General features: G+C 65.6%; 201 protein-coding genes, 2 tRNA genes and 1 other RNA gene (2 of these 204 running past the window's edge). 94 read left to right on the forward strand and 110 right to left on the reverse strand.

All coding sequences use genetic code 11. The annotated features are described in order from the left end of the window. From CLU87_RS06440 to trxA, 3 genes are all read right to left on the reverse strand, one after another. A protein-coding gene (locus CLU87_RS06440; protein WP_015013594.1) for a type B 50S ribosomal protein L31 crosses the window boundary here: on the reverse strand, positions 1–158 show its 5' portion. It extends 97 nt beyond the left edge of the window; the window shows 158 of its 255 coding nt (coding positions 1–158); its start codon is at positions 156–158; its stop codon lies beyond the left edge, outside the window. Between the two features lie 92 nt (positions 159–250). Then, positions 251–1513: a transcription termination factor Rho gene (gene rho / locus CLU87_RS06445; protein ID WP_056067265.1), complete on the reverse strand. Its 1263-nt coding sequence runs from the start codon at positions 1511–1513 to the stop codon at positions 251–253. 277 nt (positions 1514–1790) lie between these two features. Further along, positions 1791–2123 (reverse strand): thioredoxin TrxA, encoded by a 333-nt coding sequence (gene trxA / locus CLU87_RS06450; RefSeq protein WP_008906761.1) that lies wholly within the window; start codon positions 2121–2123, stop codon positions 1791–1793. A gap of 110 nt (positions 2124–2233) precedes the next feature. Between trxA and CLU87_RS06455 the strand changes: the two genes are divergently transcribed. From CLU87_RS06455 to CLU87_RS06465, 3 genes are all read left to right on the forward strand, one after another. After that, on the forward strand, positions 2234–4852 hold the full coding sequence (locus CLU87_RS06455; protein WP_099729902.1) for a PD-(D/E)XK nuclease family protein: 2619 nt from the start codon (positions 2234–2236) through the stop codon (positions 4850–4852). After that, a complete protein-coding gene (locus tag CLU87_RS06460; protein WP_099729903.1) occupies positions 4849–8358 on the forward strand; it encodes an exodeoxyribonuclease V subunit beta in 3510 nt (1169 codons plus the stop codon). The genes CLU87_RS06455 and CLU87_RS06460 overlap by 4 nt, the downstream gene beginning before the upstream one ends. 105 nt (positions 8359–8463) lie before the next feature. Further along, positions 8464–9780, forward strand: a complete 1317-nt coding sequence (locus CLU87_RS06465) for a TIGR03862 family flavoprotein (protein ID WP_099729904.1) — start codon at positions 8464–8466, stop codon at positions 9778–9780. 81 nt (positions 9781–9861) lie between these two features. Here the strand turns inward: CLU87_RS06465 and ffs are convergent. Then, an RNA gene (ffs, locus tag CLU87_RS06470) (signal recognition particle sRNA small type) lies at positions 9862–9958 on the reverse strand. Between the two features lie 102 nt (positions 9959–10060). Here ffs and dnaX point away from each other — a divergent pair. From dnaX to CLU87_RS06500, 6 genes are all read left to right on the forward strand, one after another. Next, positions 10061–12109 carry a DNA polymerase III subunit gamma/tau gene (gene dnaX / locus CLU87_RS06475; RefSeq protein WP_099729905.1) on the forward strand — a complete coding sequence of 683 codons (2049 nt, stop codon included), beginning with the start codon at positions 10061–10063 and terminating at the stop codon, positions 12107–12109. A 51-nt stretch (positions 12110–12160) separates the two neighbouring features. After that, positions 12161–12493 carry a YbaB/EbfC family nucleoid-associated protein gene (locus CLU87_RS06480; RefSeq protein WP_055398201.1) on the forward strand — a complete coding sequence of 111 codons (333 nt, stop codon included), beginning with the start codon at positions 12161–12163 and terminating at the stop codon, positions 12491–12493. 244 nt (positions 12494–12737) lie between these two features. After that, the gene (gene recR, locus CLU87_RS06485; protein WP_099729906.1) at positions 12738–13328 is read left to right on the forward strand and encodes a recombination mediator RecR; all 591 of its coding nucleotides are present in this window, start codon (positions 12738–12740) and stop codon (positions 13326–13328) included. Between the two features lie 114 nt (positions 13329–13442). Then, positions 13443–13868: an MAPEG family protein gene (locus CLU87_RS06490; protein ID WP_099729907.1), complete on the forward strand. Its 426-nt coding sequence runs from the start codon at positions 13443–13445 to the stop codon at positions 13866–13868. Positions 13869–14022: 154 nt separating this feature from the next. Further along, positions 14023–15078: an ABC transporter substrate-binding protein gene (locus CLU87_RS06495; RefSeq protein WP_099729908.1), complete on the forward strand. Its 1056-nt coding sequence runs from the start codon at positions 14023–14025 to the stop codon at positions 15076–15078. Positions 15079–15289: 211 nt separating this feature from the next. Further along, positions 15290–15442 (forward strand): DUF3096 domain-containing protein, encoded by a 153-nt coding sequence (locus CLU87_RS06500; protein ID WP_015013605.1) that lies wholly within the window; start codon positions 15290–15292, stop codon positions 15440–15442. Between the two features lie 75 nt (positions 15443–15517). Here CLU87_RS06500 and CLU87_RS06505 read toward each other — a convergent pair whose 3' ends face one another. Next, entirely contained in the window at positions 15518–17047 is a 1530-nt protein-coding gene (locus CLU87_RS06505; RefSeq protein WP_056067279.1) for a transglycosylase SLT domain-containing protein, read from the reverse strand. After that, positions 17044–17820, reverse strand: a complete 777-nt coding sequence (gene gloB / locus CLU87_RS06510) for a hydroxyacylglutathione hydrolase (RefSeq protein WP_056067281.1) — start codon at positions 17818–17820, stop codon at positions 17044–17046. The genes CLU87_RS06505 and gloB overlap by 4 nt, the downstream gene beginning before the upstream one ends. Here gloB and CLU87_RS06515 point away from each other — a divergent pair. The 4 genes from CLU87_RS06515 (at position 17819) to CLU87_RS06530 (ending at position 24005) form a co-directional block, all read left to right on the forward strand. Next, positions 17819–18673: a class I SAM-dependent methyltransferase gene (locus CLU87_RS06515; RefSeq protein WP_233193722.1), complete on the forward strand. Its 855-nt coding sequence runs from the start codon at positions 17819–17821 to the stop codon at positions 18671–18673. The genes gloB and CLU87_RS06515 overlap by 2 nt on opposite strands. A gap of 76 nt (positions 18674–18749) precedes the next feature. Continuing rightward, complete coding sequence (gene rnhA / locus CLU87_RS06520) at positions 18750–19199, forward strand: ribonuclease HI (RefSeq protein ID WP_015013609.1); 450 nt, start codon at positions 18750–18752, stop codon at positions 19197–19199. 192 nt (positions 19200–19391) lie between these two features. After that, entirely contained in the window at positions 19392–20810 is a 1419-nt protein-coding gene (locus CLU87_RS06525; RefSeq protein WP_099729910.1) for an efflux RND transporter periplasmic adaptor subunit, read from the forward strand. 39 nt (positions 20811–20849) lie between these two features. Further along, positions 20850–24005, forward strand: a complete 3156-nt coding sequence (locus CLU87_RS06530; RefSeq protein WP_099729911.1) for an efflux RND transporter permease subunit — start codon at positions 20850–20852, stop codon at positions 24003–24005. A 144-nt stretch (positions 24006–24149) separates the two neighbouring features. On the opposite strand, the gene CLU87_RS06535 is transcribed toward CLU87_RS06530, so the two are convergent. From CLU87_RS06535 to CLU87_RS06565, 6 genes are all read right to left on the reverse strand, one after another. Beyond that, on the reverse strand, positions 24150–24476 hold the full coding sequence (locus CLU87_RS06535) for a thioredoxin family protein (protein WP_099729912.1): 327 nt from the start codon (positions 24474–24476) through the stop codon (positions 24150–24152). 93 nt (positions 24477–24569) lie between these two features. After that, complete coding sequence (locus CLU87_RS06540) at positions 24570–25937, reverse strand: molybdopterin molybdotransferase MoeA (protein WP_099729913.1); 1368 nt, start codon at positions 25935–25937, stop codon at positions 24570–24572. Between the two features lie 19 nt (positions 25938–25956). After that, positions 25957–26502, reverse strand: a complete 546-nt coding sequence (locus tag CLU87_RS06545) for a GNAT family N-acetyltransferase (protein WP_099729914.1) — start codon at positions 26500–26502, stop codon at positions 25957–25959. Further along, complete coding sequence (mobA, locus tag CLU87_RS06550; RefSeq protein ID WP_099729915.1) at positions 26499–27158, reverse strand: molybdenum cofactor guanylyltransferase MobA; 660 nt, start codon at positions 27156–27158, stop codon at positions 26499–26501. The genes CLU87_RS06545 and mobA overlap by 4 nt, the downstream gene beginning before the upstream one ends. Positions 27159–27399: 241 nt before the next feature. Then, a complete protein-coding gene (gene moaA / locus CLU87_RS06560) occupies positions 27400–28536 on the reverse strand; it encodes a GTP 3',8-cyclase MoaA (protein ID WP_099729917.1) in 1137 nt (378 codons plus the stop codon). 47 nt (positions 28537–28583) lie between these two features. Next, entirely contained in the window at positions 28584–29003 is a 420-nt protein-coding gene (locus CLU87_RS06565) for a BLUF domain-containing protein (RefSeq protein ID WP_056067298.1), read from the reverse strand. Between the two features lie 188 nt (positions 29004–29191). Here CLU87_RS06565 and CLU87_RS06570 point away from each other — a divergent pair, with 188 nt between their 5' ends. Next, positions 29192–30046, forward strand: coding sequence for a type IV pili methyl-accepting chemotaxis transducer N-terminal domain-containing protein (locus tag CLU87_RS06570; RefSeq protein WP_233193723.1), 855 nt, complete (start codon positions 29192–29194; stop codon positions 30044–30046). Between the two features lie 28 nt (positions 30047–30074). On the opposite strand, the gene CLU87_RS06575 is transcribed toward CLU87_RS06570, so the two are convergent. The 6 genes from CLU87_RS06575 to CLU87_RS06600 all read right to left on the reverse strand — a co-directional run bounded on the left by CLU87_RS06575 (position 30075) and on the right by CLU87_RS06600 (position 35885). Beyond that, the gene (locus tag CLU87_RS06575; RefSeq protein WP_233193724.1) at positions 30075–30752 is read right to left on the reverse strand and encodes a hypothetical protein; all 678 of its coding nucleotides are present in this window, start codon (positions 30750–30752) and stop codon (positions 30075–30077) included. Beyond that, positions 30752–31726 (reverse strand): hypothetical protein, encoded by a 975-nt coding sequence (locus CLU87_RS06580; RefSeq protein WP_082564886.1) that lies wholly within the window; start codon positions 31724–31726, stop codon positions 30752–30754. Before CLU87_RS06580 ends, CLU87_RS06575 begins: the two co-directional genes overlap by 1 nt. A gap of 379 nt (positions 31727–32105) precedes the next feature. Continuing rightward, complete coding sequence (locus CLU87_RS06585) at positions 32106–32867, reverse strand: SDR family oxidoreductase (protein ID WP_099729920.1); 762 nt, start codon at positions 32865–32867, stop codon at positions 32106–32108. A 56-nt stretch (positions 32868–32923) separates the two neighbouring features. After that, a complete protein-coding gene (locus CLU87_RS06590) occupies positions 32924–33550 on the reverse strand; it encodes a DUF2889 domain-containing protein (protein WP_056743536.1) in 627 nt (208 codons plus the stop codon). A gap of 93 nt (positions 33551–33643) precedes the next feature. Further along, the gene (locus tag CLU87_RS06595) at positions 33644–35077 is read right to left on the reverse strand and encodes an aldehyde dehydrogenase family protein (RefSeq protein WP_056067777.1); all 1434 of its coding nucleotides are present in this window, start codon (positions 35075–35077) and stop codon (positions 33644–33646) included. A 103-nt stretch (positions 35078–35180) separates the two neighbouring features. Continuing rightward, on the reverse strand, positions 35181–35885 hold the full coding sequence (locus CLU87_RS06600; RefSeq protein WP_099729921.1) for a Crp/Fnr family transcriptional regulator: 705 nt from the start codon (positions 35883–35885) through the stop codon (positions 35181–35183). Between the two features lie 117 nt (positions 35886–36002). On the opposite strand from CLU87_RS06600, the gene CLU87_RS06605 reads away from it, so the two are divergent. Next, complete coding sequence (locus CLU87_RS06605; RefSeq protein WP_099729922.1) at positions 36003–36539, forward strand: DUF962 domain-containing protein; 537 nt, start codon at positions 36003–36005, stop codon at positions 36537–36539. Positions 36540–36580: 41 nt separating this feature from the next. On the opposite strand, the gene CLU87_RS06610 is transcribed toward CLU87_RS06605, so the two are convergent. The 5 genes from CLU87_RS06610 to CLU87_RS06635 all read right to left on the reverse strand — a co-directional run bounded on the left by CLU87_RS06610 (position 36581) and on the right by CLU87_RS06635 (position 42434). Next, positions 36581–37759, reverse strand: a complete 1179-nt coding sequence (locus CLU87_RS06610; protein WP_099729923.1) for an ABC transporter permease — start codon at positions 37757–37759, stop codon at positions 36581–36583. Continuing rightward, positions 37759–38931 carry an ABC transporter permease gene (locus CLU87_RS06615; protein WP_099729924.1) on the reverse strand — a complete coding sequence of 391 codons (1173 nt, stop codon included), beginning with the start codon at positions 38929–38931 and terminating at the stop codon, positions 37759–37761. Before CLU87_RS06615 ends, CLU87_RS06610 begins: the two co-directional genes overlap by 1 nt. A 216-nt stretch (positions 38932–39147) precedes the next feature. Continuing rightward, the gene (locus CLU87_RS06625) at positions 39148–40134 is read right to left on the reverse strand and encodes an HlyD family secretion protein (RefSeq protein ID WP_099729925.1); all 987 of its coding nucleotides are present in this window, start codon (positions 40132–40134) and stop codon (positions 39148–39150) included. 17 nt (positions 40135–40151) lie between these two features. After that, entirely contained in the window at positions 40152–41594 is a 1443-nt protein-coding gene (locus CLU87_RS06630) for a TolC family protein (RefSeq protein ID WP_233193725.1), read from the reverse strand. Positions 41595–41612: 18 nt separating this feature from the next. Further along, entirely contained in the window at positions 41613–42434 is an 822-nt protein-coding gene (locus CLU87_RS06635) for a metal-dependent hydrolase (protein WP_056743529.1), read from the reverse strand. Positions 42435–42574: 140 nt separating this feature from the next. On the opposite strand from CLU87_RS06635, the gene CLU87_RS06640 reads away from it, so the two are divergent. Further along, on the forward strand, positions 42575–43198 hold the full coding sequence (locus CLU87_RS06640; RefSeq protein WP_099732068.1) for a TetR/AcrR family transcriptional regulator: 624 nt from the start codon (positions 42575–42577) through the stop codon (positions 43196–43198). Between the two features lie 43 nt (positions 43199–43241). Here CLU87_RS06640 and CLU87_RS06645 read toward each other — a convergent pair whose 3' ends face one another. From CLU87_RS06645 to CLU87_RS06670, 6 genes are all read right to left on the reverse strand, one after another. Next, on the reverse strand, positions 43242–43628 hold the full coding sequence (locus tag CLU87_RS06645; protein WP_056067315.1) for a VOC family protein: 387 nt from the start codon (positions 43626–43628) through the stop codon (positions 43242–43244). 17 nt (positions 43629–43645) lie between these two features. Beyond that, positions 43646–46177: a cation-translocating P-type ATPase gene (locus CLU87_RS06650; protein ID WP_099729926.1), complete on the reverse strand. Its 2532-nt coding sequence runs from the start codon at positions 46175–46177 to the stop codon at positions 43646–43648. Between the two features lie 109 nt (positions 46178–46286). Beyond that, entirely contained in the window at positions 46287–46454 is a 168-nt protein-coding gene (locus CLU87_RS06655) for a rubredoxin (RefSeq protein ID WP_099729927.1), read from the reverse strand. A gap of 30 nt (positions 46455–46484) precedes the next feature. Beyond that, positions 46485–47252 carry a cytochrome b/b6 domain-containing protein gene (locus tag CLU87_RS06660; protein ID WP_099729928.1) on the reverse strand — a complete coding sequence of 256 codons (768 nt, stop codon included), beginning with the start codon at positions 47250–47252 and terminating at the stop codon, positions 46485–46487. Between the two features lie 40 nt (positions 47253–47292). Beyond that, entirely contained in the window at positions 47293–47817 is a 525-nt protein-coding gene (locus CLU87_RS06665; protein WP_099732069.1) for a diheme cytochrome c, read from the reverse strand. Positions 47818–47827: 10 nt separating this feature from the next. Then, on the reverse strand, positions 47828–48232 hold the full coding sequence (locus CLU87_RS06670; RefSeq protein WP_099732070.1) for a DUF1924 domain-containing protein: 405 nt from the start codon (positions 48230–48232) through the stop codon (positions 47828–47830). 115 nt (positions 48233–48347) lie between these two features. Between CLU87_RS06670 and CLU87_RS06675 the strand changes: the two genes are divergently transcribed. Genes CLU87_RS06675 through CLU87_RS06685 form a run of 3 tightly spaced genes read left to right on the forward strand, consistent with a single transcriptional unit; the run spans position 48348 to position 50890 of the window. Beyond that, positions 48348–48734: a PepSY domain-containing protein gene (locus tag CLU87_RS06675; protein WP_099732071.1), complete on the forward strand. Its 387-nt coding sequence runs from the start codon at positions 48348–48350 to the stop codon at positions 48732–48734. Positions 48735–48758: 24 nt separating this feature from the next. After that, positions 48759–49451, forward strand: a complete 693-nt coding sequence (locus CLU87_RS06680; protein WP_099729929.1) for a response regulator transcription factor — start codon at positions 48759–48761, stop codon at positions 49449–49451. After that, entirely contained in the window at positions 49448–50890 is a 1443-nt protein-coding gene (locus tag CLU87_RS06685) for a sensor histidine kinase (RefSeq protein ID WP_099729930.1), read from the forward strand. The genes CLU87_RS06680 and CLU87_RS06685 overlap by 4 nt, the downstream gene beginning before the upstream one ends. Positions 50891–51097: 207 nt before the next feature. Here the strand turns inward: CLU87_RS06685 and CLU87_RS06690 are convergent, their stop codons facing one another. Further along, positions 51098–53467, reverse strand: a complete 2370-nt coding sequence (locus tag CLU87_RS06690; protein WP_099729931.1) for a DUF1631 family protein — start codon at positions 53465–53467, stop codon at positions 51098–51100. A 97-nt stretch (positions 53468–53564) separates the two neighbouring features. After that, positions 53565–55646 carry a sodium-translocating pyrophosphatase gene (locus CLU87_RS06695; RefSeq protein ID WP_056067326.1) on the reverse strand — a complete coding sequence of 694 codons (2082 nt, stop codon included), beginning with the start codon at positions 55644–55646 and terminating at the stop codon, positions 53565–53567. Between the two features lie 256 nt (positions 55647–55902). Between CLU87_RS06695 and ppa the strand changes: the two genes are divergently transcribed. Together ppa and CLU87_RS06705 are read left to right on the forward strand one after the other, a co-directional pair. After that, positions 55903–56439: an inorganic diphosphatase gene (gene ppa, locus CLU87_RS06700; protein WP_056067328.1), complete on the forward strand. Its 537-nt coding sequence runs from the start codon at positions 55903–55905 to the stop codon at positions 56437–56439. Between the two features lie 213 nt (positions 56440–56652). Continuing rightward, positions 56653–58488, forward strand: a complete 1836-nt coding sequence (locus CLU87_RS06705) for a methyl-accepting chemotaxis protein (protein WP_099729932.1) — start codon at positions 56653–56655, stop codon at positions 58486–58488. Between the two features lie 187 nt (positions 58489–58675). On the opposite strand, the gene CLU87_RS06710 is transcribed toward CLU87_RS06705, so the two are convergent. Next, positions 58676–59485 (reverse strand): alpha/beta fold hydrolase, encoded by an 810-nt coding sequence (locus CLU87_RS06710; protein ID WP_099729933.1) that lies wholly within the window; start codon positions 59483–59485, stop codon positions 58676–58678. Between the two features lie 274 nt (positions 59486–59759). Between CLU87_RS06710 and CLU87_RS06715 the strand changes: the two genes are divergently transcribed. From CLU87_RS06715 to CLU87_RS06730, 4 genes are all read left to right on the forward strand, one after another. Next, positions 59760–60299: a chemotaxis protein CheW gene (locus CLU87_RS06715; RefSeq protein ID WP_056067332.1), complete on the forward strand. Its 540-nt coding sequence runs from the start codon at positions 59760–59762 to the stop codon at positions 60297–60299. Positions 60300–60342: 43 nt separating this feature from the next. Then, positions 60343–62142 (forward strand): methyl-accepting chemotaxis protein, encoded by a 1800-nt coding sequence (locus CLU87_RS06720; protein ID WP_099729934.1) that lies wholly within the window; start codon positions 60343–60345, stop codon positions 62140–62142. A 604-nt stretch (positions 62143–62746) separates the two neighbouring features. Beyond that, a complete protein-coding gene (locus tag CLU87_RS06725; RefSeq protein WP_099729935.1) occupies positions 62747–64540 on the forward strand; it encodes a methyl-accepting chemotaxis protein in 1794 nt (597 codons plus the stop codon). Between the two features lie 399 nt (positions 64541–64939). Beyond that, positions 64940–66691: a methyl-accepting chemotaxis protein gene (locus tag CLU87_RS06730; protein WP_099729936.1), complete on the forward strand. Its 1752-nt coding sequence runs from the start codon at positions 64940–64942 to the stop codon at positions 66689–66691. A gap of 105 nt (positions 66692–66796) precedes the next feature. On the opposite strand, the gene CLU87_RS06735 is transcribed toward CLU87_RS06730, so the two are convergent. After that, entirely contained in the window at positions 66797–68056 is a 1260-nt protein-coding gene (locus tag CLU87_RS06735) for a GNAT family N-acetyltransferase (protein ID WP_099729937.1), read from the reverse strand. An 80-nt stretch (positions 68057–68136) separates the two neighbouring features. On the opposite strand from CLU87_RS06735, the gene CLU87_RS06740 reads away from it, so the two are divergent. Next, positions 68137–69795 (forward strand): NAD+ synthase, encoded by a 1659-nt coding sequence (locus CLU87_RS06740; protein ID WP_056067341.1) that lies wholly within the window; start codon positions 68137–68139, stop codon positions 69793–69795. A gap of 54 nt (positions 69796–69849) precedes the next feature. After that, entirely contained in the window at positions 69850–70188 is a 339-nt protein-coding gene (locus CLU87_RS06745; protein WP_015013651.1) for a P-II family nitrogen regulator, read from the forward strand. 174 nt (positions 70189–70362) lie between these two features. On the opposite strand, the gene CLU87_RS06750 is transcribed toward CLU87_RS06745, so the two are convergent. The 6 genes from CLU87_RS06750 to CLU87_RS06775 are packed head-to-tail and all read right to left on the reverse strand — an operon-like array spanning position 70363 to position 73894. Beyond that, positions 70363–70956 carry a TIGR00730 family Rossman fold protein gene (locus CLU87_RS06750; protein ID WP_056067344.1) on the reverse strand — a complete coding sequence of 198 codons (594 nt, stop codon included), beginning with the start codon at positions 70954–70956 and terminating at the stop codon, positions 70363–70365. After that, on the reverse strand, positions 70949–71359 hold the full coding sequence (locus tag CLU87_RS06755) for a diacylglycerol kinase (protein WP_056067346.1): 411 nt from the start codon (positions 71357–71359) through the stop codon (positions 70949–70951). Before CLU87_RS06755 ends, CLU87_RS06750 begins: the two co-directional genes overlap by 8 nt. A 4-nt stretch (positions 71360–71363) precedes the next feature. Next, positions 71364–71915 carry an RDD family protein gene (locus tag CLU87_RS06760; RefSeq protein WP_082522553.1) on the reverse strand — a complete coding sequence of 184 codons (552 nt, stop codon included), beginning with the start codon at positions 71913–71915 and terminating at the stop codon, positions 71364–71366. A 37-nt stretch (positions 71916–71952) separates the two neighbouring features. Next, on the reverse strand, positions 71953–72852 hold the full coding sequence (locus CLU87_RS06765; protein ID WP_099729938.1) for a DUF3106 domain-containing protein: 900 nt from the start codon (positions 72850–72852) through the stop codon (positions 71953–71955). A 20-nt stretch (positions 72853–72872) separates the two neighbouring features. Continuing rightward, complete coding sequence (locus CLU87_RS06770; protein ID WP_099729939.1) at positions 72873–73328, reverse strand: DUF3619 family protein; 456 nt, start codon at positions 73326–73328, stop codon at positions 72873–72875. After that, complete coding sequence (locus CLU87_RS06775; protein ID WP_056067354.1) at positions 73325–73894, reverse strand: RNA polymerase sigma factor; 570 nt, start codon at positions 73892–73894, stop codon at positions 73325–73327. Before CLU87_RS06775 ends, CLU87_RS06770 begins: the two co-directional genes overlap by 4 nt. Positions 73895–74186: 292 nt before the next feature. On the opposite strand from CLU87_RS06775, the gene CLU87_RS06780 reads away from it, so the two are divergent. From CLU87_RS06780 to pbpG, 6 genes are all read left to right on the forward strand, one after another. Next, positions 74187–75980 carry an acetolactate synthase 3 catalytic subunit gene (locus tag CLU87_RS06780; protein WP_056067357.1) on the forward strand — a complete coding sequence of 598 codons (1794 nt, stop codon included), beginning with the start codon at positions 74187–74189 and terminating at the stop codon, positions 75978–75980. Between the two features lie 144 nt (positions 75981–76124). Beyond that, the gene (gene ilvN / locus CLU87_RS06785; protein ID WP_015013659.1) at positions 76125–76616 is read left to right on the forward strand and encodes an acetolactate synthase small subunit; all 492 of its coding nucleotides are present in this window, start codon (positions 76125–76127) and stop codon (positions 76614–76616) included. Between the two features lie 63 nt (positions 76617–76679). Beyond that, entirely contained in the window at positions 76680–77696 is a 1017-nt protein-coding gene (gene ilvC, locus CLU87_RS06790) for a ketol-acid reductoisomerase (protein ID WP_056067358.1), read from the forward strand. Positions 77697–77888: 192 nt separating this feature from the next. After that, positions 77889–78722, forward strand: coding sequence for a CDP-diacylglycerol--serine O-phosphatidyltransferase (gene pssA / locus CLU87_RS06795; protein WP_056067359.1), 834 nt, complete (start codon positions 77889–77891; stop codon positions 78720–78722). Between the two features lie 206 nt (positions 78723–78928). Next, positions 78929–80467, forward strand: a complete 1539-nt coding sequence (locus CLU87_RS06800) for a 2-isopropylmalate synthase (protein ID WP_056067361.1) — start codon at positions 78929–78931, stop codon at positions 80465–80467. 115 nt (positions 80468–80582) lie between these two features. Continuing rightward, positions 80583–81659 (forward strand): D-alanyl-D-alanine endopeptidase, encoded by a 1077-nt coding sequence (gene pbpG / locus CLU87_RS06805; RefSeq protein ID WP_056067362.1) that lies wholly within the window; start codon positions 80583–80585, stop codon positions 81657–81659. A gap of 275 nt (positions 81660–81934) precedes the next feature. Here pbpG and CLU87_RS06810 read toward each other — a convergent pair whose 3' ends face one another. The 5 genes from CLU87_RS06810 to CLU87_RS06830 all read right to left on the reverse strand — a co-directional run bounded on the left by CLU87_RS06810 (position 81935) and on the right by CLU87_RS06830 (position 84660). Continuing rightward, positions 81935–82762: an IclR family transcriptional regulator gene (locus tag CLU87_RS06810; protein ID WP_056067365.1), complete on the reverse strand. Its 828-nt coding sequence runs from the start codon at positions 82760–82762 to the stop codon at positions 81935–81937. A gap of 56 nt (positions 82763–82818) precedes the next feature. Next, positions 82819–83577: an arginyltransferase gene (locus CLU87_RS06815; RefSeq protein ID WP_056067367.1), complete on the reverse strand. Its 759-nt coding sequence runs from the start codon at positions 83575–83577 to the stop codon at positions 82819–82821. Beyond that, positions 83574–84329: a leucyl/phenylalanyl-tRNA--protein transferase gene (gene aat / locus CLU87_RS06820; protein ID WP_056067369.1), complete on the reverse strand. Its 756-nt coding sequence runs from the start codon at positions 84327–84329 to the stop codon at positions 83574–83576. Before aat ends, CLU87_RS06815 begins: the two co-directional genes overlap by 4 nt. Positions 84330–84441: 112 nt before the next feature. After that, positions 84442–84517, reverse strand: a tRNA-Asn gene (locus CLU87_RS06825). Positions 84518–84584: 67 nt separating this feature from the next. Beyond that, positions 84585–84660 (reverse strand) — tRNA-Asn (locus CLU87_RS06830). A gap of 164 nt (positions 84661–84824) precedes the next feature. Between CLU87_RS06830 and def the strand changes: the two genes are divergently transcribed. Beyond that, complete coding sequence (gene def / locus CLU87_RS06835) at positions 84825–85364, forward strand: peptide deformylase (RefSeq protein WP_099729940.1); 540 nt, start codon at positions 84825–84827, stop codon at positions 85362–85364. A gap of 33 nt (positions 85365–85397) precedes the next feature. Here def and CLU87_RS06840 read toward each other — a convergent pair whose 3' ends face one another. Both CLU87_RS06840 and map read right to left on the reverse strand, forming a co-directional pair. Then, complete coding sequence (locus CLU87_RS06840; RefSeq protein ID WP_099729941.1) at positions 85398–87998, reverse strand: [protein-PII] uridylyltransferase; 2601 nt, start codon at positions 87996–87998, stop codon at positions 85398–85400. A gap of 95 nt (positions 87999–88093) precedes the next feature. Then, entirely contained in the window at positions 88094–88909 is an 816-nt protein-coding gene (map, locus tag CLU87_RS06845) for a type I methionyl aminopeptidase (RefSeq protein WP_056067376.1), read from the reverse strand. A gap of 137 nt (positions 88910–89046) precedes the next feature. Between map and purL the strand changes: the two genes are divergently transcribed. Continuing rightward, the gene (gene purL, locus CLU87_RS06850) at positions 89047–93054 is read left to right on the forward strand and encodes a phosphoribosylformylglycinamidine synthase (protein ID WP_099729942.1); all 4008 of its coding nucleotides are present in this window, start codon (positions 89047–89049) and stop codon (positions 93052–93054) included. A gap of 186 nt (positions 93055–93240) precedes the next feature. On the opposite strand, the gene CLU87_RS06855 is transcribed toward purL, so the two are convergent. After that, positions 93241–93930 (reverse strand): methyltransferase, encoded by a 690-nt coding sequence (locus tag CLU87_RS06855; protein ID WP_099729943.1) that lies wholly within the window; start codon positions 93928–93930, stop codon positions 93241–93243. 233 nt (positions 93931–94163) lie between these two features. Between CLU87_RS06855 and CLU87_RS06860 the strand changes: the two genes are divergently transcribed. The 4 genes from CLU87_RS06860 to egtB all read left to right on the forward strand — a co-directional run bounded on the left by CLU87_RS06860 (position 94164) and on the right by egtB (position 98246). Next, a complete protein-coding gene (locus tag CLU87_RS06860; protein ID WP_056067381.1) occupies positions 94164–95150 on the forward strand; it encodes a DUF808 domain-containing protein in 987 nt (328 codons plus the stop codon). Between the two features lie 129 nt (positions 95151–95279). Further along, on the forward strand, positions 95280–95870 hold the full coding sequence (locus CLU87_RS06865; RefSeq protein ID WP_015013729.1) for an OmpW family protein: 591 nt from the start codon (positions 95280–95282) through the stop codon (positions 95868–95870). A 240-nt stretch (positions 95871–96110) separates the two neighbouring features. Then, positions 96111–97028 (forward strand): L-histidine N(alpha)-methyltransferase, encoded by a 918-nt coding sequence (egtD, locus tag CLU87_RS06870; RefSeq protein WP_099729944.1) that lies wholly within the window; start codon positions 96111–96113, stop codon positions 97026–97028. A gap of 12 nt (positions 97029–97040) precedes the next feature. Further along, positions 97041–98246: an ergothioneine biosynthesis protein EgtB gene (egtB, locus tag CLU87_RS06875; RefSeq protein ID WP_099729945.1), complete on the forward strand. Its 1206-nt coding sequence runs from the start codon at positions 97041–97043 to the stop codon at positions 98244–98246. 205 nt (positions 98247–98451) lie between these two features. On the opposite strand, the gene CLU87_RS06880 is transcribed toward egtB, so the two are convergent. The 3 genes from CLU87_RS06880 to CLU87_RS06890 form a co-directional block, all read right to left on the reverse strand. After that, positions 98452–99735: an O-acetylhomoserine aminocarboxypropyltransferase/cysteine synthase family protein gene (locus CLU87_RS06880; protein WP_099729946.1), complete on the reverse strand. Its 1284-nt coding sequence runs from the start codon at positions 99733–99735 to the stop codon at positions 98452–98454. A gap of 169 nt (positions 99736–99904) precedes the next feature. After that, positions 99905–102598 (reverse strand): cation-translocating P-type ATPase, encoded by a 2694-nt coding sequence (locus CLU87_RS06885; RefSeq protein ID WP_099732073.1) that lies wholly within the window; start codon positions 102596–102598, stop codon positions 99905–99907. Positions 102599–102653: 55 nt separating this feature from the next. Then, positions 102654–104657, reverse strand: a complete 2004-nt coding sequence (locus CLU87_RS06890; protein ID WP_099729947.1) for a U32 family peptidase — start codon at positions 104655–104657, stop codon at positions 102654–102656. 196 nt (positions 104658–104853) lie between these two features. Between CLU87_RS06890 and CLU87_RS06895 the strand changes: the two genes are divergently transcribed. From CLU87_RS06895 to CLU87_RS06910, 4 genes are all read left to right on the forward strand, one after another. Beyond that, complete coding sequence (locus CLU87_RS06895; protein ID WP_056744204.1) at positions 104854–106008, forward strand: branched-chain amino acid ABC transporter substrate-binding protein; 1155 nt, start codon at positions 104854–104856, stop codon at positions 106006–106008. 141 nt (positions 106009–106149) lie between these two features. After that, entirely contained in the window at positions 106150–106401 is a 252-nt protein-coding gene (locus tag CLU87_RS06900) for a hypothetical protein (protein WP_099729948.1), read from the forward strand. Between the two features lie 58 nt (positions 106402–106459). Further along, on the forward strand, positions 106460–107851 hold the full coding sequence (gene tadA / locus CLU87_RS06905; protein WP_099729949.1) for a tRNA adenosine(34) deaminase TadA: 1392 nt from the start codon (positions 106460–106462) through the stop codon (positions 107849–107851). An 84-nt stretch (positions 107852–107935) separates the two neighbouring features. Next, entirely contained in the window at positions 107936–108919 is a 984-nt protein-coding gene (locus CLU87_RS06910; RefSeq protein ID WP_099729950.1) for an LD-carboxypeptidase, read from the forward strand. 91 nt (positions 108920–109010) lie between these two features. Here the strand turns inward: CLU87_RS06910 and CLU87_RS06915 are convergent, their stop codons facing one another. Then, positions 109011–109370: a hypothetical protein gene (locus CLU87_RS06915; protein WP_099729951.1), complete on the reverse strand. Its 360-nt coding sequence runs from the start codon at positions 109368–109370 to the stop codon at positions 109011–109013. Between the two features lie 400 nt (positions 109371–109770). Here CLU87_RS06915 and CLU87_RS06920 point away from each other — a divergent pair, with 400 nt between their 5' ends. The 3 genes from CLU87_RS06920 to CLU87_RS06930 all read left to right on the forward strand — a co-directional run bounded on the left by CLU87_RS06920 (position 109771) and on the right by CLU87_RS06930 (position 114397). Beyond that, positions 109771–110700: an adenylate/guanylate cyclase domain-containing protein gene (locus tag CLU87_RS06920; RefSeq protein ID WP_056744210.1), complete on the forward strand. Its 930-nt coding sequence runs from the start codon at positions 109771–109773 to the stop codon at positions 110698–110700. 113 nt (positions 110701–110813) lie between these two features. After that, positions 110814–113366 carry a penicillin acylase family protein gene (locus CLU87_RS06925; RefSeq protein WP_099729952.1) on the forward strand — a complete coding sequence of 851 codons (2553 nt, stop codon included), beginning with the start codon at positions 110814–110816 and terminating at the stop codon, positions 113364–113366. Positions 113367–113383: 17 nt separating this feature from the next. Further along, on the forward strand, positions 113384–114397 hold the full coding sequence (locus tag CLU87_RS06930; RefSeq protein WP_099729953.1) for an asparaginase: 1014 nt from the start codon (positions 113384–113386) through the stop codon (positions 114395–114397). 97 nt (positions 114398–114494) lie between these two features. Here the strand turns inward: CLU87_RS06930 and CLU87_RS06935 are convergent, their stop codons facing one another. Further along, entirely contained in the window at positions 114495–115124 is a 630-nt protein-coding gene (locus CLU87_RS06935; protein ID WP_099729954.1) for a hypothetical protein, read from the reverse strand. 221 nt (positions 115125–115345) lie between these two features. Between CLU87_RS06935 and CLU87_RS06940 the strand changes: the two genes are divergently transcribed. Continuing rightward, positions 115346–116074, forward strand: coding sequence for a hypothetical protein (locus CLU87_RS06940; protein ID WP_099729955.1), 729 nt, complete (start codon positions 115346–115348; stop codon positions 116072–116074). A 36-nt stretch (positions 116075–116110) separates the two neighbouring features. On the opposite strand, the gene CLU87_RS06945 is transcribed toward CLU87_RS06940, so the two are convergent. From CLU87_RS06945 to CLU87_RS06965, 5 genes are all read right to left on the reverse strand, one after another. Continuing rightward, on the reverse strand, positions 116111–117385 hold the full coding sequence (locus CLU87_RS06945; protein WP_056067410.1) for an acyl-CoA dehydrogenase family protein: 1275 nt from the start codon (positions 117383–117385) through the stop codon (positions 116111–116113). A 52-nt stretch (positions 117386–117437) separates the two neighbouring features. After that, complete coding sequence (locus CLU87_RS06950) at positions 117438–118523, reverse strand: phosphotransferase (RefSeq protein WP_099729956.1); 1086 nt, start codon at positions 118521–118523, stop codon at positions 117438–117440. Between the two features lie 44 nt (positions 118524–118567). Next, a complete protein-coding gene (locus CLU87_RS06955) occupies positions 118568–119287 on the reverse strand; it encodes a Crp/Fnr family transcriptional regulator (protein WP_015013747.1) in 720 nt (239 codons plus the stop codon). 183 nt (positions 119288–119470) lie between these two features. Then, on the reverse strand, positions 119471–120250 hold the full coding sequence (locus CLU87_RS06960; protein ID WP_099732074.1) for an oxepin-CoA hydrolase, alternative type: 780 nt from the start codon (positions 120248–120250) through the stop codon (positions 119471–119473). Positions 120251–120286: 36 nt separating this feature from the next. Beyond that, positions 120287–121810 (reverse strand): 3-hydroxyacyl-CoA dehydrogenase, encoded by a 1524-nt coding sequence (locus CLU87_RS06965; protein ID WP_099729957.1) that lies wholly within the window; start codon positions 121808–121810, stop codon positions 120287–120289. 166 nt (positions 121811–121976) lie between these two features. On the opposite strand from CLU87_RS06965, the gene CLU87_RS06970 reads away from it, so the two are divergent. Then, positions 121977–124094 carry a hypothetical protein gene (locus CLU87_RS06970; RefSeq protein ID WP_233193726.1) on the forward strand — a complete coding sequence of 706 codons (2118 nt, stop codon included), beginning with the start codon at positions 121977–121979 and terminating at the stop codon, positions 124092–124094. A 102-nt stretch (positions 124095–124196) separates the two neighbouring features. Here CLU87_RS06970 and CLU87_RS06975 read toward each other — a convergent pair whose 3' ends face one another. From CLU87_RS06975 to thiO, 4 genes are all read right to left on the reverse strand, one after another. Beyond that, positions 124197–125093: a thiamine phosphate synthase gene (locus CLU87_RS06975; RefSeq protein WP_099729959.1), complete on the reverse strand. Its 897-nt coding sequence runs from the start codon at positions 125091–125093 to the stop codon at positions 124197–124199. Then, positions 125086–125895 (reverse strand): thiazole synthase, encoded by an 810-nt coding sequence (locus CLU87_RS06980; RefSeq protein ID WP_099729960.1) that lies wholly within the window; start codon positions 125893–125895, stop codon positions 125086–125088. Before CLU87_RS06980 ends, CLU87_RS06975 begins: the two co-directional genes overlap by 8 nt. Before the next feature lie 78 nt (positions 125896–125973). Continuing rightward, the gene (gene thiS / locus CLU87_RS06985) at positions 125974–126171 is read right to left on the reverse strand and encodes a sulfur carrier protein ThiS (RefSeq protein WP_056067422.1); all 198 of its coding nucleotides are present in this window, start codon (positions 126169–126171) and stop codon (positions 125974–125976) included. Beyond that, positions 126168–127301: a glycine oxidase ThiO gene (thiO, locus tag CLU87_RS06990; RefSeq protein WP_099729961.1), complete on the reverse strand. Its 1134-nt coding sequence runs from the start codon at positions 127299–127301 to the stop codon at positions 126168–126170. The genes thiS and thiO overlap by 4 nt, the downstream gene beginning before the upstream one ends. Before the next feature lie 534 nt (positions 127302–127835). On the opposite strand from thiO, the gene thiD reads away from it, so the two are divergent. Further along, entirely contained in the window at positions 127836–128711 is an 876-nt protein-coding gene (thiD, locus tag CLU87_RS07000) for a bifunctional hydroxymethylpyrimidine kinase/phosphomethylpyrimidine kinase (protein WP_099729962.1), read from the forward strand. An 80-nt stretch (positions 128712–128791) separates the two neighbouring features. Here the strand turns inward: thiD and CLU87_RS07005 are convergent, their stop codons facing one another. The 14 genes from CLU87_RS07005 to CLU87_RS07070 all read right to left on the reverse strand — a co-directional run bounded on the left by CLU87_RS07005 (position 128792) and on the right by CLU87_RS07070 (position 143796). After that, entirely contained in the window at positions 128792–130072 is a 1281-nt protein-coding gene (locus CLU87_RS07005; protein ID WP_099729963.1) for a cytosine permease, read from the reverse strand. A 1765-nt stretch (positions 130073–131837) separates the two neighbouring features. Beyond that, the gene (locus CLU87_RS07010) at positions 131838–132275 is read right to left on the reverse strand and encodes a GNAT family N-acetyltransferase (protein WP_099729964.1); all 438 of its coding nucleotides are present in this window, start codon (positions 132273–132275) and stop codon (positions 131838–131840) included. Positions 132276–132454: 179 nt separating this feature from the next. Then, on the reverse strand, positions 132455–133336 hold the full coding sequence (locus CLU87_RS07015) for a helix-turn-helix domain-containing protein (protein WP_099729965.1): 882 nt from the start codon (positions 133334–133336) through the stop codon (positions 132455–132457). A 12-nt stretch (positions 133337–133348) separates the two neighbouring features. Then, positions 133349–133708: a nuclear transport factor 2 family protein gene (locus CLU87_RS07020; protein WP_099729966.1), complete on the reverse strand. Its 360-nt coding sequence runs from the start codon at positions 133706–133708 to the stop codon at positions 133349–133351. Positions 133709–133833: 125 nt separating this feature from the next. Next, complete coding sequence (locus tag CLU87_RS07025; RefSeq protein ID WP_099729967.1) at positions 133834–134901, reverse strand: NAD(P)/FAD-dependent oxidoreductase; 1068 nt, start codon at positions 134899–134901, stop codon at positions 133834–133836. A gap of 31 nt (positions 134902–134932) precedes the next feature. Continuing rightward, complete coding sequence (fdxA, locus tag CLU87_RS07030; protein ID WP_008904181.1) at positions 134933–135262, reverse strand: ferredoxin FdxA; 330 nt, start codon at positions 135260–135262, stop codon at positions 134933–134935. A 114-nt stretch (positions 135263–135376) separates the two neighbouring features. Beyond that, on the reverse strand, positions 135377–136747 hold the full coding sequence (locus CLU87_RS07035; RefSeq protein ID WP_099729968.1) for a sulfate adenylyltransferase subunit 1: 1371 nt from the start codon (positions 136745–136747) through the stop codon (positions 135377–135379). After that, positions 136747–137700, reverse strand: coding sequence for a sulfate adenylyltransferase subunit CysD (gene cysD, locus CLU87_RS07040; protein ID WP_099729969.1), 954 nt, complete (start codon positions 137698–137700; stop codon positions 136747–136749). The genes CLU87_RS07035 and cysD overlap by 1 nt, the downstream gene beginning before the upstream one ends. Before the next feature lie 14 nt (positions 137701–137714). Further along, positions 137715–138338: a phosphoadenosine phosphosulfate reductase family protein gene (locus CLU87_RS07045; RefSeq protein WP_099729970.1), complete on the reverse strand. Its 624-nt coding sequence runs from the start codon at positions 138336–138338 to the stop codon at positions 137715–137717. Between the two features lie 48 nt (positions 138339–138386). Further along, on the reverse strand, positions 138387–138776 hold the full coding sequence (locus CLU87_RS07050; protein ID WP_369804337.1) for a DUF934 domain-containing protein: 390 nt from the start codon (positions 138774–138776) through the stop codon (positions 138387–138389). Positions 138777–138813: 37 nt separating this feature from the next. Then, positions 138814–140598: a nitrite/sulfite reductase gene (locus CLU87_RS07055; protein WP_056067447.1), complete on the reverse strand. Its 1785-nt coding sequence runs from the start codon at positions 140596–140598 to the stop codon at positions 138814–138816. A gap of 6 nt (positions 140599–140604) precedes the next feature. Then, positions 140605–141408, reverse strand: a complete 804-nt coding sequence (locus tag CLU87_RS07060; protein ID WP_099729971.1) for a sulfite exporter TauE/SafE family protein — start codon at positions 141406–141408, stop codon at positions 140605–140607. Between the two features lie 136 nt (positions 141409–141544). Continuing rightward, positions 141545–143506, reverse strand: a complete 1962-nt coding sequence (gene mnmC, locus CLU87_RS07065; RefSeq protein WP_099729972.1) for an FAD-dependent 5-carboxymethylaminomethyl-2-thiouridine(34) oxidoreductase MnmC — start codon at positions 143504–143506, stop codon at positions 141545–141547. A gap of 17 nt (positions 143507–143523) precedes the next feature. Next, positions 143524–143796, reverse strand: coding sequence for an oxidative damage protection protein (locus tag CLU87_RS07070; protein ID WP_015013765.1), 273 nt, complete (start codon positions 143794–143796; stop codon positions 143524–143526). 159 nt (positions 143797–143955) lie between these two features. On the opposite strand from CLU87_RS07070, the gene CLU87_RS07075 reads away from it, so the two are divergent. The 16 genes from CLU87_RS07075 to CLU87_RS07140 all read left to right on the forward strand — a co-directional run bounded on the left by CLU87_RS07075 (position 143956) and on the right by CLU87_RS07140 (position 156731). Then, entirely contained in the window at positions 143956–144978 is a 1023-nt protein-coding gene (locus CLU87_RS07075) for a sulfate ABC transporter substrate-binding protein (protein WP_056067453.1), read from the forward strand. Positions 144979–145155: 177 nt separating this feature from the next. After that, positions 145156–145746, forward strand: a complete 591-nt coding sequence (ssuE, locus tag CLU87_RS07080) for an NADPH-dependent FMN reductase (protein ID WP_056067455.1) — start codon at positions 145156–145158, stop codon at positions 145744–145746. Between the two features lie 138 nt (positions 145747–145884). After that, positions 145885–146061: a hypothetical protein gene (locus CLU87_RS23250; RefSeq protein WP_158236071.1), complete on the forward strand. Its 177-nt coding sequence runs from the start codon at positions 145885–145887 to the stop codon at positions 146059–146061. Positions 146062–146119: 58 nt separating this feature from the next. After that, a complete protein-coding gene (locus tag CLU87_RS07085) occupies positions 146120–147091 on the forward strand; it encodes a sulfonate ABC transporter substrate-binding protein (RefSeq protein ID WP_099729973.1) in 972 nt (323 codons plus the stop codon). A gap of 41 nt (positions 147092–147132) precedes the next feature. After that, positions 147133–147273 carry a hypothetical protein gene (locus tag CLU87_RS23320; RefSeq protein WP_165836556.1) on the forward strand — a complete coding sequence of 47 codons (141 nt, stop codon included), beginning with the start codon at positions 147133–147135 and terminating at the stop codon, positions 147271–147273. A 46-nt stretch (positions 147274–147319) separates the two neighbouring features. Then, a complete protein-coding gene (gene ssuD / locus CLU87_RS07090) occupies positions 147320–148483 on the forward strand; it encodes an FMNH2-dependent alkanesulfonate monooxygenase (protein WP_099729974.1) in 1164 nt (387 codons plus the stop codon). A 23-nt stretch (positions 148484–148506) separates the two neighbouring features. Next, positions 148507–148881 (forward strand): VOC family protein, encoded by a 375-nt coding sequence (locus tag CLU87_RS07095; RefSeq protein ID WP_056744268.1) that lies wholly within the window; start codon positions 148507–148509, stop codon positions 148879–148881. Next, positions 148878–149744, forward strand: coding sequence for an aliphatic sulfonate ABC transporter permease SsuC (gene ssuC, locus CLU87_RS07100; protein ID WP_099729975.1), 867 nt, complete (start codon positions 148878–148880; stop codon positions 149742–149744). Before CLU87_RS07095 ends, ssuC begins: the two co-directional genes overlap by 4 nt. Positions 149745–149792: 48 nt before the next feature. After that, a complete protein-coding gene (locus tag CLU87_RS07105) occupies positions 149793–150755 on the forward strand; it encodes an aliphatic sulfonate ABC transporter substrate-binding protein (RefSeq protein ID WP_099729976.1) in 963 nt (320 codons plus the stop codon). 4 nt (positions 150756–150759) lie between these two features. Further along, positions 150760–151569 carry an ATP-binding cassette domain-containing protein gene (locus CLU87_RS07110; protein ID WP_099729977.1) on the forward strand — a complete coding sequence of 270 codons (810 nt, stop codon included), beginning with the start codon at positions 150760–150762 and terminating at the stop codon, positions 151567–151569. Positions 151570–151629: 60 nt separating this feature from the next. Further along, complete coding sequence (locus CLU87_RS07115) at positions 151630–151845, forward strand: molybdopterin-binding protein (protein ID WP_015013774.1); 216 nt, start codon at positions 151630–151632, stop codon at positions 151843–151845. Positions 151846–152187: 342 nt separating this feature from the next. Then, positions 152188–152796 (forward strand): TetR/AcrR family transcriptional regulator, encoded by a 609-nt coding sequence (locus CLU87_RS07120; protein ID WP_099729978.1) that lies wholly within the window; start codon positions 152188–152190, stop codon positions 152794–152796. 205 nt (positions 152797–153001) lie between these two features. Next, positions 153002–154003 (forward strand): NADP-dependent oxidoreductase, encoded by a 1002-nt coding sequence (locus CLU87_RS07125; protein ID WP_099729979.1) that lies wholly within the window; start codon positions 153002–153004, stop codon positions 154001–154003. Positions 154004–154145: 142 nt separating this feature from the next. Next, positions 154146–154853, forward strand: a complete 708-nt coding sequence (locus tag CLU87_RS07130) for an SDR family oxidoreductase (RefSeq protein ID WP_099729980.1) — start codon at positions 154146–154148, stop codon at positions 154851–154853. 393 nt (positions 154854–155246) lie between these two features. Then, positions 155247–155651 carry a GreA/GreB family elongation factor gene (locus CLU87_RS07135; RefSeq protein ID WP_099729981.1) on the forward strand — a complete coding sequence of 135 codons (405 nt, stop codon included), beginning with the start codon at positions 155247–155249 and terminating at the stop codon, positions 155649–155651. A 123-nt stretch (positions 155652–155774) separates the two neighbouring features. Further along, entirely contained in the window at positions 155775–156731 is a 957-nt protein-coding gene (locus tag CLU87_RS07140; RefSeq protein WP_099729982.1) for a universal stress protein, read from the forward strand. Positions 156732–156787: 56 nt separating this feature from the next. Here the strand turns inward: CLU87_RS07140 and CLU87_RS07145 are convergent, their stop codons facing one another. After that, positions 156788–158152, reverse strand: a complete 1365-nt coding sequence (locus CLU87_RS07145) for an LLM class flavin-dependent oxidoreductase (protein WP_056067476.1) — start codon at positions 158150–158152, stop codon at positions 156788–156790. Between the two features lie 140 nt (positions 158153–158292). Continuing rightward, positions 158293–159150 carry a TauD/TfdA family dioxygenase gene (locus tag CLU87_RS07150; protein WP_056067478.1) on the reverse strand — a complete coding sequence of 286 codons (858 nt, stop codon included), beginning with the start codon at positions 159148–159150 and terminating at the stop codon, positions 158293–158295. A 303-nt stretch (positions 159151–159453) separates the two neighbouring features. Here CLU87_RS07150 and CLU87_RS07155 point away from each other — a divergent pair, with 303 nt between their 5' ends. The 7 genes from CLU87_RS07155 (at position 159454) to CLU87_RS07185 (ending at position 167163) form a co-directional block, all read left to right on the forward strand. Further along, positions 159454–160560 (forward strand): ABC transporter substrate-binding protein, encoded by a 1107-nt coding sequence (locus tag CLU87_RS07155; protein WP_056744284.1) that lies wholly within the window; start codon positions 159454–159456, stop codon positions 160558–160560. 289 nt (positions 160561–160849) lie between these two features. Next, positions 160850–161722: an ABC transporter permease gene (locus CLU87_RS07160; RefSeq protein WP_056067481.1), complete on the forward strand. Its 873-nt coding sequence runs from the start codon at positions 160850–160852 to the stop codon at positions 161720–161722. Between the two features lie 13 nt (positions 161723–161735). After that, complete coding sequence (locus CLU87_RS07165) at positions 161736–162539, forward strand: ABC transporter permease (protein WP_099729984.1); 804 nt, start codon at positions 161736–161738, stop codon at positions 162537–162539. Between the two features lie 142 nt (positions 162540–162681). Further along, positions 162682–163515, forward strand: coding sequence for an ABC transporter ATP-binding protein (locus CLU87_RS07170; protein WP_099729985.1), 834 nt, complete (start codon positions 162682–162684; stop codon positions 163513–163515). A 36-nt stretch (positions 163516–163551) separates the two neighbouring features. After that, entirely contained in the window at positions 163552–164646 is a 1095-nt protein-coding gene (locus CLU87_RS07175) for an ABC transporter substrate-binding protein (protein ID WP_099729986.1), read from the forward strand. Beyond that, entirely contained in the window at positions 164643–166001 is a 1359-nt protein-coding gene (locus CLU87_RS07180) for a sulfatase (protein WP_099729987.1), read from the forward strand. Before CLU87_RS07175 ends, CLU87_RS07180 begins: the two co-directional genes overlap by 4 nt. 193 nt (positions 166002–166194) lie before the next feature. Beyond that, entirely contained in the window at positions 166195–167163 is a 969-nt protein-coding gene (locus tag CLU87_RS07185) for a CysB family HTH-type transcriptional regulator (RefSeq protein ID WP_099729988.1), read from the forward strand. 58 nt (positions 167164–167221) lie between these two features. On the opposite strand, the gene CLU87_RS07190 is transcribed toward CLU87_RS07185, so the two are convergent. After that, on the reverse strand, positions 167222–168862 hold the full coding sequence (locus CLU87_RS07190) for an argininosuccinate lyase (RefSeq protein ID WP_099729989.1): 1641 nt from the start codon (positions 168860–168862) through the stop codon (positions 167222–167224). Between the two features lie 174 nt (positions 168863–169036). On the opposite strand from CLU87_RS07190, the gene CLU87_RS07195 reads away from it, so the two are divergent. Next, the gene (locus tag CLU87_RS07195) at positions 169037–169993 is read left to right on the forward strand and encodes a LysR family transcriptional regulator (RefSeq protein ID WP_099729990.1); all 957 of its coding nucleotides are present in this window, start codon (positions 169037–169039) and stop codon (positions 169991–169993) included. Between the two features lie 42 nt (positions 169994–170035). Here CLU87_RS07195 and CLU87_RS07200 read toward each other — a convergent pair whose 3' ends face one another. After that, positions 170036–170911: a LysR family transcriptional regulator gene (locus CLU87_RS07200; RefSeq protein WP_099732076.1), complete on the reverse strand. Its 876-nt coding sequence runs from the start codon at positions 170909–170911 to the stop codon at positions 170036–170038. Positions 170912–171020: 109 nt separating this feature from the next. On the opposite strand from CLU87_RS07200, the gene CLU87_RS07205 reads away from it, so the two are divergent. Together CLU87_RS07205 and CLU87_RS07210 are read left to right on the forward strand one after the other, a co-directional pair. Beyond that, positions 171021–172031: a zinc-dependent alcohol dehydrogenase family protein gene (locus tag CLU87_RS07205; protein ID WP_099729991.1), complete on the forward strand. Its 1011-nt coding sequence runs from the start codon at positions 171021–171023 to the stop codon at positions 172029–172031. Positions 172032–172111: 80 nt separating this feature from the next. Further along, on the forward strand, positions 172112–172459 hold the full coding sequence (locus CLU87_RS07210; RefSeq protein ID WP_233193728.1) for a nuclear transport factor 2 family protein: 348 nt from the start codon (positions 172112–172114) through the stop codon (positions 172457–172459). Between the two features lie 167 nt (positions 172460–172626). Here CLU87_RS07210 and CLU87_RS07215 read toward each other — a convergent pair whose 3' ends face one another. From CLU87_RS07215 to CLU87_RS07230, 4 genes are all read right to left on the reverse strand, one after another. Further along, entirely contained in the window at positions 172627–173163 is a 537-nt protein-coding gene (locus CLU87_RS07215; RefSeq protein WP_099729992.1) for a hypothetical protein, read from the reverse strand. Between the two features lie 120 nt (positions 173164–173283). Beyond that, positions 173284–174057: a YkgJ family cysteine cluster protein gene (locus tag CLU87_RS07220; protein ID WP_099729993.1), complete on the reverse strand. Its 774-nt coding sequence runs from the start codon at positions 174055–174057 to the stop codon at positions 173284–173286. Then, positions 174054–175544: a sensor histidine kinase gene (locus tag CLU87_RS07225; RefSeq protein ID WP_099729994.1), complete on the reverse strand. Its 1491-nt coding sequence runs from the start codon at positions 175542–175544 to the stop codon at positions 174054–174056. Before CLU87_RS07225 ends, CLU87_RS07220 begins: the two co-directional genes overlap by 4 nt. Then, positions 175525–176223, reverse strand: coding sequence for a response regulator transcription factor (locus CLU87_RS07230; protein ID WP_056067514.1), 699 nt, complete (start codon positions 176221–176223; stop codon positions 175525–175527). Before CLU87_RS07230 ends, CLU87_RS07225 begins: the two co-directional genes overlap by 20 nt. 152 nt (positions 176224–176375) lie before the next feature. Here CLU87_RS07230 and CLU87_RS07235 point away from each other — a divergent pair, with 152 nt between their 5' ends. After that, positions 176376–176798, forward strand: a complete 423-nt coding sequence (locus CLU87_RS07235; RefSeq protein WP_056067517.1) for a tripartite tricarboxylate transporter TctB family protein — start codon at positions 176376–176378, stop codon at positions 176796–176798. 10 nt (positions 176799–176808) lie between these two features. Further along, positions 176809–178323 (forward strand): tripartite tricarboxylate transporter permease, encoded by a 1515-nt coding sequence (locus CLU87_RS07240; protein WP_056744313.1) that lies wholly within the window; start codon positions 176809–176811, stop codon positions 178321–178323. A 248-nt stretch (positions 178324–178571) separates the two neighbouring features. On the opposite strand, the gene CLU87_RS07245 is transcribed toward CLU87_RS07240, so the two are convergent. The 5 genes from CLU87_RS07245 to CLU87_RS07265 form a co-directional block, all read right to left on the reverse strand. Continuing rightward, entirely contained in the window at positions 178572–180875 is a 2304-nt protein-coding gene (locus CLU87_RS07245; RefSeq protein WP_099729995.1) for an ATP-dependent DNA helicase, read from the reverse strand. Further along, entirely contained in the window at positions 180872–181765 is an 894-nt protein-coding gene (locus CLU87_RS07250) for a hypothetical protein (RefSeq protein ID WP_099729996.1), read from the reverse strand. Before CLU87_RS07250 ends, CLU87_RS07245 begins: the two co-directional genes overlap by 4 nt. Positions 181766–181877: 112 nt before the next feature. Continuing rightward, complete coding sequence (locus CLU87_RS07255; protein ID WP_099729449.1) at positions 181878–182846, reverse strand: IS1595 family transposase; 969 nt, start codon at positions 182844–182846, stop codon at positions 181878–181880. A gap of 245 nt (positions 182847–183091) precedes the next feature. Continuing rightward, positions 183092–184312 carry a CynX/NimT family MFS transporter gene (locus CLU87_RS07260; protein WP_099729997.1) on the reverse strand — a complete coding sequence of 407 codons (1221 nt, stop codon included), beginning with the start codon at positions 184310–184312 and terminating at the stop codon, positions 183092–183094. 348 nt (positions 184313–184660) lie between these two features. After that, positions 184661–186307 (reverse strand): carboxylesterase family protein, encoded by a 1647-nt coding sequence (locus tag CLU87_RS07265; RefSeq protein ID WP_233193730.1) that lies wholly within the window; start codon positions 186305–186307, stop codon positions 184661–184663. A gap of 224 nt (positions 186308–186531) precedes the next feature. Here CLU87_RS07265 and CLU87_RS07270 point away from each other — a divergent pair, with 224 nt between their 5' ends. After that, a complete protein-coding gene (locus tag CLU87_RS07270; RefSeq protein ID WP_158236072.1) occupies positions 186532–187470 on the forward strand; it encodes a LysR substrate-binding domain-containing protein in 939 nt (312 codons plus the stop codon). Positions 187471–188028: 558 nt separating this feature from the next. Here CLU87_RS07270 and dgoD read toward each other — a convergent pair. From dgoD to CLU87_RS07335, 13 genes are all read right to left on the reverse strand, one after another. After that, a complete protein-coding gene (dgoD, locus tag CLU87_RS07275; protein WP_099729999.1) occupies positions 188029–189177 on the reverse strand; it encodes a galactonate dehydratase in 1149 nt (382 codons plus the stop codon). Positions 189178–189235: 58 nt separating this feature from the next. Further along, complete coding sequence (locus CLU87_RS07280) at positions 189236–189895, reverse strand: 2-dehydro-3-deoxy-6-phosphogalactonate aldolase (protein WP_099730000.1); 660 nt, start codon at positions 189893–189895, stop codon at positions 189236–189238. Continuing rightward, positions 189892–190941 (reverse strand): 2-dehydro-3-deoxygalactonokinase, encoded by a 1050-nt coding sequence (locus CLU87_RS07285; RefSeq protein WP_099730001.1) that lies wholly within the window; start codon positions 190939–190941, stop codon positions 189892–189894. The genes CLU87_RS07280 and CLU87_RS07285 overlap by 4 nt, the downstream gene beginning before the upstream one ends. Positions 190942–190952: 11 nt before the next feature. Beyond that, the gene (locus CLU87_RS07290; RefSeq protein ID WP_099730002.1) at positions 190953–191891 is read right to left on the reverse strand and encodes a dihydrodipicolinate synthase family protein; all 939 of its coding nucleotides are present in this window, start codon (positions 191889–191891) and stop codon (positions 190953–190955) included. 113 nt (positions 191892–192004) lie between these two features. After that, a complete protein-coding gene (locus tag CLU87_RS07295; protein ID WP_099730003.1) occupies positions 192005–193738 on the reverse strand; it encodes an IlvD/Edd family dehydratase in 1734 nt (577 codons plus the stop codon). Between the two features lie 34 nt (positions 193739–193772). Then, positions 193773–194810: a galactofuranose ABC transporter, permease protein YjfF gene (gene yjfF / locus CLU87_RS07300; protein ID WP_099730004.1), complete on the reverse strand. Its 1038-nt coding sequence runs from the start codon at positions 194808–194810 to the stop codon at positions 193773–193775. Next, complete coding sequence (locus tag CLU87_RS07305; RefSeq protein ID WP_099730005.1) at positions 194807–195859, reverse strand: ABC transporter permease; 1053 nt, start codon at positions 195857–195859, stop codon at positions 194807–194809. Before CLU87_RS07305 ends, yjfF begins: the two co-directional genes overlap by 4 nt. Further along, positions 195852–197393 carry a sugar ABC transporter ATP-binding protein gene (locus CLU87_RS07310; protein ID WP_099732079.1) on the reverse strand — a complete coding sequence of 514 codons (1542 nt, stop codon included), beginning with the start codon at positions 197391–197393 and terminating at the stop codon, positions 195852–195854. The genes CLU87_RS07305 and CLU87_RS07310 overlap by 8 nt, the downstream gene beginning before the upstream one ends. Before the next feature lie 8 nt (positions 197394–197401). Further along, on the reverse strand, positions 197402–198631 hold the full coding sequence (gene mmsB, locus CLU87_RS07315) for a multiple monosaccharide ABC transporter permease (protein WP_099730006.1): 1230 nt from the start codon (positions 198629–198631) through the stop codon (positions 197402–197404). A 1-nt stretch (position 198632) separates the two neighbouring features. Next, on the reverse strand, positions 198633–200150 hold the full coding sequence (mmsA, locus tag CLU87_RS07320; RefSeq protein ID WP_099730007.1) for a multiple monosaccharide ABC transporter ATP-binding protein: 1518 nt from the start codon (positions 200148–200150) through the stop codon (positions 198633–198635). Positions 200151–200260: 110 nt separating this feature from the next. Beyond that, a complete protein-coding gene (gene chvE, locus CLU87_RS07325; protein ID WP_099730008.1) occupies positions 200261–201331 on the reverse strand; it encodes a multiple monosaccharide ABC transporter substrate-binding protein in 1071 nt (356 codons plus the stop codon). Positions 201332–201519: 188 nt separating this feature from the next. Next, the gene (locus tag CLU87_RS07330; protein WP_099732080.1) at positions 201520–202485 is read right to left on the reverse strand and encodes an ABC transporter substrate-binding protein; all 966 of its coding nucleotides are present in this window, start codon (positions 202483–202485) and stop codon (positions 201520–201522) included. A 78-nt stretch (positions 202486–202563) separates the two neighbouring features. Then, positions 202564–204015 carry an aldehyde dehydrogenase family protein gene (locus tag CLU87_RS07335; protein WP_099730009.1) on the reverse strand — a complete coding sequence of 484 codons (1452 nt, stop codon included), beginning with the start codon at positions 204013–204015 and terminating at the stop codon, positions 202564–202566. A 132-nt stretch (positions 204016–204147) separates the two neighbouring features. Here CLU87_RS07335 and CLU87_RS07340 point away from each other — a divergent pair, with 132 nt between their 5' ends. Next, positions 204148–205110: a LysR substrate-binding domain-containing protein gene (locus CLU87_RS07340; protein ID WP_056067548.1), complete on the forward strand. Its 963-nt coding sequence runs from the start codon at positions 204148–204150 to the stop codon at positions 205108–205110. Positions 205111–206015: 905 nt separating this feature from the next. On the opposite strand, the gene CLU87_RS07345 is transcribed toward CLU87_RS07340, so the two are convergent. After that, a complete protein-coding gene (locus CLU87_RS07345; RefSeq protein WP_055401789.1) occupies positions 206016–206837 on the reverse strand; it encodes an SDR family NAD(P)-dependent oxidoreductase in 822 nt (273 codons plus the stop codon). A gap of 124 nt (positions 206838–206961) precedes the next feature. Here CLU87_RS07345 and CLU87_RS07350 point away from each other — a divergent pair, with 124 nt between their 5' ends. Continuing rightward, positions 206962–207915, forward strand: a complete 954-nt coding sequence (locus CLU87_RS07350) for an SMP-30/gluconolactonase/LRE family protein (protein ID WP_099730010.1) — start codon at positions 206962–206964, stop codon at positions 207913–207915. Positions 207916–207991: 76 nt separating this feature from the next. Continuing rightward, positions 207992–208921: an aldose 1-epimerase gene (locus CLU87_RS07355; RefSeq protein ID WP_099732081.1), complete on the forward strand. Its 930-nt coding sequence runs from the start codon at positions 207992–207994 to the stop codon at positions 208919–208921. Between the two features lie 93 nt (positions 208922–209014). Here the strand turns inward: CLU87_RS07355 and CLU87_RS07360 are convergent, their stop codons facing one another. Further along, positions 209015–210628: a rhodanese-related sulfurtransferase gene (locus CLU87_RS07360; protein ID WP_099730011.1), complete on the reverse strand. Its 1614-nt coding sequence runs from the start codon at positions 210626–210628 to the stop codon at positions 209015–209017. A 26-nt stretch (positions 210629–210654) separates the two neighbouring features. Then, entirely contained in the window at positions 210655–211323 is a 669-nt protein-coding gene (locus CLU87_RS07365; protein ID WP_233193731.1) for a cysteine dioxygenase, read from the reverse strand. A 204-nt stretch (positions 211324–211527) separates the two neighbouring features. Here CLU87_RS07365 and CLU87_RS07370 point away from each other — a divergent pair, with 204 nt between their 5' ends. From CLU87_RS07370 to CLU87_RS07390, 4 genes are all read left to right on the forward strand, one after another. Beyond that, positions 211528–212553 (forward strand): ABC transporter substrate-binding protein, encoded by a 1026-nt coding sequence (locus tag CLU87_RS07370; protein ID WP_099730012.1) that lies wholly within the window; start codon positions 211528–211530, stop codon positions 212551–212553. A 277-nt stretch (positions 212554–212830) separates the two neighbouring features. Next, positions 212831–213877, forward strand: a complete 1047-nt coding sequence (locus tag CLU87_RS07380; RefSeq protein WP_369804338.1) for an ABC transporter permease — start codon at positions 212831–212833, stop codon at positions 213875–213877. Continuing rightward, positions 213871–214674, forward strand: a complete 804-nt coding sequence (locus CLU87_RS07385; protein WP_099730014.1) for an ABC transporter ATP-binding protein — start codon at positions 213871–213873, stop codon at positions 214672–214674. The genes CLU87_RS07380 and CLU87_RS07385 overlap by 7 nt, the downstream gene beginning before the upstream one ends. An 8-nt stretch (positions 214675–214682) precedes the next feature. Further along, positions 214683–215891 (forward strand): cytochrome c, encoded by a 1209-nt coding sequence (locus tag CLU87_RS07390; RefSeq protein WP_233193732.1) that lies wholly within the window; start codon positions 214683–214685, stop codon positions 215889–215891. A gap of 166 nt (positions 215892–216057) precedes the next feature. Here CLU87_RS07390 and CLU87_RS07395 read toward each other — a convergent pair whose 3' ends face one another. Next, positions 216058–216450 (reverse strand): VOC family protein, encoded by a 393-nt coding sequence (locus CLU87_RS07395; protein ID WP_099730015.1) that lies wholly within the window; start codon positions 216448–216450, stop codon positions 216058–216060. Positions 216451–216814: 364 nt separating this feature from the next. Here CLU87_RS07395 and CLU87_RS07400 point away from each other — a divergent pair, with 364 nt between their 5' ends. Then, positions 216815–217930 carry an LLM class flavin-dependent oxidoreductase gene (locus CLU87_RS07400; RefSeq protein ID WP_056744351.1) on the forward strand — a complete coding sequence of 372 codons (1116 nt, stop codon included), beginning with the start codon at positions 216815–216817 and terminating at the stop codon, positions 217928–217930. Positions 217931–218028: 98 nt separating this feature from the next. Here CLU87_RS07400 and CLU87_RS07405 read toward each other — a convergent pair whose 3' ends face one another. Then, on the reverse strand, positions 218029–219669 hold the full coding sequence (locus CLU87_RS07405; RefSeq protein ID WP_099730016.1) for an FAD-dependent monooxygenase: 1641 nt from the start codon (positions 219667–219669) through the stop codon (positions 218029–218031). A 90-nt stretch (positions 219670–219759) separates the two neighbouring features. After that, positions 219760–220776, reverse strand: a complete 1017-nt coding sequence (locus CLU87_RS07410) for a tripartite tricarboxylate transporter substrate binding protein (RefSeq protein WP_099730017.1) — start codon at positions 220774–220776, stop codon at positions 219760–219762. 83 nt (positions 220777–220859) lie between these two features. Between CLU87_RS07410 and CLU87_RS07415 the strand changes: the two genes are divergently transcribed. The 5 genes from CLU87_RS07415 (at position 220860) to CLU87_RS07435 (ending at position 224953) form a co-directional block, all read left to right on the forward strand. Continuing rightward, a complete protein-coding gene (locus CLU87_RS07415) occupies positions 220860–221789 on the forward strand; it encodes a LysR family transcriptional regulator (RefSeq protein WP_233193733.1) in 930 nt (309 codons plus the stop codon). A gap of 88 nt (positions 221790–221877) precedes the next feature. Continuing rightward, complete coding sequence (gene yjjJ / locus CLU87_RS07420; protein WP_099730019.1) at positions 221878–223236, forward strand: type II toxin-antitoxin system HipA family toxin YjjJ; 1359 nt, start codon at positions 221878–221880, stop codon at positions 223234–223236. A gap of 445 nt (positions 223237–223681) precedes the next feature. Then, complete coding sequence (locus CLU87_RS07425) at positions 223682–224131, forward strand: hypothetical protein (RefSeq protein ID WP_099730020.1); 450 nt, start codon at positions 223682–223684, stop codon at positions 224129–224131. Between the two features lie 69 nt (positions 224132–224200). Then, positions 224201–224653: a hypothetical protein gene (locus CLU87_RS07430; protein WP_099730021.1), complete on the forward strand. Its 453-nt coding sequence runs from the start codon at positions 224201–224203 to the stop codon at positions 224651–224653. Positions 224654–224662: 9 nt separating this feature from the next. Then, positions 224663–224953 (forward strand): hypothetical protein, encoded by a 291-nt coding sequence (locus CLU87_RS07435; RefSeq protein ID WP_099730022.1) that lies wholly within the window; start codon positions 224663–224665, stop codon positions 224951–224953. A gap of 195 nt (positions 224954–225148) precedes the next feature. Here CLU87_RS07435 and CLU87_RS07440 read toward each other — a convergent pair whose 3' ends face one another. Further along, on the reverse strand, positions 225149–226093 hold the full coding sequence (locus tag CLU87_RS07440) for a LysR family transcriptional regulator (RefSeq protein WP_099730023.1): 945 nt from the start codon (positions 226091–226093) through the stop codon (positions 225149–225151). Between the two features lie 97 nt (positions 226094–226190). Here CLU87_RS07440 and CLU87_RS07445 point away from each other — a divergent pair, with 97 nt between their 5' ends. Next, on the forward strand, positions 226191–227426 hold the full coding sequence (locus CLU87_RS07445) for an MFS transporter (RefSeq protein WP_099730024.1): 1236 nt from the start codon (positions 226191–226193) through the stop codon (positions 227424–227426). 147 nt (positions 227427–227573) lie between these two features. On the opposite strand, the gene CLU87_RS07450 is transcribed toward CLU87_RS07445, so the two are convergent. Next, a complete protein-coding gene (locus tag CLU87_RS07450) occupies positions 227574–228170 on the reverse strand; it encodes a molybdopterin-dependent oxidoreductase (protein WP_099732084.1) in 597 nt (198 codons plus the stop codon). Between the two features lie 117 nt (positions 228171–228287). Then, positions 228288–229313 (reverse strand): ABC transporter substrate-binding protein, encoded by a 1026-nt coding sequence (locus CLU87_RS07455; RefSeq protein WP_099730025.1) that lies wholly within the window; start codon positions 229311–229313, stop codon positions 228288–228290. Between the two features lie 235 nt (positions 229314–229548). On the opposite strand from CLU87_RS07455, the gene CLU87_RS07460 reads away from it, so the two are divergent. Both CLU87_RS07460 and CLU87_RS07465 read left to right on the forward strand, forming a co-directional pair. Continuing rightward, positions 229549–230367, forward strand: coding sequence for a class II aldolase/adducin family protein (locus CLU87_RS07460; RefSeq protein WP_099730026.1), 819 nt, complete (start codon positions 229549–229551; stop codon positions 230365–230367). Further along, on the forward strand, positions 230364–230686 hold the 5' portion of the coding sequence (locus tag CLU87_RS07465) for an acyl-CoA dehydrogenase family protein (RefSeq protein ID WP_099730027.1). It continues 826 nt past the right edge of the window; only the first 323 of its 1149 coding nucleotides appear in the window; it begins with the start codon at positions 230364–230366; its stop codon lies off the right edge, out of view. The genes CLU87_RS07460 and CLU87_RS07465 overlap by 4 nt, the downstream gene beginning before the upstream one ends.

The following is a 230686-nucleotide window of genomic DNA, read 5'->3' on the forward strand; positions in this document are numbered from 1 at the left end:
GATTCAGAAGAGGTATCCAGCTTGAACAGCGGGTATTCCTTGCCTTCGTGGGTTTCGGTTTCCTTGGTGTTCACGCACGAGCGGGTCACGAACTTGAAACCGTTGGACAGGTCCACGAACAGAACTTCGCGGTAGTTGGGGTGAATGCCTTCTTTCATGATCTTCCTTTGAGTCAACTGCGGGAGCCGCACCGGCCAGTCCGATGTACTTTCCGCAAGAAAAAGCCCTCTATTATTGCACAGGCTGAGAATTAGCCCCCGCGACGCATCATGTCGAAGAAGTCCACATTGGTCTTGGTGGCCTTCATGTTCTTGATCATGAGCTCCATGGACTCGATTTCGTCCATGTTGTACATGAACTGGCGAAGGATGCGGGTCTTTTGCAGGATCTCGGGGGCCAGAAGCAGTTCTTCGCGGCGGGTGCCGCTCTTGTTGAGCTCGATGGCAGGGAACACGCGCTTTTCGTACAGGCGGCGGTTCAGGTGGATTTCGCAGTTGCCCGTGCCCTTGAATTCTTCAAAGATCACTTCATCCATGCGGCTGCCGGTATCGACCAGCGCCGTGGCGATGATGGTGAGCGAGCCACCTTCCTCGACCTTGCGCGCGGCGCCAAAGAAGCGCTTGGGGCGCTGGAGTGCGGCGGCATCCACACCACCGGACAGCACCTTGCCGCTCGACGGCACCACGTTGTTGTAGGCGCGGGCCAGACGGGTGATGGAGTCCAGCAGGATCACCACGTCCTTCTTGAGCTCGACCAGACGCTTGGCGCGCTCGATCACCATCTCGGCCACGTGCACGTGGCGGGCGGCGGGCTCGTCGAAGGTGGAGGCGATGATCTCGCCCTTGACCGTGCGCTGCATTTCGGTCACTTCTTCAGGGCGCTCGTCCACCAGCAGCACCATCAGGTGCACGTCGGGGTTGTTGGCCGTAATGGCGTGGGCGATGTGCTGCATCATCACCGTCTTGCCGCTCTTGGGCGGTGCCACGATTAGCGCACGCTGGCCGCGGCCAATGGGCGCGATGATGTCGATGATGCGGCCGGTGATGTTCTCTTCGCTTTTGACGTCGCGCTCCAGTCGCATCTGCTCCTTGGGGAACAGGGGCGTCAGGTTCTCGAACATCACCTTGTGCTTGTTCTGCTCTGGTGGGCCGTCGTTGACCTTGTCGAGCTTGGTCAGTGCAAAGTAGCGCTCGCCGTCCTTGGGCGTGCGCACTTCGCCTTCGATCATGTCGCCGGTGTGCAGGTTGAAGCGACGCACCTGGCTGGGGCTGATGTAAATATCGTCCGTACTGGCGGTGAAGCTGGTGTCCGGGCTGCGCAGAAAGCCGAAGCCATCAGGCAGGATTTCCAGCACGCCGTCTGCAAACACCTGCTCACCCGCCTTGGCGCGCTTCTTGATGATGGCAAACATCAACTCCTGCTTGCGCATGCGGCCCGTGTTTTCGATTTCGAGTTCTTCGGCCTGCTTCAGGACTTCAGACACGTGCAGTGCCTTGAGTTCGTTTAAGTGCATGGATTGACTCCTTGGCGGAGCTGGTATGAATCTTGGGGGAGGTGGGCTGATGCCGAATGGGCTGCTGTTTGCAGGTCCGGCTCGCCAGGGATCTTGGTCCGGCTGCCAATGCATGCAGCCCGGTGATCTGTGGGAATTATGACAGGAAAAAATGCGGGGGCCTCAGGGGCGCAAGGTGTGAGGTTGCGCAACTGCCAGCCTGTTGTTTCCCCGCAGGTCTATCGCTTAACAAAAAAGCCCCATCGGCAGTCGTACCGAGGGGGCTTGGGGCAGTGGGTCAGGCCAGTTGTTGGTCGATGAAGGCGGTCAACTGGGCCTTGCTCATCGCGCCGACCTTGGTGGCTGCCAGTTGGCCATCCTTGAACAGCATCAGGGTGGGGATGCCGCGGATGCCGAACTTGGCGGGGATTTCGCGGTTCTCGTCCACGTTCATCTTGGCGATCTGCAGCTTGCCTTGGTAGGTGCCTGCGACTTCGTCCAGGATGGGAGCAATCATCTTGCAGGGGCCGCACCACTCAGCCCAGTAGTCCACCAGCACGGCGGAGCCCGGTTGGAGCACGTCGGCTTCAAAGCTGGCGTCGGAGACATGTTTGATGAGTTCGCTGGCCATGGCGGAATTCCTTGATTTTGGGCGGGTTGCGACCGGTGTACGTTTAAAGTCTGGGCATTGTGACAGAAACCAATCCCACGTTCACCGGTGTGGCCGGGTCTTGCGACGCTATGACAGTCATAGCGAAAAGCGATCAAACCAGTGGATTTGCGGCCGCAAGCACCGCCCTGTGGCAACGCGCACTGGCCCGGGTGGCCGCGCATGCCCAAGCCCATGGTGCCCATTTGGCGCGTACGGTGGTGCTGGTGCCCTACGCCCAGCTCATGCCCTGGGCGCAGCGCCATTGGGTTCAGCAGTTCCCGCAGAGCTTTGCACCACGTTTTGAAACCACTCGCAACTGGGCTCGCCAGCTGCAAGCTTTCGAGCCCACGGGCGACGACCTGGCGGGCGACGTTGCGCGCGACACGCTCATGGCCCGCACCTTGCTCGACCGTGTGGGGCAGGGCGGGCAGCGCGAGGTGCTGGCCACGCCACTGCAGGAGGCTGCAGCCCAATTGGCCCCGGTGATTGCTGCCGTGCCCCCAGCCCTACGCGCTGCCTGGGGTGACGAGGCACGGAAGCTGCTGGCCACGCCGGAAGAAGGTACCGCCCTGCATTACGAGGCCTTGGTGGCTCGCTTGGCGCTGGAATGGGCACTGGCATCGCGCTACGCGACCGATGTGCTGTTTGAGCCCGGCGTTCGCGGGGCGGTGGATGCGCTGGTGGTGCTGGAGGGATTTCAGTCTGACACACTGACCCGGGCCCTGCAGGCGCATTGGGGTGAGCAAGGTGTGTGCATTGCGCTCCCCGCGTTGGTCGGTGATGCGGGTTCAACATCGCAGTGGGCCCTGCACGCCGCAACGGACGCCGAAGACGAGGCCCACCGTGCTGCGGCCTGTGTGCTGCGTCATGTCGAGCAGGGTCGGGTGCCCGTGGCCCTCGCGGCCACTGACCGCGCACTGATCCGCCGTGTCCTGGCCCACCTGGACAGCAGTGGCGTATTGGTGCGCGACGAAAGCGGCTGGATTCTGTCCACCACGCGCGCCGCTTCACGGGTCATGGCCGTGCTGCAGGCCGCTGCGTGGAATGCCTCTTCCAACGAGGTGCTGGACTGGGTCAAACACACCCCAGCGCTGATGCCTGGCGAGGTCAATCGCCTGGAGCAATGGCTGCGCAAAGGTGTGGTGCAGCACTGGAGCGCCGCCGCCCAGCTGGGTTTGATGGGCGACGTGGGTGCGCAGCCCCACTTGGCCCGCACCGTGGCCACCGTAGAAGCATGGCGCAGCACCCTGCGCGCTGCACGGCCGCTGGCGCAGTGGCTACCCGCTTTGCGCACGGTGCTGGAGCAGGCCGGCCAATGGCAGGGTCTCCAGGCCGACCCTGCTGGCATGCGGGTGCTGGCCGCTCTGCGCCTGCAGGACGGTCAGCAGTCAGAGCTGGACGGCTGGGGCGACAGTGCGGGCCGCCGCATGACACTGGCCGAATTCACCCGTTGGGCCAAAGACGTGCTGGAGGCCGGGCGCTATGTGGCCGCGCAGGCGGCTGGTGCCCCCGTGGTGGTGGTGCCTATGCCGCAACTGCTGGGCCGCCCTTTCGCCGCCGCCGTGTTGCCGGGTTGCGACGAAAAGCGCCTGCAACCTGCTCCCGAACCCGCTGGCGACTGGACACAGGCCCAGCGCGAGGCATGGGGCCTGCCTACGCGCCAGTCGCTGGAGGCTGCCCAGCGTGCCGCCTGGGCCCATGCCCTGCGCACGCCGGTGGTGGATGTGCTGTGGCGCACCGGTGACGAAGGCGGTGAGCCCCTGCTGGCCAGCGCGCTGGTGCTCGCCCTGCAGCTGCATGGTGCCGCCCTGCCGGGAGCCGATGAGCGCGGTGCGCGCGAGGTGGTCGCCACTCCCACGCTACGCCCCTTGCCCGTGGGCCAGGCGCTGCCGGTGACCCACCTGTCATCCACGGCGTATTCCGATTTGCGCCACTGTCCTTACCGCTTCTTTGCCCAGCGCCAACTGGGCCTGCGCGAGGCCGACGAGCTGGATGCCGAAGTGGACAAGCGGGACTTTGGCACCTGGCTGCACGCGGTACTGCAGCATTTTCATGAAGCCTTGCTGGCGGAGCCGACCGATGGTCTGGATGAGCGCCGCGTGCGCATGGACGCCGCCGCCGAGGCCGTCACCCGCGAGCAGCGTTTGCGGGACGGCGACTTTCTGCCCTTTGCCGCGGGCTGGACGCAACTGCGCGACGGCTACCTGCAATGGCTGGCAGGGCATGAGCAACAGGGCGCCACCTTCCGCCAGGCCGAGTTCAAGGCCCGTCAGCCGCTGGGCGATCTGGAACTCATCGGCACCATCGACCGCATCGATGGGGTCTCGTCCACCGGCGAGCCTGCGGTACTGGTGATTGACTACAAGACCGAAAGCGACAGCGTGACCCGCCAGCGCATCAAGTCCGGTGCGGAGGACACCCAACTTGCTTTTTACGCAGCCTTGTTGAGCCACGACACCCTGCGAGCGGCTTATGTCAATGTAGGCGAGCGCGGCGAGACACAGCTGCACGAACAAGACGAGGTGGTGCACCTGCGCGATGTGCTCATCGAAGGCATCCAGCACGACATGGCCCGCATCGCCGCCGGCGCGCCGCTGCCCGCGCTGGGCGAGGGATCGGTGTGCGAGTTCTGCGCCGTGCGCGGCCTGTGCCGCAAAGACTACTGGGCGGACGCTGAACAGGCGTTGCCCGCGCAGGAGACGCCATGACCGAGAGCCATTCCCCACCCGCCCAGGCCGCTTACGAACACAACGGCCGCCCCGTATCGCGCGAGGCCTTCTACGCCATCGCCTGCGACCCTGCTCGCAGCGTGGCGGTGGAGGCCTGCGCCGGTGCGGGCAAGACCTGGATGCTGGTCTCGCGCATGCTGCGGGCGCTGCTCGACGGCTGCGCGCCGCACGAGATCCTGGCCATCACCTTCACCAAGAAGGCGGCCGGTGAAATGCGCCAGCGTTTGCAGGAGTGGCTGGAGCAGTTCAGCCACAAGCCGCTGGAGGAACTCACGGCCGAGCTGGTTGCAAGGGGAATCAGCCCCCAAGGTGCACTGGACAAGCGCGAGGCGCTGCAAAATCTATACCGCCAGCTGCTCACTGCAGGCCGCCCGGTGCAGATCCGCACCTTCCACAGCTGGTTTGCCGCGCTGCTGGGCACGGCGCCGCTGGCGCTGCTGCAACAACAAGGCCTGCCCGCGCACTTTGAGCTGCTCGAAGACGATGCCGAGGCGGTGCGCGAGGTGTGGCCCCCGTTCTTGCAGACTGTGGCTGAGAGCGCCAGCCTGCGTGCCGACTACGAAGCCGTGGTGGCCCGCCATGGCCGCTCGCAAACGCACAAGGCCCTGGCAGCGGCGCTGGCCAAGCGGGTGGAGTTCGATCTGGCGGACGAGGCGGGCGTGGTCGATGCCTCGGTGCCGCCGTTCCAGCAGGCCTACCCCGAACTGGCCGCGTTGGCCGAGCCCGCCGATGCTTTGCAGACCGACGCTGCTCTTCAGCGCTGGCGCAGCCGCGCCAGCGCGCTGGGCGCAGAGGCCAACAAGACCCCCCAAAAGGCGGCCGACGCCATCATCGACGCGCTGGCCTGCGCCGACCTGAACCAGCGCCTGGACCAATTGCGCCGTGCGATGTTCGTGGCCAAGGAAGACCGCCTGTCCAAGAACCTCGAGAAGTTCCCCGCCGCGCAAGAAGCCGAGCCCGAGCTGCAGCGCCTGCTCACCGCACGCCTCCAGCACGAGGCCTGGCAGCACCAGCAGCGCATGGCCCGGCTGGCGCGTTGCCTGATTGCGCAGTTTGTGGCCGTCAAGCAGCAGCACGGCTGGGTGGACATGAACGATGTGGAGCGCACCGCCCTGGTCATGCTGGCGGACCCGGTGCTGTCGGGCTGGGTGCAGGAGCGGCTCGATGCCCGCATTCGCCACCTGCTGGTCGATGAGTTTCAGGACACCAACCCGCTGCAGTGGCAGGCGCTGCATGCGTGGCTGTCGGGCTACGCGGGCTCGGGCGGTGGCTCGGCCGCACCCAGCGTGTTCATCGTGGGTGACCCCAAGCAGAGCATCTACCGCTTTCGCCGCGCTGAGCCGCAGGTGTTCATCGCCGCGCAGGCCTTTGTGCGCGATGGGCTGGGCGGCGATCTGCTCAGCTGCGACCACACACGCCGCAACGCGCGGGGCGTCATCGGCGCCGTCAACGCCGTGATGGGCGAGGCCCAGGCGCAGCACGAAACGAGTGGTTTTCGTGACCACACCACCGAATCCAAACACCCTGGCCAGTTGCTGCGCCTGCCCGCCATCACCGATGCGGACGACGACAGCCAAGGCGCAGCCCGCGACGCCCTGGCCTGGCGCGACAGCCTGACCGAACCCCGGCACGAGGCCGAAGAAACCCAGCGCATGCGCGAATGCACCCAGGCCGCCGCCTGGGTGGCCGCGCAGATCGCCAGCGGCACGCCGCCCAAAGAGGTGCTGGTGCTGGCCCGCAAGCGCGACCGCCTGGCCAGCATGCAAGACGCCCTGCGCGCCCTGCACCTGCCCTGTGTGCAGCCCGAAAAGGCCGACCTGTTTGACGCGCCCGAGGTGCAGGACATGGTGGCGCTGCTCGACGCGCTGGTGTCGCCCACACACGACCTGTCTTTGGCCCGCGCGCTCAAGTCACCCCTGTTTGGCCTGGGTGACGACGCGCTGGTCGCGCTGGCGTTGTTGCGCCGCCAGCCGGAACACGCGGGCTGCAGCTGGTTTGATTTGCTATTGAAAAGTGAGCTGCTAGCGCATGAATATCAGGCGCTTGGAGCTGTTTTGGCCCAATATCAGACGTGGGTGGGTACTTTGCCGCCCCACGACGCGCTGCACACCATTTACGAACACGGTGACGTGCTGGCCCGCTTTGCTGCCGCAGCACCGGTCACCCAGCGCCAGTCGGTGCAGGCCAATCTGCGCGCACTGCTGGCGGCATCGCTGCAGCACGACGGGGGGCGCTACCTCACGCCCTATGCCTTTGTGCGGGCCATGAAAAAGGGCGGTGTGCGCGCCCCAGGCCGGGCGGATGCGCAGGCCATCCGCTTGCTGACGGTGCACGGTGCCAAGGGGCTGGAGGCCGATTGTGTGCTGCTGCTCGATACCGACACCCGTCCACAAAAGGCCGAGACCATGGGCGTGCTGGTGGACTGGCCTGGCGAGCAGGCGGTGCCGTCTGCCTTCGTCTTTTTGGCCAGCGAATCGAACCCGCCACCCAGCGCAGTGGATGCGCTCGCCGCCGAGCAGCAGGCCCGCAGCCGCGAGGAACTGAACATGCTCTACGTGGCCATGACGCGTGCCAAGCATTGCCTGGCCCTGTCGTCCGTGCAGCCCGGTAACTCAGCCCCCGGCAGTTGGTGGAATCGGCTTGCTCCCTTGGTCACTGAAGTGGACACGCAGGCGTTGACCCCCGCAGAACATGCCGTGGCGGCCGTAGCGCCCGCGCAGACCTTCACCATTCCCTGCCTGCCCGTGCTGCCCGAGGCGCTGCAAAGCGCGCGCGTACAAACCGATGCAGGATTGCCGGGCGACAGCCCTGTGGCCATGCCGGGCGACGGAGAATCCACCCCCTTGTCGCGGCAGGGCGATGCCATGCACCAGCTGCTGGAGCAAGCCGGCGTGGCTGGTGCCCCACTGGCCGACTTGCGCGTCCAGGGTTGGGCTGCCGCGCGCATTGCCCGCCTGGCTCTGGACCACGACATTGCCCCCGCTGCCGCCGCGTTGGCTGCCCGCATGGCGCAGGCCATTCTGGCGGGCGAGGGGGCCTGGGCGTGGGACGCTGCCCTGGTGCAGACCGCCATCAACGAAGCCCCGCTGCACTACCAGGGGCAGAGCCTGCGCATCGACCGCTTGGTGCAGCGCCGCGCGGCACACGCCGGCGATGCAGAGGCCGGCTGGTGGGTGCTGGATTACAAAAGCGCCACCCAACCCCAGCGCCAGCAGGCACTGGTGGCCCAGTTGCAGCGTTACCGCGAAGCCGTACAGGCCCTGATGCCGGGCGAGGTGGTGCATGCCGCCTTTCTCACGGGCGATGGGCGGTTGGTAATGGTGGGCGATGCGCCGGGCTCAGCAGGGGCATCGGCGGCCCAGGCCTCCGCGGTGGGGCATACTCGCCCGCCCGTTGCCCCCATTGCGCCGGTTGCTCCAGCACAACCAGAGCGCGCGCCCACCGCGCCAGGCCCTGCGGATTCTCCGCAAGGCTCCCTGTTCTGACGTGCCGCCCCCGCGACGCGCTCCTTTATTCAGCAAGGCCCTTACGTGTCCCACCCCCTTCCTCCTTCCGATACATCCCCTGCACTTGCCCATTCTGCGGAGGCTTTGCAGTGCGACGTGGCCGTCGTCGGCGGTGGTCCGGCGGGTCTCATGGCCGCAGAGGTGTTGGCCCAGGCGGGGGTGGCCGTGCACGTGTTTGACGCCATGCCTTCGGTGGGCCGCAAGTTTCTGCTCGCGGGCAAGGGCGGGCTCAACCTCACGCATTCCGAGCCGCACGCGCCTTTTGTGAGTCGCTATGCCGGGCGCGAACCACAGATTGAGCCTCTGATTCAGGCTTTTGGCGGCCCCGAGATGCGCGCTTGGGCGCAAGGGCTGGGGGTGGAGAGCTTTGTGGGCACTTCGGGCCGCGTGTTCCCCACCGACATGAAGGCCGCGCCGCTGCTGCGCGCCTGGCTGCAGCGCCTGCGCGGGCAAGGGGTTCTGTTCCACATGCGCCACCGCTGGCTGGGCTGGGCCGAGGAGGGGGTGCTGCGCTTTGCCGCACCGGCAGGCGAGGTGCGGGCGGCCGCCAAGGCGGTGGTGCTGGCGCTGGGCGGCGGCAGCTGGGCACGCCTGGGGTCTGATGGTGCCTGGGTGCCGCTGCTGGCGCAGCGCGGCGTGGTTGTGGCTCCGCTGCGCCCGTCCAACTGCGGCTTTGATGTGCTGCGTGCAGACGCACCTGCGGGCGAGACGCGCCGCGCCTTTCTGCAGGAGCTGCTGGGCCGCACGCCTGCGCCCACCGTGGGCTGGACGCCGCATTTTGCCGAGAAGTTTGTGGGCCAGCCCTTCAAGACCGTGGCGCTCAGCTTTACCGACAGCCGGGGCCACAGCTTCAGTCGTCGGGGCGAGTTTGTGGTCACGGCCACAGGGGTGGAGGGCAGCCTGGTCTATGCCGCCTCGCACCTGCTGCGCGACGAGGTGGAGGCCCATGGCCACGCCACGTTCCACCTCGACCTGCTGCCCGACCATGCGCCTGAGCGCGTGCTGGTGGAAGTGCGCCACCCGCGCGGTTCCCGGTCGCTCTCCAGCCACCTCAAGAGCCGCCTGGGCCTGGATGGCATCAAGGCGGGCATCCTGTACGAACACCTGGGCAAGGACGGAATGAACGACCCCGTGGCACTGGCCCATGCCGTCAAAGCCTTGCCCATCACCGTGGTGGCCACGCGCCCGCTGGACGAGGCCATCAGCACGGCGGGCGGTGTGGCCTTTGAAGCGATGGACGCACACCTCATGGCGACGGCGTTACCAGGTGTGTTCTGCGCGGGAGAAATGCTGGACTGGGAGGCGCCCACCGGGGGCTATCTGCTGACCGCCAGCATGGCCAGCGGCCGTGTAGCGGGCGAGGGGGCGCTGCGCTGGCTGGGGCAGTCCGCAGGGGCTTGAGTGGGCGTGAGGCGCCCGGCGCGCTGAGGAAATACTGGAGAGAGGGAAGTTTTTGCGCGACCGCGCAAAAAGAAAGAAGAAGTTGACGAGCCTTACCCCCGGCACTGACTCCACAGTTAGGGCTGCTTGGTTCCCCACCTGACCCGGTTGGCCGCTTCACCATGCGAGGAGGCCCGTCACCGCTGATTGTACGTCGGATGGAGGCCCTGATTTTTCAGTGGCTGTTTTGTTTGCCCTGGTGGCGCCAGGGGCGCATGGCCCAGCCCGTAGAATCGACCGCATGTCCTACCTCGTGCTCGCCCGCAAGTACCGTCCCCGCAATTTCACCGAGATGGTGGGGCAGGAACATGTGGTCCAGGCCTTGTCGAATGCGCTGACCCAGCAGCGCCTGCACCACGCCTACCTGTTTACCGGTACGCGCGGCGTGGGCAAGACCACGGTGTCGCGCATTCTGGCCAAGTCGCTCAACTGCCAGGGTGCGGACGGCACTGGCGGCATCACCGCTACGCCCTGCGGCGTGTGCCAGGCCTGCACCGACATCGACAGCGGCCGCTTTGTGGACTACACCGAGCTGGACGCGGCCTCCAACCGGGGCGTGGACGAAGTGCAAAGCCTGCTGGAGCAGGCGGTCTACAAGCCGGTGCAGGGGCGCTTCAAGGTCTTCATGATCGACGAAGTGCACATGCTGACCAACACGGCGTTCAACGCCATGCTCAAGACGCTGGAAGAGCCGCCTGAGTACCTCAAGTTTGTGCTGGCCACGACCGACCCGCAGAAGGTGCCGGTCACGGTGCTGAGCCGTTGCCTGCAGTTCAACCTGCGCCCCATGGCGCCTGAAACCGTCCTCTCGCACCTTACGCAGGTGCTGGCGACCGAGAACGTGCCTGCCGAGCCCCAGGCGCTACGCTTGCTCTCACGCGCTGCGCGGGGCTCCATGCGCGATGCACTGTCGCTGACCGACCAGGCCATTGCCTTTGGCAGCGGCCAGCTGCAGGAAGCCGGTGTGCGCCAGATGCTGGGTGCGGTGGACCGCTCCTATGTGTTCCGGCTCATCGAAGCGCTCGCCCAGGGTGACGGGAAAACCGTGGTGGAGACCTCGGATACGCTGCGCATGAACGGGCTGTCTGCCGCTTCCACGCTCGAAGAGATGAGTGCCGTGCTGCAGCGCATGGCCGTGTTCCAGGCCGTGCCCCAGATGGCCGGTGCCGTGGACGCAGACGACCCCGAGGCTGCTGAAACAGCCCGCCTGTCTGCACTGATGCCCGCCGATGAAACGCAGTTGCTCTACAGCCTGTGCCTGCACGGGCGCGGCGAGTTGGGCCTGGCGCCCGACGAGTATGCGGCACTCACCATGGTGCTGCTGCGTCTGCTGGCCTTCAAGCCTGCCAGCGGCATCGGTGAATCGGCTGAAAAAAAAACTCTGACGCGGGCTGAAACGCCCCCCTCAGGCGCTATTGCATCAACTGCTGCAGCCCCTGCTGCAGTGGTGGCCACGCCAGGGCCTGTGGGGGGGGCAGCGGTGAAGCGCCCCCAGGCCCTGCCTGTACCGTCGGCGCCCGCAGCTCCGGTGCGTGCTGCCCAGCAAGTCCCGTCTGCGGCCCCCGCGCCTGCAGTCCCGGCCCCCGTTCCGGCAGTGGCTGCAGGCACCGCACCTTCTGGCGCCGGAGACCATTCTTCAGAGTCGTTCAACGATTCTGAGCCACCCCCATGGCCAGGTTCTGACGAGCCAGGTACTGTGACCACTGCGGCTGCGCTCGCTGCCACGGCGTTGCCGGTACGCACCACCGAGAGGTTTGAGCAAAATCCCGGTGTAGCGCAATCATTCAAAGCACACAATGCTCCTGAATATGTAGCAATCCCGGTGCGTGAGTCCCCCGAGCCCGGCGAGCGGTTGCAGCCGCTTCCACTGTCTGCACCGACCCCGGTATCTGCCCGCTACACCCCCACCGAAGAGGGGGACGTCTGGCATGCCACGGTGCAGCAACTGATGGCGGCGGAGGCCATCACGGCGCTGGTGCGTGAACTGGCCCTGCAGTCGCAGCTGGTGGCGCGCGACGGTGGTCACTGGCTGTTGCGCGTCGAGCGCGAATCGCTCAACCAGCCCACGGCGCGCGAGCGCCTGCGTGCGGCCCTTGAAGCTGCGGGCCATGCGACCCAGATCAGCGTGGAAGTGGGCGTGGTCATCGACAGCCCCGCCCGTCGCAACGCCGCCGCCGCCGCCGAGCGCCAACGCCGCGCGGAAGAAATCGTGCACAACGATCCCTTCGTGCAATCGCTGATGCGTGACTACGGCGCGAGAATCGTGCCGGGCAGTATCAAACCTGCATGACGGACAACCTCTGTTACTCATTTCACTAGAAACTGAAAAGGAAACCACACCATGTTCAACAAAGGACAACTCGCCGGCCTCATGAAGCAAGCCCAGGCGATGCAGGACAACCTCAAGAAGGCCCAGGACGAACTGGCTTTCATCGAGGTGGAGGGTGAATCGGGCGCGGGTCTGGTGAAGGTGGTCATGACCTGCAAGCACGACGTCAAGCGCATCACCATCGACCCGAGCCTGCTGGCCGAGGACAAGGACATGCTGGAAGACCTGGTGGCGGCTGCGTTCAATGCGGCGGTGCGCAAGGCGGAGGAGACATCTTCGGAGAAGATGGGCAAGCTGACGCAAGGTATGCCTGGCCTCCCCGGCGGTATGAAGTTCCCTTTCTGAGGGTTGGCTACCGAGCGGGCCATCTGCGTCGTTGGGCGGTGCTCGCCATCCTCACGTACTTCAAGTACGTTCCGGTGGCTGTGCTCCGTCCGCCTAGCAGCTGATCCCGCTCGCTACGCCCTTGAGGGTGGGTGCCAAGGCAGGGGTAAATTCCCGTTGTTTTCCCGCATCCGTTTGGGCTTGGCCTGTTGAGCCTCGCTCCACTGCTTCGTACGACCTTACGCGCCTTATCTCCAGCCTTTCCATGTCCACCACCAACTCCCTCGACGTTCTGATCCAGGCGCTGCGCCGGTTGCCGGGGGTGGGGGTGAAGTCTGCGCAGCGCATGGCGTTCCATCTGTTGCAGCACGATCGCGAAGGGGCGCTGACCCTGTCGCGGGCGCTCTCGGAAGCGGTGGGCACGGTGCACCACTGTGCACGTTGTCATACGTTCACCGAGGCTGAGGTGTGCAGCACCTGCCTGGACCCGGACCGCGATGCCACGCGGCTGTGCGTGGTCGAAACACCCGCTGACCAGTCTGCGCTGGAGCGCACGGGGGCCTTCAAGGGGTTGTACTTCGTGTTGATGGGGCGGCTCAGCCCGCTCGATGGTGTCGGTCCCAAGGAGATCGGCCTGCACAAGCTCATGGAGCGCGCAACGGATGGCGCCGTTCAGGAGGTGATCCTGGCCACCAACTTCAATGCCGAGGGGGAGGCGACTGCGCATGTGATCAGCGAGGCGCTGAAGAGCCGTGGGTTGCATGTCACGCGGCTCGCGCGCGGCGTGCCTGTCGGCAGTGAGCTGGAGTACGTGGACCTGGGAACGATCGCGCATGCGCTGGTGGATCGCCGGTGACGCCAAGGCGCCTGCCAGCCCGTCGTCCCGACAATGTCTGCGGCTAAAATACTCTCAATTTAATAGCTACCAGCGCCTGTATTTGCTGCGCTGTTGCCCTCAAAAGCCTCGAAAATGAATACCACCTTGCACGTCGCGCGGTTCACCGTGGCCTATTGGTGCGTGCTGTTCGCAGCACTGCTGCCCATCGCTTGTGCCTGGTTGGCCAAAAGTGGCAACTTTGGCAAGTCCCGTAAAGAAGGCGGTTTTGACAACCACGATCCGCGCGGCTGGCTCTCGCGGCAGACTGAATGGCGCGGACGCGCCAACGCAGCGCAGGCCAACAGCTTTGAAGCGCTGCCGTTCTTCATCGGCGCGGTCATCATTGCGCACCTGCTGGGCGCGGGGCAGACGTTGCTGGACCTGCTGGCGTTGTTGTATGTCTTCCTGCGCATCTTCTACGTGATGATGTACGTGGCGGACATGCCGATGGCCCGCAGCGCAGTCTGGGCCGGCGGTTTTCTGGTCAATATTGCCATCCTGTTCATCGGTTACCGTTGAGCGCCCCGGGTGCGCGCCACCCGTCTTGCGGTGTGCTGCGGTTGAAGGCTGTCTATCGCGGTACGTAGTAACCCGCAGGGATTCACCCTGATGCGGTTTCGCCTGTGCTGCGGCACGATTGTTGCAATGCAGCATTGTCTTTTTGCCTGATTCCATGTCTCTGCCTCCACTCACCCGCCGCGCCTTTGGCGCCGTATCTGCCTTGTCGGCGGCTGCGGTGTGGGCGCCTGCCATCCGGGTGCGTGCGCAGACCGATGGCGCTGCTCTCGGGCGGGTGACCGTGGCGGTCGGAGGGCAGGGCGTTCTGTACCACCTGCCGCTGGCGCTGGCCGATGCGCTGGGGTACTTCCGCCTCGAAGGCCTGGACGTGGTGGTGCGGGACTATTCGGCGGGGGCGCTTGCTTGGCAGGCGGTACAGGACGGTGCGGCAGATGTCTGTTCCGGTGCCTTCGAGCACGTGTTGCGTGCGCAGGCGCGAGGTCATGCGTACCGCGCGCTGGTGCTGCAGGGGCGGGCCCCGCAGCTGGCGCTGGGTGTGTCACTGCGGTCGGTGCCTGCGTACAAGGACCTGGGCGACCTGGCGGGGCGCAAGGTGGGTGTGTCGTCGGTGGGCTCATCCACCCATCTGGCGGCCAGCCTGATGCTGATGCGTGCGGGCGTGCCGTTGCGCGATGTGGGTTTTGTGGGGGTGGGCTCGGGTACCAATGCCATGAACGCGCTGCGTTCCGGCCAGGTGCATGCACTGTGCCATGCCGATCCCATCATGACCTTGCTGGAGCAGAAGGCGGACACCCGCATCGTGGGCGATCTGCGCTCTCTCAAGGCAGCGCAGGACATGTTCAGTGGCACCATGCCCGCCAGTTGCCTGTATGCCCCGCAGGCCTTCATCCAGAAGCAGCCTGCCCAGGCCCAGGCATTGGTCAATGGCGTTGTGCATGCGCTCAAGTGGCTGCAGACGGCAGCACCGGCAGACCTGGTGAAGGCGGTGCCTCCGGCCTACCTGATGGGCGACCGGGGGCTCTATCTGGCGGCGTTCAGCCGGGTGCGCGAGACCTACTCCACCAACGGACTGATGCCGGACGAAGGTCCGGCTACCGCACTGCGCGTGTTGTCGCGCGTGCTGCCCGAACTGGCCGAGGCCAAAGTCGAACTGGCGCGTACGTCCAGCAACGATCTGGTGCGCAAAGCCCGCCAAAAGTACAGCGTCTGACAAGCCGCTGCGGCGGGAGACCCCAAGGGCCTGCTTACCTCCCCTGCGAGACCGTCAACAGGCTCTGAGGGCCCTGGCATCGACTACAGTGTCAGCCGCCTGCCCACCTGCCACTGCACCGCAATCACACCGTGCGATACGCATTGCGCAGGCTACGCACGCAGCATTTGTGCTGCGCCATTCCCGTGCCATTTTTCAAGGACTATCCACCATGTCGCTGAGCCTCAGCATCGGCCCGCTCGTCTCCCTGATCGCAGGCATCCTCATTCTGGTCATGCCGCGTTTGCTCAGCACCATCGTGGCGCTTTATCTCATCATCATGGGAATCCTGGGGCTGCTGGGCATGCACACGCTCCGGTTCTGATGCATGGGCCCAGCGACCAGCCAAGCAATGCCGGGCTTCGCCGGGCCCAGGTGGCTTTGCTGAGGCGCCTGCGTCTCAGCGGCGCTTGACCTTGGAGGGGGATCCGCCACGCCGCGCAGGCGCTGGAGCCTGGCGTTTGCCCGCGGTGGCGGCCGATGCGCGAGCGCTGCCGCCGCTGCTGCGCGCCTGACTCTGGCGCACCGGCAGGTACACCACAATCTGCTGGCCCACCTTGAATGCGGCATTCGCCCGCACATCGTTCCAGTCCGCCACGTTGGCTGCTGCCAACTTGTAGCGCCGCGCAATGCTGGCCACAGTGTCGCCCTTGCCGGCCCGCACTGTGGTGCGGCGGGTGACGATCTCGGGGGTAAGGCTCAGTTGGCCGTTGTCGGCCAAGTGGGACGACACGTCTTGCCGGGTGGTGGTGGAGCGGGGCACCATCAGCGCCGAGCCTGCTTTGATGAGCATGCGCGGCGGGATGTTGTTCATGCTGCGCAGATCCGCCTCGCTCATGCCGGCACGTTGTGCCGCCTCGGCCACCGTCATGGTGGTGGGCACAGACCACACGGTCCAGCTCGCGTACTGGCCTTCACGCTTGGCCTCCAGGTTGCGCTGGAAGACCTTGGCGTTGTCCCAGGGCAGCAGGATTTGTGGCGTCCCGGCGGCGAGGATCACGGGTCGCTTGTACGACGGGTTGAGGGCACGGAAGTCTTCCTCGCGAATACCCGCCAGTGTGGCCACCAGCGACACATCGATGTCGTGCGTGATGTCCACGGTCTGGAAGTAGGGGTGGTTCTCGATCAGTGGCAACTCTGTGCGGAAGGCATCGGGGTTGGCCACGATGTTCTTGACCGCCTGCAGCTTGGGCACATACATGCGGGTTTCCGCGGGCATGTTCAGGTCGGTGTAAGTGGTGCCCAGGCCCAGCTTCTGGTTGCGTGCAATGGCCCGGCTCACGCTGCCTTCACCCCAGTTGTAGGCGGCCAGGGCAAGGTGCCAGTCGCCAAACATGCCGTAGAGTTTTTGCAGGTAGTCGAGTGCCGCCCGGGTGGAGGCGAGCACGTCGCGGCGGTCGTCGCGGAAGGCGTTCTGCTTGAGGTCGAAATAATTGCCCGTAGCGGGCATGAACTGCCACATGCCTGCGGCCTTGGCGCTCGATACCGCTTGGGGGTTGAACGCGCTTTCAATGTAGGGCAGCAGCGCCAGTTCGGTCGGCATCCCCCGGCGTTCCAGCTCTTCAACAATATGGAACAGGTACTTGCTGGAACGCTCCGTCATGCGCTGCATGTAGTCGGGGCGCGTGGCATACCACTGCTCGCGGTCCTGTACCAGCTCATGCTGCAGGTCGGGCATAGCAAAGCCACGCCGGATCCGGTCCCACAAGTCGGCGGGGGCCGAGAGCGATGCCACCTCGCCACTCGTGGCTTGCGCGGCAGTGATGGGTTTGAGCGGGCCGTTGGGGATGACAGGGGTGTGGGGCGACGCGGGGCCCTTGGTGTTGGTGGTGTTTCCGCTGGCGGACGCCTGGTCGGGCGTCGAGCCCGTAGTGGCGCAGCCTGTCAGCCACAAAAGGCCGGCCAGGCAGGCAATGTGCAAAATTTTCATCGGAACTCGTTTTTCCATTGACGCAGCGCGGCCAGCACCGCTACGGCGTCGTCAAGGGGCACCTGCGCGTCGTAGCCCTGGGCGGCTTGCGCCACCGGGCCCTGCCGCACGCGCAGAAAGGGGTTGATGTCTCGCTCCAGCGCCATGTGCGAAGGCAGTGTGGGCTGGTTCTGCTCCCGCAGGGCTTCGCATTGGCTGCTGTAGTGGAGCAGGGCGGCGTTGCCAGGTTCCACGGCCCGCGCAAACTTCAGGTTAGACAGTGTGTACTCGTGGGTGCAACACACCCGGGTGTTGCCAGGCAGTGCCGCCAGCCGGTCCAGCGAGTCGAGCATTTGCGCAGGTGTGCCTTCAAACAGCCGGCCACAACCGCCTGAGAACAGCGTATCACCACAAAAAAGCAGGGGCGCTCCGTCCATCTCGCGACAGTAGTAGGCAATGTGGCCCGCCGTGTGCCCTGGCACGTCGATGACCTGGAACTGAAACCCCAGCGCGTTGACGGTATCGCCTTGCGCCAGCCGCTCCAGCGGCTCGGGCATGCGCTCCCGCGCTGGGCCATACACCCGTGCACCGGTGGCTTGGCGCAGGGCATCGACTCCGCCGACATGATCGGCATGGTGGTGCGTGACTAGAATGGCTTGCAATGACAGGCCCCAGCGGTGCAAGGCCTGCTCCACCGGCGCGGCTTCTCCCGGGTCCACAACGATGGCCTGGCGGCCGTCGTGCAGCATCCAGATGTAGTTGTCGGTAAAGGCGGGCAGCGGTAGCAAGTTCATGAGCGATCAAATTATAGGTTTGCACCACTGGTTCGACTCCCCCCCTGGCCGCTACCTGCTCGCATGGGAGCAGGCACGCTTTGACGAGGCGGTGGCCGATATTTTTGGCTATCACAGTCTCCAGCTCGGCATGCCGCTGCTGGACGGCCTGCGCGCCAACCGCATGCCCCACCAGTGGCTGGCGATGGGGCAGGAGGCCGTGGAGGGCTCCATCGCCTTTGTGGAGACCGGTGATGACGATGGGCCGCTGCAGCGCCGCGCGGTGGACCTGCTCACCGAGCCTGTGGCCTTGCCCTTCCCCGCAGCGAGCCTGGACCTGCTGGTGTTGCCCCACACGCTGGAGTTGAGCATCGACCCCCATGCCGCGCTGCGCGAGGTGGAGCGGGTGCTGGTCCCTGAAGGGCGTGTGGTCATCAGCGGCCTGAACCCCACCAGCCTGTGGGGCCTGCGGCAGCGGCGCGCGCGGCTGTACCAGCGCCTGGGGCGGGGCACGCTGTATCTGCCCGACGTGGGCGAGTTCATCGGCTATCGCCGCCTGCGCGATTGGCTGCGGCTTTTGAACTTCGAGGTCGAATCTGCCCGATTTGGCTGTTATCGTCCAGCGGTGCGCAGCGCGCAGTGGCTGGAGCGTTTTGGCTGGATGGACCCTTTGGGTGAGAAATGGTGGCCCATTCTGGGTGCCGCGTATTTTCTGGTGGCCGTCAAACGGGTGCATGGCATGCGTTTGCTGGAGCCCGCCTGGCGCACCCACCGCCAGCGTGCTGCGGGCACCGTGCCCATCGCCAACCGGGTGTCTCAAAGCGGGGTGAATCCTTCGCGCACTGCGCCCACTGCAGCCCGGCACAAGCCTTGAGCACAGCCTTTCGCGGTTGCCTTGGGCTTCCATGCCCCGTCATGGCAACCATCCACCTCATTGTCAGGAACAGAGTTTGAACCAGGTAGAGATTTACACCGATGGCGCCTGCAAGGGCAATCCGGGCCCCGGCGGGTGGGGCGTGTTACTGCGCTCCGGAGCGACCGAAAAAGAGCTGTTTGGCGGCGAACTGGGTACCACCAACAACCGCATGGAGCTGATGGCGGTGATCGAGGCGCTGTCGGCCCTCAAGCGACCCTGTGCCGTGACGCTGTACCTGGACAGCGAGTACGTGCGCAAGGGCATTACCGAGTGGATCCATGGCTGGAAGGCCAAGGGCTGGCGCACGGCCTCCAAGCAGCCGGTCAAGAACGTGGAGCTGTGGCAGCGGCTGGATGCGCTGGTCAGCACCGGCGGGCACCGCATCGAATGGCGATGGGTGAAAGGGCATTCGGGCGACCCGGGCAATGAGCGGGCCGACGCGCTGGCCAATCGGGGCGTGGACCAGGCTCTGGGCCGCAGGTAGATCCATTGCCAGCTGCTCACCGCATGCAAGCCTCTTCGGAGGCTTTTTTTGTGCCCGCGTCCGATGCGGCCAGTACGGCCTTCACGCACCAGCGGCGAATGCTCCGGGATATTGCTGCGGGTGGCTGCGACTGCACACACCCACTGTTACATTGTGTGACTGCGCATCCCACCTCACTGGATTGATTGACCCATGGCGTCCAAGAGCAAGTACAAGTACCTCGTTTTCGCTGTCATCGGCATCGCTGCCGCATCGGGCGCTGCCTGGTGGCTGCAGAAGCCCGTGCAGCCGCAGCAGCGTGCCGAGGCCGGGGCGGGCGGTGCAGGCGCTGGCGCATCGGCTGGTGGCACCGCGCCCGCTGGTGCTGGCCGCCCCGTGGCCGTGGAAACGGTGACCGTGCGGCAGATGGCGCTGCGCGACGATGCCGAAGCCGTGGGAAGCCTGCGGTCGCGCCAGAGCGTGATGCTGCGGCCCGAGGTGGGCGGGCGTATCACCCAGCTCAACTTCCGTGACGGCCAGCGTGTGCGGCGCGGGCAAGTGCTGGTGCAGCTGGATGACCAATTGCCGCGTGCGCAGATCCAGCAAAGCCAGGCCGAGTTGTCGATTGCGCGGGCCAACCACAAGCGCAATCAGGAGCTGGTGGCCCAGGGCTTCATCAGCCAGCGTTCGGTGGACGAGAGTGCGGCCAACCTGGAAGTGGCCCAGGCCAAGCTGGCTTTGGCCCAGGCCACGGCCCAGCGCCTGAAGATCCTGGCCCCGTTCGATGGTATCGCAGGCATTCGGGGCGTGAACGTGGGCGACTACCTCAAGGACGGGGCCGATATCGTCAACATCGAAGACCTTGATGCGGTGTATGTCGATTTCCGCCTGCCCGAGCGGTTGCAGGGCAAGGTGCGCCCGGGGCAGACCGCGCAGGTCACCTTTGATGCACTGCCGGGCGCGCGTTACGCCGCCGTGGTGCAGGCCATCAGCCCACAGATCGATGCGGATGGGCGGGCCATCGCGGTGCGTGGCTGCATCGACAACCGCCGCCTGCAGCTGCGCCCCGGCATGTTCGCGCGGGTGACGACCGTGTTTTCCGAACGCAGCGACGCGCTTGTGGTGCCCGAGGAAGCCATCGTGCCCGACGGCACCAGCCCCTATGTGCTCAAGGTGGTAGAAGGCAAGGAGCCCAGCAGCAAGGTGACGCGCCGCACGCCGGTCAAACTGGGCGTCCGTTCACCTGGGTGGGTGGAGGTGGTGGACGGCTTGAGCGCCGGAGACCTGGTGGTCACGGCGGGCCAGCAGCGCATCCGCAAGGACGGCACCGAGGTGCGCGTGGTGGAGCTGGGCAAGCAGGGCAACGGTGGTGCGGCGGCCGCGGCAACGCGGCCGGCTCCGGGCGCTTCAGGTGCTGCGACTGGGGCGGGCCAAAAGGCATCGCCGGTGGCTGATGCGCCTGCGCAGAGCACCTCTGCGGCATCGGCATCTCCATCTCCTTCTGCCGCCCCCTCGGTGGCCCGCGTGATGGCGGCTCGCAGCGAACCCGATCCGCTGCCCGGCCCCAACCCTTGCCAGCTGGCCGGAACCTCCAGCCGGTCCACGCCCACTGGCAGCCGCCCTCCCGTCTGACGGACTGCCGTCCTTACCCTCTGATGCCTCTGGACTGCCATGCAACTCGCTGAAATCTCCATCCGCCGGCCGGTGTTTGCCACCGTGCTGTCACTGCTGGTGCTGTTGATTGGCGCGGTGAGCTTCACACGCCTGTCGGTGCGCGAATACCCCAAGATCGATGAACCCGTGGTGACCGTCAGCGTGCGGTATGCGGGCGCGTCGGCCGAGGTCATCGAATCGCAGGTGACCAAGCCGCTCGAAGACTCCATCGCCGGTATCGACGCCGTGGATGTAATCACCTCCATCAGCCGGGCCGAGCAAAGCCAGATCAGCGTGCGCTTTCGCCTGGAGAAGGACGCTGACAACGCTGCCGCTGAAGTGCGCGACCGCACCGCCCGTGTGCGCAACCGCCTGCCGCTCGCGGTGGATGAGCCCGTGATTGCCAAGGTGGAGGCCGATGCGTCGCCCGTGCTGTGGCTCGCCTTCAGCAGCGATACACGCAGCCCGCTGGAGATCAATGACCTGATCAACCGCATCGTCAAGCCCCGGTTGCAGACGGTGACCGGTGTGGCGGATGTGCCGATTTATGGCGAGCGCAAATACGCCATGCGCGTCTGGCTGGACCCCGAGCGCATGGCCGGCTATCGCTTGACCACGCAGGACGTGGAAGACGCCATCCGCCGCAACAACCTGGAACTGCCAGCAGGCCGCATTGAATCGCAGCAGCGCGAGTTCAGCGTGACGTCCCAGACCGACCTGAAAACCCCGGCACAGTTTTCCGACATCGTGATCCGCACGGTCAATGGGTTTTCAGTGCGCGTGCGTGATGTGGCCCGGGTCGAAGAAGGCCCTGCCAGCGACCGCAGCCGCGTGCGGCTCAATGGCCGCGATGCGATCTCGGTGGGTGTGATCCGCCAGGCCACGGCCAACCCGCTGGAGCTGTCCAAAGGCGTGCGCGCCATGATCCCCTTGCTCAAGGCCGACCTGCCGCCAGACATCGGCATCGACATTGCCAACGACAACTCGCTGTTCATCGACCGCTCCATCAAAAGCGTGTACTCCACCATCATCGAGGCCGTGGTGCTGGTGGCCCTGGTCATCTTTGTGTTCTTGCGCACGTTCCGTGCGTCCATCATCCCCATCATCACCATCCCGGTCAGCCTGGTGGGCAGTTTTGCGCTGATGTCGCTGGCGGGCTTTTCGATCAACACGCTCACGCTGCTGGCGCTGGTGTTGGCCATTGGCCTGGTGGTGGACGACGCCATCGTGATGCTGGAGAACATCTACCGCCACATCGAAGAGGGGCTCGACCCGTTTTCTGCCGCCATCAAGGGCGCACGCGAAATCGGATTTGCCATCGTGGCCATGACGCTCACGCTGGTGGCGGTGTATGCGCCACTCGCATTCACACCCGGCCGCACGGGGCGCTTGTTCGTGGAGTTTGCGCTGGCGCTGGCCGGGGCCGTGGTGGTGTCGGGCTTTGTGGCGTTGACGCTCTCGCCCATGATGTGTTCGCTGCTGCTCAAGCACAACCCGAATCCCAATTGGTTTGACCGCTCCATGGAGCGTTGGCTCACCGCACTCTCGGATGCCTATGGCCGCCTGCTGCGCTGGATCGTCACGGCCCGCTGGGGTGGTGCGGGCGCGGGGCGCAGTGGCGTGCGGGGTGCGCTGTTCCAGGCCCGCTGGATCGTGCTGGGCGTCATGGCCCTCAGCGGCGCGGCGCTGGTGCTGGTGTTCCCCAGCATGCGGCAGGAGCTGTCGCCGCTGGAAGACCGGGGCACCATTTTGGCCAGTGTGACCGCGCCCGACGGTGCCACGCTGGACTACACCAACCGCTATGCACTGGAGCTGGAAAAGATCGGCAACACCTACCCCGAATTCGACCGCGTGTTCGCCAACATCGGCAACCCCACGGTGGCGCAAGGCAGCGTGATCTACCGCACCGTGGACTGGGAAAAGCGCGACCGCACCACGCTGGCCCTGGCCAAGGAGCTGCAGCCCAAGGTGGCGGGCCTGCCCGGCGTGAATGCCTTCCTGATCACGCCGCCATCGCTGGGCCAGGGCTTTCGCTCGCGGCCACTCACCTACGTGATCCAGACCTCGGACAGCTACGAAAACCTGAGCAAGGTGGTGGCCGCCTTCATGGCCGAGATTGCGCAGAACCCCGGCATCGTGTCCCCCGACGTGGACCTGCGCCTGAACAAGCCCGAGCTGCGGATCGAGGTCAACCGTGAACGCGCCGCCGACCTGGGGGTGAGCGTGGAAGTGGTGGCCAAAGCCATCGAGACCATGCTGGGCGGCCGCACCGTCACACGTTACAAACGCGATGCCGAGCAGTACGACGTGATCGTGCAGACCGAGGCGCGGGGCCGCACCACGCCCGAGAACATCGACACCATCTATGTGCGCGGCCGCAACGACGCGATGATCCCGCTGACCAGCCTGGTCAACGTGCGCGAAAGCGTGAGCCCGCGCGAGCTGAACCACTTTGGTCAGCGCCGCTCGGCCACCATCACGGCCAACCTGTCGTCCGACTACTCGCTGGGCCAGGCCATCACCTTCATGAACGAGACGGCGGCCAAGGTGCTCAAGCCCGGCTACACCACCGACCTGAACGACACCTCGCGGGAGTTCAAGAACTCGCAAGGCGCGCTGGGCGTGGTGTTTGTGCTGGCGCTGGTGTTCATCTTCCTGGTGCTGGCGGCGCAGTTCGAAAGCTTCATCGACCCGCTCGTCATCATGGTGTCGGTGCCGCTGTCGATGATCGGCGCACTGCTGGCGCTCAAGTGGAGCGGCGGCTCGCTCAACGTCTATTCGCAGATCGGGCTGATCACGCTCGTGGGGCTGATCACCAAACACGGCATCCTGATCGTGGAGTTCACCAACCAGCTGCGCGAAGAGGGCATGGAGATGGTGGACGCGCTGGTCAAGGCCTCGGCCCAGCGACTGCGCCCCATCCTGATGACCACGGGGGCCATGGTGCTGGGCGCCATTCCCCTGGCTTTGGCCACTGGCGCTGGCGCCGAAACGCGCACCCAGATCGGCTGGGTGATTGTGGGTGGCATGTCGCTGGGCACGCTGCTCACCATTTTTGTGGTGCCCACTATGTACACGCTGTTTGCCCGCAAGGCGGTGCCAGGGGCCAACACAGCCGTGGCCGTGGATCAGCCGGCCCACCCGCTGCACCCGCACGACTATGTGGCCAAGTAGCCTTCAGTGGGAGTGCAAAGCGAGCTGCCAAAACAGCAAAAGCAAAGCAAGACAAGAAAGGGCCCGGCAGGGCCCTTTCTGCTTTCTGTTGTGCAGTGCCAGCGTGAGGACGGTCTGGGTCCAGCGGGTTGCAGTGCGGGTGGCTTAGGCCAGCACCGCCTGCATCGCGTCCTGCAATTCCTGGCCCCTCTGCGGGCGCACCAGGCGTGCCACCTCCTTGCCGTCCTTCATAAAGACCAGTGTCGGCCACAGCTTCACGCCGAACGTGCGGCCCAGGCGCTGGCCAGGGCCGTCTTCCACCTTGACGTGGGCAATGTCCGCGCGGTCCTTCAGTGCGGCTTCGATCAATGGCTGGGCGCGCTGGCAGTGGCCGCACCAGGGGGTACCGAACTCGACCACCGTGGCGCCGGGCAGGCGGTCCACATCGTCTCGGGATGGGGGTTGTGCAAGGTGTTGGGCGGCGTAGGGCATGGCGCGATACGTTGTCTGGGATTGTTGTGGAAGGCGGTTTTCAGGTTAATCCGGCTGCGGATGACATGCACCAGCTCGCGGCGCATTGCCGTGTCAGATCACGCCCTCAAACACCATCACATCCACGGCGTCGCCTACCGCCACATTGCCCTGCCCGTGGTGCAACACGATGAGCCCGTTGGCCTGCACCATGGAGCTGAGCACGCCCGAGCCCTGGTTGCCGGTGGTGCGCACCTGCAGCGTGCCGTCGGCGGCGGTGGTGACCAGGCCACGCTGGTATTCGGTGCGGCCGGGCTTCTTGCGCATGGGCTCGGTGCTGATGGCGCGCAGCAGCGGGGGCGCCGCGCGGGTGCTGCCCATCATGCGCAGCAGGGCGGGGCGCACAAAGGCGAGAAAGGTCACCATCACCGCCACGGGGTTGCCGGGCAGCCCGAAGAGCACTGCGCCACCGGGGGCTGTATTGATATCAGTATTGATATCATTTTGATAGCTGTCAGCGCTTGATGCACTAGCGCTTGAGGCCGAAACGGCTTGATTTTCTGCGTTGCCGATGCGCCCCACGGCCATGGGGCGGCCGGGGCGCATGGCGATGCGCCAGAAGGCCACGTCGCCCAGCTTTTTCATCATGGTGCGGGTGTGGTCGGCCTCGCCCACACTCACGCCGCCGCTGGTGATGATGGCGTCGGCCTGCTGGGCCGCCTGGCGAAAGGCGGCTTCGAGCAGTGCAGGCTCGTCACGCACCACGCCCAGGTCAATCACCTCCACCCCCATGCGCGTGAGCAGGCCGAACACGGTGTAGCGGTTGCTGTCGTACACGGCGCCTTCGCGGGGAGCCTCGCCCAGGCTCAGGATCTCGTCGCCGGTGGAGAAGTACGCCACCCGCAGTCGGCGGTACACCGAGACGGTGGGCAGGCCCAGGCTGGCCACCAGGCCCAGGGCGGCGGGCGTCAGCAGCTCGCCACGGGCCAGGGCCACGCGGCCTTCCATGATGTCCTCGCCCTTGAAGCGGCGGTTGTCTCCGGCGCGCAGCACATCGGCTGCGATGGTCACGTGGCCGTCGGCAGTGGCGGTGGTGAACTCCTGCGGCACCACGGTGTCCAGCCCGGCGGGCATGATGGCGCCGGTCATGATCTTCACGCACTCGCCCGCAGCCACCGTGCCTGCCCAGGCCTTGCCCGCCAGGGCGGTGCCCACCACGCGCAGGGTGAGCGGCTGCCCAGCCACCAGTTGCGCGCCCGCAAAAGCGTAGCCGTCCATGGCCGAGTTGTTGTGGGGCGGCACGCTGACGGGCGAGATCACATCCTGCGCCAGCACGCGGCCCAGCGCGCTGAACAGCGGCAGCACTTCGGTGGCGGTGACGGGCTCAACCAGCCGGTCCAGAAACTGGTTCACATCGGCGGCGCTCAGGGCCTGCGGGTCGTAGCCTTGCAGCTCGGCGGCAATCTGGGCAATGGTTTTCATGGGTGGGATTCGCTTGAAGTCAGTGGGAGAGCAGCCGCACCATGTGCAGCTTGTCGTAGCCCACGCCATCCACCACGATGGCGTTGGGCAGCAGGCCCCAGGGGCGGAACCCGGCCTGCTCGTACAGGCGCACCACGTGCTGGTTGGACGCGGTGACGGTGAGCACCAGTTGGGTCAGCCCTGGCACCTGGCTGGCGGACTGCACGCAGGCATCCACCAGCATCCGGCCAACGCCCCGGCGCTGCGCAGCAGGCGACACCATCATGCCCACTACCACCGCGCAGTGGCGCTGTTTGGTGCGTTGCTCACGCTCGCAGCCCAGACAGCCGAGCAGCTGGCCCGCCGTGTCGAAGGCGCCCAGGAAAAACTGGCCGGACTCCAGCGCGCCGAAACGCGCCACGTACTCGCTGGCATCGCGGCCCACGGAGGATTCGTAGTCCGAGGTGAAGGCATCCGGCGCTGTGCGCAGTGCCTCGTCGCGCAAAGCCTTGTAGGCCAATGCGTCTGCGGCGACCAGGGGGCGGATCTGCACCGCGCCAGCGTCTAGCAGGGGGCGACTGTTCATGGTGTTGGCGCGCGGGTCAGGCGCTGGGGCGCGCTGCTGTTTTCCAGCGCGTGCAGCTCGGCCAGCGTGTTGGCATTGAAAAAGGCCTGGGGGTCATCGCCCGGCTGGTCGAACGGCACGATGGCGCAGCGGTGCTGGCCGGTCCACGCGTCGATCTTGCGGCCACCGGCCTGGGTGAAGGCGACCAGGCTTTCCAGCAGGTCCACGCGCAGCAGGCAGAACACCGGCTGCGGGCGCACGGTGATCTGGCCCTTGCCGTCGCCCTCGGGGGCTGCGGCCATGGCAATGTCGGCGCCCTCGGCGTCTGCCGCTGCCGCCAGGCGCTGGGCGAGGTCCAGCGGAAACAGCGGCGTGTCGCAGGGCACCGTGAGCAGCCAGGGGGTTTCGCAGCGCTCCAGCCCGGTCAGAAAGCCTGCCAGGGGCCCGGCGTAGTCGCTCAGCACGTCCGGCCACACCGGCGTGCCAAAGGCCTCGTAGGCCGCCAGATTGCGGTTGGCATTGACCATGGTGGCACCGGTCTGCATCTGTAGCCGCATCAGCGTGTGCAAGGCCAGCGGCAGGCCGCGAAAGTTCTGCAGGCCTTTGTCCACCCCGCCCATGCGGGAGCCGCGGCCCCCTGCGAGGACCAGGCCGGTAATGTCTTGCTGATTGATCAATTGAAATCCTGTGGGCAATGGGTCGTGTGCTGGATAGCCGGCGCTGTGCATGAGCGCAACGCTTTTTCGACAGAGCTGCTAGTGTGCTGTCCCGCAAATAGCTGCACGAAATGAAATCGATGGCATCGCGCCCAGGGCAAGGCGCAAACCGCAGTGATAGCCGTAGCTATCGCGAGGATTTGCAACGCAGCCTTGGGGGTGAGGACGCGATTTCATGTGCAGTTATTTGCGGGACAGCACACTAGCCCCCGATGTAGCTCATCTCAACGCGGCGAGCACCCTGGCCGGTGTCGGCGGGCAAGCTGCTGCGCAGCTCGGAGTAGCGGTCGTTGCGCTGCTGCCAGATGGGGGCGATGGCCGAGGCAATCTCTGCATCGCTCGCGCCCCCGCGCAGCAGGCTGCGCAGGTCGTAGCCCTGGCTGGCAAACAGGCACAGGTAGAGCTTGCCCTCGGTGGACAGGCGTGCGCGGTTGCAGTCGTGGCAGAAGGCCTGGGTCACGCTGCTGATCACGCCGACCTCGCCCAGTGCGGGGTCGTGCCGGCCCTGGGCATCGGCATAGCCCCAGCGCTCGGCGGTTTCGCCGGGGCTGCTGGGGTCCAGCTGCACCAGCGGCAGTTCGGCACGCAGGCGCTCGATGAGTTCGGCAGAGGGCAGCACCTCGTCCATGCGCCAGCCGTTGGTGGCGCCCACGTCCATGTATTCGATGAAGCGCAGCGTGGTGCCGGTGCCCCGAAAGTGCCGCGCCATGGGCAAGATCTCGTGGTCGTTGGTGCCGCGCTTGACCACCATGTTGACCTTGATGTGCGACAGGCCCGCCGCATGCGCGGCGTCGATGCCGGCCAGCACATCGGCCACCGGAAAGTCCACATCGTTCATGCGGCGAAAGATCATGTCGTCCAGGCCGTCCAGGCTCACCGTCACGCGGTTCAGGCCGGCATCTTTCAGGGCCTGGGCCTTTCGTGCGAGCAATGAACCGTTGGTAGTGAGCGTGAGGTCGGGCGCCACGCCATCCACGGTGCGCAGCTGGGCCAGTTGCGCCACCAGGTCCTCGAGGTTCTTGCGCAGCAGGGGCTCGCCGCCGGTCAGGCGGATCTTGCGCACGCCGTGCGCCAGAAACAGCCGCGCCAGCCGCGTGATTTCTTCAAAGCTCAGCAGCGCCCCGTGCGGCAGGTAGGGGTAGTCCTTGTCGAACACTTCCTTGGGCATGCAGTAGTTGCAGCGGAAGTTGCAGCGGTCCGTCACGCTGATGCGCAGGTCGCGCAGCGGGCGGCCCCGCGTGTCGGTGAGTTGGCCCGTGGGGCTCACCAGCCGCGCTGGCACCGTGGCTGCCAGCGCGGCCAGGCGCTCATCGACCAGCGGAATCACGCGTTCAGACATGGGTGGGCTCGTTCAGCAGGACGGGAGGGCACATGCCCCGCATTTTCTCACTCCAGCCAGCGCACGTTCTGCAGGATCTCGTCAAAGAAGCTGCGCAGCGTCAAGGTGTTCATGCTGAACGGGTCGAAATCGGGGGTGCTGGAGTATTTGAGGAACAGCTGCCGGTTGGCGTCCAACGAGCCCAGAAGCCCCATGGACCAGCTGGTAAACCGGCGGTGCGGGATCTCGCCAAAGTCCAGCACGGCCGTGTCCTTGTGGCGCGTGTCCTTGAGCAGTCGGTGGTACAGCGCGTTGACCGCAGCACGGTCGCCTTCGAGCTGCTGCAGGAAGATGCCGTTGTTCAGGCACAGCGCACCAGTGATGCCCGCGCGGGCATTGTTGCGCTGCGACGCGCCCAAGATGTCCTTGATGTCCGCAGGGCCGAGCACACGGGAGGTGCGGCTGGCATAGGTCAGTTGTATCAACATGTGTGTCTCCTGAACGGCGCAGTGTGTCAGGTTTGGTGCGCATCAGTGGGCCCGCCCGCCAATGACCCTGAAGATGGGTTCTGCGTCTTCGCAGGTGCGGGACCCGCGGATGGGGGATGTTTGATCTGGCGCAGGGCGTCGAAATGCTGCGTTGCAACAATACGGGCATCCGATTTCAGGGGGTTCCCATGCCAGTTCGCGAGCTATTGAACAGGTTCTCCGCCGACGCCATGCCATGCCAGCGCCGCGTGGCGGTGCAATGGGTGGCGGCGGGCATCCTGCTGCCCACCTGGGCCAATGGGGCCCAGGCACAGATGGGATTGTCGGGGGCCATCAACTATGCGGGCTGGTTCCGTGCACTGTCGCAACGCATGGCCAAGGCCTATTGCCAGCAGTACCTGCAGGTGCTGCCGGGCGCTGCGGTGGACGTGATGGGGCTGGCACGCAAGATGGTGCAGTCTGGCAGCAACGAGCTGGCCCGGGGCATGCAGTCAGGGCAATGGCCTGCCGATGTGGGGCGCCAACTGGCCGATGTGCAAAAGCAGTTTGCCCTGCTCAACCAGTTGACGGCAGCGCCTGCCACCCAGACCGCACTGGTCGTTGCGGCGTCCGAGCAGGCAGACCGCACGCTGCTGGTCGCGCAGACCGTGACCGAGTCCATCGAGAAGATGGCACAGGCCCCCAGCGCCCGCCTGGTCAACCTGGCGGGCCGCCAGCGCATGCTGTCGCAGCGCCTGGCCAAGAACTATTTTCTGAATGCGGCCAAGGTGGAGTCGAAGGTGGTGCAGGCGCAGCTGGTGGCTGATGCGGCCGACTTCCGGCAGGCGCTGCAGACGCTGAAAACAGCGCCGGTGTCCACGCCCGCCATCCGCAGCGAGCTGGAGCTGGCCGACTCGCAGTGGCTGTTCTTCGACTCGGCCCTGCGCCGCCCGGCCGATGACGCAGGGCTCAGTGCCGTGGCGACCACCAGCGAACGCCTGCTGGGCGTGATGGACAAGCTCACCAGCCTCTACGAGGCCGCCCTGCGCGAGGTGCTGGGCTGAGCCGCACCGCACGGCTGGGCGCATCCGGTCAGTGGCCGCCACAGGCGGCAGGCAGCGTGAATTCTGCCAAACGGCAATCGCGCCCCACCAGCACCAGCCGCGTGTCCAGCGCGTCGAAAAATCCCGGCGGCGGTGGCAGCGGCAAGTGCTGCACGCGCTTGTGCGCGTCGATGCGGACCGCTGCCAGCTCATAGTCGCGGGCCAGGGCCATCCACAGGCCGTGCGCGCCGGCAGACTGGCGTGCGCCGGTCATGAGGCTGCGGCCAGAGTCCAGCCACCAGCGGTAGATGGCGGTGGCAATGCCCATGCGCCGGTAGCCGTGCGCTACCTTGGTGTGGGGTGCGCGCAGGTGGCGGTCGGTGCGCCGGTCCACCTCCACCAGCCGGTTGAACACGGTGTAGGCCACGATGCGGTTGCGCAGCGGGTCGATGGCGTACACAAAATATTCGCCACCGGCCTCGCGCAGGCGGAACACCAGCCCGCGCAGATGCAGGGGCAGCGGCTGCATCGCATCGCGCGTGCGGTGGTTGGTGCGAATGCGGTCGTACAGCGCATCGAATTCGCGCTGGATGTCGCGGCCCGACAGGTCCACGTCGATGCGCAGTTCGGTCAGCCACTGGGCCCAGCGGCCGGGGCTGGTCGATGCCTTGGTGGTTCCGGTGGTGGTGGCATGGCCAGGCAGGTGCAGGCAAAGGGCGCTGGCCATCATGGCGTGCTCCCCGTGCCCCCGGTCCAGCAGCCGCTCAGCAGGCGTGCCGGCTGTTCGCGGGCGCACACCTGGGCGCTGTGGGGCCAGTCGGGCAAGGGCACGTCCAGGCCCGCATACACGCCATAGGCGTCGCCCGCGGCAATCGTTTCACCCGCCCAGAGGCTCTCGCCCGCACGGATGGCCCCGCCGGTGTGAATGTGACCACCGGCCCGCACACCCCAGCCCACCTGCAGGTGGCCCTTGCAGTCCACATCGCCCATGGCCCACACGCCCCGGGCGGCCTGCACGGCGGCATCGGCTTGCAGATGCCCTCCCACCTTGATGCCGCCGTCGCAGCCCAGGTCGCCCACCACCCGCAGATCCTGGGCCACCCGGCAGTGGCCACTGACGTGGGCGGCGGCGCCGCAGTCCAGCTCGCCGCCCACACGCAGGCTGCCTGTGCACTGCAGCCGCTGCGCCACGGTCAGCGACCAGCCCACGCGCACATCACCGTGCAACCGTGCGCTGCCCTCGCAGCGCACCGCGCCCGCCACGCGCAGGTCTTCGCCCACGCGCAGCGCACCGCCCACCCGCAGGCCGCCCAGCACGCTCAGGCTGCGGCCGGTGCGCAGCACACCCTCCACATCGGCATGGCCCCGGCAGCGCACGCTGCCCGCAAACACCAGCGCGTCTGCCTCCAGGTGGTCCACCTCCAGCACATCGTTGGTGGGGCCGAACTGGTCCAGCATCCAGCACGCGTCTTCCACGCGGCCTTCGCGCACCAGGTCGTCCAGCAGCGCCTGGTAGTTGCTGGCGCCCTCCTGGCGGCGCAGGTACCAGCGGTAACCGTCGGCACAAGGCCGCTTGGCGCGGATGAAGTGGCGGGTGATGTCGGTGGCGGCAGACGCGTTGGCGATGGCCTCATCGGCGGGCAGGCTGTGCGCAAGGGCGCACGGGGCGAGCGAAATCTCGCCCGAAGGGAACGGGGGCATGGACACTCCTGACGTCCGCGCCCCGGCGGTTGCCAAGGCGCAAGCTGGCGCTGGGCGTGGGGCCCGGCGACAAGAGGTGCGCGAAAAGAATGCGGAGGGGAGGGGGTGTCGCCGGGCTCAGGAATCTGCAGCGAGGGTGCAGAGAGCGCGGTCACCGGCCTGGAGCGTGGCCTGCGAGCGCGCGCCACGGCGCAGCGGCGCGGTGGCGCTGGCAGCTGTGGCGGGAGAGTGGCTCGCAAACATCGGCGGCACTATAGGCAGCAGGGCCAGCACCGTCAAATCAATCCGCACTGCCCCAGTGCGGATTGGGCCGCTCAAAAAGGGGCGTGGTGGCTGCTTCACAGAGCATGCCGCGACGCCTGTTTGTTTGCTTGCTGACTTAAACGCAGCGCCCGCCATCCACCTCAATGCACACGCCGCTGATGAACGACGCCTCTTCGCTCGCCAGGTACAGCGCGGCGTTGGCCACGTCCAGCGCGGTGGAGAAGCGGCCCAGCGGAATGGTGGCCAGGAACTTGGCGCGGCGCGCATCGTCCACCGGGCCGCCCGCAAACTCGGCGGCCAGGCCGGTGTCGGGGTTGAACACGGGGTTGATGCAGTTCACGCGGATGTTGTCCGGGCCCAGCTCAGCGGCCATGGACTTGCTGGTGATGATGACGGCGCCCTTGGAGCCGTTGTACCAGGTCAGGCCTGGGCGGGGGCGCAGCCCGGCGGTGGAGGCGATGTTGATGATGCTGCCGCCACCCGCCTGGCGCAGTGCGGGCACGGCGTGGATGGCGCTCAGGTAGATGCTCTTCATGTTGATGGCGTAGACCTTGTCGAACTCGTCCTCGCTCACTTCGAGCATGGGGCGGTTGCGGTGCGTCCAGCCTGCGTTGTTCACCACCACGTCCAGGCGGCCGTACAGGCGCACGGCTTCGTCGACCATCGCCTTCACTTCAGCGGACTTCGTCACGTCGGCCTTGAAGAACGCGGCGGTGCCGCCGGCGGCCGTGATCTCGGCCACCACACGCTGGCCACCGGCCTCGTTGATGTCGTTGACGATGACCTTGCCGCCTTCAGCGGCCAGGCGCTTGGCGATGCCTTCGCCAATGCCGTTGCCGGCGCCGGTGACGATGATGGATTTGTTCTGCACACGCATGGGTGTCTCCGATGGATTGTGGTGATATATCAAAATTGATAGCTACCAGCGCATATTCAGCTAGCGCTAGCGCCCGATGGGGCTGAAATTTCAGTGGCCGAAGCTGTATCGGCCGCAGGGGCTGCCGGGGCGGGTGCCTTGGGCTCCCGGCCGTAGAACTGGGGAAAGAATTCCTTCACGCCGTTGCCGTTGAAGTCCCACCCCGTGCACTGGCCCAGATGGCGTGGCGGCTCGTCGGGGTGGCTGGCGGCAAACACGGCAGGCACTGACTGGAACGCCGCCGTGGCCAGGTTGAACAGCAGTTCGCGCAGGTGCGTGCAGCTTTCCACGCCGCCCAGGTGCTTCTGGATGGCCTGGCGCCAGCCGCGCGCCATGCTGCAGCCCACCATGCGCTGCAGCGCGGCCTGGGCCTCAGTGCAGCCCTTGAGCGGGTGCGAATCCATGGACACGTCCACCGCCTGCACCACCAGCTGGCGGTTGACGGTCACGCGCAGCCACATGTGGTGGATGGCTTCGCCCGCCAGGCGCGTGCGCGTCGGGTCGCGGTGCGAGGGCGCGTCGTAGGCCTTGCTGTCATGCAGCTCGCCTTCGATGTCCCACAGGCCATCGTCGCGTTCAAAGCCCTGGTAGTTCACCCGGCGGACATGCTTCAGGGTGCGGGGGGCGGGGGGGCTCAGGGGCATGGGGGAAGAAAAATCGTCGTACAGAAGCAGCCGAGGTTAGCGGGGCCTGCCAGCACCGTCGCGCGCCAGCGGGACACCCTGTGCAATGCCTCTTCAACCGTACTTGATGGCGACGGTCTTCAAGGTGGTGAAGCCGTACAGCGCCTCAAAGCCCTTTTCGCGCCCATAGCCGCTGGATTTGACGCCGCCAAACGGCAGCTCCACACCGCCGGCCGCGCCGTAGTTGTTGATGAACACCTGGCCGCTGTGCACACGCTTGGCCATGCGGAACTGGCGCGCACCATCGCGCGTCCAGATGCCGGCCACCAGGCCGAATTGCGTGGCGTTGGCCAGCTCCACCGCATGGTCCTCGTCCTGGAAGGCCATGGCCGACAGCACGGGGCCGAAGACTTCTTCCTGCGCCAGGCGGTGGCCCACGGGCACATCGCGCAGCAGGGTGGGGGCCTGGTAGTAGCCAGTCTCGGGGGCTTCGTCCACCACCACGCCCTGGGCCACCATGGGGATGCCGGCCACTTGCGCGTCCGATAAAAAGTCCCACACGCGCTGCTGCTGCGTCTGGCGGATCAGCGGGCCCACGTCCAGGTCCATGGCAGCGGGGCCGACGCGCAGCTTTTCAAACGCCTTGCCCAGGCGCTCCAGCAGGGGTTCATAAATCAGCGAGTCGATCAGCACGCGCGAGCCCGCCGAGCAGGTCTGCCCCGCGTTCTGCACGATGGCGTTGATGACCACGGGGATGGCGGCGTCCAGGTCGGCGTCGGCAAAGATGATTTGCGGGCTCTTGCCGCCCAGCTCCAGCGTCACGGGGCAGTGGCGTTCGGCAGCCACCTGCTGGATGAGCGTGCCGATCTTGGGGCTGCCGGTGAAGCTGATGTGGTCGATGCCGGGGTGGCGCGCCAGCGCGTCGCCCACCTCGTGGCCGTAGCCGGTGACGATATTCAAAGCTCCGGCTGGGAACCCCACCTCGGCTGCCAGCTGCGCCACGCGGATCAGCGAGAGGCAGGCGTCTTCGGCCGGCTTGACCACGCACACATTGCCCGCCGCCAGTGCGCCGCCCACGCTGCGGCCAAAGATCTGCATGGGGTAGTTCCAGGGGATCACGTGGCCCGTGACGCCGTGGGGCTCGCGCCAAGTCAGCACGCTGTAGCCGTCGGGGTAGGGGATGGTCTCGCCGTGGAACTTGTCGCACGCACCGGCGTAGAACTCGAAGTAGCGGGCCAGCGCAATGGCGTCGGCGCGTGCTTGCTTGGTGGGCTTGCCGCAGTCGCGCTGCTCCAGCGCCGTCAGCTCGTCCGCATGCTCCAGGATCTTGGCCGAAAGCTTTTGGAGCAGGCGGCCGCGCTCCACCGGGGCCAGCTTCTGCCACACCGCGTGGTAGCACTGGCGGGCTGCATGCACCGCCGCGTCGATGTCGTCGGCGTTGCTGCGCTGGATCTCGTCGAAGGGCTGGCCGTCGGACGGGTCGATCACGGGGATCGTGCGGCCCGAGGACGAGGGCACCGAGGCGTTGGCGATGTAGTTCAGTTGCATGGCCGCCATTTTGCCCGGAAATGGAATGTGTGCTTAGTATTTGTGTAAAAACACGCCGATGTGCTAGTGCAATATGCCTTGGTTGCTATCGATTTAATAGTAATCAGGCGCAGGCACCCCGCAGGCCGGCCAGGTCCAGAATCTCCACCTCGCCGCGCTGCACGCGCACCAGCTGGCGCGACTCCAGGTCCTTGAGGATCTGGTTGGTGGTCTGGCGCGAGATCGCCAGCATCAGCGACAGCTGCTCTTGCGAGATCTCGATCACGCGGCGCGACTGCCCTTCGGCCGTCCACTGCCCGTAGCCCTCGGCCATCATCACCAGGCGCCGCGCCAGGCGCTGCGGGGCGGGCAGCAGGGCCAGCTCTTCCATCGCAACAAAGGCCGAGCGCAGCTTGTCGGTCATCAACAAGGCCAGCGCATGCCAGTGCTGCGGGTGGGCCTGCAGCCAGTGCTGCAGCCGCTCGTGCGGGATGTGCACCAGGGTGGTGGGTTCGGTGGCCTGCGCATCGTGGGTGCGGGCCGAGTTGTCAAACACCGAGATCTCGCCAAACCAGTGCGGCGGCTCCAGGCGGATCAACAGCGCCGCACGCGCCTCGTCGGCCCGCCCCCCGGTGCCCGAGATGCTGACCGCGCCGCGCACCACCGCATACAGGCCACAGGGCGCATCGCCGCGCCGGAACAGCACCTCGCCCGTCGGCAGATGGCGCAACTGCGCCATGGCAATCAGCGGCTGGGCAAAGTCGGGCGGCAGGTGGGCAAACCAGCGGCCAGACTGGAGGACAGGCAGGTAGGCGGAAGGGGTGGACATGGGATGCGATTGAACGGGGCAGGAGGGCGCGGCGGCTTTTTGTCGTCTGCACGACAGACGCTGGCGCGGCCTGAGAGCGAGTATTGATGCTGCGCAAAACACATGCTGGAGACACCCATGAAAACCCTGATCGACCACCTCTCCCAATACGCCGACTACCACCGCGACCCGCGCAACATCCACACCCATTTTGTGGGCGTGCCCATGATCATGTTCGCCGTCGTCATCCTTCTGTCGCGCCCGACCTGGATGGTGGGTGCGCTGCCGCTAAGCCCGGCGCTGCTGGCAGCGCTGGCGGCCAGTGTTTTCTACTTCCGGCTGGACATGCGTTTTGGCCTGGCCATGGCCGCGCTGCTGGCCGCCATGCTGGTGGGCGGGCAATGGGTGGCGGCACAGACCCTGGCCGTCTGGCTCGCCACGGGCCTTGGCCTGTTTGCCGTGGGCTGGGTGATCCAGTTCGTGGGCCACTATTACGAAGGCCGCAAGCCCGCTTTTGTGGACGACCTGGTGGGCCTGATCGTGGGCCCGCTGTTTGTGGTGGCCGAATGGGCGTTTGCACTGGGCCTGCGCAAGGAAGTGCAGGCGGCGGTGGAAGAGCGCAGCGGCCCGGTGCGCTTGCGTACCGGGCAACAGGCTGCTGCCCACCCTCAGTAAGCTCTGCGCTCGCGCTCCGCCGCGTTTGCTGCTTGTGCTGCTTAGGCACCAGGGCGCAAAGTGCTTGACGGCCTCGCAAGGGCCAGCACGGCCCCTGCGCACACCGCACCCAGCGCCACCAATGCACACAGGTAAGGCAGCGCGGCGGACAGCGGCGCGCCCAGCTGGTTGAGCCGCAGCGACGCCTGCACGCCCGAGGTGCTGGGCAGCAGCCAGCGCAGCCACTGCAGCAGCTCGGGCAGCGCCTCCACCGGCCACGAGAAGCCTGCGACGAACGCGATGGGCAGTGTGGTGAACAGCAGCACCTGCAGCGCGCGTTCACGGTTGCCAAACCACAGGCCCAGCAGCGCACCCAGTGCCGCGATGGCCGGGATGTAGCAGGCCAGCAGCGCCAGCGCGCCCAGCGGGTTGCCGCCGCGCGGGTAGTCGTGCAGCACAAAGATCCACCCGAAGTAGAAGAGGCCACTGGCCCAGCCCAGTGTGCACAGCGCCAGCAGGCGGCCCAGCCAGGTGGTGGCGCGGGCGCGGTGTTGGCCGCTTTCGACCCAGGTGCCGGTGAGCATCGCAGCGCCCATCAGCAAGGTCTGCTGCAGGATGAGCAGCGCCACGGCAGGCACCACAAAGCTGCCGTAGCCCTCGGTGGGGTTGAACAGTGCCACCATCTGCAGCTGCACCGGCGCGCGGCTGGCGCGGGCCTGGGGGGCGCTTTGGCCGCTGGCCTGCAGCTTGCGGATCTCGACCCCGGCCGATACCGTGCCGACGGCTTCCGCAAAGCCGTATTGCACCGCCTTGTTCAGCAGCGCGTAGGCGCCGTTGGCCTCGATGCTGACCACGGCGTTTTCGCCGCGCACCACGCTGCGCTTGAGCCCGGCAGGGATCACCGCGTAGCCTTCGATCTCTCCGCGCCACAGGGCCTCCTGCGCCTCGCGTTCGCTGGCGGCGACAAAACGCACTTCAATGCGGGGGTCGGCGTCGGCAAAGCGGGTGATCTGGCGCGACAGGCTGGTGTGGTCCCTATCCACCACGGCCACAGGCACGCGGGTCAGCACCTCGTCGGCATAGAACCAGGGGTAGAAAAAACCGTAGAGCACAGGCGCTCCTACCAACAGCAGCAGCACGCCCTTGTCGCGCACCACGGTGGCCAGCGCTTGCAACCAGGCGCCCAGCAGGCCCTGGCGGGGTGGCGTGGTCACCGGCATGGGTTGCATCGGGGTGTTCATCAGCGGCCTCCCCAGGTGTCTGGGCGTTCGTGCGCCAGCGTGAGCGCGGTGGCGCCTATCAGCCACAGCGCGGTGGTGGCGATGGTCAGCGCCACCATCGTCGAGACGCTGGTAGCCACCGGTGCGCCCATTTGCAACTGCTCGATCTGCAGACGGATGTAGTGGGTGAACGGCATGGCTTCGGCCCACGCGCGTGCGCTGCCGGGCATGCCCGCAAGGGGAAACGCCACGCCGCTGAACGCAAACGCCGGGGCTGCAAAAAAGCCCGCACCCGACAGTGCGGTGCGCAGCGACCGCGTGATGCCTGCCAGCGCAGCGCCTGCGGTGATCGACACCGCCATCAGCAGCGCCAGCGCCGCAGCCACCCACCACAGGTTGCCCGGCGGGTGCCAGCCCCGGCCCCAGGTGATGCCCACCAGCGCCAGCAGGCCCACCAGCGTGAGTGATACCCAGGGCAAGGCCAGCTTGCCGACCAGCGCGCCTGCAGTGCGCACCCAGCCCCCTGCGCCCAGCCACTCGCCCAGCGTGCGGTCGCGCAGCTCGCGGCCCACCGTCCAGGCGCCGGCCGTCATGGCCAGGATGTGCAGCAGGGCGGGGATCAGCGCCGCGCCCAGAAACTGCTCGTAGTTGCTGGACACATTGAACAGCGCCACCATCTGCGTGTGGATGGGCTCCATGCTCACGTGCACGGCCTGGGCGCTTTCGCCGCGTTTGTTGCGCGCGGCCATCTCGACACCGGCCGACAAGGTGCCCACGGCCGTGCGCACATCGCGCTGCAGCAGGCCCGAGTGGGTGGACATCTGCGCGTTGTGCAGCAGCGTGACCTGCGCGGCGCGGCCTTCCTTCACGGTGCGCGCGAAGTCGCGCGGGATGGAAACCACGGCATACACGTCCACCGCGCGCAGCGCGCGTTCGGCCTCGGCCGCGTTGGTGAAGTGCTGGGTGATCTGCACGCCCGGTGTGGCGTCCAGCATGCGCACCAGCTGGCGCGACAGGCTGGAGTGGTCGTCATCCACCACGCCCACCGCCAGGTGGCGCGGCAGGCCGGCCGAGAAGATCCACCACAGCAGCGCCACGCCCAGCAGCGGCACCCAGGTGACCATGGCTAGGTCCCACGGATCGGCCGCCAGGCGGCGGGCTTCGCGGCGAAGGCTGCTTGCTATTGAATTCATAGCTTTTTGCGCTTGTAAGATAAGCGCTGGAGGCACTTTTTTGGATCGGTTTTCCATCGCGCTCCACTCCCGTCGCGGAATTCGGAACAGGCGCGGCCCGGCGAGGGCAGCCGAGCAAGGGCCGCCCCGCAGCGAGGGCTGCGTCCCCCTGCCCGCAACGCATAGCGTTGCGAGAGCGGGGGGAAGCGCCGAAGGCGCTCAGGGGGGTGTCGCATTTCAGTTCACCAGCACCGTCATGCCGGGGCGTGCGCCCTCGATGGGGGTTGCCGGGCGCGCGCGCACTTCAAACGTGCGGGCGTCAAAGCCCTGGCCTGCGCGTGTGGCGCGCCAGGTGGCAAAGTCGGGCAGCGCAGCCGTGTGGTAGACCTTGAACTTCACGGTTTTGCCGCCCAGCGCGGGCAGGGTGGCGTCGAACTCGTTGCCGATGGCAAAGCGTTGCAGACGGTCTTCGCGCACATTCAGCACCACCCACTGGTCCTTCAGGTCCACCACCGTGACCACGGCCACGCCCTGCGGCGACAGCTCGCCCGTGCGGGCCAGCACCTTGGCCACTTCGCCGGCGACGGGGCTCTTGAGCTCGGTCTCGGCCTGGGCCGCCTGCACCTCCGCCACCACGCCCGCCACCTGGCGCGCCTGGGCGCTGGCGGCGGATCGGTCTTCGCTGCGGGCACCAGCGCGGGCCAGGTCGTACTGGGCCTTGGCGGCCAGCGCCTGGTCGCGCGAGGCCTTGAAGTTGGCCTCGGCCTCGTCGCGTTTTTGCGCCGCCACCAGGCCCTCGCGGGCCAGGCCGTCCACGCGCTTGAAGGACGATTCGGCCAGGTCGGCAGCGGCCACGGCGCGCTGCCAGTTCAGACGGGCCATTTCAATCTCTTGCGGGCGCGCGCCGTGCTGGGCCTTGTCGGCCACGGCCTGGGCAGCCTCTTGCGCCGCCGTGGCCTGGGCCAGCTTTGCGGTGACTTCGGGGCTGTCCATGCGGATCAGCGGCGCGCCCACGGTGATCTGGTCGCCTTCCTTCACCAGGATTTGCGCGATGCGCGCGGTGACCTTGGGGGCGATATCGGCCTCTTGCGCTTCGATCTGGCCCTGGAACACCTCGGGCGCGGGCTGCGAGGCCTTCCACAGGCCAAAGCCCACAAAGCCTGCCACCGCCACAAAGGCCACCGTGCCGATCACGGCCGCCTTTTTGCTGTTGTTCTTGCTCATGTTCGTTCCACCTTTACTCATTCCACCCGCACCGCATCAGCGCGCGCCATGTATTTGCCAAAGTCTTCCGACAGGCCGCAGGCCTCCAGCAGATCGGCCAGCGCTTTCACGTAGTCGTGGGCGGCCTGCGCGCGTTCGGTCTGGGCCTTGGCCTGGTTGACCTGGGCGTCGATCAGGTCCAGCGTGGTGCTGGTGCCCGCCTTCAGGCCGGAAATGCGCAGGCGCAGCACTTCGTCGGCCAGCTCCAGACCCGGCTGCAGCGCAAAGTAGGCGCGGCGCGCCTGTTCCAGGGCCAGCCAGCGTTTTTCCACCAGCAGGGCAATGTCGTTCTGCGCCTGCGCGCCGGTGCGCTCAGCCTGCTCGATCTGGCGGTTGGATGACTCGGCCAGCGCGTTGCGGTCGATTGAGTCCCACAGCGTCCAGCGCACGCCCACGCCGGCCACCCAGTCGGCATCGCGGCCGGTCTTGAGCTGGCGCTGGCCAAATGCGAACACCTGGGGCTTGCGCAGTGCCTCCTGTGCGGCATGCAGTTGTGTGGCTTGCTCTTTCTTGGCGGCCACCTTGTCCAGCCCGGGGTGGTGGGCCAAGGCGGTGTCGATGAAGTGGGGCAGGGGCTCGACCGGCTGGCTCAGCACAAACAGGGGGCTGGTGGGCGTCACAGGGTCGGACGCCTTGAGGGTGCGGGTTAGCGCCGTGGCGGCCAGCTCGGCATCGTCGCGGGCCTTGCGCGCGTTGCGGCGGGCCTCTTCCAGCGCGGAGCGGGCCTGCAGGCGTTCGACGCGTGCGATCACGCCGGCGTCCAGCATCTTCTGTGCGGCGGCGTCGTGCTGCTCAATGGTGGCCAGGGCCGATTCGCGCAGCAGGGCAGCGCGCTGCGCCAGCTGGGCGCCAAAGTAGCGCTGCACCAGCAGGGTGGTGGCCTCATGGCCGGTTTTGGCGGCGTCGGCCTGGGCTTCTTGCGCCTGGGCATCCAGCAGGCCCCGGGCCGCATTGCTGGCGCCGCCCATGTAGATCGGCCAGATGGCAGAGACCGAGGCTGTGGTGTCGCTCTTGCTGCGGTTGAGCGTGTAGCTGGACGGCAGATGCGGCAACTGGGCCAGTGAGCCCGCCAGCTGGGGTGGCAGCTGCGACAGCACGCCGGGCAGGGCGCGGTTCAGCGGGTTCAGGTCCACGTCCAGGTTGGCGTTATAGGTATAAGCGGCGCCGCTCAGGTTGACCACCGGGCCACCCAGGCGCTGCATGGCGTCGCGGCGCAGCTGGGCGCTTTCGACGGCGCTGCGCGATGCGGCCAGCTGGTCGGAGCGCTGCTGCAGCTGCTGCAGCGCTGCGTCAAATGCCAAAGGGGCGGCGTGGGCCTGCAGGGGCAGCAGGGGCAGCAGGGTCAGGGTGGTAGATGCAAGCAGGCAGAGCAAAGCCGCGCCTGCCCGGCCTGTGTGCCGGGGCGTGGTGGGATGGGTCATGGTGTCAGGTCGTGGTTGTCAGCGCGCACCCACCGGGGTGTAGGCGTTGCTGTGCTCTGCCAGCCAGCGTGCCGACAAGTCGGTGCCGTGCTGGCTGGGGTGAAAGTCGGGGCGCAGGTACTCGCGCCAGGGGCGCCAGGTCTCGCGCACCAGACCGCCCTTGCCGAACAGCGTGCGTGCGGCGCTGGTCCACGTGCTCCATTTCCACAGCGAGCCATCGCGGCGCAGGTTCAGCACCGTCTGGCGCAGCACATCGCCGAGGAACACCACCGTGATGCGACGGAACCAGGTGATGCGCCACTCGTGGTTGCCGCCCAGGGCCTGGTAAAGGTCGAAGGCCGTGTTCTTGTGCTCGGACTCTTCGGCACAGTGCCATTGCCACATCGTGGCCAGGCGCGGCTCGGCGCCCTGCAGTACCTCGGGGTGGGCGAGCAGCCATTCGGCGAGCAGGGCGGTGAAGTGCTCGTTGGCAGCGGTCACAGCCAGCGGATGGCGTGGGTCGGCGCCCGCAAACAGCTTCATGCGCTCTTGCGCACGCGGGGCCCATTCATTGGCGAGGCCCTGCTGGTCGAGGTGGCCGTTGAACAGCGCGTGGATGCGGCGGTGTGTGGCCTCCTGCCCGATGAAGCCACGCACTTCGTCGGCAAACTGGGCCTGCCTGTCGGGGGGCAGGGCCTTGTGGCCGTCACGCACGGCGTCGATAAAGAACTGCTCGCCCACCGGGAAGCTCATCGACAGCGCGTTGAACAGCGCAGAGCGAAACGCGTCGCCACCACACCAGTGGCGCGCAAACGGCGTCTCCAGGTCGATCAGCAGGCGGCGGACAACGAGTTCGGTCATGAAGAGGGCTCCTGGCGCAAGGGGGCCGCGCGGTGGTGCGTGGATTTGGTACTTTGCAGTACCGGTGGATTTGTATGATGCAGATCAACTATGGTACTGTCAAGTACCTCGTCGAATTTTCTGCATTGCGATCAGCCTCCATGAGTGACGTCACCGCCCCAATTGCTGCGCCCGCTGCACCCGCTGCGGGCACCGAACACCGCGCCCGCCTGCTGGAGGGCATGGCACGCGCCGTGGCCGCCAAGGGCTATGCCGACACCACCATTGCCGACATCGTGCGCGAAGCCAGCGTGTCGCGCCGCACCTTTTATGAAAATTTTGCCGACAAGGCCGAGTGCCTGACCGCGCTGTACGAGGCGGCCAGTGGCAACGCGATTGCGGTGCTGCGCTCTGCCATCGATCCGCACAGCGACTGGGAAGCCCAGGTGGAGCAGGCCATGGCAGCCTACTTTGGCGTGTTGGCACGCAACCCCGTGCTGCTGCGCACCTTGTTCATCGACATCCTGGGCCTGGGCCCCACGGGGCTGGCCGCGCGCCGCCGCGCCAACCAGCAACTGGCCGACCTGATGCTGGACGTGGTGAACAACCGCGCGGGTGAGCGCAAACGCAAGACGCCCCTGCAGCCCATGATGGCCATGGCGGTGGTGGGGGGCATCAACGAGATGGTGCTGCACTCCATCGAGCAGGACCGGGCCGGGCAGCTGCAAGAGCTGGTGGAGCCCGCGGCAACTTTGTTGCGGGCGGCGATCTCGGCCGAGTTCTGATCGTTGTGTGGGAGACCGTACTGCGATCGGTGCAGCCAGCGCCTCACACCTCGTTGGCAATCTCGATCAGGTTGTCGTCCGGGTCGTAAATGTAGACCGAGCGCAGCCGGTGGCGGGCGCCCGTTGCGCCCACTGGGCCTTGCACGATGGGGACGCCTTCGGCCTGCAGGTGGGCGATGACGTCGTCGAGCGGCATCTGGGTGAGAAAGCACAGGTCGCCGGAGCCCGCCGTCGCGTGGCGCACATTGGGGTCCACCACCGTGCCCACTTCGTGCAGGTTGATCTTTTGCGCGCCGAAGTGCAGTGCGTACCGCTGGGGCTTGAACTCCCGGGCGGTCATGCCCAGCACACGCTCATAAAACGCAATGGTTTTGTCGATGCTGGCGACGGTGAGCACGACGTGGTCGATGGATTCCAGAACAATGGGCATGGTGTAGGGCGGGGGGATCAGGCGAGAGAAGTATGGCGCGCCAGTGTGGCGGGCTGCAGCCAGCGCTTGTTGGCCGTAAACACCACCGTGAGCAGCAGCCCGGCCAGCAGGGCCATGAACCAGTGCAGGGGCGATAGCGGCACAAACCTGAAAGCGTTGGCCAGCCACGGCACGGTGGTGATGGCCGTCAGCGCGGCCAGCGTGCCGCCCGCCACCCACAGGCTGACCGGGGTGAGTCCCGCCCACAGGCTGCGCCACACCGTCTGGCTGCTGCGGCTGGGCAGCATGAGCGCGGCGTTGGCGGCCACCAGCACCACAAACGCGGCCGTGCTGGCGGTGGCGGCATGTGCGGGCTGGCGCAGCAGCCAGGCATACAGGCCCACCACGGCAGCGGTCACCACGCTGCCCTGCAGCACGCTCAGCAGGATGTGGCGGGCGGACAGCAGGGGTTCGTCGGCCGCGCGCGGCGGCTGCTGCATGAGGTCGGCAGCGCCTTCTTCGGCCTCGAACACGATGGAGCAGGCCGGGTCGATGACCAGCTCCAGAAACGCGATGTGCAGCGGCGCCAGCACCAGCGGCAGCCCGAACAGCACCGGCAGCAGCGCCAGCCCAATGATGGGCACGTGCACCGCCAGCGTGTAGACCATGGCCTGGCGCAGATTGGCAAAGGTCTGCCGCCCCCGGTGAATCGCCAGCACGATGGCTGCAAAGTCGTCGTGCAGCAACACCAGGGCGGCAGCCTCGCGCGCCACATCGGTGCCGCGCTGGCCCATGGCGATGCCGATGTGTGCCGCCTTGAGGGCGGGGGCGTCGTTCACACCATCGCCCGTCATGGCCACCACCTCGCCCTGGGCCTTGAGGGCTTCGACCAGCGCCAGCTTCTGGTGTGGCTTGATGCGCGCAAACACGCTGACCTGCCGGACCTGGTCGGCCAGCACCTGCGGCGGCATGTGGACCAACTCGTCGCCGGTGATCACGCGGTCGTTGGCGATGCCTGCCTGGGCGGCAATGGCGCGCGCGGTGCGGGGGTGGTCGCCGGTGATCATCACTACGCGAATGCCCGCCTGGCGGCACTGCGCTACGGCCTGGGGCACCTCGGGGCGCAGCGGGTCGGCCAGGGCCACCAGGCCCAGCCATTCAAAGTCAAAGTCGTGCTGGGCTTCGGGCCAGGTGTCTTGCGTGTGGTGCCGGGCCTTGGCCACGCCCAGCACGCGCAGGCCCCGGTCGGCCAGGCGTGCGGCCTGGGCGCTGACGGCGGCGCGCTCGGCGTCGGGCAGATGGCAAAGGTCGGCCACGGCTTCGGGCGCGCCCTTGGTGGCCACCGTGTCGTGTGCCGAGGTGCCGTCGCGCCACAGGTGGCTCATGGCCAGCAGTTGGGGCGATAGCTCGTACTCGCGCGCCAGTGACCATGCGGGGTGCAGGTGCTCGGTGTCCACCAGGTGGTCGGCCGCCATGCGGTGAAAGGCCTGCTCCATGGGGTCGTGCGGCTCGATCTCGCTGGCCAGCACGGCGTATTCGAGCAGCTCGTGGAAGGCATCGGGCAGCGCGCTGCCATCCGCTGCGGCGGGCAGGTTCTGCACATCCAGCTCCTGCCCCGCAATGCAGAGCGCCGCCACGGCCATGCGGTTCTGCGTCAGGGTGCCGGTCTTGTCCACGCACAGCACGGTGGTTTGCCCCAGCGTCTCAATGGCATTGAGCCGCCGCGTGAGCACCTGTTGCGCCGCCAGCCTCCGCGCGGCCAGAGCCAGGAAGATGATCATGATCACGGGCAGCTCTTGCGGCAGCACCCCCATTGCCAGTGTGATGCCCGCCAGCACGGCCTGCAGCCAGTCGCCCCGCAGCGCCCAGAACAGGGCCACCAGCAGCGCGCACAGCGACAGGCCAATGACCACCAGCTTGCGCGTGAGCCGCGCCATTTCCTCGCGCAGCGGCGAGGCCTGCAGGGCAATGGTGTCGAGCGACTGGCCGATGCGCCCCAGCTCCGTGTGGCGGCCCACGGCGGACACCTGCAGCAGGCCCTGGCCGCTGACCACCAGCGTGCCTGCAAACACCTTGTCTGCCGGTTGTTTGGCCACGGGCTCAGATTCGCCGGTCAGCATCGATTCGTTGGCGGCCAGCTCGTGGGCTTGCAGCAGTGTGCCGTCGGCGGGGATGCGGTCGCCCTCGGCAATCATCAGCAGGTCTTCGCGCACCACGTCGCGGCCTGCAATGCGCACCAGGGTGCCGCCGCGCAACGCCAGCGCGCGGGGGCTGGAGAGGTCGCGCAGGGCGTTCAGCGCGTTGTCGGTGCGGCGCTCCTGCAGCACCGTGATCGCCATGATGATCACCACAAAGCCCAGCAGGATCAGCGCCTCGTGCGCGTCGCCCATGGCGAGGTAGATGGCACCTGCGCCCAGCAACAGCAGGAACATGGGCTCGGTGACCACATCCCAGGCCATGTCGCGCAGCGTGCGGCGCTGGCTGATGCCCAGTTCGTTGGGGCCTTCTTCACGCAGGCGTTGGGCGGCCAGTGCCGGGTCGAGGCCAGTGGGGGAGTCGGTAGTGGGCATGTGGGGCGTGACGCTGCGTTGCAAGGAGGGTCGCAGCGGTGTAACAGTTATACCGCGCGCTGGTGTCAGCAGCCCTGAGGGAGCGCAGTGCGCCGCATCCCATCCGCCTTCATGACACCTCGCACATCACAAAGTCGGCCTTGCCGACATTGCATTCGGGGCAGCGCCAGTCGTCGGGCACGTTGGCCCAGAGGGTGCCGGGCGCGATACCGTGGTCGGGCACGCCGGCAGCCTCGTCGTAGATCCAGCCGCAAACGGCACACATGTAGATTTTCATGGCGTGGTTCCTTCTGTTTGGGGCTGTGCGTCAGTCGTCATCGTGGTGCCGTTGGCGTTCGGTCGATGTGCCGTTGGCAACCCAGCCGCTGGGCGACTGCTGCCACTGCCAGGCGCCAAAGGCCAGGGTTGCGATCAGCAGCAGGGCGGCGAGCCAGGTGCGGTTCTTGGGGACCAGGTCGGGTCCCTTGCCCTCCACCCGGCCGGTGAGCATGGGCAGGGCCTGGTTCTTGCGGCGCAGCACGCTCAAGCCTGCAATCAGCGCAATGTGGGCCAGCACCACAAACAGCAGGGCGTTGCCGAAGAACTCATGCACTTCTTCCATCGCTTCTCCCATCCAGTTGCCACCCAGCGCAGCGCCCCAGTCGTTGTACGTGGCATATCCGCTGAGGGTGAGGGGCACCACCAGCGCCAGCAGCAACACGATGGCCAGCGCCACCAGCAGGTTCTGGCCCTGGCGCCAGTTGATTTGCGTGACCGATGGGGCCTGGGGCAGGGAGCGCAGCCATGCGGGCGCCCCCGCCAGCTTGCGCCACAGCAGGCCCAGGCCCGAGGTGCGCGGCCCGAAGATGCCGTACAGCAGCCGAAAGCCCAGCAGCCCCGCCATGGTGTAGCCCAGCGTGACGTGCAGCAGCCGCCAGTGTTCCCCGTCGGCCGTGGCGTAGGCCCCGGCAAAGCACAGTGCAAACAGCCAGTGGAACATGCGCGTGGGCGCATCGGTCACCCGGCGACTGGGAGCCCTGGCGGGGGCGGGTTGCGCCGAGGCATCGACGGGATGGAGGGTAGGTGTGTTGTTCATCGTGTTTTCCTTGATGGGGCGCAGTTCAGATTCACCGCTCTCAGTCGTTCCAGGCGCGGCGTGAGCGGGCATCCAGCCCCGCCGGCATGCGCAGGTTGTGTTCGTCAAACTGCCCCTTGTCCGCGCCCGTGTGGCAGGCTGCACAGTTGGCAGCGCTTTTCACGCTGGCGAGCTTCCAGGTGGTGGGTTCGATCTTTCGGTGCTTGCGTTCAAACCAGGCCGAGCGGGTGATACGGTCCTCGGGTGGCTCCTCGTTCACCCGCTTGTAGGTGCCTGCGTGGGCCTGCAGCCACTGGTTGAGTTGGCGTACGGTGGCGGCGTCCAGCGATGCGTCGGTGCTGTAGTGCCTGTCCAGGCCCGTCATCACGCGGTTCCAGGATGCTGCGGGCAGCAGGCCGGGCGGGTAGGCGGTGTGGCAAGCGGCGCATTCCTGTGTGTAGGCACTGGGCATGTTGCGGGGCATGGCGCGCCCGCTGTCTGCATGGGCGCTGGAGAGTGACAGCAGGGTCAGTGCGCACACAGCGGCGGCCAGGGCTGCAGGGCGTAATTGGGCTGGTTTTTGCATGGTGTCGGTCTCAGGGCTTGAGGGCATTGAGGTAGGCCAGCACGTCGGCTTTTTCCACTGCTGTGCATTCACGGCTCAGCACGTCGTTGCAGTTGCGGCGGAACCACTTGTTCACCTTGGCGGTGTCGGTAAATGCCTTGGGGTTGAAGGCCGGAGCCAGGGGCGCAATCGACTTGCCGGTGCTGGCGTGTTTGCCCTGTGCGGTGGGCGGTGTGCCGTGGCAGGATGCGCAAGACCATTCGCCACCATGGCGTGCGTTGAAGAACACCTTGCCTTTGTCGGCATTGCCTGGGCTGCCGGCCTGTGCGCTCCAGTGGGCGAGCTGCTGGGCAGCGGTGGTGTCAGCGGCGTGGCTGATGCTGGTGGCTGCAAGTGCACAGAGCGCGGCCAGAGTCAGGGTGCGAAGGGAAGTCATGCTGTGGTCCTTGTGGGTTTCATCGCTTGTGCAGCCATTGTTGAAATCCCCGCCTGAACGGCGTGTGAAAGGGCTGTTCATCGGCCGTTCAGATATCGCGCAGGACAATGCGCCCATGCCTTTCTCCTTCCACGCTGCTTGTGCGGGCCGCCATGTCCGGTGCATGTGCTTGGCGGCGTGTGTGCTGTGGGCTGCCGCGCTGGCCGTGCCGTCCGCGTGGGGCAGCGGCAAGGAAGACCACGACCGCGCCCGGCAGGCCGTGCAGGCGGGCCAGGTGCTACCACTGCCCGTCGTGCTGGAACGTCTGCAGCGCGAGGTGCCTGGTCAGGTGCTGGAAGTGGAGCTGGAGCAGGAGCGCGAGCGCTGGATCTACGAGATCAAGCTGCTGACGCCTGCCGGGCAGTTGACCAAGGTCAAGCTCGATGCGCGCACGGCGGAGGTGCTGCGTGTGCGATCCCGAGAATCGCGCGAAGATCAGCAGCGAAGCCGTGACAATCGCTAACACCCTTCCGACCGCGACACCTCCATGCGCATCCTGCTGGTAGAAGACGACACCCTGCTGCGCGCCCAGTTGCGCAATGCCCTGCACGGCGCGGGCTACACGGTGGACGAGGCAGACAACGGGCGCGACGCGCAGTTTCTGGGCGACACCGAGGCAGTGGATGCCGTGGTGCTGGACCTGGGCCTGCCGGTGGTGGACGGGCTCACGGTGCTCAAGCGGTGGCGGGCCGAGGGGCGCAACATGCCGGTGCTGATCCTCACCGCGCGCGACAACTGGCACGAAAAAGTCGCAGGCATCGATGCCGGTGCCGACGACTACCTGACCAAGCCCTTTCACCTTGAAGAACTGCTGGCGCGCCTTCGCGCACTCATCCGCCGCGCCAGCGGGCAAGCGTCGGCCGTGCTGCAGTGTGGAGACTGGTCGCTGGACACACGCAGTGGCCGCGTGACCTGTGCGGGCCAGCCGGTGACGTTGACAGCGCATGAGTACAAGGTGCTCGACTACCTCATGCACCGGCCTGGCGTGCTGGTGTCACGCGCGGAGCTGACCGAACACATCTATGCGCAGGACTTTGATCGGGACTCCAACACCATCGAGGTCTTTGTGGGGCGCTTGCGCAAGAAGATGTTGCCTCCTGCGGCTTCGTCGGCTGCCCTGGCGGATTCGGCACGTATCGAAACCGTGCGTGGCATGGGCTACCGCCTGGTGCCGCCATGAGCGCGCAAGCTGTGCCACCTGCGCCTGCCGTGCACTGGTCCCGGTCGTTGCGGGTGCGGCTGCTGGCCGTCACGCTGGCGGGGGCGGCCGTAGCCATGGCGCTGGCTGGGCTGGTGCTGAGCGGATTGTTCCGCGAGCATGTGCAGCAGCAGTTTCAGGCTGCACTGCAGCTGCAGCTGGACCAGATCACGGCGCGCCTGGAGTTTGACGCCCAAGGGCAGCCGGTGATTGCTGCCGAGGCGCTGTCCGACCCCCGCTGGCTCAAGCCCTACTCCGGCCTGTATTGGCAGGTGGACGCCATGGCGCCCGACGGGCGGGAGCGGGCTGGGGTGTTGCGCTCGCGCTCGTTGTGGGACACCAGCCTGGCGCTACAGGTGGATGCGTTGGCCGATGGCACCGTGCATGTGCACGAGATGACAGGCCCGCAGGGCGCGCCTTTGCTGGTGCTGGAGCGCACGGTGCGCGCCGAGGGCGTGCATGCAGCGCGCTGGCGCTTGATTGTGGCCGCCGACCTGCAGGCCACCCAGGCAGCCACGGCCCGGTTCACTGGCGTGCTGGGGCTGTCGCTGGCGGTGTTGCTATTGCTGCTGGTCGCCGCCGCCTGGGCGCAGGTGGCGGTGGGGCTTAAGCCCCTGCAGGCGCTACAGCGCGCGGTGCAGGATGTGCAAGAAGCGCGGGCTTCGCAGTTGCAAGGCAGCTTCCCTGCGGAAGTGCAGCCGCTGGTCGACGACTTTAACGCCGTGCTGCGCCGGCATGGCGAGGTGGTGGAGCGGGCACGCACCCAGGCGGGCAACCTGGCCCATGCGCTCAAGACGCCCCTCACGGTGCTGGAGAACGCGGCCCGCACACAACCGTCCACTGATGGCCCGGAGCTGGCGGCGCTGGTGCGAGAGCAGGTGGTGGTGGCCCGCAGGCACATCGACTGGCACCTGGCGCGGTCGCGGGTGGCGGCATCTGCGCGCTTGCCCGGGCAGCGCACGCCGCTGCAGCCGGTAGTGGATGGGCTGGTGCGCGTGATGAACAAAGTGCATGCGGACCGGTTGGTCGATATCAGTGTCGAGCCGTCAGCAGTGCCGCTTTTCTTTGCGGGCGAGGCGCAGGACCTGCAGGAAATGCTGGGCAACCTGCTGGACAACGCCTGCAAGTGGGCGCAGGCTGCGGTGCGGCTGCAGATGCAACTGCTGCCCGCAGGATCGGGCACTGCGCAGCCCCAACTGGTGGTTGCGGTGGAAGACGACGGCCCCGGCATTGATGCCGCGCAACGTGATCAGGCGCTGGAACGCGGCGTGCGCCTGGATGAAACCGTGCCCGGCACGGGACTGGGCTTGGCCATCGTGCAGGACCTGGCAGCTTTGTATGGGGGGCGGCTGGATCTGGAGCCCGCAGGCCTTGGCGGCTTGCGGGCGACGCTCACCCTGCCTGCTGCGAGCGCTCACTGAGCCGCAGCGGCTGCTCGACACGCCAAAAAAGGTCCTGCTGGGCGGGGCGCCTAGAGAAAAACCGCCAAAGCGGAAACCCATTAAAAAAGCCCGCCAAAGCGGGCTAAGGCCCTGACAAATTCCCCTGAATTCTGCAAAGCCTTGGAGTGATGGAGACAGGGTATCACCGTCTGCCGTGTTTGACCACTTTTGTTGTGCAAGCGGCCTTCAGTGCCTGCTTTCCACGCTGTTTTGCATGGCTGTCTGAGCGACGGCGTCCAGGGCGTTGTCCACCACGGTGTGCTCGGCCAGCACCTGCATCGCTCCCTGTTGCAGCAGCCGGTCCAGCAGCCGCAGGGTCATCGATTGGGTGCGGCCAGCGGCGCTGGTAAAGAGGAACAGGTTGCCGTGCGAGCCGATCCAGGACAGCTGTGTGCGCTCCCACTGGCCCGCCACCTGCAGATTGACCCAGGTGCCCACCGTGATGGTGGCGGCAGGCAGCGGCAGGGGCGCAGCGCTGCTGGGGGCAGCCTCGGGGGCCGTGTCTGCGCCCTCGCTCTCGGGCGATTGCGAGATATCGATGTAGCCGGACTCCCTCGCTTCGGAGGGCGCAACCCAGGGGTCGTCGTCATCAAGGGGCGCCGGTTGCTGCGGCTCTGCCGGGGGCGTTGCAAAAGTCGCTGCGGCTGCAGGGGCTGGCGCAGCCACCCGGGGCCCGGGTTTGAAGGCCTGCTGGTGCAGTTGCATCAGCAGCTCAAAAACAGCCTCCGTGCGGTCTGTAGGGTAGTCGATGGACGCCAGACCTTCGCGCAATTTGGCCAGCAGCTTGGGCAGCAGGCGAGCCAGCTGGCCCGTGTTGGCGCGCGTCAGTTCGGGCTGTACGCTCCAGATCAGCGCGTCCACCAGTTCCTGGTAGCGGCCCGGGTCGGTCGTGCCTGATTTGTCCGAAAGACGCGCCTCCGCCATGACCTGGGCCCAAGCGCCCAGCAAAAAGCGCGAGATGGCGTCCGGCACCTTGCCGATGTCGGGCAGCAGCCAGATCTCGCGCGATATCTGTGCGGCCAGCAGATGGCGCTGCTCTGCGTGCTGCAGGGCCTCGATGGCGCGCAAGCGCTCCTGCTTGAGCGCCTGGTCCTTCTCGGCCCATTTGGTGTGCAGTTGCTGCAGCACTTGTTCAAAGTCATCAGCGCTGTCGATGGTGGCGGTGGCCAGCGGGCCTGCGATGTGCATGAGCGAGCGCATGAAGCTCTGAAAACCAGGGGCTTCGGGGCTGTTGAAGGCCTGGCTGCGGTCGGTGATGTCCTGCAGCAGGCGGCGCGCGGCATGCTCCTTGTGGCTGAAAAAGCGAGGGTCGGCCAATGCCAGCTGCATCAGCGCAGGCTCCAGCGCGCGGATGAACTGTTGCACCGGCCACAGCAGCCGGGTGTCGCGCGCGATGTTGTCCACCATCAGCGCCACCACCTCCATGCTCAAGGCCTGGCCCAGGCCCTGCGCCTGTGCCCGCTGCGCGGCAGCAGGGCTGCCGTCTGCATCGTTGCCGGCTGGCGCGCGTGGCGTACCCAGGCGCTCCATCATCTGGCCGACCTGGTTCATCTCTTGCAGCGCCTCAAACGCTGCGGGCACCGTCATCGCGAAATCCGTGGCCGGTGGGTCGATCTGCGGCAAGCCTTGTGACGGGTGTTCAAACTCCCGGTCAAACCGGGCTGCGAAAGATTCCTGGGGGTTGTCGCCGCTGGCGTGCATGTCCGCAGGGGCGGGTGCGTCATTGAACTCGCCCAGCAGCAGGCGGCGCAGGCGGTCCAGCGTCAGCAACGGGTCGCCCGTGCTGGTGGACGACACGTACAAGTCGTTGTCGGCTGCAAAACCGGGGGACGCCTCGGCGTCGGCCGGCGCCACATAGACCACTTCGCCCGTGGCCTGCCGCATGGCGTAGCCCACAGGCTTCACACCACTTTGCTTGAGCTGGTCGATTTGCGCGAGGTACAGGCTGCGCAGCTCGGCGCCCAATGCCTGTGCCATCAGCCCCACCCAGTCGTGGCGCACCTGGGGTGTGACCTGCATTTGCGACACCACGGACTGCAGAGCCTGCAAGAACACGTCGGGGCGCAGCGGGTTGTGCTCCGGCTGCACCCGGGACAGCCCCTGGGCCGCGCACACCAACGCGTCCAGGTCCGCCAGCGGACCTTCCACTGCAGAGATCAGTACCTGACGGGCACGTGCGCGCTCCACGCTGTCGTTGATCTGCGCCTCGTCCATCAGTTCGAGGTCGTCAAAGTGCACGGTGAACAGTGACCGCGTGGGCTTGTCGTCGCCCTGTGCCGTGTCCTGGTCCAGCGCCTTGCGCAGTGCGTCGGGGTAGCGATCTGCCATCACCGATGCCAGCCGCACCAGTTGCTGCCGTGCCTCCTGCATCGCATGGTGCTCGCCGGGGGTGCGGGCACTGTCCAGGCGCGCTTGCAGGGACACGCGCGTGGCCTCAATGACGCGCTCCACCACAGGCCGGGCCTGGGCCAGCGCGATCTGGACGATGCGCTGCTGGGGCGCAGCGGGGCTGTCGGTCGGGGCCGGGGCGGGCAGGGTGGTGTGTGTCAAGGCCATCTTCAGTGGAACGCGATACCAGTGGCTGCTGCAGTGGATGCGATGTTACGCGTCAAAAAGGGGCCAGAGGCCCCTTTTTGACGATGGTGGGACGGTTTTACCCGCCGTGGAACTTGACCACCAGCGGCACGATGAGCAGTGCCACGATGTTGATGATCTTGATCAGCGGGTTGATGGCCGGGCCGGCCGTGTCCTTGTAGGGGTCGCCCACGGTGTCACCGGTCACGGCGGCCTTGTGCGCCTCGCTGCCCTTGCCGCCGTGGTGGCCGTCTTCGATGTACTTCTTGGCGTTGTCCCACGCGCCACCGCCCGTGCACATGCTGATTGCGACAAACAGACCTGTGACGATGGTGCCCATGAGCAAGCCGCCCAGCGCCTTGGGCCCCAGCAGCAGGCCCACCACAATGGGAACCACCACCGGCAGCAGGCTGGGGATCACCATTTCCTTGATGGCGGCGGTGGTCAGCATGTCCACGGCCTTGCCGTATTCGGGCTTGCCCGTGCCGTCCATGATGCCCTTGATGGTGCTGAACTGGCGGCGCACCTCCACCACCACAGCGCCTGCGGCCCGGCCCACAGCCTCCATGGCCATGGCGCCGAACAGGTACGGAATCAGCCCGCCGATGAACAGGCCCACGATGACCAGCGGGTCCGACAGATCAAAGGTGATGGCCTTGCCGTAGCTCTCCAGCTTGTGGGTGTAGTCGGCAAACAGCACCAGTGCAGCCAGGCCGGCGGAGCCGATGGCGTAGCCCTTGGTCACGGCCTTGGTGGTGTTGCCCACGGCGTCCAGCGGGTCGGTGATGTCGCGCACACTGCTGGGCAGCTCGGCCATTTCGGCAATGCCACCCGCGTTGTCGGTGATGGGACCATACGCATCCAGCGCCACCACAATGCCCGCCATGCTCAGCATCGACGTGGCTGCCACCGCAATGCCGTACAGGCCAGCCAGGCCGTAGGACACGATGATGGCCGTGCACACAAACACCACGGGCCAGGCCGTGGAACGCATCGAAACGCCCAGGCCCGCAATGATGTTGGTGCCGTGGCCGGTGGTGGACGCCTGGGCAATGTGCTGCACGGGCGAGTACTGCGTGCCGGTGTAGAACTCGGTGATCCAGACCAGCGCGGCCGTCAGCACGAGGCCGGTGGCGCAGGCGCCAAACAGCCGCAGCTGGGTGCCCGTGGCCGTGACCGCATTGTCCGGCATGATCCACAGCGTGACGAAGTAGAAAGCGATGAGCGACAGCACGCCCGCTATCGCCAGACCCTTGTACAGCGCGGGCATCACGTTCTTCATGCCGGGCGTTGCCTTGACGAAGAAGCAGCCAATGATGGACGCGACGATGGACACCGCACCCAGCGCCAGCGGGTACACCACCGCATTGACCTGGGCCGTGGCCACCATCAGGGCGCCCAGCACCATGGTGGCGATCAGTGTCACCGCGTAGGTCTCGAACAGGTCGGCCGCCATGCCCGCGCAGTCGCCCACGTTGTCGCCCACGTTGTCGGCAATCACGGCAGGGTTGCGCGGGTCGTCCTCAGGGATGCCAGCCTCCACCTTGCCCACCAGGTCGGCGCCCACGTCCGCGCCCTTGGTGAAGATGCCACCGCCCAGGCGCGCAAAGATCGAGATCAGCGACGAGCCGAACGCAAAGCCAATCAGCGGGTTGAGCAGCGTGGCCAGATGGGTGGTGGGCGTGTGGTTGCCGTTGCCCGCCAGGAACCAGTAAAAGCCCGTGACACCCAGCAGACCCAGCCCCACCACCAGCATGCCGGTGATGGCACCGCCACGAAACGCGACATCGAGCGCCGGGCCAATGCCTTGAGTGGCCGCCTGCGCGGTGCGCACATTGGCGCGCACCGAGACATTCATGCCGATGAAGCCGCAGGCGCCCGAGAGCACGGCGCCCACCACAAAGCCGACCGCCGTGGTGCCGTCCAGAAACACGCCGATGAGCACCGCCAGCACCACGCCCACGATGGCAATGGTCTTGTACTGGCGGGCCAGGTAGGCGGCGGCACCGGCCTGGATGGCGGCGGCAATCTCCTGCATGCGGGCGTTGCCCGGGTCTTTGGAAAGGATCCAGCCCCGGGCCCAGATGCCGTAGGCCACCGCGATGAGCCCGCAAACGAGGGCGAGGATGAGAGGGGATGTCAGTGCTGAACTTGCAGCCATTCAATTCTCCTTGGTGTGTTGCACGGAGGGGGACCAACGCATCGGTGGCTTCCCCGCTGCGTTGCTTCCTCGTGCTACCCATGCGTTTCGCGCAGGAGCCGATTGGCCAACAGGCCCAATTTACAGGCAAACGCCGGTTTGCAAGCGGGCAGAAAGGGGCGTGCGCCTAAAATCAGGGTTAATCCCGACGCTTCGTTGCGCTGCATCAGTGCCGAAGGCCTCGCGGGTTATCGTCAACAAACCACTATCCAACGACATGTCCCTCAACAACGTCCCCCCAGGCAAGAACGTTCCTGACAGCTTCAACGTCGTCATCGAGATTCCGATGAACGCCGATCCGATCAAGTACGAAGTGGACAAGGAATCGGGCGCCATTTTTGTGGACCGTTTCATGACCACCGCCATGCACTATCCCACCAACTACGGGTATGTGCCGCAGACGCTGTCGGGCGACGGCGACCCAGTCGATGTGCTGGTGATCACGCCTTACCCGCTGTTCCCCGGCGTGGTCGTGCCCTGCCGCCCCCTGGGCATCTTGATGATGGAAGACGAGGCCGGTGTGGATGGCAAGGTGATTGCTGTGCCCACGTCCAAGATCCTGCCCATGTATGACCACTGGAAGACCATCGACGATGTGAACGCCATGCGCCGCAACGCCATCGCCCACTTCTTTGAGCACTACAAGGACCTGGAAAAGGGCAAGTGGGTCAAGGTGCTGGGCTGGGAAGGCATCGACGCCGCCAAGAAGGAAATCACCGACGGCATCGACAGCTACAAGAAGTCGCAGGCCTGATAGGTCAGATAGGCCGGTAGCGCTGGTGCTGATTGCACCAGCTGCTATCAAAATATAAGCACGCCATCCGCCATGGATGGCGTGCTTTTTTGTGGACGGTGCCCCGGTGGGGTAGGGAAAAGCCGCGCAATGTGCGGTCAGGCCCGCTGATAGACTGCATTTGGTTACACACCTGGGGTGGTCCCGGTGTCACGAGGTACTTTGAGGTGATTCATGAAAATTTCTGATCTGCGCATCGGCGTGAAGCTGGCGGCGGGCTTCCTGGCGGTGGTGCTGTTGACCGCCTTGCTCGGCGCCATCGCGCTGGTGCAGATGTCCCGCATCCATGCCAACGCCGAGGAGATCGCTACCAACCTGCTGCCCAGCGTCACGCAAACGGGCGAGCTGCGGGTGCTGCTCAACCGCATGCGCCGTGCGGAGGCGGGCATGGTCACGGCGCGCAGCGCGGCCGAGGTCAAGGCGTTTGCCGAGCAGGTCGCGCAGCGCCACAAGGACCTGACCCGAGTTGAGGCGATCTACGAGCCGCTCATCGACATGCCCAAGGAGCGCGAGGTTTTCCAGGCCTACAAGGCGCGCAAGGCGGCCTATGTGGCGTTGCAGGACAAGCTGGCGGACATTGCCAAGGGCGTGGACTTCAGCACTGCCGAGACCATGGAACTCACGGCAGATGCGTTGAGCATGCTGTATGCGGGCGAATCGGAGTCAGCCTTTGTGGCCACCGCCGAGACCCTGGGCGAGCTGCAAAAGATCAATGCGGACGCTGCATTGCAGGCCAATGAGGAAGCGATGACAGTGTTCAATGCGGCACGCATCTGGGTGCTGGGCACCCTCGCCCTGTGCGTGGCGTTGGCGGCCGTACTGGGTGTGGCCATCACCCGCGCCGTTACGCGCCCCGCCCATCACGCCGTGTTGGCCGCCCGCGCGATTGCCGATGGCGACCTGGCGACCGAGGTGCCCCCCGGCGGCAAGGATGAAATGGGCCAGCTGCTGAATGCGCTGGGCGACATGCGGTCCAACCTGGCGCGTGTGGTGTCGGGCGTGCGCAGCAACGCCGAAGGCGTGGCCTCAGCGAGCGCCCAAATCGCCTCAGGCAACAACGACCTGAGCGCACGCACGGAACAGCAAGCCAGTGCGCTGGAAGAAACGGCAGCCTCGATGGAAGAACTGGGCTCCACCGTGCGCCAGAACGCCGACAACGCGCGCGCCGCCAACCAGCTGGCCGTGAGCGCCAGCACCGTGGCCGTGCAAGGCGGAGACGTGGTGGCCGAAGTGGTCGAGACCATGAAAGGCATCAACGCCAGCAGCAACAAGATCGCAGACATCATCAGCGTCATCGACGGCATCGCCTTCCAGACCAACATCCTGGCGCTCAACGCAGCCGTGGAAGCCGCCCGCGCCGGCGAGCAGGGCCGGGGCTTTGCTGTGGTGGCCGGAGAAGTACGAAACCTGGCAGGACGCAGCGCAGAAGCTGCCAAGGAAATCAAAGCCCTCATCACCGCCAGCGTGGAACGCGTGGAACAAGGCACCGCCCTGGTCGACAAGGCCGGAGCCACCATGACCGAAGTCGTCAGCGCCATCCGGCGAGTGACCGACATCATGGGAGAGATCAGCGCCGCCAGCAGCGAACAAAGCGCAGGTGTTGGCCAAGTGGGAGAAGCCGTCACCCAGATGGACCAGGCCACCCAGCAAAACGCCGCCCTGGTGGAAGAAATGGCCGCTGCTGCCAGCGCACTGAACGCCCAGGCCGGCGAACTGGTCAACGCCGTGGCCGTGTTCAAGCTCGACGCCAGCAGCACGAACAGCAGCTACAGCCAGAACCGCCACACGGCAGCCCCCGCCCGCACCCCCATGGCAGCGCCCAGCTACAAAGCCCCGGCCCGCAGCACCAGCCTGGGCAGCAGCGCCAAGAGCAGCAGCAGCAAACCCGCCAGCCTGGCGGCGCCCAAGGCCAGCAGCCCGGCAGCCTCAACTGCCGCCAAGCCCGCAGCGCCCAGCCCGGCCCCGGCACCCAAGGCTGCGGGAAGCGACGACGACTGGGAGAGCTTCTGACCAGGGCTGCGCAGGCCCCTGGGTGAAGAAATCGGGTCAAAACGGCTGCAAGCGCAGGTGGAAAATGCGCTGACAGCTATCAAAAACAAAGCAAGAAAGCACGCAGAGGGGGGCTACCTTCTGCGTGCTTTTTTTGTGGGCGAGCGCTTCGCGTCGGCGTAGTCGGATGCGCCGCCGCACCTGCCGGTCAGCGGTACGGGTTCGGGTACACCAGATGCAGCCCTGGCAGCTGGGGGCGCTGGAACGGCTGCCACACCACGCCTGGCCCGTGCGGCTGGCCCAGACGGTCGGCCACGGCCCACCAGGCACTGGGGTTCAGGCCGATGCCAAAGTGGCTGGCCACCACCTCGATGTTTTCGGTGTGGGGGTTGTGGTCGGCGGGCGCCTGGATGCTGCCGCGCCATGCCACCACGCCATCGGTGCGGGAGTAGATGCTGGTGGTGGGCACCGGGGGTGCTTCGGGCAGGTTGTAGTTCTCGGTTTCGCGCTCGATGCTGCGGCCGCTGGCGAACTGGTAAATGCGCCAGGCGTTGGTGGAGGTGTGGGGCCCGGCAAACGGGGTGCCCAGGGTCACCACGCAGCGCACCAGATCCGGCATTTCCTTGGCCAGCTCGCGGGCGTAGATGCCGCCCAGGCTCCAGCCCACCAGGCTCACCTTGTGGCCGCTGGCATCCACCGCTTGCTGCAGCTGGGCCTTGGCGTTCTCCAGCACGCCATCGCGCGGCCCCAGGTTCAGGCCCTGGCCCCAGCCCAGCGTGTTGTAGTTGCGCGATTCGAGGTAGCGACGCAGGGGCAGGGTGGTGGCGTCGCCAGCTGTCAGGCCCGGAAACACGATGACCGTGTGGCCATCGCCCAGTGGAGCGCGCTGCAGAACGGGCCATGCGGGCAGCACGGCGCCAAATTCCCAGGGGGCCCGCAGCTCCAGCGCCAGCAAGGGGAGGCTGGGCGGTGGCATGTGGTCAGGGGCGGCGGATTTGCGGTCGGAGAAGAGAGGCATCAAGTCGTCGTTCCAAAACGGGCGCCTGCCGGGCAAGGCAGGCGGGTCGTGCGACGGTAGCAGTTTTTGCGCACCAAGGCGGGGCGCGAAATGGAGCAAGCTCTCCAATTGCCCCCGCCCGAACCGGGGGAGTCCCCTTCGGATTGCGGGGGGGATTGCCCGCGAATGTCACATTTTGCAACCGTGCGCTGCTATGCTTTGGATAGCTTTTGCGTTCGTCGCGTTCTGGCGCTGTTCGCAACCCTCCCGTTCCAACCGCCTGAAAGCCCGCGCCATGACCGCTATTGCCGACGCCGCTGCGCCTGCCGCCACCCACTCTGCGCACCGCGCGCTGGCCCCAAGCCCTACCGCAGCCCCTCGTGAATTCCTGACCTTTCGCCTGGGTGCGGAGGAGTACGGCATTGACATCCTGCGCGTGCAGGAGATCCGCTCATACGAGAGACCCACGCGCCTGGCGCAATCGCCCGACTTCATCAAGGGCGTGATCGATCTGCGCGGCCGCATCGTGCCCATCCTGGATCTGCGGGTGAAGCTGCAATGCCCTGAAGCCAGCTACACCGACTTCACCGTGGTGATCATTCTGGACATCGGCTCTACCGTGATTGGCGCGGTGGTGGATGCGGTGGCCGATGTGGTCTCGCTCACTCCCGACCTCATCAAGCCCACGCCCCAGTTCGAGCGGCAGGGCCATGTAGACCCGGCCTTTGTCACTGGCATTGCCAGCCTGGGCGAGCGCATGCTGATCGTGATGGACATCGAGGCGCTGCTCAGCAGTGACGAAATTGGGCTGGTGAGATCGGCCGTGCACAGGTAATGTGCCACCCAACTGCAAAAGATCAACACAGAGGAGAAAAAGGATGAATCAGCTCAAGATTTCAACCCGGCTGGCTGTGGCATTTGCCGTCATGGTGCTTCTGTTGGTCGCTTTGGGTGCTGTGGGCCTGGTGCGGTCAGCCAACCAGCGCGCGGAGCTCAAGGACGTGATCGATGTCCGGATACCCATCGTCAAAACCCTGGGGGCCCTCAACGACGGCGTGAACGAGCAGGCCATTCAGCTGCGCAATCTGGCGATCTTCACCTCGGATGCGATCGTGAAATCGGCGACAAACCAGATTTCCGCTTCTGCAGCGGATGTCGATGCGCAATACAAAACCCTGACTGCATTGGTCACCTCTGAAAAGGGCAAGGAACTGATGGCGCGCATGCAGCAGCGGCGCGGTGATTTCTTGAAGCTGAGAGATCAATACCTCACGACGCTCCAGCAAGGGCAGCGCGACGAAGCCCTGAAGCTGCTGGAAGAGCAACTGCGCCCTGCGCAGCGGGCCTACATGGCCGCCATAGACGAACAGTTTGAATTTCAATCGCAGAGAACTGTGGACGCCGGCGCGCGCGCCGAAGCTGCCGCCGTGTCGCTGCAGCGCGATGTGCTCATCGCGGGTGCACTGGCCATCGCCATCGCTATCTTTCTGGCCATCACCATCATTCGCTCCATCACCCGCCCCCTGGCGCAGGCGGTGGAGGCGGCCGACCGCGTGGCCAGTGGCGACCTGAGCGGCCAGATCGTCGTGCAGTCCAAGGACGAAACCGGCCACCTGCTCAGCGCCCTGCAGCGCATGCAGCAAAGCCTGGTCAACACCGTCAGCTCGGTGCGCCAGAACGCCGAAGGCGTAGCGTCAGCGAGCGCACAGATCGCCTCAGGCAACAACGACCTGAGCGCGCGCACGGAACAGCAGGCCTCGGCCCTGGAAGAAACGGCCGCCTCGATGGAAGAGCTGGGCTCGACCGTGCGCCAGAACGCCGACAACGCGCGAGCCGCCAACCAGCTGGCCGTGAGCGCCAGCACCGTGGCCGTGCAAGGCGGAGACGTGGTGGCCGAAGTGGTCGAGACTATGAAAGGCATCAACGCCAGCAGCAACAAGATCGCAGACATCATCAGCGTCATCGACGGCATCGCCTTCCAGACCAACATCCTGGCGCTCAATGCCGCAGTGGAAGCCGCCCGCGCCGGCGAACAAGGCCGAGGCTTTGCCGTGGTGGCCGGAGAAGTACGCAACCTGGCAGGACGCAGCGCAGAAGCCGCCAAGGAAATCAAAGCCCTCATCACCGCCAGCGTGGAACGCGTGGAACAAGGCACCGCCCTGGTCGACAAGGCCGGAGCCACCATGACCGAAGTCGTCAGCGCCATCCGGCGAGTGACCGACATCATGGGAGAGATCAGCGCCGCCAGCAGCGAACAAAGCGCAGGTGTTGGCCAAGTGGGAGAAGCCGTCACCCAGATGGACCAGGCCACCCAGCAAAACGCCGCCCTGGTGGAAGAAATGGCCGCTGCTGCCAGCGCACTGAACGCCCAGGCCGGCGAACTGGTCAACGCCGTGGCCGTGTTCAAGCTCGACGCCAGCAGCACGAACAGCAGCTACAGCCAGAACCGCCACACGGCAGCCCCCGCCCGCACCCCCATGGCAGCGCCCAGCTACAAAGCCCCGGCCCGCAGCACCAGCCTGGGCAGCAGCGCCAAGAGCAGCAGCAGCAAACCCGCCAGCCTGGCGGCGCCCAAGGCCAGCAGCCCGGCAGCCTCAACTGCCGCCAAGCCCGCAGCGCCCAGCCCGGCCCCGGCACCCAAGGCTGCGGGAAGCGACGACGACTGGGAGAGCTTCTGACCAGGGCTGCGCAGGCCCCTGGGTGAAGAAATCGGGTCAAAACGGCCGCAAGCGCAGGTGGAACATGCGTTGACAGCTATCAAAAACAAAGCAAGAAAGCACGCAGAGGGGGCTACCTTCTGCGTGCTTTTTTTGTGGGCGGGTGCTTTGTTGGTGATGGCTGAAGGGATGCGTGGGGCGGGTCTGCCACCCGCTGGCGCGATGCTTGCTGAAGGTGCGTGATGGCGAGTTGCCGTTGTGGGCAGCGGCGCGCCAATGTAGGCGGGCGATTTGTACGCAAACGTAACGGAAAGCGCTATGCTGAGCGGGCCCGCCACGGCGCGCGGCCCGTCGGTGGGTAGACATTCCTTTTTGGCGCCGTTCTCCACAGGAGTTCTGCAATGGACCGAGGTTTCAACGCGTCGCGCACGTACATGATGGGTAGCCGCCCCATCATTATCAGCGCGAGCCGCCGTGCGCCTGCCGTGTGGTCTGCTACGCCAACCGTGGCGCCGCCCAGGCCGCACCTGAGTCTGCTGCGCGCTCCCCATATGCCCCTTTCCAACCGCTGGTGCGCTGCCAGCCGGGCGCAGCCTGTTTGCTTGTTTCCCTCAGGAGTGTTGTCATGAACCAGTTCAAGATTTCCACCCGCTTGGCGGGTTTGCTTGCGGCCTTGTGTCTGCTGGTGTTGCTGGTGGGCGTGGCGGGGCTGTATGGCATGGGCAATTCCAATGCCGGGCTCAAGTCGGTATATGACGACCGGGTGGTGCCGCTCAAGCAGATCAAGGTGGTGGCGGACATGTATGCGGTCAACGTGGTGGACACGGCCCACAAGGTGCGTGATGGCGCGCTGACACCCGCACAGGGCCTGCAGTCGGTGGCCGATGCGCGCAAGGCCATCGAGGCCAACTGGAAGGCCTATCTGGCCACCCAGCTGGTGCCGGAGGAAACGCAGTTGGTCGAGCGCTTCAAGCCGCTGCAGGCCAAGGCAGATGCGGCCACCGATGTACTGGCGGGGCACTTCAAGTCGGGCGATGTGGCGGCCCTGACCGCGTTTGCGGCCAAGGAGATGTACCCCGCCATCGACCCATTGCAGGAGGTGCTGGGCCAGCTGATGCAGGTGCAGCTGGACCGTGCCAAGGCCGAGTACGACAGTGCGGCCGCCAGCTACCAGACCATCCGCGCACTGGCGGTCACGGCCGTGGTGGCGGGCATCGTGCTGGCGGTGCTGATGGGCGGCGCCATGATCCGGCAGATTTCGCGCGCGCTGGGTGATGCGGTGCAGATCACCGACGCGGTGGCTCAGGGCGACCTGACCGTGGCGATCCACGCGCGGGGCAAGGACGAGATCGCCCAGTTGCTCGGCGGCCTCACCGCCATGCGGGACAACCTGGCACATGTGGTGTCGGGCGTGCGTGGCAATGCCCAGGGCGTGGCGTCGGCCAGTGCCGAGATCGCATCGGGCAACAACGACCTGTCCATCCGCACCGAGCAGCAGGCCAGCGCGCTGCAGGAAACCGCTGCGTCGATGGAGGAGCTGAGTTCCACCGTCAAGCAAAACGCCGACAACGCGCGCCAGGCCAACCAGCTGGCGATGAGCGCATCCACCGTGGCGGGGCAGGGCGGCGATGTGGTGGCCGAGGTGGTGACCACGATGAAGGGCATCAACGACAGCAGCAAAAAGATCGCCGACATCATCAGCGTGATTGACGGCATTGCGTTCCAGACCAACATCCTGGCGCTGAACGCGGCCGTGGAGGCCGCCCGCGCGGGCGAGCAGGGCCGGGGCTTTGCGGTGGTAGCGGGCGAGGTGCGCAATCTGGCCCAGCGCAGTGCTGAGGCGGCCAAAGAGATCAAGTCGCTCATCACTGCCAGCGTGGAGCGGGTCGAGCAGGGCACCCAGCTGGTGGACAAGGCGGGCATCACCATGACCGAGGTGGTGGGCGCCATTCGCCGCGTGACGGACATCATGGGCGAGATCAGCGCCGCCAGCAGCGAGCAGAGCACGGGCGTGTCGCAGGTGGGCGAGGCCGTCACGCAGATGGACCAGGTCACCCAGCAGAACGCGGCGCTGGTCGAGGAAATGGCGGCTGCTGCCAGCAGCCTGAGCCACCAGGCCCAGGCCTTGGTGGGGGCGGTGGCGGTGTTCAAGCTCACGGCCGACCAGGCACGGGCATCGCAGCCTGGCGGCGCTGTGGACCCGGTGCCGCGCCCTGCGCCTGCAGCGGACACGCGCAAGGCGGCGATGGGTGGCCATGCCGCGGGCAGCAAGGCAACCCTTGCTTTGCGCTCTTCCTTTGCTCCTGCCGCCAAAAAGGCACCTGCTGCCAGTGCCACCACCAAGGCCGCGGGCGCCGCACCCAAAGCAGCCCCACAAGCAGTGGCTGCCGGTGCCGAGGACGACTGGGAGAGCTTTTGACCGACGGCAGGCCATGCCTGCACCGTTTGTAAGTTTTTTGCCCCGTTTTGGGGCGTAGACTTCCCCAAGTTGGTTCGGTGCCTGGCACTGCGCCGACAGCTCCCGCGATGTAGCACCCCAGCCCGAGCGTGCGCTGCACGCACGGGCCTTGTGCGCTGTTTTGATATCCCCACGGCTGACACAGGGGGCCGCACCCATGCCCCCACCGGCGCAGCGCTTGCGCAGTGGGCCGTCGACTCTCTTGTGATGATTTAAATTGATAAAATCATATTTATCATAAATATGATATAATTATCACATTCCAGCCGCTGATTCCTTGTTGTCCCGCGCAGGTGCGCCGCACCACATCGGCGCACCCATGGCTGGCAAAAGCCCCCATAAAAACCACGAAAGATTCCCATGAGCAACCTGAAAATCGGAGCGCGCCTGAGCCTGGCCTTTGGCCTTGTGCTGTTGATCACCGCCACCATCGCCGCCACCGGCGTCTGGCGACTGGCGGTACTCAAGGAGGCCAGCAGTCGCATTGCCACTGTCGAAATGGAACGCAACGCCCTGGCGCAGGAGTGGAAGGCGGCCATCGACCTGAACTGGGTGCGGGCGTCGGCGTCGCTCAAGGCCACGGATGCGGGCTACATCCAGTCGCTCACGGCGGACATGGCCACCACGTCCCAACGGGCCAGCGAGGCGCAAAAGAAGCTGGAGGCGCTGGTGGACGACCCCACCGAAAAGGCGCTGATGGAACGTGTGGCGGTGACACGCAAGGCCTATGTGGACGCGCGCGCCAAATTGCTGGAGCGCAAGAAGGCCGGGGAAGACGTGTTTGCGCTGGTGGACAGCGACCTCAAGCCCCTGGCCACCGCTTACCTGCAGTCGCTGGCCGATGTGGCGGACAACACGCACAAGCAACTCGATGAGTTTGAGGGCGCCATCATGCAGGACGCGGTGACCAGCCAGTGGGTGCTGGCGCTGGCTGCGGTGGTGTCGGTGGTGCTGGGCGCACTGTTTGCGCTGTGGACCACGCGTTCCATCGTGGGGCCGGTGCAGCGTGCGGTGCGGGCGGCCGATGAGATCAGCCACGGCAATCTGTCGGTGCAGATTCCCGACGTGGGCAATGGCCGCAATGAGATGGCCCAGCTGCTGCGCTCGCTGGACGAAATGCAGCAAAACCTGTCGCGCATCGTGGGGCATGTGCGCTCGGGCTCCGAGAACGTGGCCACGGCGTCGTCGGAGATCGCCCAGGGCAACAACGACCTGAGCGCACGCACCGAGCAGCAGGCCAGCGCCCTGCAGGAGACGGCGGCATCCATGGAGCAGCTCAATTCGACCGTGCGCCAGAACGCCGACAACGCCCGCCAGGCCAACCAGCTTGCGCAGAGCGCATCGACGGTGGCCGTGCATGGTGGAGAGGTGGTGAGCCAGGTGGTGGACACCATGAAGGGCATCCACGACAGCAGCAGCAAGATCGCCGACATCATCGGTGTGATCGATGGCATTGCCTTTCAGACCAACATCCTTGCGCTGAACGCTGCCGTCGAAGCGGCGCGTGCGGGTGAGCAGGGCCGGGGCTTTGCAGTGGTGGCGTCCGAGGTGCGCAGCCTGGCGGGCCGTTCGGCCGACGCGGCCAAGCAGATCAAGACCCTGATCAACGACAGCGTGGAACGCGTGGCCGCAGGCACCACGCTGGTCGATCAGGCGGGTGCAACCATGACCGAGGTGGTGGGCTCCATCAAACGTGTTACGGATTTGATGGGCGAGATCAGTGCCGCCAGCTCTGAACAAAGCCAGGGTGTGGCCCAGGTGGGCGAGGCTGTTACACAGATGGACCAGGTCACCCAGCAAAACGCTGCCCTGGTGGAAGAAATGGCCGCCGCCGCCGCCAGCCTCAACAACCAGGCGCAGGACCTGGTGAGCACGGTGGCGTTCTTCAAGCTGTCGCCAGCGCAGGCTGCGCAGCCTGCTGCGTCTGCCTTTGCGCATGTGCCCAAGGCTGCAGGCCCATCTCCGGCCTTGGCCGGTTCCAGCCGACCAGCCCCTGTGGCCCAGTCCAAGGTGCCGCCCCTGCGTGCGGCCGCCAAGCCCGCACCGGCTCTTGCGTCAACGGCGCCAGCTCGTTCGGGCAGCGGCAATGATGCTGACTGGGAGAGTTTTTGACAGTGACTCGCCGCCCTCGGTAGGCGTGACGGGCCCTGCCTTCGCCATGTGTTGGTTCAAACCTGGCTTTGATCTTGTCCGCGCGTCCTGCCTGACCGTTGCAGGTCAGGCGGCCTTGAAGGGGCTTCGCGCTTGCAGGTCGCCGAGGTAGCTTTCCACGCCAGCGCCTTCGCGGTCCAGAAAGCGCTGCACCGCCTCAGCAAATGCCGGGTGTGCCAGCCAGTGCGCGCTGGTGGCCTGCACGGGCAGCAGCGCGCGGGCCATCTTGTGCTCGCCCTGGGCACCCCCCTCAAACCGCACGGCACCGTGGGCGATGCACCACTGCAGCGGCTGGTAGTAGCAGGCCTCGAAGTGCAGGCAGTCCACGCGCTCCAGCGCGCCCCAGTAGCGGCCGTAGGCCACCAGCTCGGAGCGTGATTCGGGGCGTGATTCAGCGTCTTTTGGGGCTGAAGCGCTAGATGCATATGCGCCGGTAGCTATCAAACTGCTAGCAATAGGCCGCCCGTCCCTCTCCCCCACAAACAGCAGCCAGGCCTCGGGCATGTCCGCTGCCATGCGGGCGAAGAAGTCGCGCGTGAGGTAGGGCGGGTTGCCGTGCTCCAGGTAGGTGCGCTCGTAGCAGCGGTAGAAAAAATCCCAGTCTGCAGCGCTGATGTCCGCCCCGCGTGACCAGCGGAAGGTGACTCCGGCATCGGCAACGCGGCGGCGCTCCTGGCGGATCTTCTTGCGTTTGTCTTGCGACAGGCTGGCGAGGAACTGGTCAAAGTCCTGGTAGCGCGGGGTTTCGCCGTCGGTGGCGGCTACCCCCTGGGCCACAGGGAGCGTGGGCCGCTCATTCTTCCAGTGAAACTGCACGGTGTGCCGCAGCATCAGGTCTTGTTGCGCGCTGGTCAGCACATCGTCATCGCTGGCAAACAGCACATGCACGGACGACACGTCTTCTTGCTCGCACCACTGGCACACCGCCTGCACCAGCAGGGCGCGCGTGGCGGCATCGCGGGCCAGCAGCCGGCTGCCCGGCACGGGCGTAAAGGGCACGGCAATGACGGCCTTGGGGTAGTAGGGCACACGGTGCTGCTCGTAAGCGCTGGCCCAGGCCCAGTCAAACACATATTCGCCGTACGAATGGCTCTTGAGGTACAGGGGGCAGGCTGCCACCAGGGTGTCGCCGTCCCACAGCGTCATGAAGCGGGGCGTCCAGCCGGTACGCGGCGTGGCGCTGCCGCTGCTTTCCAGCGCGGCCAGGTATTCATGCCGCATGAAGGGCGTGGGGTGGCTTTGCTGCGCCAGCAGGTGGTTCCAGGCGGCAGTGTCCACGTCCAGCACGGAGGGGAGCACGCGGGCGATAATGGCAGCTTCAGCCATGCAGGCCCCTGTGATGCACCTTTGATTGCGGGCCTGCAACGGCGGTATTCAACCTGGCCGCAGGGGCCGATTCCAGTTCCATGACGCTCTCCATTTGCACTGCGCAGCTCAACTTTGTTGTGGGCGACATGCCCGGCAACGCCCAAAAGATCATTGCGGCAGCCCGCGAGGCCTATGCCCAGGGCGCTCGCCTGTTGTTGACACCGGAGCTGGCCATCTGCGGCTACGCGGCCGAAGACCTGTTCCTGCGCCCTGCCTTCATTGCGGCCTGCGATGATGCCGTGAAAACCGTGGCCCGCGAGACTGCGGGGTTGAAAGGCCTGGCCATCGTGCTGGGCCACCCGCAGGCCATGGCCCCTGGCGCCCAGGCCTTCAGCGTCTGCTTCAACGCCGCCAGCGTGATGCGCGACGGCAAGATCGAGCAGACCTATGCCAAGCGCGAGCTGCCCAACTACCAGGTGTTTGACGAGCGGCGCTACTTCGTGCCCGGCAGCAAGCCCTGCGTGTTCGAGGTGGAGGGCGTGAAGGTGGGTGTGCTGGTGTGCGAAGACGCCTGGTTTGCCACCCCCGCGCGCGATACCGCTGCCGCCGGTGCGCAGTTGCTGGCAGTCATCAATGCATCGCCTTTCCATCTGGGCAAGGGCACAGAGCGCGAGGCCACCATGCGCGCCCGTGTGGTCGAGACGGGCCTGCCGCTGGTCTACGCCCACCTGGTGGGCGGGCAGGACGAGGTGGTGTTTGAAGGCCGGTCGTTTGCGCTGGCCGCCGACGGCTCGGTCGCGGCCCGGGCCCCTGCTTTTGTGGAAAAACTGGTCTATGCGCTAGTCGAATCTGCCCAGGGTGCTATCAAAATTACAGCAGAGGTTGCCCCAGAGCGCACGCTGGAGGCCGACCTGTGGGATGCCCTGGTGCTGGGTGTGCGCGACTATGTGGGCAAGAACGGCTTCCCGGGCGCGCTGCTGGGGTTGTCGGGCGGCATCGACTCGGCGCTGGTGCTGGCGATTGCGGTGGACGCGCTCGGTGCCGACAAGGTCCGCACGGTGATGATGCCGTCGCCCTACACCGCCGACATCAGCTGGATCGATGCGCGCGACATGGCCGCTCGCATGGGCGTGCGCTATGACGAGATTTCGATCAAGCCGCAGTTCGAGGCCTTCAAGGCCGCGCTGGCCACCGAATTCGCCGGGCTGCCCGAAGACACCACCGAAGAAAACCTGCAGGCACGCATCCGGGGCACGCTGCTGATGGCGCTGTCCAACAAGTTCGGCGCCATCGTGCTGACCACCGGCAACAAGAGCGAGATGTCCACCGGCTACTGCACGCTGTACGGCGACATGGCCGGCGGCTTTGCCGTGATCAAGGACGTGGCCAAGACCCGGGTGTTTGATCTGGCCCGCTGGCGCAATGCCAACGACCCGTATGGCACCTGCGCCAGCCCCATCCCTGAGCGCATCATCACCCGGCCGCCCAGTGCCGAGCTGCGACCCGACCAGAAGGACCAGGACAGCCTGCCGCCGTATGAGGTGCTGGACGCCATCGTGGCCCGCTACATGGAAAATGATGAGCCCATCGAGTCCATCATCGCCAGCGGCTTCGCCCGGGCCGATGTCGAGCGCGTGACGCGCCTGATCAAGCTCAACGAGTACAAACGCCGCCAGGCGCCGGTAGGGATTCGTGTCACGCGCCGCAGCTTTGGCAAGGACTGGCGTTACCCTATCACCAGCAAATTCAGGGCGTGACGCTTCGGCGCCGTGCCCCCAGCCCGATTTTTTACATCCTCCAGGAGACCCGCCATGAAAATGATCACCGCCGTCATCAAGCCCTTCAAGCTCGAAGAAGTCCGCGAAGCCCTGGCCGAATGCGGCGTGACCGGCCTCACGGTGACCGAAGTGAAGGGTTTTGGCCGCCAGAAAGGCCATACCGAGCTGTACCGCGGCGCGGAATACGTGGTGGACTTTCTGCCCAAGGTGAAGGTCGAGGTCGTCGTCAAGTCCGAGGATGTGGACCGCTGCGTGGACGCGATCGTGAACGTGGCGCGCACCGGCAAGATCGGTGACGGCAAGATTTTTGTGACCGCCGTGGAGCGCACGGTGCGTATTCGCACGGGCGATCTGGACGACGCAGCGGTGTGAGGTGACAACCCCCTGAGTCGTTTCTTACCTTGCCCTTTCTCTTGAACGGCTGCGCCATTCGAGAAAAGGGAGGCAACGCCAGCGCAAGCAAGCGAAGCGCCGAATGCGCAGCCTGTTGGCCCTTGCTCGGTGGCCTTGGCTTGTGGGCCGCTCCAGTTTCGGAGTGCGGGGGAGTCAGATCACCGAGCGCAGCGGGACAGGCGCTTGGTCGGGCCCCGCGTCTTGCACCAGCGCGCGCAGCAGGCCCTCTGCATCGGTGGATGCGTGCAACAGGCCCATCTGCCATTCACCCATGAAGCCACTGGCCACGCTGCCCTGCAAGAAACCCAGCAGGCCATCATAGTAGCCCCCCACGTTGAGCAAGCCCAAGGGCTTGTCGTGGTAGCCCAGCTGGCGCCAGGTCCACACTTCAAACAGTTCTTCAAAGGTGCCGATGCCGCCGGGCAAGGCGAGGAAGGCATCGCTGCGCTCTGCCATCATGGCCTTGCGTTCGTGCATGGTCTGCACGATGTGCAGCTCGTCACATTGGCGGTTGGCCAGCTCCTTGTCCACCAGCGCCTGCGGTATCACCCCCACCACCCGGCCGCCCGCCAGACGCGTTGCCTCGGCCACCGTGCCCATCAGGCCACTGCGGCCACCGCCGTATACCAGTTGTCCGTTGTGGGCGCCGATCCACTGGCCCACTGCCTGCGCCGCCTGGGCATAGGCGGGGTTGTCGCCGGGGCGCGATCCGCAATATACGCACACAGAAAAAGTGGGTTCAGCCATGGAAAAACCTCTGAAACAATGCGGCGGCCCAGATGCCGATGCACAGCAGCAAGGCCAGCAGAACCGCTGCGCTGCCCATGTCCTTGGCGCGTTTGGACAGGTCATGCCACTCGGGCCCGATGCGGTCGATGGCGGTCTCGATGCCCGTGTTGAGCAACTCCACAATCATCACGATGACCACGGAGCCCGCCAACAAGGCGACTTCGACCCAACTGCGGCCCAGCCAGAGCGACAGCGGCAGCAGCACCATGGCGGCGATGGCCTCCTGGCGGAAGGCCTTCTCGTTCCAGCCGGCCCGCAGCCCTTCCATGGAATAGCCGGCGGCATGCCAGATGCGGTTGAGACCCGTGCGTGCCTTTTGGGGGTTGGCCGGGGCCGCTGAAGGAGGGGAAGAGGGTTGCATGCGCTTATTTTTTGGGAATTTCGTAGTGCACCAGCCGGGTGCCAGCCAGCGCGTCGTGCCAGAACTGCCGCGTGGGGTGGAACCGGCTGAGCAGCGCCCAGATGGCCACCCAGCCCAGCACGATCACGGCGGACTCGCCTCCCGACAGGGAAAATGGTGCGATTGCCGCCAGCGGCGGCAGAAACCACAGCCAGCTCAATACATACCGCAACAAGGCGCGCGGCTGGCTGATGGGTTGCCCTGCAGTGCCCACCACGCGGATGTGCCAGGTTTTCTGTGCGAGGGTCTGGCCTTTGGCCCAGAACCAGGTGAAATAAATACCGAACACCACAAAGAGAAAGGCTTGCAGCGCATGGCGGTTGTCCATCGCATTGCGCGTCTGGCTCAGCGTGCCAAACAGGTACCCGGCGATAAAGACCACGCCGAACATCAGCATGCCTTCGTACAGCCAGCAGGCCATGCGCCGCCACAGGTTGGGCGTGGGGCCGCCCGCAAGGACACCGCTTGATGCGTTGGCCGCAGGCTGGGGCGTGGTGGGAGAGGGAGAAACGGACATTCCAGGTCAGGCCCGTCGGGCCAGGGCAGGTTGAAACCTACTGAGGATACAGGCCGGAGGTGTCAGGTGTTACCGCGGGGGTGCCGGGCGAGCCCGTGCTGTCGGCTCCGCCAGAGCCCAGGGGCGGAAGTACAGCAGGCACCGCACTGGGGATCGCCACGGGCGCTGTTTCCACGCCACCCATCGAGGTTGCCGGCGCTGCGGATGCGGGGGTGGATGGCATCGCAGGCGCCGTCGGCTGAGGCACAGGGGCCGCAACGCGGGGCGAGTGGTCTACCACCGGTGGAATCTTGGGGGCGTTGGGCCGATCGGGGTTGGCTTGCGTTGCTGCGGGCACCTGGGCCAGCTTTTTGGGCGAGACAGGGCGCAGGGCCGTGGCAGCCCCATGGGGATTGGGGGTCGCCTTGGAGGCCAACGCCTTGCGCTCTTCGTCAGACAGTGCCTGGTAGGCCTCCCACTGCGCCCGCTTGTCGTCCCCAGCCAGGCGCTTGGTGACCGCGTAGTTCAAGCGTGCCTGGTTGCGCTGCTGGGCACTCAGATTGGCCCAGTCGGTGATGCGGTCATGGAACTTGCGTTGTTCCTCTTCCGAAAGACCGGGGTAGTTGATGGCCAAGTCCAGCCAGCGGCGTTTTTGGGCTTCGCTGATCAGCGCCCAGCGTTCCGACAGCGGATACAGCGCCAGTTTTTGCGCCGTGGTGAGCGTGCCCCAGCCTGGTCCTGATTCCGTGGCTGGGGGCATGTTCACGGCAGACAGGTCTGTGCGGGCGTTATTGGGACGGGCCACTGCGGCCTCAGCGCCCGCCTGGAGCACTGTGCTGGGGGCCATGCGCATCTGCACCAACGCCTGCCAGCCACCAGCAGTAAGCGCACCCAGAAGCGCCAATGCCAGCACAAAGGCTGGCAGCGTGGAGGGAGCTTCAGAGGGGCTTGGGTGCATGCAGTCCAGAGTCAGGCAGATCAGTTTGACTGCGCGGAGGTCTTGAGGAATTGTACGAAGCCTGGGTCCGAATAAGCGGCGGGAGGCAGGTCATCGGTCAGCAGAGCGGCATCTACCTCGGCCACATCGTTGGCACTGCGTTCGTCCTGCGCGATGTTGATGACCACCAGTCCCACGACCAGCGCCAGCAGAGGCACGGCGGACACCAGGGCATTCCACCAGCCACCGCCTTCGCCGCCACGGCCCAATGTGGCGGTGCTGCCTGCGTTGACCACCACTGCTGCGGAGGCGGTGCGATGCACTGGCGCGGTGACTTTACGTTTGGCCAACGCCTGCATGCGCGAGGCGCGCAGCCGCTCGGAGATGTCATAGGGCAGGGCGTCGGTGCCGCTGGACAGGCGCGCCGTGACGCGCAGCGCAAAGCGCTCGGCAGCAGCTTCAGCTTGGGTCGGTGGGGTCTGTACAGTGTTCTTCATGGCTCGATTCCTTTGGCCTTCAGTGCCTTGCTGAGGGTTTGTATGGCGCGAAAGCAGTGTGTTTTGACACTGCCTTCGGAGCAGCCCATGGCGGCAGCCGTCTCTGCGACGTCCATTTCCTCCCAATAACGCATCAGGAACGCTTCCCGTTGACGTGGTGGCAACTCTGCAATTTCTTCTTCAATGCCCTGGAATATCTGGGCCCGGCGGGTCAGGTCTTCCGCGCTTTCGGCTTTGTCGCCGTCTTCTGTCCCCGAGTACGCTTCGAGCAGATCAAAATCCGTGCCATCTTCACCTGGGCCTTCGAAGTCGCTCATGCTCGAAAACAGTGCATTGCGCGTCTTCTGGCGGCGAAACCAGTCCAGGGTGCAGTTGGAAAGAATCCGCTGGAAGAGCATGGGCAGTTCGCCCGCCGGTTTGTCCCCGTAATGCTCGGCCAACTTGAGCATGCTGTCTTGCACGATGTCGAGCGCCGCTTCCTCGTTGCGAACGTGGTAGACCGAGCGCTTGAACGCGCGCTTTTCTACGCTTTTGAGGAAATCGGAAAGTTCTTGTTCGGTTGCCAAGACGGGTCAGCCCGGGAGGAGATCGGCGCAGATATCTGCAGTTTCGCAACTCAACGGCGCCGTAAAACCGCAGATTATCGCACCCGCCGGAGTTTTTTTCGGCTGCGGAGCGTTTTGTGAGTGTTGCAGTGCGATAATCCACCTGCAATTCAAAAGGCAAACGGGTCACGGTCCGGCGCGGCAATCATCCCGCCCATGTCCTTGGCCTCAAGTTCCAAGCTGGCTTCACAAGAGCGCGTGCGAGGGGCACCCAAGGTTTTTCGTCAGAGAAATTCACAAAGGTTGATCGATCATGGAAATCTCCAAGGCTGAAATCTCTTCAGCAGCCGCTGCTTCGCAGGGCAACACTTCTCCCGCTTCCGGTTCGCAGGACCTCATGGGTTCTGAGATCCTCATCAAGGCTCTCCAGGCAGAGAACGTCCAGTACATCTGGGGCTACCCTGGCGGCGCGGTTCTGTACATATACGACGCGCTCTACAAGCAAGACACCATCCAGCACGTGCTGGTGCGTCACGAACAGGCCGCCGTGCACGCTGCCGACGGCTACGCCCGCGCCACGGGTGAAGTCGGCGTAGCCTTGGTCACTTCGGGTCCCGGCTTGACCAATGCTGTGACCGGCATCGCCACCGCGTACATGGATTCGATCCCCATGGTGATCATTTCTGGTCAGGTGCCCACGCCCGCCATCGGGCTTGACGCCTTCCAGGAGTGCGATACGGTCGGTATCACCCGCCCCATCGTCAAGCACAATTTTCTCGTCAAGGACCCTCGCGACCTGGCCGCGACGATGAAGAAGGCCTTCCATATTGCCCGTACCGGCCGCCCAGGCCCTGTGGTGGTGGATGTGCCCAAAGATGTTTCCTTCAAGAAGGTGCCTTACACCGGCTACCCGCAAACGGTAGAAATGCGCTCGTACAACCCCGTGCGCAAGGGCCATGGCGGACAGATCCGCAAGGCCCTGCAGTTGCTGCTGGCGGCCAAGCGCCCTTATATCTACACGGGCGGCGGCGTGCTGTTGGGCAACGCCACCAACGAGCTGCGCACGCTGGTGGACATGCTGGGCTACCCGGTCACCAACACGTTGATGGGCCTGGGGGCCTATCCGGCCAGCGACCGCAAGTTCCTGGGTATGCTGGGCATGCACGGCACCATCGAAGCCAACAACGCCATGCAGAACTGCGACGTGCTGCTGGCAGTGGGTGCGCGCTTTGACGACCGGGTGATCGGCAACCCCAAGCACTTCGCGCAGAACGACCGCAAGATCATCCACGTCGATATCGACCCGTCGAGCATCTCCAAACGCGTGAAGGTCGACATCCCGATCGTCGGTGACGTGAAGGACGTGCTCACTGAGCTGATTTCCATGATCCGCGAGAGCAGCACCCGCCCTGACGCCGGTGCCCTGGCTGCCTGGTGGGACACTATTGAAGGCTGGCGCAAGCGCGAGTGCCTGAAGTACAGCATGGGCAGCGGTGATGTGATCAAGCCACAGTACGTGGTAGAGACGCTGTGGAACATGACGAAGGATGGTGACACATACATCACGTCCGACGTGGGCCAGCACCAGATGTGGGCCGCGCAGTACTACCGCTTCGACGAGCCGCGCCGCTGGATCAATTCCGGTGGTCTGGGCACTATGGGTGTGGGCATTCCCTATGCCATGGGGATCAAGCTGGCCAAGCCACAGTCCGAAGTGTTTTGTATTACCGGCGAAGGCTCGGTGCAGATGAACATCCAGGAACTGTCCACCTGCCTGCAGTACAACACGCCGATCAAGATCTGCTCGTTGAATAACCGTTATCTGGGCATGGTGCGCCAGTGGCAGGAGATCGAATACTCCGGTCGGTACAGCCACAGTTACATGGACGCGCTGCCCAACTTCGTGAAGCTGGCTGAGGCCTATGGCCACGTAGGGATGCTGATCGAGCACCCCAAGGACGTGGAGCCTGCATTGCGCGAAGCCCGCAAGCTCAAGGACCGCACGGTGTTCATGGACTTCCGTACCGACCCCACCGAGAACGTGTTCCCGATGGTGCAGGCCGGCAAGGGCATCACCGAAATGCTGCTGGGGTCGGAAGACCTTTAAGCCAAATCGGCCTCAGGCGCATGTTTTTCATGCACTACCAGCTATCGAATAGATAGCATCTAAATTTTTGACGAATCTATTGCCTGCCAAGCCCATGCATTACCGTGCATGGGGGAGGGCAGCAAAAAGAGGAATCTCTTCATCATGAAACACATCATTGCTGTCTTGCTGGAAAACGAGCCTGGTGCTCTTTCCCGCGTCGTGGGTCTGTTCTCGGCCCGTGGCTACAACATCGAGTCGCTCACCGTGGCGCCCACCGAGGATGCATCGCTGTCGCGCATGACCATCCAGACCACGGGCTCCGATGACGTGATCGAGCAGATCACCAAGCACCTGAACCGCCTCATTGAAGTGGTCAAGGTGGTTGACCTCACCGAAGGTGCCTACACCGAGCGTGAGCTCATGATGGTGAAGGTGCGCGCGGTGGGCAAAGAGCGCGAGGAGATGAAGCGCATGGCGGATATCTTCCGTGGCCGCATCATCGACGTGACCGAGAAGAGCTACACCATCGAGCTGACGGGCGACCAGTCCAAGAACGACGCGTTCCTGCAAGCCATCGACCGCACGGCCATCCTGGAAACCGTGCGCACGGGCGCCAGCGGCATCGGCCGGGGCGAGCGCATTTTGCGTGTGTAAGACAATTCACCCCGTTTTTCCCATTTCAATCCCCCCAACAACGCATTTCAACCGGAGCGACCCATGAAAGTTTTCTACGACAAAGACACCGACCTGAGCCTGATCAAGGGCAAGACCGTGGCCATCATTGGCTACGGCTCGCAGGGCCATGCCCACGCACAAAACCTGAACGACAGCGGCGTGAAGGTGGTGGTCGGCCTGCGCAAGGGCGGTGCCTCGTGGGACAAGGTTGGCAAGGCCGGCCTGAACGTGCTGGAAGTCAACGACGCCGTGAAGGCCGCCGACGTGGTCATGATCTTGCTGCCCGACGAAGACATCGCAGCCGTGTACAAGAACAACGTCGAACCCAACATCAAGCAAGGCGCTTCGCTGGCCTTTGCCCACGGTTTCAACGTGCACTACAACCAGGTAGTGCCCCGCGCCGATCTGGACGTGTGGATGGTGGCCCCTAAGGCCCCTGGCCACACCGTGCGCAACACCTACACCCAGGGCGGCGGCGTGCCCCACCTGGTGGCCGTTCACCAGGACAAGTCCGGCAAGGCCCGTGACCTGGCTCTCTCCTACGCAGCAGCCAACGGCGGCGGCAAGGCCGGCATTATCGAGACCAACTTCAAGGAAGAAACCGAGACCGACCTGTTCGGCGAACAGGCCGTGCTGTGCGGCGGTGCCGTCGAGCTGATCAAGATGGGTTACGAAACCCTGGTCGAAGCCGGTTATGCGCCCGAAATGGCCTACTTCGAATGCCTGCACGAGCTCAAGCTCATCGTGGACCTGATCTACGAAGGCGGCATCGCCAACATGAACTACTCGATCTCGAACAACGCCGAATACGGCGAGTACGTGACCGGCCCTGAAGTGATCAATGAGCAGTCGCGCGCTGCCATGCGCAATGCCCTCAAGCGCATCCAGAACGGTGACTACGCCAAGATGTTCATCCAGGAAGGCCGCCTGAACTACCCATCGATGACGGCCCGCCGCCGCAACACGGCCGACCACAGCATCGAAAAGGTGGGCGGCCAGCTGCGCGCCATGATGCCCTGGATCGCCAAGAACAAGCTGGTCGACCAGACCCGCAACTGATGTTTCGTTTCTGAAGCGTCAAAAGGCCACTTCGGTGGCCTTTTTCATTGGCGGGCGGCATGGTGTGCAGGCGCTACACTGCGGCCTTCGCCTTTTGCGCGCTTGGCAGTCGGCATTCCTGCGGGAAATGGTTCAATACTATAAATTTAATAGCTGCTTGTGCAATATTTGCAAGCGCTGGAGGTCTGTTTGATGCATGACGGCAATGAGTCCACCGAGAACCCCGGTGTGATGGTGCGCAAAAGGCGCAAAGGCATCTACATCCTGCCCAATCTGTTCACGCTGGCGGCGCTGTTTGGGGGCTTTTACTCCATCGTCATGGCCATGAATGGCCGGTTTGATCAGGCGGCGGTGGGCGTCTTCTGCGCGATGGTGCTCGACAGCCTGGACGGGCGCGTGGCCCGCATGACCAATACCCAGAGTGCGTTTGGCGAGCAGATGGACTCGTTGTCCGACATGGTGTCCTTTGGTGCTGCGCCTGCCCTGATTGCCTATGAGTGGTCCCTGCAGGGTCTGGGCCGCTGGGGCTGGATTGCTGCGTTTGTGTACTGTGCCTGCGCGGCGCTTCGCCTGGCGCGCTTTAACGTGAATACGGGCGTTGTGGACAAGCGCTATTTCCAGGGGCTGCCTTCACCAGCCGCTGCGGCCTTGGTGGCAGGGTTTATCTGGTTGATGACCGAGCTGGGCGTGCGTCCCGGCGAAGACCACTGGCTGACATGGAGCCAGGTGACCTGGATCATGTTCTCCTTCACGCTGTATGCAGGGCTCACCATGGTGACCAATGTGCCGTTCTACAGCTTCAAGGATGTGCAGATGAAAAAGAGCGTGCCTTTTGCTGCCATCGTGCTCATCGCGCTGGGCATCGCTGTCATCAACATTCACCCCCCTATCGTGCTGTTTGGTGTGTTCGTGTTCTATGGCCTGAGTGGTTATGGCGTGTACGCCTGGCGCAAGGCCAAAGGGCAGCACAGCAGCGTGATCAGCACCTCTACCGACGAACCCGACGAGCGCGGTCTGCACAAGTGATGACCGTGATATCCGGCCAGTTGTGCTACATTGCGCGATATGAATTTGTTTGCTTTGGCGCTACTGCTACCTCCCCACGGGCGGAGACAGTAGGCGCACGCGCACACTTTTTCACAAAGGCCCGTTTGCACCCGCGACGGGCCTTTTGTTTTGGGCGCCAGATTTCTAAGTTGCGGGGCCCCACCCACTGATACCAGGAGAACAACATGGCTGACAAACTGATCATTTTCGATACCACCTTGCGCGATGGGGAGCAGTCTCCCGGCGCCTCGATGACCAAGGACGAGAAGCTGCGCATTGCCCGCCAGCTCGAGCGTCTGAAGGTGGATGTGATCGAGGCCGGTTTTGCAGCCAGCTCCAATGGCGACTTTGAAGCCGTGCAGGCGATTGCCAACGCCATCAAGGAGTCCACCATCTGTTCCCTGTCTCGGGCCAATGATCGTGATATTTCACGCGCTGCTGAGGCCCTCAAGGGCGCGGCGAGTGCCCGTATTCACACCTTCATTGCCACTTCGGCGCTGCACATGGAGAAAAAGCTGCGGATGACGCCTGACCAGGTGCTGGAGCAGGCTAAACAGTCGGTCCGTTTCGCCCGCAACCTGGTGGGTGACATCGAGTTCAGCCCTGAGGACGGATACCGCAGCGATCCCGACTTTTTGTGCCGCGTGCTGGAAGCCGTGATTGCAGAAGGTGCCACCACCATCAACGTGCCCGATACCGTGGGCTATGCCGTTCCGGAGCTGTACGGCAACTTCATCAAGACACTGCGCGAGCGCATCCCCAATAGCGACAAGGCGATCTGGTCGGTGCATTGCCACAATGATCTGGGCATGGCGGTGGCCAACTCGCTCGCCGGTGTGAAGATTGGCGGTGCGCGGCAGGTCGAATGCACCATCAACGGTCTGGGTGAGCGCGCCGGTAACTGCTCCCTCGAAGAGGTGGTGATGGCAGTCAAAACCCGCCGTGACTACTTCGGCCTTGAACTGGGGATTGATACCCAGCACATCGTCGCAGCCAGCCGCATGGTCAGCCAGACCACTGGTTTTGTGGTGCAGCCCAACAAGGCCGTGGTGGGTGCCAACGCATTTGCTCATGCCAGCGGTATCCACCAGGATGGCGTGCTCAAGGCACGCGATACCTACGAGATCATGCGGGCGGAAGATGTGGGCTGGAGCGCCAACAAGATCGTGCTGGGTAAGCTCAGTGGTCGTAACGCCTTCAAGCAGCGCCTGCAGGAACTGGGTGTCAGCCTGGATAGCGAAACCGAAGTCAACACCGCTTTCACACGCTTCAAGGAATTGGCTGATCGAAAGAGCGAGATCTTTGACGAAGATATCTTGGCACTGGTGAGCGACGAGAGCGTGACTGCTGAAAAAGAGCAATACGGGTTCGTATCGTTGTTCCAGCAAAGCGAAACCGGTGAGCAGCCCCGTGCACGTATTGTGTTCACCGTGGATGGGCAGGAAGTGCGCGGCGAGGCCGAGGGCAACGGTCCTGTCGACGCCTCGCTCAAGGCCATCGAATCGCATGTGAAGAGTGGCGCCGAAATGGTGTTGTATTCCGTCAATGCCATCAGTGGCTCTACCGAGAGCCAGGGCGAGGTCACCGTGCGGTTGCAGAACAGCGGGCGTGTGGTGAATGGGGTGGGCGCGGACCCAGACATCGTCGTGGCGTCGGCGAAGGCCTACCTCAGCGCTTTGAACAAGTTACAAAGTAAAGCCGATCGGGTAGCCGCACAAGGCTGAGTGATCAATTTATAATTCACTCACTTTCTCGGAAAGTCGCGCAAGGTATTGATCTTGCGCGACTTTTTTTGATTCTGTACACTGCTCAATAATTCTTACCGTTTGGAGCACTTTGATGCACCATCGCCGCAACGCTGCAGTGAATCGATTTTTCCAGTGGATGGGTTTCGCGCTCGTGAGCGCTGCCCTCATTTCGCCCTCTGTGCACGCGGCAGATGTCAAAAAGCCAGGGGTCAAAAAACAGCAGGTCAGCGCAAGCAACGCGAAGCGTGCCGTGGCACCACGCAAGGTGGCCGCCAGCATCAAGCCCACGCGCGTCGCTGCCCGGACTGCCAAAGCACCTACCAAGGTGGCGTTTGTTCCAGCCAAGCCCTCTTTCGGCCAGATGGCGGGCTTGCACGAGGTCAATGATCCGCTGGACCTCAAGTCCAGCGTAGCGCTGGTGGTGGACCAAGACACCCATGAGGTGTTGCTCCGTAAGAACGATCAGGCTGTGCTTCCCATCGCCTCGCTGACCAAGCTCATGACGGGTATGCTGATTTCGCAGGCCAAGTTGCCCATGGACGAACCTGTCACCATCACGCAGGACGATGTAGACACCGAAAAGGGGAGTCGGTCGCGTTTGACCGTGGGTACCACGCTGACGCGTGGCGAGATGCTGCACTTGGCGCTGATGTCCAGTGAGAACCGGGCCGCCCATGCACTGGGTCGTACTTACCCGGGTGGGTTGGAGGTCTTTGTGACGCAAATGAACGCCAAGGCCAAGTCACTGGGCATGAATGATACTCACTATGTGGAGCCCACGGGTCTGTCCAGCCGTAACCAATCCAGTGCCCGCGATCTTGCGACCTTGGTGGGTGTGGCGCATGGAGATCCTCTGTTGCGTGAGCTGTCCACTTCCCCCGGCTATGAAGTGGCGGTGGGGCATAAGACGCTTCAGTACAACAACACCAACGGTCTCGTGAAAAATCCTACCTGGGACATCGGTCTGCAGAAGACCGGTTATATCTCCGAGGCAGGGCGCTGCTTGGTGATGCAAGCCCAGGTGGCGGGACGCAAATTGATCATGGTGTTCCTGGACTCTGCAGGTAAATTCAGTCGACTGGGCGATGCCGAGCGGGTGCGCCGCTGGGTGGAGTCGAATCCTTCGTTGGCCGCACCTTTACAGGCGGTACGGAGCAACAACGGCTGATAGGCAGACATCTCCCCACATGCGCCTGACAGGCTGGTCCTGTCAGGCGTTTTCTTTTGTAGTGCGAGTCCGGTCTCGCAAACGGTCTTGGGTAAATAGGGTCAGCGGGCATCTCTTGTCTTGAGTGGGTTGGGATGCGATGAGCTGGCAAGACCATGCCGGAGGCTTGCTGCGCGTGTCCCACGCACACCGTGCAGCGCTTGCCTCGATGCCTCAATACGCCACTGCGGCCCCGCCAATAGCGCCATTGGCAAATGGGGTGTGGATGCAGAACATCAGCGCAATTCGGTGCGTTGGTTGGTGATTGGGTTATGACTCGCGTCGGTACTTGGCGTATAGCCCAGGGCCAGTGAAATTTCGTTCGCCGTTGCTTGCAGCTTGGGCAGCCAGCCTTCATCCAGTCTGTCAGCGGGGGCAGAAATGGACAGGCCTGCTACCAGTTTTCCCTGGTCGTCATACACACCGGCTGCCATACAGCGCACGCCCAACTCAAGCTCTTCGTTATCGCGGGCAATACCGTATTGCCGGGCCTTTGCCAGTTCCCGCTCCAGCACGGGCAGCTGGGTGATGCTGTTGCGGGTGTGGCCTGCAAGACCGGTGCGGGTGGCATAGGCACGAACGCGCTGGGGGTCATCCAGTGCGAGGAAGAGCTTTCCTGTAGAGGTCAGGTGCAGTGGCGCCCTGCCGCCAATGGCGCGCACGACCTGCATGCCCGACCGCTCACTGTAGGCACGCTCCACATACACAATCTCGTCGCCCTGGCGCATGCTCAGGTTCACGGGCTGCTGGATCAGCTTGTGCAGACTGCGCATGGGGGTCAGCGCCGCATCACGAACGCTCAGGCGTGCCTTCACCAGGTTGCCCAGCTCCAGCAGTCGCATGCCCAGCCGGTAGCTGCCCGATTCGGGGCGGTCCACAAACCGTCCAATGGTCAGGTCGTTCAGGATGCGGTGAGTCGTAGAGGGGTGCAGCCCTGTCTTTTCGCTGATTTCCTTCAGGGAAATCGCCTCTTCACGAGAAGCCAGAACATCGATCAGAGTGAACATACGCTCAAGCACCTGAACGCTGGGTTTGAGAGGGATGCTGGAATCGGTTTTTTTCATGAGCGGCTATGGTGCGAAGGCCGCCACATTTTATCTTGTGAAATGTTAACGCGTATTCAGGTGCTCGCGTGGCCGGTGTCTGCTACCCGGTGCCATAGCCCATCGGTACGGATTTCATGGGGCACAAAGCGTGCCTTGTAGTTCATCTTGGGGCTGGTTTCTATCCAGTACCCCAGGTAGACATGGGGCAGGCCCAGTGCATTGGCTTGCGCAATTTGCCACATGACGTTGTAGGTGCCGTAGCTGCAATGGGGCTCGGGTTCGTAAAACGTATACACGGCAGACAGGCCGTCATCGAGCACGTCAAGAATGGAGACCATCTTGAGCGCACCGGGTTCGCCTGATGCGTCTGTCTCGCGGAACTCCACCAGTCTCGAGTTCACCCTGCTTTGCAGCAGAAACTGTGTGTACTGGTCGATGCTGTCATGGTCCATGCCACCGCCTGCATGGCGGCCGTTCTGGTAGCGCAGGTACAGCTGGTAATGTTCGGGCACAAAACACAGCCGTAGCACCCGGGCCTGCAGTTGGCCGTGGCGTGTTGCCGCGCGTCTTTGGCTGCGATCAGGCTTGAATTCGTTGACCAGGACCCGCAGCGGTGTACACGCCTGGCATCCGTCGCAATAGGGGCGGTAGGTGAACATGCCACTGCGGCGAAACCCTTTGGTTACGAGGTCGGAATAGAGATCGCTCTGGATCAGATGGCTGGGGGTGGCGACCTGCGATCGTGCCTGACGGTCCGGCAGGTAACTGCAGGGGTAGGGGGCTGTCGCGTAAAACTGCAGGGTCTGCAGTGGAAGGTCATTGAGTTGCGTCATGCCGGATCGATCTTGGGTGGCAGCAGCTCGTTCCAGTATACGGGCTCAAATCTCCAGGGGATGGCAGGCTGTTGTCGCGCTTTGTCCACATGTACCAGGAAATCGGCGCGGGGTATTTCCCGGCCGCCCAGGGAGGTCAGGTGCTGCGTATTCTGCTGGCAGTCAATCAAGCTGATGCCATGGCGGCGGCAAAGGCAGACCAAGGCTGCAAGAGCGATCTTGGAGGCGTCGGTCGCATGGGCAAACATGGATTCTCCGAACACCGCACGACCCAGTGCCACGCAGTACAGGCCCCCTATGAGTCGGTCGTCCACCCAGGTTTCCACGCTGTGGGCATGGCCTGCTCGGTGCAAATCAGTGTAGGCGTTCACCATCTCCGGCACGATCCAGGTTCCAGCCTGGCCATCGCGTTCCTTGGTGGCACAAGCCGTGATGACGTCCTGGAATGCGCTATCGACACGTATTTCGCAATGCGCCTGTCTGCGAAACGCCTGCAGCCGTTTGTTCAGTGATCGATGCAGCCGAAATTCCGACACTGGCAGCACCATGCGCGGATCGGGTGCCCACCACAGGATGGGTTGCCCAGGGCCATACCAGGGAAAGGTGCCCTGCGCGTACGCGGCACGGAGGCTGTCCACATCCAGTGCACCACCTGCGGCCAGCAGTCCCGGCGCAGGGTCACCTTCTCCCCATGCAAGGGTCGGGGCTGGAAGGGGGGCGTCAGGTTCGAGCCAGGGGAGTTGCGGGGGCATGCGGGCGTGTGTCGCAAAGGCACTATTGTCTGGCAAGCACTGGCGCGCTGCGTGGTGGGGTTTCGGCCAACAAAAAAGCCCCACACTCAGAAAGTGTGAGGCTTTTTCAGATTGGCTCCTCGACCTGGGCTCGAACCAGGGACCTACGGATTAACAGTCCGGCGCTCTACCGACTGAGCTATCGAGGAATGATCGGTATCTATCAACTGACTAACTAAAAGGCCCCGCTTTTTTTATGCAGGGCCTGCAAATTCTTGGCTCCTCGACCTGGGCTCGAACCAGGGACCTACGGATTAACAGTCCGGCGCTCTACCGACTGAGCTATCGAGGAACAAGACTTAGATTATATACACAAAAATTGTCCCGAATCCACAAAACTGACTGCATCGGTTCGCAAACCTGCGCGCCAACCTGGAGCCCTACGGCGCGATATGCTGGGCACCCTGCTGCCAATTTGGCGGTCTGTGCCTTGCCTCCAAGCCTGTCTCATATTTCATGACCATCCACACCATTTTGAAAATGGGCGACCCCCGCCTGCTGCGCGTAGCGCAGCCTGTCACAGCGTTCGACACTGACGAGTTGCATCAGCTGGTGCGGGATATGTTCGAGACCATGGCCTCCGTGAACGGAGCCGGCCTTGCCGCGCCGCAGATTGGGGTAGATCTGCAACTCGTGATCTTTGGTTCCAACGACCGCAATCCGCGCTATCCGGATCGGCCGCTTGTGCCGCCCACCGTACTGCTCAACCCGGTGATCACGCCCCTGGGGGTGGAAGAAGAGGAAGACTGGGAGGGTTGCCTCTCCGTGCCCGGCTTGCGCGGCAAGGTGCCCCGCTGGTCGCGCATCAGCTACACAGGCTTCGATTTGTACGGCGACCCCATTGACCGCACGGTAGATGGCTTCCATGCGCGCGTCGTACAGCACGAATGCGACCATCTGATCGGCAAGCTGTATCCCATGCGGGTGCGTGATTTCACGCAGTTCGGGTTTACCGAGGTGCTGTTCCCGGAGATCAGTGCCACCGAAGACGACTGATAGAGATCCTCTCCTGGGCCTATCCCTGCGCGGTCAGGACGACAGTTCCTGCAGCAGCTCGGTTTCGATCTGGATCTGGCGGGCGTTGTTTTGCAGCTCTGGGCCCTGGATGAGAAAGGTGTCTTCCACCCGCTCGCCCAGGGTACTGACCTTGGCCAGTTGCACGCTCAGGTGGTGCTGCGCCAGGATGCGTGCCACGAGATATAGCAGACCGGCACGGTCGCTGGCCGAGATCGCCAGCAGCCAGCGCTGGGCCTTTTCGTCGGGGCGCAAGGTCACCCGGGGCGCTACCGGAAAGCTCTTGACCCGGCGTGACACCCGCTTGCGGGTGGGTTCTGGCAAAGGGCCGCCTTCCTTGATCACGCGCATCAGGTCGCTCTCGACCATGTGGGTCAGCTCGCGGTAGTGTCCGGGCTGCTCCGATGCCGAAGAGGCCACGACCTGAAAGGTGTCCAGCGCATAGCCGTTGTTGGCGGTGTGCACCCGCGCATCGAGGATGCTGAAACCCACACGGTCGAAGTAGCCGCAGATGCGTGCAAACAGGTCGGCCTGGTCGGCGGCGTAGACCATCACCTGCAGCCCATCACCCGCCAGCGACTGGCGGGCGCGCACCACCGGCTTGGCCGTGCCCACATGGCGCGACAGGTGGCGTGTGTGCCAGGCAATGTCGGCAGCGTCGTGGCGCATGAAATAGCTCACGTCGAGCGTGGCCCACAGCGCCTTGTGCGCTTCAAAGGGCAGGGCGTTGAGCGCCAGCAGCACCAGCGCCTCGCGCTTGCGAGCCTCGATCTCGGCGGCTGCATCGGGGGCGCGGCCGCCCAGGGTGCGCAGTGTGGCGCGGTACAGGTCTTCCAGCAGCTTGCCCTTCCAGGCGTTCCAGACCTTGGGGCTGGTGCCGCGGATGTCCGCCACCGTGAGCAGGTACATGGCCGTGAGGTTACGTTCATTGCCCACGCGGCGTGCAAAGGCAGCAATCACATCGGGGTCGCTCAGATCCTGCTTTTGCGCCACAGTGCTCATGGTCAGGTGCTCACGCACCAGAAACTCGATGAGCCGGCCATCTTCGCGGTCCACGCCGTGCTGGCGGCAAAAGCGCCGTACTTCTTCTGCGCCGATTTGCGAGTGGTCGCCACCGCGCCCCTTGCCAATGTCATGGAAAAGCGCCGCCACATACAAAATCCAGGGCTTGTCCCAGCCGCCCGCCAGCTGCGAGCAAAAGGGGTATTCGTGCGCATGCTCGGCCATGAAGAAGCGGCGCACATTGCGCAGCACCATCAGGATGTGCTGGTCCACCGTGTAGACGTGGAACAGGTCATGCTGCATCTGCCCCACGATGCGACGAAACGGCCACAGGTAGCGGCCTAGCACCGAGGTCTGGTTCATCAGCCGCATGGCGTGCGTGATTCCCGAGGGCTGCTGCAGGATGCGCATGAAGGCATCGCGGTTGACCGGGTCTCGACGGAAGGCGCTGTCCATCACGCCGCGTGCGTTGTACAGCGCGCGCAAGGTGCGCGCCGACAGGTCCTTAAGCCCCACGGTGGTCTGGTAGAGCAGAAAGGTCTCCAGGATCGCATGCGGGTCACGGGTGTAGAGGTCGTCACTCGCCACCTCAATGAGGCCCGCCTTCTCGAAGAAGCGCTCGTTGATCGGACGTGGCTCGTGGGTCGATGGGTTCAGGCGCTCTTCGATGTTGAGCAGCAGGATCTGGCTGAGCTGCGACACGGCCTTGGCTGCCCAGTAATAGCGGCGCATCAGGCTTTCGCTGGCCCGCATAGGCAGGCGCGAGCCGTCGGGTGCTTGCGAGCGGTAGCCGAACGACTCGGCCACGGCGGTCTGCAGGTCGAACACCAGCCGGTCTTCGTGCCGCCCCGCCGCTGCATGCAGACGGGCACGGATCAGACAGAGCAGCGCTTCGTTGCGCTCGATCTGGCGCACTTCGAAGGCCGTGGCCATGCCGCTGGCGGCCAGCTCCTTCCAGTTGCTTCCCAACCCGGCAGCCTGGGACACCCACAGGATCATCTGCAGGTCGCGCAGCCCGCCGGGCGACTCCTTGCAATTGGGCTCTAGCGAATAGGGCGTGTTCTCGTATTTGGTGTGGCGCTGGCGCATCTCCAGCGTCTTGGCGACCAGAAACGCCTGGGGGTTCATCTGAGCCCGGTATTGGCGTTGGAACTCGGAAAACAGCGCGGCATTGCCGCACACCAGCCGCGATTCGAGCAGCGAGGTCTGCACGGTGACATCCCCCGCACTCTCGGCCAGGCACTCGGCCACGGTGCGTACGCTGGATCCGATCTCCAGACCCGTGTCCCAGCAGCTACCAATGAAGCCTTCGAGCTTGTTGCGCAAGGCGCTGCCGGCCTCGGGCGCCGTGCCGTCGGGCAGCAGCAACAGGACATCGACATCGGAATAGGGGAACAACTGGTCGCGCCCAAATCCGCCGACGGCCACCAGGGCCATGTCGTCGGGCAGCTCAGCACGCTGCCACAGGGCCTGCAGCAGGTTGCCCGCCAGCGACGACAGCTTGCGCAGGAGCACACGGATGCCGCGTGTCGATGCGCCGGTGGATTGCATGGCCGCCAGCAGCGCGGCCTTGTCGCTGCGGTAGGCGTCGCGCAGGGCATGGAGTTCAGTCATGGTCGGTAAGTATCGTGGGAGGCCATGAAAAAGCCATGCAAGAGTTGTGCAAGCGGCTGCCTTTTTGCGCGGGAACCGGTGGCCCGGCGCTCGCCTCAGGTCTTGGTGGCAGTCACAAAGGACGGCAACGGGGGCGAACCTGCTGACAGCGTCATCACCTCGTACCCCGTGGGCGTGACCAGTACCGTGTGCTCCCACTGGGCCGACAGGCTGTGGTCCTTGGTCACGATGGTCCAGCCGTCGTTGCCAAATTCCTTCACTTCGCGGCGGCCGGCATTGATCATGGGCTCGATGGTGAACACCATGCCGGGTACCAGTTCTTCGAGTGTGCCGGGCTTGCCATAGTGCAGCACCTGGGGTTCTTCGTGGAACTTTTGGCCAATGCCGTGGCCGCAGAACTCGCGCACCACCGAGAAGCCGTGCCCTTCGGCAAACTTCTGGATCGCGTGGCCGATATCACCCAGCCGCGCGCCAGGCTTGACCTGCACGATGCCATGCCACATGGCTTCAAACGTCAGCGCTGACAGGCGCTTGGCAGCGATCGAGCACTCGCCGATCAGGAACATGCGGCTGTTGTCACCGTACCAGCCGTCCTTGGTGATCACGGTCACGTCCACATTGACGATGTCGCCCTTCTTGAGCGGCTTGTCGTTGGGGATGCCGTGGCATACCACATGGTTGACCGAGGTGCACAGCGAAGCCGGGTAGGGCGGGTAGCCCGGTGGCTGGTAGCCCACGGTGGCCGAGATGGTGCCCTGCTGGGCCATGCATTCGGCGCCCAGGCGATCGATTTCTTTGGTGGTGATGCCGGGCTTGATGTGCGGTGTGATGTAGTCCAGCACTTCGGAGGCCAGACGGCAGGCCAGGCGCATGCCCTCGATGTCCTCGGCGCTTTTGATGGTGATGCTCATGGCGCAATTATCCCATTGGGCCCCCGGCTGCGCAGGCGGCCCGGCCATGCCCGGTAAAATGGAAGGCTCCGGTGCTGGTTGCACGCTGGCGCCCGGAGCCACCCTCTACCCCTGACACCCCCCAACAGGCCGCTACCGTGACCTTGCACATGACCACGCTGGCGGGCGGCAACGCCCTCAGCTCCTTCCGCGCCCAGCAACTTCAACCCGCCCTGGAGGCGATCCACCCCAAGATCAGTGGCATTGCAGCGCGTTTCGTGCACCTGGTCGCCACCGATGCGGTCCCCACTCCTGCAGAACAAGAACGCCTGGCCGCGCTGCTGACCTATGGCGACCCCTACGCTGGCCCTGAAGACGGCGCCGCGCTCATCGTCACGCCCCGCCTGGGAACGCTGTCGCCCTGGGCCTCCAAGGCCACCGACATTGCGCGCAACTGCGGCATCGCCATCCGCCGTGTCGAGCGCATCACCGAGTACCGCATCAGCCTGAAATCCGGCCTGCTGGGCAAGACGCCTGAGCTGACGGCCGAGCAACTGGGCCAGATCGCGGCCCTGCTGCACGACCGCATGACCGAATCGGTGGTGGCCGACCGCAGCGCCGCAGCCGCCCTCTTCACCGAACTGCAGCCCGCCCCCATGGAGCATGTGGATGTGCTGGCCGGTGGTCGCGCGGCACTCGAAGCGGCCAACACCCGCTTCGGCCTGGCCCTCGCCGACGATGAAATCGACTACCTCGTGGCCGCCTTCACGGGCCTGAAGCGCAACCCCACCGACGTGGAACTGATGATGTTCGCGCAGGCCAACAGCGAACACTGCCGCCACAAGATCTTCAACGCCCAGTTCACCATCGACGGTGTGGCGCAGGACAAGAGCCTGTTCGGCATGATCCGCAACACCCACCAGCTGGCGCCCCAGCACACGGTGATCGCGTATTCGGACAACGCCTCGGTGATGGAAGGCCATCAGGTGGAGCGTTTTGTGGCAAAAATGGCCGCAAGCGCTAGTGAATCAAGCGCCAATAGCTATCAAAAAAGTAGCGTTACCCAGCATGTGCTGATGAAGGTGGAAACGCACAACCACCCCACGGCCATCTCGCCCTTCCCTGGCGCTTCGACCGGCGCGGGCGGCGAGATCCGCGACGAAGGCGCCACGGGCCGGGGCTCCAAGCCCAAGGCGGGCCTCACGGGTTTCACCGTGTCCAAGCTCTGGGGCAGCACCGTGGGCAAGCCGGAGCACATTGCCAGCCCGCTGCAGATCATGGTCGAAGGCCCCTTGGGCGGCGCGGCGTTCAACAACGAATTCGGTCGTCCCAACCTGAACGGCTACTTCCGCGAGTACGAGCAGAACGTCGGCGGCGTGCAGCGTGGCTACCACAAGCCCATCATGATCGCGGGCGGCGTGGGCGTGATCGATGCAGAGCTGACGAAAAAGATTGAATTTCCGGCCGGCTCGCTGCTGATCCAGCTGGGCGGCCCCGGCATGCGCATCGGCATGGGCGGCAGCGCGGCCAGCTCCATGGCCACAGGCACCAATGCGGCCGAGCTGGACTTTGACTCGGTGCAGCGCGGCAACCCTGAGATCGAGCGCCGTGCACAAGAGGTCATCAACCACTGCTGGGCACAGGGCACGAACAACCCCATCCTGGCCATCCACGACGTGGGCGCGGGCGGTTTGTCCAACGCCTTCCCCGAGCTGACCAATGATGCTCGCCGCGGCGCGCGCTTTGACCTCCGTGCCGTGCAGCTCGAAGAGTCCGGCATGAGCCCGAAGGAAATCTGGAGCAACGAGTCGCAAGAACGCTACGTGCTGGCGATTGCGCCCGAATCGCTGGAGCAGTTCAAAGCCTTCTGCGAACGCGAGCGCTGCCCGTTTGCCGTGATCGGTACGGCCACCGAAGAGCGCCAGCTGGTGCTGCACGACCCCGCTGCCACGGCCGACGACCAGAAGCTGCCCGTGGACATGCCCATGAACGTGCTGCTGGGCAAGCCGCCCAAGATGCATCGCGACGTGAAGACCGTGGTGCGCGAATTCGCGCCGATGGACCTGACCGGCGTGCCGCTGCAAAAGGCCGTGATCGACGTGCTGGCCCACCCCACGGTCGCCTCCAAGCGCTTCCTCATCACCATTGGCGACCGCACCGTGGGTGGCCTGTCGCACCGCGACCAGATGGTCGGCCCCTGGCAAGTGCCCGTGGCCGATTGCGCCGTGACGCTGGCCGATTACAAGGGCTTTGCGGGTGAAGCGATGAGCATGGGCGAACGCACGCCGCTGGCCGCCATCAACGCCCCTGCCTCGGGTCGCATGGCCGTGGCCGAGGCCATTACCAATCTGCTGGCTGCGTCCATTGAGCTGCCGCGTGTGAAGCTATCGGCCAACTGGATGGCCGCCTGCGGTGAGCCCGGCGAAGACGCTGCGCTCTACGAAACCGTGAAGGCCGTGGGCATGGAACTGTGCCCCGCGCTGGGCGTGTCCATTCCCGTGGGCAAGGACAGTCTGTCCATGCGCACGCAGTGGAATGAAGGTTCCGACAAGAAGAAAGTCACCTCGCCCGTCAGCCTGATCGTGAGCGCCTTTGCTTCGCTGTCCGACGTGCGGGGTACGCTCACTCCCCAGCTCAACGCCACCGAGGCCGATACCACGCTGGTGCTGATCGACCTGGGCAAGGGCCAGAACCGCATGGGCGGCAGCATCCTGGGCCAGACGCTGGAGCAAAGCGGCGACGTGGTGCCCGATGTGGACGACCCCAAAGACCTGGTCAACTTGGTCAACGCCGTGAACGCACTGCGCGCCAAGGGCCAGATCCTGGCCTACCACGACCGCAGCGATGGCGGCCTGCTGGCCGCAGCAGCCGAAATGGCCTTTGCAGGCCACGTGGGCGTGGCGCTCAACGTGGACATGCTGGTGACTGAAGGCGACGGCATCAGCGACAGCCGCATGGAAACCGGTGACGCCAAGAACTGGGCGCAGCAGGTCAGTGCCCGCCGTGAAGAACTGACGCTCAAGGCGCTGTTCAACGAAGAGCTGGGTGTGCTGCTGCAAGTGCGCACCGCCGAGCGCAACGATGTGATGCAGGTGCTGCGCGAGCATGGCCTGTCCAAATTCAGCCACTTCGTGGGCAAGACGCGCCCAGTGTGGTCCGAAATCGACGCAGGCAAGGGCGAACTCCAGGTCTGGCGAGATGCCAAGGCCGTGTTCAGTGCCTCGCTGGCCGACCTGCACCAGGTGTGGGATGCGGTGAGCTGGAAGATCTGCCAGCAGCGCGATAACCCCGCCAACGCCGATGCCGAGCACGCTGCAGCGGGCGAGCCCACCGACCCGGGCCTGCACGTGCACCTCACGTTCGACGCGGCCGACAACGTGGCCGCGCCGTACCTCAACCTGGCCAAACCCAAGGTCGCCATCCTGCGCGAGCAGGGCGTGAACTCGCACATCGAGATGGCCTACGCCTTCACCGAGGCGGGCTTCGAGGCCTACGACGTGCACATGACCGACCTGCAGACCGGCCGCGTCCAGCTCGAAGACTTCAAGGGCGTGGTGGCCTGCGGCGGCTTCAGCTATGGCGACACGCTGGGCGCTGGCATTGGCTGGGCGCGGTCCATCACCTTCAACCCGGTGTTGGCCGCACAGTTCCAGGGCTTCTTCGGTCGCACCGACACGTTCGGCCTGGGCGTTTGCAACGGCTGCCAGATGTTTGCCGAGCTGGCCGACATCATCCCCGGCGCACAAGACTGGCCACGCTTCACCACCAACCAGAGCGAGCGCTTCGAGGCCCGCCTGTCGCTGGTGGAAGTGCTCGAATCTCCCAGCCTGTTCCTGCAGGGCATGGCCGGCAGCCGTTTGCCCATTGCCGTGGCGCATGGTGAGGGTTATGCCAACTTCAAGTACCGGGGCAACGCCGACAAGGCCATCGCTGCGATGCGCTACGTGGACAACCACGGCCGCGCGACGGAGCAGTACCCGTTCAACCCCAACGGCAGCGCGGGTGGCCTGACGGCAGTGACCACGGCCGACGGCCGCTTCACAGCCATGATGCCGCACCCCGAGCGCGTGTTCCGCAACGTGCAGATGAGCTGGACCAGCGAAGACAAGGCGCAGTACAGCGGCTGGATGCGCATCTGGCGCAACGCGCGCAAGTGGGTGGGGTAGCAGGGGGCATCCCCCTGAGCGGCTGCGCCGCTTCCCCCTTCTCTCGATTCGCTGCGCGAATCGGGAAGAGGGACGCAGCCCTCGCTGCGGGGCGGCCCTTGCTCGGCTGCCCTGGCGCTTAGGGTGCGCGGGCTCGGCGGTCTGATGGTGGCGCTATCGCGCCGGGCCAACCCTTCAAGGTCGTGTTCAGGCCGCTGTTAAGGTGCGCTGGTACATCAGCAGTCGGCCCTTGTAGGCCGGGCGGTCTTCCTGCTCGGGGTGGTCCAGTCGCTCTTCCACCACCTCGAAGCGGTGGACCGCCATCTGTTTGTGAAAGCTGGAGCGGTTGCCCCGGTTCGGGTCCACGATCCAGATCTGTGCGCCGTCGCCTGCGTGGTGGTCCAGAAAGGTGGCCAGGGACGCACGGGCGTCGCGTTCGTACAGCACATCGCTGCCGATGATGAGGTCGAACTGGCCTTGCACCGCGTTGGCCGGTGCTGGCGCGTCCGAGCCCCACTGACCCGTACGGTACTTCACGGGTGACAGGCCGTTCAAGCGCGCGTTTTCCTGCAGAAATTGTTGGGCCAGAGGATGGCAGTCGCTGGCAGTGACATCGATACCGCGCCGGTGGCACACCAGGCTGGCCAGACCCAGTCCGCAGCCGATCTCCAGCACACGTTCGCCCGCCAGCAGGGGGCGGCTGGCCATGCGCTGGGCCAGCTGCGCGCCCGACGGCCACAACAGGCCGAAGAGGGGCCAGGCGGCCGATGAGATACCCAGCGCCTCGGCGGCGCCCAGTGGGTCGGCAAACTGCTGCTTGTCCAGCAGCGACTGGATGATCAGGTCTGCCGCGCCGGTGATGGCGATGTCTTCTTGCTTGGTCAGGTAGCCGGGCATGGCGGGGCGGTGAAGCCCGCAGAAGGCCCCATAGCGGGTAGTGGATGAGGGCGCGAGTATGCGCCTTGTGGCTGGGCAGGCATGCCCGCAGGCGGTGTGGGGCTATCTGCGAATGGCATGGCCGCTGCACGACGATGGGGCTTGCGCGGCGGTTGCCTGTGCGTTGCTATAGTGCGGCGCACACCGGCGGCTTGTTCGCCGCATTTTTTTGCGACTCATCCCAAGGACTTCCCATGGCCGCTGGCAGCCTGCTTGCTTTGCTCGACGATATCGCCACCATCCTCGACGATGTGGCCTTGATGACCAAGGTGGCGGCCAAGAAGAGCGCTGCCATGGCCGACGATGTGTCGGTGATGACCAAGGTGGCTGCACAGAAGACGGCGGGGGTGCTGGGGGACGACCTGGCGCTCAACGCCCAGCAGGTGACCGGGGTGCGCGCTGAGCGCGAGATTCCGGTGGTGTGGGCGGTGGCCAAGGGCTCGTTCATCAACAAGGTCATCCTGGTGCCCGCTGCGCTGCTGATCAGCGCCTTTGCGCCGTGGGCCGTGACGCCGCTGCTGATGGTGGGGGGCGCCTTCTTGTGCTTTGAGGGCTTTGAGAAGGTGGCGCACAAGCTGCTGCACGCCCAGCATGAGGATGAGGCCGAGCATGAGAGCCACGCCAAGGCCAATGCCAATCCAGCGGTGGATCTGGTGGCCTTTGAAAAGGACAAGATCAAGGGCGCCGTGCGCACGGACTTCATCCTGTCGGCCGAAATCATTGCGATCACGCTGGGCACGGTGGCCGCTGCGCCCTTCGTGCAGCAGCTCACGGTGCTGTCGGGCATCGCCATCATCATGACCATCGGTGTCTATGGGCTGGTGGCGGGTATCGTCAAGCTGGACGACCTGGGCCTGTGGCTCAACAACAAGGCCAGCAGCGCCGCGCGCGCCCTGGGATCGGGCATCCTGCGCGCAGCACCCTGGCTGATGAAGGGGCTGTCCATTGCGGGCACTGCGGCGATGTTTCTGGTGGGCGGTGGCATTCTGGTGCACGGCGTGCCTGCGTTGCACCATGCGGTTGAGGCCGCAGGCACGGCAGCGGCGCAATGGCCCGTGGGCGGGTTGTGGGCGGTGCTGGTGCCCAACCTGCTGAACGCCGTGGTGGGCATCGTGGCGGGTGGCCTGGTGCTGGCCGGGTGGACCCTGGTTCAGCGCCTGCGGGGCAAGTCCACAGCTTGATAGTGGGTATTCCTTGATCTAGGTCTAAGGGTTACTACCGAGGGCTTGAGGTAAGGCAAGGCCGGGTCGTGGCCGCAGCGGTTCAATGCATGCACGGGGGTCGTCCCCGTCCAACCGATGCGAAATACCATGAAAAAGAACCTGCTGGCTGTCGCCGTTCTCTGTGCCCTGTCTTCTGGCGCTGCCCTGGCGCAACAGGCTGAAGGCCCCTGGATGGTCCGTGCACGTGCGGTGCACCTGGACAGCGCCAACAAGGACAGCACACCGCTGGGCCTGTCGGTCAACAACAAGACCATCCCTGAAGTGGATGTGACCTACTTCTTCAACAAGAACATCGCGGCCGAGCTGATCCTGACCGTGCCCCAGAAGCACACGCTCAGCGCTGGCGGCGCAGCCATTGGCACGCTCAAGCACCTGCCCCCCACACTGCTGGCGCAGTACCACTTTGATGCCCCCGGCTTCAAGCCCTATGTGGGCGCAGGCCTGAATTACACGCGTTTCTCGAGCGTGAACCTGCCTGCGGGTGTGAGCATTGACCGCAACAGCTTCGGCCCCGCGCTGCAAGTGGGTGTGGACATCCCGCTGGCCAAGAACCTGTACCTCAACTTCGACGTGAAGAAGGTTTTCATCAAGACCGATGTGAGCGCAGGTGGTGCCAAGCTGGGCACCTTCAAGGTGGACCCCGTTCTGGTGGGCGTGGGTCTGGGCTGGCGCTTCTAAGGGCACAGGGCCCCAGGCGGGCCCTGCGTTCCTGACAATAAAAGTTCTCCAAGGGTCTGAAGGGCTGGCGCATGCGCCAGCCCTTTTTTTGTGGGTGCGGAAATGGCCTACACACGGCAGTCAGCGAGGCAACGCACAATGGGGCAGGGGAGCGTGTGGGGCGTGCCGCAATGTGGGCGCTCCAGGTGCCTCTGCTTTTGACCACCCGGCGGCGCTGCCGCCCCAACGTCCTGACGACCCATGCTCCTGCCTCGCTATTCCGACATCACCCGCGGACTGACCCAGCGGCCCGCACGCATCTCCCCCAAGTATTTCTACGACCAGCATGGCTCGCAGCTCTTTGAAGCCATCACACGCCTGCCGGAGTACTACCCCACACGCACTGAAATGGCGCTGATGCAGACACATGCAGACAGCATCGCGGGCGCCGTGGGCGCAGGCCGCACCCTGATCGAACTGGGCGCGGGCAACTGCCAGAAGGCCCGCACCCTGTGCCGTCTGGTCCAGCCGGCCTGTTTTGTGGGCGTGGACATTTCGGCGGATTTTCTGGAGCAGGCGGTGCAAGGGCTGCGCGACGACTTCCCGGCGCTGGATGCCCGCGCGCTGGCGGGCGACATGACCCTGGGGGTGTCACTGCCTGACGACATTCCCCGCACCGGGCGCCTCGTGTTCTACCCTGGCTCGTCCATCGGCAACTTCGACCCGCCGCACGCGCTGGAGCTGCTGGCCCACATGCGCGAGCTGATCGACGACGATGGCGGCCTGCTCATCGGCATCGATTTGCCCAAGGATGTGGCGGTGCTCGAAGCCGCCTACGACGATGCAGCGGGGGTCACCGCCGAGTTCAACCGCAATGTGCTGCGGCATGTGAACCGCCTGATCGGCAGCGACTTTGACGTTGCGCAGTGGCGGCACCGTGCGTTCTTCAACACCGAGGCGTCGCGCATCGAAATGCACCTGGAGGCTGCCTCTGACACCGAGGTGTGCTGGCCCGGCGGCGGTCGCCGGTTCGACCGGGGCGAGCGCATCCACACCGAGAACAGCTACAAGTACCCGTTGCCCGTGTTCACCGACATGCTTGCGCGCGCCGGTTTTGCGCAGGCCCAGGCGTGGACGGACGAGCGGGGCTGGTTCGCGGTGGTCCACGCCCGTCCTTGACCGGTGGCTGCCATGACCGTGACATCCCCCGCATTTGACACGCTGCTGGCGCGCTACACCGCCGTGCGCGGTCGCTCGCTGGCCCTGGCGGCTCCGCTGTCGCCCGAGGACTGCGCCGCGCAGTCCATGCCCGACGCCAGTCCCACCAAATGGCACCTGGCCCACACCACCTGGTTCTTTGAGACCTTTGTGCTCGAAGCCCACGAGCCAGGTTTCCAGCCGTTTGCACCGGCGTTCCGGGTGCTGTTCAACTCCTACTACAACGGTGTGGGCGCCAAGCACCCGCGTCCGCAGCGCGGGCTGCTCACGCGGCCATCGCTGGACGAGGTGCTTGCCTACCGGGCCGACGTGGACGCCCGCATGGCGCGCTTGTGGCCCGCTGTGGCGCATGACGCTGCGCCGCGTGGCCTGATCGAGCTGGGCCTGCAGCATGAGCAGCAGCACCAGGAGCTGATGCTCACCGACATCCTGCACCTGCTGTCCTGCAACCCCTTGTTCCCCGCCTATGCCAAGGCTTCAGACGCTGTGGCGCCCGAGGCTGGCCAAGCACTGGCGTGGCACTCCTTTGACGGGGGGCTGGCCGATATCGGCCACGCTGGCAGCGGCTTTGCCTTTGACAACGAGGGCCCGCGCCATCGTGTGTATCTGCATCCCTACGCGCTGGCCTCGCGGTTGGTGACGCAGGCCGAGTATCTGGCGTTTGTGGAAGCGGGTGGCTACCGCAACCCGCTGCTCTGGCTGGCCGAAGGCTGGGACTGGCGCGCGGCGCAGGGCCTGGAGCAGCCGCTGTACTGGCATCGCATCGATGGGGCCTGGCACCAGTTCACGCTGGCCGGCCTGCAGCCGCTGCAGGGCAACCAGCCGGTGGTGCATCTGTCGTACTACGAGGCCGATGCCTACGCGCGCTGGGTGGGCGCGCGCCTGCCCACCGAGGCTGAATGGGAGCATGCGGCCGCGCAGGGTGCCGCTGGCTTGGCGCAGTGGCACGGCGCTGCCTGGCAGTGGACGCAGTCGAGCTACGCGCCATACCCCGGCTTCCGGGTGGCCGAAGGCGCCGTGGGTGAGTACAACGGCAAGTTCATGGTCAACCAGTACGTGCTGCGGGGCTCGTCCAAAGCCACGCCGCCGGGGCACGAGCGACTGACCTACCGCAACTTCTTTCCGGCCACGGCGCGCTGGCAGTTCACGGGCATTCGGTTGGCACGCGACCTCGGCTGAAGGCGGTCAGCGCCCGGCGCTGGCCGTCATCGACCCGCCGCGTTGGGGCCGGCATGACGGTGTCGCTGCGTGCCGTGGTCTTGGTTGCTATCAAATGTGTAGCTGTTGGCGCATATTCCACTAGCGCTTGGACGCAAAAAAGCCTCAAAAGTACGGTGTCAGGTGCCTGGCCATGCGCTTGTGGGGGCGCATGGCCATTCGCACATCACACCTTGTCGAGTGCCTGCGCCAGGTCCGCCCGCAGGTCGTCGATGTGCTCGATGCCGACCGACAGGCGCACCATGCCTTCGCTCACGCCCGCCTTGGCCAGCTCTTCGGGATTGAGCTGGCGGTGGGTGGTGGACGCGGGGTGGGTGGCCAGCGACTTTGCATCGCCAATGTTCACGAGGCGCGTGAAGAGCTGCAGCGCGTCGAGGAAACGGGCACCTGCCGCACGTGGATCAGCGTCGCTGTTCTTCACGCCAAAGCTCAGGATGCCCGAGGCCTTGCCGCCTGACTGGCGTTGCACCAGCGCGTGGTCCGGGTGGTCGGGCAGCCCGGCGTAGCGCACCCATTCGACCTTGGGGTGGCTTTGCAGGTACTGGGCAATGGCCAGCGTGTTGTCGCAGATGCGGTCCATGCGCAGCGCCAGGGTTTCGACGCCTTGCAGGATCAGGAAGGCATTGAGCGGCGCCAGCGCCGCACCCGTGTTGCGCAGTGGCACCACGCGTGCACGGCCGATGAAGGCGGCGGGGCCCAGCGCCTCGGTGTAGACCACGCCGTGGTAGCTCACGTCGGGCTCGTTCAGGCGCGGGAAGCGTGCCTTGTGCTCCGCCCACGGGAACTTCCCGCTGTCCACAATCGCGCCGCCCACGCTGTTGCCGTGGCCGCCCAGGTACTTGGTGAGCGAGTGCACCACGATATCGGCGCCATGCTCGATGGGGCGCAACAGGTAGGGGCTGGGCACCGTGTTGTCCACGATCAGCGGCACGCCATGGTCGTGCGCCACCTTGGCCAGCGCGGCGATGTCGGTCACGTTGCCCAGCGGGTTGCCGATGGACTCGATGAAGATGGCCTTGGTGCGCGCGTCGATGTGCTGCGCAAAGCTGGCCGGGTCACGCGGGTCGGCAAAGCGCGTGGTGATGCCCTGCTGCGGCAGCGTGTGGGCAAACAGGTTGTAGGTGCCGCCGTAGAGCGTGCTGGCCGAGACGATGTTGTCGCCCGCCTCGGCAATGGTCTGGATGGCGTAGGTGATGGCGGCCATGCCCGAGGCCACGGCCAGCGCGGCGATGCCGCCTTCCAGCGCCGCGACGCGCTTTTCGAGCACGTCGGTGGTGGGGTTCATGATGCGGGTGTAGATATTGCCCGGCACCTTCAAGTCAAACAGGTCGGCGCCATGCTGGGCGCTGTCAAACGCGTAGGCCACCGTCTGGTAGATGGGCACGGCCACGGCCTTGGTGGTGGGGTCGGGGCTGTAGCCTGCGTGGACGGCCAGGGTTTCGATCTGCATGGGTGCTGTCTCTTTCATTGAAGGGATGGGAGTGGAACAACCGGGCTCGGCCCATTGCGGGACGAGGCCCGATGTGCCGAGGGCGCGGGCCATTCTGGCACCCTGGACCCCTGGCGTCATCGAATCGTTGGCTATGTGCTTATGACGTTCTTGTGCGCGCTGGACTCTTTCAGGCCGAGGGCTCGTCCATAGCGCTGTCCATGGGCTCTGGGGTGGTGCGCCGCGCCTGCTGGCTGCGGCGCCAGGCCTTCTCGACTTCCACGACCACCAGCACCACCAGCGCGGCGCCAATGCACAGGGCCAGTTCGCCCAGGCTCAGCGGCTCGGTGCGGAAGATGGGGTTGAGCCAGGGCACATAGATGGTGGCCATCTGCAGCGCAAAGGTGAGCAGCACGGCACCCAGCAGCGGGCGGTTGCTCAGCAGGCCCAGGCGCCAGATGGGTTCGGATTCGGAGCGAATGGCGATCACATGCGCCATCTGCGCCAGCGTGAGCACGGTGAACACCATGGTCTGCCAGTGCGTGTGGCCGGTGTGCAGGGCCCAGGCCTGCACCGCCAGGCACAGCCCGCCGATGAGCAGGCCCACGCCCAGGATGTGCTGCCACATGCCGTGGGCAAACAGGCTTTCGCGCGGCGCGCGGGGCGGGCGCTGCATGATGCCGCGCTCGGCAGGCTCGGCCGCCAGAGCTAGGCCGGGCAGGCCGTCTGTGACGAGGTTGACCCACAGGATGTGGATGGGCAGCAAAGGGATGGGCAACAGCAACAGCGGCGCCAGGAAGATGGTCCAGATCTCGCCCGAGTTGCCCGTCATCGCGTAGCGCACAAACTTGCGGATGTTGTCGTAGATGCGGCGGCCCTCGCGCACCGCCGCGACGATGGTGGCGAAGTTGTCGTCCAGCAGCACCAGGCTCGAGGCCTCGCGCGCCACGTCGGTGCCGCCCTGGCCCATGGCCACGCCGATGTCGGCACGCTTGAGCGCCGGGGCATCGTTCACGCCGTCCCCTGTCATGGCCACAAAGTGGCCCTGGGCCTGCAGCGCCTCGACGATGCGGATCTTCTGCGCCGGGTCCACGCGGGCGTAGACCTGCACCTGCTCCACGCGGGCGCGCAGGGCAGCATCGTCCAGTGTGGCCAGGTCGGCGCCGGTGAGCACCGGGGCATCGCTACTCTTCACCAAGCCCAGGCGGTGCGCGATGGCGCGCGCAGTCGCAGGATGGTCGCCTGTGATCATTACGGGCGTGATGCCCGCGCTGATGCAGTCGCGCACTGCGGCCTGGGCCTCGGCGCGGGGTGGGTCGATGAGGGCGATCAGGCCCAGCAGCTCCAGCTGGTTTTCTACTGCGTCGATGTCGTTGGTGTCGGGCAGGCGGGCGTGGCTGCGGCGGGCGAGGGCCAGCACGCGCAACCCCTGTGCAGCGAGCTGCTGTGCGGTGGCGAGGACCTTGGCGGTGTCGAGTGCGGCAGCGCCTTCAGGCGTCCAGTGGGCGGTGCAGCGGGGCAGCACGGATTCGGGCGCGCCTTTGGTGTAGGCCACAAAGCCTGCGGCCGCGCGGTGGAAGGTCGTCATGCGCTTGCGGTCGGAGTCAAACGGTTGCTCCTGCACGCGGGGGCTGGCAGCGTCGAGCTGGGCCTTGTCCAGCCCGCCCGCGTGGGCGGCGAGCACCAGCGCGGTCTCGGTGGGGTCGCCCAGCCAGTGGATGCCCGACTGGCCCTCTTCGTTGTGAACCTGCAGCGTGGCGTCGTTGCACAGCGCGGCGGCGCACAGGGCTTCGGCGTGGGCCGCACCGGGCAAGGGGTCGCCGGGCACCCAGCGCACACCGTGTGCCAGCAGCAGCTCGGCATGCATGCGGTTCTGGGTCAGGGTGCCGGTCTTGTCCGAGCAGATGGTGGTGACCGAGCCCAGGGTCTCCACCGAGGGCAGGCGCCGCACCAGGGCATGCACAGCCACCATGCGGCGTGCGCCCAGGGCCAGCAGCACCGTGACCACGGCGGGCAGGGCCTCGGGAATGGCGGCCACCGCCAGGCTGATGGCGGTGAGGGCCATGAGCAGCGGCGCCTCGCCGCGCAGCACCCCCACCACAAAGATCACCGCGCAGATGCCCAGCACCGCTATCGCCAGGCGCTTGCCAAACGCCGCCAGGCGCAGTTGCAGCGGCGTGCTGCGGTCGCCGGTGTCGAGCAGCGTGGCCACCTTGCCCAGCTCGGTGTGCATGCCGGTGGCCACCACCAGCCCGCGTGCGCGACCATGGGTGGCGGTGGTGCCCTTGAAGGCCATGTTGGTGCGGTCGCCCAGCGCGCCCACGTCTTCGGCTGCCAGGGCTTCGGTCTGCTTGGCTACCGTGACGGACTCGCCCGTGAGGGCCGATTCATCCACCTGCAACTGCGCAATCTCGATGAGCCGCAGGTCGGCCGGGATCTGGTTGCCCGCCTCCAGCATCACGATGTCGCCGGGCACGAGCAGGGTGGCAGGAACCACCTGCACCGCACCGCTGCGCAAAACGGTGGCGTGCGCCGCCGCCAGCTGGCGCAGTGCCGCCATGGCCTGGTCGGCGCGCCAGGCCTGCACAAAGCCGATGACCGCGTTGAGCACCACGATGACGAGGATGACCAGCGTGTCGGTGACCTCGCCCACCAGCCCCGAGATGACGGCCGCACCCAGCAGTACCAGCACCATGAAGTCCTTGAACTGGTCGGCCAGCAGGCGCCACCAGGGGCGGTCCTGCGATGCGGCCAACTCGTTGGCGCCATGGGTGGCGCTGCGGCGCAGCGCTTCGTCGGCGTGCAGGCCTGCGTCAGGGTTGACGCCATGGGCCTGGGCCACGGCGTCGGTGGGGTGCAGGTGCGGCGCGGTGGATGGGGACATGCGGCGATCGGTGAAACGGGCCGCACGCCCGCACAAGGACTTCTTCGGCGTTGCCTTAGTGCGCGACTTGCGGCCGGGCTTTGTAGAACTGGAGCGGGGCTTCTGGCACCTGGTTCAGCACCTGGCGCTTGATCTTGCCCACCACATGCATTTCACAGGGCTTGCAGTCAAAGCGCAAGGTCAGCTTTTCCTTGCCATTGATCAACATCAAGGGTTCGGCCTTGATGGTGCCCTGGACACCCGTCACGCCCTTGGCCTGTTTGGGGCACAGGCTCATGGAAAAGCGCACGCAGTGCTTGGTGATCATGAGGCTGACCTCGTCTTCCTCTTCGTGCGCCTCGTAGGCCGCGTCGATCACCTTCACACTGTGGCGCACGTAGAAGTCGTGGGCCTTGTGGTTGAACACGTTGCCCAGGAAAGAAAGCGTGTCCTCAGGGTAGGGCGCAGGCGGCTCCACCGGCGTGGCGCGCGGCAGGCGGGCAAAGTTGTGGGCCCGGTTGGCTTCCAGTTCGGCCACGGCATCGCGGCGCAGGGCGTTGAGCACCGAGGCGGGCACAAACCACGGCTGCGAGAGCTGCAGCGCAATGTCATGCACCGCAAACACCGTGGCTCCAAAGCGGCCGAGCTGCTCGCGCAGGCTGGCCTCGGCCTTGGCCGTGTCAGTGGCTGGCTGGTGGGGTTGCTGCACGGATGCACAACCCACGTTGCCGTCCTCGTCGGTCAGCATCAGGCTGAAGCCAGTGGGCGTTTCGCTCAGGTGTGCCCACAGGCCGATGCGGCGGTCGCTGGACTTTTTCTCCAGCGTGCGCACCCAGTCCATGTCGCGGTTGCGGTTGACCTCGGTGCCCTTGCGCAGGTCCTTGAAGCCGTCCATCGGGTCCTTGGGGTACACGCGCCACTGGCCCACGCTGCGGGCCGACACCGGCTCGGCTACGTTGATGGCCATGCCCACCAGTTCTTTGTGCAGGTCGTAGTAGCAAAGCCCGTCGCCGTTGTGCAGCACGGTGGCTGGGTCACTCAGTTCCAGCTCCACAAAGTCTGGGCCCAGCTTGGTCACCCAGCCGATGGCCTGGCCGGGGTTCTTGGGGGTGTCGAACGCGCCGATGTCTTCCTTGCGGCCGGTCACGAAGTAATCGGTGAACTCGCGGTTGAAGTTCTGCAGTGGGTCGGGTGTGAAGGTGAGGGTGGTGCGACCACTGGACGAGCGCGACAGCGGCCGGCCCTGGGCCTCGCGCTCTTCGATGATCTCGTCGAGCAAGGTGCGGTAGTGGGCGGTGATGTTCTTCACGTAGCCCATGTCCTTGTAGCGCCCTTCGATCTTGAAGCTGCGCACGCCCGCATCGATGAGCGCGCGCAGGTTGTCGCTCTGGTTGTTGTCCTTCATGCTCAGCACGTGCTTGTCGTGCGCGATGAAGCGGCCCTGCGCGTCGGTCACCTGGTAGGGCAGGCGGCAGGCCTGGCTGCAGTCGCCGCGGTTGGCGCTGCGGCCCGTTTGCGCATGGCTGATGTTGCACTGGCCGCTGTAGGCCACGCACAGCGCGCCGTGGATGAAGAACTCGATGTTGGCGCGCCCCGGCGCATCCACGGGCCCCAGCGCCTTGTGCACTGCGGCGATCTGCTGCACCGTCAGCTCGCGTGCCAGCACGATCTGCGAGAGGCCCGCGTCCTGCAAGAAGCGTGCTTTTTCGGGCGTGCGGACATCGGTCTGGGTGCTGGCGTGCAGCTGGATGGGCGGCAGGTCGATTTCGAGCAGGCCCATGTCCTGAATGATCAATGCGTCCGCGCCCGCCTCGTACACCTGCCAGGCCATCTTGCGCGCGGCCTCCAGTTCATCGTCGCGCAGGATGGTGTTGAGCGTGATGAAGATGCGGCTGTTGAAGCGGTGCGCGTGCTTGACCAGGCGCTCGATGTCCCGGATGTCGTTGCCCGCACTGGCCCGCGCGCCAAAGGCCGGGCCGCCGATGTAGACGGCATCGGCGCCGTGGTTGATGGCTTCGATGCCAATGTCTGCGTCGCGCGCGGGCGAGAGCAGTTCGAGCTGGTGGGGGAGGAGGGACATGGGGCGTGATTATCCCAGCCTGCCTGGCCGGGCGGTGGGCGCCGGACTCATTAGCCCGGTTAATGCCGGAGCAAATTACTAAGTTTGCTTAGTAATTATGCGAAAACGAGGGTTGAAGTGGCTACGATGCGGGGTTTGTTGTGTACAAGTTCGGTGCACAACAGGATGCTTTGACCGACCCAGGAGACTTTGTACCGTGCTGCGCCCCGTTTTCGCTTCTTCGCCCCTGTTCCGAATTTCTGCACTGACCGCCCTTGCGCTGGCGGCCCATCTGGCCTCTGCCCAGGACGTACAGACCGTCAAGATCGCCCATGCGGGCCCGGTGTCGGGCGGCATTGCCCACATCGGTAAAGACACGGAAAACGGTGTGCGTCTGGCCATTGACGACCTGAACGCCCAGAATCTCGTCATCGGCGGCAAGAAGATCAAGTTTGAAATCGCGGCCGAAGACGACGCGGGCGACCCACGCCAGGCCACTGCCGTGGCCCAGAAACTGTGCGACCAGAAGGTGGCGGGCGTGGTGGGGCACCTGCAATCGGGCACGTCCATTCCCGCGTCGGCGGTCTACGCCAAGTGCGACCTGCCGCACATCACGGCCTCGGCCTCCAACCCCGACCTGACCAAGCCCGGCCACAAGACCACCTTCCGCCTGATCGCCAACGACAACGCGCTGGGTGCTGCCCTGGCCTTGTTTGGTGCGGATCACCTCAAGCTCAAGAGCGTGGCCATCATCGACGACCGCACGGCCTATGGCCAGGGCGTGGCCTCGGTTTTCAAGGCGACGGCGCAACAAAAGGGCCTGAAAGTGGTGGCCGAGGAGTTCACCAACGACAAGGCCACCGACTTCATGGCCATCCTCACCGCCATCAAGAACAAGAAGCCCGACGCGATTTTCTACGGCGGCCTGGACGCCCAAGCCGGCCCCATGCTCCGCCAGATGGAGCAGCTGGGCCTGGGCAACGTGAAGTTCTTCGGCGGTGATGCGCTGTGCACCGAGAAGCTGCCCGAACTGTCAGGCAAGACCCCCGCGCTGAAGAATGTGACCTGCGCGACGGGCGGTGCCTCGGTGGACAAGATGCAGGGCGGCTCGGACTGGAAGAAGCGCTACGACGCCAAGTTCCCCGGCCAGTTCCAGATCTACAGCCCCTATGCCTATGACGCCGCCATGGTGCTGGCTGACGCGATGAAGCGCGCCAACTCGGTGGACCCCAAGGTGTTCGCGCCGTTCCTCACCAAGACTGAATACAAGGGCGTGACCGCCAACATCGCCTTCACCGCCAAGGGCGAGCTGACCACGCCCGCCGTGACCTTGTACACGTTCAAGGACGGTAGCCGCGTGGCATTGAACTGAGGCCACTCTCCGGCGTTGCTTCAGCGACTCCTGACCCCACGGCCGCTCCCTGCGGCCGTTTTTGCGTGCGGCGTTTGGCTTTACAGTCAGATCCCATCGCAAGAACGCGCGGGCCGCCGGTGCCCGCCAAGGAGCCCAGGTATGCGCGCAATGTTTGGATTGGTCGGACTGGTGGTGGTGCTGGCCATCGTGGGCCTGCTGGCCAAGAAGCAACTGGCGGCCACGCGCGCCCCCGTGCCCGCATTGCAAACTGCCACAGGCGCGGCGGTGCCTGCATCGGTGCCAACCGGCACGGTACGTGAGCAGAGCCAGCAGATGCAGCAGCAGGTCAAGCAGCAGGTAGAAGGCCTGATGCAACAGGCACGCCCCATGCCCGAAGACGAGAAAAAATGAGCCAGATCGGCTTCAAGCGCTGATATTTCATGCCTTGGATGCTATTGAAAATATAGTGATGAAAATCGCCGACGATGCGCACTGGATGCGACTGGCCCTGGCCGAGGCGCAAGCCGCAGCCAGCGCGGGCGAGGTGCCTGTGGGCGCCATCGTGGTCAAGGACGGCCAGGTCATCGCCACTGGCCGCAATGCCCCGGTGCAAGACCATGACCCCACGGCTCATGCCGAGATCGCAGCCCTGCGCGCTGCGGCCCAGCGCCTGGGCAACTACCGGCTTGACGGCTGCAGCCTGTATGTGACGCTGGAGCCCTGCGCCATGTGCAGTGGCGCCATGCTGCACGCGCGGCTGGCGCGGGTGGTGTATGGCGCGCCGGAGCCCAAGACCGGGGCGGCTGGGTCAGTGCTCAACCTGTTTGGGCATGCCGAGATCAACCACCAGACCGAGGTGCAGGGCGGGGTGTTGGCCGAAGAATGTGGTGGCCTGCTGAGCCGCTTTTTTGCGCAGCGCCGCCGCCAGCAGCGTGCTGAGGCGTTGGCCCGCCACCCGTTGCGTGACGATGCCTTGCGCACGCCCGATGCGGCGTTTACCCACCTGCCCGGCTACCCCTGGGCTCCCCACTACCTCAGCGACCTGCCGAGTCTGGCGGGCCTGCGTCTGCACTACCTGGATGAGGGCCCGCGCGATGCACCGCGCACCTGGCTGTGCCTGCATGGCAACCCGGCCTGGAGCTACCTCTATCGCCGCATGCTGCCGGCCTTTCTGGCTGCGGGCGACCGCGTGGTGGCGCCCGACCTGATCGGCTTTGGCAAAAGCGAAAAGCCCAAGAAGGAGGGGGCGCACCAGTTCGAATGGCACCGCCAGGTGCTGCTGGAGCTGATCGAGCGGCTGGACCTGCGCAGTGTCGTGCTGGTGGTGCAGGACTGGGGCGGCATCCTGGGCCTCACGCTGCCCATGGCGACGCCCGAGCGGTTTGGCGGCCTGCTGGTGATGAACACGCTGCTGGCCACAGGCGATGCACCGTTGCCCCCGGGCTTTGTGGACTGGCGTGCGATGTGCCGGGACAAGCCGCTGTACGGGGTAGGGCGCCTGCTGGCACGCGGCAACCCGCACATGAGCGCTGCGGAATGCGCAGCCTACGATGCCCCCTTTCCGGACAAAGGTTACCGGGCTGCGCTGCGTGCGTTCCCCGAACGTGTCCCTGCCGCCCTGGATGACGCCGGTGCGGCGCTGTCGCGTGCAGCCCGCGATTTCTGGCAGCACCAGTGGCAAGGCCGCAGCCTGATGGTGGTGGGGGTGCAAGACCCCGTGCTGGGGCTGCCCACCATGCGGGCGCTGCAACACAACATCCGTGGATGCCCCGAGCCGGTGGTGCTGCCCCATGCGGGCCACTTTGTTCAGGAGCATGGCGAGGCCATTGCCGCACAGGCTGTGGAATACTTCACGCACTGATGTGCCCGCTGGCGCCCCATGACTGCATGGGGCACCGGGCATCCCCCCTGTTTACGGAGCAGGCCCCAGCGGGGCCTGAGCGCTTTGCACGACCACCATCACGACCCCTCGCAGTGCGACCACGACCACGGTCCCAAGCACATCTACATCTACTCGCCTTCCAGTGCAGTGCGCGACAAGGCCGCCTTCAAGCGGGGCATTGCCCGCCTCAAGGCCCAGGGCCATGAGGTGGAGGTGGATGTGGACGCGCTGGCCACACACACACGCTTTGCGGGCGACGACGCCACCCGGCTGGCCGCCATCCACCGTGCGGCGGCCAGTGGCGCCGATGTGGCGCTGATCTCGCGCGGGGGCTATGGCCTCACCCGCATCCTGCCGGGCATCCGCTACAAGGCGGTGGCCAAGGCCATCGAAAAGGGCACCCACTTCGTGGGCGTGAGCGATTTCACCGCCTTCCAGCTCGCCGTGCTGGCCAAAACCGGGGCCACCACCTGGTCGGGGCCCTCGCTGGGGGCCGATTTTGGCGTGGAGGGCGCGCCCGACGACATCATGGAAGCCTGCTTTGACGACCTGCTGACCGGCCACGGTGAAGGCACGGGCTGGCGCATGCACAAGGAAAAGCCCCATGCCACTACCGGCAAGCCGGCTGTGCCCAACGTCTATGTGAAAAGCGCCACCCTGTGGGGCGGCAACCTGGCGGTGCTGGCTTCGCTGGTCGGCACGCCGTACTTCCCGCAGGTCAAGGGTGGGGTGCTGTTTGTGGAGGATGTGCACGAGCATCCCTACCGCGTTGAGCGCATGCTGACCCAGCTGCTGCACGCCGGTGTGCTGGCCCAGCAAAAGGCCGTGGTACTGGGGCAGTTCACCAACTTCAAGCTGGCGCCGCACGACAAGGGCTACAAGCTGCAGTCGGTGGTGGACTGGCTGCGCACCCAGATCAAGGCGCCCGTGCTGACCAACCTGCCGTTTGGGCATGTCGAGACCAAGGTGCTGCTGCCCGTGGGTGCAACGGTGTCGTTGTCGGTGGAAGAGCGCGATGCGCTGATCTATTGGGGCCACCAGCACTGAACAGGCGGCGCTAACCTGGGGCCGCTGCGTGGCACGATGTAAGTGCGGCGTGGTGACCGGCCCCGGCTGTCAGGGCTGCAATCTCAGAGTTTCAGAGGTGCGCGCGGGGTGCGTTGGGCATTTGTGGCACCCGCAGCGACAGCGGCAACTGCCCCTGGAACATCGGCGTCACCTGGTCCAGCACCGTCTGCGCGATGGCCTCGCCGCGCAGCAGGGTGAGCGTGTCAAGCAAATCGCTGCGCAGGTACCACAGCGCTTCAATGTCGCCCGCATAGCGCAGGCGCATGTTCATGCGCGCCACTTCGCAGCCGGTCAACCCCAACAGGCTGTGCAGCATGGCACGCCGCACCTCTTCCAGACCATGGTCGCGCACCCAGGCCGTCGATGACGGCTTGTCACGACCGAGCAGGTCGTGCAGGTTGTTGCGGAGATTGGGCTTGTTCCAGCGCATGGACGGCGGGCTGTGCGATTTTTGTAACAGGGTCGATCAAAGTAAGCGGGAGTGAGGTTTGACGCAAGGGTGGCGCTCCTGTTTTTGCATAAAGACAACACGGCGCCCCCGTTTGTTGCGAACTTTTACGCAATTCATCGCGAATGCTTGCGGCGGCCTGACGCGAGGCAACCGGGTGAACAGGTGCGCTGCTCGGCGTGGGCTTTGCCGGGTCTTCAGGCACCCAAGATGCACGCCCTCTACGCCTACTGCCACCACCAGCGCCTGCAGTGAGGCCGCAAGTACTGGCGTGCGTGGCCCGCAAAGACCTTGGCGAAGGATTGTTGACGCTTTGATAGGTGCGTCTTCGTTGAGCTTGCACTAAACTGGTTCACATGATGTTACTAATCGGCCATCGTTCATGAGTGTGTTGTCAACGGTGGTCTTCGCCGACATTTCGGGCAGCACCTCGTTGTATGAAACGCTGGGCAACGAGCGCGCCACCGAGGCGGTGACGCAGGTCACGCAGTGGATCAGTGACACCATCGAGGCGCATGCGGGGCGCGTGGTCAAGAAGCTGGGCGACGGGGTGTTGTGTGTGTTTGGTGATGCGGCCAGTGCCGTGACTGCCACCACCCACATGCTGCGCCAGCACCAGGCGCGTCTGGACCGGTGGCCGCAGCCGCTGCGCATGGACATCCGCGTGGGAGTGGCCAGTGGCGAGGTGGTCGATGTGGATGGCGACTGCTACGGTGATGCCGTCAATGTGGCCTCCCGCCTGTGCGAGCGCGCGGGCCCCGCCGAAATCTGGGCCACCGAGACGACTGTGCTGCTGGCGGGGGCCGCTGCCGATGTGTGGTACCGCAAGCTGGGCCTGATGGAAATCCGCGGCAAGGCCGAGCTGCAGATGCTCTATCAGGTGGAGTGGCGCGAGAACGAAGAGCCCGACTCGCTCACCATGCAGGCGGCGCTGGTCAGCAGTTTTGCTCCGGCCGATTCCATCCTGGGGCAGATCCAGTTTTCCTGGCATGGGGTGGACATGTCTTTCACCTCGTCGGATGCGCCCGTGCATGTGGGGCGCGCCAACCATGCCCAGCTGTGCATCAATGACCCCCGCGTTTCACGGCTGCATGCGCGCATCGACTGGCGCAACAGCGGCTTTGTGCTGACCGACATGAGCAGCTTCGGCACCTGGGTGCGGTTTGACGGTAGCGACTCGCCCGTGCGGCTGCGCCGCGATGCCTGCATCCTGCATGGCACGGGGCAGATTGCGCTGGGGGTTCCCTTTACCGAGTCCAGTGCTCCGATCATGAACTTTCAGGTCGCCGGCACCAGCGTTCATCTGGGCTGAGGCCGTCGGCTGCCGCCGACAGCTGTCACAGCGCGGCGGGCTCCCGGTCAGCGCGCAGCCCTTTCACTTCCGAACCCACACAAACAACCCAGAACAATCAGGAGACACGAGACATGGCGTGGATGAAGCGAACGGCCGTCGGGCTGGTGGTGGCGGCCTTGCTGGCTGGCACGGGGGCTGCCGTATATGTACAGCGCAGCTTTGCGACACTGGATGGCAAGTTGGTCGTGAAGGGCCTGCGGCAGGCCGTGCAGGTGCAGCGCGATGGCGCAGACGTCACCCACATCCGCGCGCAGAGCCCGCAAGACGCCTGGTTTGCGATGGGCTACGTGCATGCGCAGGAGCGCACCTGGCAACTGGAGTTCAACCGCCGCGTGATGCACGGCGAGCTGTCCGAAGTATTTGGGCCGGCCACGCTGGAGACCGACAAGCTCATGCGCACGCTGGACATCATGGGCACGGCCAAGCGGCAGTACGCAGACCTGCCGTTGTATGCCCAGGAGGCCCTGCAGGCCTACAGCCAGGGCATCCACGCCTTCCACCAGAACCGCCCCCAGGCGCTGCCGCCGGAGTTCCATATCCTGGGCGTTCAGCCCGGCGGGACCACGGGCGCCGTGTGGGAGCCGGAGGACAGCGTGGGCTGGGCGCTGATGATGGCGCTGGACCTGGGCGGCAACTGGGGCAACGAGTTTGCGCGGCTGTCCATTGCGAAAACGCTGGACACCGAGCGCTTGTGGCAACTGATGCCACCGTACCCGGGCGAGCGCCCCGCAGCCTCGGCCGACCTGGCCGCGTTGTACCGGCAGCTGGGGGTGTACCGGGCCACCGATGCCAGCGCTTCTGCTGCACCGGCGGCCGCCGCTGAACCGGTCGACCGGGGAACTGCATCTGCCGCGCTGGGTGACGGGCCTTTGTCCCGCCAGATCAGTGCCGGCATGCTGGCCTGGGCCGACGAACTGACCCGCAATGCGGGTACCAACGAGGGCAAGGGCAGCAACAACTGGGTGCTGGCGGGCACCCGCACCGTCAGTGGCAAACCGCTGCTGGCCAACGACCCGCACCTGGGCCTGTCGGCACCTGCCATCTGGTACTTTGCGGGCTTGCAGGCACCTGCGGGCCAGGCGTCTGACGGCACCCCCATGGGCGCCATCGACGCGGTGGGCGCCACCTTGCCCGGCATGCCCTTTGTGGTGCTGGGCCGTACGGACAAAGTGGCCTGGGGCTTCACCAACACGGGCCCCGATGTTCAGGACCTGTACCTGGAGCAGATCAACCCCGCTGATGCCTCGCAGTACCGCACGCCCGAAGGCTGGGCGCCCTTCACGGTGCGCAACGAAACCGTCCGTGTGAAAGGGCAGGCCGACGTCGCCCTGAAAGTGCGCAGCACCCGGCATGGCCCTGTGTTGAGCGACGCGCAGAAGTCGCATGCCGACGTGCTGGACCTCGGCAAATACGTGCTGGCGCTGCGCTGGAGCGCGCTCGATACTGACAACCAGACGGTGCTGGCGGGCCTCCAGACCAACCAGGCGAAATCGGTGGACGCGTTGTTCGCGGCCCTGTCGCACTACCACTCGCCGATGCAGAACGTGGTGGCGGCCGATGACCAGGGCAACATCCGTTTCAAGGCCGCAGGCCGCGCACCTGTGCGAGACCCGGCCAACGACATCCGGGGCGTGGCGCCCTCACCGGGCTGGGATGCGCGGTACGACTGGAAGGGCTGGCTGCCGTATGACCAGACGCCCGAGGACAAAGGCGCCCGGGGCTGGATTGCCACCGCCAACCAGCGGGTGACCGCGCCGGACTATCCCCACTACCTCACCCAAGACTGGGCCTTGCCCTACCGCTACGAACGCATTGCGCAGCTGATCGAGGCGACCGACAAGCACGACGCCGCGAGCATGCAGGCCATTCACCGCGATGTAACGTCGCTGGCCACGCGCAGGCTGCTGCCCTATCTGCAGCAGGCCAAGTCATCACACCCCCTGGCCGCAGCTGCGCAACAGCAGCTCCAAGGCTTTGACGGTGTGATGGATGCGGGCAAGGCTGCGCCCCTGGTGTTTGCCGCATGGACCGACGAGCTGGCGCGTGGCCTGATCGTGCCGCGCATCGGTGACGCGCGGTTTACCGCCACCTACGGCAAGCGCGACTACCGGGCCGCGCTGGAGGGCATCCTGGAGCGTAACGACCCCTGGTGGTGCCAGCCCGCATCGTGTGCAGAGCAGTCGGCCGCAGCCCTGGGACGCGCGCTCGACCGGCTGCAGGCGGCGTACGGCGCAGCCCCCGCGCAATGGCGTTGGGGCGCGGCGCACCCGGCACTCAGCGTGCACCGGCCATTTGGCAATGTGCCTGCACTGGCCCGCTTTTTTGACGTGAGCGAGCCATCGCATGGCGACGCCTACACCGTCAACGTGGGGCAGTACAACGCGGGCGAAGCCAAGGGGCCGTTTGTGAACCGCCACGCCGCATCGCTGCGCGCGGTGTACGACCTGGCCGACCTGGAGCAGTCGCACTTCATCTACCAGACCGGACAAAGTGGCCTGGTGTTTTCGCCGCGTTACCGCGACATGAGCAGCACTTGGGCGCAGACGGGCTACCGCGCGTTGCAGCGCCAGCCCGCAAGCTGGGCCCATGAGCTGACGCTGGCCCCCGCACCGGCGGCGCAGTAGTCACGCTGGAGATCACCATGGGTTTTGTTCCGCTGATCGAGGTGACCCGGGGCGACCTCGCCGAATGCCAGCACTGGGGCGCCGTGGCGGTGTCCGACCGCCATGGCCGTGTGCTGGCGCAGGTGGGCGACCCGTACACGGTCACGTTCACGCGCTCCACCATCAAGGCATTTCAGGCCCTGCCGTTCATGCAGTCTGGCGGCGCCCAGGCGCTGGGCTGGGGCGCGGGCGAACTGGCCCTGCTGTGCGCCAGCCACAACGGTGAGGCCATGCATGTCGAGCAGGTTGAGCACATGCTGGGCAGTGTGGGGCAGAGCTACCACGCCCTGCGCTGCGGCTGTCACCGGCCGCTGTTTGCCGAGCTGGGGCTGGGTTCGCTGCCAGAGGGTTTTGTGCCCGACGAACGCCACAACAACTGCAGCGGCAAACACGCGGGTTTTGTCGCCCATTGTGTGCGGCAGGGCTGGCCGCTCGACAAGCATCTGGACCCTGCGCACCCGTTGCAGCGGGCGATTCGTGAGCGGGTGGCGCAGGCAGTGGGGCTGGGGCCTGAGCAACTGGTCATGGGCATCGATGGCTGCTCCGCCCCCAACTACGCCATGCCGCTCGCGCACCTGGCCCGGGGCTATGCGCGCCTGGCGGGTGGGGCGCCCGACACGGATCTGGACCAGAGCCTGACCGCACTGGCCGATGCCATGGTGCAACGCCCGGAGCTGGGCTCCGGCACCGGCCGGCACGACCTGGATTTCATGCGGGCAGGGCGGGGCGATTGGGTCTCGAAGACCGGGGCCGACGGGGTGCAGGTGGTGGGCAGCCGCAGCCGTGGCGAGGCCTTTGCCCTCAAGATCATGGACGGCAACATGGTGGCGCAGGTGGCGGCTGCCGTGGAGGTGATGGACCAGCTGGGATGGCTGGACGCCACCCAGCAAGAGGCCCTGGCGCTGCGCAGAAACGCGGTCATCCGCAATGCCAAGGGGCTGGTGGTGGGCGGCCGGCGGTCGGTCTTTCGCTTGCAACGCGCAGCGGCTTGAGCCTGGGCGACGTCTGGGTGGCTACCGTCGGAAGTGCCGGTTCCTGCTCCCACGGCGTGTTGGGCAGAGAATTTGCGTGAAATCGGCCGGTAGCGCACTATTCATATGTGCTGGCTGCTTCAAAAAATGTAGCAAAAGGCTCGGTGTCCGGCAGCACGTAGATCACCCCTGGCGCCCGGCCGAACCTGGGCGCGATGAATTGGTCGTAGAACGCTGCGGGTGCGTTCACACAGCCGTAGCTGATGCGTTTGTCCCGCGCGCCGGGGCTTGCAAGACGCTGCAGGCGGCGCTCTGCGGCGCTCACGCTGCGCACCCGGTGCAGTGAGACGGCAGCGTCGTAGTCGATCCACACAATGTCTTCACCCTGCAGGTTGCGGCCAGGCTCGGTCACAAAGCGGCCTGCAGGGGTGGTGCGTTCGTGCGGGCGGATGTGGGACAGAGGCTTGGCCCCGATGCCCGGGGCTGAGCGGTCACCCGCAGCGGCCCCCAGCAGCACGGGCGCGCTGCCGAGCCACTGGGCCTGTGCCGAAAACACGTGGATGCGCGCGGCAGGCTTGTCGATCACGGCAAACGGCAAGCCCTGGTGGTCGGCCGTCGCGGTGGACCAGCGCACCAGCTGGCGCACCCGGGCCGATGCATCGTCGGGCAGCGCCAGGGCGGTCCCCGGAGCGGCCAGCGCACCAGCCACGGTGATGAGGGCAAGTCTGCGGTCCGTAGAGAAGAGCATGTGGGCTGTTCAGATCGCCAAAAGTGAATGCGGCGGGGGCGCTCCGACGCGGTGCAGTGCCCATGCGCCTGGGTAGTGGCCGCACCAACCGTTCGCCGCTTTGCCCTTCCGGCATGGTGAACCCGGTCACAGAAGGCGTTCCGCCGGTTTGCCGCAGCGGCCGATGCCCCCAATAATGCCTGCATCCGTGACTTCCGCGAAGCCTTGGGCTTCGAATCGCCATGTTTGACCGTCTTCGCAAAGCGCTGCATCTGCCCGGTGGCCCGTATGCCGCACGGCCCGTGTCCAACCAGGAGGTGGTGCGTTGGGCGGCCACCCAGCGCCTGGCGGTGGTGCCGCAGGCGGTGGACGGGCATTTTGACCTGGGGGGCGACCTGAATGGCCACCCGTGGCGGCTGGAATGTGGCAACCCAACGCGTGACTATGTGCGCGGCCTGGAGTTGCGGGGGCGCGCCGATCTGGGGGTGGACCCGGACGCGGCGGTGATGGTGCTTAACCGCCCCTTGCAGGAGTCCTTGGAGGGCAATGCCTACAACGCCATCACCGACACCCTGCAGACCACGGTGAATGCCAGCCTGCCCGAGGAAATGCGCTGGCTGGCGATGTTTGAAGAGGTGACCTGGCCGGGCCTGCCCGCCTCGTTTCGCCAGCACTTTGCGGTGGTGGCGGAGCGCATGGAGACAGCGCAGCGCTGGATCCATGCGCCGGTGGTGTCCCAGTTGCTCAACATCGTGGAAGGTGAGGGCGGGGAGGTACGGGCGCAGTCGCCGCTGCTGTTGATGCTGGTACGCGGCAAGGTGTATCTGCGCATGGAGCACACGCAGCGCAGCCTGACGGAGATCGCCCAGGCCACGCAATTGCTGCTGGCGGCTGCGCAAGGGGCATTACACAACCTGCCGCCCCCTGCGGCCGCAGGCGGGGCGACGGGAGACGCTGAAGACCCGCAGTAGAGCGTCTGCGGGTCCTGTGTCCTGTGCCGTGGAGCGTCAGCTACCGCGGGTGACCGGCACGGCGGCGTCGCGGCCGTAGGTGCCGTACTTGCCCAGCTCCCACTTGGCAATGGCGTTGCGGTGCACTTCGTCCGGGCCGTCGGCAAAGCGCAGGGTGCGCGCACCGGCGTAGGCATAGGCCAGCGGGAAGTCGTCAGACATGCCGCCACCGCCGTGCACCTGCATGGCCCAGTCGATGACCTGGCAGGCCATGCTGGGGGCCACCACCTTGATCATGGCGATCTCGGTCTTGGCGACCTTGTTGCCAGCCACGTCCATCAGCCAGGCAGCCTTCAGGGTGAGCAGGCGGGCCATGTCGATCTTGCAGCGGGCCTCGGCAATGCGCTCCTGTGTCACCGTCTGCTGCGCAACGGTCTTGCCGAAGGCCACGCGTGACGATGCGCGCTTGCACATCAGCTCCAGCGCACGTTCGGCCAAGCCAATGAGGCGCATGCAGTGGTGAATGCGTCCAGGGCCCAGGCGGCCTTGGGCGATCTCGAAGCCACGGCCTTCGCCCAGCAGGATGTTGGAGACGGGCACACGCACGTTCTCGAAGGTCATCTCGACGTGGCCGTGCGGTGCGTCGTCGTAGCCCAGAACATTCAGCGGACGGATGATCTTGATGCCAGGGGCGTCGGCGGGCACCAGCACCATGCTCTGCTGCGAATGGCGTGGGGCTTCGGGGTCGGTCTTGCCCATGGTGATGAACACTGCGCAGCGCGGGTCGGCGGCACCAGAGATCCACCACTTGCGGCCGTTGATCACGTACTCATCGCCCTGGCGCTCGATGCGGGTCTCGATGTTGGTGGCGTCGCTCGATGCCACATCGGGCTCGGTCATGGCGAAGGCCGAGCGGATCTTGCCTTCGAGCAGGGGCTTGAGCCAGCGGGCCTTGTTGGCTTCGTCGCCGTAGCGGGCAATGGTTTCCATGTTGCCGGTGTCGGGCGCGGAGCAGTTGAACACCTCGCTGGCCCATGGCACGCGGCCCATGATTTCGGCCAGCGGTGCGTATTCCTGGTTGGTCAGCCCGGCACCTGCATAGCCGGATGCTGCGGCGCTGTCGACCGGCAGGAACAGGTTCCACAACCCGGCGGCCTGGGCCTTGGGCTTGAGGTTCTCGATGGTGTTCAGCGCGCTCCAGCGCTTGCCTGCGACGGTGTTGGCGGCCAACTCATCCTTGTAGGCAGACTCGTTCGGATAGATGTGGTCATCCATGAACTGGAGCAGCTTGGCCTGCAGTTCCTTGGTTTTGGGCGAGTAGTCAAAGTCCATGGGTTTCTTCTCCGTTGGTAATCGTGGGCGGCGCTGGTGTTGCGTCGTGTGTTCAGCCGCGTTGCGCGAAGGACCAGGCCAGCTGGGCCATGGGTCGTGCGGTGTCGCCCGAGGCCTTGGCCTGGGCGCTGGAGGCCGTGCCAGCCTCTACCCGCTTGGCAATGCCCTGCAAAATGGCGGCGATGCGGAACATGTTGTAGGCGAGGTAGAAGTTCCAGTCGGCACGCAGCGCATCGGGGGTGGTGATGCCGGTGCGCTCGCAGTACAGGCGGATGTAGGTGTCTTCGTCGGGAATGCCCAGCGCGCCCAGGTCCAACCCCGCAATGCCACGCCCCAGCGAGGCAGGAATGTGCCAGCTCATGCAGTGGTAGCTGAAGTCCGCCAGCGGATGGCCCAGTGTGGACAGCTCCCAGTCGAGCACGGCGATCACGCGGGGCTCGGTGGGATGGAACATCAGGTTGTCCAGGCGGTAGTCGCCGTGCACGATGGACACATGGCCCTCGTCCCGTGCGCTGGCGGGCATGTTGGCGGGCAACCATTCCATGAGGCGGTCCATCTCTTCGATGGGCTGCGTGATGGAGGCCACGTATTGCTTGCTCCAGCGGCCGATCTGGCGGTCAAAGTAATTGCCGGGCTTGCCGTAGCTGGCCAGGCCTCGGTCTGCAAATTTCACCGTGTGCAGCGCCGCGATCACCCGGTTCATCTCGTTGTAGATGTCACCGCGTTCAGCTGGCGTCATGCCGGGCAGGGACTGGTCCCACAGCACGCGGCCCTGCATGCACTCCATCACGTAGAAGGCGCGCCCAATCACCGACTCGTCCTCGCACAGCACAAACATGCGCGGCACGGGAACGTCGGTGCCGTACAGGCCGCTCATCACCGCAAACTCGCGTTCGATGGCGTGGGCCGAAGGCAGCAGCTTGGCCACGGGCCCGGGCTTGGCGCGCATCACGTAGCTGGCGCCGGGGGTGATGAGCTTGTAGGTGGGGTTGGACTGCCCGCCCTTGAACATCTCTACCGTCAGCGGGCCCGCAAAGCCCTCCATGTTCCTGGAGAGCCATGCAGTCAGCGTTTCGATGTCAAAGGCGTGCTGATCGGAAACGGGGCGGGTGCCGACGAAATGGTCAAAGTTGCTCATGGAGGCGGATGAAGGTTCTGGCAGTCAGTGATGGGGTAAGTGAGTCAGTTGTCGGCTTCAGCGATGCGCATCAGGGCTTCGCGGTCCCGCACCACCAGGCCGCCCGGCTCGATGCGGATGGCGTCTTCGCGTTCCATGGCCTTGAGTTCCTGGTTCACGCGTTGCCGCGACGCACCCAGCAGTTGTGCCAGTTCTTCCTGCGCCAATTGCAGGCTGATCCGCATTTCGCTGCCGTCCGACAGGCTGGGCACGCCGTAGCTGCGCACCAGGTGCACCAGCTGCTTGGCCAGGCGCGATCGCAGGGGCAGCGTATTGAGGTCTTCCACCAGCCCGAACAGCTGGCGAATGCGCCGCGCATGCAGGCGCAGCATCGCTTCGTACAGCTCGGTGTGCACGGCCAGGATCTTGCGAAAATCGGCCTTGGCCACACACAGGATCGTGGTGTCGCCATGCGCGTAGGCGTCGTGCGTGCGCCGGTCCCCATCGAAGATCGCCACGTCGCCGAACCAGATGCCCGGCTCCACATAGGTCAGCGTGATCTGCTTGCCCGAGATGGATGTGGAGCTCACCCGCACTGCACCGCGCGCGCAGGCAATCCACTCCTCGGGCGGGTCGCCGCGTGCGGCGATAAGGCCGCCGTCCTTGAAGCGTTTGACGTATGCACATCGCAGGATGTCGTGGCGTAGCGAAGGTGAGAGTGATGAAAACCAGCGACCGGAGTTGATCGCTTCACGTTCTTCGATAGTAAGAATCGGGTCGTCCATGGCCTGTCTTTTGGGTGACTAGAAACAGGCCCATTGTCGCGTCAGGGACCTGCGCAATGCGTCAGGGTTGTCACCTGCGTGTCTGCGCGTAGGCCAAAAGAAAACCCCCGGCGCTGGGTGGCAGCGTACCGGGGGTTGATGGGTCTGCGACGGTGGATGCGTCGAGGCGTTTGTGGTGCAGCGCTACTCGTAGCGGGGCACGCGCTTTTCCAGAAACGCTGAGATGCCTGCGCCGCCATTGGCGTGGTGCAGATTCTTCACGAAGTGGTCGCGCTCATGGCCCAGGTGGTGCGTGAGCTGGGCATGGGGAGCTTCGTTCAGCAGCTCCTTGATGCTGGCCAGTGCATTGGGTGCACGGGCATTGAGCTGCTCGGCCAGCGCCAGGGCGGTGTCGAGTGCATTGCCTGCTTCGGCAAGGCGGTTGACCAGGCCCAATGTGTGCAGGCGTTCTGCGCTGATGCGGTCCCCGCACATGAGAATCTCGGTGGCTATCTGGCGGGGCAGCGCGTGGGCCAGGCTCCAGCTGGCGCCGCCATCGGGCGACAGGGCCAAGTTGCTGTAGGCCATCACAAACACGGCATTGCGGGCCGCCACGATGAAGTCGCAGGCCAGTGCCAGCGAAAACCCTGCACCGGCTGCGGCGCCCTCCACGGCGGCGATCACCGGCTTGGGGTAGGTGCGGATGGTCTCGATCCAGTTGTGCAGGCCTTCAATGCTTTGTGCCTGCACCTGCGGCGCTTCCTGGCGGTTGGCCAGCAGGCGCTGCAGATTGCCGCCCGAGCAGAACATGCCATCGGCGCCCGTGATGACCACGCTGCGGATGTCGGGGCTGCTTTCGGCCACGCCCAGCGCTTCCACACCCGCGGCATACATCACCGGGTCGATGGCATTGCGCCGCTCGGGGTTGCGAAGGGTCAGGATCAGGGTCTGGCCCTGGCTGGTGCTCTGGAGTTCTGCGGGCATGGTGGTCTTCAGTGAGGCGGCCGTGGTGCTTGGCAATCAGTCTTCTTCGACATGGCTCAGGCTCAGGCCAATCGCACCCCGTCGGCGCAGCCATGGGCTGGGGCGGTAGCGCGTGTCGCCATACACGGTCTGCATGTTGAACAACACTTCCAGGATGTTGGTGGGGCCCCAGCGGTCGCCCATGGCCAGGGGGCCCAGCGGGTAGCCCAGGCCCAGGGTCACGGCGGTCTCAAGATCCTTGGGGGTGCAAATGCCTTGCTGGCAGATGTCGCTGGCGATGTTCACGATGGTGGCCACCACGCGCTGCGTGACGAAACCACCGCTGTCACGGATCACACTGACAGCCTTGCCGTCGCGCGCAAACAGCGCGTGCGCAGCGTTGCGGATGTCGACGCGCGTGGCGGGGTTGGTGGCCAGCACGCGGCGCTTGGTCGCGGCGTCATCGATGAGCATGTCGATGCCGATGGTGCGGGCCGGGTCCAGCCGCTCCACCACTGCGACGGTGGTCACGTCAAAGCCCAGCGGGGCCACCAGCGTGATGGCCTGGGGGGAGGGGGATTGGCCGGTCTCGATGGTGGCCCCCAGGTCCTTGAGCAACTGGTACAGCTCGGCCCGGCGTGCAGCGCGCGGGGACACCCACACCGGCGGAATGTCGTTGACCACGGGGGCAGGCGCCTCGGCAGGCACCTGCGCCGTGCCCTCCACGTAGCGATAGAAGCCTTCGCCCACCTTCTTGCCCACCACGCCCCCCGCCAGACGCTGCGCGGTGATCACGCTGGGGCGGAAACGGGGTTCATCGTAGTACTGGCGGTAGATGGACTCCATGACCGGGTGCGACACGTCCAGCGCCGTCAGGTCCATCAACTCGAAGGGCCCCAGCTTGAAGCCGACCTGGTCGCGCAGGATGCGGTCGATGGTGGCGAAATCGGCCACGCCTTCGCCCACGATGCGCAGGGCCTCCGTGCCGAAGCCGCGCCCCGCGTGGTTCACGATGAAGCCAGGGGTGTCCTGCGCCTGTGCAGGGGTATGGCCCATTTCCTTGGCATACGCGGCCAGCGCAGTGCAGATCGCTGGATCTGTCTTGAGGCCCGCGATCACCTCCACCACCTTCATCAAAGGGACGGGGTTGAAGAAGTGGAACCCGGCCAGGCGTTCGGGGCGCTTGAGGGCTGCGCCAATGGCCGTCACGGACAGGGAGGACGTGTTCGTGGCCAGCACCGCATCGGCGCGCACCACCCCTTCCAGTTCGACGAAGAGAGCCTGTTTGGCATCCAGCCGCTCCACGATGGCTTCCACCACCAGATCGCAGGCCGCCAGGTCTGCCGCTGTTTTGACGGGGTGCAGCCGCGCGGTCAGCGCTGTGGCTTGGTCCGCTTCGATCCGGCCCTTGGCGACCAGCTTGTTCCATTGCTCCTGCAGGGCGGCCCGTGCGGCGTCGGCGGCTCCGGGGTTGGCGTCCAGCAGAAAAACCTGACTGCCAGCCTGGGCAGCAATTTGTGCGATGCCTTGGCCCATGGCACCGGTACCCACGATGGCGATGTTGGGAAACTGAATTTTCATAGCGGCATTATGGCTCTGGCCTTATCTGGGTCTTATGTGCAAGAATCCTCCGGACCGAAAAACAGAATTGATTGTGAAAATCCGTAACACCGTTTTTGGACCAGGATTGTGGGCGCTTGCAGCCGGTGCTTCGGCGCTGTCCCTGGGCAATGGTAGTGGTACGGTCGTGTTGGGCGCCCCGGTCGATCTCTCGTTCGAGTTGCAGCCCGACCCGGGCACGGATGTCGCATCGTCCTGCGTCACGGCCAAGCTGGTGGCAGGCGACAACGCCATCAGTGACAACAAGGTGCGCGTGGTCCCATTGCCCGAGGTGCGTGGGCGTCCTTCAGGGGTCCGCGTGCTGGCCTCGGTATCGCTGGATGAACCGGTTCTCACCGTGACCCTGACCGCAGGGTGCAACGGAAAAACCGCGCGCAGCTACACCTTCCTCTCGGATTTGCCGACCACCGTCACCCGGTCCGCCTCTGCATCCCCGGTGGACTTGGCGCGGCTTCCTGCAGCAACCCCCAGCGCAGCTTCAGAGTCACAGCGTTCGCCTTCACAGGGCAGTGGCAGTGCATCTGCGGCTGCCGCCGGTGCGATGCAGGCCACCAGGCCCCGTGACAAGGCGCCTGCACTGGCAAGGGCCTCGGGCTCGCCCTCCGCTGAGAGCCGCCCTCCCGGCTCTCCAGCTGCCGCACGGCCTTCCGCGCGTGTGGGCACGGCAGCACCTGGCAAGTCGGTGGTGGCCGCTGCACCTGCAGCGCGCTCGCGTTTGGTGGTTGAGCCCCTGGACACCTGGCTGGACAGTCCTGTGGCGTTGCGCTCTACCGCGCAGCTACCCACGGCGCCTTCTGAAGAGATGTCGGCCCTGCGCACCCAGGCCGCCGCGTTGTGGAGGTCGTTGAACGCGCAGCCGGAAGAATTGCAAAAAGACGGCGAACGGTTGAAGGCGCTGGAATCAGACACCACCGCATTGCGAGCACAGGCCGCCAAGGACCGTGCAGCCGCTGGCCAGTTGCAGCAGCAGCTGGAGGCGATGGAACAGGAGCGTTTTCCTGCGACGGTGGTATATGCCTTGGGCGGTCTGCTGGCCTTGGCCTTGGCGGGGGTGGCATGGATGTGGTCGCGGATGCGCAGCGCCTCTGACAAGGCAGTGCGTTCGTGGCGCGATTCTGTGGCCTTGGGCGCACGTGGCGATGCAGCATCGGCGCATGAAGAAGCGGTCGGTCTTACCCCCCATCCCGGTGACACCTGGCTGCCGTCGGAAACCCAGCCTCATGCCGTCGCGGCGAACCCAGAGTCCGGTGCCATGCCCCTGCGCAAGGCAGCCCCTGCGGCCGTGGAACCACGCTTCGTAGCGACCAGCCCGGCGGCGAGTGCTCCCGCTCCCTTGCAGGCGAAGTCGGTTTCCGCGCCGGCCGCCGCCTCGGTAGCGCCCCACATCGTCAACCCTGAAGAGCTGTTTGACATCCAGCAGCAGGCTGAATTTTTTGTTTCGGTGGGCGAGCACCAGCAGGCCATCGAGGTGCTGAAGAATCACATTGCCGAGCACCGCCAGACCTCTCCGTTGGCCTACCTGGAGCTATTGCGGCTGTATCACACGCTCAGCCGTGTGGATGAGTTTGCGCAGCTGCGAACGCAGTTCATGCAGTCCTTCAACGCGCAAGTGCCGGAGTTTGCGGGCTTTCACCGCACGGGCCGCATGCTGTACCACTACACCGACGCACTCGCCGAGATCGAGGCCGAGTGGACAACGCCTGCGGTGCTGGGCTTGCTGGAGAAATTCCTGTTCCGCCGCACGGGCGCTGAAGCGGTGGAGCCGTTTGATCTGGCGGCCTATGACGATCTTTTGCTGCTGCTGGCGATTGCACAGACCACGCCCGCCAGCGCGCGTGGTGCAGCGCCCCCGCGCAAGCGGACGACGCCCCTGGCACCGCCCCGGTCCGAGACCCTGGTGGCACCTGCAGCGCCTGCACCGGTGGCGCTGCACGACGACCAGCCGCTTGATTCACTGGCAGCCAGCCTCGAGTTCGAGTTTGCGATGAAGGCCCAGCAGGAGCCCGAGCCCGTGCGCTCTGCAGCCACTCCCTCCAGGCCTGCAGCAGCATTAGGCGAGGATTCGCGGGGCATTCCGCTTGACCTGGATCTGTCGGACCCACCCCACCTCACGCTGAGCGATCTGCCCCCGGTGCCCGTGACGGCGCCGCCGCCAGCGGGCCAGCCGGTCGGCTTTGGCATGGAGAACGATCTCATGGAGCTCCGCCTTGAGCTGGAGCAGATGAAGAAGCCCGACAACAAGTAGCGAGCAGGCGACCAATCGGCCACCCGGCGACTATCCAGGGGGCGCTGCGATGGTCGTGAGGGATGCGCGATAGCCGCCGTGGCCGCTATCGCCACCCAGCCGTCACCGCATCAGCGCCATCAGCTCTGCGGCCGATGCTTCAGGGTCCGGCGCGTTGACCAAGGCCCGCACCACGGCCACGGAACCCACGCCAGTGGCCAGTACCGTGGGGAACTGCTCGGCGCTGATCCCACCAATCGCCACCTGCGGGTAGTGCCGCATCAGCCGCGCATACACGCCCAGCCTGCCCACGCCCTGGGGAGCGGTGGCCATTTTTTTCAGGGTCGTGGGGAACACTGCACCCATCGCGATATAGCTGGGCCCCACGGCGTCGGCACGCACCATTTCGGCATATCCATGGGTGCTCACGCCCAGACGCAGGCCCGAGCGATGAAGCGTTTGCAGTTGCTCTGCGGTGAGTGCGTCCAGGTCTTCCTGGCCCAGATGAATGCCGTAGGCGCCAGCTTCGATGGCGTCCCGCCAGTGATCGTTGATGAACAACAGCGCGCCTGTGCCTTGCACCGCCTGGACGGCGGCCTGAACTTCGGTCCGGATGGCCTGGGCGTCGTCCGACTTGAAGCGCAATTGCACTGTGGGCACCCCGGCACGTGCCATGCGGCCCACCCACTGGGCGTCGGGCAGTACGGCATACAAGCCCAAATGATCCGGGCACGCGGAGAACTGCTGAGGGCGTGGAAGGCGCTGCAGGCCAAAGTCCTGGGGCTCGTCCGGCCATTGCTCGGGCTGTGCACTGCCAGTGCGCAGCGCGCGCGCCTGCCAGGCGCGGGCCAGGCATTCGGTGTCATGGGCGATGAAGCCCAACTGGCTGCAGGCCTGTAGCGCGGCGAGGTAGACAGGGTCCTGCAACGTGGGGGTTGGCACGGGCTCGGGCGCAAACCCCGCAAAGGTGGCCGCGTGGTGGCTCAGGATGGCCTGCGCCAGGGTGGTGGTGTCATGCATGGGCGTGGTGCCAGAAAGGGGTGCCCAGCACGGGGGTGCTGGGCTGGGCGGCGTCTTGTGCGGCCATGGCACCGGCCAGGCGGGCTGCGCGCCCGGCGCTGACGGCATCGGCAAATGCACCGGCCATGGCCACGGGGTCTTGTGCCAGGGCCACGGCGGTGTTCAGCAGCACGCCGTCATAGCCCCATTCCATGACCTGGCAGGCGTGCGAAGGCAGGCCCAACCCGGCATCCACCAGCATGGGCACGTTCAGGCGCTGGCGCAGCGTCTGCAGCGCATAGGGGTTGACCGGGCCGCGTCCGGTGCCGATCGGCGCGGCCCAGGGCATCACGGCCTGGCAGCCCACATCGACGAGGCGCTGGCACAGCACCAGGTCTTCGGTGCAATAAGGCAGCACCTGAAAGCCTTCCTTAATGAGGTGTTCGGCCACACCCACCAGGTTCAGCGTGTCCGGCTGCAGGGTGTAGTCATCGCCGATCAGCTCCAGCTTGATCCAGGGGGTGTTGAACACCTCACGCGCCATCTGGGCGGTAGTGATGGCCTCTTGCGCGCTGTGGCAGCCGGCGGTGTTGGGCAGCACGGGCACGTTGAGCTTGCGCAGCAGATCCCAGAAGCTGCTGCCGCTTTCGGCCGGGTTGCTGCCCTGGCGGCGCAGCGAGGCAGTGACCATGGCGGGCTTGGCGCGTTGCACAGCGGTTTCGAGCACGGCGGGCGATGGGTAGCGCGAGGTGCCCAGCAGCAGGCGGCTGGCGAACGTCTGGCCATACAGCACCAGCGGGTCTTGGGGCGTCGGAGTGGTCATTGGTTTACTATGATTTTTGTAGCTGCTAGTGCATGATTTATAAGCGCTTACAGCTCTTTTGATTGAATTTTGGCTGATTCAGCCGCCCGTGACCGGCGAGATGATCTCCACACGGTCGCCAGGCTGCAGCGCATGGGCGGCGTAGCGGGTGTTTGGCACAAAAGTGGTGTTCACCGCCACGGCAAACGGGGGGCGCGCTTCGATGGCGGCCACAGCATCGGCCACGGTGGCGCCTTCGGGCAGTTCGTGCGGGATTTGGTTGATCGAGATGTTCATGCAAATGCGGGGGCTGCAACGCCGGTCGGGGCGGGTGCGGCTGGCTCCAGTTCCAGCCGGAGGTCAAAACGTTCGGACAGGGTCGATTGTCCCGTGTTCAGCACCTCCAGGGTCACATCCAGCATGGCGGGCGAGATCATGAAGCCGTGGCGGTACAGACCGTTGATCTCCAGCACGCCCGGGCGGGTCTGACGGATGGCGGGCAGGTTGTCGGGCAGCGTGGGGCGGCACTGCGTGGCCAGCTCGAGGATGCGGCCTTCGCCAAAGCCGGGGTGCACCGCATAGGCGGCGCTCAGCAGTTCCAGGGTGGAGCGAACACTGGCCGGGGAGCGATCGTCGGACTCGATCTCGGTCGCGCCAATGACAAACAGATGGTCTTCCTTGGGCGCAATGTAGATGGGGTAGCGCGGGTGCACCAGCCGGGTGGGGCGCTGCAGCGTGACGTCGGGCGCATGGATGCGCACCACTTCGCCACGCACGCCGCGCAAGGCACTCCACTGGCCCTTGGCGCCCAGGCCCCGGCAGTCCAGCACCCGGTCAGGCTGGCCGGGTGCGCCGGGCGTAAAGGCTTCGGGCGACTGGGGCGTGTGCCAGTGCATGCGCACTCCCAGGCGCTCCATTTCCACCACCAGGGCGGCCAGCAACTGGCGGTTGTCCAGCTGGCCTTCGCCGGGCAGGTACAGGCCCTGGTTGAAGCGGTGCGCAAGGGCGGGCTCCACCTGTTCCAGGGCGCCACTGTCGAGCTTTTGCAGGGCGGGCAGCTCGGGCAGGCTGCGCTGGTTGTTTTCGAGCTGGCGGGTGAAACGCTGGGCTTCGGCCGCGTCCTGGCGATGCCACACGATCAACGTGCCGGCCTGCTGGAAAAACACAGGCGCTGACAAGGTTGCCAGCAACTCGGGCCAGCGCGTCAACGCGTGGTGGCCCATGCGCACCACGCCGGGTTCGGTGATCGCAGACTCTGCCAGCGGGGCCAGCATGGCCGCAGCCACGGTGGCGGCAGAGTTTTCGGCGGCGGGGCTGCCCGCGTCGTAGATGTCTACACGGTGCCCCAGACGCGCAAGCTCCACAGCCAGCAGACGGCCCATGAGCCCTGCGCCCAGGATGGCAAAGGAAGAAGGTGGAAGTGACATAGCTCCGTCAGTGTGTCCATGTAGTGGCAAGCAGCCATGGACAAAACGGGGTCACCGTTGATGGAAACTCCCCACGCCAGCATGACCTGGATCGGGTAGCGGGGCTGCTGCGTGTGCCGCAGTGCACAGGGTTCTGTGCGGGCCCCAGGGTATTTCTCAGTCGCGTGCCAAGAGCCGGTTCCAAGTCTTTTTGGAGTTGCACAAGTACCTTGCCGGGAAGGGGTGCTAGGCGCGGTGCGCAGTTGATAGCTCGGCTATCAACAAGCGCCGCAACGCCGCAGACCGCCCGGCAAGGCACTTGCCCGAAGGGTTGGAGTGAAATCGGGCGATTGGACGCCCCGGCTGCTTGCATGGGCATGAGCCCATGCAGCGCACCCGAAGCATTCACTCATCCCGATTGCACTCCAATGCAGTCTCCAAAAAGACTTGGAACCGGCTCTAGGGTGGGACACCCCTGTTTCGTCCGGAAAATGAATTACAGCACATCCCCCATGCGCCCCGTTTTGACGTGGCGCATAGGCCATAATTTTTGCCATGATTTCACCGACGATCTCCTTGCCCTCCACGGGCCACCGCTACGCACGCGTGCTCTCCATTGCCGGGTCTGACAGCGGCGGCGGCGCGGGCATCCAGGCCGATCTCAAGACCTTCAGTGCGCTGGGCTGCTACGGTATGACGGCCATCACCGCCATCACGGCCCAGAACACCTGCGGGGTGACGGGCATCCACGGCATTCCGCCCGAGATGCTCAAGGCCCAGATCGATGCGGTGGTGCAGGACATTGGCGTGGACGCCGTCAAGATCGGCATGCTGCACTCACCGGACGTGGTGCACGTGGTGGCAGAAGCCATTCGGACCTATCAGCTGCCGCACGTGGTGCTGGACCCGGTGATGGTGGCCACCAGTGGCGATCGGCTGATTGCCCAGGAGACGGTGGCCGTACTGGTCCAGGAGCTGTTTCCGCTGGCCGAAGTGGTCACGCCCAACCTGGACGAGGCCGGATGGCTGCTGGGGCGCAACATCGAGGGCGTGGAGGCGCTTGAGCTGGCCGCGCAAGACCTGCTGCGACTGGGCGCCCGCGCCGCGCTGCTCAAAGGCGGGCACCTTCCGGGCGACTGGGTGGTGGATGTGCTGGCCGTGCAAGGCGGGGAACACGCACAAGGACAGGGCCACCGGTTGCAGTCACAACGCATTGCCACCCACAACGGGCATGGCACCGGGTGCACCCTGTCGTCAGCGATTGCCGCGCAGCTGGCACTGGGCCAGCCGCTGCAGCAGGCCGTGGAGCACGCACGGGCCTACATCCTGGGGGCCATTGCTGCCGGTGCGGATGTCACCACCGGCCGCGGCCATGGTCCCCTCAACCACGGCTACGCGCCCGTGGCGCAGCGGGTGTTTCAGGCACTGTAGAGCGATTTTTGGGTGTTTTGAGGCTCAAGCGCTAGTCAATCATGCGCTGATTGCTCATCTTTTGATAGTGATTGATTGGTTCAGTGTGCTTTGGGCCTCGTGGCCCAGGCGAGTACAAAGCTGAACACCAATGCGGGCAGGGCAGAGCCCGCATCGGGAAACGCCTTGGGTGCCAGGTGGTACACCGCGATGCCCGCCAGCCAGATGGCCACGGGCACCGCATTCACCTTGCGCGCAACCGCCAGCAGGGCGGGCGCATCGGTGCCGAAGGCCAGGCGCCCCAGAATCACGCCAAACAGCGGCACAAACACCGAGCTGAGCAGCAGCAAGAACGGCTCCAGGCTGTGCATGGGTAGCACCAGTGCCAGCCCGGTGCACAGCGCGGCCACCAGCAGGCCCCAAGCGCGTACGCCCCAGCGCGGCAGCAGGCTGTGGGCCGACACGGCGCCCGAATAGGCGTCGCCATAGGCGTTGTCCACCTCGTCGATCAGGATCAGTGACAGCGCAATCAGCCCGCCCTGGGCCAGCAGCAGCGCCTGCACCAGGTCCTGGCTGGGCAAGGTCAGCGCCACCAGCACACCGAGGCTGTAGCACCAGATGTTGGCCAACGCATAGCCCAGCCAGGTGCCGCGCAGTGCCGAGCCGCCGTTCTTGCCATGGCGCGCGTAGTCGGCCACCAGCGGCAGCCACGAGATGGGCATGGCGATCACCAGGTCCAGAGCGGGCAGCACGCCCATGCCGCCGTCGCCCTTGCGTGTCCACAGCGCTTCAAAACCTTGGGTTTGCGCCAGCGAGAGGAACTGCCACGACAGCCACAGCAGCGACAACACCACCAGCGGCAGGGCAATGCGCGCAATCAGCTTGCGCACCAGCTGCACCATCGAGCCGCTGATGAGCAGCATCACCACGCCGCCCCACAGCAGCGTGGCCAGCACCGGCCAGTGGGCACCGGCAATGGCGCCCGACTGCTGGCCGATGGCCACGGTGGCATCGCGCATCACCACCAGCTCAAACGTACCCCAGCCCACCAGCTGCACGATGTTCAGGATGATGGGCAGGCTGGCAAACGTGCGGCCGTACACGGCGTGCATCAGCCCCGCGCTGGCCAGGCCGCTGTCGCAGCCCAGCTTGGCCACCCAGCCCAGCAGGCCCGCGCCCACGATGGAACCGGCGACGATGGCGATGAGTGCCTCTTTGGTGCCCAGCGCAGGCATCAGGTAGGCGCCCACCTGCATGACCAGCAGGCCCACGCCCAGGCTGAACCAGAGCGAGGCGTGGTCATGCCACTGGAAGACGCGGCGATCGGGGGAGACGGGGGCCAGCGCTTCGTTGGTGGCGTGCGTGGCAGGCGATGAGGACATGGAATGGCTCCGTAAGCAGATACAGAGCAGGGGCCGCCCACCAGTACGCCCTGACGTGTTCAGGGCCGTGCCATGGCGGACTTGCTTCCCTGCGCGAGGATGATCTCAAGCCTGCAAAGTAAAACAATGCAGGCAACAGGTTCGAAGGGTTTGATCTCAGCCCAGCAACGGATTTATTGCAGGACACCCCCAGCGATATGGTTGGATTCTAGTTAAACAGGGTTGAGTGGGGTCAACGAGCTGTTTCACAAGTGGCGCAGTTCATTTCCTTCATGGGTGCGAATGGCGCCTTGAGGCAGCGGTGACTGTCTAGAGCGGGCCCGCTCGCGTCCCTCGCCGTGGGGCAGAATCCGGCCAGGACCGGTCATCACAGGACAAGGGGCATGGATGTATGCGTGAAGCCAAATTTGTGGCGTGGCTTTTTTTCTTTTTGGGAGTTGGTGTGCTGCTTTTCAGCGCCTGGGGCCTGATAACAGCAGCATCGCCGTCACCCACAAACTCGCTCGTGCAACGCGGGATGGCGGAGGCACTTGGGGCTGCACTTGGCTCAACGGCTGGGAACGTTTTGTACCACCTGATTTGGGGAGCTCTCGGTGGCTTCATTGCCTGGGTCGCTCTAAAAATACTCAAGGACTGCCGGAGTTAGTTCAAAGGCAGCTTTGGGCCCTGAGCCGCCGTTCAGAAGCGCCACCCGTGAGCTGCCATTGACTAGCCGCGCTGCTGTTGGAAATCCCGGTCTCTGCCCCGACAAGCTATAGTTTGCCGAGTTGACGCCTGCCGGGTTTCCCGGATTTTTATACCTGGACATTCAAACAAGCCACCCTTTGCAAACCCTATGCTGCAAGCCGCTTCCGGCAAGGGCCGTGCCCAGGATATCCAGCATGGTCCAGTTTATTCCGCAGATTTCGCGGGATACATCACGTTGGAACTCACCGTGGCCATCTTTCACAATCACGCACGCCCATGAAAACATCCGATAGAACACGCGCTTGGCTCGTCGCACCACTAATTGCTTCCACTGTGGTCGTGGGCTCAGTCCGGGCAAGCTTCGCACAATCGAGCCAAGAGTTTCCGACGCAGCGCGAGTGGGCATACGGTCAGCAGCCGGATCTTCATACGGGCGATCTCCAGCCAGAGGCTACGCTTATGAGCCGGAACACGTTGCCACGTCCCGCCGAGACGAAATTGACCAACTACGGATACATCTCAGTACGCAATGACCCCCGACGGCCTGTGAAGGTTGCGTTGACTATAGAGAAGCGGCTGCAGGGAGCAGGTGCGATGGACTGCAAACCATCCGGTTGCATAGTGAAGGTTCGTTTTGGCACAGCTTCTCTTATCAGCTTCCGTGCTCTACCTGGCAAAGACTGGCCTGAACAGATCGTTCTAGAGGACGGAGCTGCATTCGCGAAAGAGGCGTCTCGGACCGCCGGAGCAATCGATGTGCAGTTCACCGACTTGGAAAACGGGGCGGTCATTTATCACTTTGCGTCAGCTGCTCCACTGAGAATGGAGAGGTTAACGCCACTGCGGAAGTGAAGACACTTGGTGCCTCTGCGACAGATTGCAATGAATGTTTTTGAGCTGCGCGATGAGGCCTAATTTGTCGGGCGTACGGACACGTTGAGCATCCGCTTTAATCTGTCGCGACAGACCGCTCCTGGCCGAATTCTGCCCCACGCAGAAGGACGCTAGCGGGCCCGTTGCAGACCTTTGGCCCCCGGCAGCAGACGACTTGCCGGTACGCATCATCTTGATTTGAGGATTAGCTTTCACTAAGGTACCCCCCCTCCACCTGCTGCTGCTGCTGCTGATTCTTAAAGATGGCCATAGCCGTCTTCATTCGCATGAAGCCGAATTTCCTGTAGAAAGGTTCTTTGCCAGGGACCGCATACAAGATGATTTTCTTGTGACCGGATGACATTTCCACCAGGTCACTGACAACTTGTTTGCCGAGGCCTGTGCCTTGATAGCTGGGCAATACCGCAACGTCGCATATGTACGAGCAATCTCCACCATCAGCGAGCGCGCGTCCCACCGCTACGAGCTTCGCATTCTCGTAGACGAAACACTTGAACATGCTGTTTGAGAAGACTTTCTGCAGATGAAGCGGCGGCTTCTCGCCTAGTGGTGCAGCCCGATAGAGGGCAGACAGTTCTTCCCAGTCGACTCCATCTGCGGAGTGTTTCCATTCGAGTGGCATTTGTGGCTCCAATGTCCGCTTCTGGCCGGTAGGTAGCGGGCAGCTCGATTACTGTTCCGACCCTGGCGCCGGATGATCTTAATCAGGTTCAAAGGGACTCTCTCAGTCGGTTCCGGCAGGCCGGTTCGACGCCCTTAGCGATGGCGCCCCAAAGGAGCGCGGTCCTCTTGGAGGGGGAGTCAGCGCTTCCCCTGGGCGATCGGGATCGCGTAGTGCATCACGGAGTCGCTGGACGTCGGGTGGTATTGCGAGCCGTAGATTTCCAGATCCGGCCCCAGGGTGTGCGACGGGCCGGCCGACAGCAGCCAGCTTGCATAGATGTAGTTCACCGTCGCATCGACGTTCTGCGCAGGGCCCCGGTGGGTGAAGCGTGCATAGGTCGATCCGGGGATTTCCATGGCCACCATGCTTGGTGGCAGCGCACCGAGGCCCCGCACTTCGATGCAGGCCAGGTAGCGCAGTTCTTCGGTGTGGGGCCCCGCTGGGGCTACGACGCCGTAGCAGACCCCGGGCACGGTGTTCGCAATCTCGCCCAGCCGGGGCAGGAACTTCGCCCACAGGGGCGGCAGTTTTTGCCCCAGATTGTTCTTTTCGGAGTCGATGCCGTAGTAGTCCGTGGGCAGTCCGACCAGCTGCATGGCAGGCTGCTCCTTGATGTCGGGTTCCAGCGAAATGTTGTGGTGAATGTGCGCGAGGTAGCTTTCGTCGAAGCGGATCTTGCGCACGAACAGCGAGCGGTTGCCCATCTTGCGGTACTGCGACGGCGTGAGCCGAAAGCAATCTCTGAATGCGCGTGTGAAGCTCTCCTGTGTCTCGTACCCGGACGCCAGCGCAATGTCGAGCACGTTCAGCCGTGTGTTGGTCAACTGCTCCAGCGCCCGCGAGAACCGGCGCGACCGGATATAGGTCTTGAGGGTTTCGTTGGTCAGCGCCTTGAAGATCCGCTGGAAGTGCCACTGGCTCATCCCCGCAGCCCGTGCCACCTCGGAAAGCTGGATATCGGATTCGAGATGGGCCTCGATGAAATCGATGCCCTCCTGGATTTGCCGGAGATAAAGCACGGTGGCGTCGGTTCAAGGGGTTTCAAAGAAACCGGTCATGGCAACCAGGCGATTCTGGTCGTTGTACCGGCCGTAGCTCACGCCTTCCCCGATCACCTGCCCGCTGCCATCCACCATGTTCCATTTGGCGATGCTCTGCTGGTTGTGGCTGGCGAAATAGTGGGTCACAAAATGTCCGCCGGGGACCTGACTGCGAAAGTTGTCCATGTAGGCCGTCAATTGGTCCCAGCCCTGGGCTGTGGCCAGCGGGTCGTTGTAGGTGCAGGCAGGGTCGAGGGACTGGGTAAAAAGGGCTGTGCGGTCCGCGGCCGAATCGGTCTTCCACGACGCGGTGTAGGTGTCCCAGATGGATTGAAGGGGTGGTTGGCTCATGGCGTGCTCCTGGTGGGTGGATGGAGACGCCATCGTGCCGGGCGCTTGCGCGCCTTTTGGACATTTTGTGCTTATTTGTGGGCCCGTCGTTTGGGCACGAAGTGACGAGCCCTGGCCCGCCGGGACTACGCGCTGACGGACGGCGCCGATACCGGTGCCACACCCAGCAACTGGTGCAGCCGCGGACTCGTGGTGGTGTATTGCAACGCCACCTTGTCGCCCTTGAGCGCCTCGGCTGCGCCAAAGGCGGCGAGAGTGGCCTCGTGGAAGCCGCACAGGATGAGCTTGCGTTTGCCGGGGTAGGTGTTGATGTCACCCACGGCGTAGATGCCGGGCACGCTGGTGCGGAAGGCCTCGGTGTCCACCACCAGCTGTTTGCGGTCCATGGCCAAACCCCAGTCCGCAATGGGCCCGAGGCGGGGCGAGATGCCCAGCACGGCCACCAGCAGGTCCAGCGCCAGGGCGCGGGTGCTGCCGTCGGCATCCACCACCTGCAGTGCGGTGAGGCGGTCGCCCGCAGTGTCAATGCCGGTGATCTGTGCGGCCTCGACGTGGATGCGGCCCGCATCGCGCAATTGCTGCAGGCGTTGCAGCAGGGCTTCAGGCGCCTGGAACACGTCGCGGCGGTGCAGCAGGCTGACGCGTGCGGCCTGGCCTTGTTCGGCCAGTTCCACGGCGCGGGCCACGGCAGGCTCGTCGCCGCCGTGCACGACGACGTGGCGCCCGGCCACATCCGCAGTCGCGGGCAGGTGTTGGTAGTGGACCTGGGTGCCCACAAAGCGCTCGATGCCGTCCACCTTGAGCGTGCGTGGCACAAAGGCGCCCACACCGGCAGCAATGAACACGCTGCGGGCCAGCAGTTGCGCACCTTGCGAGGTTTCGACCAGCAGGCGTCCATCGGCCTGCACGGTGAGTGCGGACACCAGCGTGTTCAGGTGCCACTGGGTCTTGAACGGCGCAATCTGCTGAAGCAGCAAAGCGGCCAGCTCACGCCCGGTGCACACCGGGATGCCCGGGATGTCGTAGATGGGTTTGTCGCCATACAGCTCGACGCACTGGCCGCCCGCATGGGGCAGGGCGTCGATCAGGTGGGCGGTGATGCCTTGCAGGCCCAGCTGAAAGACCTGGAACAGCCCCACGGGCCCCGCGCCGATGACGACGGCGTCCGTCTCTACGACGGCGGGCGCTTGCAAAGTCTCAGTCACCAGCGGGGCGCGCGGCGGTTTACTTGATCAGTTCGTTGACCTTGCCCGGCTTGCCGTTCCATTCATCGGCGTCGGGCAGCGCCGGCTTGCGCTTGGTGATGCTCTTCCAGCCGTCGGCAAAGGCCAGGTCGGCGTTGAGCTTGATGAAGGCGATCTGGTCTGCGGGCAGGTCTTCCTCGGCAAAGATGGCGTTGGCCGGGCACTCGGGGATGCAGACGGCGCAATCGATGCACTCATCGGGATCGATGACGAGCATGTTCGGGCCTTCGCGGAAGCAGTCCACGGGGCACACGTCCACACAATCGGTGTACTTGCACTTGATGCAGTTTTCGGAAACGACGTGGGTCATGACAGGAGTTGTGTGGGTCGGTGAAAACCCTCGATTTTAAAAGCTTTCACCGACCTTTGGTTGCAGGGTCCCTCACCCCGATGGGGTGACTGGGGCTTGGGGCGCTGATCTGGATCAGTTGACGAGCACGGCGCCAGCGGTTTTGTGGCTGGCGGTGTCCACCAGAATCAGCGAGCCCAGCACGCGTGCCTGGCTGAATGCTGCGGCGGGAATCGCCTCCTGCAGCAGCAGGTCCACATGACCGATGGCATTGGGATCGAGCTGTGTGGCGGCTTCTTCGGCCAGCGTGTTGATGTTGAGCTTGTGCACCACGGCCTTGACCTTGGCCTTGACCCAGCGGTGGCCGTGCAGTGCCCAGTACACGCGGCCTGCGACCAGGGGCTCGTCGTCCATCCAGGCGACGGTAGTGCGCAGCTCGCGGCTGGCGGGCCAGGCCGGGGCGGCAGCGGGCGTGTCGCCAAAGTCGTCATCGGCTGGGGCTGCAGCGGGTGTGGGCGCTGCCAAAATCCAGTCGCCGCGCGATACGTCCACCTCGCGGTCCAGGATGATGCCCGCGCTGGTGCCTGCGGGTACGTCCTTGGGGTGGCGGGCGTGGTCCAGCACCTGGGCCACGGTGGCGAGTTGGCCGCTGGGGAAGATCTGCACCGTCGTGCCGGGCGCAAAACTGCCGGCGGCCACGCGGCCCCAGAACACGCGGCGGCCCTGGCTGGTGTCCGACGAGGACGAGAACTTCTCGACCCACTGCACCGGGAAGGCCGGTGCCAGTGCGGTGTCTGCCGGAGTGTTGGGCAGTTCTTCCAAGACTTGCAGGAGGGTAGGACCGTCATAGCCGCACCAGCCTGCGTGGGCGTCCACTACGTTCCAGCCCTTGAGGGCGGAGACCGGCACCATGGCGCGCACGGTGATGCCTGCCGCCTGGGCAAAGGCCTGCAGTGCGCCTTGAATATGCTTCCAGGCCAGCGCGGGGTCTTCCACCGCGTCCAGCTTGTTCACGGCAAACACCAGCGAGTGCACGCGCAGCAAATGGGCCAGCAGGCTGTGGCGGCGTGTCTGCGGCAGCAATGCGAGGCCAGGGTTCTTCCAGTCGAGCTTGGTCGCATCGACCAGCACCACGGCGGCGTCGGCGCTGCTGGCGGCCGTCACCATGTTGCGGGTGTACTGCTCGTGACCGGGCGCGTCGCCAATGATGAACTTGCGCTCTTCCGTGGCGAAGTAGCGGTAGGCCACGTCGATGGTGATGCCCTGCTCGCGTTCGGCGGAAAGGCCGTCGGTCAGCAGGGCCAGGTCGGTCTCACCCTGGCGCTGCACGCCGGCCAGGTGGTCTTGCAGCACAGCCTTGCTGTCCACCAGCAGGCGGCCGATCAGCGTGCTCTTGCCGTCATCGACGGAGCCGCAAGTGATGAACTTGAGGGCGGAAATATGGTCGTTTTGGCCGGTAGCGCTAGTGTTGTTCGCGCCAGTAGCTATTGAATTGATAGCGGTCATCAGAAATACCCGTCCTTCTTGCGCTTCTCCATCGAAGCATCCGATGTCTTGTCGTCCATGCGCGTGGCGCCACGCTCGCTCACGTCGGCGGCCAGGGTCTCGATGACGATCTCGGCCGGGGTGGCTGCGGTGCTTTCCACGGGGGCGGTGCAGGTGATGTCGCCCACGGTGCGGAAGCGCACATCGCGCGTTTCCACCACATCACCTTCACGCGGCGGGGTGAGTTCGGTCACGGGCATCAGCAGGCCCTTCTTGTCCACTACCTGGCGCTTGTGCGTGTAGTAGATGCTGGGCAGGCCGATCTGCTCGCGGTCGATGTACTGCCACACGTCCAGCTCGGTCCAGTTGCTGATGGGGAACACGCGGAAGTGTTCGCCGGGCTGCAGGCGGGTGTTGAACAGGGTCCACAGCTCGGGGCGCTGGGCCTTAGGCTGCCATTGGCCAAAGCTGTCGCGGTGGCTGAAGATGCGCTCCTTGGCGCGCGCCTTTTCCTCGTCGCGGCGGGCACCGCCGATCAGGGCGTCAAAGCGGAACTCTTCAATCGCTTCGAGCAGCGTGACCGACTGGTGCACGTTGCGCGACTCGCCGGGGTGGGCCAGGCGCACGGTGCCGCGCGCCATCGAATCTTCCACGCTGCGCACGATGAGTTCGGCGCCCAGCTCCTTCGCCCGGAAGTCGCGGAAGTCCGTCACTTCCGGGAAGTTGTGGCCCGTGTCGATCATCAAGAGCGGGTAAGGGATTCGGCCCGCGCCAAAGGCCTTTTCGGCGCACTTGAGCATGACCAGCGAATCCTTGCCGCCCGAGAACAGCAGGGCGGGGCGCTCGAAGGCGGCGGCGACTTCGCGCAGGATGAAGATGGTTTCTTCTTCCAGGGCGTCGAGGTGGGAGTTGTTGAGGTGGTAGCTCATGTTGTTGGTTTTCTCAAGCAGCGCTGAGTCGGTGCGGGCATTCATGGTCGGACCTGGGGTCAGTGGGCAATGTGCAGGCCACACTCGCGGTTGTCTTCGCCTTTGGTGGGGTCCACGTAGTCGAAGTTGTTGGGCAGGCCGTGTTTCACGCAGTACTCGTGCAGGTCTTTGGACGACCAGTGCAGCAGCGGCGCGACCTTGATGAGGCCGTCGGGGTTGATGCTCACCGGGTCCATCTGCGCGCGCACGGCGGTGTCAGTGGCGCGCAGCGCAGTGAACCAGACTTGCGGTGCGGTCTCGCGCAGGGCGCGGGCAAAAGGCTCCAGCTTCACCTCTTCGGTGAAGGCGGCGTGGCGTGGGTCGTCCAGCGCGGGCGTAGGGCCGTCCACCGCTTCGCGGTGGGCGCGCGAGCGCAGTGGCAGGTAGATCTTCAGCTTCAACCCCAGCTGCTGGGTCACTTCGTCGGCAAAGCGGTAGGTGGCTTCGGTGTTGTAGCCGTTGTCCATCCAGACCACGGGCACGTCAGGATTCACCTGCGTGACCATGTGCAGGATCACGGCTTCGAAGGGGCGAAAGTTGGTGGTGACGATGCTGGTCTTGCCCAGGCTCAGGGCCCATTCCACCAGGGCGGGCGCGTTGCGGCCCAGGTCGGCGTTGATGCGTGCGAGATCGATTTGACTCATGGTGAGGGGACTCTTTTTTTGGTGCAGCGCGCGCGGGCAGTGCGCCTGTCAGGCGGCCTGGGAGGCAAACTGGGGTTGGGGGTTCACTGCGTCGCCCTGGTAGAAGCCAGGGAAGCGTTCAAACTGGCGCTGCGCATCGGCAGCGTCCACGCCCTCGCGCAGCACGGCGCTCGAAAAGCCCGTGCGTTGCATCTGCACCAGCTGATCGATCAGCACATCGCCGGTGGCGCGGATCTCGCCCGTAAAGCCACGGCGGCGGCGCAGCAAAAAAGCCTGGCTGAATGCGCGGCCATCGGTGAAGTTGGGGAAGTGCAGATCCACACGGTCCACGCCATCGAGCGGCAGGGCCAGCGCATCGGCATCGTTGGGCAGGGCCACGGCGCGGGCGTCGCCATCGGCAGGCGGCTGGTGGTCTTGGGCGGCGATTAGTTTCAACATCATGTCTGTGGGGCTGTGCTGTACGGCGCTGCGGGGCTCAGGCGGCAGCGGTTTCTGGTTCTTTGTGGCGTGCCTGCTTGGCGGCTTCCTTGAACGGGTCGAGGCCAGTGCGGCGCACGGTGTTCTGAAAGGTCTCGCCGCTTTCGCGCAGGTCGCGGTAGGTGCCGAGCACGGCCTCGATCACATCCGGAACTTCGGCCGCCGAGAACGATGGGCCAATCACCTTGCCGGCCACGGCAGCGCCCGACAGGTCGGAGCCGTCGGAGCCGCCCAGCGTGACCTGGTACCACTCCTTGCCGTCTTTATCGACGCCCAGGATGCCGATATGGCCGCTGTGGTGGTGGCCGCAACTGTTGATGCAGCCGCTGATGTGCAGGTCGATCTCGCCGATGTCATCCAGCTCGTCCAGATCCTGGTAGCGCTGGGTGATGGCCTCGGCAATGGGCAGCGAGCGGGCGTTGGCCAGCGCGCAGAAGTCGCCGCCTGGGCAGGCGATCATGTCGGTCAGCAGCTGCACGTTGGCGCTGGCCAGGCCCAGGGCCTTGGCTTCCTGCCAAAGGTCAAACAGGCGGCTGGCGTGCACCCAGGGCAGCAGCACGTTCTGGTCGTGCGTCACGCGGGCTTCGCCAGCAGAGTATTTGTCCACCAGGTCGGCCAGTGCGATGAGCTGGTCGCTGGTGGCGTCGCCGGGCGACTGGCCGGGGCGCTTGAAGGACAGCGTGACGGCGCGCAGCTGGGCGTTTTGGTGGGCGTGCACATTGCGCTTGAGCCAGCGGCCAAACATCACATGCTCTGCCGCCTGTGCGTCCAGCGATGCCTGCAAGGCTGCGGGGGCCACGTCGGCAATGTCGGCCAGCTTGGGTGGCACAAAGCAGGCGGCCACGCGGTCAAATTCAGCCTGCGGGATGGTGTGGGGGCCACCGTCGATCTCCAGAATCTGGCGGTATTCGGCTTCCACATCGTCGATGTACTGCTGGCCTTCGGACTTCACCAGAATCTTGATGCGAGCCTTGTACTTGTTGTCGCGGCGGCCGTGCTCGTTGTACACGCGCACGATGGCCTCGATGTAATTCATGATCTGGTTCCACGGCAGGAACTCGCGGATCACGGTGCCGATGACCGGCGTGCGTCCCATGCCACCGCCCACAAAGACCTTGAAGCCGATCTCACCTGCATCGTTCTTGACCAGGTGCAGGCCCACGTCATGCCAGCCGGTGGCCGCGCGGTCGTCCTTGGCGCCGGTGATGGCGATCTTGAACTTGCGGGGCAAGAACGCGAACTCGGGGTGCAGCGTGGACCACTGGCGGATCAGCTCCGCATAGGGGCGGGGGTCCACGATCTCGTCCACGGCGATGCCTGCCAGGGCGTCGGTGGTGGTGTTGCGGATGCAGTTGCCGCTGGTCTGGATGCCGTGCAGGTTGACGCTGGCGAGCAGGTCCATCACGTCGGCGCTTTTGGACAGCGGAATCCAGTTGAACTGCACATTGGTGCGGGTGGTGAAGTGGGCGCAGTGGGTGGGCAGGAACGTGGTGCCCAGCTTGCCCTGGCCTTCCATGGCGGCCTTGAAGACGGCGGCTTCGGGCTCGTCGTATTCGCGGGCAATCTGCGCCAGCACGCGCAGCTGGCGGCTGGCGATCTCGCCATAAGGCACTGCCACACGCAGCATGGGCGCGTAGCGCTGCACATACCAGCCGTTTTGCAGGCGCAGGGGCCGGAAGTCGTCCTCGCTCAGCTTGCCCGTCTGCCAGCGCGTGAGCTGGTCACGGAACTGTGCGGCACGCTGTTTCACGAACTGGGTGTCGAAAGCGGTGTATTGGTACATAGGGGCTCAGATCAGAATCAGTTTGAAGCCTGCCCAGGCCAGCAGAATGGACAAGGCGGAGCGAATCAGGCGCTCAGGGGTACGGGCGACGAGGCGAGAGCCCAGCCAGATGCCCGGCAGCGAGCCAGCCAGCAATTGTGCAAGCAAAGGCCAGTCCACCGAGCCCAGCGACGCATGACCCAACCCTGCCACCATGGTCAAAGGCACGGCGTAGGCAATGTCGGCACCGATGATGCGCGGCAGCGGCAGCATGGGGTACACCAGCAGCAGCACCGTGACGCCGATGGCGCCCGCGCCCACCGAGGTAAAGGTCACCAGCGTGCCGATCACGGCGCCCAGCAACACGGGCAGGCTCCAGTGGCGGGGGCGGGTGGGGTCTACGGTGTGGCTTTTGCGGGCAGCGGCTTCGGCCGCCTGGCGCTGGGCAGAAAACGCCACCACCTTGTAGAGCGTGGCCGCCGCCGTGAGCAGCAAGGCAAAGCCCAGCGTGGTGGTCATGATGGCCTGCGCCGTGCCGCTGGCGGGCCCCAGGACTTTCAGCGCCCACAGCGCCAGCAGCGCCGCCGGAATGCTGCCGGCGCACAACTGGCCCACTACCTTCCAGGGCACCAGCCGTTGGCGGGCCAGGCTCACGGTGCCGCCCATTTTGGTGAAAGCCGCGAACAGCAGGTCGGTGCCGACCGCCATGTGGGGCTTGATGCCGAAGAAGAAGATCAGGATCGGCGTCATGAGCGAGCCACCGCCCACACCGGTCAGGCCAACGATGAGCCCGACGGCAAAGCCCGCAAAAACAAACGCCAATTCATGCATGGCGGCGAATGTAGAGGGGCTTCTTATGGATGCAAACTATTGTTTTGCTCTGCCAATATGCTTATTTGTTTATAAGCAAGGCTTGGCGCGGGTTGGCGGGGTGGCCGCCGCTGGCCACCCACTTGCCGAGAGGGTGTTACGGCAGGCGCTCGGTGCCCAGCGCCTTGGCCAGCCGCGCATCCAGCGGCAGGGGCTCGCCCTGCACTCGGGCGGCCAGCAGTTCGCCGCACAACAGCGCCAGTGTCAACCCCCGTGCGCCCATGGCCGTGCTGGCCCACAGGCCCGGCAGGTGGGCCGCGTCCACCGGGCCTACGACAGGCAGCCGGTCGGGCGCGGTGCAGCGTACGGCGGCCCAGGTGCGCAGAGCGGGGGGCTCGCCCGGGGCGGGCTGAGGCGCCGACATGGCCAGCGCCTGGGTGAACAAAGGCTCCAGCTGGGGCGCGATGCCGGGCAGCAGGCTCTGCAGCTTGGCCCAGTTGGTGGCATGGGCGGTGTGGATGTCGGCGGTGCTGGGCGGCAGGGCCTGCACATCGCGTTCGAACGTCGAGCCCATCACCCAGCCTTGATCGCCATCGGCTTGATCGTCCAGCGGGAACCGGGGCACCAGGTTGCCATTGCCGTTGGCTGGGAACGGAATCGATGGTCGCAGCGGCGTTGCCGTGTCGGCATGTTGGCCCCATGACACCTGTCCGCGCACCGGCTGCAGGGGCCAGCGATGGTTCAGCAGCGCCGCGCTGCCGGCGCCTGCGGCAATGACCACGGTGGGCGCCTCGGCCAGCACTTGGCCGTGGGCATCGATCACTTGCCAGGTGGCGATGTCCGGACTGCGCGTCGTGGCGGGTGTCTCCACGCGCCGCAGCTGGGCTACCGCGCAATTCCCCCGCCATTGGATGCCCGGCTGGCCCAGCAGGGCCCTGGCCAGGCGCGCCGGGCGCACCCAGCCCGCCTGGTGGTGCCAGCAGGCGGTTGCGTCGGGCGGTAACTGGGCAGCAGCCAGGGCAGCGGGGGGCGCAGGCTCGCTCCAGGCGGCACCCGGCCCTTGTGTCCAATCGGGTGACAGGCCGGAGCTGCCGTCAATGCGGTGCTCCAGCACGCCGCAATGCGCCCAGTCCACCCCCTCGTTCAGCAACCAGCGGGCCTGCTCCAGCGTGGAGCGGATGCCGCTGCGCGACAGGCGCGACAGCACACTGTCGTCGGGCGACACATGGGGCGCGAAGACCCCGGCGGGCAGGGCGGACGCGCCTGCGGCGGGTTCGGCGGCCTGGTCCAGCACAGTGACCTGCCAGCCGCGTCGGGCCAGGCTGGCGGCGGCGGCGGCACCTGCAATGCCGCCACCGATCACGATGCAGGGGCAGGGCAGAGAGGGTTCCGGCGTTGCCACAGGCTGGCGCGGGGTGCGCGGCTCCCACCGTGGGTTGTAGGTGGCGTGCAGGTTGTCGCGCTTGGGCGGCACGCCGGGCACGCGGGTCACTTCAAAGCCGCATTGCGCCAGGGCATCGCGCACGGCGCGTGCGATGGTCCAGGTGGCGAGCTGTGTACCGCGACGGCAAGAGCGCGCCACGGCCTTCAGAGTGTGCAGGTCCCAGCTTTCGGGGTTGCGCTGGGGGCTGAAGCCGTCGAGGTAGATAGAGTCCACCGTCAGGTTCTGCTGGCGCAGCATGGCTTGGGTGTCGCCCACACACAGGGTGAGCAGCACCCGGCCTTCATCAAAACGCAGGCGGTGCACGCCCGGCAGCAGGCCCCACCACTGGCGGTGCAATGCCTCAGCCAGCGGCGCCAGCTCAGAGTGGACCGAGGTGGCACGCAGCAGATCGGCTGCACTCACGGGCCAGGCTTCTGTCGATACGAAGTGCAGCAGCGTGGGGCGCTTCGGGTCGGCGCGCCAGGCGGCCCAGGTCACCAGGAAATTCAGGCCAAAGCCAAACCCGGTCTCCAGAATGCGCCACTGCGATTGCCCCGCCCAGGCCTCGGGCAGGCCACAGCCGTGCAAAAACACGCGGCGGGCCTGGGTGAGGCCGCCGTTTTCGCTGTGGTAGCGGTCGCCGAAGCGGGGGCTGTAGGGGGTGCCGTCCGGCAGCCAGTCAACAGGCTCGGACATGGAGAGAGGAAGAGGGGTCAGGCGCTGGGGGGCACGTAACCGGCCGCAGCGTCAGCGCCACTGCCAAAAAAGTGATTCTCCATCTGCCGCGCCAGGTACTGGCGGGCGCGCGCATCGGCCAGGTTCAGGCGGTTTTCATTGACCAGCATGGTCTGGTGCTTGAGCCAGCCGGCCCAGGCTTCCTTGCTCACGCTTTCCCAGATGCGTTTGCCCAGTTCGCCGGGGTAGGGGGGGAAGTCGAGGCCTTCGGCTTCCTTGCCGAGCTTGATGCATTGAACGGTGCGTGCCATGGGATGTCCTTGGTGTGGGGCGAGCGAAAAAAAGCTTCGCTCAGATGATTTGGATATTAAGAACTGAAATCTCAGTAGTTCCAGTTTTGAAGAGGGCCTTCCAGAATGCGTTCCATCGGTGATTTGCACCGCAACACATTCACAAAAAGAGGCCCTTCCATGAACTTTCGCCGCGACTTTATCAAGTTTCCCTTCGCCGCTGCCCTGGTCAGCAGTTTGGCCCTGACGGCATTGCCGTCGTTTGCACAGTCTGTGACGCTGCTCAATGTGTCGTACGACCCGACCCGCGAGCTGTACGTGGAGTTCAACCAGGCCTTTGCCAAACACTGGAAGGCCAAGACCGGCCAGGACGTGACCATCAAGCAAAGCCACGGCGGCTCGGGCAAGCAGGCGCGCTCCATCATCGACGGGCTGGACGCCGACGTGGCCACCCTGGCGCTGGCGGGCGACACCGATGCGCTGCACACCAACGGAGGCTGGATCCCGAAAGACTGGCAAAAGCGCCTGCCGCACAACAGCTCGCCCTACACCTCCACCATCGTGCTGGTGGTGCGCCAGGGCAACCCCAAGGGCATCAAGGACTGGGACGACCTGGTGCGCCCCGATGTGAAAGTGATCACGCCCAACCCCAAGACCTCGGGCGGCGCCCGCTGGAACTACCTGGCCGCGTGGGAATTCGCCAAGCGCAAGTACGGTGGCGACGCCAAGGCCAAGGACTTCGTGGCCAAGCTGTACGGCAACGTGCCCGTGCTCGACACCGGCGCACGCGGCTCCACCATCACCTTTGCGCAGCGCAACCAGGGTGACGTGCTGATTGCTTGGGAGAACGAGGCCTACCTGCTCGAAAAAGAGTTCGGCACCAAGTTCGACGTGATTGCCCCTTCGATCTCCATCCTGGCCGAGCCCGCTGTGTCGGTGGTGGACAAGAACGTGGACAAGAAGGGCACGCGTGCCGTGGCCGAGGCCTATCTGCAGTACCTGTACACCGAAGAAGGCCAGGACATTGCGGGCAAACATTTTTACCGCCCCGCAGTCTCTGACAAGGCCAAGGCCAAGTACGCCAAGCAGTTCCCCAAGCTGAACCTGTTCACGATCAACGACGCGTTCGGTGGCTGGGACAAGGCTGCCAAGGACCACTTTGCGGACAACGCGAGTTTCGATCAGATCTACACGCGCAAGTAAGCAGGCCCAACCGCCCCGAAGGTGGCTGGGGTGATGCTCCAGCCACCATGGAAGAACCCTGGTCCCAACGGGCCGGGCGGGGCGTTGTTTGTCCTTTTTATAAGAAAAACAAGCTCAAGCGCTAGTCCGTCATGCGCTGGTAGCTATCAAAACAGTAGTAATAAAGGAACCAACACCATGTCCGCCTTGCTCATCGCTGGCAGCCCTTCAGAGCGCTCCCGCTCCGCCGCCTTGCTCGACGCCGTGGCCCAGCGCCTGTCGGTGCGCGGCGCGCTGGTGGATCGCGTCCATATCCGCGACCTGTCGCCCCAGGCGCTGTTGCTGGCCGATTTTGGCCATCCCACCGTGGTGAAGGCGATTGACCAGGTGGCAGATGCCAGCGTGCTGGTGGTGGCTACGCCTGTCTACAAGGCGGCGTACAGCGGCGTGCTCAAGGTGTTTCTGGATTTGTTGCCGCAGACAGCTCTCAAGGGCAAGACCGTGCTGCCCCTGGCCACGGGCGGCAGCCCGCACCACATGCTGGCGCTGGACTATGCGCTGCGCCCCGTGCTGCAGTCGCTGGGTGCCAAGAGCATCCTGCCCGGCATCTACGCCACCGACGCCCAGGTCACGCTGACGCCCGAGGGCACCTACCACGTGCAGGCCGACATTGCCGCCCGGCTGGATGACGCGGTGAACGTGCTGGTCACCGAAACCCTTCGCCCATCGCCCGCCCAGGCCACACGGTTCGCGCCCGTGCATTTCTCGCAAGTGCGATGTAGCGTCTGACGGACCAAGCGCCGGCGGCCCTGGCCGCAGGTGCCCACGCTCCGCCCGCCTTCCTCCGTTCCATTGTTTACCTGGTAATGCCCGCTGAGCGCAGGCAGGGCGGGCTGTTGCCTGCTTGTACAAAAAAAGGTGCTGTTCATGTCCGGTGACGCAATCCCTCTGTCCGCACAGCCACAGGCTCCATCGGTCCTTGAAGACCGTCCCCTGGGTTTGCGCGACGCCCTGCGCTGGCTGGGTATTGCCTTGCTGGTGGTGGCCTCGCTCGTGGTCATCGGTGCCTTCTTGCTCATGCCGGTGGTGCCTGTCGCGGGCTGAACTCCCACAGTTTTGGCCTCTTTTTGCCGCCCCATTTTTCTAGAAACAAACCATCACCATGACGACACATTTCTCTCTTCATCGCCGCCAGGCGCTGCTCACCGGTCTGGCCGCCGGCGCTCTCGGCGTCACGGGGGCCCCGGCCCTTGCACAAACGACTGCGCCCGGCCGCGTGCTGCGCGTGGGCCACCAAAAAGGCTGGCTTTCCATCCTCAAGGGCCGTGGCACGCTCGAAAAGCGACTGGCCCCGCTGGGCGTGAAGGTCACCTGGACCGAGTTCAACGCCGGCCCCGTGCAGCTGGAAGCGCTCAACGTCGGCTCCATCGACTTTGGCGACGTGGGCGAAGCCCCGCCCATCTTCGCCCAGGCCGCTGGCGCGCCGCTGGTCTACGCTGGCGCCACGGTGCCGCGCCCCGCGCTGGAGGCCGTGATCGTGCCCAAGGACTCCCCGATCCGCAGCGTGGCCGACCTCAGGGGCAAGCGCGTGGCCTACAACAAGGGCTCCAACGTGCAGTATTTCCTGGTCAAGCTGCTGGAGAAGAACGGCCTGAAATACGGCGACGTGCAGTCTGTCTTCCTGGCCCCAGCCGACGCGCGCGCCGCGTTTGAAAAGGGCGCAGTCGATGCCTGGATCATCTGGGACCCGTTCCTCGCTGCCGCCCAGAAGACGCTGGACGCCCGCCTGCTGGCGGACGCCACAGGTGTGGTCAACAACCGCGCCTACTACTTCACCTCGCGCGACTTCGCGACCAAGAACACCGATGTGTTGCGCATTGCGATCGAAGAGGTCAATGCGATTGACACCTGGGCGTCCAAGAACAAGGCGGCTGCAGCCGCAGAGCTCTCTGCCGTTCTGGGGCTGGACAAGTCCATCACCGAGCTGTACCTGAACCGCGCGCAGTTCGGCACCGCCCCGGTCACGCGCGAGATCCTGGCCGAGCAGCAAGGCATTGCCGACACCTTCTTCGACCTGAAGCTGATCCCCAAAAAGCTCAACCTGCTGCACGCCGCGCCGGTCGATCTGCTGTAACCCCACCACCCAGACCACAAACACGTTCCAAGGAGCTTGCCATGCCTGCGCCCATGCCTTTCCCGTTGCACGCCCAGCTGCGACGCGTTCTGTGCGTCACGGCCACCGCCTGGGGGCTGAACGGTCAGCAGCGGCGCGCGGTCTTGCGCCCGCCCCAGTTCGGCTTTGCCATCTCCTACTGATTTCGTTCGGACCTCGTTGAGATCCCGTTTTGAAGAGACCTGTCCCATGCAAATCTTCTGGTTCATTCCCACCCACGGCGACAGCCGCTACCTTGGCACTGCCAAAGGCGCACGCCAGCTCAGCCATGACTACCTCCAGCAGGTGGCTGTTGCCGCCGACAGCTTGGGCTACGAGGGCGTTCTGATCCCCACCGGCCGCTCCTGCGAAGACCCGTGGGTGGTTGCGTCCAGCCTGCTTGCCGTGACCAAGAAGCTCAAGTTCCTGGTGGCTGTGCGCCCCGGCCTGCACCAGCCCGCACTGGCTGCACGCATGGCAGCCACGTTCGACCGGCTTTCGGGCGGGCGACTGCTCATCAACCTGGTGACCGGGGGCGATCAGGCCGAGCTGGAGGGCGACGGCGTGTTTCTGGACCACGCCACGCGCTACGAGCAGTCGGCCGAGTTCATCCGCATCTGGCGCGAAATCCTCACGCGCAGCCACCAGGGCGAAAGCCTCGACTACGAGGGCAAGCACCTCACGGTGAAGGGCGCAAAGCTGCTGTTTCCGCCCTTGCAGCAGCCGCACCCACCGGTGTACTTCGGTGGGTCGTCCGACGCCGCCCACGACCTGGCGGCCGAGCAGGTGGAGACCTACCTGACCTGGGGTGAACCCCCCGCCGAAGTGGCCAAGAAGGTGGCCGACGTGCGCGCCCGCGCTGCAAAGCGTGGCCGCACGGTCAAGTTTGGCATCCGCCTGCACGTCATCGTGCGCGAAACCGAAGACCAGGCCTGGGCCGCTGCAGAAGAACTCATCAGCCATGTGGACGACGTGACCGTGGCGCGTGCCCAGGCGGTGTTCTCACGCATGGATTCCGAAGGCCAGCGCCGCATGGCACAGCTGCATGCGGGTGGCGTCAAGCGCAGCCGCGCCGACCTGGAGATCAGCCCCAACCTGTGGGCTGGTGTGGGCCTGGTGCGTGGTGGTGCGGGCACGGCGCTGGTGGGTGACCCGGAAACGGTGGCGGCGCGCATCGAGGAATACGCGGCGCTGGGGCTGGACACCTTTGTGCTCTCGGGCTACCCGCACCTGGAAGAGGCTTACCGGTTTGCCGAGCTGGTGTTCCCGTTGCTGCCCGTGGGTGTGCGCGAGAAGCTCTCTGGCGGCAACCCGCTGGGGCCGTTTGGCGAGACCGTGGCCAATGACTTTGTGCCCCGTGCGTCGCAAAGCTGAATCGGCACCGCAGGAGATATGCCATGAGCATCCAGTCCATCAACCACGTGCAACTGGCCTTCCCGGCTGGGGCCGAGGCGCCCATCCGGCGCTTTTACGCCAGCCTGCTGGGTCTGCCGGAGGTGCGCCTGCAGGCCGGTAACACGCTGCGGTTTGCCGCGGGCACTCAGCGCATCGATCTGGTGCCTACCGAGCACTGGCAACCGGCGCCTGCGGTGTCGCACCTGGCCTTCGAAGTGCAGGACCTGCCCGCGCTGCGCCACCGCCTGCTGCAGGCCGAGCTGCCGCTGGTGGAAAACCGCGCGCTGCCCGGCTACCTGCGCTTTTACGTCAAGGACCCGGCGGGTAACCAGCTGGAGTTCCTGGAGCCCGATAACGAACAGGACATCACACCATGACACAGACCACCCGAGAGCTGCAGATATCGCCTGTGGCGGACTCCGTCGATCTCCCGCTCGAAGGGCCTTTGCTCCCAGCGTCGCTGGTCCGCTTTTTGGCCAACTTGGCGCAGCGTCTGCTGCCCTGGGCCGTGCCTGTAGGGCTCATCGTGTTGTGGCAGATCGCCTCTTCTTCGGGCTGGTTGTCCACCCGCGTGTTGCCTGCACCGCTGGAAGTGGTGAAGGCAGCCTGGACGTTGACCCTGTCCGGCGAGCTGTGGACCCACGTCAAGGTCAGCGCAGGCCGGGCGCTGGCGGGTCTGGCCATCGGGGGCGGGCTGGGATTGCTGCTGGGCCTGCTCACCGGCTCGGTCAAGCTGTTCGAGACGCTGCTCGACTCCACCATCCAGATGGTGCGCAACATCCCTGCGCTGGCGCTGATTCCGCTGGTGATCCTGTGGTTCGGCATCGACGAGTCGGCCAAGCTGTTCCTCATCAGCGTGTCGGTGTTCTTCCCGATCTATCTCAACACCTTCCACGGCATCCGCAATGTGGACCCGGGCTTGATTGAGATGGGCCGCACCTACGGCCTCGGGCGCTGGCAGCTGTACCGCCAGATCATTCTGCCCGGCGCCTTGTCGAGCATCCTGGTGGGACTGCGCTTCTCGCTCGGCCTGATGTGGGTGATCCTCATCGTGGCAGAGACCATTTCGGCGCAGGCGGGTATTGGCTACCTCACGATGAATGCGCGTGAGTTCCTGCAGACCGACATCGTGCTCGTGGGCATCCTGCTGTACGCGTTGCTGGGCAAGCTGGCTGACGTGTTTGCCAAGGGGCTGGAGCGCTACTGGTTGCGCTGGCACCCGGGCTACCAGACGGCTTGAGCTGCGGGGCCCTGACTCCGACATTCCTACAACGCATTCATCACGACCATGACCCTTCCTTTCCTGATTCATCGGCGCACCGTGCTCGGTGCCCTTGCGGCCCTGTCCAGTGGCCTGGCTGCGGCGCAAGGCAAGCCGGAGACCTTGCGCATTGGTTTGCAGAAATCATCCACACTCACCACCATCCTGCGAACACGGGGCACGCTGGAGCAATTGCTGGCACCGCTGAACGTCAAGGTCTCGTGGCACGAGTTCACCAGTGGCCTGCCTTTGCTCGAAGCCCTGAACCTGGGCAACATCGATGTCAGTGCCGACGTGGCTGACACCGTGCCCGTCTTCGCCCAGGCGGCCGGCGCCAACCTCACCTTCGTGGCGCAGGAATCGCCATCGCCCGCCGCCCAGGCCATCGTGGTGCGTGCCGATTCACCCATCAAGACCGTGGCCGACCTCAAGGGCAAGAAGATCGGTTTTGCCAAGGCGGCGGGCGTGCACTTCTTGCTGATTGCAGCCCTGGAGAAGTCCGGCCTGACGTTCAAGGACATCGAGCCCGCCTACCTCACGCCGGCCGACGGCCGTGCAGCCTTTGAGCGTGGCGCCATTGACGCCTGGGTGGTGTGGGACCCGTTCCTGGCCGCCGTGCAAAAGCAGTCGGCGGTACGGGTGCTGGCCGACGGGCGTGAGCTGGCGTCTTACCAGCGCTATTACCTGGCCGGGACTCCCTATGCCAAGGCCCGACCCGATGTACTCGGTGTGTTCTTCCACGAGCTGCAGAAGGTCGGTGCCTGGGTCAAGCAAAGTCCCAAGGACGCGGCCGCGCTGCTGGCACCGGTGTGGGGGCTGGATGCGGGCGTGATCGAGCTGGCCAATAGCCGCCGCAGCTACGAGGTGCGCGCCGTGGTGCCCACGGCCCTTGCCGAGCAACAGCGCATTGCGGATGCCTTTTTGGCCGAGAAGCTGCTGCCCAGGCGCGTGAATGCCCTCGATGTGCCTCTCTTCAAACCCGGAGCCTGACGCCATGAGCCAGAACGATCCCAACACAGCGCAGGGCGTGCGCCTGGAAGTGCGCAGTGTGGACAAGCGCTACGGTACGCGCGATGTCCTCAAGAAGACCGAACTCACGATTGAACCCGGCCAGTTTGTCGCCATTGTGGGCCGCAGTGGCTGCGGCAAGAGCACGCTGCTGCGCCTGGTGGCGGGCCTGGAGTCAGTCTCTGGCGGTGCGATCCGCCTGGACGGCCGGGACATCACCGGCCTGAGCGGTGACACCCGCATCATGTTCCAGGACTCGCGCCTCTTGCCCTGGAAGCGTGTGGCTGACAACGTGGCCCTGGGCCTGCCGCCCGAGCGGCGCGGAGCCGCGGCCGATGTGCTGGCGCGCGTGGGCCTGGGCGACCGGCTGGGCGAATGGCCGGCACGCCTGTCGGGCGGCCAGCGCCAGCGCGTGGCCCTGGCGCGTGCGCTGGTGCACAACCCGCGCCTGCTGCTGCTGGACGAACCCCTTGGTGCGCTCGACGCACTGACCCGCATCGAGATGCACCGCCTCATTGAAGGCCTGTGGCGCACCAGCGGCTTTACGGCATTGCTGGTCACCCACGACGTGCAAGAGGCCGTGGCCCTGGCCGACCGCGTGATCCTGATCGAAGACGGCCAGATCGCGCTGGACCAGCGCATCGACCTGCCACGCCCCCGTTCGCACGGTGACGCCGCGTTTGCCGCCATCGAAAAACGCATCCTGGACCGCGTACTGCAAAAGCCCGATGGCGACCCTGCGCACGAGGCGCCATGGCCAGTTGTGCCAGCGCATGGCCTGCGCTGGGCGGTGTGATTTTTCTGTTTCTCTCACCCACTGTTTTCATTTTTCAACGGACTATTCAAGGAGAACCCCATGTCCATTCAAGCCATCAACGTACGCAACCAGTTCAAGGGCAAAGTGCGCGAGATCATTCGCGGCGATGTCGTCTCCGAGGTCGATGTCGAAACCCCCTGGGGCATCGTCACCTCCGTCATCACCACCCGTTCGGTGGACGACCTGGGCCTGGTCGTGGGTTCCGATGTGGTCGCACTGGTCAAGTCCACGGAGGTGTCCATCGCCAAGCTGTGATGGAGCACGGCGCGCAGCCATCGTGGGTATTGCGGCTGAATTGCGCGCAAAGCGGGCGGTTGAAGCGACCTGCTGCGTGCGGGGGCCTGCGGTGCTTTGGACGAAGACTGCGACGGGCGAATAGCTCGTTTGGAAACGGTCGCATCGCATGAGGGGAGGGCTGGGGGTTCATCAATACAGCCGCAGCCCGCCTTCTTTTTGACCATCCACCACGTGCCTGTTCATGGCGCTGCTCGTATTCCAGGCCCCGCAGGGGCCTGTTTTTTTGGAGGCGGAACGATGCACGGGCGTGTGTTCAACCCCATAGACCAAGCGCAGTTGCGCTGAATGGTGGGTTTATGTATGATAAACATCATGCGAAATAAACAGTCCAATGCCCGAGCCGCCGCCAAAGAAGCGACCCATGAGCGCATCGTGTCGGTGGCGGCGCGGGCGATCCGTCGCCAGGGCTACCATGGCACCGGGGTTGCGGACATCATGAAGGAAGCAGGCCTGACGCATGGCGCCTTCTATGCGCACTTCGAGTCTCGCGAGGCCATGCTGGCCGAAGCTGCAACACAGGCGTGCGCTCAGTCTGTGGCGACGGTGGCGGGCGCTGTGGCGGGGGAGCCCGCCTCGCAGGCGATGGCAACCGTGCTCAAGGCCTACCTTTCGCGCGAACATGTCGAGAGCATCGAAACGGGTTGCCCTCTGGCCGCGTTGGGCTCCGAAACCTCGCGCCAGTCGCCTGAGGTGCGGCGCGTCTCCACCCGGCACATCAAGGAAATGGTCGATCTGATTGCGCGCCAGTCACCCCAGTGGGGCCAGCCAGAAACGCATGAGCAAGCGCTTGTCACCTTGTCCACCATGGTGGGAGCGCTCGTGCTTGCCCGTGCTGTGAACGACGCCGCGCTGTCCGACAGCCTGCGCGAAGCCGCGCTCAAGCACCTGTTGCCGGCGGAAACGGCATAACGCGGATTCACACCCAGCCTCTTCATGATCGTGCGATGGCACGCATTTTTTTATCATTACATATGATGTTTATCATGCGAAATAACGGCCCAACCCCTTCACAGCATCTGGTGCGTCATGGAGGGACGGCGTTTTTGGTGAAGCCTCGCCAGTCCGCGTGGCGTTGCTGTGCAGCCATGCAATCCCTTGCAGCAAAGGAAACCCCATGAAAGCGTTTGTTCTGGATCGCTATGCCAAAAAGGGCGTACTCCGGCCTGCCGATGTTCCTGCTCCCTCCCTGCGCGACGATGAGGTGCTGGTGGAGGTCCATGCAGCGGGCGTCAACCCGCTCGACGCCAAGATCCGAGATGGTGAGTTCAAGCTCCTGCTGCCTTACAAGATGCCGCTCGTCCTCGGGCACGATGTGGCGGGCGTGGTGGTGCGGGTAGGGCCGCGCGTGCAGCAGTTCAAGCCGGGGGACGAGGTCTATGCCCGGGCGGACGACTTTCACATCGGCACCTTTGCGGAGCTGATTGCGGTCAAGGAGTCTTCGCTGGCCTTCAAGCCCCGCAGCCTGACCATGGAAGAGGCAGCGTCGATCCCTCTGGTGGGGTTGACGGCATGGCAGGCGCTGGTGGAGAAGGCCCAGGTAAGCAAAGGGCAGAAGGTTTTCATCCAGGCGGGATCGGGGGGGCTGGGCAGCATTGCTATCCAGCTGGCCAAGCACTTGGGCGCCACCGTGGCCACCACCGCCGGCGCGGGCAGTGCCGCACTGGTCCAAAGCCTGGGCGCGGACGTTGTCATCGACTACCGCCAGCAAGATTTTGAAAACGTGCTGCGCAACTATGACGTGGTGCTGCACAGCCAGGACAGCAAGGCGCTGGCCAAGTCCCTGCGCGTGCTCAAGCGCGGAGGCCAACTTGTCTCCGTCTCGGGCCCACCCGATCCCGCATTCGGCAAAACCCTTCGTGCGTCGGGCTTCTTGCGGATGGTGTTCCGGCTGTTGAGCGCCGGTACCCGGCGCCGTGCCCAAGTGCTGGGCGTTGGCTACTCGTTCCTGTTCATGCGTGCACAGGGCAGCCAGCTGCAGGAGATCACGCGTCTGGTGGATGCAGGGGCCATCCGCCCGGTGATCGACAAGGTGTTTCCCTTCGACGCAACCAACGAAGCCATCGCCTACGTGGAAACCGGCCGTGCCAAGGGCAAGGTCGTCGTCAAGGTGCGCTGAGCTGCTCGCTTACTGCTGCCTCGCACCCGTCTCGCACCCGTCTCGCGTCCGTCTCGCACCTATCGAGCCCTCACTCCATATCCATCCCTTGCACAGCCCGTGCATATCCCTGTTCAGTCCCACCCCAACCCAGGAGATTCCCATGAAGATCGAAAACGCTGTTGTCCTCGTCACCGGTGCCAATCGCGGCATTGGCCTGGCCTTTGTTCGCGAGTTGCTCGCACGCGGTGCGCGCAAGGTCTACGCCGCCGCGCGCGATCCGTCCACCATCGTCCCGCAACCCGGCGTGCAGGCTTTGCGCCTGGACGTCAACAACCCCGAAGAGGTGGCGGCCGCCGCTGCGCAGGCGTCTGACGTGAGTTTGGTGATCAACAACGCGGGCATCGCCCAGCCCGGCGGGTTTCTGGCGGCCGACAGCGAAGAGGTCATGCGCCGCATCTTTGAGACCAATGTCTTTGGCGTGCTGCGTGTCAGCAAAGCCTTTGCCCCGGTCCTGCAGTCCAACGGAGGCGGGGCGCTGCTCAACGTGCTGTCTGTGGCGTCGTGGGTGAATGGCGGCGAGCTGGCTGCTTACTCGGCCAGCAAGTCTGCGGCCTGGTCGCTCACCAATGCACTGCGCCATGAGCTGGCCTCGCAAAACACGCAGGTCCTGGGCCTGCACATGGCGTATGTGGATACCGACCTGACGCGCGGCTTTGACGTGCCCAAGACCAGCCCGGTTCAGATCGTGCGGCGCGCGCTGGATGGCCTGGAAGCAGGCGCGGACGAGGTGCTGGCCGATGAGCTCACACAGCATGTCAAGCTCGCGATGACCGCAACGCGACCCAGCTATCTGCCGCAAGTGGCCTGAGTACGCCGCGCAGGGGGCCCACCCAGCTGGCGTGACGCTCTGGGTGGCCCCTGGTGGCGACAAAGATCGGCCACCCAGCCGCCGGGTATCTGGCAAGAACCCTGGGGCTATTGCCCCCAGAACCGCCCGTGTTGCCTACACTCGGGCCCATGACGACCCTTCTGGTTTGCCCTTTTGCCGCCCTGGCTGTGCTGCCCCGCGCAGCGGCCTGCGCGCGAGCGGTGGCCAAGAAGAACGCGCGTCGTCAGCTGACGCCAGCACATTCCTGAGCCCGGCGGCACCCTCTCTCCTCATCCCCTTGTAGCGCAACCATCCACCGCCGGGCACCAGCCAAGCGCGGTAGCGGCCGTCTTGTCCCCACGGGGCACCGCCGCATTCGATGGAGTGCTTTGTATGCATGCAGTTGTGACCCCTGGCGAGCGCACGCTCACCGACCTGGACTATTCGCGCCTGACCAAGCTGGTCGGCAACCGGCCTGCGCCCTTGCTGGATGACCTGCTGGCCAACGCCGATATCACCAGCCCGCGCACCGTGCGGGCAGACGTGGTCACCATGAATTCACGCGTGGAGCTGGTGGACCAGCACACCCACCGGCGCCAGGTGCTGACCCTGTGCTACCCGCAGGACGCCGAGCCTGCGGCGGGCTTCATCTCGGTGCTGTCGCCGGTGGGCATCAGCCTGCTGGGCTTGCGGGCCGGGGACGTGGCCCGTTGGCAAACGCCCCATGGCGAAGAGTGCTCCGCCACCATCGAAAGCATCCAGTACCAGCCCGAGGCCACGGGCGACTACCTCACCTAGTCGCCTCCGTATTCCGGCCCGCTGCGGGCCGTACCACCAGATCACTTCTCACCAGACCGGCGCCACTTGCAATGGCAGCCGTTGGAGGAGTGCGCGTTGTTCACCACAGAAGGACGTACCCTAATGACCCCTCGTTCCATCCTTGCCGTCACCGATTTCTCCGAACAGGGAGGGCACGCGCTGGCGCGTGCGGCGCTGCTGGGCGCAGAGCATCGGGCTGCGTTGCAGCTGGTGTATCTCTCCCAACCCGGCGAAGTGCCGCCACCCGACGTGGCCGTGCGACTGTCGCACCATGCGCTGCAGATTCGGCAGCGCCACCAGATTCCTGTTCATTCCGGAACACGCATGGATTGCACGGTGGCGGATATCGCCCGCGCGGCAGCGGGTCACGACCTTGTGGTGTGGGGCATGGCCCCGCAGCGCGGGTTGCGGGCCTGGTTCGGCGCGCACCCTGCGATCCAGTTGCTCCGTGCCTGCCAGCGCCCCGTGATCGTGGTGCGTAGCGCAGCGGCACAGCCCTACCAGAGCCTGATGGTGGCGGTGGACTTTTCTCAGGCTTCGCATCGCCTGGTGGAGCTGGGCCTCGCGCTCCACCCCCGCGCACGTGTGGAACTGTTCCATGCCGTCAGCACTGCCAACGAGGGCAAGCTGCGTTATGCCGAAGTGTCGGAACGCGCCATCCAGATCTACCGCGAGCAGTGCAGGCGCCATGCGCAGGACCGCATGTTCACGCTGACCGACTCGTACGATGTGCGGCGCAACCGGCTTTCATCCTCCATCGGCCGGGGCGACCCGGCGCGGCAGGTGCTGGTGGCGCAGCAAGGGGCAGGGGCCGACCTGATCGTGGTGGGCAAGCATCCCGCGTCCCGGTGCGCAGACTGGCTGTTCGAGAGCGTTGCGCAACGCATCCTCCATGAAGCCCGCACGGACGTGCTGGTGGTACCGCACGGCTTTCAGTCCGCATCCCGGGGGGCCGCCCTGAAACGCCTGGCGACCGATCTGCCCGTGCGCCGTGTCAAGGCAGGCCAGCCGCGCCTGCCGAGCCATCCCAACCCTGCGGCGCTGCAGGGTGGCACATGACGAAGGAGCCCTGCGGACAGCCCTGCCGAGGTCATTGGGCTCGCCATGCATGATGCCTAGGCCGCCTTCGCGAGCAGTGTTGTGTACCGGCTTGCGGGCCTTGCCAGGCCCAGGTTCTCCCGCAGGGTGGTGCCTTCGTAGGTGGTGCGAAACAGGCCGCGCCGCTGCAGTTCAGGCACCACCAGGTCCACAAACTCGTTGAGTGATTGGGGCAACACAGGCGGCATCACGTTGAAGCCGTCCGCCGCCCCGTTCTCAAACCATTCCTGCATGCGGTCGGCAATGGTCTCGGGTGTACCGATCACCACCCAGTGGCCGCGTGCACCGGCGAGGTATTCGTACAGCTGACGCACGGTGTACTTCTCTCGCCGGGCCAGCTCCAGCACCACGTGGGCGCGGCTGTTGATGCCCTTGGGTGGCTCGGGGATGTACGGCGGAGGTGCGTCGAGGTTCCACTTCGACAGGTCCTCTCCGGGCCAGAAGGGGGTGAGAGTGGCCAGGCCCACACTGGGGTGGATCAGGGCCTGCAGCTCGGCCCACTTGGCCTGGGCTTCTGCCTCGGTGCGGCCAATCACGGGGGAGATGCCGGGAAGCACCAGCAGTTCTTCAGGACTGCGGCCGTACTTGGCCATGCGACCCTTCACATCCTTGTAGAAGGCCTGGGCCTCGGCCAGGCTGGTCCAGGCGGTGAAGATGGCGTCGGCCGTCGCGGCGGCCAGTTCCTTGCCGTCTTCCGAAGAGCCGGCTTGCACAATCACTGGGTGGCCTTGCACCGAGCGCTCGATATTGAGCGGCCCTTGCACCTTGAGGTGTTTGCCCACGTGGTTGAGTGCGTGCAGCTTGTCGGGGTCAAAGTAGATGCCGCTTGCCTGGTCGCGCACCAGGGCGTCGTCGTCAAAGCTGTCCCACAGCCCCTTGACCACGTCCACAAATTCGTGGGCGCGCTCGTACCGCGTGGCAGGGTCCGGGTGCGTGTCCAGGCCAAAGTTGCCGTGCACGTTTTCGGCGCTGGTGGTCACCACGTTCCAGGCGGCCCGGCCCTTGCTGATGTGGTCCAGCGACGCAAACTTGCGCGCCAGCAGGTAGGGGTCTTCGTAGGTGGTGGAGGCTGTGGCCACAAAGCCGATGTGCTTGGTGACGACCGACAGCGCTGCCCACAGCGTCACGGGCTCGAAGTGCGAGATGCGTCCCTGGCGGCTGAAGGACTCGCGGTCGCCCTTGTGCCACACGCCGGGGCTGTCGGCCACGAACACCTGGTCAAACAGGCCACGTTCGGCTGTTTTGGCGACTTCGATGTAGTGATCGATGTTGACACCCGAATCGACCTGTGAGCCCGGGTGGCGCCAGGCGGCTACGTGGTGGCCCGTGGCCATGATGAAGGCGCCGAGGCGCAGTTTTCTGGATGTGTCGGGTTGGGTCATGTGAGATTCCAAAACTTGTGGAGATGGCTCGCGGCCTTCGACACTGGCGCGGCCCAGGCCAGTGCACCCGTGGAACCGGCTTTGCCAGGCCAGGGGGGCGTCTCCCCAAGGGGGATGGCGCCGAAGGCGACTCAGGGGGGCTACTCGGTAATAGTGATGCGATGCAGCTTGCGGTGCTGCGGAAAGAAGTCGCCCACTGCGTAGTGCTGGGTGGAGCGGTTGTCCCAAACGGCCAGCGTGCCCGGCGCCCAGCGCAGGCGGGCCTGGAACTCGGCCACCTGTGGCAGGGCAAACAGCTGGGTCAGCAGCGCATCGCTGTGCGTGCGGTGCAGGCCCTTGATGTGGCTGGTGAAGGTGGGGTTCACGTACAGGATCTTCTTGCCCGTGACGGGGTGCACGCGCACCACGGGGTGCTCCACGGGCGGGTACTTGGCGCGGGCGGCCTTCAGTTCTTCGCCGCTGGCGTCCTTGCGCAGCAGGTACTCCGTCCAGCCGCTGATCTCCCAGGTGTGCACGGCCGTGAGCGTTTCCAGGTGAGCCTGGAAGGCGGGCGGCAGACTGGCGTACGCGGCCGTGAGGCTGGCCCACAGCGTATCGCCGCCGCTGGCCGGGATCACCTGTGCATAGAGGCTGGTGCCCAGCGGCGGTTGCTCGCGCCAGGTGATGTCCGCATGCCATTGGTTGGACGCCTTGGGGCGCTCGGCCGTGCTCTCCACGATCTCGATCTCGGGGTGGCTCTCGAGCCGGGGGAAGAACGCCTTCACCTCGGCCACATTGCCAAAGCTGCGGGTGAAGTCCACCTGCTGCTGCGGCGTGATGTGCTGGTCGCGGAAGAACAGCACCTCGTGCACGGCCAGTGCCTGGCGCAGCTCGGCCTGTGTGGCGGCGTCCAGGGGCTGGCGCAGGTCCAGCTCGTGGATGACTGCCCCGATGGTGGGGGTGTAAGGCTCTACCGCAAAGCGGGTGAACGTGGGGTGCAAATCGTTGATCTTGGACATGGCGCTACTTTCTGAAACGGTGGGGTGATGAAAGAGAACTCCCACACGATTGGGACAGCGCGCAGTGCGCGCATCAACGAAGCAGTTCGCATATGCATAGTCGGAAAACTGCGCCTTGCACTGGCGCGCGTGGGCCTGCCATCCGCAAATTTGGATATCTGTTTTTGGTCGTTGGCCCCCGCGCAGGGCCTGCCTAAAGTGATCGGCGATGTGTGCAGCACATTGCACACGCACACCGGAACGACAACAGGCAAAACAACAGGCAAAACAACAGGCAAAACAACAGGCACGAAGGGGCGACAGATGAAAAAAACGCAATGGAAAACAGCGCTCTGGGCGGCTGCCACGACAGCCAGCGCAGCGGTGGCCCTGGGCCTGTGGGCGGGTAGCGCAGCCGCACAGGCGCAAGATCCCCTGAAGGTGATCCGCATTGGCATCGCCACCGGCGGTGTGGGCAGCGACCCGGTGCGCCATGGTGGCACCTCGGCCGCGCTGGCCTACACCGATGGCGGGCTGGAAGAAGAGTTCAAGAAGGACGGTGTGAAGGTGCAATGGACCTTCTTCAAGGGCGCGGGTCCGGCCGTCAATGAGGCACTGGTCAACAAGCAACTGGACTTTGCGTGGCAGGGCGACCTGCCCTCTATCGTGCACCGGGCCAGTGACGTGAAGACCAAGATCATTCTGGGCAGTGGCGTGCGCGGCGGGCTCTACCTGGCGGTGCCGCCCGACTCCAACATCCGCCGCCTGGAGGACCTCAAGGGCCGCAAGGTGGCCGTGTTCAAGGGCACCAACCTGCATCTGGCAGCTGTGCGCGCGCTGGCCGACAAGGGTCTGAGCGAGCGCGATGTGAAACTGCTCAATCTGGATTTGCCCAGCGCTGAGGCGGCGTTGGTCAGCAAGGACATCGACGCCGCATTTGGCTATGTGGGTTTTTTCAAGCTGCGTGACCAGGGCCTGGCCAAGGTGGTGTGGTCGGCTGCGGAAGATTCCTACAAGTACACCCGCCAGACGGCGCTACTGGTGACCGACGACTTCGCCGCCCGCCACCCCAAGGCGGTGGAGCGCGTGGTCAAGACGGTGGTGCTGTACGCCCATAAATATTCCGACGAAAACCGCCGTGCCGAACTGTTTGCGCAGTGGGGCAAGGCCGAGTACGCCGAGAAGGTGTGGCGCGAAGACTTTATTGGCCAGCCGCTGCGCGTGCGCCTGTCGCCACTGCTCGACCCCTTTCTGGTGGCGCGCTACAAGGACGCGGCTGACGAGGCCCACAAGCTCAAACTCATCCGCAAGAAGCCAGAGATCGATAGCTGGTTTGACCGCCGCTATCTGAACGCTGCTCTCAAGGAGCTGAAGCTGGAGAGCTACTGGCCCGTGTATGGCGCCAACGGGGATCTGGTCGCCGCCCCTTGATGCAGGTCTCCAATCCGAACCACGGTGTCCAAGCCCGGAAAAGCCGCTCACCACCGCTCGTTGCAACCCGCCCGCACCTGGTGCGCGGCGGGTTTTTTGTGCCTGCGCCGAGGCAACCTCATAACGCAGGCGTCGCTGCTCATGCCGCAAACATCTTTGTCATTGCATATGAGTATTAACCATTTATTTTTATAACAAACGTCTTTTACATTTCTTTTGGTTGTTATTGATGGCGCTGCGCTCACCCTAGGTGGTAGCAGCTCTACCACCCACAAAGGAAATGCAAAAGATGGCGATACCCGCACTGAACGCGGCCGGGCCAGGCGGCCCCGCGAGCCCGCTGGACGCGCTGCCGGATGCCCCCACACGCCGCCCCGTAGCGGCAAGGCAAAACGCTGCCTGGACTTGGGCGAGGCGTTCGCTCTGGGCCTGGCCCTTTCCGCTGGCCGTGCTGGCGCTGTGGCAGCTCTCCGCCCTGTGGGGTTGGGTGCCCGAGCAGGTGCTGCCCCCGCCCGCCGCCGTGTTCAAGGTGTTTGGCGAGCTGCTGGCCAGCGGAGAGTTGTGGGACCACCTGCGCATCAGCATGGTCCGTGTGTTTGCGGGCTTTGGCATCGGCCTGTCGCTGGGCCTGGTGCTGGGTGGTGCCATGGGCCTGTCGCCGACATTCCGTGACTACTTCTTCCCATTGTTCAAGGCCTTCAGCCAGGTGCCGGTGATCGGCTGGCTGCCGCTGCTGATCCTGGTGGTGGGCATTGACGAGGGGCTCAAGTTTCTGCTGATCGCCAAGGCGGCCCTGGTGCCGGTGGCTATCAACACCTGCCAGGGCATTCAGAACGTGCCCAACCGGTTGGTGGAGGTGGCGCGTGTGTATGGCTTTACCCGCTGGCAGATGCTGCGCAAGGTGGTCTTTCCGGCAGCCACGGCGCCCATCTGGAACGGCGTGCGCTATGGACTCACCCATGCCTGGCTGGCGCTGGTGGTGGTGGAGCTGCTGGCATCGTCCGAGGGCATCGGGTTTCTCATCGTCTATGGCCGTCAGCTCTTTCAGCTGGACGTGGTGCTGGCCGCCGTGCTGGCCGTGGGCATCGTGGGGTTTGTGATCGACAAGCTGCTGGCCGTGTCCGAGGCCTGGCTGCTGCGCTGGCGCAAGCCGGGCTTGTGAACGGGGTGTGCCAATGTCTTCTGTGAACGTGCAACGCAACGTGTTCCAAAAAGTGCCCGCACGCCTGCGGGGCTGGGTGCTGCCCGTGCTGATCCTGGCCGTGTGGTGGGCGGTGGTGGCTTCGGGGGCGTCCGATTCGCCCCTGCTGGTATCGCCATTGGCCGTATGGCAGCGCGGTGTGGGCCAGGTTGTCAGCGGCGAACTGTGGGTGGCCTTGTCGGCCAGCCTGTGGCGCATGGCCTGGGGGTTCGGCATTGGCTCCGGCATCGGGCTGGCGGTGGGTGCGCTGCTGGGCTGGTCGCGCTGGGCCGAGCGGCTGGTGGGGCCTACGTTCCACACGCTCAAGCAGATCTCGCTGTTTGCGTGGATTCCGATGCTGTCGATGTGGTTTGGCCTGGGCGATACCGCCAAGGTAGCGTTTGTGGCCATGGCGGCGTTCTTTCCGGTGGTGCTCAACACGCTGGAGGGCCTGCGCAGCGTGCCGCGTGAGTACCTGGAGGTGGCCCGCGTGTACGAGTTCAGCGTGTGGCAAACGTTGCGCCGTGTGGTGGCGCCTGCCGCCGCGCCCTCACTGTTCACCGGCATCCAGCTCTCGCTCATCTACAGCTGGCTGGCCACGCTGGGGGCCGAATACCTGCTGGCCTCGGGCAAGGGCATTGGCAACACGCTGATCGATGGGCGCGAGCATTTCTGGATGGACCTGGTGCTGTTTGGCGTGGTGGTGGTGGGCCTGGTGGGCTTTGTACTGAACGCGCTGCTGGCCGCACTGGAAAAGCGCCTGCTGGCCTGGCGTGATCGCACGATCGCAAGGTATTGAGCCCCCTGAGGCGCTGCGCGCCATCCCCCTCAGGGGGACGCCCCCAGGGGCCTGGCAAAGCCAGCTCCCCGGGGGCACTGGCCTGGGCCGCGCCAGTTGCGGGCCATTGCTGAGAACAACGTCATTTGAAAAGGAACACACCATGGCACACGCCGGTACCCTGGCCATTCGCGGCCTGAACAAGCAGTACGAGGTCAAGGGCGAAGCCCTGCCCGTGCTGCAGGACATCCACCTCACCATCGAGCCCGGCGAGTTCGTGAGCATCGTGGGCTCGAGCGGCTGCGGCAAGTCCACGCTGCTGCGGCTGGTGATTGGCCTGGAGGGCGATTACCAGGGCGAGATCCTGCTCAAGGGCCAGCGCATTGTGGGCACCAGCCTCAACCGGGGCATCGTGTTCCAGGAGCACCGCTTGTTCCCCTGGCTCACGGTCGAGAAGAACGTGGCGCTGGGCCTGCTCAATTCCAGCCTGACCGAGGGCCAGCAGCGCGCCACCGTGCGCGAGCACATTGCGCTGGTGGGGCTGCAGGGGTTCGAGACCGCCTACCCGCACCAGCTCTCGGGCGGCATGTCGCAGCGCGTGGCCATTGCGCGGGCGCTGGTCAACCGGCCCGACATCCTGCTGCTGGACGAACCCTTTGGCGCACTCGACGCCATGACCCGTGCCCACCTGCAGCAGGAGCTGCACCGCATCTGGCAGCAGGAGGGCATCACCATGATCCTGGTGACCCATGACGTGGAAGAGGCCGTGTACCTGGGCGACCGCGTGGTCGTGATGGAGCCGCGCCCCGGCCGCATCCGCCGCACGGTTCCGGTGGGGCTGCCCCATCCGCGCGAGCGCACCTCCCACGCGTTCACCGCCATCAAGGACAGCGTGCTGCGCGAGTTCTCTGGCCACCCGGCGGCCGACCTGGCCGAGCCGCCGCTCAAGCGCGGCGAGCAGCTGGCGCCTGCCGCGCAGTGGCAATTTGCCGTTTGATTGTTTGTTCCCCTTTTACCGATCCCCGAGATTCCCATGACACAACAAAACCCCCTCGTTTTCTCCACGCGCCGTTCGCTGCTGGTGACTGGCGCTGCCGCATTCGCTGCCCCCATGGTGCTGCGCGCCCAGTCGCCCGCCAAGGTCATCCGCATCGGCTCGCCCGACCTGGGTACGGCCGGCAAGCCCTCGCCGGGCGGCAGCGTGTTTGCGGTGCTGCAGGCCAACAAGTGGCTGGAAGATGAATTTGCCAAGGACGGCATCAAGATCGAGTGGAACTTCTTTCGCGGCGCAGGCCCGGCCGTGCACGAGGCGCTGTCGGCCAAGCAGCTCGACATCGTCTCGCTGGGCGACCTGGCCGCCGTCATTGGCCGTGCGCGCGGTCTGCCCACCCGCTTCATTGCGGCCACGGGCCGGGGCAGCAACAGCTATCTGGCCACGGCGCCCGGCGTGAGCATCAAGACCGTGGCCGACCTCAAGGGCAAGAAGGTCACTGTGCTCAAGGGCACCGCCTACCAGCGCACCTTCGACAACCTGCTGGCCACGGCGGGCCTGACCGAAAAGGACGTGAAGCTCATCAACATGGACTGGCCCACCTCCAAGGCCGCCGTGGTGGCTGGGCAGATCGACGCCACGTTCGGCGGCTCGGACCTGTTCCTGCTCAAAGCGCAGGGCGCGCAGATTGCGCTCAGCACCAAGGGCCGTGGGCCGGACTACACCATCAACTCCGGCATCCTGGCCACCGAGGATTTCGCCACGCAGAACCCGCAGCTCACCCAGCGCCTGGTGACCCAGCTGGTGCGCGCGGCCCACTGGTCATCGCAAGAGGGCAACCGCGAGGCGCTGATCAAGCTGTACGCCGACAACAGCGGCAACCCCGAGCTGTCGTTCCGCGAAGAACTGGCGGGCGACAACCTGAACGCCCGATATTCGCCGCTGCTCGACGAGGGCTTCATCGCCGGTTACCAGGGCGTGCTGGACGACGGCGTCAAGCTGGGGCTGATCCGCCAGACGTTTGACGTGAAGGCCTGGTTCCAGCCCGCCTTCGTGCAGCAGGCCGTCAAGGACCTCAAGCTCGACAAGCAGTGGCGCGAGACCGATGCCGCCGGCAAGGCCAAGGGGGCTGCATGAGCATCACCACCAATGTGGCCGCCTCCGCTTCCACCCAAGCGCCCAACATCGTCTTTATCCTGGCCGACGACCTGGGCTGGGCCGACCTGAGCGTGTACGGCCAGGCCGACTTCACCACGCCGCACCTGGATGCGCTGGCGGGCGAGGGCGTGCGCTTTACCCAGGCCTATGCCAACTCGGCTGTGTGCTCGGCCACGCGGTTTGCGCTGATCACCGGGCGCTACCAGTACCGGCTGCGCGGCGGGCTGGAGGAACCCCTGGTGCGCAAGGCCCATGTGCACGGCCTGCCGCCGGAGCACCCCACGCTGCCATCGTTGCTGCGCGATGCAGGCTATGACACGGCGCTGATTGGCAAGTGGCACCTGGGCAGTCTGCCCACGTTCGGCCCGCTCAAGAGTGGCTACGACCGCTTCTTTGGCAACTATGGCGGTGCCATCGACTACTTCACGCACAAGCCCGGCGTGGGCGATGCCGTGGCGCGCGATTTGTACGAAGGCGAGGTGCCGGTGGAGCGCGTGGGCTACTACACCCAGCTGCTGGCCGATGAGGCCACGCGCTGGATCGGCGAGCGCAGCGCGGCCAAGCCGTTCTTTCTGTCGCTGCACTTCACCGCGCCCCACTGGCCCTGGGTGGGGCCGGAGGACGAAGAAATATCGCTGGGCCTGAAAGACCTCTTTCACTACGACGGCGGCAACCTGGCCACCTATGCGCGCATGGTGCGTTCGCTCGACAAGGCGGTGGGCCAGGTGCTCGATGCTCTCAAGGCACAAGGCCTGGCCGACAACACCATCGTCGTCTTCACCAGCGACAACGGCGGCGAGCGCTTTTCCAAGACGTGGCCCTTCACCGGCCAGAAGACCGAGTTGCTCGAAGGCGGGATCCGCGTGCCCACGCTGCTGCGCTGGCCTGCGCGCATTGCACCGCAGGTGAGCGACCAGGTCACCGCCACCATGGACTGGCTGCCCACGCTGCTGGCAGCTGCGGGCGTGGCGCCCCATGCCGACTACCCGCCCGACGGCGAGAGCATCCTGCCCGTGCTGGAGGGCCATGCGCCTGCGCACCCGCGCACGCTGTTCTGGCGTTACAAGTCGCAGTGCCAGCGCGCCGTGCGCGAGGGCCGCTTCAAGTACCTGCGCATCAACGACAACGAGTTTTTGTTCGACGTGGAAGACGACACGCTGGAGCGCGCCAACCTGCGCCACAAGCACCCCGAAGTGTTTGAACGCCTGCGCGCGGCGTGGGAGCAGTGGAATGCGCAGTTCCTGCCCATCACCGACGAGGTCATCACCCACGGGCTGTCGCCCGACATCCAGGCCGACCGCTATGTGCCCGACCTGTCCCAGCGGGGCATGTAAGGCCCGTACGGGCAAAAAACCAAAGAAAAGTGACTGATGCGCTAGTGGAATGTGCGCTTGATGCTATTAAAAACATAGTATTTACAGGCCCCTGCGCTACGGGCTGTCTGGCTACGGAACGCATGGGGCCGTCGCCAACACGGTCCCCGCGCGGTGGCAGTCACATCGACATTGTGAGACCGGCTTTTCATCCATGAACTTTCAGCAACTGCGCTCTGTGCGCGAAACCGTGCGGCGGGGCTTCAACCTGACCGAAGTGGCACACATCCTGCACACCTCGCAGCCCGGGGTGAGCCGCCAGATCCGCGAGCTGGAGGAAGAGCTGGGCGTGGAGATTTTTGTGCGGGCGGGCAAGCGCCTCACGGGCCTGACCCCGCCTGGCGAAGTGCTGTTGCCGACGGTGGAGCGCCTGCTGCTGGAGGCCGACAACCTCAGGCGTGCCGGCCAGGACTTCAGCGACAGCGCGCAGGGGCGCCTGTCGGTGGCGGCCACGCACTCGCAGGCGCGTTATGCGCTGCCCCAGGTGGTGCGCGACTTTCGGGCGTTGTTCCCGCAGGTGTCGCTGCACCTGCACCAGGGCTCGCCCCGCCAGGTGGCAGAGATGCTGTTGTCCGGCGAGGCCGACATCGGCGTGGCCACCGAGGCGCTGGCCGGCTACGACGCCCTGGTCACCCTGCCGTGCTACCGCTGGACGCACAGCATCGTGGTGCCCCCGGGCCACCGCCTGCTCGATCTGCCCGGCCCCGTAACGCTGGAGCAGCTGGCGCAATACCCCATCATCACCTACGAGCTGGGCTACACCGGCCGTGCGCACATCGACGAGGCCTTTGCGCGCGAAGGCATTGCGCCCGACATCGTGCTCACCGCCATGGACGCTGACGTGATCAAGACCTATGTGGAGCTGGACATGGGCGTGGGCATCGTCGCGTCCATCGCGGTCGATGAAGAGCGCGACCGCCACCTGCGGCTCATCGACGCGGGCCATCTGTTCGAGGTCAACCTCACCCGGCTAGGTCTGCGGCGAGGTGCCTGGCTGCGCGGGTATGCCTACCGGTTCATTGAAAGCTTTGTGCCGACGCTCACGCGCGAAGCGGTCGAAAAAGCGGTGCAGCAAGGCGGCGATGGCGTGCTGGATGACGCCGACGGGCGCAGGCTGGAATGACGCCGGCGACGCCGTCGGTTTCTTGTTCTCCTCAGGCCCGCCCCCGGACATCCCCCGTTCAGGGCAATGACTTCACGCCCTCAAACGCCGCGTTCAGCGCCGCCTCGGCGGCCAGCAGGCGCTGCCGGGCTTCACCCGACCAGGCGCGGTCCTTGGCCAGCGTGTCCTTGGCAGCGGCCACCATGCGCGCGACCTCCTGGGGCTGGGGGCCGCCTGTGCCGGTGCGGGTCTGCACCATCTCGGCGGGGGACAGGGCGCGGCGGAATTCCTTCTCCGTGAGCGGCAGGCGCTGGTCCTTGGTGTCGTACTTTTTGCCCGCTTCGCGGTAGATGCGCACGGCTTCGGCGTACGGAAAGTCCTTGGGCCGGATGTTGCGTTCCTTGGCATACACCACCACGTCCGACGCAAAGTGGTGGCCCACCCGGAACGGAATGGCATGGGTGCGCTGCAGGGTTTCGGCCAGCTCCATCGACGTGGTCCATTCGGATTCCAGTTCGTCCAGCGCGCGGGCCGGGTCGATGCGCAGCGAGTCCAGCACATCGGCCAACTGCTGCAGCATCTCCACGCCCTGGACAAAAGTCTTGGCGCTACCGGGGCTCCAGGTGTTCTTGTAGTCGATCATGCCGGGCGTGACGTTATGGGCGCGCCACAGCGATGCCTGGGCCGACGCCACCACATCGCTGGCCTTGGCGCGGGTGTTCTGGATGATGCCCGGGTTCGCCTTTTGCGGCATGGCGCTGCTGGTGTACGTCTTGCCGCTGGCCAGCAGCAGCCATGGCCGAGTCTGGTGGTACTGAGTGTGCACATCCTGCATGAAAGCGCCCACGCGGATGGCGGTGGAGCTGGCGATGGACGTGGCCTCGATCGGGATGTCGTACGTGCTGATCTGTCCGGCATCCAGCGAGTTGACGATGAGGCCGTCAAACCCCAGCAGTTGCGCCAGGCGCTCCCGGTTGATGCCCCAGCTGGAGTTGGCCAGCACCGCCGTGCCCATGGGGCTGAGGTTGATGCGGGCATAGGCTTCGCGGATGCGTGCCGAGTCGCGGGCGAACGAATCGGCAAACGCCATGAGGTAGTGCCCATAGCTGATGGGCATGGCCTGCACGCCATTGGTGTAGGCGGGCACATAGGTGGCGGTGTGCGCCTGTGCGATGGTGATGAGCCGTGCGCGCACCTGGTCCAGCGCATCGGCAAAGTCCAGCATCTCGAGCCGCAACTGCGCGGCGTTCAGGGTGGAGTGGATGTCCTGGCGACTGCGCCCGGTGTGGATCAGCGTGGCCTCGGGGCCCACGGCGTCCGTGATGATCTTCTCGACCTGCAGCACATCGGTGGGGCGCTTGCCGCCCGGGGCCGTCGCCTGCGTGATCGACAACTCCACGCCCCTCGCAATGCGGCCCGCCTGGGCTTTGGGGATGATGCCTTGCTCCACGTTGACCACGGTCGATGCCATGTTGATGCGGCCAAACCAGTAGAAGGTGTCCTGCGACTTGGACAAGGCGCTGGTGGCGTCCCCCTTGACCAGCCCCTGGATCTTGGCGACCTGTGCCTGGCATTCGGCGGTGGTCTTGCAGGCGGTGTCCAGGGTGTCTGCGGCCTGTGCCTGGCCCATGGCCAGGAGGGCGCCCACGACCGGAGCGAGCAGGAAGTGGGTGGGGCGCAAGGTGATCGTGCGCAGGGGCTGGCGCTGAGGTGATGGCATGGTGGTTTGTCTCCTGAGATCTCTCGCATTCAGCGGCGGGCTGGTGCGGGAATAAGATTCGTTAATTGAATGCATCTGGCGTGGGTTTGCCCCTTGCCAGCGCGCGATCGTTCCATAGCAGGCTCCGCAAGGCCAATGCTTCTTTTTCAAGTGAATTCAATTTTTGAATAAGCCATGCCGGATTTGACGCCTTCCGTCCTGTTCAACCGCATCCTGGGGCGGGTGCGCCTCAAGCACCTGCAGCTGGCCATTGCGATCGCCGACCTGCAAAGCCTGCACCGGGCGGCTTCTTCCATTGGCCTGAGCCAGCCCGCCGCGACCCATGCGCTGGTCGAGCTGGAAAGCTCTCTGGGAGGCCCTCTGTTCGAGCGGCACTCCAAGGGCATGCGCTTGACCCGCCTGGGAGAGGCGGTCCTGCCGCTGTTGCGCGCATCGCTGGTTCCGCTCCAGGCCGCCGCTGGCAATGCTGCGCTGATGCAGCAGGGCGCAGCGTCCGCGCTGATCCGCATTGGCAGCATTGCGGCGGGCATCAACGGCCTGCTCACGGTGGCCATCCCGACCTACGTTGCCGCACACCCGGATGCGGCCATCGATGTCCACGAGGTCACGATCGACAATTTGCTGGAGAGCATCCATGAGGGGACGCTGGACCTGGCCATCTGCCGCGAACCGACCCCGCTGCCGCAAGGGTTCGCGTTTTGCGCCGCGCTGCAGGATGGGTTTGTGGTGGCCTGTCGCCCGGAGCATCCTCTGACCCGGCAGGCCACCGTCACCGCCGCAGAGCTGCTGGCGCAGCGCTGGCTGGCCCCACCCCTGACCGGGCTGGGACCCCAGCAGGTGGAGAGCCTCTTCGATGAACTGGGTGGTGTGCCTGAGCTGTGCCGCGTGTCGAGCCGTTCGACCGAGATTGCATACGCCATGCTGGCCGACAGCGACATGCTGATGTGCGCGCCCGCCAGCCTGCTGCGGCCGCTGGTTCAGCGTGGGGAGCTGGCGGTGTTGCCGTGGAAGTCACAGGCGGTAGGGCCGTTGGGCGTTTTGGTCAAGGCAGATGTGCTGGCGCACCAGAGCCACCCGTGTCACAGCTTCATCGAGTATGTGCTGGCCGTTGGGGCAGGGCTGGGTCGCTGACCGCCATCAGCCAAGCGCTGCGACGGCGCTCCCAGCGTTTTGTCAGCCGCCCTGGTCGCCTGCATCGCCCTGAGCAGGGCCCAGCGCTTGTATCAGCATTTCCACCAGCGCGCGCAGCCGGGGCACCCGGCGCAGGTCCCGGTGGTAACCCAGCCACACATCGCGCCCTGGCGGCGCTGGGGCGACCTCCACCCTTTGCAGGCCGGGGTGCGAATCACCCAACGGGCAAGGCAATACGGCCAGGCCCGCTCCCGATGCGCAGGCCACGGCCTGCACGTGCCGGTTGTTGCTGCGAAACGCGATGCGCGCCGCAGGAAAGGCCTCGCGCAGCCAGGCCGCGTCCGGCATCTCGCTGAAGCCCAGGTCCATGGTGATGAGGCGAACGTCCGCATCGTCCGTGGGCATGTCTGCGCCCCGCTGCATGTACAGCGCGTAGGGCACATGCATCAGCCGCCGCTGTATGACGTCGGGCTCGTCAAAAGGAACGATGCGCGCCACCAGGTCCGCCTCGCGGCGCGCCAGGCTGAAGAGGCGCGCATCGGTCAGGAGTTCGATGCTGACGCGGGGGTGGTGGTTGGTGAACGCGGCGCACAGCGGCGCCAGCACATGCAGTCCAAACCAGTCAGAGGTCGATACCCGCAGCGCGCCTTCCAGCTGTTGGTCTGCGCCGTCCAGTTGGCGGGAGAACGACAGCGCCTGCGCTTCCATGCCCTCGGCGTGGCGCAGCACGGCGGCTCCTTCATCGGTCAAGACGAAGCCCTCGGAGGTCCGCTGGAACAGGGTGTGGCCCAGAGAAAGCTCCAGCGCCTTCAGCCTGCGGCCCATGGTGGGCTGGCTTTGTTTGAGGGCGCGGCCTGCCGCACCCAGCGTGCCGTGCCGGGCAATGGCCAAGAACACCTGTACGTCATCCCAGTTCATCGGCTGCATCATACAAAAGTGAATGACAAGGTTTCAATCTTGTGGCTTTTCATTCAAAAGCGAAAGGTGAAAACTGGCGGCACTGTTCAACCCCGCGAAGGAAAACGCCATGTCCACCTCTCCCGTCCCCACCATGCAGGCCCTGGTGCTCGCATCCCCCCACGGCGCACTGACCCCCACCTTGCTGCCCCGGCCCCAGCCCGCGGCGGGCCAAGTGCTGGTCCGCATCCACGCCAGCGGCGTGAACCCGCTGGACACCAAGATCCGCGCGGGCGCCGCCGAGCACGCCCAGCAGCCGCTGCCCGCCGTCTTGGGCATGGACCTCGCCGGCGTGGTGGAGGCGGTGGGGCAGGGCGTCTCTCGCTTCCAGGTGGGGGATGTGGTGTATGGCTTTACCGGCGGCATTGGCGGGCTGCAAGGCAGCCTGGCGCAATACGCGGCGGTGGATGCCCGGCTGTTGGCCCACAAGCCAGGTCGGCTGACCATGCGCCAGGCAGCGGCCTTGCCGCTGGTCTTCATCACCGCCTGGGAAGGACTGGTGGACCGTGCCAACGTGCGCAGCGGGCACAAGGTGCTGGTGCATGGCGGCGCCGGGGGCGTGGGCCATGTGGCGGTGCAGCTGGCCCGCGCGCGGGGTGCCGAAGTGTTCGCCACGGGCACGGCGGCGCAGGCCGGTTACATCCGGTCCCTGGGCGCCACGCCGATTGACCATGAAACGACTTCGGTCGAGGCCTATGTCCACGCGTTCACCGACGGCCAGGGCTTCGATATCGTTTACGACACCGTGGGTGGGCCAGTGCTGGATGCGTCGTTTGTGGCGGTCCGCCGCTACTCGGGCCACGTGGTGACTTCGCTGGGCTGGGGCACCCACAAGCTGGCGCCGCTGTCGTTCCGGGGTGCTACTTTCTCTGGGGTGTTCACGCTGCTTCCCATCCTCACGGGGGAGTTCCGTGAACACCACGGCGAGATCATGGAGCAGGCCACCTTGCTCGCGGAAGCGGGGCAACTAGAGCCATTGCTCGACCCGACCAGCTTCACGCTGGACACGGCCGAAGCGGCGCACGCCCTGGTCGCCAGCGGCCGCGCCCGTGGCAAGGTGGTGGTGAGCGTGCTGCCATGAGCCAGCCGGGTCAACCTTTGGCAGCAAGCGCCAGCGGGCCAGCCAGCAGGGACGACGCAGCAGGCCTGCGGCATGGTGCGATGGCCCCCACGCACGAGCACCTGCGCCACGTGGCGGATGCGCTGATCGCGGCCACCAACGCATTTGCAGTGGAGCGGGTGCTCGGCCTTTTTGCGCACGATGCCGTGATCGACGACCCCTCCACGGGCCACCGTTTTGATGGCCATGCTGGAATACGCCGCTATGTCGAACAGTACTTCGTCCGCTACCAGACGGTGACCCGGTTCCTGTCGATGCAACGCCTGGGGCCGCAGCGCGCGATGGTGCGGGTGGACTTCACCGGGGATTTTGGTCACGAGATCGGCAACCTCGATATCACCCTGAACGCCCAGGGCCTGATCGCCCGGCTGGATGCCGACCTGGAATGAGCGGTGTGAATGGCTTGGCTGCGCGACGGCCCTCAGGGCTGGCGTGCGGCACCAGGCTGTACAAGGCCTCGCGGGGCTGTGTGGATGCGGGATTTGATCAAAAACAGCCTGAGGCGCTAGTGAATCATGCGGTAATTGCTATCAAAAAGAGAGCTAATTGATCCGACTCAACGCGGCAAGCACCCCGCAAACCCCCTGGGCCCTGCTGCTGAAACATCCGCCAGCGCCACGGCCTCCAGCCGGTCGTTCTGCCCCGGTATCTTGGTCAGCCGCTGGCCGTTCTGCCAGCGCCACTGGGTGCCGTCAAAACTGTAGATGAAGGTGTGCGTGCGGTTGGACAGCAGGTGTGCGGGGGTGAGGGTGATGGCCTGGGCAGCGGCTTGCGTCGGTGCATGGGCCTGGGCCTCGTTGTCCTTGATGACGAGCTTGCCTACGTAGGGTGTCACGGTGGATTCGGTGCGAGTGACTTCGGGCTGGACCAGGGCGGGGCTGTAGCCGGTCAGGGTCCAGTCGCCCGCGGCGCCGGGCAGTACATGGGGTTGCCGTGCGGCCAGGAACTGGGTGCACGCGGTGGTGATGGCATCGAAGCTGGTGGTGGCGGGGCCGGTGGCTTCGGGCTTGCTGCAGCCTGCCAGGCCCACCACCATGGCGGCAGCGGCTGCCAGGTGGAGGGGGGCGCAGGAGCGGAGAGTGGGCTGGGTCATCAGGCGTGAGGCGGGGGGTCGTCGAGAAGTTCGGCCGCACGGCCAGGCGGCTGCGGGGCTGGCTGCATTGTGGGCGGCTGGTTGCGGTGGGTCTTGACGGACATCAAGGCGCGTGGGCTTTCACGGCAATGTGGTGGGCAGGGCCAGCGTGCCTTCGTCACCCCGGTACCAGCGCAGCAGAGCGCTGGGTGCGTGGAGCGGCGTGCCGTCCAGGGCTGCCAGCACGGCGGCGTTGAGTTCGTGGGCGCTGGCGGGCAAGGGCTGGTCGCGGTAGGCCAGGGCGGTACCTGCCATCAGCGCTTCGGCGTCCACCAGCAGGCGCAGGTTTTGCGGGATGGTGGGCGATTGCTCTGCACAGTGCGCAGCCGACAAGGAATGCGCCTTGCGGCAGGCGGCAGGGCGCACGCTGTAGATGGCACACCGATCATTGACGAGAAAGCTGCAGGGCTGGCGCGTGCTGCCCGCGCTTGCCGCCGCCACATGCTGCTGCAGGCGCAGCGTGGTTGTGGCCTGGTCCGCGTCGGGCAGCGTGTGCAGGTGCTGGGCGATGCGCAGCACCTCGGGCTCCGTCGCCTCCACGCGCAGGTGGCAGCAGTGCGCGCAGCCCGCCTGGCACGCTGGCTGTGGGCCGGTGGCGCGGGCTTGTTCTGCCACGGTATCCAGGCCCTTGTGCAGTTGGGCGATGAAATCGACAGCGGCCTGAGCAGCGGGCTTGGTGGCCTCTGCGGCCTGGGTGGCGGCAATGGCGTCGGTGCCATGGGCTGCTGCGCCCTGCATGGCGTGGGCCTGCACCGCCCGCAAGGCCCGCCCGGCTGCGCTGCGCACGCGGGCGATGGACTGCAGGAAGGCCGCTTGCTCTGCCTCGGTCAGTGCTGGGTTGGGCTGGCTGGTCATGGGGATGTGGGGAGCGTGCTGGAGGGGGCAGGCGCATTGGGTGCCAACGGCAGCCACACGCTGGCCGCCAAGCCTGAACCGTCCGCTGTGTCGTTGGCGGCCGTCAGCTCCAGCCGTCCTTCCATCAGCTGCACATACCGTGCCACGATGGCCAGGCCCAGCCCTGCACCCTGGCCCAGGCGCTGGCCCTGGTCGCCCTGCGCCCAGCGCTGTTGCAGCTGCTGCGCCAGCGCGGCGTCCACGCCGGGGCCGTTGTCGGTCACGCGCAGCACACCAAAGCCGGGCTCGGTGTGCAGCGCCACGGTGATACGGGGCGGCGTGCCGCGCCCGTAGCGCAGTGCGTTGTCCAGCAGGTTGTTCAGGATGCCTTCGACCAGCGCTGTGTTGCCCCGCACCACCACGGCCTGGTCTAGCCCCTCGGCGCCCAGGTCCACCCCCAGGGCATCGGCGCGTGGCAGGTAGCGCAACAGCACGTCGCGCACCAGCGTGTGCAAGGCCAAGGGCTGCAACGCCAGCGCGATGCCACCCTCGGCCGCACGGGCCAGGGCCAGCAGCTGGTCCACGGTGCGGCTGGCGCGCTGTTCGGCTTGGGCGATGCCCTCGATTTCGCTGCGCCAGACGGCCGGGTCGTTGTGGGCCAGCGCGTGGGCGGCCTGGGCGCGGATGCCTGCGAGCGGAGTGCGCAGCTCGTGCGCCACGTTGCCCGCAAATTCGCGCTGCGCATGCAGGCTTTGCTGCACCCGCGCCAGCAAGCCGTCCAGGGCCACGCCCAGGCGTTGCACGTCGCTGGTGCTTGCCTGTTGCGTCAGCGCGGGCGGCAGAGGTTGCAGGTCGGCAGCGTCGCGCTGGTCCATGGCGTCCTGCAGTGCCCCCAGCGGATGCAGGTCGCGCTCTATGCCGCGCAGCAGCCACGACCCCAGCACCACCAGCAGCCACAGCTGGGCCAGGCCCGAGTACACCAGCAGCCTGCGCAGCAGCTGCGTGCGCTCGGCGGTGGTCTGCGCCATGACGACGGTGAAAGAGGGCGGCCCCGCAATCTGCAAGGTGGCGCGCCGCAGCTCGCGCCCGTCTTGCGAAAGCTGCGAAAAGGCGTGGCTGCTGCCCGCCGCCACCACGCCCGGCGCCAAGTGGGGGTCGCCTGCGATGAAGCTGCCATCGGGCGCGTACACCGCAAACCATACGGTTTCGCTCTGGTCAAAACGCAGCAGACCCACCTCGCGCGGCGTGAGGTCCAGCCGCAAAGGGTCGCGCGCAGGATCTGTCGGCTGGCCGCCGCGCACATGGGCGGCCACGGCGTGTGCGTCATCGAGCAACGCACGGTCAAATGCCTCGGCCACAAAGTGGTTGCCCACGCCCAGCACCACCGTGCTGCCCAGCCCCCAGATCAGCACCAGTGACAGCAGCACGCGCCGGCCGATGCGCTGGCGCAGGTCGGGCGGCTGCTGGTGCAGCGGTGCGGGGCCGGGTTCAGGACTGGCCAACGTCATCCTCTAGCACGTAACCCAGCCCACGCAGCGTGCGGATCGCCGCGCCGCTGCCGGCAATCTTGCGCCGCAGGCGGGAGAACGAGGCCTCCAGCGCGTTTTCGCCCACCACCTCACTGCCGTCCGACAGGCGCGAGGACAAGTCGCCCTTGCTCAGCACACGGCCGGGCGGGGTCATCAGCTCCCACAGCAAATCGAACTCGCGCGCGGGCAGCTCCAGCGGTTGCCCGGCCACGCTGACGCGGCGCGCCTGGCGGTCCAGCACCAGCTGGCCCACGGTGACGATGTCGGCGGTGCCGCTGGCGCGCCGCAGCAGCGCGCGCAGGCGCGCTTCCACCTCTTTGAGTTCATAGGGCTTGCCCAGATAGTCGTCGGCGCCGGCGTCCAGCCCGGCAATGCGCTCCTCGGTGCTGTCGCGGGCACTGAGCACCAGCACGGGGGTGCGGTCGCCGCGCGCACGGGCGCTGCGCAGGGCGGTGAGGCCGCTGCCCAGGCCGCTGCGCGCGTGGGCAGCGTGGGGCAGGTTCAGGTCCAGCAGCACAGCGTCGAAAGCCTGTACGGCCCACCAGTGCTGGGCTTCTTCGACGGTATGGGCCAGCTCGACACGGTGGCCCGCGTTTTCGAGGCCCTGGGCCATGGTGCGGCTGAGCACCGGGTCGTCTTCCACCAGGAGGAGGCGCATGGGGGTCGGGGTTCTACGTGAAATTACGCATGGCCAAGATCAGCCTGCGATCAGGTTCGATGGAGATAGTCTGCCCGTCAGCATACCCCAGCCCTGCGCGCCGTTTGCACCGCCGGATGGGGTCGTCCAGCCTATCAGGAGACAACCTTTACATGATCAACCGCAATCTACTCAGAGGCTTTGCCCTCATGGCTTTGGCGCTGGGCTTTGGCCTGCCGTCCATGAGCTATTCGCTGGGGACGCTCGGCCGCGCAGGGCCGGGCATGTTCCCGTTCATCGTCAGCTGCATGCTGTTTGTGATCGGGGTCATCACCGTGGTGCGCGCGCGCCTGGTGGCGCCGGTGCCCATGGACTTCCAGGTGCGCAACATCGCCATCATTCTGGGCAGCCTGTGTGGCTTTGCGGCGCTGTCGCACTTTGTGAACATGATCGCGGGCATCGTGTTTCTGGTGTTCTGCTCGGGGTTTGCGGGTACGTCGTACTCGTGGAAGCGCAACCTGAAGATCGCTGCGGTGCTGGTCGGCATCGCGTTTGCATTCCAAAAGCTGCTGGGCGTGAGCCTGCCGCTGTACTGAGGTCGCCGCCATGGAAGTCTTGAACAACCTCGCGTTTGGCTTCAGCCACGCGCTGACGCTGCAGAACCTGATGTTCTGCGCCCTGGGCTGCACGGTGGGCACCCTGGTGGGCTTGCTGCCGGGCCTGGGCCCGCTGGCCACCATCAGCCTGCTGCTGCCGCTGACCTATTCCATCGACACCACCGGCGCACTCATCATGCTGGCCGGTATTTACTACGGTGCGCAATACGGCGACAGCGTGAGCGCCATCACCATGAAGATCCCGCATGCGAGCAGTATCGTGGCGTGTATCGACGGGTATGCGATGACGCTGAAAGGGAAAACGGGGCTGGCCCTGTTCACCGCCGGGTTCTCCAGCTTCATCGGGGGCACGGTGGCCATTGTGGTGCTGGCGTTCCTGGCGCCCAGCCTGGGCGAGGTGGCCTTTCTGTTCGGCCCTGCCGACTACTGCGCGCTGATGCTGGTGGGCTTTGTGTGCGTGAGCTTCGTGACCACGGGCAGCCTGCTCAATGGCCTGGCCATGTGCATGGTGGGCGTGCTGCTGGGCTCCATCGGTACCGACGTGAACAGCGGCCTGGCCCGCTTCACCTGGGACGCTCCGTTCCTGGCTGACGGCGTGGGCATTGTGAGCATTGCGCTGGGCTGCTTCGGCATTGCCGAGATCGCCAAGAACCTGGACTCGCGTGAAGAGCGCTCGCCCTTCAACGGCAAGATCAAGCTCATGCCCACCTGGCCCGAGTTCAAGCGCATCATCCCCAGCGCGCTGCGTGGCAGCGTTGTGGGCTCCATCCTGGGCATCCTGCCCGGCGGCGGCCCCGTGATCGCCCAGTTTGCGGCCTATGCGCTGGACAAGAAGGTCAGCAAGTACCGCCACGAAATCGGCACCGGCTGCATCGAAGGCGTGGCCGGCCAGGCTGCAGCGGACGAAGCGGCTGCACGCACCAGCTTCATCCCGCTGATGAGCATCGGTATCCCCGAGAACGCCGTGATGGCGCTGATGATGGCTGCGTTCATCATCAAGGGCATCCAGCCCGGCCCCAACATGATTGCCGGCCACCCCGAACTCTTCTGGGGTCTGGTCGCCAGCATGTGGATCGGCAACTGCTTCCTGCTGGTGCTCAACGTGCCGCTGGTGCGCTACTGGCTGTCGGTGTTCAAGATTCCGTACAACGTGTTGTTCCCTGCGATTCTGTTCTTCTGCTGCATTGGCACCTACAGCATCAACAACAACCTGGACGACGTCTTCATCACCGTGGCGTTTGGTGCGCTGGGCTACCTGTTCATGCGGCTGGAGATGGACCCCTCGCCGCTGATGCTGGGCTTCATCCTTGGCCCCATGCTCGAAGAGAACTTCCGCCGCTCCATGCTGCTGTCGCGCGGCAGCTTTGAGGTGTTCATCAACCGTCCCATCAGCGGCACGCTGATCAGCCTGATCGCCGCATTCGTCTTGTGGCAAACGGTGGCGTTTTTCCGCCAGCGTGGCAAGGCCAAGGAGCTGGTGGTGACGGAGCCCGTTGCATCCTGAAGATTGACTCTCTGTGTGCCGCTTTGGCGGCCTTTGCAAGGCCGGTCCCCAACAGGTGACCGGCCTTTTTTTTGTGGGTGAGAGGCTGAGAGTTTTTCGCCAGTGCCCGAAAGGTGCGCCATAACACCGCTGATCGAGGCGCAAGGCACAGCCATAGCTCGGGCTATGGCGCGCATTTGCAACGACGAGCAGCGGTGTTATGGCGTGCAAGGCGGGCATGGGCAAAAGACTCTCAGCCTCTTAGCCTCTCAGTCCACCTGCCACCATGCAGGCAGCAGCGCACGCACCTGGGCCTGCGCAAACCGGTCGTCCATCAGGTGCACCACGCCCTCGTCGCTGGGCGTGCGGATCACGCGGCCAGCGGCCTGCACCACCTTTTGCAGACCGGGGTAGAGGTAGGTGTAGTCATAGCCCGCGCCAAACAGTGCCTGCATGCGCTCGCGGATCTGCTCGTTGACGGGGTTGACCTGCGGCAGGCCCAGCGTGGCAACGAACGCGCCAATCAGCCGCTGGCCCGGCAGGTCGATGCCCTCGGCAAACGCGCCGCCCAGCACGGCAAAGGCAATGCCCTGGCTGGTGTCGGTGAAGCGGGCCAGAAACTCGCGCTGCTCGCCTTCGAGCATGCGGCGCGACTGGCACCAGTGCGGCACATCGGGGTGCTGCTGCGCAAACAGCGCGGCGGCCTGCTGCAGGTAGTCATAGCTGCTGAAAAACGCCAGGTAGTTGCCGGGCCGCTCGCGAAACTGCTGCGCCATCAGCGCCGCAATCGGCGCCAGCGATGCCGCGCGGTGCGTGTAGCGTGTGGAGATGTGGCGCGCCACCTGCACCTGCAGCTGGTGCGCAGCAAAGGGCGATTCCACATCCACCCACACATGGTCGTCGGGCAGGCCCAGCAGGTCGGTGTAGTAGCGCGCGGGCTGCAGCGTGGCCGAGAACAATGTGCTGGTGTGTACAGCGGCGAGGCGGGGTTGCAAGAAGGGCGCGGGCACCACGTTGCGGATGCAGATTACGGACTCGCCGGGTTTTGGGGACCGCTGGTGGTGGCTTGACGAAGCCTGGGTGATGTCCACCATCGAATGCGCATCGAGCAGGTCGGCCATGCGTTGCAGGTGCAGGGCATCGAAGTAGAACGTTTGCAGCGCGCCGTCAGGCTCCGTGGGGTGGTCGGTGAAATGCTCGGTGAGCGTGGTGGTGCACTGCTGCAGCGCGGCCAGCAGCTTGTCGGGGAAGGTTTCGAGCACCGTGTACGGGGCCGGGTGCGCCTTGTCCAGCACCACCCAGGCGCGGCGCGCCTTGTCCAGTGCCTTCTTCACCGGCGCGTGCTGCGCAGCGGTGGGGCTGCTGCGGGCCTGGGCCAAGGCGGCGGGGTGCAGCTCGGCGGTGAACATCTTGCGGCCGCGCTCCACCAGGTTGTGGGCCTCGTCCACCAGCAGCGCCGTGCGCCACTGGTTGGCCTGGGCCAGGCCGTGCAGCAGCCCGCCCAGGTCAAAATAGTAGTTGTAGTCGCCCACCACCACATCGGCCCAGCGGGCCAGTTCCTGGCTCAGGTAGTAGGGGCAGACGTCATGCTGCAGGGCTACGTCGCGCACACGGGCTTGTTGCAGGACGGGCGCGGGGTTGCCTGCGCTGGCGGGGGCCACGGCGGCAGCGCGGGCGGCAGGCAGCCGGTCGTAAAAGCCCCGGGCCAGCGGGCAGGATTCGCCGTGGCAGGCCTTGTCTGGGTGTTCGCACGCCTTGTCGCGCGCCACCAGCTCCAGCACACGCAGGGGCAGCGCCGGTGCGCTGTCGGCCAGGCGCGCCAGCGCATCCAGCGCCATCTGCCGCCCCGAGGTTTTGGCGGCCAGAAAGAACACCTTGTCGATGCGCTGCGCAGGCGCAGCCTTGAGCAGCGGGAACAGCGTGCCCATGGTCTTGCCAATGCCCGTGGGCGCCTGGGCCAGCAGGCAGCGGCCCGCCACTGCCGTCTTGTACACGGCCTCGGCCAGCGGGCGCTGGCCGGTGCGAAAGTCGCCAAACGGAAATGCCAAGGTGGTCAGCGCCGCATCGCGTGCCACGCGGTGGGCCACCTGCTGTTCGGCCCAGGCAATGAAGCGCTGGCACTGGGCCTCGAAGTGCTGGCGCAGGTCGTCGGCGTTGCAGCGTTCGGTGAACACCGTCTCCTGCTGCGTGCCCACGTCCAGGTAGACGAGTGCCACGTCGATGTGCGCCAGTTGCTCCTGCTCGCACAGCAGCCAGCCATACACCTTGGCCTGCGCCCAGTGCAGGTGGCGGTGCGATGCGGGTTGGCGGTCCAGTCGCCCTTTGAAGGTCTTGACCTCGTCGATGCGCTGCTGCGCGGGGTCGTAGCCATCGGCCCGGCCGCGCACGCGCAGGGTTTGGTAACTGCCGCTCAGTGCCACCTCGGCGCGGTAGCCTGCACCCCGGCGCGACGCTGCCACCGCATGGCCCGCCATGCCTTCCAGCGCGGTGGGCGCAGGCGTAAAGCGCAGGTCCAGGTCGCCTTGCTTGGCGGTGAACTCGCACAGCTCGCGCACCGCCACGGTGTAGGTCATGGCGGGGTGGTCGGGGTGTCAGTGGCGGGAGGAGCAGGCTCGCCCAAATGGGTCTGAGCCATGTCGTCATCGCTGCGCAGCGGCGTGGCCTTGCACAGCGCCATCCACACAGAAAAGGGCAGGGTGCAGCGGTTGTGCCGCGCGGGGCGCAGCAGCTCAAAGCGCCCGTCATCCACGCTGCCGTGCAATACCCAGATGCCGAAGTGCTCAGGGATCTCGTCGGGCTCGGCTATGCCTGCCGGGAAGACGTAGTAGCACTCCTCGCACAACCACTGATAGGCCTGCCGCTTGGCATCGTGCCGCAGGTCCGACAGCAGGTCGGCCCGGCTCGCCTTCACCTCGTGCACCATGGGCTGCAGGTAGGCGGGCACCGAGGTATTGCGCACCGAGAACAGATCGGGCCGGGCCATGCGCCACACATTGGCAGCGGCGCGGGCAGCCGGGGCGTGGTCATCGTCGGCCCACAGCGGTGCCATGGCGGGCGCGGTATTGGCGGGTGCATCGGCCGTGGCCGCAGGCAGCAGCACATCCCCCATCGGCACGGTGTCGATCACCGCGCGCAGTGACAGTTCGGTCCATACGATGCGCCCCGAAGCCAGCAACTGCGCTGCAAACTTCTGCCCCAGCCGGTCGTGCAGGCTCAGCGCCCGCACGCCACGCTGGCGGGCCTGCGCCAGCGTGCGGATGCCTTCGTCGGTGAGGCGCAGGGTTTCGCAACCATCGGCCGCAATGTGCAGACTGATGAGGCCCGCAGCCAGCAGGTCAATCTCCAGTCCATCCTTGCACGGCCAGCCTGCCGAGCGCCAGATCTGCATCAGGCGGGTGCGGTGAAAGCGGGTGATCGGGATGGCGGGCGGGGAGTCCGAGGTCAAGGAGGGCAGCACCGTCATGACGGGGTGGGTGGGCTGGCGTGGCACTGATTTTAATCACAGTGTCTGGCAGGTGCTGCTTTTTGGATGGGGTAAATGGGTTGTAGAGAGATTTGAGTGGAATTGGGCTCTTCTAGCGAATGCTAGTGACGCCTTGACTCCCCATAGCCGCCTCCAGCACCAGTGCGGGCTGCGGCCCCATGGGGCCTGATCGGTCCAACATCCTGAACCAGCCCAGGTACGAATCAAGGTATTTCGTTGCAACGCCCTTGAAGCGCTGCATCCACCCGCGCAGCCTGCTGACATAGGCATTGACGTTTTGAACATGCCAGGGGCCTCTCACACGCCTACCCCGGCTCACGTTCACCGCCTGGTGCTGCACGCCCAGGGCCCGCGCAGCGCTGGCCAGTGTGACGCTGCCGTCGGTGCATAGGATGGTGTCTGGTGGCAGCAAGGGTTTGAGTGCAGTTTGCACACTCACCGCTTGGTTCGTCTGCAGGATGAGGTTGGCCGTTGCTCCGGCCCGGTCTCGCGCCATCAGCACCGGGGTGTATTCCAAGCCCTTGCAGCCAGCCAGCGCCTTACCGCCGCGTCGGCGAGGACGACGCAGCAAGCCTCTGTGTCCCTTGCAGGAGGCCAGGAAGTAAGACTCATCGGCCTCGGCGATGCCCACAAGCTGGCGTGCCTGCACGCTCTTGGGGCAGGCCAGGAAGCGGTGGCGCCAGCGAAAGGCGGTGCTTTGCGCCACACCCAGGCGCAGGGCCACCTGGTTGAGTGAGAGTCCTTCGCTCAAGACCTGCGCCTGGCCCATCCACTTATCCCGCAGATGCAGGCGTGCCAGCGGTGTTCCAGTCAAGGCGTTGAAGGTGCGCGCGCACTGGCGGCACTTGAAGCGTTGCAGCCCGTTGGCCGAGCCATTCTTGACAAGCTGCGGGCTGCCGCAGTGCGGACAGGTTCGGTGGGCGCTGCCATGTGCTTCTACAACGGCGATGGCTTGACTGTGATCGAGCAGCGCCTGCAGGCAGCTTGCCAGTTGCTGGCGCTGGTGGTGCGTCAGCTGGGGCAGGCTGTGGATCAAGCGCGTCATCTGTTGCTGTCGCATGGCCTTCTCCTGGGGCAGACGCAAGCGCGTCATGCTGGGGAGATGGGGGCGTAGCGCTACGGTTAAAGACTCATCACTAGCATTCGCTAGAAGAGCCTGGAATTGGCATCTTCCGCTCTATAAATATGCGCTCGCAGCTATTGAAATGTGAGCGGCGCAACCGCGCTCGAATAGGATCTTGATGTGGCGCGAGCAAGTGTTGGGGGTACCCTGTGTGCAAGAGATGTGGAGAGAGCCGCAAGTGTTCAAGCGGGGCGCAGGCGGCGCACCCACCACGAAAGCCCCAGGCCTACCACCGAAGCCACACCAGTGACCGCCCAGGTGAAATGCCAGCCGCCCGCCAGGCCCGCCACCCAGGCCACTAGAGGTGGACCCAGGAACTGGCCACAGGCCGAGCATTGCTGCACCCAGCCCATCGTGGTGGACACCGTATGCTCGCTAGGTGCTACCCTTACCGCCAGGGCAAACAAGGTGGCTGGAATCATCCCGCCCACCGCTGAAAACGCCACCACGGCAGCGAAACGAAGGATCGGGCCGTCGCCTGCCAAAGGACTGAATGCCGCCACGGTGGCCAATGCCGTGCCGCCGAAGCCGAGGGACAGCAGACTATGCGTGCGCCAGCCCGCCCGCATCAAGCCGCCGGCCCCCAGATTCCCCACCACATTGGCCGCGCAGGCCAGTGCAGTCAAAGCACCGGCGGCCACGCCGCTGACGCCTGCCTGCACGTAGATGGAAGGCAAAAATCCAATGACGGCCAACCACTGGCAGGAGTACATGCCAAAAGCCACCGCTACCACCCAAGGCCCTTGACTGGCCAGGGTGAGCCGCAACCGCCGCGCCAAAATCACGATCGCTGGTGACGGTGAGTCACTACGCGGCCGCGGCTCGGTGGCACGCTGGGCATCTGGCGAAACTGCCACAGCCAGCCAGAGCCCCGCGCAGCCCGCCAGCACGCCCAGCAGCCCCCACCAGGTCTGCCAATTCCACAGCGCCATGATCACGGGCCCGGCCAAAAGCGCCAACGCAACGCCGGCGGGCATATACGCCCCCCACAACCCCATGAACGTGGGCAGCTTGGCCGTGGGCACCAGCTGCCGCATCAAGCTCGGCGCTGGCAGCACAACACACAGGAAGCCCAAGCCCTCCAGCGCCCGCAACGCGAGCAGCTCAGCGGGATGGCGGGCCCACGCGCCCGCCACGCTGGCGACACACAATACGCCCAGCCCGTGCAGCATGCTGCGCCGCAGGCCAAAGCCATCGGCCAGCGCCCCCACGAGAACGCCCAGCAGCATGCCCGCCAGCTGGACAGCCGACAGCAAGAAGCCCGCCTCGACCAGCGAGACCCCCAACGCATCCCGCAAAACGGCGATGGCGGGTGGAATCTTGCCGATGTGCACGGCGGCCGCAAGTCCCGCCAGAAAGACGGCGATGGGCGCGCGCAGGGGAAAGGAAATCAACGATCGCATTTCTTCTAAGCCTGTATAGGGTAGGGAGCTGATGAGCTGCCACCCCGAACACGATAGCAAACGACCCTGCCTCCGCCCAAGACCACTGTCACCAGTGCGGCGGGGCCTCAACCGAGCAGCCCAAGGCTCACCGTCGCGCCGTCAGGTGGCGCTTGCGTCAACGCCTTCCACGTCGCTCGCATGGCATGCATGCGTTCCTACGTAACAGGTGCGCAAGTGGCGCATTCCTGCTCATACTGCTGCAGGGTGACGACGTAGTCGGTTCCGCCACCTCGCGAGCACTTCCAGTTGTCCTGGCGCGTGGGCCGCTGCCCCCACGGATAAGGCGGGTTTTTTGGCTCATTCAAACTATTGATACCCTAGCAGCGCATCCCACACGCGCATCTGGGCGATCTTGGGCACCGCGCCAAACGCGATGGACGAAGACGCTCCGGAGCCGATCAGCGCGGAGTTTGCGTTGCCGCTGGCGTAGCCCGGCCAGACGGTGCCATCCGCTAAAGTCGCCGTCCCGGTTTGGGCGAAAGTGACCACTGCGCTCATCAAATGTCGGCTCAGTCGCTGCTCTGCAGCGCCCGATCCCACTTTTTGACGGTAGTAGTCAAGCCCATATGTGCCGAACAAGAAGGGCAGCTCTGCACAATGTGGCACGCCCCGCCCCGGGGCTGGCAAGTCATGCATGAAGATTCCATATCGCACGTTTGCGCCTTGCTTCACGAGACTGTCTGCATAACGTACGCAGAAGTTGCGCAGATTCCTGTCACCGTTGATTTCAACCCACAGGTTGCCCGGCGCTGAGGAACGACCATCAGCCAGGGCCGCATCCTGATAGGCGCCGATCACCTGTGCAGCACGACTGGCAGAACCAGAGAGTGGAGCAACGAGTGCTGTGAGCGCTTCCATTGACGAAGGCAGTGGAGCGGTGAGCGGGGCCTGATTCGCTGGATCGATGAGGTCAACAAAAAACGACCCCTCGGTGAGCGTATTCGTGATCAGCACCGGTACGCGCTGGGGCCATGAAACCCGGGTCCAATCTGCGAACACAGTCTTCCCATCCATCACGGGCGACGCCTTGACGCCAAAGCCGGACCGAAAAGTAGAGGGCAGCGGTTGAGCGTTCAGTGCCAATTCGGCTGCGTGCAACGTGGCCGCCGGTATGCCCAACAGCCCCTTGGGTGTGGTCTTTAGGCTCGTGGCCAGCAGCTCGGTGTAGCTGGCCGCGTCTTGAAGGGTGAACCCCGCAGGCGCGGCAATTCCGGCAGAACTGAACAAAACAGCTTTGTGCAGCCACTGGCTCCAGACAGGGTGCTGCGCGATCAATGCCGTGTTGACAGCGCCCGCTGATTGCCCCGCGAGGCACACGTTGCCTGGGTCTCCGCCGAAGCGGGCAATGTTCTCGTGTACCCACCGCAACGCGGCTGCCTGATCCTGCAGGCCCCAGTTCGCAGCAAGTCCGGTTTCAGGATCTGTGAAATCCGGGTGGGCCAAGCTGGACATTGCACCCAAGCGATAGTTGACCGTGACGACAACCAGTCCCTGCTCAGCCAGTCTCTGCCCGTCCATCAGGGGCATGCTGGTAGCGCCCGTGCGCCACGCACCGCCATGGAGCCAGACCACCACTGGAGCCTTGCTCATGTCGCGGGGCGCCCAAACATTGAGAGTGAGACAGTCTTCGCTTTGCGCTTGAGGCTGCGTGTAGATCCAGGTCACATTGGCAGGGAGCGTTTGTAAACTGGCAGGACCAAACACGGTGGCAGGGGTCACCTGGGCCGTGGTGGGCACATAGGGCTTGGGAGATTGGAACCGTAGCGCTCCAACTGGGGGCTGCGCATAGGGCACACCCTTGTATACCGCGATGCCACCCAGCACCGCTGCGCTGAACTTGCCCGAGGTAGTGTCCACCACGGGGTTCTCACCGCCCCCACCGCCACACCCTATCAACGAACCGGCAAGCGCCCCGGAGGAAACCTGCAGAAATATCCTTCGCGTTGTCATCATGTCTCCAGAAATAGTTGATCTAGATATCAGTTGCTGAAAAACTCATGCTAGACAACCCACCTCGTGGTGGCGAGACTCAGTGGTGGAACGCCCTGTTGCGAAAACAGCCCATCCAAGAGGATCTGGGCTGCAGCAACCTATGGCAAGCTGGGAGTTGGACAGCGGACGAGCGCGAACTCCAGGCTCGCGCGTTATTTGCAAAACGACGATGACGGATGGGCCGAATGGATAACGTGTTGCTGGCTGTGGAAGACCTTCTGAGTTTTGTAGAGGTAGCCGACGCAGGAGGCTTCACCGCCGCCAGCAGGCGCACAGGCATACCGAAGTCGCGATTGAGTCGCCGCGTGGCGGCTCTTGAGTCATTCCTTGGGGTTGCCCTACTGCACCGCAATGCAAGGCGGTTTGAATTGACCGATGTAGGGCACAGCATTTTTCTACATGGCCAGGCGGTGCGAGTTGAAACGCAAACTGCCATCGCCGTCGCACGTGAGAGCCTGGAGAGTCCCTGGGGGCAACTACGAGTGGCTTGCCCAGCAGCCATTGCGGCATCACTTGTCGGCCGGATAGCCCTGCAATTCAGTGCCCGCTATCCTCGCGTCACCCTGTCTCTTCAAACCACCGATGGACGTTTACGCCCCTTGGATGACACGGTGGACCTTGTGATTCAGCCGACAACACAGCCGCTGACGGACTCCAGTCTCGTCGCCAGAAGGCTGGCAACGGTTCCCTATGCCTTGTATGCAAATCCAGCGCTCGTTGCGGCTCTCAATACCCCGGAGACACCGTTGGCTCTATCCCGCTGCGCAGCTGTGGGCTGGAGCATTACTTCCTCAGTGGCGCGCTGGACACTGATTGGCCCCGAGAACCAAAGTGCGAACGTCGAACTGGACGTGCGCTTTGTGAGCGACAACCTGCTATTGAACCGGGAAGCGGCGCTTCAGGGGCTAGGGGTTGTGCAGCTTCCTAGGATCATGGCGGCTAGCCATATTGCGAGCGGACAACTGCTTCAGGTAGCGCCCGACTGGGTTCCCCCCGCGATGCACATCTACGCACTTTATCCGTCTCGCCGCCACCTTACGCTAGCGGGCCGCTGCTTTCTGGATATGTTGGAAGAGGGAATGCAAGACGTAGCAAGCCCTCCGGACCATCCGCACTCGGTGTGACTCATTGCTGCCTGCCATGGCGTAGCCTTGGGAGACGCTGCCAGTCTCAGCGATTTTTCGTGGGCTGTTCCTAGGCGTTTTACCCTGCGCAGCATTTGATGATCCCGACGTGGCGTCCATTCACGAGCTTTACGACTGGCCTGGCGAGCGGCTGCACTCTACGCCTACCGCGTCTGCCTAGCGTAAGGGGGCCATGAAGCGAACCAAAACTCGTAGCCAGGCGTCACCTTCAGCGTGATCACGGTGTCATAAAAGTGCTTGATTCGGCAGAAGTCGATGAACTGCTGACTCGCACCCTGCAGTAACCCACTGGGGACTAGTGCGTCACTCCAGCTCCGGACCCAACATGAGTGGCTCAAATCGCATAGGCTGATCCACTCGCAGTTGCGTGGTGAGAGCAAGGGAACAAAGGTCGAGAGCGCTGCGAATCGATACCCTGCGATGTAGTGAAAATCAGGCACCAGTCAGGCCTGCCATCCACGCACAAGAATGGAGCGACAACACCCAGCCTAAATCAGCCCACTACCGCTGAATCCGCTATCGAAGCTCCTAATCACCTCACCACTCCGCAAAACTCCCATCCCGGTGCCGCCACACCGGGTTCCTCCACCGGTGCCCCTCCTGCGCCCGCTCGCGCACATAGTCCTCGTTCACCTCAATGCCTAGCCCCGGCCCGGTGGGGATGGCGACCATGCCGTCCTGGTATGCAAACACCCCGGGGTTGGACACATAGTCCATCAGGTCGTTGGCCTGGTTGTAGTGGATGCCCAGGCTTTGCTCCTGGATAAAGGCGTTGTAGCAAACCGCATCCAGCTGCAGGTTGGCCGCCAGGGCAATCGGGCCCAGCGGGCAGTGCAGGGCCAGAGCCACGTCGTAGGCCTCGGCCATGCTGGCGATCTTGCGGGTTTCGGTGATGCCGCCTGCGTGCGAGGGGTCGGGCTGGATGATGTCCGCATAGCCGCCTTGCAGCACGCGCTTGAAGTCCCAGCGCGAGTACAGACGCTCGCCCAGGGCAATGGGGGTGGATGAGATGCGGGCGATCTCCTTCAGCGCCTCTTCGTGTTCGCTCAGTACGGGCTCTTCGATGAACATGAGCTTGTAGGGCTCCAGCTCCTTGACCAGCACCTTGGCCATGGGCCGGTGCACACGGCCGTGAAAGTCCACGCCAATCCCCACATTCGGCCCCACGGCCTCGCGCACGGCGGCCACGTTTTGAAGGCAGCGCTCCACCTTGTCGTAGCTGTCCACGTACTGCACCTCTTCGGTGCCGTTCATCTTCACGGCCGTGAAGCCGCGCGCCACGGCGGCCTGGGCAGCGGCGGCCGTCTCGCTAGGGCGGTCTCCGCCAATCCAGCTGTAGACCTTGATGTGGCTGCGGACATTGCCCCCCAGCAGCTCGGACACGGGCACGCCCAGCGCCTTGCCCTTGATGTCCCACAGGGCCTGGTCGATCCCGGCCAGTGCGCTCATGTGCACACCGCCACCCCGGTAGAAGCCGCCCCGGTACAGCACGGTCCAATGGTCTTCGATGTGGCGTGGGTCTTTGCCAACGAGATAGTCTGCCAGCTCATCCACCGCAGCGGCCACGGTGTGCGCGCGGCCTTCCAGCACGGGCTCGCCCCAGCCAGTGATGCCTTCGTCCGTTTCTATTTTGAGGAAGCACCAGCGCGGCGGAACGATGAACGTGGTGAGTCGGGTGATCTTCATGGGGGCGGGGCAGTCGGTTCAGAAATGCTGGGTTGTCTGGAGCGAGTAGGGGCGTGGTTCAGGCCGTGGCGGGCGCGGTGCCAAAGGACGCCTGCCACGCCCGCGCAAACGCTGCGGCTTTGTGCGCGACTTCGGGGGCCTGGTCGCCGGGCCGGTACAGGGCCGAGCCCAGGCCAAAGCCGCTGGCGCCTGCTGCCGCATAAGGGGCAATGCTCTCGGGCACGATGCCGCCCACGGGCACCAGCGCCATGGGCGGCATGATGACGGCGCGCCACGCCTTGAGCACATGGGGCGGCAGCGCCTCGGCCGGAAAGAGCTTGAGCATGTTGGCGCCCGCTGCCAGCGCGGCATAGGCCTCGGTCAGCGTAGCCACGCCGGGCGCGCAGGCCATGCCGGCGGCCCGTGCGGCGCGGATCACGTCGGGGTCGCTGTGGGGCATGACGATGATCTGCCCGCCGGCTGCGGCCACATCGGCCACGGCATCGATGGAGAGCACGGTGCCTGCGCCCACCAGGCAGTCGGCTGGCAGTGCATCGCGCAGCGCGCGGATGCTGGCCAGCGGCTCGGGCGAGTTGAGCGGCACTTCGATGATGCGAAACCCCGCGTCGTACAGCGCGTGGCCGATGGCCACCACCTCGTGCGGCTGCACGCCGCGCAGGATGGCGATGAGCCCGCAGCGCTGCAGGATGTGGAACAGGGTTTTGTCGATGGGGTTCATGCAGCCAGACTCCCGGCGGTGAAGGGGTGTGAGGGGGCGGGTGCGGGCGCAACGACCAGCCCTGCCGCCAGCGCGATTTGCCACAGCCCGGTGGCCGTGGCTTGCGTGGCGATGGTGGGGGCGGCAAAGCCGTAGGCCTGCATTGCGACGGCGTAGCGGCGGCACAGGTCGGGCTCGCCGCAGAGCACCAGTGTTGGTGGTGTTGTTGGAGTTTGACCCTGTGCGCGGCTCAGGCTCGCCACCTCGTGCCCGATCAGCAGGCCGGAGAGGTAGTCCGCTTGCGCGGTAGGCGCCAGCGCGCCGGTCAGCCCCAGCGTGCGGGTGCTGAAGATGTGCGAGAGCAGTCCCAGCGCGGCATCGCTGCCCCGCGCCACCTCCAGCCCGCGCGCAAAGGCATCGTCGTCGGGTGTCGCTGCGGCCTGCATGGTCTTGCCCAGAATCGTGTGGCCGCGCAGTGCGGCAAACACCTCGCCGGTCATGAAGGTGTGGAACTGTTCGATGCGGCCCCGGCGTGCCAGCACCCATTTGCTGTGCGTGCCGGGCAGGCCGATGAGCACGGGCGCATCCGCACGCAGCGCAAGGCCCGCCAGCACGCCCAGCACCTGGGTTTCTTCGCCGCGCATCACGTTGGGCAGCGCGCCCTGCTGCAACAGGCCCGGCACGATGTGCAGCGGCGGGCCGTCGCGCCGCTCCACCAGTGTCAGGCCCCGCGCCAGTGCATCGAGCGAGGTGGGCGTGGGCAGGTACTTGGCCTCGCGCCAGCCCTGGGCGCTGCCCACCATGCCGCAGGCCAGCAGGGGCAGGCTGGGCGTGGTGGACAGCCAGTCGCCGCAGGTGTCTTGGAGTGCGCGTTCAAACGCGGCGCCGGGCTCGCCGTCTGCCACGCTCGCGGTGGCGGGGGGCAGGTTCATGATGCCCCAGGGGCGGTGCCGCGTCTCCAGCACCTCGCCATGCGCGCCCATGCGAAAGGCGCGCAATGCGCTGGTGCCCCAGTCCAGGGCAATCAGGCCGGCCTCGGCGGGCACCAGAAAACGTGCAGGCACCATGGGAGTCCTGCTTAACGTGCCCAGCGCAGCACCAGCGGGTCCAGCCGCCGCGCGATGTCGATCAGGCCGCGGCGCACTTCGGGGTGCATGGGCGGGAAGGGGTGGCGGCCTGCCTCGCAGGTGATTACGCCGCCTTCCTTCATCAACGCCTTGGCCGTGAGGATGCCGCCCTGGCGGTTTTCGTGGTTGATGAGGGGCAACCAGCGCTGGTAGAGCGCAAACGCCTGGTCCATGTCGCCCTGGCGGTGCGCCTCGATGATGGGGCGAATGCCGTCGGGGAAGGCGCCACCCGTCATCGCGCCCGTGGCGCCCGCATCCAGGTCGGCCAGCAGGGTGATGGCCTCTTCGCCGTCCCACGGGCCTTCAATCGCATCGCCGCCCAGGCGGATCAGCTCGCGCAGCTTGCTGGCGGCGCCGGGCACTTCGATCTTGAAGTAGGCCAGGTTCTCGATCTCCTGCGCCATGCGCGCGAGAAAGGGGGCCGACAGCACGGTGCCGCTGGCGGGTGCGTCCTGCACCATGATCGGGATGCGGATCGCATCGGACACACGGGCATAGAACTCGTAGATCTGCGCCTCGGGCACGCGGAAGGTGGCACCGTGATACGGCGGCATGACCATCACCATGGCCGCGCCCATGTCCTGCGCGGCGCGGCTGCGCTCGGCACACACGCGCGTGCCGTAGTGGGTGGTGGTGACGATGACTGGCACACGGCCTGCCACATGCTCCAGCGATGTGCGGGTGAGGACTTCGCGCTCGGCGTCGGACAGCGAGAACTGCTCGGAGAAGTTGGCCAGGATGCAAACGCCATCCACACCGGAGTCGATCATGAAGTCGAGGCAGCGCTTCTGGCTGTCGAGGTCGAGGCGGCCGTCTTCATGGAACGTGGTGGGCACCACGGGGAAGATGCCGCGGTAGCGAGGGTTCTGGAGGGAATGGGTGGCTGGCATGGCGGGTGCGGGTAAGAATTTGAGTGAAATATGCCTATAGCGCTAGTTGAATAAGCGCTGGTAGCTATTGAATTTGTAGCAATTGACTGCGACGAGCGCCTCAGTGGGGCGCATCAATGCGAGTGGCGGGGCACAGCAGCCCCCCGGCAGCCGACCAAGAAGTCAAAGTCGCAACCATCGTCCGCCTGCAGTACGTGGTCCACATACAGCCGCTGGTAGCCACCGCGTCCGCCGTTGTCCGCGCCCGCCAACGCGGCCAGGCGTGCTGCCAGTTCCTCGTCGCCGATGTCCAGGTGCAGGCGGCCGTTCTCGCAGTCCAGCTCAATGAAGTCGCCATCGCGCACAGCAGCCAGCGGGCCACCGGCTGCCGCCTCGGGCGCCACGTGCAGCACCACGGTGCCGTAGGCGGTGCCGCTCATGCGGGCGTCTGAGATGCGCACCATGTCCTTCACGCCCTGGCGCAGCAGCTTGGGCGGCAGGCCCATGTTGCCCACCTCGGCCATGCCGGGGTAGCCCTTGGGGCCGCAGTTCTTGAGCACCATCACGCAGCTTGCGTCGATGTCCAGGTTTTCATCGACGATGCGTTCCTTGTAGTGCTCCAGGTTCTCGAACACCACGGCGCGGCCCCGGTGCTTGAGCAGTTCGGGCGAGGCGGCGGAGGGCTTGAGCACCGCGCCACGCGGCGCCAGGTTGCCGCGCAGGATGCAGATGCCCCCGTCGGCAATCAGCGGGTTGTTGATCGGGCGGATCACCTCGTCGTTGTATTGGGGCGCTTCGCGCACGTTGTCCCACAGGCTCTTGCCGTTGACGGTGAGTGCGTTGGGGTGGGGCAGCAGGCCGTTCTCGCCCAGGCGGCGCAGCACGGCGGGCAGGCCGCCCGCGTAGTAGAACTCTTCCATCAGGAAGCGGCCCGAGGGCTGCAGGTCTACCAGCGTGGGCGTACCACGGCCAATGCGCGTCCAGTCCTCCAGGTCCAGCTGTACGCCGATGCGGCCTGCGATGGCCTTGAGGTGGATGACCGCGTTGGTGGAGCCGCCGATGGCGGCGTTGGTGCGGATAGCGTTCTCGAAGGCTTCGCGAGTGAGAATTTTGGAGAGCGTGAGCCCTTCGTGCGCCATTTCAACGATCCGTTTGCCCGACATGTGGGCTAGTACATACCGGCGCGAGTCCACGGCCGGGATGGCAGCGTTGTGCGGCAGCGAAGTGCCCAGCGACTCGGCCATGCAGGCCATGGTGCTGGCCGTGCCCATGGTGTTGCAGGTGCCGGCGGAGCGTGACATGCCGGCCTCGGCCGCGAAGAACTGGTGTTCGTTGATCTCGCCGGCTTTCAGTGACTCGTGCAGGCGCCACACGGCCGTGCCCGAGCCGATGTCCTTGCCGTCGAGCTTGCCGTTGAGCATGGGCCCGCCGGTGACCACGATGGCGGGCACATCGCAGCTGGCCGCGCCCATCAGCAGCGCAGGCGTGGTTTTGTCGCAGCCCACCAGCAGCACGACCGCGTCGATGGGGTTGCCGCGAATGGCCTCTTCCACATCCATGCTGGCCAGGTTGCGCGTGAGCATGGCCGTGGGTCGCAGGTTGGATTCGCCGTTGGAGAAAACCGGGAACTCCACCGGAAAGCCGCCCGCCTCGTAGATGCCGCGCTTCACATGCTCGGCGATCTTGCGAAAGTGGGCGTTGCATGGCGTCAGCTCGGACCAGGTGTTGCAGATGCCGATCACGGGGCGGCCGTCGAACGCGTGGTCGGGGATGCCCTGGTTCTTCATCCAGCTGCGGTACATGAAGCCGTTCTTGTCGGCCGTGCCGAACCATTCGGCGGAGCGGAGTTTGCGCTTGGGGGTGGTCATGGTGGGGTGCGAGAGAAAGAGGAAAAATGAAGAGTCAACGGGCCTTGCCCGAGCGGCGCGAAAGCAGCCGCTGCAGCAGACAGAAAGCGAACAGCAGCACACCAACGACGATGCGTGTCCACCAGGAGCTGAGCGTGCCGTCGAAGGAAATCAGGGTCTGGATGATTCCGAGCATGAGCACGCCAAACAGCGTGCCCGCCACATAGCCCACGCCACCCGTGAGCAGCGTGCCGCCAATGACCACTGCGGCAATCGCATCCAGCTCCATGCCCACGGCATGCAGGCCATAGCCCGACAGCATGTAGAACGTGAACACCACGCCCGCCAGTGCCGAGCAAAAGCCCGACAGCGTGTACACGCCAATCAGCGTACGGCGCACCGGCAGGCCCATGAGCACAGCCGAGTGCTCGCTGCCGCCCACCGCATACACGCTGCGGCCAAACGGCGTGCAGTGCGCCACAAACAGGGCAACCAGCAGCACGGCGATGGCGATGAGCGCCCCCAGCGATAGGGATGCGCCTTCCCACAGCGGCAGGCGCCACTGGGCCAGCTCCGAATAGCCTTCGTGTGTGATGCTGATGGAGTCGATGCTGATCAGGTAGCACAGCCCCCGCGCCAGGAACATGCCTGCCAGCGTGACGATGAAGGGCTGAAGCCGAAAGCGCTCGATGAGGAAACCCATGAACGCGCCAAATGCCGTGCCCATCAGCAACACCAGCGGGATGGCGACCATCGGGTTCCAGCCCCGGTGTTCCACCAGCGCGGCCAGCACCATGGTGGTCAGCGCCACCACCGAGCCCACCGAGAGGTCGATGCCGCCCGACAGGATCACGAACGTCATGCCCACCGCCACGATGATGAGGAAGGCGTTGTCGATCAGCAGGTTGAGGAACACCTGGGCCGAGAAGAACCCGGTGTACAGCACCGAACCCAGCGTGGCCATGGCCACGAACAGCGAGATGGTGGCTGCCAGCGGCAGGTACTTGGGGTTGAACCGCGCGCGCGCGGCGGTGGCCTGTGGGGCAGGGTGGTTCACGGTGCCGAAGCCTGCGGTTTTGGGTACGGCGCTCATGGCAAAGCTCCCGCGCCGGGGCGGCGTGCCAGGGCGCCGACTTGCGCCCGGAACTCGGGCGACTGCAGCAGCATCACGATGAACACCACCACGGCCTTCACCACCAGGTTGATCTCGGGCGGCACGCCCAGCGAGTAGATGGCGTAGGTCAGCGTCTGGATGATGAGCGCACCAATCACGCTGCCCACCAGGCTGAAGCGGCCTCCGGTGAGGGCGGTGCCACCCAGTGTGACGGCCAGGATGGCGTCCAGCTCCAGCAGCTGCCCAGCGTTGTTGCCATCCGCGCTCTTCACGTTGGAGCTGATCAGCAGCCCCGCAATACCCGCGCACACGCCGCAGAACACATAGGCCGCCACGATAAGCCGCCCCGCCTGCACGCCCGCCACCCGCGCCGCCGTGGGGTTGATGCCCACTGCCTGGATGAACAGGCCCAGCGCCGTGCGCGTGATGGCGAGGTACAGCACCACGAAGACTGCGGCCACTACGAACACAGAGAACGGCAGCCCTGCCAGGTACCCACCGCCCATGAAGAAGTAGGGCGTGTAGTAGATGGTGATGATCTGCCCGTCGGTGATGAGCTGGGCAATGCCCCGGCCCGCCACCATGAGGATCAGTGTGGCAATGATGGGCTGCATGCCCACCTTGGCGACCAGCACGCCATTCCACAGCCCGCACAGCAGCGCCACGCCGATGGCGCCCAGGATGGCGACGGGCAGTGGAAACCGGCTCTCGGTGCCCGACACCGAGCCGCCGATCAGCCACGCTGCCACGGCCGCTGCAATGGCCACCGTCGCGCCCACCGAAATATCGATGCCGCGTGTGGCAATCACCAGCGTCATGCCCAGCGAAACCAGCACCAGCGGTGCGGCGCGGTTCAGTATGTCGATGAGGCTGCCGTACAGGTGCCCATCGCGCCATTCGATGTGTAGAAAACTGGCGTTGAAAGCCGTATTGATGGCCAGCAGGAGCAGCAACGTGACGGCGGGCCACGCCAAGCGGTGTCGCATCAGCGCGGCAAAAAGGGAAGGAGAGGAGGGACGTTCAAGCATGTTCTGCGGCGATGAGTTCGTAGACGGCGTCTTCGCTGCTGCCCGCAGGCAGCTCACCCACCTTGTGGCGGTCGCGGAGCACCACGATGCGGTGCGCCACGCGCACCACCTCGCTCATTTCGGAAGAGATGAACAGAACGGCCATGCCGCCCTGGGCCAGGCGCAGGATCTGGTCCATGATTTCCTGCTTGGCGGCCACGTCGATGCCGCGCGTGGGTTCGTCCAGGATCAGCAGTCGCGGCTCGATGGCCATCCAGCGCGCAAGGATGGCCTTTTGCTGGTTGCCGCCCGAGAGCAAGCCGATGGGCTTGTCCACCGTCTCGGTCTTGATGCCCAGCAGCTTCACATAGCGCTCGGCCAGGGCCGTTTGTTCGGCGCGCGAGAGGAACTTGCCCACGCCCATGCGGGCCTGCAGCGCCAACGCAATGTTCTCGCGCACCGACAGCTCGGCCACGATGCCGTCGGTCTTGCGCTCTTCGGGGCACAGGGCCAGGCCGTGGCGAATCGCGTCCATGGGGTTGGCAAACTTCACCACCTGCCCGTCGATGCGCAGCGCGCCCCGGTCGGGCTGCTCCAGGCCAAACAGCAGGCGCGCCAGCTCGGTGCGGCCCGATCCCAGCAGCCCCGCCAGGCCCACCACCTCGCCCGCACGGATCTGCAGGTCCAGCGGCTGCAGTTGCGTGTCCTGCCCCAGGCCCTCGGTTTGAAGCAGCGTGGTCTGTTGGCTGTCCACGGTCGGCGCTGGTGCGGGTTGCTCCGATGCCGCAGCCATATCGCGGCCCAGCATGGCGGCGATGAGGGCTTGAGGTCCGAGGTCCTTTGCCAGCCACTCACCCACCCAGCTTCCGTTGCGCAGCACGGTGATGCGGTCGGATACGGCATACACCTGGTTCAGGAAATGCGTCACAAAGACGATGGACAGGCCCTCGCTGCGCAAACGCCGCAGCACCTCGAAGAGCTTTTGCACCTCGTCGTCGTCCAGGCTGGAGGTGGGTTCGTCCAGAATCAGCACGCGCGATTCGATGCTGAGTGCACGCGCAATCGCCACCAGCTGCTGTACGGCCACCGGGTAGTCCGACAGCAGGCGCGTCACGTCGATCTGCAGACCGATGCGCGCCACCAGATCGCGGGCGCGCTGGTGCAGCGTGGCCCAGTCGATGCGGAAGCCCTGCGCGATGCCGCAGCGCGGGTAGCGGCCCGCAAAGATGTTCTCGGCCACCGAGAGGTTGGGGCAGAGGTTGACCTCCTGGTACACGGTGCTGATGCCCAGGCGCTGCGCCGCCAGCGGCGAGTCCGGCCACACCGCTGCTCCGCCCAGCCGCATCTGGCCGCCGCTGGCCTCCAGCACGCCTGTCAGCACCTTGATCAGGGTGGACTTGCCCGCACCGTTCTGTCCCATCAGCGCATGGATCTCGCCAGGGTAGAGGTTGAGCTGCACATCGCGCAGCACGGTGATGCCCGCAAACTGCTTGTGGATGCCCGAAAGCTGCAGCACCGGCGCGGCAGCGGGGGCGTGAGCGGTGGACGCGTCCATGGGGGGCATCACGCTTTGTTCTTGTTGTAAACGTCCACCAGCACGGCGGCCAGCAGCACCACACCCTTGATGACCTGCTGGTAGTCAATGCCGATGCCCAGGATGGACATGCCGTTGTTCATCACGCCCATCACAAAGGCGCCGATGACCGCGCCCATCACCTTGCCCACGCCGCCCGATGCCGACGCGCCGCCGATGAAGCAGGCCGCAATCACGTCCAGCTCAAAGCCCAGGCCCGCCTTGGGCGTGGCGGTGTTGAGTCGCGCCGCAAACACCAGCCCGGCCAGGGCGGCCAGTACGCCCATGTTGATGAAGGCATACAGCGTGAGCCGCTCGGTCTTGATGCCCGAGAGCTTGGCCGCCTTCTCGTTGCCGCCCATGGCATAGATGCGGCGGCCGACGGTGGTGCGGCTGGTGACAAAGTCGAACAGCACGATCAGCAGCGCCATCACGATGAGCACGTTGGGCAGGCCCTTGTACGAAGCGAGCAGGTAGCTGAAGTACACCAGCAGCCCACCAAACACCACGGTGCGGGCGATAAACAAACCTGCGGGCTCTGTCTGCACGCCGTGGCGCAGCCGGTTGGCGCGCTGGCGCAGGCCACCCACGGCTAGGGCTGCGGCTACGGCCGCGCCCAGCAGCAGTGAGGTCAGGCGCAGGCCTTCCACGCTGAACAGGTCGGGGATGAACCCCGAGCTGAGCATCTGGAACGCCGAAGGGAACGGCCCCACCGACTGACCCGCCAGAAGCGCCAGCGCCAGGCCCTTGAACACCAGCATGCCCGCCAGCGTGACGATGAACGACGGAATGCGCGAGAACGCCACAAAGCTGCCTTGAATGGCGCCAATGAGTCCGCCGCAGAGCAGGCACACCAGCGTGGCGGGCACAAAGTGCCAGTTGTATTCGACCATCAGCACCGCTGCCAGCGCGCCGATGAAACCACACACCGACCCCACCGACAGGTCGATGTGCCCGGCCACGATGACCAGCAGCATGCCCAGCGCCATGATGACGATGTAGCTGTTCTGCAGCACCAGGTTGGTCAGGTTCAAGGGCTGCATCAGCGTGCCCTCGGTCATGTACTGGAAGAAGCCCATGATGGCCACCAGCGTGATCAACATGCCGTATTCGCGCAGGTTGTGCTGCAGGTGCTGCAACAGCGGCTTATCGTGCCGCGCCGCTGCTGTCGGGCTGCCGTCGGCCAGCGTGCTGGCGGGGGGATGGGTGGTCTGGCTCATATCAACTGGCTTTCACAATCGCTCGCATGATTCGTTCTTGGGATGCTTCGGCCGTCGGCATCTCGGCCACAAAGCGGCCTTCGTTCATCACATAGATGCGGTCCGTGATGCCCAGCAGCTCAGGCATTTCGGAGGAGATCACGATCACGCATTTGCCCTCGGCCGCCAGCTGGGCGATGAGGGTGTAGATCTCGTACTTGGCGCCCACGTCGATGCCGCGCGTGGGCTCGTCGAGGATGAGCACTTCGGGGCTGGTGAACAGCCATTTGCTCAGCACCACTTTTTGCTGGTTGCCGCCCGAGAGGTTCAGCGTCTTCTGGTCCACGCCCGAGCAGCGGATGCGCAGCTTCTCGCGGTAATCCTGTGCCACGCGGTGTTCCTGCCCGTTGTCGATCACGCTGGCGAACGACACGCCCGGCAGGTTGGCCAGCGAGGTGTTGAACTGGATGTCTTCGTTCAGCACCAGGCCGTTGCCCTTGCGGTCTTCGGTCACATAGGCGAGGCCGTGGCGCACGGCTTTCTCGACCGTGCTCACGTCGATGGGCTGCCCGTGCAGCCGCACTTCGCCGCTGATGCGCTGGCCCCACGAGCGGCCGAAGATGCTCATGGCCAGCTCGGTGCGGCCTGCGCCCATCAGGCCCGCAATGCCCACAATCTCGCCGCGCCGCACATTCAGGTCGATGCCCTTGAGGTGCTCGCGGTCGCTGCGCTGCGGGTGGTGGGCGCGCCAGTTGCGCACCTCAAAAACAATGTCACCCACTTGCGGCTGGCGCTGGGGGTAGCGGTCGCTCATCTCGCGGCCCACCATGGCCTGGATCACGCGGTCTTCGCTCACCGGGCCTTCGCGGCAGTCCAGCATCTGCACGGTGCTGCCGTCGCGCAGCACGGTGATGGCATCGGCCACGCGCGAGATTTCGTTGAGCTTGTGCGAGATCAGGATGCAGGTAATGCCCTGGGCTTTCAGCTCCAGCAGCAGGTCCAGCAGGGCCTGGCTGTCGTTCTCGTTGAGGCTGGCGGTGGGCTCGTCCAGGATCAGCAGGCGTACCTTGCGCGACAGCGCCTTGGCAATTTCCACCAGCTGCTGCTTGCCCACGCCAAGCTGGCCCACGGGGGTGTCGGGCGACTCGCGCAGGCCCACCTTGTGCAGCAGCGCCTGGGCGCGGCTGTGCGCAGCCATCCAGTCGATGACGCCGTGCCGCGCGGTTTCGTTGCCAAGGAAGATGTTCTCGGCAATCGACAGCAGCGGCACCAGCGCCAGCTCCTGGTGAATGATGATGATGCCCAGGTGCTCGCTGTCGCGGATGCCCGCAAACTCGCGCTCCTGCCCATCGAACAGGATCTGGCCGCTGTAGCTGCCGTGCGGGTACACACCCGACAGCACCTTCATCAGCGTGGATTTGCCCGCCCCGTTTTCGCCGACGATGGCATGAATCTCCCCGGCCTGCACCTGCAGGTTGACCTGGTTCAGCGCCACTACGCCGGGGAAGGTTTTGCGGATGTTCCGCATTTCAAGAAGCATGGTCTCTCAGTCTGTTGGTGGGGCCTCTGGCCCCATCCCGGTTGCAGGCCGCCTGCGCTGCCCCGGTGGCATTCGCAGGCGGCGGCTTTAGATGCAGAAGCCGCTCGCGCTCACTTGATTTGGGACTCCTTGTAGTAGCCACTGCCCACCAGCACCGTGTTCCAGTTGGATACGTCCACCGACACGGGCTTGAGCAGGTACGAGGGCACCACCTTCACGCCGTTGTTGTAGGTCTTGGTGTCGTTGATCTCGGGCTGCTTGCCTGTCAGTACGGCGTCCACCATGTTGGCGGCCACCTTGGCCAGCTCGCGGGTGTCCTTGAACACGGTGGAAGATTGTTCGCCCTTGAGGATGGACTTGATGGAAGGCACCTCAGCGTCCTGGCCGCTGACCACGGGGCAGGGCTGCTGGGCGGTGCAGTAGCCCACGCCCTTGAGGGAGGACAGGATGCCGATGGAGATGCCGTCATAGGGCGACAGCACCGCATGCACCTTGTCCTTGCCGTAGTAGGCCGACAGCAGGTTGTCCATGCGCGCCTGGGCCACCGAGCCATCCCAGCGCAGCGTGCCCACCTTGTTCATGCCGGTCTGCTTGCTGCGCACCACCAGCTTGCCGCTGTCGATGTAGGGCTGCAGCACGCTCATGGCGCCGTCGTAGAAGAAGAAGGCGTTGTTGTCGTCCGGCGAGCCGCCGAACAGTTCAATGTTGAACGGGCCCTTGCCTTGCTTGAGCCCCAGCTTGTCCACGATGGAGGTGGCCTGCAGCACACCCACCTGGAAGTTGTCGAACGTGGCGTAGTAGTCCACGTTCTTCGAGCCCTTGATGAGACGGTCGTACGCAATGATCTTCACGCCCTTGTCGGCCGCGTTTTGCAGCGCCTTGGACAGCGTGGTGCCGTCAATCGACGCGATCACCAGCACCTTGGCGCCCTTGGTGATCATGTTCTCGATCTGCGCCAACTGGTTGGGGATGTCGTCTTCGGCGTACTGCAGGTCGGTCTTGTAGCCCCGGTCCTTGAGCACCTTGACCATGTTGTCGCCATCGGCAATCCAGCGCGCCGAGGACTTGGTGGGCATCGAGATGCCGATGGTGCCCTTGTCCTGGGCCGATGCCACGGACGTGGCGCCAATGGCAGCCAGTGCCACGGTGGCCAACACGGCCTTGAAAATTGCACGCTTCATTTGAGTCTGTCTCCTGATGTTGTTTTGATTTGATTGCCGCTTGGATGCGTCACGGCCTTACGAAACTGTCGCGGCCCAGTGCCAGAGCCACCGCCCAAGGGCCGCCCCGCCGGGCCGGTGGCGTCCCCCTTCCCGCATCGCGCAGCGATGCGAGAGAAAGGGGGGAAGGCGCGCAGCGCCTCAGGGGGTTAATACTTCCTGTTCGGCATTTCCTTCGCCGCCACTTCCATCGGGAAGATGCCTTCTTCGGTCACGATGCGCTTGGGCACCGCCTTGCCAGCCTTGATGTCCTTGACAGCGCTCATCAGCTGCGGGCCCAGCAGGGGGCTGCATTCCACGCTCACGTTGAGCTTGCCGGCGATCATGGCTTCGAAGGCGCCCTTCACCGCGTCGATGGAGATGATCACGATGTCCTTGGCGGGCTTCATGCCGGCCTCTTCGATGGCCTGGATGGCGCCAATCGCCATGTCGTCGTTGTGCGCGTACAGCACATTGATCTTCTTTCCCTCGGCCTTCAGGAAGGCTTCCATCACTTCCTTGCCCTTGGCGCGGGTGAAGTCACCGGTCTGGCTGCGGATGATCTTGAACTTGGGGTCGGCCTTGATGATTTCTTCAAAGCCCTTCTTGCGGTCGATGGCGGGGGCGGAGCCCACAGTGCCTTGCAGCTCGACGATGTTGACCTCGCCCTTCTGGTCCTTCATCTTCTCCACCAGCCAGCGGCCGGCCTTGCGGCCTTCTTCCACAAAGTCCGAGCCCATGAAGGTCACATACAGCGACGTGTCCTTGGTGTTCACCGCGCGGTCGGTCAGCACCACGGGGATCTTGGCGGCCTTGGCCTCGCGCAGCACGGGCTCCCAGCCAGACTCCACCACGGGCGAGAACGCAATCACGTCCACCTTCTGCGCGATGAACGAGCGGATGGCCTTGATCTGGTTCTCCTGCTTTTGCTGCGCGTCCGAGAACTTCAGCTCGATGCCCGCCTCCTTGGCGGCCGACTTGATGGACTCGGTGTTGGCGGTGCGCCATTCGCTCTCAGCCCCCACCTGGCTGAAGCCCAGCACGAGGGGCTTTTGCGCCCAGGCGGTGCCGGGCAGCAAGGCGGCCACGGGCACGCTGGCCAAGGCGGCAGCAACGGTGCGGCGGTTCATTTTCATCATCTTGTCTCCTGTCTGTAATGGTTGGTTGACGATGGTTGCGGGATGGAAAGAAGGAACGCTCGAAAAGGGCAGGGCTCAAGCCAGCATGTAGCCCGTCTTGACCGTGGTGTAGAACTCGGCGGCATAGCGCCCCTGCTCGCGGGCGCCGTAGCTGGACTCCTTGCGGCCGCCAAACGGCACATGGAAGTCCACACCCGCCGTGGGCAGGTTCACCATGGTCATGCCCACGGCAGCGTGGCGCTTGAAGTGCATGGCGCGCTTGAGCGACGTGGTACAGATGCCCGCACACAGGCCAAAGGGCGTGTCGTTGGCCAAGGCCAGTGCGTGCTCGTAGTCGTCAGCCCGCAGCACGCAGGCCACGGGGCCAAAGATTTCCTCGCGCGCCACGCGGTGCTCCGGGCGGGCCAGGAAGAGGGCTGGGCTCATGTAATGGCCTGGGGTGGGGCGCTCCAGGCGCTCGCCACCCCAGACATGCTCCGCTCCCTCATTGCGCGCAATGTCGATGTAGTCCAGGTTCTGTGCCAGCTGGTTGTCGTCCACCACCGGGCCCATCTCGGTGCCACGCTCCAGCGCGTGGCCCACCTTCAGGCTGGCCAGCCGGTTGCGCAGGCGCGCCACAAAGGCGTCGTGCACCTCGGCCTCGACGATGAGGCGGCTCGATGCGGTGCAGCGCTGGCCGGTGGAGAAATACGAGCCCTGCAGCGCGCAGTCCACCGCCTGGTCCAGGTCGGCGTCGGCCAGCACGATGAGCGGGTTCTTGCCGCCCATCTCCAGTTGCACCTTGGCGCGGCGCTGGCTGGCGGCGCGCAGGATGCGGTCGCCCGTGGCGACTGATCCGGTGAAGCTCAGCGCGTTGACCAGCGGGTGGTCCACCAGCGTCTGGCCCACCTCGCGGCCGCTGCCCATGACGAGGTTGAAGGCACCGGCGGGCAGGCCGCTGCGGCTGATGATTTCGGCCAGCGCCCAGCCACAGGCGGGCACCAGCTCTGCGGGCTTGAAAACCACGGTGTTGCCGTAGGCCAGGGCCGGGGCGATCTTCCAGGCCGGGATGGCGAACGGGAAGTTCCACGGCGCGATGATGCCCACCACGCCCACGGGCTCCCGGGTTACGTCCACCTGCACGCCTTGGCGCACCGAGGCGAGTAGTTCGCCCTGGATGCGCAGCGCCTCGCCCGCAAAAAACTTGAAGATCTGCCCGCTGCGCGCCACTTCGGCGATGCCTTCGGGCAGGGTCTTGCCTTCTTCACGGGCCAGCAGTGCGCCCAGCTCGTCCTTGCGTGCCAGCAGCTCGCTGCCAATCATGTCCAGCACGTCGGCGCGGCGTTGGGGTGTGCTCTGGCTCCAGGTGGGCAGGGCGTCGGCCGCAGCGCGCACGGCCAGCTCGGTCTGGTTGCGGTCGGCGCGCGCATATTCGGCCACCACCTCGCGGGTGTCCGACGGGTTGGTGCTGATACCGGTGGTGGTGCCGATTTCCCACCGGCCGTTGATCAGGTGCCGGGGGCTGAGCTGGAGGTCGCCGAGCTTCATGGAGAGAGGCCTTTGTTGCAGTTGCGGAGAAGTCTATGGAAGGTTTCGATATCAATCCAATCGTTTTTTAGACAAAATACATATCGTTCTTTGCATTCTGGAAAACCCCTCCCTTTTCCCGTCCTCCTATTCATGAGCACCTACAACCACTGGTTCATCCGCGCCCGCCTCAAGACGCGCCAACTGCTGCTGCTGGTGGCCCTGGCCGAAGAGGGCAACATCCACCGCGCCGCCCAGGTGCTCAGCATGACGCAGCCGGCCGCCTCCAAGCTGCTCAAGGACCTGGAGGATGTGCTGGAGGTGTCGCTGTTTGACCGCCTGCCACGCGGCATGCGCCCCACCTGGTACGGCGAAACCATGATCCGCCACGCCCGCATGGCCCTGGCCAACCTGAACCAGGCGCACGATGAGATCGGCGCGCTCAAGCGTGGGCACTACGGCCAGGTAGGCATTGGCGCCATCACCTCACCGGGCCTGAGCCTGCTGCCCGCCGCCGTGGCACAGGTCAAGCAGGAGCACCCCAGCCTGCGCATTTCGCTGGACATCGAAACCAGTCCCGTGCTGCTGGAGCGGCTGGAGCAGGGCAAGCTCGACATCGTGGTGGGCCGCCTCTACGAGGAGCACGACAAGGAGAACCTGCGCTATGAGTCGCTGACGGAGGAGCTGGTTTGCGCCATGACGCGCCCGGGCCACCCGCTGTCGAGCATGACCGGGTTGACGCTGCGCGACGTGGTGTCGGCCAGCTGGATCGTGCCGCCGGCGGGCAGCGTGTTGCGGCACCGGTTTGACCTGATGTTCCAGCAGGACGGGCTGGCGCCGCCGCTGCACACGGTGGAGACATCGGCGCTGCTGTTCATCACGCGCATGCTGCAGCAGAGCGACATGATTGCGGTGGTGGCGGAGGATGTGGCGCGCTATTACGCGGCGCATGGGATCGTGACGGTGTTGCCGCTGGCGATGCCGTGCCATATGGATGCGTTCGGAATCATCACGCGGTCGGACCGGCTGTTGTCGCCGGCGGCGAAGGTGATGATGAAGGCGTTGAAGCAGACGAGCCTGGTGCAGTACGGGAGGCGGTTGGAGGTGGGGGATTGATGGTTTGGGTTGTTGTTGGCTGGATGCGCTAGTGGGATATGGGCTGGTAGCTATTGATTTTGTAGTGTTGGTTCTTGTGCGCTGATTGGGTGGCATGCCTTTGTTGAAGGCGGAGGCCGGGAGTCGCCCCGGCGGGCGAGGTACTTTTCTTTGCTTCGCCAAAGAAAAGTACCCAAAAGAAAGGCGACCCCCAGTCTGCGACCCCTTCGCTGTGCGAAGGGGCAAACCTGCGGCGGGGCGGTTGCGGGGTGCGCCGTGGTACTCGCTCTGCGCTGGCGCGCGCCGCTCAGACATCCACGGCGAGTCAGTTCACGAAGCACGCGCGCTCCGACGCCCATGCCACCCCGCAACCGCCCCGCCGCAGGCGCAGCCAGCAGGGGTGGGGAGCCGAACATCCAAACAGCCACACGGGCCATCGCTGCGCTCGGCCCCGCCTGCGCAGCGCGTGGCGCTTGCGCCCGCGAGACGGGGCCGAGCGCAGCGCAGCGAAGCAATGGCCCGTGTGGATGTCTGTTTTTGGGTTCCCTTCTGCGCGTGCCGAGAAGCGCAGGGCAGGGGGTGCGTGCGTGTGCCGAAGGACACACGCACTTCGTGCACTGACTTGCCGCAGTTGTTTGAACGGAGCGCGTAGCGCGCAGTGAGTTCTGCGGCGCACCCTCTGTGCGAGCATCGCAGGTTGCCCGTAGCGCAGCGAAGGGACGCGCGCAGTAGGGTCGCCCTTTCTTTGGTGACTTTCTTTCGGCGACGCGAAAGAAAGTTACTCGCACGCCGGGCGACTCCCGGCCTCCGTCCTCAACCCGAGCACGCCGCCAGACCAGCACCCACACTCACACTCACAAACTACAAAAACAATAGCTGCCAGCGCTTAATGGATAAGCGCCAGAGCCCAAAAAGACTTCAAAAAATCAAACCCATCCCGCATCCACCTTGAACTCCTGCGCCGTACACATCGCCGCATCGTCCGACGCCAAAAACAACACCATCCGCGCAATGTCATGCGGCCGCAGCTTGTCCGGCAGGCACTGGTTGCGCGCCAGCTCTTTCTCGCCCTCGGCGTCCAGCCACAGTTTGATCTGCCGCTCCGTCATCACCCACCCCGGCGACACCGTGTTGATGCGGATCCGGTCCTGCCCCAGCGTCTTGGCCAGCCCGCGTGTGAGGCCGTTCACCGACGACTTGGCGATGGCATAGCAGGGGTAGCCCGTGCCCTTGCCCTGCCAGCCGGTAGACCCCAGGTTGATGACAGAGCCCGCGCCCAGCCTGCGCATGCCAGGCACCACGGCCTGGATGGCGAAGAAGGCGGGGCGCTCGTTGATGGCCATGCGCTCGTCGTAGTACTCGGGGGTTACGGATTCGAGCGTGTGCCGGTCATCGCTGGCCACGTTGTTCACCAGCACTGCAAAGTCGCTGCCCAGCTCGGCCGCCGCTTCGGCCACACAGGCTTGCAGGGCGTTCACATCGCGCACATCACACACACGCCACCAGGGGCGGGGCAGGCCTGCGTCGGCAATGTGCTGGGCCAGGGCTTCGCTCGCGTTGCGCGCCACGTCCACAAACGCCACGCGGGCACCTTGTTCGGCAAACGCCGCCACGATGGCCGCGCCAATGCCGCTGCCGCCGCCCGTCACAAACACGGCGCGGCCTTGCAGGCTGGGGAATTTCGCCAGGCCCTGGGGGGCACCCGTGGCGTCGGTCGAGGAAGAGGAGGGGGTAAAAAGCTGTGTCATATCAATATTGCAATCAATCAATGGCAAAAAAATTCATTTCAAGCATCAATTGGCGTTGATAAGATGCCGCTCGTCAAGTGCCTGGCGGCAGGCCGATGCAAAAAAACGACCGGAGACAACCAACGTGTGCCCTTCGCTGGATACCCCCATCCCACCGTCCAGCGGCGCGTCCGCCTCTGCTCCCACAACAACCGGCGCCGTGCGCTGCGTGGTCGCACTGGGCAACGCACTGGGTGAGGGGGTGATGTGGTCCGTGCGCGAGCAGGCCGTGTACTGGGTGGACATCCTGCAGCGCGAGCTGCACCGCTGGGACCCGGCCACCAGCGCCCACCAGCGCTGGACGTTTGACGAAGAGATTTCTGCCATTGCCGAGCGCACCAACGCCCCCGGCTTCATCGTCACCCTGCGCCGGGGCTTTGCACTGTTCGACCCCGCTGCTGACATCGCCGCGCGCTACCTGCACCAGCCCGAGCCAGAGCGCACAGGCAACCGATTCAACGACGGCAAGTGCGACGCCCAGGGCCGCTTCTGGGGTGGCAGCATGGACTTTGCGTGCGAGGCTCCCACGGGCGCGCTCTACAGCTACGCCGCCAGCGGCGACTGCGTGCGGCACGACGATGGTTTTGCCGTGACCAACGGCCCCACCTGGGCCCCTACCGCGCAGGGCCCGGCCATGTTTTTCAACGACACGGTGCAGGGCGCCACCTACCGCTACCACTGCGACCCAGCCACCGGCACCGTGAGCGACAAAACGCTGTGGAAGCGCTGGCCCGCGGCTGACGGCGTGCCCGACGGCATGACCACCGATGCGCAGGGCCGCATGTGGGTGGCGCACTGGGGCGGTGGCTGCGTCACCTGCCACGACGCCGACACGGCGGGCGAGCTGGCCCGCATCCCGCTGCCCGTAAGCCAGGTCACCAACTGCGCCTTTGGCGGTGCGGACCTGCGCACGCTGTACATCACCTCGGCCCGCACCGGTCTCACGCCCGAGCTGCTCGCGACCGAGCCGCTGGCCGGGGCACTGTTTGCCGTGGACATCAGCACGCCCGGCCTGCCCGCGCATCTGTTTGGCGGCTGATGCCGGCCCCGCGCGCAGCAGCGAGGCCCATGGCTCCGCCTCCTTTTTTCTCCATCCCGCAGAAAGCACACCGCCCATGACCGAGGCCTCTTCATCCCACCCCATCGTCTGGCTGCACCACGCGGGGCAGCACCTGGGCCTGGTGCCCACACTGGGCGGCAGCGTGGCGGCCTGGCAGATCGACGACCCGCAGGCGGCGGGCGCGCGCATCGACCTGTGGCGCCCGTGGGATGGCGCCACGCCCGACCTGTACCGACTTGCGTCCTTCGCCATGGTGCCCTGGTCCAACCGCATCAGCGGCGGCGGGTTTGAGCACGCGGGCCAGTTCCACCCCATGCGCCCCAACCGCGTGGGCGAGCCGTACCCCATCCACGGCGACGGGTGGCTGCAGCCCTGGCAGCTGACCCAGCCCGCGCCCGACACGCTGCAGATGCAGCTGCGCTCCGAGCGCTTTGACGGCAACCCCTACGAGTACGAGTGCGTGCAGACCTTCCGCCTGGTGGAGGGCGGCCTGGACCAGTCGGTGCAGGTGCGGCACCTGGGCGCGCAGCCGCTGCCGTACGGCCTGGGCCTGCACCCCTGGTTTCCGCGCACGCCCGGCACGCGCATCACGGCGCCGGTGCAGGGCGTGTGGCTGTGTGGCGACGACCCCCTGCCCACACAGCACACGCAGCACTTCCCGCCCGGCTGGGACTTGAACACCGGCGCGCCCGCCAACGGCGGTTTGATCGACAACGCCTACACCGGCTGGGGCGGCACCGCGCAGATCGACTGGCCCGAGCGCGGGCTGCGCCTTACCGCCCACATGCCAGACTTTGCCAAGGACGGCGGCGCGGCCCACCACTACTGCCTGGTGTACCGCCCGCCACAGGGCCCGGCGTTCTGCTTTGAGCCCATCACCCAGCCCATCGATGCTTTCCACCAACCGGGCCAGCCCGGCCTGCGCACCTTGGCGCAGGGCGAGGTGCTGGCGATGAACGTGTCGTGGCGCTACGGGGCGTTGTGAGCGCCCCGGGGGCGCCCCAGGAGAGGGTTTGTAGAGAAATCAGCCGGTAGCGCTAGTGAATCATGCGCTGGCAGCTATTAAATCGATAGTGAATCAGATCACCCGGAACCCGTGGGTGCCGTCGCGCCCCAGTTGTTCCACCAGCCCGAACTCCCAGTCCAGGTAGGCCTGCATCGCCTCGCGCGGGCTGTCGGTGCCTTCGTACGGGCGGCGGTAGCGGTCGATGCGTGGCGAGGCCAGGCGCGTCTCGCCATGCTCCAGCGGCAGGCCCTGGGCGATCCAGGCCAGCGTGCCACCCTCCAGCACCACCACCTCGGCACCACCCGTCAGGCGGGCCAGGTCCTGCGCGGCATAGCGTGCCAGCAGGCTGCTGCCACAGGTCAACACATAACGCTGCGCCTTGGGAATACTGGCCACCGCCTGTGCCAGTTGCGAGCGGATCACGAACCACGCGCCGGGGATGTGGCGCTGCACGTAGTTGGCGCTGGTGGTCAGGTCCAGCACGGCGGTGTGGCCGGGGCGCTCTTTGCTTTCTTCGTTCAGCCAGGCCGCCAGTTGCGCGGGCGTGACCCAGGCAATGGGGCCTTCGGGCTCGGGCACGGTGTTGGCCACGGCGCCGGTCTCATTGAAGTCGGCGGCGGGCGCCCCGTCCAGCACCCACACATCCCAGCCCATCTGCGCCAGCCACGATGCACTCATGTTCGCGCGCACGCCGTCGTCATCCACCAGCACGATGCGCGCGCCACGCACGGCGGCGGTGTGGTCGGTCTCCTGCACCAGCTGGCCGCCGGGCGTGTTGCGAAAGCCGGGCAGGTGGCCTGCGGCAAATTCTTCGGGCGTGCGCACGTCCAGCAGGTAGGTGGTGCGCTGCGCCTCGGCCCCAAAGCGCGCCAGGTCGGCGCGGGTGGCGCGCTGCACGCCCGCGCGGTCGGCCACGCTGCGCGCCTGCTGGGGCGCGCGCTCGCGGTCGGCATGCACGGCGGGGTCAAAGCGGCGGGTGGCGCCGCGCTCCAGCGTCTGGCCGGCCAGCAGCCAGCCGATGGTGCCGTTGCGCAAGGCCGCCACCGGGTTGGGGATGCCCGCGTTCACCAGCGACTGCGTGCCGATGATGCTGCGCGTGCGGCCTGCGCAGTTCACGATGATCTGCGTGGCCGGGTTGGGCGCCAGTGCCTGCGCGCGCAGCACCAGCTCCGCGCCGGGCACGCTCACGCCGGTGGGGATGTTCATGGTGTGGTATTCGTCATACCGGCGCGCATCCAGCACCACGACATCGGCCTGGGCGTCGATGAGCGCCTGCACCTCTTCGGCCGCCAGCGAGGGCGTGTGGCGCTCGGCCTCCACCAGCTCGCCAAACGATTTGCTGGGCACGTTCACGTCGATGAACAGCTCGCCGCCCGCATCGCGCCAGCCCTGCAGGCCACCGGCCAGCAGCGTCACCTGCGTGTAGCCCAGCTGCTGCAGCTTGCGCGCGGCGGGCTCGGCCAGGCCTTCGCCGTTGTCGTACACCACGATGAAGGTGTCGCGGCGCGGAATGCGCGTCCACGCATCCAGCTCGATCTTGCCGGCGGGCAGGTTGGCGGCGAACAGCGGGTGGCTTTGGGCAAACGGGTCTTCCTCGCGCACGTCGAGCAAGGCGATTTCCTGGCGGGCGAGCAGGGCCTCGCGAACCTGGTGGAACGAAGTCTGGGGCAGGGCGGGAGCGGTCATGGTCTTGGTGTTGGGTCGGATCGGCTTCAGGCAGCCGGTGTAGGGTTTTTGGACAGGTCCCAGAGGTTGGGCAGGGTGCTGTTGCTGTAGCCCGAGATGAACGGCTTACGCGTGCCGTCCTCCAGGTACACGCTGCGCTGCACCGCGCCAATGTTGGCGCCGTACACGTGGATGCTGATGGAGGTGTGGCCCTCCCACGCGTTGCTTACGCGGTGCACATCGCCTATGGCAGGGTCGTTGGGCGAGACGGCCTCCACCTGGCCCGGCTGCAGCTGCACGGGCGCGCCCTGCGGTGCCCAGCGGCCGTCGGGCGTGCGGGCATAGGCCTGCGAATCCTCGGCGCCGCGCAGCATGCCGATCAGGCCCCACACGGTGTGGTCATGAATGGGCGTGGCCTGGCCGGGGCCCCACACAAAACTCACGACCGAAAAGCGCCCCAGCGCATCGGCATGCAGCAGGTACTGCTGGTAGCGCTCGGGGTGGGGCTGGGCATAGGTGTCGGGCAGCCAGTCGTCATGGGCCACCAGCGCGCCCAGCAGCGTGGCGCCCTGGGCCAGGGTGTCGGGCTCGGGCAGGCGCTGCTCCACCAGCGCGGCCAGCTGCTGCACAAAGTGGCGCAGGCGGGCAGTGTGGGGGGCGCCCTGCGGCGCGGAGGGGGACGTGTGTGGGGTCGATGGGTTGGGCAATGCACTCATGCCCGGTATTGCACCAGCGCCCGGGCTGCCTGTGTGTTGCGTGTTTTGCATATGCATCCCTGTTTTTCTTCGTTCTGTTGCGAGGCGTCTTTCAGTTCAATGCCAATCCATCGTAACGGCGGCGCGGACCGGCTCGCAGGCATCCACAGGAATTCACGGGCAATCGCAGCGCCGATCAGGATTTGACAACCAAAAGGGCACAACATGAGCAAGCTTCAAAACCAAGGTGGGGTGGGAGGGCGCTGGACGCGCCGGCAGCTGTTGCAGACAGCGGGCGCGGCCAGCGTGGTGGGGGTGTCGAGTGTGGTGGGCAGCCACGTGCTGGCCGCCGGCAAGCTGCGCGAAGTAAAGCTGGCGTGGAACGCCAACGCCATCTGCCTCTCGGCCGCGCCGGTCGCCATCGAGCGCGGCATTTTTGAAAAACATGGCCTCAAGGTCGAGCTGATCAACTTTGCGGGCTCCACTGACCAGCTGCTGGAGACCATCGCCACCTCCAAGGCCGACGCGGGCCTGGGCATGGTGCACCGCTGGATCAAGCCGCTGGAGTCGGGCTTTGACGTGAAGCTGGTGGGCAGCTCGCATGGCGGCTGCTCGCGCCTGGTGGGCTACGAGGCCGCGGGCGTGACCAGCCTGCAAAAACTCAAGGGCAAGACCATTGCGGTGTCGGACCTCAACAGCCCTGGCAAGAACTTCTTTTCGGTGCTGCTGACCAAGGCCGGGCTGAACCCCGAAAAGGACGTGACCTGGCGCCAGTTCCCCGGCGACATGCTGGGCCTGGCGGTGGAAAAAGGCGAGGCCCAGGCCATTGCTGACGGCGACCCCAACCTGCTGCTGATCCAGCGCCGCACCAAGGGCCTGGTGGACCTGGCGTCCAACCTGTCGGGCGAATACGCGGCCAAGACCTGCTGCGTGCTGGGCGTGAGCGGCGCCATGGTGCGCAACGACAAGGGCACGGCAGCCGCGTTGACCCGCGCCATCATCGAGGCCTCGGACTTCGTGGCCGACAACCCCAACGAAACCGCGCGCATCTTCAGCCCGTATTCCAAGGTGCCGCAGGAGGACCTGCGCGCCGTGCTGGGCACGCTCACGCACCGCAGCCACCCGGTGGGCACAGCGCTGCGGCAGGAGATCGAGTTCTATGCCCGCGACTTCAAGCTGGTGGGCGTGCTCAAGCCCGGCACCGACCCTGCGCGCTTCGCGGCCCACGTCCACGCTGACGTGCTGGTGTAGCAAAGGGCACCCCCCTGAGTCGCTGCGCGCCATCCCCCCGCTCTCGCAGTGCTTCGCATTGCGGGCAGGGGAACGCAGCCCTCGCTGCGGGGCGGCCCTTGCTCGGCAGCCCTCGCATGGGCCGCGCCCACCTCGCGCGGCTATGGCCAAACATTCACCGTGATGAATGAATACCACTGGACCTGAATCGATCTGACTGGACCCGACTATGAGCACTGTTGCCGACAACATCCTGGGCGCCCCGCCGGGCATCAGCCCCAAGCCTTCGCAGCCCCCGCTGCGTGCGCCCAGCCCATCATCCGGTGCGCCCCGTGCTGCGGGTGCGCAGCCTATCACCGCGCCTGACTTCAAGGCGGCCAAAGCGGCCCAGGGGGTCTGGTGGGTGGGGCTGGCCGCCGCTGTGGCCTGGGCGGGGCTGGCCTTGCTCACGGGCCTGTGGCCCAACAAGCCAGCGGGTTTCAGCGAATGGGCGTTTACCGAAGAGTTCGCCTGGGGTGCGGGGGGCGTGTCGGCACTGCTGCTGGCGCTGACCGTGCTGGCCCGTCCGCTGGCTGCCGTGGTGCGCCGCGTGCGTGCGGCTGGACCGTGGCTGGTGGCCATTGCCGTCGGCCTGGCGGTGTGGGAGGTGTTCACCGCCAAGCTGGGCACGCTGCCACCGCCCTTCTTTGCACCGCCCCAAAGCCTGGTGGAGGTGTACGCCACCGACTGGCCGCGCCTCCTGGAGAGCGCGGGCGCCTCCATCCGCCTGCTGGCGCTGGGCATTGCGATTGGAGCAGCGGCAGGTTTTGTCACGGGCGTGCTGATCGGCTGGTCGCGCCAGGCCAGTTACTGGATCCACCCGGTGCTGCGCATCCTGGGCCCGGTGCCCACCACCGCGCTGCTGCCGGTCAGCTTCTATTTCTTTCCGTCCAGCTGGTCCACGGCGATCTTTCTGATTGCGCTGGGCACGGCCTTCCCGGTGGCCATCCTCACCTGGTCAGGCGTGGCCGGGGTGCACAAGAACTTTTATGACGTGGCCCGCACCATGGGTGCGTCGCCCTGGTTTCTGGTGCTGCGCGTGGCCATCCCGGCGGCGCTGCCGCAGGTGTTTGTGGGCCTGTTCATGGGCCTGGGCGCGGCGTTCTCCACCCTGGTGGTGGCCGAGATGCTGGGCGTGAAAGCGGGCCTGGGCTGGTACCTCACCTGGGCGCAGGGCTGGGCGGCGTATCCCAACATGTATGCGGCGCTCATCGTGATGGCGCTGCTGTTCTCGGGCGTGATCACGCTGCTGTTTGTGCTGCGCGACAGGGTGCTCTCGTGGCAGAAGGGGGTGGTGAAATGGTGAGTTCCGCGACGGTTCCTGAAATCTCTACGGCGGCCCGTGTGAACGGCGCACGCATTGACGTGCGCAATGTCAGCCACTGGTTTGACCTGCCCGCAGGCCCGTTGCACGTGATCGACGAGCTGGACTTGTCCATTGCACCTGGCGAGTTCGTGGCCCTGCTGGGCCCCAGCGGCTGCGGCAAGAGCACGCTGCTGCGCCTGGTGGCGGGGCTGGAGCCGGCCACCACCGGCGAGCTGCTGCAGGATGGCGCCCCCATCACCCAGCCCGACCCGTCGCGCATCGTGGTGTTTCAGGACCCCACGCTGTTCCCCTGGCGCACCGTGTGGGACAACGTGGCCCTGGGCCTGCAGGCGCGCGGCATCCTCAAATCCCAGCGCCATCGCGTGGACGAAGCGCTGGCCCTGGTCGGGCTGCAGGACTTTGCCAAGGCCTTCCCGCACCAGCTCTCGGGCGGCATGGCGCAGCGCGTGGCGCTGGCGCGTGCGCTGGTCAACGACCCCACCTTGCTCGTGCTGGACGAGCCGCTGGGCAAGCTCGACTCGCTCACGCGCCTGTCCATGCAGACCGAGCTGGTGCAGCTGTGGCAGCGTGCGGGTTTCTCTGCCCTGCTCGTCACGCACGATGTGGAAGAAGCGCTGTTCATGGCGCAGCGCGTGGTGGTGTTCTCTGACCGGCCTGCGCGCGTCAAGCAGGTGCTGGTCAACGACCTGCCGTACCCGCGCCACCGGGGCGACCCACGCCTGGCGGCCCTGCGCCACGAGGCGCTGGCGTTGCTGGGGCTGGACGCCAGCTGGTAGCCACCGCCTTGGCCTGGCTGTCGTTGCCGCCCGAGTGGCTGGCCGCTCTGCTCGAAGGCCTGCAGGCCACCCAGCAGGGCATGCGCGCGCTGCTGCATGCGTTGGGCCTGGCGCCCGATGTGCACGGCCAGCCCGCCTGGCCGTTCGCGCACCGTGTGGCCGCCGAGATGCTGGTGGTGGATGCCGGCCACGCGCGGCGCGTGATGTTGTCGCTGCTGTGTGTGGGTGTGGCGCTGCTGGCGCTGGCGGTATCCGTGGCGTGGCGGCGCGGCCGCAAGCCGCTGTGGTGGCTAGCCGCTGCACTGGTGGTGTTTGCGCCCTGGCCCCATCGCCACCTGCTGCTGACGCCCGCCGTGGCCACCAGCCTGCACCAGTCACCCACGGGCTTCACTGCGCAGGGCATCGTGCGCGGCCAGGCGGTGTACCAGCAACATTGCGAGCGCTGCCATGGCGCCAGTGCCAACGGCGAAGGGCCCGACGCACCCCGGCTGGCCATGTGGCCGCCCAACCTGAACGGCGCGCTGTTGTGGAAGCGGCTGGATGGCGAACTCTTCTGGCGCGTGCGCCACGGCATGCAGGGCCGCAACGGCGCGCAGACCATGCCCGGCTTTGACACCACGCAGCTCACCGACGCGCAGGTGTGGGAGGTGCTGGACTACCTGCAAGCCCATGCCGCGGGCCAGATGCTGCGCGAATCGGGCACTTGGGACCGCCCCGTGCGCCTGCCCGACGTGGCCGTGCTGTGCCGCCATGGGCGCCAGCACACGGCGCGCAGCTTGGCGGGGCAGCGGCTGCGCGTGGTGCTGCCAGGCAGCGGCAGCCCCTTGCCCGCCGATGATCCACGCCTTGTCTCGCTGGTGGTGGCGCACCCCGGGCCCGGCGCGCTGCACACTCCCGATGCTGCTGCCGCCGATGCGGAATGCCTGACCACCGATACCGCAGCGCCGTTGGCACTGGCCCTGGTGCTGGGCGTTCCCGCCAGCGACCTGCCCGGCCACCAGCTCATCGCAGACCGTGCGGGCTGGCTGCGCGCACGGGGCCAGCCGGGCAAGGCCGCGTGGTCGGAGGACGATCTGGTCTGCCGCACAGCGCCAGCGGCCCAGCAGCTGCCTTCTGCCGATGTAGCTGCCAACGCTGCGGGCGATGGCCTGCAGGCGCTGATTCGCCGCATGGACGCAGAGCCCGTGCGGCTGGTGCGGGGCGGCTTCCCGCACTGACAGTGCCCGCCACCAGCGTGCTGGCAGCGGGCCGCGAGCGAATGCCTGGTCGCGTTCAGATTGCTCTCAAAAGAATAGCGGCCAGCGATTTATCGACTAGCGCTTGAGGCCATTTTCCCTAGATAAGCAGCGCATGGGGCTTCCGCCCGCCCGGCGCCACCCTGCGCTACGCCTGTCCGTGCGACGCCACGCACAGCTTGTTGCCGTCTGGGTCCCGAAAATACGCGCCGTAGTAGTTGGCGTGGTACTCGGGCCGCAGCCCGGGGCGGCCCTCGGACTGGCCGCCCAGGCTCAGCGCCAGCGCATGGGCTGCGTCCACCTGGCTGCGCGTGGCGGCCATGAAGGCCACCATCAGCCCGTTGCCAGGGTGGGGCACCTCGCCGTTGAACGGGCGGGCAATCACAAAAAGCGGCCGGGGGCCGGGGGTGGACTCCCAGCCCGCCCAGGGCCGCTCGGCTTCGCAAAAGCGCTCCTGAATGCCCAACGAGGCCAGCACCGGCCGGTAGAACGCCAGGGCGCGCTCGAAATCTGTGATGCCAACAAAAACGTGCGAGAGCATGGTGGGTGGGGTCCTTTCTGGATGCGAAGCGGGCTGGCCATTGTGAGGAGTGAGGAGCGAGGAGCCAGCGGTCAGAGGCCAGGGCCAGACGTGCAGGTCGGCAACGCACTGGCCGACCATGCCGACGCTGGCGGCCAGGCGGCGGAGTCTGGATGGCAACCCGCCACAGCATAGCGGCGCGCACGGCGGCGGTGTACCCCCATCGCCGTGTGCGGCGGGGCCTATGCGCCGCACAACTTTGCAAACGCGTTTTTCTTCGTTGGCGCGCACCAGGGGCGGGCAGATCATGGCTGCAGTCCCGCACGCGTGACGTTGCCAACCATTCACCCAACCTTGTTTCACCCCATCGCCACAGGAGCCCGCTATGCCCGTCCAGTTCATCGGCATGATCCAGCCGCACGAAGTCTCTGAAACCATCGCCCGCAAGGGCCCGGCGGTGGACCCCGCCTATGTGCGCGTGTTTGCCCAGGCGCACGAGCACGCGGGGTTTGACCGCATCCTGGTGCCTGCCAGCTCGTCCAGCCCCGACACGCTGCTGACCGTCACGTACGCGGCATCGGTCACCGACAAGATCAAGTTCCTGCTGGCGCACCGCCCCGGCTTTGTGGCGCCCACGCTGGCCGCGCGCCAGCTGGCCACGCTGGACCACTACACCAACGGCCGCCTGGCCGTGCACTACATCAGCGGCGGCTCGGACGAAGACCAGCAGCGCGATGGCGACTTCCTGAACCACGACGAGCGCTATGCGCGCACCGACGAATACCTCACCGTCCTGCGCCGCGTGTGGGCCGAAGACAAACCCTTTGACCACGAAGGCACCTACTACCGCGCCAAGGGCGTGGTGTCGGAAGTCAAGCCCCTGCAAGGCCAGCGCGTGCCCATTTACTTTGGTGGTGCCTCTGCACCTGCCCTGCAGGTGGCCGGCAAACATGCCGACGTGTACGCGCTGTGGGGCGAGTCGCTGGCCCAGGCGGGCGACCTGGTGCGCCGTGTGCGCGCCGAGGCCACCTTGCAGGGCCGGCATGTGGACTTCAGCATCTCGTTCCGCCCCATCCTGGGCAAGACCGAGGACGAAGCCTGGGCCAAGGCCGAGCGCATTCTGGAAGACACGCGCCGTTTGCGAGTGAGCCAAGGCTACTCGCGCGGCGTGGGCCCGCAGCAGAGCGAAGGCGCGCAGCGCCTGCTGGCCGACGCCGCCAAGGGCGACCGTGTGGACGAACGCCTGTGGACGGCCATTGCGCGCGAGCTGGGCGGCCGGTCCAACTCCACATCGCTGGTGGGTACGCCCGAGCAGGTGGCCGACGCACTGCTCAAGTACTACGACCTGGGCATCACCACCTTCCTGATCCGTGGCTTTGACCCGCTGGTGGACGCTATCGAGTACGGCCGCGAGCTGCTGCCCCTGGTGCGCGCCAAGGTGGCAGAGCGCGACGGGCAGCAGACACCGGTGGCGCCCGCCGCGCTGCGCAAGGCCGCCTGAGCGATTGGCTGCCTGGCGCCCCGGCCTGGATCGCGCCCTGGCCTGGATCACTCCCGGGCTGGGGCGTTGCCGCTAACCCAGCGGCCGCGCCCGTGCGGTTACCCCGCCACACGCGCCAGAACGTCGCGGGCTTGCGCTGCGGTCACCACGGGGCCGCCAGCAGGCGCCGTCCAGGCCACAAACTGGTCGGGCCGCACCAGCACCAGCGGTGCGCCATAGCGCGCAGGCTCGGTGCCTTCGCCCCCGTCACCACAGTCCACCAGCCGCAGGGGCAGTCCCAGGCCCGCCGCCGCCTCGCGAAAGGCCTGCACCGATGGCGCGTGGGCGCCGTCGCGGCCCACCACCAGCAGCGAAAAGCCCGGGCCCAGCTCCTCAAACACATTGCGCCCGGTGGGCAGCGTAGCGGGTGCCAGGTGGTGGCCAGGCCGCGCCTCAAACCGGTGCGATCCCTTGGCGCTGCTGGCGCGGCCCTCGCTGCCCCACACGATGCCCGAGCCCTCGTAGTGCGGCTCAAACGCATGCACCTCGCCCACGGCACCCTGTGCGCGCGCCTGCCATGCGGCTTCAAACGCGGCCTGGTCCCGCGCCGGGTCGTGGGTGTCCAGAAACTCCTTGTCTGTCTCGATGGACCGCGCAATGAAGTCATTGATGGTGGACGCAAACACCGGGCGCCGCTCGGCGTCGTACGAGTCCAGCAGGCGCTCGCCGCCCCAGCCTTGCAGCGAGGCGGCCAGCTTCCAGCCCAGGTTGCGCGCGTCTTCCAGGCCCGAGTTCACGCCATAGCCGCCGTAGGGCGGGTGGCTGTGGGCGGCATCACCCGCGATGAACACCCGGCCCTTGCGATAGCTGTCGGCCAGCATGAAGCGCAGGTCCCAAAAGCCGATGTGCTCAAACTCCACTTCAAACTCCGCGCCCACCGCCTCGTGCAGGTAGGCGGCAAAGTCAAAGTTGTCTTTGGTGGTGCCTGGCGGCACCGGCGCGTGAAAGAACCAGGTGCTGCCCAGGTCCACCCGGCCGAGAAACTTCCAGTAGCCCTTCAGCTCGGGCTGCAGCACGTTGTAGTAAGACTTGCCGGGGTAGCGCTCCAGCAGCTGGTGCAGACCTTGCGACTTGAACACCAGCAGCACCATCATGCGGTCGTGGTCCGTGCGGGTGTGGGTGATGCCCGCCTGCTCGCGCACCACCGACCGCGCCCCGTCCGACCCCACCACATAGGCGCCGCGCAGCACGCGCTGGGCCTTGCCGTCGCCGCGTTGCTGAATGGTGACGGACACGCCCGCATCGTCCTGCGCCACGGTGCTTGTCTCCCAGCCGTAGAGGGTCTGCACCGACGGCAGCTGGGCCACGCGCTGGCGCAGCACCGCCTCGGTGGCGTACTGCGGCAGCCGCTCGTTGGCAGTGAAGTAGTAGGGCTTGACCAGGTCGCGTTGCAGCCAGTCGTAGCTGTAGGGCCCCAGCAGCGTGCCATGTGCGGTCAGGCCGCCAATGCCGTACTCGACCGGAATGGTGCGCGCTGCGCGCAGCTGCTTTTCAGCCCCCCAGAAATGAAAGTGCTCCATGGTGCGCTGCGTGAGGTTCTGGCCCTTGGGGATGGGCTGGGGCTGCACATAGCGCTCCACCACGATCACGCTCACGCCGCGCTGGCCCAGCTCTATGGCCAGGCCCATGCCGACGGGGCCGCCGCCCACGATGATCACTTCGGCGTCCTGCTGCGGCGCCACGGTTGCTTGCTGGTTCATGTTGTTGGTTTTGTTCGATTCGGTTCGGTACGGGCTGCGGTGCGAGGTTGTGCAGTGCTGCGCGCTGCTGCGTGGTGCGAGTGACCGTGGTTACTCGGCGGTGATGCCCTGGGCCTTGATGAGATCGGCCCAGCGCTTGGCGTCAGCCGTCACCAGCTTCTGGAAGGCGTCTGGCGAGCTGTGGGCGGGCGTCATGCCCTGGGTCTCGAACGACTTGGCCACGGCGGGCGAGGCCAGCACGTCGCGCAGCTCGGTATTCAGCCGGTCCACCATGGCACGGGGCGTGCCTGCGGGGGCAAACACGCCGTACCACATGTCCACGTTCAGGTCGCCCAGCTTCAGCGTGCCCAGCGACGGCACCTCGGGCAGCAGCGGGTGGGGCGTGTCAGAGCTGATGGCCAGCGCCTTCAGCTTGCCCGCCTTCACATGCTGCAAGGCCACGTGGATGGGTAGGAACATCGCGTCGATCTGCCCGCCCAGCAGGTCTGTCACGGCCGGGGCGGTGCCCCGGTAGCTGATGTGGGTGAGCGAAATCTTGGCCCGGTTTTTCAGCAGCTCCATCGCCAGGTGGTGCGGCGTGCCCGCACCGGGCGAGCCGTAGTTGAGCGAGCCGGGCTTGGCCCGGGCGCGGTCCATCAGGTCCTTGAGCGATTCGATTTTGGACCCCGCCGATGCCACCAGCAGCAGCTGCCCCCAGCTGGTCTGGCTCACGGGCACCAGGTCCGTCAGCGGGTTAAAGCCCTGCTTGGGGTACAGCGCCATGTTCATCACCAGCGTGTTCACGCTGACCAGCAGCGTGGTGCCATCGGGCGCCGCGCGCACCACCTCTTGCGTGCCGATGATGCCGGACGCACCCGCCTTGTTCTCCACAAAAAACGGGCGCTTGAGCCGGTCAGACAGCGGCTGCGCAATCTGCCGCGCAATCAGGTCAATGCCCGTGCCGGGCGTGAACGGCACCACCAGCCGCACCGGCGCATCGGCCCCCGTCTGTGCCCAGGCCCTGGGCGTGGCGGCGGCAGCCGTGGCGGCCAGCGCGCCCAGCACCAGGCTGCGGCGTTGGGGGGAGGGCGGGTGCGCGTTGGCACGCAGGGTGGGCAGCTGGGGCATGGGGCTTGTCTCTCTAGTCGTTGGAAGGGCGTTACAGGACAATTACAACGACACTCTTGACATTGATCAAACGGAAAATTCTGATGAATTCTTCATCAAAGCTGATGAATGTCAGCACCCGCCAGCTCCACGCTTTTCTGGAGGTGACGCGCCTGCAGAGCTTTGCCAAGGCGGCCGAGCAGGTGCACCTGTCGCCCTCGGGCATGAGCATGCTGGTCAAGGAGCTGGAAGACCAGGTTGGCGCCCGCCTGTTTGACCGCACCACCCGGTCGATCACGCTGACCGAGGCCGGGCGCCGCCTGCAGCCCGTGGCCGAGCGCGTGGTGGGCGAGCTGCGCGCCCTGGGCGCCGTGCTGGATGGCAACGAGGCCGCCGTGCGCTCGCGCCTGCTGGTAGCGGCCACCCCCATGATCTCGGCCAGCCTGCTGCCCGAGGTGATTCGCTGCTTTGCGCAAAGCCACCCTGGCGTGCAGGTGCAGCTCAGCGATGTCGAGGTGGGCACCGTGCGCCAGCGCGTGCTCGACGGCGAGGCCGACATCGGCTTTGGCTTCTTCGTCAAACCCGCCGTGGGGCTGTCGCGCCAGCCCTTGTGCAAGTTCCGCCTCATGCGCATCAGCCCGCCCGATACGGCGCACACCAGCGGCCAGCTGTCTGACAGCCAGCCCTGGAGCCGACTCAAAGACGTGCCTCTGGTCAGCCTGCCGTCGGGCAACCCCATACAGGTGGTCATCGAAAAGCAGCTCTCCCGCCTGGGCCTGGCCCACCAGGAGCGCCCCCGCATGAACCTGATCGGCACCCTGATCGGCATGGTGCGCGCCGGCCGTGGCAGCGCTATCGTGCCCTCGTTCGCGCTGGAAGAATGCCTGCGCCAGGGCCTGGGCGTCGCCATGCTGCGCGAGCCCGTGGTGCACCTGGACCTGTACCTGGCCTACCGCCGGGGCACGCAGCAACAACCGGCGGCGATGGCGTTTGCCGAGGCGCTGCGGGAGGCTGCGGTGCGGTTGCCGGCTTAAGGGGGCGACCCTGGGGCGTCCATTCAGTCTGTTTTTATCTATTCTTTTATCTATTCAGTTTTCAATTCAAACGGCGTATCCTTAGGCCATGCCCTCCGCCGCCCAGACCTACGCCAACGCCGTCCGCCCCCTGCTGCGCCCCGGCCCCACCAAGGCGCAGGCGCTGGCCCAGGCGCTGCAGGTCAGCCAGCCCACCGTCTCGCGGGCACTCAGCGCGCTGGGTGACGAGGTGGTGCCTTTTGGCGCCGCCAGATCTATTCAATACACGCTCCGCGATCCCCAGCGCGCCGATCTGCAGGCCACGGTGTACCGCGTCACCCCCCAGGGCGCGGTCGAAACTCTGGGCACCCTCGTCCCCGTGTGCCCGCAGGGATTTGTGATGGTCGAGGCGGACGGGGCCCGGCTGCACAGCGACGGCCTGCCGTGGTGGATCTATGACATGCGCCCGCAGGGCTACCTGGGGCGCGCCTACTGCCAGCGGCACGGCCAGCGCCTGGGCTTGCCCGAGCGGCTGGGCGACTGGAGCGACACCCACGCACTGCGCGCCATCCTGGACCAGGGCGACGACATGCCCGGCAACCTGCTCATCGGCCCCACCGCCCGCGACCAGTTCGTCAACGCGCCCGACCCCGTGCCGATTGCAGCGGCGCAGAAGCTGCACACCTACGCCCGGCTGGCCGACCTGGCCGCGCGCGGCGAAGTGGCGGGCTCGTCAGCCGCCGGCGAGCAGCCCAAGTTCACCGCCTACGCAGAGCAGGCCGATGGCACCGCCGCACATGTGATGGTCAAGTTCACCGCAGAACTCGACACCCCCGTCAGCGCCCGCTGGCGCGACCTGCTGCTGGCCGAACACATCGCCCTGCAGGTGCTGCGCGACCACGGAGTGCCTACCGCGCAGTCGATGACCTGGATGCACGGTACCCAACGATTTCTGGAAGTGCAGCGGTTTGACCGGCTGGGCGCGCGTGGGCGCAGGGCGCTGCATTCCATCTCCGCGCTGGACGCCGAGTTTGTCGGCAGCGGCGGCAACTGGCCGGTGATCGCCAAGGCGTTGTGGAAGGAGGGCGTCATCACTGCCCAGGCCTTTGACACAGCCTGCCTGCTGTGGGCGTTCGGCTGCCTGATCGGCAACACCGACATGCACAGTGGCAATCTGTCGTGCTTGTCAGAGGGGCGAAGGCCTTACGAGCTGGCGCCTGCGTATGACATGACGCCCATGGCGTTTGCACCCACGGCGGGGGGCGGCTTGCCGGATCGGGCGCTAGAACTGACGGTGGGGGAACAGGTCAGTGCAGCGGCTTGGAAGGAGGCGCTTGCGATGGCGCAGGTGTTTGTTCGACGGTCGGAGGATCAGGAAGGATTCAGCGCGGGTTTCGATGCGTGTAAGGCGGAGTTGGTACGCCATTTGACGGTGGCTGCTGAGCGTGTTGGGCGGCTTGCTGTTTAAAGAGGCTGTTGGTAGGCACGAGGCTGAGGCCAGTTTGGTGCGAAATATTCCGGTAGTGGTTGATCTATATGCGGTGGTAGCTATGAAAAATAGAGCAAACACGACTGCGCTCTTTTTTCTTTGAGTTTTGAACCACATGCGTGAGGATTGACCGCTGCTGGCCCAGAGCCGCCGTTCAAAAGCGCCGCCCTGAAGCTGCCATCGACTTGCTGCACGCTGCTGTTGGAAATCCCGGCGTCCGCATACGGCAAGCCATAGTTTTCGGTATTAACGCGTGCCGGGTTTCATGGAATTTTTACATCTGGAAGTTTGAACAGGTCACCCCTTGCAAACCTTTGCTGCAAGCCGCCTCCAGGAGAAATCAGTGTCCAGAATATCTCGCTCGGTCCAGTTTATCCCGCAGGTTTTGCTGTCTAAACTACGTTAGGCCTCATTCCCCACCGCTATGGACACACAAACTCTTCTCGCGGAAATCGACGCACGTGAACTCACCTACGAGGCCCCTCCGTTGTTCGCATGGGAGATGGGCATCGCATCGACCGACGAAGAGGTTGCCAATCTGATGTATCGAGGCGGACGCTTCCCACCTCAGATGTCAACGCGACGTACGCCCCCGGAAGACACCCGACCTGAGAAGACGTACTGGGACCACGTGAAAAACGAGATGCGCATATTTCTCTGCACGGACGAGAAAAAGTACAAGGCGCTCTGGAAACAGATCGACGCTATGCAGAAGAAGTCCACAACTGCAATAGTCGGCGTTATTGCTGCGTTTCTTGGTTCATCGCTGGGCGCTCCCGCCACCATATTGGCGGGGTTTGTTGCGGTATGCCTCTACGCGGCGCTTAAAGTCGGCAAGGAAGCATATTGCGGCTACAGCAGCAATGAGGCCTAACCTTTCAGTCAGGCGGACTTGCCTACGGCAAGCCACTGACCTTGGCCGCTAGGCCTCACAGGAGACTCCATGCCAGACCTCACAGCTATCGGCGCCGTCCTTGGCAGCCTTAAGACAGCCACGGAGATTGCAAAATTCATTCGTGAAAGCGATGTCTCAATCGAGCGAGCCGAGTTAAAGCTAAAGGTGGCTGATCTGATAGGAGCGCTTGCAGACGTAAAGTTGGAATTGGTTGAACTGCAAGACTCGTTCGCAGCGAGGGACCAAAAGATCAAAGAACTCGAGGAAGCGTTCGAGGCCAAAGATTCCATGGTCCGGAAATACGATGCGTACTACAACGCTGGCCCAGACGGCGAGCCCCTGGGCGCACCTTACTGCCTGCGTTGCTGGGAAAGCGACCACAAGCGTCGGCTGCTCGTTCATGATGCGAAGGACTTCAGAACCCGCCTTTGCACGAGTTGCGGCCACAAGTACGAAGGCAGACTGGCAGGCGACCTCCAGCCTGCAAAGCCAGCCGGTTGAGAGGGTCGGATGAAATCAGAGCTGTTGGAAGCAATTGACACCCACAAGGTTGTCGAACTTCGTTACCACGGGTACGCGCGCACCGTCGAGCCACACGCCTACGGCCGGGACAAGAACGGAGACGAAATTCTCCGGTGCTTTCAAGTCTTTGGTGGCAGCGAAAGCGGCGAACGAACAGGCTGGAAACTACTCAAGGTTGCCGAGGTGTACTCCATCCATCTTGAGAAGGCCACGTTCCATACTCGGGACGGTTATCGCAAGAACGACAAGGCAATGGAATATATCTTTCGCCAGTTGTAGCGTGAGGCCTACCCCCTCGCTCAAGCGGAGCGCCAATGGCAAACCACCAGGCCTGGTCTGGTGGTACGCGGTACATTTTCACCAGTCAGGGCCTGGCATCTTGCCGTTGTCGCCCGCTTAGCTCGAACGTTGAACATCCGCTTCCACTTGCGGTGAGCGGCTGCTTCTGGCCGGTCCCTGCTTTAGCTCCGTACCTCACCCCACCGCCCGCATCCCCACCAACCCCGGCATCGCCCCCCGCATCGCCTCCAAAAACAGCCGCAGCCGCGCCGGATAAAACCGCGCATACGGGTACACCAAGTACACCGGCAGCGGCGCCGCGTGCCAGTTGGGCACCAGGTGCAGCAAGTGCCCCTGCCGCACATCGTTGTCCACGATCCATGCCGAAGAAATGCACGCTCCCAGCCCCGCCAGGGCGGCGCTGCGCAGGGCGTACAGGCTGTCGGTGGCCAAACGCGGGGTAATGCCGAAGGTATGGGCCTCGCCGCCGGGCTCTTGGGTCAGCGTGACCTCGCGGCGGTAGAAGGTGCTCAGGGCCAGCCAGGGCAGGGGTTGCAGGTCTTGCGCGTGCCGGGGCGTGGGGCGCCCGGCCATGAGGGCGGGGGCGGCCAGCACGATGCGGGGCACCTCGGCCAGGCGCACTGCGACCACGCTGGGGTCGTCCACCGCGCCGACCTGGATGGCGCAGTCGATGCCTTCGGCGATGAAGTTGGGGCGGCGGTCGTGCAGCATCCATTCCACGTCCACCTCGGGGTAGCGGCGCAGGTAGGCCATCAGCGGGGCGATGAACTGGTCTTGCCCAAAGGCGTGCGGCGCCAGCACGCGCAGGGTGCCGCGCGGGGTGTCGGCCGTGCCGCGCAGGTCGTCTTCCATGGCGCGCCAGTCTTCCAGCAGGGCCTTGGCGTGGGCAAAGCAGCGGTCGCCGTCTTCCGTCAGCTTCATCACATGGGTGGAGCGCTGCAGCAGCTTGATGCCCAGGCTGCGCTCCAGCGCCTGCAGGCGGCGGCTCACGGTGGGCTGGCTGGTGCCCAGTTGCTGGGCGGCGGCAGACAGGCTGCCGGCCTCGACGATGCGGACAAAGGTCTGCATCAGCTCGATGCGGTCGGCGCCGGGTTGCAGGGCTGGCAGGGTGTTTGTCATACGCTAAGCGTATAACGAATCTGCAATTCAGCCTACTACCCAGCGCGGCGGTGGGCTAGAACAATCGCACCATTCCTTTCTAACCGATGGTGTTGTGATGTCTTCCATTCAAAACGTGCATGCAAGTGGTGCAGCGGGGCTGGCCCCGGTGGCGCCCCCTGCGGAGGGGTCGGTGAGTGCGCCGCTCTTATTGCTGCTGGCGACCACGGCGGGGCTCAGCGTGGCGTCGCTGTACTACAGCCAGCCAATGCTGGGCGTGCTAGGGCCCGACATGCAGGCCGACAGCCGCGTGGTGGGGCTGGTGCCCACGCTCACGCAGCTGGGGTATGCGCTGGGCATCTTGCTGCTGGCGCCGCTGGGCGACCGGTTTGACCGGCGCCGCATCATCGTCATCAAGTCCATCGCGCTGATGCTGGCCCTGCTGCTGAGCGGCCTGGCGCCCGGCATGGGTGCGCTGCTGGCGGCCAGCCTCGCCGTGGGCCTGGCGGCCACCGTGGTGCAGGACGTGGTGCCTGCCGCCGCCACGCTGGCCCCAGCGGCGCAGCGCGGGCGCATGGTGGGCACGGTGATGACGGGGCTGCTGCTGGGCATTTTGCTGTCGCGCGTGGTCAGCGGCTTCGTGGCGCAACAGTGGGGCTGGCGCACGGTGTATGTGGCGGCGGCGGCGGCCATTGCGCTGCTGACGGTGGCCGTGTGGCGCGGGCTGCCGCGCTTTGCGCCCACCACGCAGATGGGCTACGGCGCGCTGATCGGCTCGATGGTGGCGCTGTGGCGCCAGCACGCAGCGCTGCGCCGTGCGGCCTGGGCGCAGGGGCTGCTGGCCGTGGGCTTCAGCGCGTTCTGGTCCACGCTGGCGGTGATGCTGCACAGCCAGTTCAACCTGGGCACGGCGGCGGCGGGCGCGTTTGGTCTGGCCGGGGCGGCGGGGGCACTGGCCGCCCCGCTGGCCGGGCGCCTGGCCGACAAGCGTGGGCCCGAGGTGGTGACGCGCTACGGCGCCGGGCTGGCCGCCGTGTCGTTTGCGGTGATGGCGCTGGCGCCGCTGCTGCCTGCTCAGGCCCAGCTGGCCTTGATTGTGGTCAGTGCCATCGGCTTTGACTTTGGCGTGCAGGCCACGCTGGTGGCGCACCAGACCATCGTGTACGGCATCGACCCTGCGGCGCGCAGCCGGCTCAATGCGCTGCTGTTCACCGGCATGTTCATCGGCATGTCGGCCGGGGCGGCGCTGGGCAGCCTGGCGCTGGCGCAGTGGGGCTGGCTGGGGGTGGTGGGCTTGGCCACCGTGGGGTCGCTGGCAGCGCTGGCGGTGCGCATGGGGCGCCGCCGGGGCTGATTTAGGGTGAAATATGGCTGTAGCGCCAGTGGATCATGCGCTGGCAGCTATCAAAAAAAGAGCGACCCCAGGGTCGCTCTTTTTGTTGGGAGGCGGTTTGTACCGCGCTGGCGCTCAACCGCTCCGCGGCGTTGGGCCTGCACTGGCTCAGGTCTTCTTCACCTCAATGTGGTACAGCCCCCAGGGGCACAGGCCAAAGCGCTCCTTCACGGGCTTGTCCTTGAAGGCGGGCAGCACGTCGGCGTCGTACACGGCCCACTGCGGGCCCAGGCCGCCCAGGGCCATGGGTTGGCCGTCGATGTGGGTGGCGACGATCATGCGGTAGGCCTGGGCGTCGGCCATGCTGATGTTGACGTTGTAGCCGTCCACCGCGCGCAGGCCCAGTTGCACGGGGCTGCCAGCGGCCACACCGGCGGCGGCCAGCACGGTGGTGAGCAGGGGGCCCTTGAGCGTGTGGGGCTTGCTGTCGTATTCGAGCGTGGGCTTGATGGTGACGGCGGGCATGCGCGCCAGGGCGGCGGCGTCCAGCGCGAAGGCCTTGTCAAACTGGATGCCGTGTTTGCCCATCATCTGGTCGATGGTGGTGTCCAGCGCGCCGCGGTTGGACTGGGTGATGGCGCCGCTGATGGTGAGCAGCGTGGGGCCGCTGGGGGCCTTGGCCGGCGTGGCGGCGTGGCTGCTGCCCGCGGCAGTCCACAGGCCTGCCAGGCCCATGCCGGCGGCGACGAAGTTGCGCTTGTTCATGCTCATGGGAGGGTGCTCCTTGATGGAAATCAGGGGCGCATGGTAAGCGCAAGCGGTGCTCCCCGCCACGCGAAAAGTGGCACGGGGTGTGGCTGCGGCGGCGGGGGGTTGTGCGTGTCAGGCCGCCTTGTCGATCGCGAAGGGGCGCAACACGTTTTTGAAGCTGCGGTCCCACAGGGGCGCCACTTGCGCGGGGCCGTCCAGCACGCCCAGCTGCAAAAAGGTGTCGGCCACCGCCTGGTGGCCTTGCACCACGGCGTCGTCCACGGGGCGCAGGTCGTAGTCGGTGCTGCGGCTGTTCCACAGCTCGATCAGGTCGCCCACGGGCACGCGGGTTTCGGCCGACTGGGCCCGGGCGTAGTCCAGGTAGTTGCCGTTGGCCCACTGGTAAGCGCGGCGCAGGCGCAGCAGGTAGTCGCTGATGGCGGCGTGGCGCGCGGGGTCGTCCACCGCGCGCGGGTTGGCATAGATGGGAAAGTTGCCCGACAGGTAGCCCACACCGGTCTTGATCACGCGGGCGCCGTAGCGCAGCCGCGCCAGCTGGCCGTTGTAGCCGTAGATGGCCCAGGCATCAAGGTCGCCCCGGTCAAAGGCCGAGAGCCCGTCGGCGGGGGTGAGGTTGATGGCCGTGATGTCGGCAAACGACAAGCCCGCTTCGGCCAGCTGCTTGCTCAGGTAGTAGTGCGAGGTGGTGGCGCGCACATAGCCCACGCGTTTGCCTTTCAGGTCGGCTATGCGCTGGATGGGGGCATCCTTGCGGGCCAGGGTGACCTGGTTGTTCAGGTCTTCGCGCACTACAGCGATGAAGCGCACCTGCGCCTTTTGCCGGGCGGCAAACAGGGCAGGGATCTCGCTGCCCGAGCCCAGGTCCAGCGCGTCGCCGTTCAGGGCCTCGATGTGCAGCACGCCGTTGTTCAGCTCGCGCCATTCGATGCGGTAGGGCGTGTTGCCCTGGCCCGATGCGGCGATCAGCGCGCGCCACAGGCCCTTGTAGGTGCCAACGCGCAGCGTGACCTTGGACAGGTCGGGCGTGCCGGGCGATGCCGCCAGTGCGGGCACACCCGCTGTGGCCGCCCATGCGGCGGCGCCCAGGCCGTTTTGGAGGAGATGGCGGCGGTTCAGTGAAGGAGGGGTATGGGGCATGGCAGGTTGGTGTGTGGATTGGGTGTGTCAAGCCACAAGGTTCCAACAAGCCCGGCGGCAGCGCAAAGACCATTGCGTAGCATCGATATGCGGCAAACGCAGCACCCACCGTGGTGCATGCGAAAACCGCATGTGGTCACGCGGATTTCTTCGTTGGCGCGGGGCGGAGGCGCTCCTATGGTGGGCGGGTTCGTTTCTCTTTCGTCCACCTCACCGATCTGGAAAGCCGCCAGCCATGTCTGCCGTCCTCAAGCCCCTGCCCGCCACCGACCTCGCCCGCAACCCCACGCCGCAGCGCAAGGACTGGTTTGATGCGCCCAGCCCGCGCCCCACGGTGCAGGCCGAGCGCCGCTACCGGCAGGAGAACCTGGCCGTGGCCTTTCGGCTGTTTGCACAGCAGGGGTTTGACTACGGGCTGGCAGGCCACATCACTGCGCGCGACCCGGAGTGGACGGACCACTTCTGGGTGAACCCGCTGGGCGTGCATTTTTCGCAGATCAAGGTGTCCGACCTGTTGCTGGTGAACGCCGCAGGCGAGATCGTCATCGGCCAGGGCCCGCTGAACCGCGCGGCGTTTGCCATCCACGCGGCGTTGCACGAGACGCGGCCCGACATCATTGCTGCGGCCCACACCCATTCCACATACGGCAAGGCGTGGTCTGCGCTGGGCCGCAAGCTCGACCCGCTGACGCAGGACTCGTGCATCTTCTATGAAGACCACGCGCTGTTCGACGACTTCACGGGGGTGGTGCTGGAGACGGACGAGGGCTTTCGCATTGGCAAGGCGCTGGGGGCGCAGAAGGCGGTAATCCTGCAGAACCACGGCATCCTGACGGCGGGGCCGTCGGTGGAGGCGGCGGCGTGGTGGTACATCGCGCTGGAGAACGCCTGCCAGGCCCAGCTGCTGGCTGAGGCGGCGGGCACGCCCCAACCCATTCGCCATGAGATCGCGCAGCACACGCATGCACAGATCGGCGGGCCCGGCGGCGCGCAGTTTGCCTTCAGGAGCCTGTTCGACATCCTTGTGCGGCAGCAGCCTGAGGTGCTGCAATGAACGCGCCGCTGACCTGGGGGCAGGTGGCGCGCACGCTGGCGGTGGAGTTTGCCGAGCGCGCCGTGGCGCACGACCGGGACGGGAGTTTTCCGCACCAGAACTTTGCCGACCTGCAGCAGGCCGGTCTGCTGGCGCTGGCCGCGCCGCGCACGCTGGGCGGGCAGGGCGCGTCGGCCGCGCAACTGGGCGAGGTGATTGGCGCAGTGGGCCAGGGCTGCCCGGCCACCGCGCTGGTGCTGACCATGCAGTACATCCAGCAGCGCGGCATGGGGCGGCCCGGCTCGCCCTGGCCGCAGGCGCTGGCCCGGCAGCTGGTGCA

It is taken from the genome of Acidovorax sp. 59 (assembly GCF_002754175.1).
Taxonomy (GTDB): domain Bacteria; phylum Pseudomonadota; class Gammaproteobacteria; order Burkholderiales; family Burkholderiaceae_C; genus Acidovorax; species Acidovorax delafieldii.

Coding starts and splice junctions, on each gene's coding strand:
- rho (WP_056067265.1), bottom strand. CDS start 1,513: ATGCACTTAAACGAACTCAAGGCACTGCACGTGTCTGAAGTCCTGAAG.
- trxA (WP_008906761.1), bottom strand. CDS start 2,123: ATGGCCAGCGAACTCATCAAACATGTCTCCGACGCCAGCTTTGAAGCC.
- CLU87_RS06455 (WP_099729902.1), top strand. CDS start 2,234: ATGACAGTCATAGCGAAAAGCGATCAAACCAGTGGATTTGCGGCCGCA.
- CLU87_RS06460 (WP_099729903.1), top strand. CDS start 4,849: ATGACCGAGAGCCATTCCCCACCCGCCCAGGCCGCTTACGAACACAAC.
- dnaX (WP_099729905.1), top strand. CDS start 10,061: ATGTCCTACCTCGTGCTCGCCCGCAAGTACCGTCCCCGCAATTTCACC.
- CLU87_RS06480 (WP_055398201.1), top strand. CDS start 12,161: ATGTTCAACAAAGGACAACTCGCCGGCCTCATGAAGCAAGCCCAGGCG.
- recR (WP_099729906.1), top strand. CDS start 12,738: ATGTCCACCACCAACTCCCTCGACGTTCTGATCCAGGCGCTGCGCCGG.
- CLU87_RS06490 (WP_099729907.1), top strand. CDS start 13,443: ATGAATACCACCTTGCACGTCGCGCGGTTCACCGTGGCCTATTGGTGC.
- CLU87_RS06495 (WP_099729908.1), top strand. CDS start 14,023: ATGTCTCTGCCTCCACTCACCCGCCGCGCCTTTGGCGCCGTATCTGCC.
- CLU87_RS06500 (WP_015013605.1), top strand. CDS start 15,290: ATGTCGCTGAGCCTCAGCATCGGCCCGCTCGTCTCCCTGATCGCAGGC.
- CLU87_RS06505 (WP_056067279.1), bottom strand. CDS start 17,047: ATGAAAATTTTGCACATTGCCTGCCTGGCCGGCCTTTTGTGGCTGACA.
- CLU87_RS06515 (WP_233193722.1), top strand. CDS start 17,819: ATGAGCGATCAAATTATAGGTTTGCACCACTGGTTCGACTCCCCCCCT.
- gloB (WP_056067281.1), bottom strand. CDS start 17,820: ATGAACTTGCTACCGCTGCCCGCCTTTACCGACAACTACATCTGGATG.
- CLU87_RS06525 (WP_099729910.1), top strand. CDS start 19,392: ATGGCGTCCAAGAGCAAGTACAAGTACCTCGTTTTCGCTGTCATCGGC.
- CLU87_RS06530 (WP_099729911.1), top strand. CDS start 20,850: ATGCAACTCGCTGAAATCTCCATCCGCCGGCCGGTGTTTGCCACCGTG.
- CLU87_RS06535 (WP_099729912.1), bottom strand. CDS start 24,476: ATGCCCTACGCCGCCCAACACCTTGCACAACCCCCATCCCGAGACGAT.
- CLU87_RS06540 (WP_099729913.1), bottom strand. CDS start 25,937: ATGAAAACCATTGCCCAGATTGCCGCCGAGCTGCAAGGCTACGACCCG.
- CLU87_RS06545 (WP_099729914.1), bottom strand. CDS start 26,502: ATGAACAGTCGCCCCCTGCTAGACGCTGGCGCGGTGCAGATCCGCCCC.
- moaA (WP_099729917.1), bottom strand. CDS start 28,536: ATGTCTGAACGCGTGATTCCGCTGGTCGATGAGCGCCTGGCCGCGCTG.
- CLU87_RS06565 (WP_056067298.1), bottom strand. CDS start 29,003: ATGTTGATACAACTGACCTATGCCAGCCGCACCTCCCGTGTGCTCGGC.
- CLU87_RS06570 (WP_233193723.1), top strand. CDS start 29,192: ATGCCAGTTCGCGAGCTATTGAACAGGTTCTCCGCCGACGCCATGCCA.
- CLU87_RS06575 (WP_233193724.1), bottom strand. CDS start 30,752: ATGGCCAGCGCCCTTTGCCTGCACCTGCCTGGCCATGCCACCACCACC.
- CLU87_RS06580 (WP_082564886.1), bottom strand. CDS start 31,726: ATGCCCCCGTTCCCTTCGGGCGAGATTTCGCTCGCCCCGTGCGCCCTT.
- CLU87_RS06585 (WP_099729920.1), bottom strand. CDS start 32,867: ATGCGTGTGCAGAACAAATCCATCATCGTCACCGGCGCCGGCAACGGC.
- CLU87_RS06590 (WP_056743536.1), bottom strand. CDS start 33,550: ATGCCCCTGAGCCCCCCCGCCCCCCGCACCCTGAAGCATGTCCGCCGG.
- CLU87_RS06595 (WP_056067777.1), bottom strand. CDS start 35,077: ATGCAACTGAACTACATCGCCAACGCCTCGGTGCCCTCGTCCTCGGGC.
- CLU87_RS06600 (WP_099729921.1), bottom strand. CDS start 35,885: ATGTCCACCCCTTCCGCCTACCTGCCTGTCCTCCAGTCTGGCCGCTGG.
- CLU87_RS06605 (WP_099729922.1), top strand. CDS start 36,003: ATGAAAACCCTGATCGACCACCTCTCCCAATACGCCGACTACCACCGC.
- CLU87_RS06610 (WP_099729923.1), bottom strand. CDS start 37,759: ATGAACACCCCGATGCAACCCATGCCGGTGACCACGCCACCCCGCCAG.
- CLU87_RS06615 (WP_099729924.1), bottom strand. CDS start 38,931: ATGAATTCAATAGCAAGCAGCCTTCGCCGCGAAGCCCGCCGCCTGGCG.
- CLU87_RS06625 (WP_099729925.1), bottom strand. CDS start 40,134: ATGAGCAAGAACAACAGCAAAAAGGCGGCCGTGATCGGCACGGTGGCC.
- CLU87_RS06630 (WP_233193725.1), bottom strand. CDS start 41,594: ATGACCCATCCCACCACGCCCCGGCACACAGGCCGGGCAGGCGCGGCT.
- CLU87_RS06635 (WP_056743529.1), bottom strand. CDS start 42,434: ATGACCGAACTCGTTGTCCGCCGCCTGCTGATCGACCTGGAGACGCCG.
- CLU87_RS06640 (WP_099732068.1), top strand. CDS start 42,575: ATGAGTGACGTCACCGCCCCAATTGCTGCGCCCGCTGCACCCGCTGCG.
- CLU87_RS06645 (WP_056067315.1), bottom strand. CDS start 43,628: ATGCCCATTGTTCTGGAATCCATCGACCACGTCGTGCTCACCGTCGCC.
- CLU87_RS06650 (WP_099729926.1), bottom strand. CDS start 46,177: ATGCCCACTACCGACTCCCCCACTGGCCTCGACCCGGCACTGGCCGCC.
- CLU87_RS06655 (WP_099729927.1), bottom strand. CDS start 46,454: ATGAAAATCTACATGTGTGCCGTTTGCGGCTGGATCTACGACGAGGCT.
- CLU87_RS06660 (WP_099729928.1), bottom strand. CDS start 47,252: ATGAACAACACACCTACCCTCCATCCCGTCGATGCCTCGGCGCAACCC.
- CLU87_RS06665 (WP_099732069.1), bottom strand. CDS start 47,817: ATGCAAAAACCAGCCCAATTACGCCCTGCAGCCCTGGCCGCCGCTGTG.
- CLU87_RS06670 (WP_099732070.1), bottom strand. CDS start 48,232: ATGACTTCCCTTCGCACCCTGACTCTGGCCGCGCTCTGTGCACTTGCA.
- CLU87_RS06675 (WP_099732071.1), top strand. CDS start 48,348: ATGCCTTTCTCCTTCCACGCTGCTTGTGCGGGCCGCCATGTCCGGTGC.
- CLU87_RS06680 (WP_099729929.1), top strand. CDS start 48,759: ATGCGCATCCTGCTGGTAGAAGACGACACCCTGCTGCGCGCCCAGTTG.
- CLU87_RS06685 (WP_099729930.1), top strand. CDS start 49,448: ATGAGCGCGCAAGCTGTGCCACCTGCGCCTGCCGTGCACTGGTCCCGG.
- CLU87_RS06690 (WP_099729931.1), bottom strand. CDS start 53,467: ATGGCCTTGACACACACCACCCTGCCCGCCCCGGCCCCGACCGACAGC.
- CLU87_RS06695 (WP_056067326.1), bottom strand. CDS start 55,646: ATGGCTGCAAGTTCAGCACTGACATCCCCTCTCATCCTCGCCCTCGTT.
- ppa (WP_056067328.1), top strand. CDS start 55,903: ATGTCCCTCAACAACGTCCCCCCAGGCAAGAACGTTCCTGACAGCTTC.
- CLU87_RS06705 (WP_099729932.1), top strand. CDS start 56,653: ATGAAAATTTCTGATCTGCGCATCGGCGTGAAGCTGGCGGCGGGCTTC.
- CLU87_RS06710 (WP_099729933.1), bottom strand. CDS start 59,485: ATGCCTCTCTTCTCCGACCGCAAATCCGCCGCCCCTGACCACATGCCA.
- CLU87_RS06715 (WP_056067332.1), top strand. CDS start 59,760: ATGACCGCTATTGCCGACGCCGCTGCGCCTGCCGCCACCCACTCTGCG.
- CLU87_RS06720 (WP_099729934.1), top strand. CDS start 60,343: ATGAATCAGCTCAAGATTTCAACCCGGCTGGCTGTGGCATTTGCCGTC.
- CLU87_RS06725 (WP_099729935.1), top strand. CDS start 62,747: ATGAACCAGTTCAAGATTTCCACCCGCTTGGCGGGTTTGCTTGCGGCC.
- CLU87_RS06730 (WP_099729936.1), top strand. CDS start 64,940: ATGAGCAACCTGAAAATCGGAGCGCGCCTGAGCCTGGCCTTTGGCCTT.
- CLU87_RS06735 (WP_099729937.1), bottom strand. CDS start 68,056: ATGGCTGAAGCTGCCATTATCGCCCGCGTGCTCCCCTCCGTGCTGGAC.
- CLU87_RS06740 (WP_056067341.1), top strand. CDS start 68,137: ATGACGCTCTCCATTTGCACTGCGCAGCTCAACTTTGTTGTGGGCGAC.
- CLU87_RS06745 (WP_015013651.1), top strand. CDS start 69,850: ATGAAAATGATCACCGCCGTCATCAAGCCCTTCAAGCTCGAAGAAGTC.
- CLU87_RS06750 (WP_056067344.1), bottom strand. CDS start 70,956: ATGGCTGAACCCACTTTTTCTGTGTGCGTATATTGCGGATCGCGCCCC.
- CLU87_RS06755 (WP_056067346.1), bottom strand. CDS start 71,359: ATGCAACCCTCTTCCCCTCCTTCAGCGGCCCCGGCCAACCCCCAAAAG.
- CLU87_RS06760 (WP_082522553.1), bottom strand. CDS start 71,915: ATGTCCGTTTCTCCCTCTCCCACCACGCCCCAGCCTGCGGCCAACGCA.
- CLU87_RS06765 (WP_099729938.1), bottom strand. CDS start 72,852: ATGCACCCAAGCCCCTCTGAAGCTCCCTCCACGCTGCCAGCCTTTGTG.
- CLU87_RS06770 (WP_099729939.1), bottom strand. CDS start 73,328: ATGAAGAACACTGTACAGACCCCACCGACCCAAGCTGAAGCTGCTGCC.
- CLU87_RS06780 (WP_056067357.1), top strand. CDS start 74,187: ATGGAAATCTCCAAGGCTGAAATCTCTTCAGCAGCCGCTGCTTCGCAG.
- ilvN (WP_015013659.1), top strand. CDS start 76,125: ATGAAACACATCATTGCTGTCTTGCTGGAAAACGAGCCTGGTGCTCTT.
- ilvC (WP_056067358.1), top strand. CDS start 76,680: ATGAAAGTTTTCTACGACAAAGACACCGACCTGAGCCTGATCAAGGGC.
- pssA (WP_056067359.1), top strand. CDS start 77,889: ATGCATGACGGCAATGAGTCCACCGAGAACCCCGGTGTGATGGTGCGC.
- CLU87_RS06800 (WP_056067361.1), top strand. CDS start 78,929: ATGGCTGACAAACTGATCATTTTCGATACCACCTTGCGCGATGGGGAG.
- pbpG (WP_056067362.1), top strand. CDS start 80,583: ATGCACCATCGCCGCAACGCTGCAGTGAATCGATTTTTCCAGTGGATG.
- CLU87_RS06810 (WP_056067365.1), bottom strand. CDS start 82,762: ATGAAAAAAACCGATTCCAGCATCCCTCTCAAACCCAGCGTTCAGGTG.
- CLU87_RS06815 (WP_056067367.1), bottom strand. CDS start 83,577: ATGACGCAACTCAATGACCTTCCACTGCAGACCCTGCAGTTTTACGCG.
- aat (WP_056067369.1), bottom strand. CDS start 84,329: ATGCCCCCGCAACTCCCCTGGCTCGAACCTGACGCCCCCCTTCCAGCC.
- def (WP_099729940.1), top strand. CDS start 84,825: ATGACCATCCACACCATTTTGAAAATGGGCGACCCCCGCCTGCTGCGC.
- CLU87_RS06840 (WP_099729941.1), bottom strand. CDS start 87,998: ATGACTGAACTCCATGCCCTGCGCGACGCCTACCGCAGCGACAAGGCC.
- map (WP_056067376.1), bottom strand. CDS start 88,909: ATGAGCATCACCATCAAAAGCGCCGAGGACATCGAGGGCATGCGCCTG.
- CLU87_RS06855 (WP_099729943.1), bottom strand. CDS start 93,930: ATGCCCGGCTACCTGACCAAGCAAGAAGACATCGCCATCACCGGCGCG.
- CLU87_RS06860 (WP_056067381.1), top strand. CDS start 94,164: ATGGCCGCTGGCAGCCTGCTTGCTTTGCTCGACGATATCGCCACCATC.
- CLU87_RS06865 (WP_015013729.1), top strand. CDS start 95,280: ATGAAAAAGAACCTGCTGGCTGTCGCCGTTCTCTGTGCCCTGTCTTCT.
- egtD (WP_099729944.1), top strand. CDS start 96,111: ATGCTCCTGCCTCGCTATTCCGACATCACCCGCGGACTGACCCAGCGG.
- egtB (WP_099729945.1), top strand. CDS start 97,041: ATGACCGTGACATCCCCCGCATTTGACACGCTGCTGGCGCGCTACACC.
- CLU87_RS06880 (WP_099729946.1), bottom strand. CDS start 99,735: ATGCAGATCGAAACCCTGGCCGTCCACGCAGGCTACAGCCCCGACCCC.
- CLU87_RS06885 (WP_099732073.1), bottom strand. CDS start 102,598: ATGTCCCCATCCACCGCGCCGCACCTGCACCCCACCGACGCCGTGGCC.
- CLU87_RS06890 (WP_099729947.1), bottom strand. CDS start 104,657: ATGTCCCTCCTCCCCCACCAGCTCGAACTGCTCTCGCCCGCGCGCGAC.
- CLU87_RS06900 (WP_099729948.1), top strand. CDS start 106,150: ATGCGCGCAATGTTTGGATTGGTCGGACTGGTGGTGGTGCTGGCCATC.
- tadA (WP_099729949.1), top strand. CDS start 106,460: ATGAAAATCGCCGACGATGCGCACTGGATGCGACTGGCCCTGGCCGAG.
- CLU87_RS06915 (WP_099729951.1), bottom strand. CDS start 109,370: ATGCGCTGGAACAAGCCCAATCTCCGCAACAACCTGCACGACCTGCTC.
- CLU87_RS06920 (WP_056744210.1), top strand. CDS start 109,771: ATGAGTGTGTTGTCAACGGTGGTCTTCGCCGACATTTCGGGCAGCACC.
- CLU87_RS06925 (WP_099729952.1), top strand. CDS start 110,814: ATGGCGTGGATGAAGCGAACGGCCGTCGGGCTGGTGGTGGCGGCCTTG.
- CLU87_RS06930 (WP_099729953.1), top strand. CDS start 113,384: ATGGGTTTTGTTCCGCTGATCGAGGTGACCCGGGGCGACCTCGCCGAA.
- CLU87_RS06935 (WP_099729954.1), bottom strand. CDS start 115,124: ATGCTCTTCTCTACGGACCGCAGACTTGCCCTCATCACCGTGGCTGGT.
- CLU87_RS06940 (WP_099729955.1), top strand. CDS start 115,346: ATGTTTGACCGTCTTCGCAAAGCGCTGCATCTGCCCGGTGGCCCGTAT.
- CLU87_RS06945 (WP_056067410.1), bottom strand. CDS start 117,385: ATGGACTTTGACTACTCGCCCAAAACCAAGGAACTGCAGGCCAAGCTG.
- CLU87_RS06950 (WP_099729956.1), bottom strand. CDS start 118,523: ATGAGCAACTTTGACCATTTCGTCGGCACCCGCCCCGTTTCCGATCAG.
- CLU87_RS06955 (WP_015013747.1), bottom strand. CDS start 119,287: ATGGACGACCCGATTCTTACTATCGAAGAACGTGAAGCGATCAACTCC.
- CLU87_RS06960 (WP_099732074.1), bottom strand. CDS start 120,250: ATGCCCGCAGAACTCCAGAGCACCAGCCAGGGCCAGACCCTGATCCTG.
- CLU87_RS06965 (WP_099729957.1), bottom strand. CDS start 121,810: ATGAAAATTCAGTTTCCCAACATCGCCATCGTGGGTACCGGTGCCATG.
- CLU87_RS06975 (WP_099729959.1), bottom strand. CDS start 125,093: ATGCATGACACCACCACCCTGGCGCAGGCCATCCTGAGCCACCACGCG.
- CLU87_RS06980 (WP_099729960.1), bottom strand. CDS start 125,895: ATGACCACTCCGACGCCCCAAGACCCGCTGGTGCTGTATGGCCAGACG.
- thiS (WP_056067422.1), bottom strand. CDS start 126,171: ATGAACATCTCGATCAACCAAATCCCGCACGAACTGCCCGAAGGCGCC.
- thiO (WP_099729961.1), bottom strand. CDS start 127,301: ATGTCACTTCCACCTTCTTCCTTTGCCATCCTGGGCGCAGGGCTCATG.
- thiD (WP_099729962.1), top strand. CDS start 127,836: ATGATTTCACCGACGATCTCCTTGCCCTCCACGGGCCACCGCTACGCA.
- CLU87_RS07005 (WP_099729963.1), bottom strand. CDS start 130,072: ATGTCCTCATCGCCTGCCACGCACGCCACCAACGAAGCGCTGGCCCCC.
- CLU87_RS07010 (WP_099729964.1), bottom strand. CDS start 132,275: ATGCCACTCGAATGGAAACACTCCGCAGATGGAGTCGACTGGGAAGAA.
- CLU87_RS07020 (WP_099729966.1), bottom strand. CDS start 133,708: ATGAGCCAACCACCCCTTCAATCCATCTGGGACACCTACACCGCGTCG.
- fdxA (WP_008904181.1), bottom strand. CDS start 135,262: ATGACCCACGTCGTTTCCGAAAACTGCATCAAGTGCAAGTACACCGAT.
- CLU87_RS07035 (WP_099729968.1), bottom strand. CDS start 136,747: ATGACCGCTATCAATTCAATAGCTACTGGCGCGAACAACACTAGCGCT.
- cysD (WP_099729969.1), bottom strand. CDS start 137,700: ATGAATGCCCGCACCGACTCAGCGCTGCTTGAGAAAACCAACAACATG.
- CLU87_RS07045 (WP_099729970.1), bottom strand. CDS start 138,338: ATGAGTCAAATCGATCTCGCACGCATCAACGCCGACCTGGGCCGCAAC.
- CLU87_RS07050 (WP_369804337.1), bottom strand. CDS start 138,776: ATGTTGAAACTAATCGCCGCCCAAGACCACCAGCCGCCTGCCGATGGC.
- CLU87_RS07055 (WP_056067447.1), bottom strand. CDS start 140,598: ATGTACCAATACACCGCTTTCGACACCCAGTTCGTGAAACAGCGTGCC.
- CLU87_RS07060 (WP_099729971.1), bottom strand. CDS start 141,408: ATGCATGAATTGGCGTTTGTTTTTGCGGGCTTTGCCGTCGGGCTCATC.
- mnmC (WP_099729972.1), bottom strand. CDS start 143,506: ATGTCCGAGCCTGTTGACTGGCTGCCGGACGGCACCCCCTACAGCCCC.
- CLU87_RS07070 (WP_015013765.1), bottom strand. CDS start 143,796: ATGGCACGCACCGTTCAATGCATCAAGCTCGGCAAGGAAGCCGAAGGC.
- CLU87_RS07075 (WP_056067453.1), top strand. CDS start 143,956: ATGAACTTTCGCCGCGACTTTATCAAGTTTCCCTTCGCCGCTGCCCTG.
- ssuE (WP_056067455.1), top strand. CDS start 145,156: ATGTCCGCCTTGCTCATCGCTGGCAGCCCTTCAGAGCGCTCCCGCTCC.
- CLU87_RS23250 (WP_158236071.1), top strand. CDS start 145,885: ATGTCCGGTGACGCAATCCCTCTGTCCGCACAGCCACAGGCTCCATCG.
- CLU87_RS07085 (WP_099729973.1), top strand. CDS start 146,120: ATGACGACACATTTCTCTCTTCATCGCCGCCAGGCGCTGCTCACCGGT.
- CLU87_RS23320 (WP_165836556.1), top strand. CDS start 147,133: ATGCCTGCGCCCATGCCTTTCCCGTTGCACGCCCAGCTGCGACGCGTT.
- ssuD (WP_099729974.1), top strand. CDS start 147,320: ATGCAAATCTTCTGGTTCATTCCCACCCACGGCGACAGCCGCTACCTT.
- CLU87_RS07095 (WP_056744268.1), top strand. CDS start 148,507: ATGAGCATCCAGTCCATCAACCACGTGCAACTGGCCTTCCCGGCTGGG.
- ssuC (WP_099729975.1), top strand. CDS start 148,878: ATGACACAGACCACCCGAGAGCTGCAGATATCGCCTGTGGCGGACTCC.
- CLU87_RS07105 (WP_099729976.1), top strand. CDS start 149,793: ATGACCCTTCCTTTCCTGATTCATCGGCGCACCGTGCTCGGTGCCCTT.
- CLU87_RS07110 (WP_099729977.1), top strand. CDS start 150,760: ATGAGCCAGAACGATCCCAACACAGCGCAGGGCGTGCGCCTGGAAGTG.
- CLU87_RS07115 (WP_015013774.1), top strand. CDS start 151,630: ATGTCCATTCAAGCCATCAACGTACGCAACCAGTTCAAGGGCAAAGTG.
- CLU87_RS07120 (WP_099729978.1), top strand. CDS start 152,188: ATGATAAACATCATGCGAAATAAACAGTCCAATGCCCGAGCCGCCGCC.
- CLU87_RS07125 (WP_099729979.1), top strand. CDS start 153,002: ATGAAAGCGTTTGTTCTGGATCGCTATGCCAAAAAGGGCGTACTCCGG.
- CLU87_RS07130 (WP_099729980.1), top strand. CDS start 154,146: ATGAAGATCGAAAACGCTGTTGTCCTCGTCACCGGTGCCAATCGCGGC.
- CLU87_RS07135 (WP_099729981.1), top strand. CDS start 155,247: ATGCATGCAGTTGTGACCCCTGGCGAGCGCACGCTCACCGACCTGGAC.
- CLU87_RS07140 (WP_099729982.1), top strand. CDS start 155,775: ATGACCCCTCGTTCCATCCTTGCCGTCACCGATTTCTCCGAACAGGGA.
- CLU87_RS07145 (WP_056067476.1), bottom strand. CDS start 158,152: ATGACCCAACCCGACACATCCAGAAAACTGCGCCTCGGCGCCTTCATC.
- CLU87_RS07150 (WP_056067478.1), bottom strand. CDS start 159,150: ATGTCCAAGATCAACGATTTGCACCCCACGTTCACCCGCTTTGCGGTA.
- CLU87_RS07155 (WP_056744284.1), top strand. CDS start 159,454: ATGAAAAAAACGCAATGGAAAACAGCGCTCTGGGCGGCTGCCACGACA.
- CLU87_RS07160 (WP_056067481.1), top strand. CDS start 160,850: ATGGCGATACCCGCACTGAACGCGGCCGGGCCAGGCGGCCCCGCGAGC.
- CLU87_RS07165 (WP_099729984.1), top strand. CDS start 161,736: ATGTCTTCTGTGAACGTGCAACGCAACGTGTTCCAAAAAGTGCCCGCA.
- CLU87_RS07170 (WP_099729985.1), top strand. CDS start 162,682: ATGGCACACGCCGGTACCCTGGCCATTCGCGGCCTGAACAAGCAGTAC.
- CLU87_RS07175 (WP_099729986.1), top strand. CDS start 163,552: ATGACACAACAAAACCCCCTCGTTTTCTCCACGCGCCGTTCGCTGCTG.
- CLU87_RS07180 (WP_099729987.1), top strand. CDS start 164,643: ATGAGCATCACCACCAATGTGGCCGCCTCCGCTTCCACCCAAGCGCCC.
- CLU87_RS07185 (WP_099729988.1), top strand. CDS start 166,195: ATGAACTTTCAGCAACTGCGCTCTGTGCGCGAAACCGTGCGGCGGGGC.
- CLU87_RS07190 (WP_099729989.1), bottom strand. CDS start 168,862: ATGCCATCACCTCAGCGCCAGCCCCTGCGCACGATCACCTTGCGCCCC.
- CLU87_RS07195 (WP_099729990.1), top strand. CDS start 169,037: ATGCCGGATTTGACGCCTTCCGTCCTGTTCAACCGCATCCTGGGGCGG.
- CLU87_RS07200 (WP_099732076.1), bottom strand. CDS start 170,911: ATGAACTGGGATGACGTACAGGTGTTCTTGGCCATTGCCCGGCACGGC.
- CLU87_RS07205 (WP_099729991.1), top strand. CDS start 171,021: ATGTCCACCTCTCCCGTCCCCACCATGCAGGCCCTGGTGCTCGCATCC.
- CLU87_RS07210 (WP_233193728.1), top strand. CDS start 172,112: ATGGCCCCCACGCACGAGCACCTGCGCCACGTGGCGGATGCGCTGATC.
- CLU87_RS07215 (WP_099729992.1), bottom strand. CDS start 173,163: ATGACCCAGCCCACTCTCCGCTCCTGCGCCCCCCTCCACCTGGCAGCC.
- CLU87_RS07220 (WP_099729993.1), bottom strand. CDS start 174,057: ATGACCAGCCAGCCCAACCCAGCACTGACCGAGGCAGAGCAAGCGGCC.
- CLU87_RS07225 (WP_099729994.1), bottom strand. CDS start 175,544: ATGACGTTGGCCAGTCCTGAACCCGGCCCCGCACCGCTGCACCAGCAG.
- CLU87_RS07230 (WP_056067514.1), bottom strand. CDS start 176,223: ATGCGCCTCCTCCTGGTGGAAGACGACCCGGTGCTCAGCCGCACCATG.
- CLU87_RS07235 (WP_056067517.1), top strand. CDS start 176,376: ATGATCAACCGCAATCTACTCAGAGGCTTTGCCCTCATGGCTTTGGCG.
- CLU87_RS07240 (WP_056744313.1), top strand. CDS start 176,809: ATGGAAGTCTTGAACAACCTCGCGTTTGGCTTCAGCCACGCGCTGACG.
- CLU87_RS07245 (WP_099729995.1), bottom strand. CDS start 180,875: ATGACCTACACCGTGGCGGTGCGCGAGCTGTGCGAGTTCACCGCCAAG.
- CLU87_RS07250 (WP_099729996.1), bottom strand. CDS start 181,765: ATGACGGTGCTGCCCTCCTTGACCTCGGACTCCCCGCCCGCCATCCCG.
- CLU87_RS07255 (WP_099729449.1), bottom strand. CDS start 182,846: ATGCGACAGCAACAGATGACGCGCTTGATCCACAGCCTGCCCCAGCTG.
- CLU87_RS07260 (WP_099729997.1), bottom strand. CDS start 184,312: ATGCGATCGTTGATTTCCTTTCCCCTGCGCGCGCCCATCGCCGTCTTT.
- CLU87_RS07265 (WP_233193730.1), bottom strand. CDS start 186,307: ATGATGACAACGCGAAGGATATTTCTGCAGGTTTCCTCCGGGGCGCTT.
- CLU87_RS07270 (WP_158236072.1), top strand. CDS start 186,532: ATGGATAACGTGTTGCTGGCTGTGGAAGACCTTCTGAGTTTTGTAGAG.
- dgoD (WP_099729999.1), bottom strand. CDS start 189,177: ATGAAGATCACCCGACTCACCACGTTCATCGTTCCGCCGCGCTGGTGC.
- CLU87_RS07280 (WP_099730000.1), bottom strand. CDS start 189,895: ATGAACCCCATCGACAAAACCCTGTTCCACATCCTGCAGCGCTGCGGG.
- CLU87_RS07285 (WP_099730001.1), bottom strand. CDS start 190,941: ATGGTGCCTGCACGTTTTCTGGTGCCCGCCGAGGCCGGCCTGATTGCC.
- CLU87_RS07290 (WP_099730002.1), bottom strand. CDS start 191,891: ATGCCAGCCACCCATTCCCTCCAGAACCCTCGCTACCGCGGCATCTTC.
- CLU87_RS07295 (WP_099730003.1), bottom strand. CDS start 193,738: ATGACCACCCCCAAGCGCAAACTCCGCTCCGCCGAATGGTTCGGCACG.
- yjfF (WP_099730004.1), bottom strand. CDS start 194,810: ATGAGCGCCGTACCCAAAACCGCAGGCTTCGGCACCGTGAACCACCCT.
- CLU87_RS07305 (WP_099730005.1), bottom strand. CDS start 195,859: ATGCTTGAACGTCCCTCCTCTCCTTCCCTTTTTGCCGCGCTGATGCGA.
- CLU87_RS07310 (WP_099732079.1), bottom strand. CDS start 197,393: ATGGACGCGTCCACCGCTCACGCCCCCGCTGCCGCGCCGGTGCTGCAG.
- mmsB (WP_099730006.1), bottom strand. CDS start 198,631: ATGAGCCAGACCACCCATCCCCCCGCCAGCACGCTGGCCGACGGCAGC.
- mmsA (WP_099730007.1), bottom strand. CDS start 200,150: ATGCTTCTTGAAATGCGGAACATCCGCAAAACCTTCCCCGGCGTAGTG.
- chvE (WP_099730008.1), bottom strand. CDS start 201,331: ATGAAGCGTGCAATTTTCAAGGCCGTGTTGGCCACCGTGGCACTGGCT.
- CLU87_RS07330 (WP_099732080.1), bottom strand. CDS start 202,485: ATGAAAATGAACCGCCGCACCGTTGCTGCCGCCTTGGCCAGCGTGCCC.
- CLU87_RS07335 (WP_099730009.1), bottom strand. CDS start 204,015: ATGAAGCTCGGCGACCTCCAGCTCAGCCCCCGGCACCTGATCAACGGC.
- CLU87_RS07340 (WP_056067548.1), top strand. CDS start 204,148: ATGAGCACCTACAACCACTGGTTCATCCGCGCCCGCCTCAAGACGCGC.
- CLU87_RS07345 (WP_055401789.1), bottom strand. CDS start 206,837: ATGACACAGCTTTTTACCCCCTCCTCTTCCTCGACCGACGCCACGGGT.
- CLU87_RS07355 (WP_099732081.1), top strand. CDS start 207,992: ATGACCGAGGCCTCTTCATCCCACCCCATCGTCTGGCTGCACCACGCG.
- CLU87_RS07360 (WP_099730011.1), bottom strand. CDS start 210,628: ATGACCGCTCCCGCCCTGCCCCAGACTTCGTTCCACCAGGTTCGCGAG.
- CLU87_RS07365 (WP_233193731.1), bottom strand. CDS start 211,323: ATGAGTGCATTGCCCAACCCATCGACCCCACACACGTCCCCCTCCGCG.
- CLU87_RS07370 (WP_099730012.1), top strand. CDS start 211,528: ATGAGCAAGCTTCAAAACCAAGGTGGGGTGGGAGGGCGCTGGACGCGC.
- CLU87_RS07385 (WP_099730014.1), top strand. CDS start 213,871: ATGGTGAGTTCCGCGACGGTTCCTGAAATCTCTACGGCGGCCCGTGTG.
- CLU87_RS07395 (WP_099730015.1), bottom strand. CDS start 216,450: ATGCTCTCGCACGTTTTTGTTGGCATCACAGATTTCGAGCGCGCCCTG.
- CLU87_RS07400 (WP_056744351.1), top strand. CDS start 216,815: ATGCCCGTCCAGTTCATCGGCATGATCCAGCCGCACGAAGTCTCTGAA.
- CLU87_RS07405 (WP_099730016.1), bottom strand. CDS start 219,669: ATGAACCAGCAAGCAACCGTGGCGCCGCAGCAGGACGCCGAAGTGATC.
- CLU87_RS07410 (WP_099730017.1), bottom strand. CDS start 220,776: ATGCCCCAGCTGCCCACCCTGCGTGCCAACGCGCACCCGCCCTCCCCC.
- CLU87_RS07415 (WP_233193733.1), top strand. CDS start 220,860: ATGAATTCTTCATCAAAGCTGATGAATGTCAGCACCCGCCAGCTCCAC.
- yjjJ (WP_099730019.1), top strand. CDS start 221,878: ATGCCCTCCGCCGCCCAGACCTACGCCAACGCCGTCCGCCCCCTGCTG.
- CLU87_RS07425 (WP_099730020.1), top strand. CDS start 223,682: ATGGACACACAAACTCTTCTCGCGGAAATCGACGCACGTGAACTCACC.
- CLU87_RS07430 (WP_099730021.1), top strand. CDS start 224,201: ATGCCAGACCTCACAGCTATCGGCGCCGTCCTTGGCAGCCTTAAGACA.
- CLU87_RS07435 (WP_099730022.1), top strand. CDS start 224,663: ATGAAATCAGAGCTGTTGGAAGCAATTGACACCCACAAGGTTGTCGAA.
- CLU87_RS07440 (WP_099730023.1), bottom strand. CDS start 226,093: ATGACAAACACCCTGCCAGCCCTGCAACCCGGCGCCGACCGCATCGAG.
- CLU87_RS07445 (WP_099730024.1), top strand. CDS start 226,191: ATGTCTTCCATTCAAAACGTGCATGCAAGTGGTGCAGCGGGGCTGGCC.
- CLU87_RS07450 (WP_099732084.1), bottom strand. CDS start 228,170: ATGAACAAGCGCAACTTCGTCGCCGCCGGCATGGGCCTGGCAGGCCTG.
- CLU87_RS07455 (WP_099730025.1), bottom strand. CDS start 229,313: ATGCCCCATACCCCTCCTTCACTGAACCGCCGCCATCTCCTCCAAAAC.
- CLU87_RS07460 (WP_099730026.1), top strand. CDS start 229,549: ATGTCTGCCGTCCTCAAGCCCCTGCCCGCCACCGACCTCGCCCGCAAC.